The organism is Candidatus Poriferisodalis sp., from assembly GCF_965203655.1.
Taxonomy (GTDB): Bacteria; Actinomycetota; Acidimicrobiia; order Acidimicrobiales; family Poriferisodalaceae; genus Poriferisodalis.
Map to the genome: position 1 here is coordinate 744,280 of NZ_CBDBDD010000009.1, position 230,686 is coordinate 974,965.

Annotated in this window: 190 protein-coding genes, 6 tRNA genes, 1 other RNA gene and 1 pseudogene (2 of these 198 running past the window's edge); 116 read left to right on the forward strand and 82 right to left on the reverse strand. The window is 66.7% G+C overall.

Going from position 1 to position 230,686, the window contains the following annotated elements; all coding sequences use genetic code 11:
• From ACOGW9_RS14790 to ACOGW9_RS14805, 4 genes are all read left to right on the forward strand, one after another.
• Positions 1–480, forward strand: partial view of a SagB/ThcOx family dehydrogenase gene (locus ACOGW9_RS14790; protein WP_419912580.1) — the 3' portion only. It extends 270 nt beyond the left edge of the window; only the last 480 of its 750 coding nucleotides appear in the window; the start codon falls outside the window, past its left edge; the stop codon is at positions 478–480.
• 21 nt (positions 481–501) lie between these two features.
• Positions 502–1,560, forward strand: a complete 1,059-nt coding sequence (locus ACOGW9_RS14795; protein WP_419912582.1) for a 4Fe-4S dicluster domain-containing protein — start codon at positions 502–504, stop codon at positions 1,558–1,560.
• Positions 1,561–1,679: 119 nt separating this feature from the next.
• Entirely contained in the window at positions 1,680–2,462 is a 783-nt protein-coding gene (locus ACOGW9_RS14800) for an SDR family oxidoreductase (protein WP_419912584.1), read from the forward strand.
• Between the two features lie 111 nt (positions 2,463–2,573).
• Positions 2,574–2,879, forward strand: a complete 306-nt coding sequence (locus tag ACOGW9_RS14805) for an addiction module antidote protein (RefSeq protein WP_419912586.1) — start codon at positions 2,574–2,576, stop codon at positions 2,877–2,879.
• 4 nt (positions 2,880–2,883) lie between these two features.
• On the opposite strand, the gene ACOGW9_RS14810 is transcribed toward ACOGW9_RS14805, so the two are convergent.
• The 3 genes from ACOGW9_RS14810 to ssrA form a co-directional block, all read right to left on the reverse strand.
• The gene (locus ACOGW9_RS14810; RefSeq protein ID WP_419912588.1) at positions 2,884–3,447 is read right to left on the reverse strand and encodes a hypothetical protein; all 564 of its coding nucleotides are present in this window, start codon (positions 3,445–3,447) and stop codon (positions 2,884–2,886) included.
• A 40-nt stretch (positions 3,448–3,487) separates the two neighbouring features.
• Complete coding sequence (locus tag ACOGW9_RS14815) at positions 3,488–3,910, reverse strand: PPOX class F420-dependent oxidoreductase (RefSeq protein WP_419912590.1); 423 nt, start codon at positions 3,908–3,910, stop codon at positions 3,488–3,490.
• A 34-nt stretch (positions 3,911–3,944) separates the two neighbouring features.
• Positions 3,945–4,308, reverse strand: a transfer-messenger RNA (tmRNA) gene (gene ssrA / locus ACOGW9_RS14820).
• 115 nt (positions 4,309–4,423) lie between these two features.
• On the opposite strand from ssrA, the gene ACOGW9_RS14825 reads away from it, so the two are divergent.
• Positions 4,424–5,341: a 50S ribosomal protein L11 methyltransferase gene (locus tag ACOGW9_RS14825; RefSeq protein ID WP_419912592.1), complete on the forward strand. Its 918-nt coding sequence runs from the start codon at positions 4,424–4,426 to the stop codon at positions 5,339–5,341.
• A gap of 5 nt (positions 5,342–5,346) precedes the next feature.
• On the opposite strand, the gene ACOGW9_RS14830 is transcribed toward ACOGW9_RS14825, so the two are convergent.
• Positions 5,347–6,111: an SDR family NAD(P)-dependent oxidoreductase gene (locus tag ACOGW9_RS14830; protein WP_419912594.1), complete on the reverse strand. Its 765-nt coding sequence runs from the start codon at positions 6,109–6,111 to the stop codon at positions 5,347–5,349.
• 85 nt (positions 6,112–6,196) lie between these two features.
• Between ACOGW9_RS14830 and ACOGW9_RS14835 the strand changes: the two genes are divergently transcribed.
• Positions 6,197–7,243 (forward strand): ABC transporter ATP-binding protein, encoded by a 1,047-nt coding sequence (locus tag ACOGW9_RS14835; RefSeq protein WP_419912596.1) that lies wholly within the window; start codon positions 6,197–6,199, stop codon positions 7,241–7,243.
• On the opposite strand, the gene ACOGW9_RS14840 is transcribed toward ACOGW9_RS14835, so the two are convergent.
• Genes ACOGW9_RS14840 through ACOGW9_RS14850 form a run of 3 tightly spaced genes read right to left on the reverse strand, consistent with a single transcriptional unit; the run spans position 7,240 to position 10,235 of the window.
• Entirely contained in the window at positions 7,240–8,418 is a 1,179-nt protein-coding gene (locus tag ACOGW9_RS14840) for a phytanoyl-CoA dioxygenase family protein (protein WP_419912598.1), read from the reverse strand. The two genes, ACOGW9_RS14835 and ACOGW9_RS14840, sit on opposite strands and share 4 nt — an antisense overlap.
• A 16-nt stretch (positions 8,419–8,434) precedes the next feature.
• Positions 8,435–9,811 (reverse strand): replication-associated recombination protein A, encoded by a 1,377-nt coding sequence (locus ACOGW9_RS14845; protein WP_419912600.1) that lies wholly within the window; start codon positions 9,809–9,811, stop codon positions 8,435–8,437.
• Between the two features lie 34 nt (positions 9,812–9,845).
• On the reverse strand, positions 9,846–10,235 hold the full coding sequence (locus ACOGW9_RS14850) for a VOC family protein (RefSeq protein WP_419912602.1): 390 nt from the start codon (positions 10,233–10,235) through the stop codon (positions 9,846–9,848).
• Positions 10,236–10,354: 119 nt separating this feature from the next.
• Between ACOGW9_RS14850 and ACOGW9_RS14855 the strand changes: the two genes are divergently transcribed.
• The gene (locus tag ACOGW9_RS14855; RefSeq protein ID WP_419912604.1) at positions 10,355–12,004 is read left to right on the forward strand and encodes a fumarate hydratase; all 1,650 of its coding nucleotides are present in this window, start codon (positions 10,355–10,357) and stop codon (positions 12,002–12,004) included.
• On the opposite strand, the gene ACOGW9_RS14860 is transcribed toward ACOGW9_RS14855, so the two are convergent.
• Positions 12,001–12,444, reverse strand: a complete 444-nt coding sequence (locus ACOGW9_RS14860) for a PGPGW domain-containing protein (protein WP_419912606.1) — start codon at positions 12,442–12,444, stop codon at positions 12,001–12,003. The genes ACOGW9_RS14855 and ACOGW9_RS14860 overlap by 4 nt on opposite strands.
• A 117-nt stretch (positions 12,445–12,561) precedes the next feature.
• On the opposite strand from ACOGW9_RS14860, the gene ACOGW9_RS14865 reads away from it, so the two are divergent.
• A complete protein-coding gene (locus ACOGW9_RS14865; protein ID WP_419912608.1) occupies positions 12,562–13,437 on the forward strand; it encodes an MBL fold metallo-hydrolase in 876 nt (291 codons plus the stop codon).
• Here the strand turns inward: ACOGW9_RS14865 and ACOGW9_RS14870 are convergent.
• Positions 13,434–14,546, reverse strand: coding sequence for an acyl-CoA dehydrogenase family protein (locus tag ACOGW9_RS14870; RefSeq protein ID WP_419912610.1), 1,113 nt, complete (start codon positions 14,544–14,546; stop codon positions 13,434–13,436). The two genes, ACOGW9_RS14865 and ACOGW9_RS14870, sit on opposite strands and share 4 nt — an antisense overlap.
• A 119-nt stretch (positions 14,547–14,665) precedes the next feature.
• Between ACOGW9_RS14870 and ACOGW9_RS14875 the strand changes: the two genes are divergently transcribed.
• Positions 14,666–18,838 carry an ABC transporter substrate-binding protein gene (locus tag ACOGW9_RS14875; protein ID WP_419912612.1) on the forward strand — a complete coding sequence of 1,391 codons (4,173 nt, stop codon included), beginning with the start codon at positions 14,666–14,668 and terminating at the stop codon, positions 18,836–18,838.
• Between the two features lie 22 nt (positions 18,839–18,860).
• Here ACOGW9_RS14875 and ACOGW9_RS14880 read toward each other — a convergent pair whose 3' ends face one another.
• The gene (locus ACOGW9_RS14880) at positions 18,861–19,652 is read right to left on the reverse strand and encodes a tyrosine-protein phosphatase (RefSeq protein ID WP_419912614.1); all 792 of its coding nucleotides are present in this window, start codon (positions 19,650–19,652) and stop codon (positions 18,861–18,863) included.
• Positions 19,653–19,693: 41 nt separating this feature from the next.
• On the opposite strand from ACOGW9_RS14880, the gene ACOGW9_RS14885 reads away from it, so the two are divergent.
• Complete coding sequence (locus ACOGW9_RS14885) at positions 19,694–20,677, forward strand: NAD(P)H-quinone oxidoreductase (protein WP_419912615.1); 984 nt, start codon at positions 19,694–19,696, stop codon at positions 20,675–20,677.
• A gap of 136 nt (positions 20,678–20,813) precedes the next feature.
• On the opposite strand, the gene ACOGW9_RS14890 is transcribed toward ACOGW9_RS14885, so the two are convergent.
• The 18 genes from ACOGW9_RS14890 to ACOGW9_RS14975 form a co-directional block, all read right to left on the reverse strand.
• Positions 20,814–22,127, reverse strand: coding sequence for an ATP-binding protein (locus ACOGW9_RS14890; protein ID WP_419912617.1), 1,314 nt, complete (start codon positions 22,125–22,127; stop codon positions 20,814–20,816).
• 428 nt (positions 22,128–22,555) lie between these two features.
• Positions 22,556–22,762: a hypothetical protein gene (locus ACOGW9_RS14895; RefSeq protein WP_419912619.1), complete on the reverse strand. Its 207-nt coding sequence runs from the start codon at positions 22,760–22,762 to the stop codon at positions 22,556–22,558.
• A gap of 56 nt (positions 22,763–22,818) precedes the next feature.
• Entirely contained in the window at positions 22,819–24,090 is a 1,272-nt protein-coding gene (locus ACOGW9_RS14900) for a citrate synthase (protein ID WP_419912621.1), read from the reverse strand.
• Positions 24,091–24,153: 63 nt separating this feature from the next.
• Positions 24,154–25,491 carry an acyl-CoA carboxylase subunit beta gene (locus ACOGW9_RS14905; protein WP_419912623.1) on the reverse strand — a complete coding sequence of 446 codons (1,338 nt, stop codon included), beginning with the start codon at positions 25,489–25,491 and terminating at the stop codon, positions 24,154–24,156.
• Between the two features lie 10 nt (positions 25,492–25,501).
• Positions 25,502–26,419, reverse strand: coding sequence for a LysR family transcriptional regulator (locus ACOGW9_RS14910; RefSeq protein WP_419855867.1), 918 nt, complete (start codon positions 26,417–26,419; stop codon positions 25,502–25,504).
• A gap of 276 nt (positions 26,420–26,695) precedes the next feature.
• Positions 26,696–28,975 (reverse strand): aconitate hydratase, encoded by a 2,280-nt coding sequence (locus ACOGW9_RS14915; RefSeq protein ID WP_419912626.1) that lies wholly within the window; start codon positions 28,973–28,975, stop codon positions 26,696–26,698.
• A 101-nt stretch (positions 28,976–29,076) separates the two neighbouring features.
• The gene (locus tag ACOGW9_RS14920) at positions 29,077–30,162 is read right to left on the reverse strand and encodes a class I SAM-dependent methyltransferase (protein ID WP_419912628.1); all 1,086 of its coding nucleotides are present in this window, start codon (positions 30,160–30,162) and stop codon (positions 29,077–29,079) included.
• A gap of 117 nt (positions 30,163–30,279) precedes the next feature.
• The gene (locus tag ACOGW9_RS14925) at positions 30,280–31,167 is read right to left on the reverse strand and encodes a M15 family metallopeptidase (RefSeq protein ID WP_419912630.1); all 888 of its coding nucleotides are present in this window, start codon (positions 31,165–31,167) and stop codon (positions 30,280–30,282) included.
• A gap of 85 nt (positions 31,168–31,252) precedes the next feature.
• Positions 31,253–32,233 carry a lysophospholipid acyltransferase family protein gene (locus ACOGW9_RS14930; protein ID WP_419912632.1) on the reverse strand — a complete coding sequence of 327 codons (981 nt, stop codon included), beginning with the start codon at positions 32,231–32,233 and terminating at the stop codon, positions 31,253–31,255.
• The gene (locus ACOGW9_RS14935) at positions 32,223–33,812 is read right to left on the reverse strand and encodes a lactate racemase domain-containing protein (RefSeq protein ID WP_419912634.1); all 1,590 of its coding nucleotides are present in this window, start codon (positions 33,810–33,812) and stop codon (positions 32,223–32,225) included. Before ACOGW9_RS14935 ends, ACOGW9_RS14930 begins: the two co-directional genes overlap by 11 nt.
• Complete coding sequence (locus ACOGW9_RS14940; protein ID WP_419912636.1) at positions 33,809–36,190, reverse strand: HAD-IB family phosphatase; 2,382 nt, start codon at positions 36,188–36,190, stop codon at positions 33,809–33,811. Before ACOGW9_RS14940 ends, ACOGW9_RS14935 begins: the two co-directional genes overlap by 4 nt.
• Before the next feature lie 55 nt (positions 36,191–36,245).
• On the reverse strand, positions 36,246–37,256 hold the full coding sequence (locus ACOGW9_RS14945; RefSeq protein ID WP_419912638.1) for a hypothetical protein: 1,011 nt from the start codon (positions 37,254–37,256) through the stop codon (positions 36,246–36,248).
• A 5-nt stretch (positions 37,257–37,261) separates the two neighbouring features.
• The gene (locus tag ACOGW9_RS14950) at positions 37,262–38,386 is read right to left on the reverse strand and encodes a D-alanine--D-alanine ligase family protein (RefSeq protein ID WP_419912640.1); all 1,125 of its coding nucleotides are present in this window, start codon (positions 38,384–38,386) and stop codon (positions 37,262–37,264) included.
• Between the two features lie 65 nt (positions 38,387–38,451).
• A complete protein-coding gene (locus tag ACOGW9_RS14955; protein WP_419912642.1) occupies positions 38,452–40,110 on the reverse strand; it encodes a Mur ligase family protein in 1,659 nt (552 codons plus the stop codon).
• 83 nt (positions 40,111–40,193) lie between these two features.
• Positions 40,194–40,892: an alpha/beta fold hydrolase gene (locus ACOGW9_RS14960; protein WP_419912644.1), complete on the reverse strand. Its 699-nt coding sequence runs from the start codon at positions 40,890–40,892 to the stop codon at positions 40,194–40,196.
• Between the two features lie 65 nt (positions 40,893–40,957).
• Positions 40,958–42,685 (reverse strand): 2-isopropylmalate synthase, encoded by a 1,728-nt coding sequence (gene leuA, locus ACOGW9_RS14965; RefSeq protein WP_419912646.1) that lies wholly within the window; start codon positions 42,683–42,685, stop codon positions 40,958–40,960.
• A 274-nt stretch (positions 42,686–42,959) separates the two neighbouring features.
• A complete protein-coding gene (gene ppk1, locus ACOGW9_RS14970; protein WP_419912648.1) occupies positions 42,960–45,062 on the reverse strand; it encodes a polyphosphate kinase 1 in 2,103 nt (700 codons plus the stop codon).
• 213 nt (positions 45,063–45,275) lie between these two features.
• Positions 45,276–46,769 (reverse strand): acetyl-CoA acetyltransferase, encoded by a 1,494-nt coding sequence (locus tag ACOGW9_RS14975; protein WP_419912650.1) that lies wholly within the window; start codon positions 46,767–46,769, stop codon positions 45,276–45,278.
• A gap of 212 nt (positions 46,770–46,981) precedes the next feature.
• Between ACOGW9_RS14975 and ACOGW9_RS14980 the strand changes: the two genes are divergently transcribed.
• On the forward strand, positions 46,982–47,716 hold the full coding sequence (locus ACOGW9_RS14980) for a J domain-containing protein (RefSeq protein WP_419912652.1): 735 nt from the start codon (positions 46,982–46,984) through the stop codon (positions 47,714–47,716).
• A 6-nt stretch (positions 47,717–47,722) separates the two neighbouring features.
• Here ACOGW9_RS14980 and ACOGW9_RS14985 read toward each other — a convergent pair whose 3' ends face one another.
• Genes ACOGW9_RS14985 through ACOGW9_RS15000 form a run of 4 tightly spaced genes read right to left on the reverse strand, consistent with a single transcriptional unit; the run spans position 47,723 to position 52,132 of the window.
• On the reverse strand, positions 47,723–48,568 hold the full coding sequence (locus ACOGW9_RS14985) for a VOC family protein (RefSeq protein ID WP_419912654.1): 846 nt from the start codon (positions 48,566–48,568) through the stop codon (positions 47,723–47,725).
• A gap of 11 nt (positions 48,569–48,579) precedes the next feature.
• On the reverse strand, positions 48,580–50,205 hold the full coding sequence (locus ACOGW9_RS14990; RefSeq protein WP_419912656.1) for a sulfatase: 1,626 nt from the start codon (positions 50,203–50,205) through the stop codon (positions 48,580–48,582).
• Positions 50,206–50,260: 55 nt separating this feature from the next.
• Entirely contained in the window at positions 50,261–51,019 is a 759-nt protein-coding gene (locus tag ACOGW9_RS14995; RefSeq protein ID WP_419912658.1) for an SDR family NAD(P)-dependent oxidoreductase, read from the reverse strand.
• A gap of 60 nt (positions 51,020–51,079) precedes the next feature.
• Positions 51,080–52,132: an LLM class F420-dependent oxidoreductase gene (locus ACOGW9_RS15000; RefSeq protein ID WP_419912660.1), complete on the reverse strand. Its 1,053-nt coding sequence runs from the start codon at positions 52,130–52,132 to the stop codon at positions 51,080–51,082.
• A 129-nt stretch (positions 52,133–52,261) separates the two neighbouring features.
• Between ACOGW9_RS15000 and ACOGW9_RS15005 the strand changes: the two genes are divergently transcribed.
• Together ACOGW9_RS15005 and ACOGW9_RS15010 are read left to right on the forward strand one after the other, a co-directional pair.
• On the forward strand, positions 52,262–53,638 hold the full coding sequence (locus tag ACOGW9_RS15005) for a TrpB-like pyridoxal phosphate-dependent enzyme (protein ID WP_419912662.1): 1,377 nt from the start codon (positions 52,262–52,264) through the stop codon (positions 53,636–53,638).
• Positions 53,639–53,758: 120 nt separating this feature from the next.
• The gene (locus ACOGW9_RS15010; protein WP_419912664.1) at positions 53,759–54,829 is read left to right on the forward strand and encodes a 4-oxalomesaconate tautomerase; all 1,071 of its coding nucleotides are present in this window, start codon (positions 53,759–53,761) and stop codon (positions 54,827–54,829) included.
• A gap of 6 nt (positions 54,830–54,835) precedes the next feature.
• Here the strand turns inward: ACOGW9_RS15010 and ACOGW9_RS15015 are convergent, their stop codons facing one another.
• Entirely contained in the window at positions 54,836–56,146 is a 1,311-nt protein-coding gene (locus ACOGW9_RS15015) for a cytochrome P450 (RefSeq protein ID WP_419912666.1), read from the reverse strand.
• 79 nt (positions 56,147–56,225) lie between these two features.
• On the opposite strand from ACOGW9_RS15015, the gene ACOGW9_RS15020 reads away from it, so the two are divergent.
• Positions 56,226–56,299 (forward strand) — tRNA-Val (locus ACOGW9_RS15020).
• Here the strand turns inward: ACOGW9_RS15020 and ACOGW9_RS15025 are convergent.
• Positions 56,273–57,190, reverse strand: coding sequence for an alpha/beta fold hydrolase (locus tag ACOGW9_RS15025; protein WP_419912668.1), 918 nt, complete (start codon positions 57,188–57,190; stop codon positions 56,273–56,275). The genes ACOGW9_RS15020 and ACOGW9_RS15025 overlap by 27 nt on opposite strands.
• Positions 57,191–57,317: 127 nt before the next feature.
• Here ACOGW9_RS15025 and ACOGW9_RS15030 point away from each other — a divergent pair, with 127 nt between their 5' ends.
• The 4 genes from ACOGW9_RS15030 to ACOGW9_RS15045 are packed head-to-tail and all read left to right on the forward strand — an operon-like array spanning position 57,318 to position 61,049.
• On the forward strand, positions 57,318–58,385 hold the full coding sequence (locus ACOGW9_RS15030) for an amidohydrolase family protein (protein WP_419912670.1): 1,068 nt from the start codon (positions 57,318–57,320) through the stop codon (positions 58,383–58,385).
• Positions 58,385–59,068, forward strand: a complete 684-nt coding sequence (locus tag ACOGW9_RS15035) for a 4-carboxy-4-hydroxy-2-oxoadipate aldolase/oxaloacetate decarboxylase (RefSeq protein ID WP_419912672.1) — start codon at positions 58,385–58,387, stop codon at positions 59,066–59,068. The genes ACOGW9_RS15030 and ACOGW9_RS15035 overlap by 1 nt, the downstream gene beginning before the upstream one ends.
• Positions 59,069–59,109: 41 nt before the next feature.
• On the forward strand, positions 59,110–60,177 hold the full coding sequence (locus tag ACOGW9_RS15040; RefSeq protein WP_419913099.1) for a 4-oxalomesaconate tautomerase: 1,068 nt from the start codon (positions 59,110–59,112) through the stop codon (positions 60,175–60,177).
• Positions 60,174–61,049, forward strand: coding sequence for an amidohydrolase family protein (locus ACOGW9_RS15045; RefSeq protein ID WP_419912674.1), 876 nt, complete (start codon positions 60,174–60,176; stop codon positions 61,047–61,049). The genes ACOGW9_RS15040 and ACOGW9_RS15045 overlap by 4 nt, the downstream gene beginning before the upstream one ends.
• A 36-nt stretch (positions 61,050–61,085) precedes the next feature.
• Here ACOGW9_RS15045 and ACOGW9_RS15050 read toward each other — a convergent pair whose 3' ends face one another.
• Together ACOGW9_RS15050 and ligA are read right to left on the reverse strand one after the other, a co-directional pair.
• Entirely contained in the window at positions 61,086–61,946 is an 861-nt protein-coding gene (locus ACOGW9_RS15050; protein ID WP_419912676.1) for a class III extradiol dioxygenase subunit beta, read from the reverse strand.
• The gene (ligA, locus tag ACOGW9_RS15055) at positions 61,943–62,392 is read right to left on the reverse strand and encodes a protocatechuate 4,5-dioxygenase subunit alpha (protein ID WP_419912678.1); all 450 of its coding nucleotides are present in this window, start codon (positions 62,390–62,392) and stop codon (positions 61,943–61,945) included. The genes ACOGW9_RS15050 and ligA overlap by 4 nt, the downstream gene beginning before the upstream one ends.
• A 61-nt stretch (positions 62,393–62,453) precedes the next feature.
• Here ligA and ACOGW9_RS15060 point away from each other — a divergent pair, with 61 nt between their 5' ends.
• From ACOGW9_RS15060 to ACOGW9_RS15075, 4 genes are read left to right on the forward strand one after another with little or no spacing between them, the layout of a single operon-like run.
• On the forward strand, positions 62,454–63,398 hold the full coding sequence (locus ACOGW9_RS15060; protein WP_419912680.1) for a Gfo/Idh/MocA family oxidoreductase: 945 nt from the start codon (positions 62,454–62,456) through the stop codon (positions 63,396–63,398).
• Between the two features lie 58 nt (positions 63,399–63,456).
• Entirely contained in the window at positions 63,457–64,917 is a 1,461-nt protein-coding gene (locus ACOGW9_RS15065) for a circularly permuted type 2 ATP-grasp protein (protein ID WP_419912682.1), read from the forward strand.
• A complete protein-coding gene (locus tag ACOGW9_RS15070; RefSeq protein WP_419912684.1) occupies positions 64,914–65,906 on the forward strand; it encodes an alpha-E domain-containing protein in 993 nt (330 codons plus the stop codon). The genes ACOGW9_RS15065 and ACOGW9_RS15070 overlap by 4 nt, the downstream gene beginning before the upstream one ends.
• Positions 65,903–66,988, forward strand: a complete 1,086-nt coding sequence (locus ACOGW9_RS15075) for a transglutaminase family protein (protein ID WP_419912686.1) — start codon at positions 65,903–65,905, stop codon at positions 66,986–66,988. The genes ACOGW9_RS15070 and ACOGW9_RS15075 overlap by 4 nt, the downstream gene beginning before the upstream one ends.
• Positions 66,989–67,045: 57 nt before the next feature.
• Here ACOGW9_RS15075 and ACOGW9_RS15080 read toward each other — a convergent pair whose 3' ends face one another.
• Positions 67,046–68,581: an acyl-CoA carboxylase subunit beta gene (locus tag ACOGW9_RS15080; RefSeq protein ID WP_419912688.1), complete on the reverse strand. Its 1,536-nt coding sequence runs from the start codon at positions 68,579–68,581 to the stop codon at positions 67,046–67,048.
• Between the two features lie 58 nt (positions 68,582–68,639).
• On the opposite strand from ACOGW9_RS15080, the gene ACOGW9_RS15085 reads away from it, so the two are divergent.
• Together ACOGW9_RS15085 and ACOGW9_RS15090 are read left to right on the forward strand one after the other, a co-directional pair.
• Entirely contained in the window at positions 68,640–70,061 is a 1,422-nt protein-coding gene (locus ACOGW9_RS15085; RefSeq protein ID WP_419912690.1) for an aminopeptidase P N-terminal domain-containing protein, read from the forward strand.
• A 60-nt stretch (positions 70,062–70,121) separates the two neighbouring features.
• Positions 70,122–71,432: an NAD(P)/FAD-dependent oxidoreductase gene (locus ACOGW9_RS15090; protein WP_419912692.1), complete on the forward strand. Its 1,311-nt coding sequence runs from the start codon at positions 70,122–70,124 to the stop codon at positions 71,430–71,432.
• A gap of 31 nt (positions 71,433–71,463) precedes the next feature.
• Here ACOGW9_RS15090 and ACOGW9_RS15095 read toward each other — a convergent pair whose 3' ends face one another.
• Entirely contained in the window at positions 71,464–72,231 is a 768-nt protein-coding gene (locus tag ACOGW9_RS15095; RefSeq protein WP_419912694.1) for an NUDIX hydrolase, read from the reverse strand.
• 125 nt (positions 72,232–72,356) lie between these two features.
• Between ACOGW9_RS15095 and ACOGW9_RS15100 the strand changes: the two genes are divergently transcribed.
• A complete protein-coding gene (locus ACOGW9_RS15100; protein WP_419912696.1) occupies positions 72,357–73,712 on the forward strand; it encodes an LLM class flavin-dependent oxidoreductase in 1,356 nt (451 codons plus the stop codon).
• Positions 73,713–73,906: 194 nt separating this feature from the next.
• On the opposite strand, the gene ACOGW9_RS15105 is transcribed toward ACOGW9_RS15100, so the two are convergent.
• A complete protein-coding gene (locus tag ACOGW9_RS15105; protein ID WP_419912698.1) occupies positions 73,907–74,443 on the reverse strand; it encodes a hypothetical protein in 537 nt (178 codons plus the stop codon).
• 248 nt (positions 74,444–74,691) lie between these two features.
• Between ACOGW9_RS15105 and ACOGW9_RS15110 the strand changes: the two genes are divergently transcribed.
• Together ACOGW9_RS15110 and ACOGW9_RS15115 are read left to right on the forward strand one after the other, a co-directional pair.
• Positions 74,692–74,904 carry a hypothetical protein gene (locus tag ACOGW9_RS15110; RefSeq protein WP_419912700.1) on the forward strand — a complete coding sequence of 71 codons (213 nt, stop codon included), beginning with the start codon at positions 74,692–74,694 and terminating at the stop codon, positions 74,902–74,904.
• Between the two features lie 433 nt (positions 74,905–75,337).
• A complete protein-coding gene (locus ACOGW9_RS15115; RefSeq protein ID WP_419912702.1) occupies positions 75,338–78,937 on the forward strand; it encodes a fibronectin type III domain-containing protein in 3,600 nt (1,199 codons plus the stop codon).
• Here the strand turns inward: ACOGW9_RS15115 and ACOGW9_RS15120 are convergent.
• Entirely contained in the window at positions 78,922–79,473 is a 552-nt protein-coding gene (locus ACOGW9_RS15120) for a hypothetical protein (RefSeq protein WP_419912704.1), read from the reverse strand. The two genes, ACOGW9_RS15115 and ACOGW9_RS15120, sit on opposite strands and share 16 nt — an antisense overlap.
• Here ACOGW9_RS15120 and ACOGW9_RS15125 point away from each other — a divergent pair.
• The gene (locus tag ACOGW9_RS15125) at positions 79,472–79,669 is read left to right on the forward strand and encodes a hypothetical protein (protein ID WP_419912706.1); all 198 of its coding nucleotides are present in this window, start codon (positions 79,472–79,474) and stop codon (positions 79,667–79,669) included. The genes ACOGW9_RS15120 and ACOGW9_RS15125 overlap by 2 nt on opposite strands.
• A 13-nt stretch (positions 79,670–79,682) precedes the next feature.
• On the opposite strand, the gene ACOGW9_RS15130 is transcribed toward ACOGW9_RS15125, so the two are convergent.
• Positions 79,683–81,752, reverse strand: a complete 2,070-nt coding sequence (locus tag ACOGW9_RS15130) for a polysaccharide deacetylase family protein (protein WP_419912708.1) — start codon at positions 81,750–81,752, stop codon at positions 79,683–79,685.
• A 63-nt stretch (positions 81,753–81,815) separates the two neighbouring features.
• Here ACOGW9_RS15130 and ACOGW9_RS15135 point away from each other — a divergent pair, with 63 nt between their 5' ends.
• The 19 genes from ACOGW9_RS15135 to ACOGW9_RS15225 all read left to right on the forward strand — a co-directional run bounded on the left by ACOGW9_RS15135 (position 81,816) and on the right by ACOGW9_RS15225 (position 114,067).
• Entirely contained in the window at positions 81,816–82,703 is an 888-nt protein-coding gene (locus ACOGW9_RS15135; RefSeq protein WP_419912710.1) for a hypothetical protein, read from the forward strand.
• Positions 82,704–82,712: 9 nt separating this feature from the next.
• The gene (locus ACOGW9_RS15140; RefSeq protein ID WP_419912712.1) at positions 82,713–85,250 is read left to right on the forward strand and encodes a CaiB/BaiF CoA transferase family protein; all 2,538 of its coding nucleotides are present in this window, start codon (positions 82,713–82,715) and stop codon (positions 85,248–85,250) included.
• 1,489 nt (positions 85,251–86,739) lie between these two features.
• Positions 86,740–87,996, forward strand: coding sequence for a tRNA-guanine transglycosylase DpdA (gene dpdA, locus ACOGW9_RS15145; RefSeq protein ID WP_419912714.1), 1,257 nt, complete (start codon positions 86,740–86,742; stop codon positions 87,994–87,996).
• Positions 87,996–89,153: a DGQHR domain-containing protein DpdB gene (gene dbpB / locus ACOGW9_RS15150; protein WP_419912716.1), complete on the forward strand. Its 1,158-nt coding sequence runs from the start codon at positions 87,996–87,998 to the stop codon at positions 89,151–89,153. Before dpdA ends, dbpB begins: the two co-directional genes overlap by 1 nt.
• A gap of 12 nt (positions 89,154–89,165) precedes the next feature.
• Entirely contained in the window at positions 89,166–92,264 is a 3,099-nt protein-coding gene (gene dpdE / locus ACOGW9_RS15155) for a protein DpdE (protein ID WP_419913101.1), read from the forward strand.
• Complete coding sequence (dpdF, locus tag ACOGW9_RS15160; RefSeq protein ID WP_419912718.1) at positions 92,233–94,839, forward strand: protein DpdF; 2,607 nt, start codon at positions 92,233–92,235, stop codon at positions 94,837–94,839. The genes dpdE and dpdF overlap by 32 nt, the downstream gene beginning before the upstream one ends.
• Positions 94,840–94,850: 11 nt before the next feature.
• Entirely contained in the window at positions 94,851–95,774 is a 924-nt protein-coding gene (gene dpdG / locus ACOGW9_RS15165; protein ID WP_419912720.1) for a protein DpdG, read from the forward strand.
• Positions 95,771–98,788 carry a protein DpdH gene (dpdH, locus tag ACOGW9_RS15170; RefSeq protein ID WP_419912722.1) on the forward strand — a complete coding sequence of 1,006 codons (3,018 nt, stop codon included), beginning with the start codon at positions 95,771–95,773 and terminating at the stop codon, positions 98,786–98,788. Before dpdG ends, dpdH begins: the two co-directional genes overlap by 4 nt.
• Positions 98,785–99,522 (forward strand): hypothetical protein, encoded by a 738-nt coding sequence (locus tag ACOGW9_RS15175; protein WP_419912724.1) that lies wholly within the window; start codon positions 98,785–98,787, stop codon positions 99,520–99,522. Before dpdH ends, ACOGW9_RS15175 begins: the two co-directional genes overlap by 4 nt.
• A 13-nt stretch (positions 99,523–99,535) precedes the next feature.
• A complete protein-coding gene (dpdJ, locus tag ACOGW9_RS15180) occupies positions 99,536–103,924 on the forward strand; it encodes a protein DpdJ (protein WP_419912726.1) in 4,389 nt (1,462 codons plus the stop codon).
• 11 nt (positions 103,925–103,935) lie between these two features.
• Positions 103,936–104,457, forward strand: coding sequence for a phospholipase D-like domain-containing protein DpdK (dpdK, locus tag ACOGW9_RS15185; RefSeq protein WP_419912728.1), 522 nt, complete (start codon positions 103,936–103,938; stop codon positions 104,455–104,457).
• Complete coding sequence (gene dpdD, locus ACOGW9_RS15190; protein WP_419912730.1) at positions 104,448–106,598, forward strand: protein DpdD; 2,151 nt, start codon at positions 104,448–104,450, stop codon at positions 106,596–106,598. Before dpdK ends, dpdD begins: the two co-directional genes overlap by 10 nt.
• A 251-nt stretch (positions 106,599–106,849) precedes the next feature.
• On the forward strand, positions 106,850–107,137 hold the full coding sequence (locus ACOGW9_RS15195; protein ID WP_419912732.1) for a DUF3467 domain-containing protein: 288 nt from the start codon (positions 106,850–106,852) through the stop codon (positions 107,135–107,137).
• Complete coding sequence (locus ACOGW9_RS15200) at positions 107,134–107,370, forward strand: hypothetical protein (RefSeq protein WP_419912734.1); 237 nt, start codon at positions 107,134–107,136, stop codon at positions 107,368–107,370. Before ACOGW9_RS15195 ends, ACOGW9_RS15200 begins: the two co-directional genes overlap by 4 nt.
• Positions 107,371–107,398: 28 nt before the next feature.
• Positions 107,399–109,954: a CaiB/BaiF CoA transferase family protein gene (locus tag ACOGW9_RS15205; protein ID WP_419912736.1), complete on the forward strand. Its 2,556-nt coding sequence runs from the start codon at positions 107,399–107,401 to the stop codon at positions 109,952–109,954.
• A 308-nt stretch (positions 109,955–110,262) separates the two neighbouring features.
• Complete coding sequence (locus ACOGW9_RS15210) at positions 110,263–111,354, forward strand: IS630 family transposase (protein ID WP_419908107.1); 1,092 nt, start codon at positions 110,263–110,265, stop codon at positions 111,352–111,354.
• Positions 111,355–112,683: 1,329 nt separating this feature from the next.
• Positions 112,684–112,833 carry a hypothetical protein gene (locus ACOGW9_RS15215; protein ID WP_419912738.1) on the forward strand — a complete coding sequence of 50 codons (150 nt, stop codon included), beginning with the start codon at positions 112,684–112,686 and terminating at the stop codon, positions 112,831–112,833.
• A gap of 101 nt (positions 112,834–112,934) precedes the next feature.
• The gene (locus ACOGW9_RS15220; RefSeq protein ID WP_419912740.1) at positions 112,935–113,522 is read left to right on the forward strand and encodes a hypothetical protein; all 588 of its coding nucleotides are present in this window, start codon (positions 112,935–112,937) and stop codon (positions 113,520–113,522) included.
• Between the two features lie 188 nt (positions 113,523–113,710).
• Positions 113,711–114,067 carry a hypothetical protein gene (locus ACOGW9_RS15225; protein WP_419912742.1) on the forward strand — a complete coding sequence of 119 codons (357 nt, stop codon included), beginning with the start codon at positions 113,711–113,713 and terminating at the stop codon, positions 114,065–114,067.
• A 36-nt stretch (positions 114,068–114,103) separates the two neighbouring features.
• Here ACOGW9_RS15225 and ACOGW9_RS15230 read toward each other — a convergent pair whose 3' ends face one another.
• Positions 114,104–117,535 carry a carboxyl transferase domain-containing protein gene (locus ACOGW9_RS15230; RefSeq protein WP_419912744.1) on the reverse strand — a complete coding sequence of 1,144 codons (3,432 nt, stop codon included), beginning with the start codon at positions 117,533–117,535 and terminating at the stop codon, positions 114,104–114,106.
• Between the two features lie 177 nt (positions 117,536–117,712).
• Between ACOGW9_RS15230 and ACOGW9_RS15235 the strand changes: the two genes are divergently transcribed.
• Positions 117,713–118,813, forward strand: a complete 1,101-nt coding sequence (locus tag ACOGW9_RS15235) for a zinc-binding dehydrogenase (protein ID WP_419912746.1) — start codon at positions 117,713–117,715, stop codon at positions 118,811–118,813.
• Between the two features lie 9 nt (positions 118,814–118,822).
• Here the strand turns inward: ACOGW9_RS15235 and ACOGW9_RS15240 are convergent, their stop codons facing one another.
• Together ACOGW9_RS15240 and ACOGW9_RS15245 are read right to left on the reverse strand one after the other, a co-directional pair.
• Complete coding sequence (locus tag ACOGW9_RS15240; protein WP_419912748.1) at positions 118,823–119,557, reverse strand: SCO6745 family protein; 735 nt, start codon at positions 119,555–119,557, stop codon at positions 118,823–118,825.
• 60 nt (positions 119,558–119,617) lie between these two features.
• A complete protein-coding gene (locus ACOGW9_RS15245) occupies positions 119,618–120,358 on the reverse strand; it encodes a dienelactone hydrolase family protein (RefSeq protein WP_419912750.1) in 741 nt (246 codons plus the stop codon).
• Positions 120,359–120,509: 151 nt separating this feature from the next.
• On the opposite strand from ACOGW9_RS15245, the gene ACOGW9_RS15250 reads away from it, so the two are divergent.
• Positions 120,510–121,325 (forward strand): enoyl-CoA hydratase-related protein, encoded by an 816-nt coding sequence (locus tag ACOGW9_RS15250; RefSeq protein ID WP_419912752.1) that lies wholly within the window; start codon positions 120,510–120,512, stop codon positions 121,323–121,325.
• Between the two features lie 75 nt (positions 121,326–121,400).
• Complete coding sequence (locus ACOGW9_RS15255) at positions 121,401–122,873, forward strand: amidase (protein WP_419912754.1); 1,473 nt, start codon at positions 121,401–121,403, stop codon at positions 122,871–122,873.
• 22 nt (positions 122,874–122,895) lie between these two features.
• On the opposite strand, the gene ACOGW9_RS15260 is transcribed toward ACOGW9_RS15255, so the two are convergent.
• The 7 genes from ACOGW9_RS15260 to ACOGW9_RS15290 form a co-directional block, all read right to left on the reverse strand.
• Positions 122,896–123,828 carry a DMT family transporter gene (locus ACOGW9_RS15260; protein WP_419912756.1) on the reverse strand — a complete coding sequence of 311 codons (933 nt, stop codon included), beginning with the start codon at positions 123,826–123,828 and terminating at the stop codon, positions 122,896–122,898.
• Between the two features lie 187 nt (positions 123,829–124,015).
• The gene (locus tag ACOGW9_RS15265) at positions 124,016–125,332 is read right to left on the reverse strand and encodes an alkyl sulfatase dimerization domain-containing protein (RefSeq protein WP_419912758.1); all 1,317 of its coding nucleotides are present in this window, start codon (positions 125,330–125,332) and stop codon (positions 124,016–124,018) included.
• Positions 125,333–125,405: 73 nt separating this feature from the next.
• Positions 125,406–126,179 carry an ABC transporter ATP-binding protein gene (locus ACOGW9_RS15270; RefSeq protein ID WP_419912760.1) on the reverse strand — a complete coding sequence of 258 codons (774 nt, stop codon included), beginning with the start codon at positions 126,177–126,179 and terminating at the stop codon, positions 125,406–125,408.
• 2 nt (positions 126,180–126,181) lie between these two features.
• Entirely contained in the window at positions 126,182–126,898 is a 717-nt protein-coding gene (locus tag ACOGW9_RS15275; RefSeq protein ID WP_419912762.1) for an ABC transporter ATP-binding protein, read from the reverse strand.
• Positions 126,895–127,875 carry a branched-chain amino acid ABC transporter permease gene (locus ACOGW9_RS15280; protein ID WP_419912764.1) on the reverse strand — a complete coding sequence of 327 codons (981 nt, stop codon included), beginning with the start codon at positions 127,873–127,875 and terminating at the stop codon, positions 126,895–126,897. The genes ACOGW9_RS15275 and ACOGW9_RS15280 overlap by 4 nt, the downstream gene beginning before the upstream one ends.
• Entirely contained in the window at positions 127,875–128,801 is a 927-nt protein-coding gene (locus ACOGW9_RS15285; protein ID WP_419912766.1) for a branched-chain amino acid ABC transporter permease, read from the reverse strand. The genes ACOGW9_RS15280 and ACOGW9_RS15285 overlap by 1 nt, the downstream gene beginning before the upstream one ends.
• A gap of 45 nt (positions 128,802–128,846) precedes the next feature.
• On the reverse strand, positions 128,847–130,265 hold the full coding sequence (locus ACOGW9_RS15290) for an ABC transporter substrate-binding protein (RefSeq protein ID WP_419912768.1): 1,419 nt from the start codon (positions 130,263–130,265) through the stop codon (positions 128,847–128,849).
• 257 nt (positions 130,266–130,522) lie between these two features.
• Here ACOGW9_RS15290 and ACOGW9_RS15295 point away from each other — a divergent pair, with 257 nt between their 5' ends.
• Positions 130,523–131,248, forward strand: coding sequence for a hypothetical protein (locus ACOGW9_RS15295; RefSeq protein WP_419912770.1), 726 nt, complete (start codon positions 130,523–130,525; stop codon positions 131,246–131,248).
• Between the two features lie 42 nt (positions 131,249–131,290).
• On the opposite strand, the gene ACOGW9_RS15300 is transcribed toward ACOGW9_RS15295, so the two are convergent.
• The gene (locus tag ACOGW9_RS15300) at positions 131,291–131,725 is read right to left on the reverse strand and encodes a GlcG/HbpS family heme-binding protein (RefSeq protein ID WP_419912772.1); all 435 of its coding nucleotides are present in this window, start codon (positions 131,723–131,725) and stop codon (positions 131,291–131,293) included.
• Positions 131,726–131,803: 78 nt separating this feature from the next.
• Here ACOGW9_RS15300 and ACOGW9_RS15305 point away from each other — a divergent pair, with 78 nt between their 5' ends.
• The 6 genes from ACOGW9_RS15305 to ACOGW9_RS15330 all read left to right on the forward strand — a co-directional run bounded on the left by ACOGW9_RS15305 (position 131,804) and on the right by ACOGW9_RS15330 (position 138,329).
• On the forward strand, positions 131,804–132,754 hold the full coding sequence (locus ACOGW9_RS15305; RefSeq protein ID WP_419912774.1) for an LLM class flavin-dependent oxidoreductase: 951 nt from the start codon (positions 131,804–131,806) through the stop codon (positions 132,752–132,754).
• Positions 132,755–132,862: 108 nt separating this feature from the next.
• Positions 132,863–133,435, forward strand: coding sequence for a VOC family protein (locus tag ACOGW9_RS15310; RefSeq protein WP_419912776.1), 573 nt, complete (start codon positions 132,863–132,865; stop codon positions 133,433–133,435).
• Positions 133,436–133,499: 64 nt separating this feature from the next.
• Positions 133,500–134,468, forward strand: a complete 969-nt coding sequence (locus ACOGW9_RS15315) for a quinone oxidoreductase family protein (protein WP_419912778.1) — start codon at positions 133,500–133,502, stop codon at positions 134,466–134,468.
• A gap of 100 nt (positions 134,469–134,568) precedes the next feature.
• Positions 134,569–136,134 carry a 4-hydroxyphenylacetate 3-hydroxylase N-terminal domain-containing protein gene (locus ACOGW9_RS15320; protein ID WP_419912780.1) on the forward strand — a complete coding sequence of 522 codons (1,566 nt, stop codon included), beginning with the start codon at positions 134,569–134,571 and terminating at the stop codon, positions 136,132–136,134.
• Between the two features lie 90 nt (positions 136,135–136,224).
• The gene (locus tag ACOGW9_RS15325; RefSeq protein WP_419912782.1) at positions 136,225–137,520 is read left to right on the forward strand and encodes an LLM class flavin-dependent oxidoreductase; all 1,296 of its coding nucleotides are present in this window, start codon (positions 136,225–136,227) and stop codon (positions 137,518–137,520) included.
• Complete coding sequence (locus ACOGW9_RS15330) at positions 137,517–138,329, forward strand: alpha/beta fold hydrolase (RefSeq protein ID WP_419912784.1); 813 nt, start codon at positions 137,517–137,519, stop codon at positions 138,327–138,329. The genes ACOGW9_RS15325 and ACOGW9_RS15330 overlap by 4 nt, the downstream gene beginning before the upstream one ends.
• A 42-nt stretch (positions 138,330–138,371) precedes the next feature.
• On the opposite strand, the gene smpB is transcribed toward ACOGW9_RS15330, so the two are convergent.
• Positions 138,372–138,833, reverse strand: a complete 462-nt coding sequence (gene smpB / locus ACOGW9_RS15335; protein ID WP_419912786.1) for an SsrA-binding protein SmpB — start codon at positions 138,831–138,833, stop codon at positions 138,372–138,374.
• Positions 138,834–138,958: 125 nt separating this feature from the next.
• Here smpB and ACOGW9_RS15340 point away from each other — a divergent pair, with 125 nt between their 5' ends.
• From ACOGW9_RS15340 to ACOGW9_RS15370, 7 genes are all read left to right on the forward strand, one after another.
• Positions 138,959–139,234, forward strand: a complete 276-nt coding sequence (locus ACOGW9_RS15340; RefSeq protein ID WP_419912788.1) for a ubiquitin-like small modifier protein 1 — start codon at positions 138,959–138,961, stop codon at positions 139,232–139,234.
• Between the two features lie 42 nt (positions 139,235–139,276).
• Positions 139,277–140,224 carry a PLP-dependent cysteine synthase family protein gene (locus ACOGW9_RS15345; RefSeq protein ID WP_419912790.1) on the forward strand — a complete coding sequence of 316 codons (948 nt, stop codon included), beginning with the start codon at positions 139,277–139,279 and terminating at the stop codon, positions 140,222–140,224.
• A gap of 44 nt (positions 140,225–140,268) precedes the next feature.
• Positions 140,269–141,057: a hypothetical protein gene (locus tag ACOGW9_RS15350; RefSeq protein WP_419912792.1), complete on the forward strand. Its 789-nt coding sequence runs from the start codon at positions 140,269–140,271 to the stop codon at positions 141,055–141,057.
• Between the two features lie 70 nt (positions 141,058–141,127).
• Positions 141,128–141,877, forward strand: coding sequence for an MBL fold metallo-hydrolase (locus ACOGW9_RS15355; RefSeq protein WP_419912794.1), 750 nt, complete (start codon positions 141,128–141,130; stop codon positions 141,875–141,877).
• 34 nt (positions 141,878–141,911) lie between these two features.
• Positions 141,912–142,640 (forward strand): ribonuclease PH, encoded by a 729-nt coding sequence (gene rph, locus ACOGW9_RS15360; RefSeq protein ID WP_419912796.1) that lies wholly within the window; start codon positions 141,912–141,914, stop codon positions 142,638–142,640.
• 75 nt (positions 142,641–142,715) lie between these two features.
• A complete protein-coding gene (rdgB, locus tag ACOGW9_RS15365) occupies positions 142,716–143,297 on the forward strand; it encodes an RdgB/HAM1 family non-canonical purine NTP pyrophosphatase (RefSeq protein ID WP_419912798.1) in 582 nt (193 codons plus the stop codon).
• 67 nt (positions 143,298–143,364) lie between these two features.
• Positions 143,365–143,985, forward strand: a complete 621-nt coding sequence (locus tag ACOGW9_RS15370; RefSeq protein ID WP_419912799.1) for an ATP-dependent Clp protease proteolytic subunit — start codon at positions 143,365–143,367, stop codon at positions 143,983–143,985.
• Between the two features lie 39 nt (positions 143,986–144,024).
• Here ACOGW9_RS15370 and ACOGW9_RS15375 read toward each other — a convergent pair whose 3' ends face one another.
• From ACOGW9_RS15375 to ACOGW9_RS15405, 7 genes are all read right to left on the reverse strand, one after another.
• Complete coding sequence (locus ACOGW9_RS15375) at positions 144,025–144,480, reverse strand: hypothetical protein (RefSeq protein WP_419912801.1); 456 nt, start codon at positions 144,478–144,480, stop codon at positions 144,025–144,027.
• Positions 144,477–145,196 (reverse strand): ribulose-phosphate 3-epimerase, encoded by a 720-nt coding sequence (rpe, locus tag ACOGW9_RS15380; RefSeq protein WP_419912803.1) that lies wholly within the window; start codon positions 145,194–145,196, stop codon positions 144,477–144,479. The genes ACOGW9_RS15375 and rpe overlap by 4 nt, the downstream gene beginning before the upstream one ends.
• Positions 145,197–145,261: 65 nt before the next feature.
• The gene (locus ACOGW9_RS15385) at positions 145,262–146,506 is read right to left on the reverse strand and encodes an acetyl-CoA C-acetyltransferase (RefSeq protein ID WP_419912805.1); all 1,245 of its coding nucleotides are present in this window, start codon (positions 146,504–146,506) and stop codon (positions 145,262–145,264) included.
• A 73-nt stretch (positions 146,507–146,579) separates the two neighbouring features.
• Positions 146,580–148,145 carry a DUF3179 domain-containing (seleno)protein gene (locus tag ACOGW9_RS15390; protein WP_419912807.1) on the reverse strand — a complete coding sequence of 522 codons (1,566 nt, stop codon included), beginning with the start codon at positions 148,143–148,145 and terminating at the stop codon, positions 146,580–146,582.
• Between the two features lie 97 nt (positions 148,146–148,242).
• A complete protein-coding gene (locus ACOGW9_RS15395; RefSeq protein ID WP_419912808.1) occupies positions 148,243–150,555 on the reverse strand; it encodes a xanthine dehydrogenase family protein molybdopterin-binding subunit in 2,313 nt (770 codons plus the stop codon).
• Between the two features lie 187 nt (positions 150,556–150,742).
• Positions 150,743–151,525 (reverse strand): alpha/beta fold hydrolase, encoded by a 783-nt coding sequence (locus ACOGW9_RS15400; protein WP_419912810.1) that lies wholly within the window; start codon positions 151,523–151,525, stop codon positions 150,743–150,745.
• Between the two features lie 55 nt (positions 151,526–151,580).
• Positions 151,581–155,597, reverse strand: a complete 4,017-nt coding sequence (locus ACOGW9_RS15405; protein ID WP_419912812.1) for a hydantoinase B/oxoprolinase family protein — start codon at positions 155,595–155,597, stop codon at positions 151,581–151,583.
• 170 nt (positions 155,598–155,767) lie between these two features.
• On the opposite strand from ACOGW9_RS15405, the gene ACOGW9_RS15410 reads away from it, so the two are divergent.
• The 5 genes from ACOGW9_RS15410 to ACOGW9_RS15430 all read left to right on the forward strand — a co-directional run bounded on the left by ACOGW9_RS15410 (position 155,768) and on the right by ACOGW9_RS15430 (position 162,102).
• Positions 155,768–157,084 (forward strand): aspartate aminotransferase family protein, encoded by a 1,317-nt coding sequence (locus ACOGW9_RS15410; protein WP_419912814.1) that lies wholly within the window; start codon positions 155,768–155,770, stop codon positions 157,082–157,084.
• A 9-nt stretch (positions 157,085–157,093) separates the two neighbouring features.
• Complete coding sequence (locus ACOGW9_RS15415; RefSeq protein ID WP_419912816.1) at positions 157,094–158,239, forward strand: aromatic ring-hydroxylating oxygenase subunit alpha; 1,146 nt, start codon at positions 157,094–157,096, stop codon at positions 158,237–158,239.
• Positions 158,240–158,297: 58 nt separating this feature from the next.
• Positions 158,298–159,632: an aspartate aminotransferase family protein gene (locus tag ACOGW9_RS15420; RefSeq protein WP_419912818.1), complete on the forward strand. Its 1,335-nt coding sequence runs from the start codon at positions 158,298–158,300 to the stop codon at positions 159,630–159,632.
• A gap of 77 nt (positions 159,633–159,709) precedes the next feature.
• Positions 159,710–161,182: an amidase gene (locus ACOGW9_RS15425; protein ID WP_419912820.1), complete on the forward strand. Its 1,473-nt coding sequence runs from the start codon at positions 159,710–159,712 to the stop codon at positions 161,180–161,182.
• 29 nt (positions 161,183–161,211) lie between these two features.
• A complete protein-coding gene (locus ACOGW9_RS15430; RefSeq protein WP_419912822.1) occupies positions 161,212–162,102 on the forward strand; it encodes an acyl-CoA thioesterase in 891 nt (296 codons plus the stop codon).
• 51 nt (positions 162,103–162,153) lie between these two features.
• Here ACOGW9_RS15430 and ACOGW9_RS15435 read toward each other — a convergent pair whose 3' ends face one another.
• The 3 genes from ACOGW9_RS15435 to ACOGW9_RS15445 form a co-directional block, all read right to left on the reverse strand.
• On the reverse strand, positions 162,154–163,317 hold the full coding sequence (locus ACOGW9_RS15435; protein ID WP_419912824.1) for a CaiB/BaiF CoA transferase family protein: 1,164 nt from the start codon (positions 163,315–163,317) through the stop codon (positions 162,154–162,156).
• A 10-nt stretch (positions 163,318–163,327) separates the two neighbouring features.
• A complete protein-coding gene (locus ACOGW9_RS15440) occupies positions 163,328–164,140 on the reverse strand; it encodes an alpha/beta fold hydrolase (RefSeq protein ID WP_419912826.1) in 813 nt (270 codons plus the stop codon).
• An 89-nt stretch (positions 164,141–164,229) separates the two neighbouring features.
• Positions 164,230–165,672 carry an amidase gene (locus ACOGW9_RS15445; protein ID WP_419912828.1) on the reverse strand — a complete coding sequence of 481 codons (1,443 nt, stop codon included), beginning with the start codon at positions 165,670–165,672 and terminating at the stop codon, positions 164,230–164,232.
• Between the two features lie 143 nt (positions 165,673–165,815).
• Here ACOGW9_RS15445 and ACOGW9_RS15450 point away from each other — a divergent pair, with 143 nt between their 5' ends.
• Entirely contained in the window at positions 165,816–166,412 is a 597-nt protein-coding gene (locus tag ACOGW9_RS15450) for a hypothetical protein (protein ID WP_419912830.1), read from the forward strand.
• Between the two features lie 90 nt (positions 166,413–166,502).
• Complete coding sequence (locus ACOGW9_RS15455) at positions 166,503–168,986, forward strand: CaiB/BaiF CoA transferase family protein (protein WP_419912832.1); 2,484 nt, start codon at positions 166,503–166,505, stop codon at positions 168,984–168,986.
• Between the two features lie 38 nt (positions 168,987–169,024).
• On the opposite strand, the gene ACOGW9_RS15460 is transcribed toward ACOGW9_RS15455, so the two are convergent.
• A complete protein-coding gene (locus ACOGW9_RS15460; protein ID WP_419912834.1) occupies positions 169,025–170,029 on the reverse strand; it encodes an isopenicillin N synthase family dioxygenase in 1,005 nt (334 codons plus the stop codon).
• A 144-nt stretch (positions 170,030–170,173) separates the two neighbouring features.
• Between ACOGW9_RS15460 and ACOGW9_RS15465 the strand changes: the two genes are divergently transcribed.
• A complete protein-coding gene (locus tag ACOGW9_RS15465) occupies positions 170,174–171,160 on the forward strand; it encodes an NADPH:quinone oxidoreductase family protein (RefSeq protein WP_419912836.1) in 987 nt (328 codons plus the stop codon).
• A gap of 53 nt (positions 171,161–171,213) precedes the next feature.
• Here the strand turns inward: ACOGW9_RS15465 and ACOGW9_RS15470 are convergent, their stop codons facing one another.
• The gene (locus tag ACOGW9_RS15470; protein ID WP_419912838.1) at positions 171,214–172,884 is read right to left on the reverse strand and encodes an AMP-binding protein; all 1,671 of its coding nucleotides are present in this window, start codon (positions 172,882–172,884) and stop codon (positions 171,214–171,216) included.
• A gap of 100 nt (positions 172,885–172,984) precedes the next feature.
• Between ACOGW9_RS15470 and ald the strand changes: the two genes are divergently transcribed.
• From ald to ACOGW9_RS15485, 3 genes and pseudogenes are all read left to right on the forward strand, one after another.
• A complete protein-coding gene (ald, locus tag ACOGW9_RS15475) occupies positions 172,985–174,097 on the forward strand; it encodes an alanine dehydrogenase (RefSeq protein ID WP_419912840.1) in 1,113 nt (370 codons plus the stop codon).
• A gap of 842 nt (positions 174,098–174,939) precedes the next feature.
• Positions 174,940–175,356, forward strand: a pseudogene (locus tag ACOGW9_RS15480) (HNH endonuclease); the annotation flags it as partial.
• Between the two features lie 54 nt (positions 175,357–175,410).
• A complete protein-coding gene (locus tag ACOGW9_RS15485; RefSeq protein WP_419913122.1) occupies positions 175,411–175,551 on the forward strand; it encodes a hypothetical protein in 141 nt (46 codons plus the stop codon).
• 37 nt (positions 175,552–175,588) lie between these two features.
• On the opposite strand, the gene ACOGW9_RS15490 is transcribed toward ACOGW9_RS15485, so the two are convergent.
• Together ACOGW9_RS15490 and ACOGW9_RS15495 are read right to left on the reverse strand one after the other, a co-directional pair.
• A complete protein-coding gene (locus ACOGW9_RS15490; protein ID WP_419912842.1) occupies positions 175,589–176,821 on the reverse strand; it encodes an ATP-binding protein in 1,233 nt (410 codons plus the stop codon).
• A gap of 150 nt (positions 176,822–176,971) precedes the next feature.
• Positions 176,972–177,361, reverse strand: a complete 390-nt coding sequence (locus tag ACOGW9_RS15495; RefSeq protein ID WP_419913102.1) for a very short patch repair endonuclease — start codon at positions 177,359–177,361, stop codon at positions 176,972–176,974.
• Between the two features lie 189 nt (positions 177,362–177,550).
• Between ACOGW9_RS15495 and ACOGW9_RS15500 the strand changes: the two genes are divergently transcribed.
• From ACOGW9_RS15500 to ACOGW9_RS15515, 4 genes are read left to right on the forward strand one after another with little or no spacing between them, the layout of a single operon-like run.
• On the forward strand, positions 177,551–179,728 hold the full coding sequence (locus ACOGW9_RS15500) for an ABC transporter substrate-binding protein (RefSeq protein ID WP_419912844.1): 2,178 nt from the start codon (positions 177,551–177,553) through the stop codon (positions 179,726–179,728).
• Positions 179,725–180,771, forward strand: a complete 1,047-nt coding sequence (locus ACOGW9_RS15505) for a branched-chain amino acid ABC transporter permease (protein ID WP_419912846.1) — start codon at positions 179,725–179,727, stop codon at positions 180,769–180,771. Before ACOGW9_RS15500 ends, ACOGW9_RS15505 begins: the two co-directional genes overlap by 4 nt.
• Positions 180,768–181,574, forward strand: coding sequence for an ABC transporter ATP-binding protein (locus ACOGW9_RS15510; RefSeq protein WP_419912848.1), 807 nt, complete (start codon positions 180,768–180,770; stop codon positions 181,572–181,574). The genes ACOGW9_RS15505 and ACOGW9_RS15510 overlap by 4 nt, the downstream gene beginning before the upstream one ends.
• Positions 181,571–182,332 (forward strand): ABC transporter ATP-binding protein, encoded by a 762-nt coding sequence (locus tag ACOGW9_RS15515; protein WP_419912850.1) that lies wholly within the window; start codon positions 181,571–181,573, stop codon positions 182,330–182,332. The genes ACOGW9_RS15510 and ACOGW9_RS15515 overlap by 4 nt, the downstream gene beginning before the upstream one ends.
• Positions 182,333–182,368: 36 nt before the next feature.
• Here the strand turns inward: ACOGW9_RS15515 and ACOGW9_RS15520 are convergent, their stop codons facing one another.
• Positions 182,369–182,938 (reverse strand): peroxidase-related enzyme, encoded by a 570-nt coding sequence (locus tag ACOGW9_RS15520; RefSeq protein ID WP_419912852.1) that lies wholly within the window; start codon positions 182,936–182,938, stop codon positions 182,369–182,371.
• Positions 182,939–183,022: 84 nt separating this feature from the next.
• Between ACOGW9_RS15520 and ACOGW9_RS15525 the strand changes: the two genes are divergently transcribed.
• Positions 183,023–183,592: a carboxymuconolactone decarboxylase family protein gene (locus ACOGW9_RS15525; RefSeq protein ID WP_419912853.1), complete on the forward strand. Its 570-nt coding sequence runs from the start codon at positions 183,023–183,025 to the stop codon at positions 183,590–183,592.
• Here ACOGW9_RS15525 and ACOGW9_RS15530 read toward each other — a convergent pair.
• The 3 genes from ACOGW9_RS15530 to ACOGW9_RS15540 form a co-directional block, all read right to left on the reverse strand.
• A complete protein-coding gene (locus ACOGW9_RS15530) occupies positions 183,582–184,130 on the reverse strand; it encodes a beta-class carbonic anhydrase (RefSeq protein ID WP_419912855.1) in 549 nt (182 codons plus the stop codon). The genes ACOGW9_RS15525 and ACOGW9_RS15530 overlap by 11 nt on opposite strands.
• Positions 184,131–184,179: 49 nt before the next feature.
• Positions 184,180–184,253 (reverse strand) — tRNA-Lys (locus ACOGW9_RS15535).
• Positions 184,254–184,309: 56 nt separating this feature from the next.
• Positions 184,310–184,385 (reverse strand) — tRNA-His (locus tag ACOGW9_RS15540).
• Positions 184,386–184,523: 138 nt separating this feature from the next.
• On the opposite strand from ACOGW9_RS15540, the gene ACOGW9_RS15545 reads away from it, so the two are divergent.
• The 5 genes from ACOGW9_RS15545 to ACOGW9_RS15565 all read left to right on the forward strand — a co-directional run bounded on the left by ACOGW9_RS15545 (position 184,524) and on the right by ACOGW9_RS15565 (position 188,571).
• A complete protein-coding gene (locus tag ACOGW9_RS15545) occupies positions 184,524–185,042 on the forward strand; it encodes a glycine/sarcosine/betaine reductase selenoprotein B family protein (protein ID WP_419912857.1) in 519 nt (172 codons plus the stop codon).
• A 69-nt stretch (positions 185,043–185,111) separates the two neighbouring features.
• On the forward strand, positions 185,112–185,564 hold the full coding sequence (locus ACOGW9_RS15550) for a hypothetical protein (protein ID WP_419912859.1): 453 nt from the start codon (positions 185,112–185,114) through the stop codon (positions 185,562–185,564).
• A gap of 60 nt (positions 185,565–185,624) precedes the next feature.
• Positions 185,625–186,575: an NUDIX hydrolase gene (locus ACOGW9_RS15555; RefSeq protein ID WP_419912861.1), complete on the forward strand. Its 951-nt coding sequence runs from the start codon at positions 185,625–185,627 to the stop codon at positions 186,573–186,575.
• 68 nt (positions 186,576–186,643) lie between these two features.
• Positions 186,644–187,711, forward strand: coding sequence for a hypothetical protein (locus ACOGW9_RS15560; protein ID WP_419912863.1), 1,068 nt, complete (start codon positions 186,644–186,646; stop codon positions 187,709–187,711).
• A 566-nt stretch (positions 187,712–188,277) separates the two neighbouring features.
• Entirely contained in the window at positions 188,278–188,571 is a 294-nt protein-coding gene (locus tag ACOGW9_RS15565; RefSeq protein ID WP_419912865.1) for a hypothetical protein, read from the forward strand.
• A gap of 35 nt (positions 188,572–188,606) precedes the next feature.
• On the opposite strand, the gene ACOGW9_RS15570 is transcribed toward ACOGW9_RS15565, so the two are convergent.
• Positions 188,607–189,080, reverse strand: a complete 474-nt coding sequence (locus ACOGW9_RS15570) for a cupin domain-containing protein (RefSeq protein ID WP_419912867.1) — start codon at positions 189,078–189,080, stop codon at positions 188,607–188,609.
• Between the two features lie 137 nt (positions 189,081–189,217).
• Here ACOGW9_RS15570 and ACOGW9_RS15575 point away from each other — a divergent pair.
• A tRNA-Arg gene (locus ACOGW9_RS15575) sits at positions 189,218–189,291 on the forward strand.
• Positions 189,292–189,353: 62 nt separating this feature from the next.
• Here ACOGW9_RS15575 and ACOGW9_RS15580 read toward each other — a convergent pair.
• Complete coding sequence (locus tag ACOGW9_RS15580) at positions 189,354–190,352, reverse strand: DUF6159 family protein (RefSeq protein WP_419912869.1); 999 nt, start codon at positions 190,350–190,352, stop codon at positions 189,354–189,356.
• Positions 190,353–190,538: 186 nt separating this feature from the next.
• Here ACOGW9_RS15580 and folE point away from each other — a divergent pair, with 186 nt between their 5' ends.
• Both folE and ACOGW9_RS15590 read left to right on the forward strand, forming a co-directional pair.
• Positions 190,539–191,207: a GTP cyclohydrolase I FolE gene (gene folE, locus ACOGW9_RS15585; RefSeq protein WP_419912871.1), complete on the forward strand. Its 669-nt coding sequence runs from the start codon at positions 190,539–190,541 to the stop codon at positions 191,205–191,207.
• Positions 191,208–191,241: 34 nt separating this feature from the next.
• The gene (locus ACOGW9_RS15590; RefSeq protein WP_419912873.1) at positions 191,242–194,184 is read left to right on the forward strand and encodes an ATP-dependent DNA helicase UvrD2; all 2,943 of its coding nucleotides are present in this window, start codon (positions 191,242–191,244) and stop codon (positions 194,182–194,184) included.
• A gap of 15 nt (positions 194,185–194,199) precedes the next feature.
• Here the strand turns inward: ACOGW9_RS15590 and ACOGW9_RS15595 are convergent, their stop codons facing one another.
• A complete protein-coding gene (locus ACOGW9_RS15595) occupies positions 194,200–194,856 on the reverse strand; it encodes an NUDIX hydrolase (RefSeq protein WP_419912875.1) in 657 nt (218 codons plus the stop codon).
• 154 nt (positions 194,857–195,010) lie between these two features.
• Positions 195,011–195,853 (reverse strand): LLM class F420-dependent oxidoreductase, encoded by an 843-nt coding sequence (locus ACOGW9_RS15600; protein WP_419912877.1) that lies wholly within the window; start codon positions 195,851–195,853, stop codon positions 195,011–195,013.
• A 162-nt stretch (positions 195,854–196,015) separates the two neighbouring features.
• On the opposite strand from ACOGW9_RS15600, the gene ACOGW9_RS15605 reads away from it, so the two are divergent.
• The 4 genes from ACOGW9_RS15605 to ACOGW9_RS15620 all read left to right on the forward strand — a co-directional run bounded on the left by ACOGW9_RS15605 (position 196,016) and on the right by ACOGW9_RS15620 (position 198,127).
• Complete coding sequence (locus tag ACOGW9_RS15605; RefSeq protein ID WP_419913104.1) at positions 196,016–196,282, forward strand: ferredoxin; 267 nt, start codon at positions 196,016–196,018, stop codon at positions 196,280–196,282.
• A gap of 182 nt (positions 196,283–196,464) precedes the next feature.
• Positions 196,465–196,538: transfer RNA gene (locus ACOGW9_RS15610), tRNA-Pro, on the forward strand.
• Between the two features lie 93 nt (positions 196,539–196,631).
• On the forward strand, positions 196,632–197,192 hold the full coding sequence (locus ACOGW9_RS15615) for a protein-tyrosine phosphatase family protein (RefSeq protein ID WP_419913106.1): 561 nt from the start codon (positions 196,632–196,634) through the stop codon (positions 197,190–197,192).
• A gap of 5 nt (positions 197,193–197,197) precedes the next feature.
• Positions 197,198–198,127, forward strand: coding sequence for an ADP-ribosylglycohydrolase family protein (locus ACOGW9_RS15620; RefSeq protein WP_419913108.1), 930 nt, complete (start codon positions 197,198–197,200; stop codon positions 198,125–198,127).
• Positions 198,128–198,135: 8 nt separating this feature from the next.
• Here the strand turns inward: ACOGW9_RS15620 and ACOGW9_RS15625 are convergent, their stop codons facing one another.
• Positions 198,136–199,632: a CoA-acylating methylmalonate-semialdehyde dehydrogenase gene (locus tag ACOGW9_RS15625; protein WP_419912879.1), complete on the reverse strand. Its 1,497-nt coding sequence runs from the start codon at positions 199,630–199,632 to the stop codon at positions 198,136–198,138.
• A 136-nt stretch (positions 199,633–199,768) separates the two neighbouring features.
• On the opposite strand from ACOGW9_RS15625, the gene ACOGW9_RS15630 reads away from it, so the two are divergent.
• The 3 genes from ACOGW9_RS15630 to ACOGW9_RS15640 all read left to right on the forward strand — a co-directional run bounded on the left by ACOGW9_RS15630 (position 199,769) and on the right by ACOGW9_RS15640 (position 201,347).
• Positions 199,769–200,281, forward strand: coding sequence for a VOC family protein (locus ACOGW9_RS15630; RefSeq protein ID WP_419912881.1), 513 nt, complete (start codon positions 199,769–199,771; stop codon positions 200,279–200,281).
• Positions 200,282–200,284: 3 nt separating this feature from the next.
• Entirely contained in the window at positions 200,285–201,235 is a 951-nt protein-coding gene (locus tag ACOGW9_RS15635; RefSeq protein WP_419912883.1) for an SDR family NAD(P)-dependent oxidoreductase, read from the forward strand.
• Positions 201,236–201,275: 40 nt separating this feature from the next.
• Positions 201,276–201,347, forward strand: a tRNA-Gly gene (locus tag ACOGW9_RS15640).
• 87 nt (positions 201,348–201,434) lie between these two features.
• On the opposite strand, the gene ACOGW9_RS15645 is transcribed toward ACOGW9_RS15640, so the two are convergent.
• Entirely contained in the window at positions 201,435–202,094 is a 660-nt protein-coding gene (locus ACOGW9_RS15645) for an ATP-dependent Clp protease proteolytic subunit (protein WP_419913110.1), read from the reverse strand.
• Between the two features lie 17 nt (positions 202,095–202,111).
• A complete protein-coding gene (gene tig, locus ACOGW9_RS15650; protein ID WP_419912885.1) occupies positions 202,112–203,677 on the reverse strand; it encodes a trigger factor in 1,566 nt (521 codons plus the stop codon).
• 226 nt (positions 203,678–203,903) lie between these two features.
• Between tig and clpX the strand changes: the two genes are divergently transcribed.
• The 10 genes from clpX to ACOGW9_RS15700 all read left to right on the forward strand — a co-directional run bounded on the left by clpX (position 203,904) and on the right by ACOGW9_RS15700 (position 216,025).
• Positions 203,904–205,169 carry an ATP-dependent Clp protease ATP-binding subunit ClpX gene (gene clpX, locus ACOGW9_RS15655; RefSeq protein WP_419912887.1) on the forward strand — a complete coding sequence of 422 codons (1,266 nt, stop codon included), beginning with the start codon at positions 203,904–203,906 and terminating at the stop codon, positions 205,167–205,169.
• A gap of 10 nt (positions 205,170–205,179) precedes the next feature.
• The gene (locus tag ACOGW9_RS15660; protein WP_419912889.1) at positions 205,180–206,634 is read left to right on the forward strand and encodes a bifunctional folylpolyglutamate synthase/dihydrofolate synthase; all 1,455 of its coding nucleotides are present in this window, start codon (positions 205,180–205,182) and stop codon (positions 206,632–206,634) included.
• Between the two features lie 63 nt (positions 206,635–206,697).
• Positions 206,698–207,144, forward strand: coding sequence for a nucleoside-diphosphate kinase (ndk, locus tag ACOGW9_RS15665; RefSeq protein ID WP_419912891.1), 447 nt, complete (start codon positions 206,698–206,700; stop codon positions 207,142–207,144).
• A complete protein-coding gene (locus ACOGW9_RS15670; protein WP_419912893.1) occupies positions 207,144–208,202 on the forward strand; it encodes a rod shape-determining protein in 1,059 nt (352 codons plus the stop codon). The genes ndk and ACOGW9_RS15670 overlap by 1 nt, the downstream gene beginning before the upstream one ends.
• An 11-nt stretch (positions 208,203–208,213) precedes the next feature.
• Positions 208,214–209,116, forward strand: a complete 903-nt coding sequence (mreC, locus tag ACOGW9_RS15675; RefSeq protein ID WP_419912895.1) for a rod shape-determining protein MreC — start codon at positions 208,214–208,216, stop codon at positions 209,114–209,116.
• Positions 209,117–209,129: 13 nt separating this feature from the next.
• Positions 209,130–209,666 (forward strand): hypothetical protein, encoded by a 537-nt coding sequence (locus ACOGW9_RS15680; RefSeq protein ID WP_419912897.1) that lies wholly within the window; start codon positions 209,130–209,132, stop codon positions 209,664–209,666.
• Positions 209,659–211,899 (forward strand): penicillin-binding protein 2, encoded by a 2,241-nt coding sequence (gene mrdA, locus ACOGW9_RS15685; protein WP_419912899.1) that lies wholly within the window; start codon positions 209,659–209,661, stop codon positions 211,897–211,899. The genes ACOGW9_RS15680 and mrdA overlap by 8 nt, the downstream gene beginning before the upstream one ends.
• On the forward strand, positions 211,896–213,065 hold the full coding sequence (gene rodA, locus ACOGW9_RS15690; RefSeq protein WP_419912901.1) for a rod shape-determining protein RodA: 1,170 nt from the start codon (positions 211,896–211,898) through the stop codon (positions 213,063–213,065). The genes mrdA and rodA overlap by 4 nt, the downstream gene beginning before the upstream one ends.
• Before the next feature lie 52 nt (positions 213,066–213,117).
• Complete coding sequence (locus tag ACOGW9_RS15695; protein WP_419912903.1) at positions 213,118–215,118, forward strand: TIGR03960 family B12-binding radical SAM protein; 2,001 nt, start codon at positions 213,118–213,120, stop codon at positions 215,116–215,118.
• A gap of 67 nt (positions 215,119–215,185) precedes the next feature.
• A complete protein-coding gene (locus tag ACOGW9_RS15700) occupies positions 215,186–216,025 on the forward strand; it encodes a TIGR03936 family radical SAM-associated protein (RefSeq protein ID WP_419912905.1) in 840 nt (279 codons plus the stop codon).
• A gap of 619 nt (positions 216,026–216,644) precedes the next feature.
• Here ACOGW9_RS15700 and ACOGW9_RS15705 read toward each other — a convergent pair.
• Positions 216,645–216,815: a hypothetical protein gene (locus ACOGW9_RS15705; protein WP_419912907.1), complete on the reverse strand. Its 171-nt coding sequence runs from the start codon at positions 216,813–216,815 to the stop codon at positions 216,645–216,647.
• A gap of 27 nt (positions 216,816–216,842) precedes the next feature.
• On the opposite strand from ACOGW9_RS15705, the gene ACOGW9_RS15710 reads away from it, so the two are divergent.
• The 8 genes from ACOGW9_RS15710 to ACOGW9_RS15745 all read left to right on the forward strand — a co-directional run bounded on the left by ACOGW9_RS15710 (position 216,843) and on the right by ACOGW9_RS15745 (position 225,012).
• A complete protein-coding gene (locus tag ACOGW9_RS15710) occupies positions 216,843–218,102 on the forward strand; it encodes an Rne/Rng family ribonuclease (protein WP_419912909.1) in 1,260 nt (419 codons plus the stop codon).
• A gap of 60 nt (positions 218,103–218,162) precedes the next feature.
• A complete protein-coding gene (rplU, locus tag ACOGW9_RS15715) occupies positions 218,163–218,474 on the forward strand; it encodes a 50S ribosomal protein L21 (RefSeq protein ID WP_419912911.1) in 312 nt (103 codons plus the stop codon).
• A 45-nt stretch (positions 218,475–218,519) separates the two neighbouring features.
• The gene (rpmA, locus tag ACOGW9_RS15720; protein ID WP_419912913.1) at positions 218,520–218,771 is read left to right on the forward strand and encodes a 50S ribosomal protein L27; all 252 of its coding nucleotides are present in this window, start codon (positions 218,520–218,522) and stop codon (positions 218,769–218,771) included.
• Between the two features lie 70 nt (positions 218,772–218,841).
• A complete protein-coding gene (obgE, locus tag ACOGW9_RS15725) occupies positions 218,842–220,110 on the forward strand; it encodes a GTPase ObgE (protein ID WP_419912915.1) in 1,269 nt (422 codons plus the stop codon).
• 61 nt (positions 220,111–220,171) lie between these two features.
• Positions 220,172–221,266, forward strand: coding sequence for a glutamate 5-kinase (gene proB / locus ACOGW9_RS15730; protein WP_419912917.1), 1,095 nt, complete (start codon positions 220,172–220,174; stop codon positions 221,264–221,266).
• A gap of 88 nt (positions 221,267–221,354) precedes the next feature.
• Positions 221,355–222,587, forward strand: a complete 1,233-nt coding sequence (locus ACOGW9_RS15735) for a glutamate-5-semialdehyde dehydrogenase (protein ID WP_419913112.1) — start codon at positions 221,355–221,357, stop codon at positions 222,585–222,587.
• A gap of 76 nt (positions 222,588–222,663) precedes the next feature.
• Positions 222,664–223,545, forward strand: a complete 882-nt coding sequence (locus ACOGW9_RS15740; protein ID WP_419912919.1) for an AAA family ATPase — start codon at positions 222,664–222,666, stop codon at positions 223,543–223,545.
• Positions 223,546–223,575: 30 nt separating this feature from the next.
• Entirely contained in the window at positions 223,576–225,012 is a 1,437-nt protein-coding gene (locus ACOGW9_RS15745; RefSeq protein WP_419912921.1) for a vWA domain-containing protein, read from the forward strand.
• Between the two features lie 18 nt (positions 225,013–225,030).
• On the opposite strand, the gene ACOGW9_RS15750 is transcribed toward ACOGW9_RS15745, so the two are convergent.
• Complete coding sequence (locus tag ACOGW9_RS15750; RefSeq protein WP_419912923.1) at positions 225,031–226,449, reverse strand: class II 3-deoxy-7-phosphoheptulonate synthase; 1,419 nt, start codon at positions 226,447–226,449, stop codon at positions 225,031–225,033.
• Positions 226,427–227,293, reverse strand: coding sequence for a sigma-70 family RNA polymerase sigma factor (locus ACOGW9_RS15755; RefSeq protein ID WP_419912925.1), 867 nt, complete (start codon positions 227,291–227,293; stop codon positions 226,427–226,429). Before ACOGW9_RS15755 ends, ACOGW9_RS15750 begins: the two co-directional genes overlap by 23 nt.
• Positions 227,294–227,649: 356 nt before the next feature.
• Between ACOGW9_RS15755 and ACOGW9_RS15760 the strand changes: the two genes are divergently transcribed.
• Both ACOGW9_RS15760 and rsfS read left to right on the forward strand, forming a co-directional pair.
• Entirely contained in the window at positions 227,650–228,243 is a 594-nt protein-coding gene (locus ACOGW9_RS15760; protein WP_419912927.1) for a nicotinate-nicotinamide nucleotide adenylyltransferase, read from the forward strand.
• Between the two features lie 95 nt (positions 228,244–228,338).
• A complete protein-coding gene (rsfS, locus tag ACOGW9_RS15765) occupies positions 228,339–228,665 on the forward strand; it encodes a ribosome silencing factor (protein WP_419913114.1) in 327 nt (108 codons plus the stop codon).
• 49 nt (positions 228,666–228,714) lie between these two features.
• On the opposite strand, the gene ACOGW9_RS15770 is transcribed toward rsfS, so the two are convergent.
• Positions 228,715–229,845, reverse strand: a complete 1,131-nt coding sequence (locus ACOGW9_RS15770; protein ID WP_419912929.1) for a DUF3048 domain-containing protein — start codon at positions 229,843–229,845, stop codon at positions 228,715–228,717.
• Positions 229,846–230,058: 213 nt separating this feature from the next.
• Between ACOGW9_RS15770 and galE the strand changes: the two genes are divergently transcribed.
• Positions 230,059–230,686 carry the 5' portion of a UDP-glucose 4-epimerase GalE gene (gene galE, locus ACOGW9_RS15775; RefSeq protein ID WP_419912931.1) on the forward strand. It continues 380 nt past the right edge of the window, so 628 of the gene's 1,008 nt are visible here — the first part of the coding sequence; its start codon is at positions 230,059–230,061; the stop codon falls past the right edge of the window.

A 230,686-nucleotide genomic window follows, 5' to 3' on the forward strand; every position in this document is an offset into this window, starting at 1 on the left:
AGCGCGCTGTTGACCCGCGGTGACGCGCTGTCGCGGCCCTATCCATCGGCAGGTGCGCGATGGCCCGTCGAGACGTACGTGATTGCCCGCAACGTCGAAGGCCTCGCTGAGGGCGCGTATCACTACGACGCGGCCGACCACATGCTCGCTCGTGTGAATGCGAGCATCAGCGCCGAGTCGCTTGCGCAGTGCTTCAGAGTGCAGGAGTTCGGCCCGCTGCCTCAGGCGGTGGCCGTCGCGACGGCGACGTTCACGCGGTCGTGGGCCAGATGGGGCATCCGGGGCTCCAGATTCGCCTACCAGGAAGCCGGAGCGGCAATCATGGCCCTCGATCTCGCGAGCATCGCTGCGGGACTCGACACGGTGTGGCTCGGCGGATTCGACGATGTCCTGCTCTCGGAAATCCTCGGCCTCGACTGGAGCCAGGACTCGGAGACACCCGTGCTGGGACTGGGCATCGGCCGAGCCGTGCCAGAGTGACCCTCGCCGGGAAGCGGGACGGTGACTTCTGAACAAGAGGGCCGGTCGGGCCGGCCAGCGAGGCCGCAGCGGCTGCGGCGGATGGAGCGTCGGACGCCGGTCTGGGAGGCGCCGGGCGAGATCGTCGAGTTGATGGGCGAGGTCTCGGGCAACGAGTTGAACGGCTGGGGCTCATCTGAGGCTCGGCAGCCGACGCTGGTCATGTGGGCTCATCCCGCCACGATCGCCCACGGCCCGGTCCAGGTGCGCATGACCGAGGAGTTCATGGCTCATCCTCAACTGCGCACAGTGCTGCGCACCGATGACCGCCACGAGCCCGCACCGGTCGATTCGCGCAGGATCGATCGCACGCCGGCGGAATGGCTCACCGAGATCACCGAGTTTGCGACGAGCGAGCAGGGCCACAGCGTCGAACTGGTGGCGGTCGTGGCAGCCCGACGCGAATGGTTCTTCGAGGGCCGCGAGTCCGGCCTTCCCTGGGCGATCCTGCTGGCCGTCGCGATGGACCACAGCGAGTTGGCGACCGCGCCCGAATACACGTCGGCCATGGAGGTCCACCGTCAATACAACCGGGGAACCGCTGCTGCGAGGACGCTGGCCGACTGGATCCGCAGCCGAGGATTCGAAGCGGTGGGCCACGGCGGCCCCGGCGCGGGACCGATGCAGATGGTCCCTGCTGCGATCGCCGCCGGGCTCGGAGAGCTCGGCAAGCACGGCTCGATCATCAACAGCGAACTCGGTTCCTCGTTCCGGCTGGCGCTGGTGCTCACCGACGCGCCGCTCGTTGCGACCCCTCCGGACACCTTCGGTGTCGACGAATTCTGCAGCGGCTGTCGCGTCTGCACCGATGCCTGCCCTCCCGACGCCATCGCCCCCGACAAGCGCCTCGTGCGAGGAACGGAGAAATGGGCGGTCGATTTCGACCGGTGCCTGCCGTACTTCGCCGTCAGCTATGGGTGCGGCATCTGCATTGCCGTGTGCCCGTGGTCGACACCCGGGGCCGCCCCGCGACTTGCCGACAACATGCGCCGCAAGCTCGCCCGAGACCAAGCAGACGAGCCTCCAGCGCAGACCAACTGATGTCAGGGGCACATCGCATCGCCCAAGCAGCCTCCCCGCGTCCTCCAACGTTTCGGTGAGTCTTCTCCGAGCGCAGTCGCTCCCTCGTGTCTCGCTCGATTCCCGCTATGAATACGCGGATGGGAGTCATCGTGATCACCGGGTCCGCCGGCGGGATCGGCCAAGCGGCCCGAGAACGGCTTGTGAGCGACGGCCACGAGGTGATCGGGGTCGATCTCCGGGACGCCGAGGTCATCGCCGACCTGTCCACAGCCGAGGGTCGCGCTGCGATGATCGATGCGGTTGCCGCCGCCAGCGGCGGACGGATCGACGGTCTCGTGGCAGGTGCGGGAATCACCGGACCCGACCCGGCTCAGGTCGTGTCGATCAACTACTTCGGGGCAGTGGTCACGATCGCAGGGCTGAGACCGCTGCTCATCACCGGGGCTGATCCCTCAGCAGTCGCGATCAGCTCCAACTCCAGCACCGCCATGGCCGATCTGCCCGAGGGTCTCGTGGATGCCTGCCTGGGCGACGACGAAGCCGAGGCTCGTGCGCTGGCGGGCGCTGATCCCATCGTGGCCTATGCCGCCAGCAAGCTCGCGTTGGCTCGATGGGTTCGCCGCACCGCCGTCGGCCCGGATTGGGCCGGTTCCCGAATCCGCCTGAATGCCGTGGCGCCGGGGCTCATCGACACCCCCATGACGGCAGACATGATCGACGTCGTCCTGTCGCTCGGCGAGCTCTACCCCATCCCGCAGGAACGGGCAGGGCGCCCCGAAGAAGTGGCGAACCTGCTGTCGTTCCTGCTGTCGCCCGAAGCAGGCTTCTTCTGCGGATCGGTCGTGTTCATGGACGGCGGCAGCGACGCCGCCCTCAACCCCGACGCCTGGCCCACCTACGTCAGCTCCACTTCGCCCTGACCAAGCCTCAGTAGCGAGGGCCTTGCAACGGCGCTGGGAGGCCTTGCCAAAATGTATCCTCTGAGATACAACTCGGCACAATTCCTCTAGCGGGCAAGAGGATTGACAACGATGGCATCAGTGACGGAACGGTCGTGGGAGCCGGCGGACCACCTCGCCACACCGGACGACGCAAGGGCATATCTCAATGCTGCTCTCGAGACCGGCGAGACCCGGTTGATTGCGGCAGCGCTTGGCGACATCGCGCGCTCGGAGGGAATGTCCAAGATTGCTGCTGCCTCCGGACTTGGGCGCGAAAGCCTCTACAAGTCGCTGTCCACAGAAGGCAACCCGGCGTTCTCAACGGTGCTGAAGGTCCTCAACGCGTTCGACCTCAGACTGCACGCAATCCCCGTCGGCACCGCCACAGCGCCGTAGTGAGCTAATCGCCGGTGCCGTCGACGAGAGTCTCTTTCAGACATTCGTCGACGGTTGCTCGAATGTCGGACCACTGCACCGGTTCGGCAATTTGGTCGAGACGGTTGATGCCCAGCGATTTCTGCGTGCCGAGCTCCCCGTCCAGGACGCTCGTACGTACGACCCAGAACTGCCAGTAGTCGGGATCGGCGACATTGACGTTGTCTGCGGGCACAGCTGTGTGCAAGCAGAACACATACACGTCGGCGAATCGTTGGGGCTGGTCATGATGGGTGAAGGTGTCCGTCGCCGCAGACCATGACGTCTTCTTCTGCTCGATGCCGAATCTGATTGGCGCCGAATGGTTGGGGTTCCAGCTTTGGCTACGTCCTGCGGCCTTGACTTCGATCTTCCTATCGCGATACAGCAGGTCGTAGGCATCCCATTCCTGGCGCTCGCTGGCTTTGTCAATCACGTCGAGGGCCATGCCGACGAGCCATTCCGCGAACAACCCGCGGTTGCGGTTGTCGACCAGATTGCCGAGCGCCCAGCGGCGGAAGTCTTCGAGGCTCAGCGGGTTCTGTGGCACGGCCGGCGACCGTAGCGGGATGAATGTCCTCGGGCCGCAGTCAGTCCCAGTCGGCGACGCCGTCGACACCGGTGATGCAGGTGGGGTGCAGACGCACCAGGCACTCACCGGGACCGGAGTTGCGCTCACCGAACGACTCGGCCTGATCCTTGCCCATGTAGCGGGCTCCAGCGAGGGTGGACACGCGCCGCAGCTCATCGGGGTCCTCGGAGAGTTCCACGACCCCGTCCACCTTCACGAACGCGTACGGCGGCGTTTCGGTGTCGACCACCAGCGAAACACGCGGCTCGCGCCTCATGGCCAGTGCCTTGCCGCTGCGCGTGCCGGTTGCAAACAGCAGATCGCCGTCGTCGACGATGAACCACACCGGCGCCACATGGGGATGTCCGTCGGCCGCGACCCATGCGAGCTTGCCTGTCCGTGAGCCCTCGTTCAGAAACTCCCATGCCTCCGAAGTGCTCATCGGGTGCATGCAGGTTCCCTTCGTGCAGCGGAACGAGTGGAGGTGGCGGGAATCGAACCCGCGTCCTTCAACGTTTCGGTGAGTCTTCTCCGAGCGCAGTCGCTGGGGGATTGTCGGGCGATGGCGGGCAGCGACACCCTGCCAGTCGCCGTAGCCGTCTGTGCGTGTCCCCGGCGCCCCGTCGGCACGGGCGGCGGGCGAGCCCTGCAGATGATGGCACCGACGCCCGCAGGACTGGGGCTATCGGGCCGAACTCACAACCTGAGATCAGGCTGCGAGCACCAGATCGTCTTGATCGACGTTGGCGTTTGTATTTGTTTCCGGCTCTTTTTCGTGGATCCGGAGACCACGGCTCGCTTCTCTCACTTCAACCGTCAAAGTCGAAACCGATCACCCCCAGGTGGTTAGCGGTACCCACGCTGTGCGGGTCCCGTTCGGCGGGCTACCACCCTAGCGATGGGCTGTGACGGGCCGAACGCGGCGTCATGACGGTCTGATGGCGAGAATGCTGGGGTGAGCGATCCGCAGCCTCGGGCTGCGCTGTGGGGTGACGAGCGCCACGGCGGTGCGTGTGTCGTGCTCGCCGACGATGCTCCGCTGGGGATGGGTGGCGGTGAAGCGCCAGATGGCGGGCTGCTCAGACCCCCGCTGCCGGAACGGCTGGCGGCAACGGCGTTGGCGGTGGCACACGAACGACTGGGGCGGGGCCGGTGGGTGAGCCGGCTTCGGGTAACTGACGACCGTTCCGCTCGAGAACTGGTGGCACAGCTGCGCGCCGACGGTCACGCCGCTGTGCTGGGGCCGCCCGACGAAGCGCACGTTGTGGGCTGGCGAAACCGCAACCGTGCGGTGCAGGTCGGCGGGAAGCTGGCCGTTTGCTTCCCGTGGGCGGACGCTGACGCTGCGGCGGTGGTCGAGGTCGACCCTGGCGAGGCATTCGGCGCGGGCACTCATCCATCTACCCGGCTCCTCGCTGAGTGGCTCGCGGAGCACATCAGCGGCGGCGAGCGGGTGCTCGACGTGGGGTGCGGCAGCGGGGTGCTGGCGCTGGTAGCGGCCAGGCTGGGTGTTGCCGAAGTGGTGGGCATCGACATCGAACCGGCAGCGATCGCGGCGGCCGAGGCCAATGCCCAGCGCAACGGACTCGACGCCGTGGCCAGCTTCGGCGTAGCCCCTGTCGGCGGCGCCGAACTCGGTACATACGACGTGGTCGTTGCCAACATCACTGCTGGTGTGCTGATGCCGCTAGCCGGCGACATTGCCGAGCGAGTCGCACCTGGATGCTGGCTTGCCATCAGCGGCATCTCCGCAGCCCAGACTTCGTCGGTTGCTGCCGCCTACCGCCGCTACGGCATCGAGCTGGCCGATCCCGTCCGGCTCGACGACTGGGTCTCGCTGTCGGGGCGCAAGGCGTCGGGCGGTCTGGTCTGACGCGCTTACGAGCTGGGGGCGGGGTAGTTGGCCCAGGCGGTGACGCCTTGGTAGCCGCCGTCGACGGTGATGGTCTGGCCGGTGACGTAGCGGGCTTCCTCGCTGGCGAGGAAGGCGACCACGTCGGCGATCTCCTCGGGCACGCCCCAGCGGCCGAGCGCGATGTGGCGCTCGAGGCCGTCGGCGAGACCGGGGATCTCGCGGCCTGCCGCCCACATCTCAGTGATGATCAGACCGGGCGCCACGGCGTTCACACGGATGCCGAAGCGGCCATATGTGGCTGCCTGCGAGCGGGTGAGCGAGTCCAACGCAGCCTTGGTTGCCCCGTAGGTGGCCAGCTCGCTCACGCCGACCGAGCCGGCGATCGAGGACATGTGGATCACCGAGCCGTGACCTCGCTCGCCCATCTGGCGGGCCAGCGCCCGGGTGGTCTCCAGCGGCGCCAGGTAGTTGAGCTGCAGCACTGCCTGATCGCCTCCTGGTTCGCGCAGCTCGCCCCGTCCTGCGTTGTTCACCAAGATGTCGACACCGCCGAGAGCATCGACAGCGGCGGCAGCCAGATCAGCACCGGCGCCGGCTACCGCGAGGTCGCTCTGGATCACCACCGGGTCGTGCGGCAGCTCGGCCGCGATTCGATCTAAATCGTCGGTGGTTCTCGCCGCCAATGCCACCCGCGCACCATCCCGGGCCAAGACCCGCGCACAGTGCTCGCCGATGCCCCGGCTTGCCCCCGTCACCAACGCCGTCCGTCCGCTCAACCTCTCCGTCATTCCCCAGACCTTCCCTTCGCGAATCATCAGTTTGCGTCAAGAAACCTGTTCAGGCAGGCGTCGGGGAGTGCGTAGCGTCTTGCACATGGCAGACGGGCGAGGCGGCGGGACGCTGCGGATCACGGGTGCCCACGTTCACTTCGACGGCTTCAGGGCGCTGGACGGGGTGGACCTCGCGGTCGGCGACGGCGAGATGGTGGTGCTGCTGGGACCATCGGGCTGCGGCAAGACCACGCTGCTGCGAGCCGCCTCGGGGCTGCAGCCGCTGGACGCCGGCAATATTGAGCTCGACGGGCGCGACTTGACCGGTCAGCGCCCCGACCAGCGCGGCATCGGCCTGATGTTCCAGGACGAGGTGCTGTTCCCGCACTTCGATGTCGAGGGCAACGTGGCGTTCGGGCTGCGCATGGCCAGGGTGCCCTACGCGGAACGGCGTCGGCGAGTGGCCGAAGTACTCGCGCTGGTGGGCCTGGCGGGCTTCGAGGGCCGCGATGTGGCCACGCTGTCGGGCGGCGAGGCGCAGCGGGTCTCGCTGGCACGGGCGCTCGCACCTGAGCCGAGGGTGCTGCTGCTCGACGAGCCGTTCGGCTCGCTGGACCGGCTGCTGCGAGAGCGTCTCATCGACGAGCTGCGCCCAGTGCTCGACCAGGTCGGCGTCACAGCCGTGCACGTCACCCACGACCATCACGAGGCGTTTGCCTTGGCCGACCGAATTGCGGTGATGGCATCTGGTCGTCTGCTGCGGATCGGCACGCCCGAAGAGGTGTGGACAGACCCCCGCACCGCCCAGGTGGCCCGATTCTTGGGTCACACGAACGTGTTCGACTCCGAAGTGCCGCCGGAGCTGGCTCAGGCAGCCGGTCGCTCGGACAGCTTCGTGCTGCGGGCCGACCGCATCGAGGTGGAGGTTGACGACGGCGCCAGCGCGGACGTCGCAGACGCTGTGACGGCGCAGCTGCCGGCCACGGTAGTCCGGCGTCGCTTCCGCGGCGACCGCTACGAGGTGCGGCTGGAAGCAGACATCGGCGGGGTCGCCACCACCCTGGACTCCATCACTCCCCACGGACCCGCAGTGGGCGCCAACGTGAAGCTGCACATCGGCCCAAGTGCCGTGCTCGCCCTCGAGACCTAGATACCGAGGTCTTTGAGGTTGTAGTCCTTGATGGCCTCACGGGCGTCGTCGTCCCAGACGAACTCGTGCTCGCGGCCCACGTTGGGCTGGTACACGAACGGCGTCTCGGCACCGAAACGCTTGGCACGGGCGTCGATGGCCCAGCCGATCACCCGGGAGCGCTCGGCGATGTAGGCCTCGTCGTACAGCGAGATCGGGTTGTGGACGCCGCCGCTGCGCACGCCCAGCACCGAGCGGCGCCGGTGGAAGCCGAAGTTGATGGTGACCCGCGGCCGCTCGGATGTGTTGGCGAACGAGCCATGGATGGCCTGGCGGCTGGTGATCGCGACATCGCCGGGCTCGCAGATGAGCGGCACCGCATCGGGGAGCCGGTCTGAGCCTGCTGCCTGGCACATCGCCTTGATGTCCAGCTTGCCCATGCGGTGCGAGCCGGGCACCACCCACAGGCCGTTGGTAGCGTCGCAGCCGTAGAGCTGGGCCATGAAGTTGAAGCCGTGCGTGCCCTCGTCGAGCTCGGGATGGTCCCAGTGCGTCCAGCCATCCTGGTGCCATGCCACCGAGCCGCCGAGGCCCGGATGCTTGATCCACACCACCTCGTTGAACGGCGTGAAGTCAGAGCCGTTGAGCGCTTGCGCGACGCCTAGCAGGCCGGGGTGCGCGTACACCCGCAGGCAGGCCTCGGAGTACTGCAGCGAACCGCTGATGACCTGCGCCACCCATTCCGGCGAGCCGTCGGGGGCTGCGGGCTCGAACATCTTGAACGGATGGCGCCCGTGGGCGACATCGGTGCCGCCGTAGGGATCCGACAGCGGGCGGACGAACGAGATGGCCTTGCCCGTGCGGCCGGCATCGAGCGCCGGGCGGCCGTGCCGGTCGATGTCGGAGTCGGGGCCGGTGGGGCAGCGGTCGAGCAGGTCGATGACGTCGGCCTCGATGTCGGCCAGTTCGTCAGGGCCGAGCACGCCCGTGAAGACGTAGAAGCCGCAGCGCGAGTAGGCCTCGGCAATCTCTGGATGCAGGTCGCCGCTGTCGGTGAAGCGGATCGGTCCACGGTTGCCGAGCTGCATCGCCCGCTCGGTGCCGGCTGCCCGGTAGGCGACCATGTCGTCTTCGACATCGCCGTATTCGACGATGGGTACCTCGGTGAGTCCCAGCGTTGCTGCATTCGCGCTCATAGTGCCCCCATTGTGGTCAGTCGGCGGCTGGTTCGCTGGATTGCTCGGCGGGCGCCGCGGGGCGCAGGTCGCGTTCGCGGCCGTGCTCAGAGGGTTCCCAGTAGACGTTGCCGGCTACCTCGTCGGGCCGGTGCTGCTGGGGAACCCAGCCGCTCGGGTCGTCATGCGGGTACACGTAGCCCTCGCCGTGGCCCAGCGATGCGGCGCCTTGGTAGTGGGCGTCTCGCAGGTGGATCGGCACCTCGCCGGCGCCGGCGGAGCGGGCATCGGATTTGGCGCGGCTGAGCGCGACCGTGACCCGGTTCGATTTGGGGGCGGTGGCGAGACGCACCACAGCGTGCGCCAGGTTGAGCTGGGCCTCCGGCAGCCCCACGTACTCGACCGCCCGGGCGGCAGCTTCGGCCACCAGCAGGGCCGAACTGTCGGCCATGCCGATGTCCTCCGAGGCCAGGATGACCATGCGGCGAGCGATGAAGCGAGCGTCCTCGCCGGCATCGAGCATGCGGGCCAGCCAGTACAGCCCCGCATCGGGATCGGAGCCCCGCAGCGATTTGATGAACGCGCTGATCGTGTCGTAGTGGCCGTCGGCGCCGTAGCGGACCGCTTTGGCGTCCACGGCGTGCTCGGCATCGGCAAGCGTGACGCGAATGCTCCCGGCCGATGCGTCAGGGGCGGCGTGGGCTGCGCCGCTGATCTCGACGGCTTCGAGGGCCTCTGCCTCCTGGCGGCGCATGGCGAGCGCCACCGCGACCTCGGTGCTGGTGAGTGCGTGGCGCCCGTCGCCGCCGCTGCGGGCAGCGATGTGGTCGATGGCGTCAGCGTCGGCCTGGGCGCCCTCGGCTTCCAATGCCCGATCGATGAGGGTGCGCAGCGCGCCGTCGTCGAGCGGCACCAGCCGGAACAGCGTCGAGCGCGACAGCAGCGGCGGGTTCACCTCGAAGTGCGGGTTCTCGGTGGTGGCGCCGATCAGCACGATCAGGCCGTCCTCGACCGCGGGCAGCAGCGCATCCTGCTGCGCTTTGTTGAAGCGATGCACTTCGTCGAGAAACAGGATCGTGCCTCGGCCATGCTCGCCGAGCCGCAGCCGGGCGTCCGCGATGACCTCGCGCACGTCCTTGACGGTGGCGCTCACCGCCGACAGCTCGCAGAACTCCTTGGCGGTTGATGCGGCGACGACCCGAGCCAGCGTGGTCTTGCCAGTGCCCGGAGGCCCCCACAGGATCACCGACGCCAGACGATCGGCTTCGATCAGCTCTCGCAACGGTTGCCCGGAGGCAAGCAGGTGGTCCTGGCCGACGATCTCGTCAAGCGTGCGAGGGCGAAGCCGTGCCGCCAGCGGCGCCTGGCGCGCCAGCCGCTCGTTGCCGGCAGCCTCGAACAGCCCCTCGCTCACGCCTCGACGGTACGCGCTCGTCGTGCCGGCAGGATCACAGCTCGGTGTGATCCACCTCGTACGCGCGGATGCGCTTGGCGAAGCTCAGGTCATGTCCCGCGGGGTCGAAGATGGGGAACATGCGCTCACCCCAGGGGGCGTCCCGGGGAGCTGCTTGCGGCGTCAGGCCCGCGTCGAGCGCTTGCTGGTAGAGCGCGTCCACATCGTCCACGTGGAAGATCACTCGGCCCCAGCCGGTCTCGGCCCCCGCAGGGTTGTCCACGGCGATCAGGTTGACGAAGCACTCAGCGCTGCGCAGCGTGCTGAAGGGCGCGTCATCGCCGCCGTAGCTGAGCCGGAAGCCCAATGCCTCGTAGAACCGCACCGACGCCGCCATGTCGGCGGTCCGCAACGTGATCGCATTGATCGACTCGACACCAGCCACGGTGCCATTCTCGCCGCGGAATCCGGTGGCGCGCCGACACCGTCCAGAGGCGCCGCAATCCGGCCATGCGCGACGGCGCGGTCAGTTCGCCGACGGGCAAGCGTCCGTAGCATGAAGCAATGAGCACCTACACCCACGTGGAGTTGCTTCCCACCGGACCCGCCGATGTGACCTACCGGCACCTCACGTCCGACTATGTATCGACCGTCACTGCCGCGGGGCGGCGCTTCCTTCAAGTCGAGCCCGAAGCGCTGCGGTTGCTCACTGCCGAGGCCATGCGAGACATCTCGCACCTGTTCCGCACCGGTCACCTGGCCTCGATCGCTGCGATCCTGGACGATCCCGAAGCGTCGGCCAACGACCGGTTCGTGGCCTTGGAACTGCTCAAGAACGCCAACATCGCCGCCGGGGGAGTGCTGCCGAGCTGCCAGGACACCGGCACGGCGATCATCTGGGGTCACAAGGGCGAGCGGGTGCTCACCGGCACCGCAGACGAGCCCGACTTCGACGATGCCGAGGCCATCTCCCAGGGGGTTGCCGACACCTTCCTCACGTCGAACCTGCGCTACTCGCAGATGGCCCCGCTCGACATGTTCACTGAGCGCAACACCGGCAACAACTTGCCCGCCCAGATCGAGATCTACGCATCGCCGGGCGACGAGTACGAGCTGGTCTTCATGGCCAAGGGGGGCGGCTCGGCCAACAAGAGCTTCTTGTTCCAAGAGACCAAGGCCTTGCTCAACCCCGACAGCCTCACTCGGTTCCTCGACGAGAAGCTGCGCACGCTGGGCACTTCCGCCTGCCCGCCATACCACTTGGCGGTGGTGATCGGCGGCACCTCGGCCGAGTTCGCCGTGAAGGTGGCCAAGTACGCGTCGGCCAAGTATCTCGACACGCTGCCCACTGCCGGCAGCGAGGCCGGCCACGGCTTCCGCGACCTCGAATGGGAAGGCCGCATCCTCGAGTTCACCCGCGAATTCGGCATCGGCGCGCAGTTCGGCGGCAAGTACTTCTGCCACGACGTGCGGGTGGTGCGCCTGCCCCGTCACGGCGCGAGCTGCCCCGTTGGCATCGCCGTGTCGTGCTCGGCCGACCGCCAGGCACTCGGGCGCATCACCGCCGACGGCATCTTCCTCGAACAGCTCGAGACCGATCCCGCCCGATTCCTGCCCGAGACCGAGGAGCAGGAGTTGTCAACCGGGGTGGTGCCCATCGACGTGAACCAGCCGATGGATGCCATCCGCAACCAGCTCACCCAGCACTCCGTCAAGACCCGCTTGTCGCTCACCGGCACGTTGGTGGTGGCCCGCGACATCGCCCACGCCAAGCTGAAGGAACGCCTCGACGCCGGCGACGGGCTGCCCGACTACCTGCGCGAGCGCCCGGTCTATTACGCCGGTCCTGCCAAGACACCGGAGGGCTACGCCTCGGGCTCGTTCGGCCCCACGACTGCGGGGCGCATGGATTCCTACGTGGAGCAATTCCAGGCCGCCGGGGGCAGCCTCGTCATGCTGGCCAAAGGCAACAGGTCACGCCAGGTCATCGAGGCGTGCGCTCGCTACGGCGGCTTCTACCTGGGCTCCATTGGCGGCCCGGCGGCCCGGCTGGCCAAGGACTCGATCCGCAAGGTCGAGGTGCTCGAATACCCCGAGCTGGGCATGGAAGCGGTCTGGCAGATCGAGGTGGAGGACTTCCCGGCCTTCATCGTGGTGGACGACAAGGGCAACGACTTCTTCAGCGAAGTCTCAACGCCCGTCCATATTCACTAGTCGCGCCAGAACAGGATCACGTCGAGCGGGTTGATGTCGCCGACCGTGAACCAGATCGAGGCGGCAATGCCCGCCGCGGCGAGCAGCACCATCGTTGCGATGGTCGAGCGGGGCAGCTTGCCATCGGCATCGGACGGCAGGCGTTCCCGCACCTTGCCCAGCAACCGGTCGGCCCATGCGGCGTCCCGGGCCAAGATCGCCAAGCCCACGGCGACCACCAGCATCCCCGGGCCGGGCAGCGGCATCATGATGACGCCGAGCACCACCACGCCGAACCCGAAGCCCATCCGGACCAGCCGGAGCATCGAACTGCGCCACGCCTTCTGACGGGTCGGCTCGCGCTCGCCTGTCTCCAGCTCGGCCGCGATAGCGGCTTCGCGGAACCGCTCGCCGCGGGTCGGATCGCCGGGATCAGGTGTATGTCGGTCAGGTTCGTTCATGGCTCGGCACGGCATCAGTCGGCAAGGCGGCAATAGTGTGGCGCGTCGCAGGCGCTCCGCAACGTCGCAACCGCGATCAGCGCCGCGCTTGTGAAACCGAAACGAGGAGAGCCGACGATGCCGACCGTCGACAAATCCACCCCGATCGCGTGGACCGTGGGCGATGCTCAGCTCACGCGTATCGCAGAGCTCGAAGTGCACTGGCCCTTCGGCATCCTGCTGCCCGGCGCCGAGGACGTCATCGACGACTACGACTGGTTGCGACCCGACTTCGTCACCGACGACGGCCGTATGCGCCTGTCCATGCATTCGGTGGTCATCGAGTCGGCGGGATTGCGAATCATCGTGGACACCTGTGTCGGCAACGACAAGTCACGCCCGGGCGCGCCCCCGTTCGAGCAGCTCTCCACCCCGTTCATGGCCGACCTCGAAGCGGCGGGATTCGCGCCCGAGACGATCGATTTCGTGGTGTGCACCCACCTTCACGTCGACCATGTGGGCTGGAACACCCGCCTCGTCGACGGCGCCTGGGTGCCCACGTTCCCGAACGCCCGCTACCTATTCGTGCAAGCCGAGTACGACTACTGGCGTGCCGAGCCGCAGGACTACGGGCCGGTCTTCGAGGATTCGGTGCAGCCCATCATGGATGCCGGGCTCGCCGACCTCGTCAGCCCCGACCATCGCATCAACGACGAGGTCTGGTTCGAATCCACGCCCGGCCACACCCCCGGCCACGTCAGCGTCATCATCGAATCGGCTGGGGAGCGAGCGGTCATCACCGGCGACATGATCCACCACCCGCTGCAGTTCGCCCGACCCGACATGGCCTCCAGCGCCGATTACGCGGCCGACGGCGCCTCCACCGCCACGCGCATCGAAGCGTTCCCTCGCTGGTCTGACGGCCGGCTGGTGATCGGCACCCACTTCGCCGGCCGCACTGCAGGCCACATCGAGACAACCGACCAGCCCAACAGCTGGATCTTCGCCCCCTAGCCGCGGGGTTCGCGGGGCAGCCGCAGGATCCGCTCGCCGATGATGTTGCGCAGGATCTGCGTGGTGCCGCCCATGATCGTGTAGGCGGGCGCGTACACCACGTTGCGCGACACCCGGTTGGCCAGCATCGTCTCGGCGCCTGCCACGTCGCCCACGAAGCGGGAGACCTCCTGCTCGAACTCGGTGCACCACGTCTTGGTCACCGCCGAGTACTGGGGGAAGGGCGTCTGGCGCAGCACATTGCGCAGCACCATGTCGCGGCCAATCCGGTAGCCGGTCTCGATGCGGGCCATCCGCTGGCGAACGAGCGGGTCTGAGGTGTCGGCCCGGTCCTTCATGTCGAGGTAGAGGCGCTGGTTCGAAGCCAGCCGGTCGATACCGCCTCGCTCGTGCTCGAGCTGGCGCATGGTCTGGGAGAAGCTGTTGTTGAGCTCGCCCACCAAGTGCTTGACGGGCACGGCCACCTCATCGAAGTACACCTCGTTGAAGTGGGCGTCGCCCGAGGCGTCGCGGATCGGCCGCACCTCGACGCCCGGGGTGTCCATCGACACGATCAGCTCGCTCATGCCCTTGTGCGGCGGGGCGTCGGGATCGGTGCGGCAGATCAGGTAGCACCAGTTCGCAGTAGCGGCGCCGCTCGTCCAGATCTTCTGGCCATTCACGATGAAGCGGTCACCGTCTCGCACCGCCGTCGTGCCGATCGCGGCCACGTCCGAGCCTGCATCGGGCTCCGACATGCCAATGCACCAACGGGATCGCCCGGCGCGCATCTCGGGCAGGAACTGGGCCTGTTGCTCGGGCGTGCCGTAGGTGAGCAGCACTGGGCCGATCTGGCGATCCGGGAAGAACGAGCTGGCCATCGGCGCCCCCCCGAGCAGCAGCTGCTCGGTCACCACGAACCGCTCGACCTCGGGCCGCCCATCGCCGCCGGCTTCGACGGGCCAGCACATGCCGATCCAGCCGCGCTCGCCCAACCGCAGCGTGAACTCCTCGGAGTAGCCCACCAGCCAGCTGTCGTCGATCGTGAACAGGTCCGCGGTGGCCTCGCTCACCCAGCTGGCAGCTTCCTCGGCCAGATCGGTCAGCTCTTGAGGCCAGCGGTAATCCATCGCCGAGACCCTAGGAGGTTGAACCCCGCAGCAGGGAGGCTCCGCTGGGTCGGCGAGGCCGAGTTGTACTCTGCCCGACCGTCGGCCCGCCCACATTTTCCTGACGCGAGGACACACCCATGACCCGAGCCCGTCGCGCCACATCGGCCAAGGCCGTAGCCATCTCGCTGGTCGCTGTGCTGGCGTTGCAGCTGGCGGTCCCGGCTGCCGCCAGCGAGCACGACGATGAGCGGTCGGACCGTGCAGCGCTCGAGGAGTTGTTCGCTGCGACCGGCGGGGACAGTTGGGGCCGCAACGACCTGTGGGGCTCTGGGGCGCCGCTCAGCCGGTGGCACGGCGTCACCACCGACAGCGACGGGCGCGTGGTGCGGCTCGAACTGCCGTCCAACGGCCTGTCGGGGGAGCTTCCCGAGGCGATCGGCCAGCTCACGCACCTGCAACGCCTCGACCTGGGAGACAACGGCATCCATGGCGAGATTCCCCGGGCTATCGGTGAGCTCACCAGCCTCCGAGAGCTCGACCTGCAGAACAATCGGCTCTACCGGCAGATCCCTGCCGAGATCGGCGAGCTCACCAACCTGACGCTGCTTGATGTCAAGCACAACGCCCTGTGGGGCAGGAATCCCGTCGAGCTGTGGCAGCTCGAAGACCTGCGTGTCCTCGACATGCGGGGCAACCGCATGTCGGGCCCGCTGCCGTCCGAACTGGGCGAGATGACCCAGCTCTCGCACCTGGTGATCAGCGACAACCTGTTCTGGGGCGAGATCCCCGCCGAGATCGGCCAGCTCCGCAACTTGGCGTGGCTCGATGTCAGCCGCAACAGCCTGTCGGGTGAGATTCCAGCCGAGATCGGCGACCTCGCCAGCCTGACGTGGCTCGATGCCAGCAACAACTCGCTTTCGGGCGAGATGCCCGCCGAGATGGGCAATCTGTCACGGCTTGTCACCCTCGACCTGCGTGCCAACCATCTCACGGGATCGATCCCCGCAGCGCTGGGCGGCCTGGGCGAACTCGAGTACTTGGTCATCAGCGAGAATCGGCTGTCCGGGGAGCTTCCTGCCGAGATCGGCCAGCTCTCCGAACTCAGGCATTTGCGCCTCGAACACAACAGCCTCACCGGAGCGCTGCCGCCCGAGTTGGGCGACCTGGGCGATCTGCGCTACTTGCGGCTGGAAGGCAACCAGTTGATGGGTCAGATTCCCGCCGAAGTGGGCCAGCTCGCCAGGCTCAAGGAACTCCGGCTGGAGCGCAACCGGCTCACGGGCGACATTCCTAGCCAAATCGGCGAACTCGGCAAGCTCCAAGTGTTGAACCTGGGCGACAACCAGCTCTCGGGCACCATTCCCGCTGAGCTCGCGGACGCAGCGAGCCTCGCCGAACTGCGCCTCGACCGCAACCTGCTGACCGGCCGGATCCCGAGTGCTCTGGGTGCGCTCACGAAGCTGAAGCGCCTCGACCTCAGCGACAACGTCCTCTACGGGCAGATCCCCTATGCACTGTGGGACCTGACCGAGCTTCGCCAGCTCCGGCTGAATGACAACGAGCTGTCCGGTCCGCTGAAGACGGCGGTCGCCAACCTCAGCGAGCTCACCGAACTCGACCTGAGCAACAACCTGTTCTCCGGCCAGATCCCGGTAACCGTCGGTCGCCTCGCCAAGCTGCGCAGCCTGCGCATGGCGAACAACGAACTGAGCGGGTCTATCCCCAGCAGTGTCGGCAGGCTCGGTCAGCTCGGGAGCCTCGATCTCAGCCGGAACTCGCTCACTGGCGCACTGCCGGGGAGCTTGGCTCGGCTGGCGAAGCTCGAGCAACTCGTCGTGCACGACAACCAGTTGTCGGGGGAGATCCCCACCGAGCTCAGCGGCCTAGACGAGCTGCGCAACCTCGACCTGAGCCGGAATGCCTTCACCGGTCACATTCCGCCCGAACTCGGCGGCATGGACAGTCTCGAGCGCATCTCGCTCAGCTTCAACCAGCTTGACGGCCCCATTCCCACTGAATTCGGCGACCTGGCGAATCTGCGGATCCTCTTCCTCCGGTACAACGAGCTGAGCGGTGAGATCCCGCCCGAACTCGGCAACCTCAGCTCGCTGACGCGGCTCAACCTGTGGCACAACGAGCTGACCGGTCCCATCCCTGCCGAACTCGGCAACTTGGTGCACCTCGCCCGGCTCGATCTCGACGACAACCAGCTGTCCGGCGAGATCCCGGCCGAGATCGGCAATCTCGTCGAACTGACCGAAGTGTGGCTGCGGGGCAACGAATTGACCGGTGAGATCCCGGCCGAACTCGGCAACCTCGCCAAGCTGCGACGGCTCTACCTCGACGGCAACCAGCTCACCGGGGCCATCCCGGCCGAATTCGGCAATCTCAGCAGCATCAGACGGCTCTGGCTCCAGGGCAACCAGCTCACCGGCTCTATCCCTGCAGGCTTGGCGGCGCTGGCCTACCTCGAACAGATCAAGCTCGGCGGCACCAACACTCTCAGCGGCTGCATTCCCGCCGACTGGCGCTACGCCGAGTTCTTGGCCGACGATCTCGACAGCCTCGGGCTGTCCTTCTGCCCGTCCGAGCAAGACTTGGCGACCCAGGCGATCGTGGACGAGCTGCGCCGCAATGCCGACGACTTCTCCTACGAGATCGGCACCCACGGCGGAGCGCTCACGCTGGCGACGATCTCTGAGCCACTCACCTTCAACCTGGCGCTGTCCAACGACGCTGGCTCGTCGAACGTCTTGGGCTACCTCTTCGAGGGCCTCACCGAGACGTCGTGGCTCAACGACGCCGTCGAACCGATGCTCGCCGAGTCGTGGGAGCGCTCAGACGACGGCCTGCGCTGGGTGTTCCGCCTGCGTGACGATGTGCGGTGGCACGACGGCACGCCCTTCACAGCGCACGACGTGGACTTCACGTTCAACCAGGTCATCTACAACGACGACTTCAACGCGTCGAGCCGTGCCACCTTCGAGTTCCGCTATCTCAACGATGACGGAGAGTGGGAAACGTCGAAGATGAATGTGGCGGCGCTCGACGATCACACGGTCGAGTTCGTGCTGCCCCAGCCGTTCGCACCGTTCCTGCGTTCGATGGGCACGTCCATCTACCCCAAGCACATCTTCGAAGCGCCCATCGAGGCGGGCACGTTCACCGAGTTCTGGAACATCGACACCGACCCAACCGAGATCGTCGGCACCGGCCCGTTCACCATCGGCGAGTACACGCCCGAGGAGCGGGTCGTCTTCAAGCGCAACCCGCACTACTGGCAGACCGATGCCAACGGCCAGCAGCTCCCGTACCTGGACCGGGTGGTGCACATCGTGGTGCCGGACCTGGAGTCCGAGCTGGCGCTGTTCCGCGACGGCACTGCCGACTTCCACGGCGTGCTGGGCGAGGAGTACGCGCTGCTGGAGCCGTTGCAGGAAGACGAGAACTTCGCCCTGCATCGCCGGGGCCCTGGCTTCGGCACCACGTTCCTGACCTTCAACCAGAATCCGCGCTCGAACGACGCGGGCGAGCCGTTCGTGGATCCGACCAAGCTGCATTGGTTCAGCAACGTGAACTTCCGTCGGGCGGTGGCCCACACGCTCGACAAGGCGGCCATGATCGACGGCATCCAGCACGGGCTGGGCTACGAGCAGTGGTCGTCAGTGAGCCCGGCCGCCGGCGACTTTCGCAACCCCGATGTGCGTCGCTACCCGTACGACATCGACAGGGCGAACGATCTCCTGGATGACTTGGGGTGGATCGACACCGACGGTGACGGCATCCGCGAGGACGACTTGGGCAACCCGATCTCGTTCACGCTGGTGACCAACACGGGCAACGCCGTGCGCCAGGCAGCTACAGAGATCATCCGGGACGGGATGGCCGCAGCGGGTCTCGACGTCACGTACGAGGCGATCGAGTTCAGAGACCTGGTGTCGCAGCTCACCACCACCTATGACTGGGAGGCGATGGTCATCGGCTTCACCGGCGGCCCTGATCCCTACAGCGGCATCGGCTTGTGGCACAGCTCCCAGTCGTTGCACCTGTGGCATCCGTTCCAAGACGAACCCGCGACCGACTGGGAAGCCGAGATCGACCGGCTCTATATCGAGGCCAGCCAAGAACTCGATCACGACAAGCGAGTCCTGCTCTATCGCGCGGCGCAGGCCATCGCCGCAGCGAACGTGCCGTTGATCTACACGACGCTCGGCGAACGGCTCGGCGCCGTGCGCAACGTGTTCGGCAACACCACGCCGACGCTGTACGGCTACTGGGACATCCGCTACCTGTACCGCACCGACCGGTAGGAGACGCTCGTCGGCAGCAGCCTCAGATCAGCAGGTTCGCCCGCAGCATCTCCAGCGACGCCGGGTCGAGGCCGTGAGCGAGGAGGTACCCCTCGACGCCCGTCGCCGCGCTGCCGTTGGACAGTCGCCCGAAGCGGTCATCGATCTCCGCCAGCACTGCTGACATCACCCCACGCGGCGCGCTGAGGATGGCGCGCACGTCGTCGATGTCGATGTTGATTCTGGCGAATTCCGGCGCCAGCTCCTTGATGCGCTGGTGCGAACGCAGCTCGTTCGACAGGCAGTAGTCGTCCAGCACGGTCTCGCGGGCGACGCCGAGCGCTTCCAGCAGGAGCGCTGACGCGATGCCGCTGCGGTCCTTGCCGGCCGTGCAGTGGAACAGCATCGGCAGATGGTCGACGTCGGCGGCAATGGCCACGAGCTGAGCGAACCGCTCGCCGTAGGAGCCGATCATCTGCAGGTACAGCCCGGCCATGTCGTCTTCACTGACCGACCGCAGCCGACCCTCGAAGATCTGGTCCACCATGCTGATGTCGCCGTCCACGGTGTCGCCCACCGGCAGCGAGATGTGCGACGTCACGCCGGGCCACAGCCGCGAGCGGTCACGCTCGATCTCGGGTCCGGCACGGAAGTCGACCACCGTGCGGATGCCGCGGCTGCCCAGTTCTTCGAGATCGTCGAGGGACAGTGCGCTCAGGCGATCGGAGCGAAACAGCGCTCCCATCCGCACATGACGCCCGCCCCCTGCGGGATAGCCGCCGATGTCACGGCAGTTGTTCGCGCCCTCGAGGGTGATGACAGCATCCCGACGCACGGGCTCGCAGGGTAATCACTTCCGAAGTACCGTCGCCGCCCATGCGTGCAGTGGTGATACCCGAATACGGCGGCGTCGACGTGCTCCAGGTACGGGAAGTGCCCGACCCGGCGCCTGGGCCCGAAGAGGTGCTGGTGAATGTGGCTTGTTCGGCGATGAATCGGGCCGACCTGCTCCAGCGGATGGGCCTGTACCCCGCACCAGGCCCCAAGCCCGAATTCGAGATCCCGGGTCTCGAGTTCGCAGGCACCATCGCCGCGCTCGGCGAGCGAGTTACCGGCTGGTCGGTGGGCGACGAGGTGATGGGCATCGTGTCGGGCGGCGCGAAGGCCGAACAGGTCGTCACCCACGAGCGCATGCTGCAGCACATCCCCGCTTCGGTGGCGCTGCACGATGCCGCAGCCATCCCGGAGGTGTTCATGACCGCCCACGATGCGCTCGTGACCCAGGGGGGTCTGGCCTCAGGCGGCACGGCGCTGGTGCATGCAGGCGCCTCGGGCGTGGGCACCGCCGCGATTCAGATCGTCAAGGCCATCGGCGCCCGCATCGCCGTCACCTGCTCGACGTCGAAGGTGACGGCCTGCACTGATCTCGGCGCCGACCTCGTCATTGACTACACCGAGACCGACTTTGCTGATGCGATCAAGGAGTGGACCGGCCGCCAAGGCGTCGACGTGGTGCTCGACGTGATCGGCGGCGATTACCTGGCCCGGAACATCGCCTCAGTGCGCGTCCAGGGGCGCATTATCCAAGTCGGTGTCATGGGCGAGCCGACGGCCACGTTCCCGCTCGGCGCGCTGCTGCCCAAGCGGGCGGCGCTCATTGGCACCGTGCTGCGCTCACGGCCCATCGAGCAGAAGATCGATGCCAACCAGCGGTTCTGCGCCGAGCTGCTGCCGCGTTTCGACGACGGCTCGCTGCGTCCGATCATCGACTCGCGCTTCGCACTCGACGACATCGCCGAGGCGCACGAATACATGGCCACCAACGCCAACGTCGGCAAGATCCTGCTGGACATCGCATGAGGCCGACCCATGTCGTGCTGCTGGTAGTGGCGGGAATGTTGCTGCACATTGCCGTTGCATGGGCAGTGAACGCCCGCCGTCGCGATCCAATAGCGATGGCAGCGTTCGGAGGCGGAGCGGGTGGTGTGTCGTGCGGTCACGGGCCGAGGAGCGTGAGGGGCGCGACCGCCACGCCGTCGCTGCGCTCATAGGCGTACCCGGTGGCCGTGATGACGAGCAACTTGGCGGGCGGACCCATCCGGTCGGTGTCTATGTGGTCACAGAGCTTGTTCAGCGATGTAGCGGCTTCGTCGATGGAACTTGGCTCGCCGAGCTTGACCTCGACAGCGATCCAGCGGCCGTCGCGCAATTCGACGATTGCGTCTGCTTCGAGTTCGTTGCTGTCGGAGTAGTGGTACACGCTGCCACCGAGCGCATGGGCGTAGATGCGCAGGTCGCGGACTGCCAACGATTCGAACAGGTGGCCGAGCAGCGCACGGTCGTCGAGGAGTCGTTGCGCGTTCGCGCTCAATGCGTTGACGGCGAGCGCCGGGTCAGCCAGATGCCGTTTCGCTGCCTGGCGCAGGCGGGCGCGCGACGCCAGATGGGGTGACCAGTGCGGTTGGTCTTCGCTGATGTGGATGGCTTCGAGCGTGGACAGGTAGCTCTGCAGCGTTGCGTGAGCGAGCGGCTGCCGCCCCGCGATGTCTGCAGCAAGCGTCTTCATTGTCGGCGCTGAGCCGCTGTGACGTGCCAGCGAGGCAATCGTGCGGCGCACGTTGGTGGGGTCGTGTCTGCGGCCGGCAAGCTGTCTGATGTCTACCCGGCAGATTTCGTCCAGGTAGTCCGTCAGATACAGCTGGGCATCGGACGGACTCATCGCTACACATGCGGGCCAACCGCCACGACAGAGCACATCGACGACGGAGCGCAGTTGTGCTGCAGCATCACCGTCGTAGGTCTGGTCCGCCGTGGCCGGCGAGTCGCTGGGCCATGCGGCGCATGCCTCGCCGTCGAACAGGCCTGCGAGGCTGACCAAGCCGGGCGAGTCACCCGACTCGAACAGCGACAGCGTGCGCATCCGCAGCCGAGCGACCCGGCCGGCGCCGGAATGACGGGTGATGTCATCGGCTGGCTGGGCCGACCCCGTCAGAAGGAAGAGTCCTGGTCGACCGAGGCGGTCGCTGATGCGCCTTAGCTGGTTCCACAGCGGCTCGGCGAGCTGCCACTCATCGAGCAGTGTCGGAAACGGCCCATCGTCTAACGGCAGCGTGCCGTGGGCGGCGTGCTCCCGGGCGGCGCTGTCGCGATCAAGCGGCAGGATGCGCTGTGCCAGCCGGCTGGCTGTCGTGGTTTTGCCGCACGCGCGCGGTCCGTCAATGACGGCCATCGGCATGATCCTCAGCCGTTCGGCCAGCAGTACATCGACGACGCGCGGCAGGTAGGCAACTGTGTCTGCCGTCGCGTCCATTGCAGCCTGACTGTAGCGAACTCAGCCTTGCAGACTCCACCTATGTGAATGTTTGCAGGTGATGCATGTGAACATTTGCAGGCATCACGCTGCGACGATTGCGGAAGCGCTCATGCCGGTTCGACGCAGGTCTGGATGCCGTTTTCGCGCACCACGTGATGTCGGTTTGGCGCAGCAGCAGATGTCACTATCGCGCACCGTTTGATGTCGGTTTGGCGCACGAAGGAGTGGGCGCTAGATCTGAAACTGACAGAGGTTGTTGACAGTCGGGCTTTCTCGTGAGAGGAAGTCCTGATGGACGATCGAGAACAGCAACGCAAGATCCGGCATCGCTTGGCGGTGCTCCGACACGCCGAGTAGGTCTCAGGCAACGTCGCGGCGACGTGCCGCTAGGTCGGGCTTGGCCTTGACGTCGGAGCAGGCCACGATCAGTGCTGCGCCACGACGCTGGACGATTGCTGACCGGGGACCAACTCCGCCCGCCATTCGCCAATACGAGAGTCGGCATCCACGTACTCGGCAATCATCGCCAAGAGATCGACGAGGTCGCCTGCGCCTCCGTTGAACCCACGGTCATCCTCGGCCCAGAACGAGACGCCTTCACCTGCGTTCGGGTGGATTCGTACTACGTGCATGTCACTCCCGAACCGGAACGTCCTCGTCTGCCCCAGAGCAGAATGCGGAGCGACAGCTAGCGGCCTTCGATCGGCACGTAGTCGCGCTGGCCCGGGCCGGTGTACTTCTGGCGGGGCCGGTAGATCTTCTGCTCGGGATCGCCGAGCATCTCCACCCAGTGCGCCAGCCAGCCCGGCGTGCGGCCGATGGTGAACAGCACCGTGAACATGTCCAGCGGGAAGCCCATTGCCTCGTAGATGAGCCCCGAGTAGAAGTCCACGTTCGGGTACAGGCGCCGGTCCTTGAAGTAGGAGTCGCTCAGCGCCACCTCTTCGAGCTTCATGGCGATGTCGAGGAGCGGGTTCAGGCCGGTCACCTTGAACACCGCGTCGGCGGTCTCCTTGATGATCTTGGCCCGCGGGTCGTAGTTCTTGTACACCCGGTGGCCGAAGCCCTGCAGCAGCACGTCGCCGGACTTCGCCCGCTCGATGTACGCAGCCACATTGTCGTAGGTGCCGATCTCGTGCAGCATGTGGATGACCTGCTCGTTGGCGCCGCCGTGCAGCGGCCCATACAGCCCGCAGGTCGCCGCAGCCACTGCCGTGTATGGATCGGCCCGGCTGGATCCGACCGTGCGCATGGTGGTGGTGGAGCAGTTCTGCTCGTGGTCGGCGTGCAGGATGAACAGCACGTCGAGGGCTCGTGTGAGCGTGGGGTCGGGCACGTAGTCGGGGTCGGCGACGGCCCACATCATCCGCAGGAAGTTGCCCGTGTAGGTGAGGTGGTTGACCGGGTACTCATAGGGCAGGCCCATCCGGTTGCGGTAGGTGAACGCCGCCATCGTGGGCATCTTGGCCATCAGCCGGATGGTCTGCACGAGCCGGCTGTAGGGATCATCGATGTCCTTGGCCTCGGGGTAGAAGGTCGACAGCGCGGCGATGGTGGAGACCAGCGTGCCCATCGGGTGGGCGTCGTAGCGGAAGCCCTTGATGAAGCGTGTGATGTCCTCGTGCACGTAGGTGTGGAACGTGATGTGGTGGATCCACTCGGCGGCCTCGGCCTCGGTGGGCAGTTCGCCGTGGATCAGCAGGTAGGCCACCTCGAGGAAGCTGGACTGCTCGGCGAGCTGCTCGATGGGGTAGCCGCGGTACCGCAGGATCCCCTCGTTGCCGTCGATCTCGGTGATCTTCGAATCGCAGTTGGCCGTGGAGAGATAGGCAGGGTCGTAGAACCACAGGCCTCGGTCCAGCTCGCGCAGTGCGGCCGCGGAGATCGTGCCGTCGACCACCGGGACGGTCACCGACTCTCCTGTGCGGTTGTCGGTGATCGTGAAGCTGTCCTGCGCCATCAGTCCCCCTCGTTCGCGCCGCCGAATGTACCCAATATGTCGCTCCGCCGCGAATCCGACGGCTTACAGGGGCGTGTTGTCGTGCCGGCGCTGGCGCAGCCGCTCGCGTTTGGTCGAGAGCATGTCGAGCGTGTCGATGAGCTCGCGCCTGGTGTGAGCGGGATCGATCACGCTGTCGACGTAGCCGCGCTCGGCGGCGACATAGGGGTTGAGGTAGGTGCCCTCGTAGTCGGCGACATAGTCGGCGACCTCGTCGGGGTCGGCGCCACGGCGCAGGATCTGGGCCGCCTGGGAGGCACCCATCACGGCCAGCTCGGCGCTCGGCCACGCCAGGTAGACGTCGTTGCCCATCGTCTTGGAGTCCATGACGATGTACGCGCCCCCGTAGGACTTGCGCAGCACGACGGCGACTCGTGGCACGGTGGCCCGTGCATAGGCGAATGCGAGCTGAGCGCCGTGACGGATCATGCCGCGCCACTCCAAGTCCTTGCCGGGGTAGAAGCCGGGCGTGTCCACCAGCGTGATCAGTGGCAGGCCGAAGGCGTCGCAGAAGTTGACGAAGCGGGCGCCCTTCTGGCTGGCGGCGATGTCGAGCGTGCCCGCGATGCTCATCGGCTGGTTGGCCAGCACACCCACCGCGTAGCCCCCCAGCGATGCGAAGCCGGTCACGATGTTGGGCGCCCAGCCGGTTCTCAGCTCGACAAAGCAGCCGTCGTCGACCAGTTCGCCGATGATGTCGCGCACGTCGTATGCGCCAGTCGCCTGGGTAGGCAGCAGGGCCCCGGCCTCGGGCGTGAGCCGCCCGCGCGGATCGGCAGTGTCGATGGTCGGCGGCAGCTCGTCGCAGTGGTGCGGCAGGTACCCCAGCATCTCGGTGAGCGTTTCGAGCACGTCATCCGCAGACGTGATTGCGCACGCCGTCCCAGAGGCCCGGGCGTGAATAGGTGCGCCGCCGAGCTCGTCGGGCCCAATGACGACGCCGGTCATCTCCTGCACTGGCACGGGACCGCTGACGAACGCATACGCGTCGTCGGCCATCACGACGATGTCGGCGAGGCCGATCAGCAGTGCGATGCCCGAGATTGCCTGGCCGGTGACCCCGGCCAGGATCGGGACCACACCCGAGCAGCGAACGAGCACCCGAGCGGCCTCGCCCCAGCCGTGCAGCGCGGCGACGCCGTGATGTGCGTCGGCGCCGCTCGAGGACAGCATGAGCACGACGGGAAGCCGCTTGGCGAGGGCGGTCTGCAAGCCGGCGACGATTGTCTCGCTGTCGGCCGGCGCAAGCGCACCGCGTCGATGGGGGCTGTCGGCGGAGATGAGCATGGCCGTCCGGCCACCGAGCGTGGCGACGCCGGCGGTGACATGTCCACTGGCGCCAGCCCGTAGCTGCAATTCCACTGTGGTGAGGTTATGCGGCAGTTACACCGGGGATGCGGCGGGCGACGCTTCGCATCACCGTGCGCAGCACGTCACGGGTTGCAGCCGCTGGTGCGGAGAGCATGCCCCGGCGGCGGATTGCGAGCGCGACCTGGCGGGGAGGCAACCCGGTCACGGTGAGCACGCTCCAGTCGCCTCGATCGGTCCAGACGGGAATCGAGGTGATCGGCACGATGGCCGGGCCGTAGCCCTGAAAGGCCAGCGTGGCGGTCAGCCGGATGCCGTCGAGTTGGGCCAGCGTCTGCAGCCTCACGCCGTGCCGGGCGGCAGCGGAATCAATCTGCGTGCGCATGACCGAATCCGGCGGTCCGAGCAGCAACTCGTGCTGTTCGAGTTCGGCGAAGCTCACCTCGCGGTCACCCTGTTCGGCAAGGGCGTGCCCGGTGGGGGCGATGACCACGAATTCCTCGGCGAACAGGGGAGTCGCCACCAACTCCTCGTGGTCGAGCGGGGCGTTCATCACGGCGAGGTCCAATTCGCCGCCTTCAAGCAGGCGGATCAGCGCCAGGGTGGTGGAGTCGACCACCATGGCGTCCACGTCGGGATGGCGCCGCCGCAGCTCATCGAGGAACGGCGGCAGCAGCCACCTTCCGGGAGTGCCGATGATGCCGAGGCTGACCTCCCCGGTGACGTGGGAGGTCATCGACGCCACATCGGCCCGCATCGCGGCGATCTCGGAGTTGATGCGCTTGGTGCGCGCCAGCACCACTTCGCCTTCCGGCGTCAGCGATCCCACAGCGCGATCCACGAGCACCGCGCCCAGCTCGTCCTCCAACCTGGCGATGTGGCTCGACACGTTGGACTGCACGGTGTGCAGCGCCCGAGCGGCTGCGGAGAAGCGCCCATGCTCGGCCACGGCGGCCAGCGCTTCGAGGTATCTGAGGTCCATGAGGCCACAGTAGCGCCGGACGGCGCACTATCTCTCAAAGAGATTAAAACTATCTGCCCTAACTGCTGGCCCGATAGTGAAGCCGACGCTAATTTGATCTCGAGCGGTTACCCCAAGCCGTTTCACATATCGCACTGCCGCACGGTGTCCCCCCACCCAGGCAGGCGAATGCCGGATCGGAAGCCCCCGCTCCGACCGGCTCCAGGTCGAAGCGTCCCCCACGCCCAGCGACCTCAGCGAAGAAGCCGGCCCTCCCCCCGGGCCGGCTTCCTCGCGTCAAAGCGAGGCTCGGATGATGTTGAGCGCCGAGCCTGCCTTGAACCATTCGATCTGGTCGTCGCTGAACGTGTGGTTGGCCTCGAACGAGAACGTGTCGCCCGACGGCTTGCGCACCTCGACGGTGACCGGGCGGCCCGGCGCCAGATCGGCGAGCCCCAGCACCGAGATCCGATCATCCTCATCGATGTGGTCGTAGTCGGCAGGATCCGCAAACGTGAGCGGCAGCATGCCCTGCTTCTTCAGGTTGGTCTCGTGGATGCGGGCGAAGCTGCGGCACAGCGCGACCAAGCCGCCCCGAAAGCGCGGCTCCATGGCGGCGTGCTCGCGGCTCGAGCCCTCGCCCATGTTCTGGTCGCCGATCACCACCCAGTTCACGCCGGCGGCGTGATACGCCTTCGCGATCTCCGGGTACGGCTGCGTCTCGCCGGTCAACTGGTTCTTGCCGTGCCCGACGTCGTACCCGTCGAAGGCATTCACCGCACCGAGGTACAGGTTTCCCGAAATGTTCTCGAGGTGGCCCCGGTAGCGAAGCCACGGGCCGGCCATGGAGATGTGATCGGTGGTGAACTTGCCCTTGGCCTTGACCAGCACCGGGAGATCGGCGTAGTCGTCGCCGTCCCACGCTTCGAACGGCTCGAGCACCTGCAGGCGGTCTGATGTCGGCGAGACCCGTACCTCGACACTGCCCGGATCAGCCGGCGGGGCCACGAACCCGCTCTCGCCGGGATCGAAGCCGGCCGGTGGCAGCTCCACGCCCACCGGAGTCGGCAGCGTGACCGGCTCCCCGGCATCGGTGTGCAGCACGCCTTCGACGGGATCGAAGTCGAGCGTTCCCGCCAGCGCCAGCGCCATGACGGTCTCGGGTGACGTCACGAATGCCAGCGTCGCAGCGTCGCCGTCGTTGCGCTTGGGGAAGTTGCGGTTGTAGGAGGTGACGATCACGTTGGCCTGGCCGGGGACGTAGTTCTCGTCGCCGGAGCGGTCCCACTGGCCGATGCAGGGCCCGCAGGCGTTGGCGAGCACGGTGGCACCGAGCGCCTCGAAGTCGGCGAGCAGCCCATCACGCTCGATGGTGGCCCGCACCTGCTCCGAGCCGGGGGTCACGAGCAGCTGTGTCCGTGCCCGCAGCCCCTTGGCGGCGGCGTCGCGGGCGATCGAAGCAGCCCGGGTGATGTCCTCATAGCTGGAGTTGGTGCAGCTGCCGATGAGCGCTGCGCTGATCTGCAGCGGCCAGCCCTCGGCTTGGGCCTCCGCGCCCAGGGCCGACACCTCACGGGCGAGGTCGGGCGTGTGAGGACCGTTGATGTGAGGCCGCAGTTGCGACAGGTCGATCTCGATGACCTGGTCGTAATGGGCGCCAGGGTCGGCCATGGCCTCGTCGTCGGGCCGCAGGTGCTCGGCGACCGCGTCGGCCGCCGCGGCCACCGCGGCGCGCCCGGTGGCCGACAGGTAGCGGGCCATGGCAGCGTCGTAGCCGAACAGTGACGTGGTGGCGCCGATCTCGGCACCCATGTTGCAGATCGTGCCCTTGCCGGTGGCGCTCAGCGACTCGGCGCCGGGGCCGAAGTACTCCACGATCGCCCCGGTGCCACCGGACACTGTGAGGATCTCGGCCACCTTCAGGATCACGTCCTTCGGCGCGCTCCAGCCCGACAGCTCGCCGGTCAGATGCACGCCGATGACCTTGGGCCACCGCACGTTCCAAGCGAAGCCGGTCATGACGTCGACGGCATCGGCGCCGCCCACGCCGACTGCCACCATGCCCAGCCCGCCGGCATTGGGCGTGTGGCTGTCAGTGCCGATCATCATCCCGCCAGGGAAGGCGTACTGCTCGAGCACAACCTGGTGGATGATGCCGCTGCCGGGCTTCCAGAAGCCTGCGCCGTAGCGGGCGCACACGCTCTCGAGAAAGTCGTATACCTCCTCGTTGTTCTCCGACGCGGCGAGCAGATCGCGCTTGCCGTCTTCACGGGCCTGGATGAGATGGTCGCAGTGGGTCGTGGTGGGCACCGCCACCTCGTCCAGCCCGGCGGTCATGAACTGCAGCCACGCCATCTGCGCCGTGGCGTCCTGCATGGCGACACGGTCGGGCGCCAAGTCCACATACGAGACACCCCGTTCGAGCTCCTGTTCACGGTGGGACAGGTGCGCGATCAGGATCTTCTCCGACAGCGTGAGCGCTCGGCCCAATCGCTCACGTCCGAAGGCCACAGCGTCGGCCAGTCCGGCGTACACCCCTTCGATCAGCTCGATCGGAGTACTCGCGTGAACGGCCATGTGTCCTCCCGGGTTCGTCGGCGTGCTCAGCCCATGCGCAGCGGCTGAGCCTGCTCGCCGTCGAACCTATCTAGAGGATGCGGCTCTTGTTCGCTGCGCGATCAAGGCCGGACTTCGTAGTAGAGGTTCGCGGCGTCGTTGAAGTCATGCTCGGTGAAGCGTGTGAATCCGGCGGCAGCGGTCATTTCGCGGGCCTTCGCCGGATACAGGCCGAGCGTGCCGAGTCCCATGCCGCCGGGCTCGCTCAGCGCCGACTGGAGGCAGCTCGTGACCGAGAAGCCGTAGAACATGGCCAGCATCGGGTTGCGCCGGTCCAGGTTGAAGTCGCCCTTGGAGCGGATGTCCTTGATGAGCAGCGTGCCGTCGGCGTCGAGTGCGGCCCGGATGGCATCCAGCGCGTCGTCGGGCCGGGGCATGTCGTGCAGGCAGTCGAAGGTGAGCGCCAAGTCGAAGTCGCCCGTGGCGGGAACGTCGGAGGCGCCGGCCTCGACGAACGTCGTGTTCTCCAGACCCGCGTCCTCGGCACGTTCCTGTGCCTGCTGGACCGCGATGGCCGACGGATCGAAGCCAACCACCTCCGAGCGAGGCCACTTCTCGGCGATGAGGCACGCAGACACTCCCGCCCCGCAGCCCACGTCCAGCACTTTGGCGCCGCGTTCCAGCTTGGCCACGACGCCGTCGAGGCCTCCCAGGATCACCGAGGTGAGGTTCTGGCGGCTGAACGGCCCGGTGGTGCGGGCCAGCCCGGCAGCCGCACGGGGGCCTTGCTGCTCGTAGGTCATGCCGATGCCGGTGCGGAACGAATCGAGGATCAAGTCCAGGACCTCGTCGCCGAGACCGCCGCGGAAGGCGCCCATGGCGAAGTGGAGCGAGCCATCCTCATCGACGAGCAGCGCCTCTGCCTCGGGCGACAGCGAGAAGGCGCCGTCGTCGTGATCGACGAGGCCCGCAGCAGCCACGCCGTACATCCACTCGCGCACCAGCCGCTCGGCGAGGCCGGTTGCCTCCGCCACATCGTGGCTCGTGGCGGGCTGGGTCTCCGAGAGGGCGGTGAACAGCCCGAGATGGTCGCCGATGTGCAGCATCGCCGACACCATCTCGCCCTTCTTGTACGTCCACACTTGAAATGCGAGCTTCTTCAGGAGATCGGGATCGATCTCACGCCGCTCAGTTGCAGTCTCAGCCATCCGCAAGAAGCTACTCGCCCTGTGTTTCCCGCTCATGTTCCCCATTCCCATGCGATTGGGCTCACGGGCCGCTCAGGCCCTGGCTTCGGCTGGCGGCTCAGCCTCTTGGCCGGTCGCTCAGGCGGTGCAGAGAGGGTCGTCGCCGGTCGGGGGCTGATGGAAGCACAGGATCGCCTTGACGCCGACGTAGGTGAACTCCCACGGCTCGGGCACCGGGCCCTGCCGGCCGCCGTCAGGGGGGTAGCTGGGAATCCAGCCGTGCTTCTTGGCATTGGCGAAGTTGTCCGCGGCCAACCACTCATAGGCCGGCGATTCGCCGAACTTGCTATCGCTGAAGCCTTCATGGCCGATGTCAACGGCGTAGCCGGTGTGGTGCTTGGAGTAGCCGGGCGGCGCCGAATGCTTCATGCGTTCTGCGAAGTCGTCTAGCTCGTACGGCGTTTCGAGCGGTCGCAGGAACACCTGGCGCTGGTAGCGGTGACCGCGGTAGGCAGAGACGAGTCTCAGCTCGATGTCGTGAGCGGCAGCGTCTCGGGCCAGTGCCAGCCATGCCTTCGCTGCCGGATGCTGCAAAGCGAGGCCATCGTCGATGAGGCGCATCAACGCGTAATCGGCCGGCAGGGGCCGGCGCTGGTAGCCGCGTTCGATGGCCTGGGTACGGATCCCCTCGTCCATCTCGGCCGAATCGGTGATCGTCGGCGCGGCCGAGACCGACGACAGGTTCGGCAGCTCTGCCGTGGTGAACAGCTCGTTGAACTCCGGCCCGGTGAAGTGAGGGAAGGACAGCGAATCGAGGCCGGCGGGCGCGGGCTTCTGCCATCGAGACTTGGGTTCGTGTGCGTGTCGTGGCTGCTCCCACGGTCCGATAATCGGGTCGGCGATGTGCCAGTGCCCCTCGATCGAGCTCGCGCCTGCGGCATGCGGCGAGGCGAGCGCGCCGACGGCGAAGGCCAGCGCGGCTGCCGCCCAAGCCAGGCGACGATCAGTTGACACCAGCGTGCGCATCAGCCATCGACACCACCAATCGAACGATACGAGCTGGCTGCGATCCGGCGGCGTCTTTGAGCTGCCCGCCCGCTGGCGGATGGCTCTACACGTAGGGCCAGCGACGCTTGGAGACCGTTGAGCTTGCCTGGGGGCTTGCTTCGGGCGGCGGCTTGGTGAGCGCCCAGCGGCGACGCCAGGCCGACCCCGGCGGTCCTTCGATACCCGGGCTGTCGGAACTGTGCAGGCGCCGGCGGGCGGCGAACCAGTTGCCGGTCGCGGTCTCGTCGGCGAGGCCCTCGACTGCTGCCTGCAGGCGCCTCGTGAACCGGCGGTTGTTCTCGCCCTCGTAGAAGTCGAGCGGGCGACCGAAGTTGATCACCGAACGGGCTCGCCTCGGCCACGCCCGACCCTTGCGCAAGATGTCGAAGGTGCCCCGGATGTGCACCGGCACGACCGGCACCCCCGCCTGCTTCGCCAAGAAGGCTGCGCCAGGTCGAAACTGCTGACCCCAGCCGTCCCGGGATCTGCCGCCTTCGGGATATATGACCAGGCTCCAGCCGCTGCGCAGCAACCCGACGGCCTTGTCGATGGTGCGACGGTTCAGCGCAGTGCGCTCGATCGGTATGGCTCCCACGAAGAGCGCCGAGATCGCCGATGTGAAGCGGTTGCCGAAGAAATAGTCCGCGGCGGCACCCACCACCAGGCGGTTGCACCACGGCTCGGGGATCGATGTGACGATGACCGCTGTGTCGGCGTGGCTCTGGTGATTGGCGACGAATACCGCGGGTCCGTCCAGCTCGCTGATCCGGTCGACTCCCTTGACGGTCGGCTGGGCGTAGTAGCGCACCAGCGCGCGAACGATGGTGTCGCGTGCCACCCGTCGGGCAACCCGAGCCGGGAAGCGCCGAGCCCAGTCGGTGTCGTAGTTCGCCCCCACGTTGACCGGCAGGGGCATCTGACCCCGGGGGGTTGCGGCCGCTCGCAGCGGGAATTCGGCGCCGCGCATGATGCGAGTCACCGACGCCCTCGTGCGCTGAGCGCGCTTGGCCCCGAGGTGGGAGATCGGGGGCTTCTCAGACGACATCGGCCATCAGCATGGGCGGATTGCGAAAATGAGTGACCGACGGGTCGCGCCCGACCACGTCGGTCGCCATCTCGAGCGCATCATTCAGCGTCGAAGCCGAACGGAAGCCCATGCGCTGGGTGGCGGCTTTGTCGCCGCCGACGATGATCACCCCGCCCACATGCTCGAGTGCGTGCGCGCACCAGTACCACATGTAGAACGGATGCACGCCGTGGTAGGCGTACGAGGTCCGGTACAGGTGCCGGTACCACTCGTCTTCGGCGTAGCGCTTCTCGTACCGGTGCTCGATGACCTCCGGATCGGTGGTGTCGGCCAGCACCTCTTCGAAGAAGTCGATGTAGCTGGGATGGTGGACCGGGTGGAACTCCCACGGCGTGGGGTGCGACATGATCACCACGCCGCCGTGACGGACGAGCGGGCGGCCCCGGTACAGGTTGAAGAAATAGCCGAGACCCAGGCACGCCACCAGGATCGGGTTCATGATCGAGTTGACGTTGTAGGGGCACAGGTACGGCAGCCCCATCGTCAGCACGTCGGTCTGGCCCTCCACACGCACGAGGTGCTGGCGGTAGACGTTCTCCAGCGTCCGTTCGTGGACCGCCTCGACCTCGCCGGCCTGAATCGAGGTGAGCCCGTAGGGCGCCCGGATGTTGTGGAAGATGCGGCGGGCCTGGCGGCGGGACATCAAATCCAGCGCCGTCTTGGTGCCCATCAGCATCATCCGGTCACGCGGGGACATCTCCCATTCGCGCTTCTGCAGGTAGTCATACGGCGAGGGGAACGTGTCGTTGTTGAGCGTGGTCTCGATCTGGAAGACCTTCACGCCGGCGTCGGCCAGCAGGCGTCCCTGGCGCCAGTTGCGCGTGTGCAGCTCTGAGTGCTCGGGGTCCATGAACGATGTCGAGTGCAGCATCGTGTGCACGTTGTGGTGGTGGCGCAGCGCCGTGTAGGGCGACAGTCCGGTAGCGACGCTCTTGTGGCCGCCGTCCATCGACACCAGGTTGATGTTGACGTATACCAGCAGGTCCGACTCGGCGGCTCGCTTCGAGATCACCACCTCCTCACCGGCGTCGGTGGTGCCCAGGTGGGTGAGCGCGTCGGGGTCCTCGGCGTCGAAGTTGTAGAGCTGGCCGTGGGGTGCGAAGGCGTCGTACACCCGGTCGCCGACGGCGTGGCGGAGCTCGGCTTCGGTCATGCGCCGGTGCAACGCGAGTGCGGCGATGAGATGCACGTCGTCGACTCCTGCAGCCGCCGCCATGTCGAGGATCTGCTCGATGATGCGGCCGCGGATATCCGGTGCGGCCATCGGCGGCAGCGGCAGCGAGATGTCGTCAAACGCGATGGTCAGCTTCATGCCCGGCTGCATGTACGACGCGAGCGGATCGCGGTCGCCGAGCGGGTTTGCGAGCGCCTCGGCAATGGCGCGCTCGGGATCGCGCACCGGATCGAGCGGTTCGTTCGGGTACACGACCCGGCTGCCGACCGGCAGCTTGTTGAGGCGGAAGCCCTCACCGTGGTGGAACAGGATCGGCGGGGTTGTCCGATCCACCTCGAGGACCAGTCCCTTGCGGGCGGTCATCGCCGATCTCCTGCTGTTGCGGCGGCCCGGCTCCGGCGGTGCGACCGGTCGAGGCGCTCGGTGCTGGCGCGCACACCGAAGCGCGGCGCGATGGGCAGCAGCGGCCGGGGTCCGCCGGGGGCGCGCTCCCAGTTCTCGCACAGCCACCCTCGCTTGTCGGCGATGGTGACCAACCGGGTCTCGGGGTTCACTGCGACGGGATAGCCCACGGCCTCCAGCATGGGCATGTCCGAGGCCGCATCTGCGTACGCCACGCCCTGGGACAGTTCGAAGCCCTCGGCCTCGGCCCAGTCCACCATCATCTGGGCGCGTACCTCCCCGGTGGGTGGGACATCGATCATCTCGCCGGTATAGCGCCCCTCGCGGCTGTCGATGCGCGCAGCGATGATGTGGTCGAACAGGGGTGCCAACGGGTTGACTGCCAGTTCGAGTGCGCCGGTGATGAGCACTGTTCGATGGCCGGCAGCCCGGTGCTCGCGCACCCGCCGCAGCCCCGCCGGGAAGGCCTTGGTCAGAAAGAGGTGGCTGAGCATCTCCGCAGCGTCTGCATCGAGCTGGCCCACAGGCGCGCCCCGGTAGCGACGGTAGAAGTGACGCAGGAAGTCGGTGCGGTCGCGCCGGTCGCGCCGCCACAGTCCGGGAGTCTCAGCGAGGGTGCGCAGTGCGAACCTCACCCGCTGGGATGTGTCCAGCCGGCGGGTGGCGAGCCAGGCGTAGGTCTCGACGACATTGCTGGCGATCAGGGTGTTCTCGAGGTCGAATGCGGCGAAGTGGCGGGCCGGGTCCAGCACTGCGGTGCGCAGCCGCTCGTTGCGGCTGGGCCCGGTGCGGGGCTGGGGCGTGGTCTTGACACGAGCCTGGGTGATGACCGTCGGAAGATGTACATCGGCGATGTAACCCGGCCAGTCGATGACCCGGGGATCGAAGCCGAACCGCTCCCGATCGGCGTCAGGCAGCGAATCCCACAAGTCCAGCGTCCGGTCGATGCTGTACAGCGCCTCGCACTTGCCGTACGCGCCGTAGAGCTGCACGTAGTCGCGGATCTGCTCGAGCCCAGCGCGACGCTGCGCGAGGCGCACGGTGAAGTCGTTGCGGCCCCGCATCGGCAGGTGGTTGACGATCTTCTCCGCAGTGTTGAAGACCGTCATGGCTCGGTCGAGCTGCTCTTCCAGCCCGCTCGAACCCGCATAGCGCCACTGTGTGCTGGCAGTGGGATGACCCTTGGCGTCATACACAGGGTGATCCTGGAACCACTTCATCGTCGTCTCGGTCAGCACTTTGAACCGCAGCGGGTTCACTGCCCCCGAGGCCACCTGGAAGATCTCCGGATCGGGCGTGGGCCCCTGGGCGGCCACAGCGATGATGGCTGCGGCCACCATGTCGACGGGGATGACGTCGATGACACCCTCGGGGTAGCCGGGAAAGGTGTCCAGCTCGCCTTTCGCGAACGACACGAAGAGCGGCTCAGCCATGCGGAAGCCGCGAATCCAGCCCGGTGACGGCTCGCTGAACGCCGATTCGATGATCGACGGGCGCACGATGGTGATGGGCACCCCGCCCCGCAGTTCCACCAGGGCCTGCTCGCCAAGCGCTTTGGAGTACGTGTACACGTCGGGCCAGCCGAGCGAGGTGGCGCGACTGCGGCCGGCCGTCACCATCTCGTCGTCCACCCACTCGCGGCGCAGCTGCTCGGTCTTGGCGGCGAGCATGGGCAGCCCGGCGGGACCGAGCTCCTCACGGGCGTCGCGGTGAAAACGGCGCAGACGGTCTGGCGCCCGGCTGGCTGCATCGAGATCGGCGCGGGTGCGACGCGCCGCGGACACCTCGGACCGCCAGTCGATGTCCATCGAGAACGGCGTGTCGGCGAGGAACACTTCGGCCGCCGAGCCGCGCCGGTTGCCGGCGACGTAGCACGTTGACACGGCGATGAGGTGTGGGGCGGTTCCCTCGGCCTGGCAGGCCTCGAGCAATCGGTTGGGGCCGAGCAGGTTGGTCTCGATGGAGGCGTCCAGCGGGCTGTCGAAGCTGACCGTCGCGGCGGCGTGAATGATGATGTCGCACGAGCACAGCAGCTCGCGGTCATCGTCGGACAGTGCCAGCCCGTCGATGCTGACATCGCCGGACACGACGGCGATGCGGCGCTCGCAGATGTCGTCGAAGTCGTCTGCCCAGGCTGCGCGCAGGCGGTCGAAGGCATCGTTTCGCAGCACTTCTCGCTCGACCCGGCGGCGCACGTTGGTGCGGCGACCGGGCCGCACCACGAGCACCAGTTCGCAATCGGGGACTGAGCGGAGCAGCCGCTCGACGAGCGCCGTGCCCAAGAACCCGGTCGCACCGGTGATGGCGATGCGCTTGCCGGTCAAGGCGTCGGCGATCACGACGTGTTGTTTAGCCCCATCAGGGGCCGAATACGCGCACAGCGGCCGAAAACGCTCATGCAGACGGCTCAGCGGTTATCTCGGCAAACAGCCGGGCGCAGGCTCTGACGGCCCGCCAGCCGCACGACAGAGCGAAGCGCTCATAGTCGCTTCCGGGTGCTCCGAAGGTGGCGAGATCCCGGCAGGCGGGCGCGTCGGCTGCCCCGCACAGCCGCCAGAGCTGGTCCAGATAGTCGTCGTCGCCGGGGGGAGGGTCCTGCGGCGATCGGCCCGCGAGCGCTGGCGGTGGGCCGTCGTCGCCCACCAGCAGCGTGCAATCGCGGGTGGTGCGGCCCCCGCAGGTCCAACCGAAGCTGGCGTACGCCGAGCCGCCCGGCGCCGACAGCACGAGCTGCGCGCAGGCACGGGCGCTGCCCTGCCCGCATGCATCCCACCATCGGTCCAACTCGGCGATATTGCCTGGCGCCCGCGAGTCGGGCCCGAATTCGATGCCCAGCAGACCTGCGTCGGCGCCCGGATCTCCGAGCAGCGCGCTGCAGTGCAGGTTCTCGCGGCCGCCGCAGCTGAATGCGAATGCCTCGTAGTCGCTGCCCGGGGAGGATTCGAAGAGCAGCGCGTTGCACGCGCTGGCCGAGCCCTGCCCGCAGGCGATCCACAGCCCGTCCAGGTACGGATCGTCCCCGGGCGGTGCGTCGGCGGGGTCGAAAAGCGCCGGGGCGCGCACCAGCGCCGCGGGCAGCGCCGCGTCGCGCTCCTGCGCCGGCGAGCGGATGGTCGTGTCGAGTGGCACGGCGTCGTCGGGTGTGCCGCCGCCGAGGGCGCAGATGTCCCGTGCGATGTCGGCCAGTGGTTCGTCGGCGGGGTCCAGCGGCAGCGACACTTCGTCGACCCCGAGGGCGGCTGCCAGGCGAGCGCGTTCGCAGTCGTTCAGATCGGCATTCCCGCTGCCGCCGCCGCTGTCCGTGGAGGGCCCCGACGAGGTGCACCCCGCCAGCAGCAGTGCTGCAGCACACGCAAGAACGACAGGGCGAGAGGGGGCCCCTGCGCTGGCTGCGCGGCGGTACATCGCCGCTATGCCAGCTTCGCGGCGATGGTCCCCACGGAGCGCAAGGCGGTGCCGTCGGCCCCCTGGGTGACGAAGCGGCGAGTCGGCCCGTCCAGCGCTTCCGCGATCAGATCATCGAGCAGCCCGATCAGGCTGTCGCCCTCGTTCGACCAGAAGTACCAGCTCAATGAACCAGGAATCGGGTTGATCTCGTTCACCCAGAGCCCCGCGGGGTTGTCGCCGCCGTCCCAGAGGAAGTCGATGCGCATCACCGACCGGGCCATGACGAGGCGAGCCACTTCGGCAGCTGCCGCCCTCAGTGCTGCTTCGATGGGTTGGGGAAGCGTTGCGGGCAGCTCACGCGGCGCGGTGGCCATGCCGCCTCCGCCTGTGAGGTACTTCTGGGCGTAGGTGTAGATCGTGCTGTCACTGCGCACCGGCCGCTCGACGGCGCTGAGCCGCAGCTCGGGCCAGGTCCGCACGGAGATGTTCAGGTCGATGATGTCGGTGAGGTAGCGCTGCACGACTGCCCCGTCGCGCAGCAGCGGCGACGTGCCAGCGAGGGCCCGGGCCGTTGCGAGGTCCTCGACGATCTCGATGCCGATCGACGAACCGCCGAAGCGCGGCTTCACGATGAGCGGGCCGCCGGCAAGGTCGGCCACCACGCCGTCTGCGGGCGCGTCAGGTGTCAGCAGCCACAGCGGCAGCGCGGGCAGTCCCGCCCCGGCGACGGCGCCGCTGAAGGCGAGCTTGTCCATGCAGATCGCTGCGCTGGCCTGCCCCGGACCGGTGTAGGCGACACCTGCGAGATCCAACGCGGCCGGCAGCCCGCCGTCTTCGCCGGGTCCGCCGTGACAGCAGTTCACAATGACGTCGACCGGCACCGGTCGGCGGCGCCGATCGGCCCGCACGAAGCCGACGCCGGGACGCCCCACCAGCTCGAGCTCGCTGGAGCCCCGCGGCACCCCGTCCGCGAACGCCGACGCTTCGAGCCCGGGGTCCACCTCGTGCCACGAACCCGTCGGTGACCAGTACAGCGCTACCGGATCGCGCCCGGCCTCGTCGAGCGCGTGGACGGCCTGCAGCCCCGTGAGGATCGAGATGTCGTGCTCGGGCGACGGGCCGCCGAAGCAGATGCCGGGACGGGTCATGGTGCTGACCCCGGTGATCTCAGCCGACTGGGCATCGGGGCAATGTTCTCATGGGAACCGGGTGCTCAGGGGTAGTGGTCGGGGAGGTCGTTCTCGTAGAGCACCGCGTCTCCCGACTGCAGGTGAGCGCGCACCCAGCGCACAGCTTCATCGCGATCCGCAACGCAGCGGACCGTGGCACGGGCATCGGAGCGGTCGTGCACCAGGCTGCGCGCGCCCCGGCCCCGTGTCGCCCGCCGCGCGGTGGCGCTGTCCCAGCCGGCCGCGCCGCCCAGCAGCGCAGTGCGGTTGGTGCGACCCACGATGAGAACATCGTCGGCGATCCGGGCGGCGTGCTCGCCCAGCAGGCGGTTCTCGTGCGCTTGAGTGCGCCCGAGCTCGACCATGCCGGGAGTGACCACGACGCGCCGACCGGCTTCGGTGTTGGCCAGCATCCCCAGGGCGGCGCGAGCGCCGGCGGGATTGGAGTTGTACGTGTCGTCGATCACCATGACGCCGCCTTCGCTGTGCGCAGCCGTGCGGCGATGCTCGGGAGTCGGCAGGTCGGCGAGCCGGCGAGCGATGTCCTCATCGGACACGCCGAGCACCGAGGCTGCGGCCACAGCACACGCCACGTTGCCCGGCGCGGCATGGCCGAGCGGTCGGGTGTCGATTTCCCGCCCGAACACCATGATGCGGCGCGGCACGGTGGCCTCGTCGACGAGCTCCTCGAAGGAGGCGTCGGGCGTCGGCTCCGCACCGGGTACGTCTGCGGTCGCATCCACGCGCAGCACCGCCACGTCCGCGCCGGCGTCCTGGGTCGAGCAGCGGATGACGCGCAGCCCCGAGGCGGCCAGCCGATCGGCCTCGGCCCCCAAGCCGTAGGCATCGATGTTGAGGATCGCTGTGCGGCTCGTGGCGAAGATCTCGGCCTTGGCAGCCACGATGCGATCGAGGCTGCCGAAACGCTCGAGATGCACGGGCCCGATCGACGCGAGGATCGACACCGACGGCCGGACCCATTTGGTCATGGCGGCGATCTCGCCGACAGAGAACGTGCCCATCTCGGCGATGAACACCTCGGTGCCCAGCGCGAGTTGTTCGTTGACGCTGCGGGACACGCCGGCGGTGTTGTTGAAGCTCGCCGGCGTCGCGATCACCGATCGGGTTCCCTCCACGAGCTGGCGCAGGTAGCCCTTGATCGTGGTCTTGCCGTACGACCCGGTGATGGCCACGCGCACCGGATCGATGCGTTCGAGCCGCTGCTGAGCACGGTGGACCCAGCGGCGCGACAGCACCGCTTCGAACGGTGCCAGAAGCGCCAGCGAGACATCGGTCCACAGCGGCATGCCGAACAGCAGCACTGCCAGCACCGGTGCCGCCAGCCCCGCGGCCAGACCCACGCCCACCAGCACCGACCACAGCAGCGCCAGCGTCGTCGCCAGCGTTGCGAGGCGGCGGGTCCACGCCAGCGGGCTCGTGCGTCCCCGTATGTCGAGGCCCTGCGGCCCGATCACCACCGCTGCCGCCGTGATCGACGGCGCCCACCAGTACGTGCCGCTCAGCACCACGCCGGCCGCCGCCGCTGCCAACCACACGCGGTTGGGCCAGTCGAGCAGCCACCAGCGCCGGGCGAAGCGCGAGGTACGTCCGATGCCGTAGTGCTCGCGCTGGGCAACACGGAGCCAGCGACCCGCACTGACCGCACCGGCTGCGACCGACGTCCACAGCACGACCTGATTCATCTCGCCCAGTTCATCCGGTGCAGCTCACCAGCGGCATGTCATCAGAGCCGATCTGTCAGCGCCACCACATTCGGCGCTGCCCATTATGGCGACCGGAGCTGCCGCACGACAGCATCGGCAAGCGCGCCGGGGGCCTCGGTGGGCACATCGTGCCCGACGCCATCAAGCACCGTCAGCCGCGGGTCGGCGAGCAGCCCCGCTGCGCGCTCAGCGACCTCGACGGGCACCTCGTCGTCCTGGTGGCCCCACACGAGTTCGACGGGCTGGGAAATCCGGCCGAGCTGTTCTTCATAGGTCTCGTTGACGGCAGTGACGAGCACGTCGCGCATGACGCCGCTCGCGCGCCGGTAGTCCGCGCTGCCGTACCGCTGCCGCATGCGCTCCATCGTGTCCTCGCCGAGCAGCCGGCGGCGATGCAATCCCAGCGCGATCCGGTAGCGCAGTGCTGGTCGTGCAGCAGGACGGTCGGTGCGCCGCAGCAACGGCACACCGCAGAGCACCAGCGCCGCCACAGCGTCAGGGAACCGGGACGCCAACTCGACCGCTATCCGTCCTCCGAAGCTGTGCCCGACCAGGGTGACCCGCGGGCCGCACTCACCCAGGACCGGGTGCACCATCTCCGCATAGCCTGCGGCGCCGCGCGGTGCGTCCGGCGCTGGGCTGGCCCCGAACCCGGGCAGATCGAGCGCGATGGCGCCGGTGCCTGGGTGCGTCTCGACCAGACCGGTCAGGGCCGCATCGAAGTCGCTGTGGCTTCGGCCCCAGCCATGCAGCGCCAGCACGCCGGCGGGCTGGCTGCCGAGGCGGCTGCCGAACAGGGTGCCGCCGGCGAAGCTGGAGAGCGGGCTCAGCGGGCGAGCGCTCCGGAATCGGGCCCAGGGTGCGACCGGTTGATTGCCGACAGCAGGGCCCGGAAGCTGGCCGTGACGATGTTGGGGTGCAGTCCCACTCCCCAGTACACGTCACGGGTCGGGGTCTCGATCTCCACATAGGCCGCAGCGGTGGCGTCAGCACCAGCCCCGACGGCGTGCTCGTGGTAGTCGACGAGGCTGACATCGATGCCCAGCGCATCGCCCAAGGCAGTCTTGAACGCCGACAGCGGGCCGTTGCCGCGCCCCTTCGCCCGTACCTCGCCGTCGGGTCCTTTGATCGTTGCCTCCACCTCGGACTCATCTGAGGACTCCGAGTCGAAGTAGCTGCGGTGCCCGACGTAGGTGTACGGCGACTCGGCGTGCAGGTACGTCTCGTCGAAGGTCTTCTTGATGGCCTCCGGCAGGATCTCGCCGCCCTCGTCGGTGATCGCTTGGATCACACTGCTGAACTCGATCTGCAGCCGGCGCGGCAGGTCGAGGCCGAAGCTGTTCTTCATGACGTAGGCCACGCCGCCCTTGCCCGACTGGCTGTTGACGCGGATGACGTCCTGGTAGGTGCGCCCCACGTGCGCCGGATCGATCGGCAGGTAGGGCACCTCCCAGAAGTCGTAATCGTCTGCCAGCGCTTCGAACCCCTTCTTGATGGCGTCCTGGTGACTGCCGCTGAACGCCGTGTACACCAGGTCGCCGCCGTAGGGATGGCGGGGATGCACCGGCAGCTGGTTGCAGTACTCCGCGATGCGGCGCAGGTGGTCGATGTGACTGACATCCAGCTCGGGATCGACGCCCTGGCTGAACAGGTTCATGGCCAGCGTGATGATGTCGACGTTGCCGGTCCGCTCGCCGTTGCCGAACAGGGTGCCCTCGACCCGGTCAGCGCCTGCCATCACACCGAACTCTGCCGCTGCCACGCCGCAGCCGCGGTCGTTGTGGGGGTGCAGCGACAGTACGACGGCATCGCGATGGTCCACGTTTCGATGGAAGTACTCGATGAGGTCGCCGTAGGTATTCGGGGTCGCCATCTCCACTGTGGCGGGCAGGTTCAGGATGATCGGATCCTCGGCGGTGGCGCCCCATTCCGCGCTGACGGAGTTGCACACCTCGAGCGCGAAGTCGATCTCGGTGCCGGTGAACGACTCGGGCGAGTACTCGAAGCGGATCTCCCCGCCCTCATGACGCTGAGCCAGCTCCTTGCAGAGCCGGGTGCCGGAGATGGCGATGTCGCGGATGCCCTCTTTGTCCAGCCGGTACACCACCCGGCGCTGCAGCTCCGACGTCGGGTTGTACAGGTGCACAATCGCCTTCTTCGCCCCGGCGATCGACTCGTAGGTCCGCTCGATCAGCTCTGGCCGGCTCTGCGTGAGCACCTGGATCCAGACGTCGTCGGGTACCAGATCCTCCTCGACGAGCATGCGGCAGAACTCGAAATCGGGCGCGGAGGCTGACGGGAACCCCACCTCGATCTCCTTGAAGCCCATCTCGACCAGCACCTCGAACATCTGGCGCTTGCGCGGCACGTCCATCGGATCGATGAGGGCTTGGTTGCCGTCACGCAGGTCCACCGAGCACCACAGCGGCGCCTCGGAGATGATCCTGTCCGGCCAGGTGCGGTCGGGAAGATCTGCCGGGTAGGCGTAGGTGCCATAGAGGCGGTACGGCATCGAGCTGGGCTGCTGGGCGCTGATGCGCTTCACGTCTGCCATGGGAATCTCCTGTGGTCGGGGGCTGTCGTTCGGGGTTCTGAGGATTCGGATTAGTGGGTTTCGGGCGGATCGGTCGTGTTCGGGCCACGAAAAAACCCCCTGGCCCGGAGGCGCAGGAGGTTGGGCGAGGACCTGTGCGGTCCCCGCCTAGTTGAGAAGAAGCAGCCCGGTTGCGGTATGCAGTGCGATGTGAGTCGAGTGGCGAATCACGCAGAACATGCTACCAGACGGCTCCGCGGGCCAGTAGTGCGTTCGCTGGGAGGGCGGATGAGCCTCAGGCGCGGCGCTCGGCGTGGCGGGCCAGCAGGACTGCGTGCAGGTCCGTGCCGCGGTACTGGGTCCACTCGCCGTCGCTGCCCAGCTCCCACCGTGCGATGCCGTCGTCGAGGTACATGTCGGTGAGCTCGGTGAGCTCGTCGGCGATGGCCGGGGATTCCACGGGCGCCAGCGCCTCCACGCGGTAGCGCAGGTTGCGCGGCATCGCATCGGCCGAGCCCAGCAGGATCGTGTGGCCCCGTTCGGCGTTGCCGAAGCGGTACACCCGGCTGTGCTCGAGGAAGCGGCCCACGATGCTGCGCACCGAGATGTTCTCGCTCACGCCCTCGATCCCGGGAACCAAGCAGCAGATGCCCCGCACGACGAGATCGATGCGGCAGCCTGCCTGCGATGCCTCGTACAGCGCGTCGATCACCTCGTTGTCGACGATGGCGTTCATCTTCATGAAGATGTGACCGTCGGTGTGCGCCGCCTCGGCTGCGATGTGCTTGACCAGCGATTGGCCGAGGCTGTGCGGTGCCACGGCCAGCTTGCGGTAGTCCGTCTTGCGGCTGTAGCCGGTGAGCGAGTTGAACAGTCCGGCGACGTCTGCGGCAAAGTCCTCGTCGCGGGTCAGCAGCCCGAGGTCCTCGTAGATGCGTGCAGTGTCGGCGTTGAAATTGCCGGTGCCGATAAAGCAGTAGTGGGCGATGCCGAGGCTCTCGCGCCGCACCACCATCGCCAGCTTGCAGTGGGTCTTCAGCCCGACCACGCCGTAGGCGACGTGCACGCCGGCGCGCTCAAGTATCCGTGCCCATTCGATGTTGGCGTGCTCGTCGAAGCGCGCCTTCAGCTCGACGACCACCACCACTTGCTTGCCGCGCTCAGCCGCACGGATGAGCGAGTCGACCAGACGCGTCCGCTCCGACGTGCGGTACATCGTCATCTTGATGGCGAGCACATCTGGGTCGTCGGCGGCCTGGCGGATGAAGGTGTCGAGACTGGTGTTGAACGATTCGTACGGCAGGTGCACCAGCACGTCCTGCCGCTTGAGCACATCGAAGAAGTCGACGCCGGTCTCGGGCTCCTCCGGAGTGCCGCGACCGCTTCCGGTGCCCGACGCCAGCAGCGCCGCGCTGTCGGTTGCTGCCCGCAGCGGCAGCGGCGTGCGCGGGTTGTGCGGCGGTGTCTTGAGATCATCCCGGTCGATGTCATAGAGCTCGAACAGGTCGGTCAGGCCCAGCAGCCCGCACGAGGTGTAGACGTCGTCGTGGGTCAGCTTCAGCTCACGAGTGAGCATGTCCAGGGCGTCGCTGCCGAGATCCGGTGCGGCTTCGAGACGCACCGCACCGCCGAAGCGACGCTGGCGCAGCTCCAGCTCGAGGTGCTTGAGCAGGTCGTCGGTCTCGGTGTCGTCGATGTCGAGGTCCGCGTCGCGGGTGACCCGGAACATGCTGTGGCTGAGCAGCTTCACGCCCGGGAACAGCTCGTCAAGATGCCCCGAGATGACCGACTCGAGCGTGATGAAGCGATGCGCATCGGGCAGCGCCAGAAAGCGCGGCAGGATCGGCGGCACTTTCACCCGGGCGAATGAGGGTCCGCTGCGGGAGTGCTCGACGAACACGGCGAGGTTCAGCGACAGGTCCGAGATGTAGGGAAACGGATGAGCCGGGTCCACTGCGAGCGGTGTCAGCACCGGGAAGACCTGCTCACGGAAGAGGTCAGCTACCCATGCCCGGCCGGTGTCATCAAGATCGTCGGGTTCGACGAAGGAGATGCCTTCAGCGGCGAGCGCGGGTCGCAGATCCTCTTCGAACAGCGACGACGCGTCCAGCAGCTGCTCGGCCGCTGCGGCGCGAATGCCCTTGAGCTGAGCTCGGGGTGTCAGGCCGTCAGGACCGGCCCGGCGCACCCCGGCGTCGATGGAGTCGAGCACCGTCGGCACCCGGACTTGGAAGAACTCGTCGAGATTCGAGGCGTGGATCGCCACGAACTTGATCCGCTCCAGCAGCGGGAGCTCTTCGTCGCGCGCCAGCGCCAGCACGCGGTGGTTGAAGTCCAGCCAGGACAACTCTCGATTGAGGTAGCGATGAGAGGATCGGGCCCCGTTGGCGGCGGACATGACGGTTCCAGGCCCCCCGTGCGTTCACCGCAAGGCGCTATGGGGGCGACACGCCTTGCCCCCGTGAGAGTACGCAACCGGCGCCGCTGTCCACAAGGGGCGACTGGATCGGCGAGATTCCAGGCGATCCGTCGCCGATCGCTGTGGACAACGTGTGTGCGGCGGCGCCGTGATTTGTGGACAGCGGCTGCGGCGACGCCGGCCGGTTCTGCCTCAGGCCGGTGCGAATTCGAAGTCGTTGTTGACCGAGACGTCGGTGCCGATGAACTCGGTCTGGGTCATTTCGTCCATGACTGCCGGATCGGCGCAGCGGGCCCACTGGCGGCCGTTCGGCGTCCGGACTGACGCCAGCGCCACTTCGGGTCCGAATTCGCCGCTGGGCGTCCTGCCGTGCATCACGGTGTAGGCCTCGATGGTGGCGTCGCCGGTGTAGTCGGCATCAAGCTCAACAGCGGGGAACCGGTCGATCTCGTCCTGGCAGTTCTGATGGCGGAAGCCGCCTTCGGACGGCTCAGTGGAGTACACGCCGAAGGCGTGCTTGGTGAGGTACCCGCCGTTGGCCGAGCACAAACCGACGGAGCCGGGGTTCTCCCGGAGCTTGCCTGCCATCGTGGCGATGGAATGGGTGACGTAGTTGTTGAGCGGACCGCCGGCGAAGGTGAGACCGCCCGTGAGCGTCAGTTCGCGGTCGAGACCCAAACCGAGTTCGGTGGCCGCGATCTGCACCGCCGAGGGGAAGCACGAGTACAGGTCGACGTAGTCGATGTCGTCGGTGCCCACGCCGGCCAGCTCCATCGCCCGGCGGCCGGCCACGCGGACGGCGGGCGAGCTGTGCAGGTCGCCGCGGTTGGACACGTAGTCGGTGTCGCGGCCGTCGGTGCCCGAATGCGGGAACACCCAGCGGTCGCGTGGCACGCCCGCAGCGGCAGCGGCTTCGGCCGAGCACACGATGAGCGCCGCAGCCAGGTCCAGGTCCCAGTTGGAGTTCATGGCCTTGGTGTAGGGGAATCCCACCAGCCGGTTGGCGGGGCTGGGATCGCGGATCTCCTCTGCGGTCATGGGAGTGCGAACCCAGGCGTAGGGATTCGCTACGGCAGCCCGGTTGAACTTCTCCCACATCGCGGCTAGGCGATCGCGGTGCGCGTCCATCGTCTCGCCCCTCGACGCCCGGAACGCCGACTCGAAGACCGGGTACAGGTTGATGGGCATCGACAGGCCGCGTTCGAGCTCGACCTTGTTGTTCATGACGACGTCCACGCCGAGGACTTCGTCAGGAGTGGCGTCGGGCTGATCGGTGTAGGGGATGCGCTCGTTGCGGCGACGGGCCCGGCGCCGGCTCCAGATTCCCTCTGCGCCGGCGATCAGCACCACGTCGGCCTGCCCGGCGGTGATGCGTTTGCACGCTTCGTTGACGAGCGACTGGGGTGTGTTGCCGCCGTCGGTGGACAGCCCGGTCTGTGCACCGGAGCCGAAGCGGGCGTTGAGCAATGCGGCGGGGTCGGTGTAGGGCCACGCCCCCCTGATGACCCAGGTGTGGGTGGCGCGGGCTGCCAGACCGGGCGCGCTGGCATCGTCGAGGGCCGCTGCCAGCGCCTCGCCCATCATCGCCACGGGTTCGAGCGCTTCGACGGGGTTGTCGGGACGCTGCTTGAACTGTCCAGCGCCGACGAGAACCGGGGTGCGCGGGTCGATCTTGAGTTCTGCCATGGCGAGTGAGCCTTGTCGTCGGGGGGGGGGGGGGGGACGGGACGCGACGATAGCGAACGGGGTTCTGGTCATTCCGGGCTGGTAGTTCCGGCCGGCCTGCGTGATCGTCGATGGCCCAGGTGTCGCCGGCGAGACCGGTCTGCGTGCCCCCGATTCGATCGGCGACGTGGCGTCGGACGGGCGGCAGTAGCGTCGCACGCGGGAGGCAGCCGGTGGCCCGATTGCCCGATCACTACGCAGCGCTCGGCGTACGCCCCGACGCCGATGCCGCGGAAATCCGGCGCGCGTGGATCAGGGCGGCTCGCGCGAACCATCCCGACCGCCGGGGCGAGGTCACCGAGGCGCAGACCGAGCGTTCTGACCGGCGCATGCGTGCAGTCAACGAGGCTTGGCGGGTGCTGGGACGGGTCGAGTCGCGCCGCCTGTACGACGAGGAGCGGGCCGCCGCCGCACCGCAGTCCCCACCGCCGGCACCCGCCGCCAGGCCTGCCGGGTCGGGCGGCCCTGCCGCCCAGCCGGGCGCGCCCGGTGACCACGATTTTGACGAGGACTTCGGAACCACCTCAGAACCCGGGGGGCCAGGGGGCTTCGTCGTGCGGCACCGCAGCGCCGCGCTGATGATCCGGGTGCTGCCATGGGCAACCATCGCCGTGGTGGGCATGGTGATCTTCGTGGCCAGCGCCTACATGAGCGCCGATCCCGACGCCGAACCGTCCAACGTCGCCGCCCTCGAGGTGGGGGAGTGCTTCTGGGAGGCGCCCAATGGCACGCTGCGCACGGTGGACTGTGATTGGCCGCAGAACGATGGCGTGCTCGACCAGATCATCACAACGTCCGCCAGCGACCGCTGCCGTCATCCTGATGCCGTCGCCCATCCAGCCCCGATCGCTGGCCGCCGCCTGTGCTTGGTGCCCGTGGACCGCTGGGAGCCGCCTGCTGCGGAGTAGCGGCTGTCAGTCGTGCTCGGTGAGCATGAGACGCACGCCCAGGTTGTTCTCCGGTGGCACGATGAACATGGCGTCCTGCTGTTCGCCGCCGCCGCACACGCCTACCCGTTGCGCGCCGGGGACGAGGCCGGGGTCGTCGAGCTGGAAGTGCAGGAGCTGCAGGCGGCCGGGCCGGTTGCCCATCCAGTGGGCCAGGTTGGCGTCGGTCGGCTGGATGAGCTTGAGGTTCCACGGGCCTGAGCGCAGGTCCACTCCGGTTCCGACCTTGGGGTCTTTCCACTCGTCGGTCTGCTCCATGCCCAGCGGTCCTCGAAACAGCGCGGCTGCGGCTTGTACATCGGACGTCAAGTGGACCACGGTCGCCAACGATGTGGACCGCCCGTGGCGAGTGGGCGGCAGGGGCGGGGCGTCATCCCAGCCTTCGCCGCCCGCCCAGGCGATCTGGATGACCATGCCCCAGCTGTCCTTGGGATGGAGGAACGCCTCCTTCCACAGCGGATTCTCCTCGTTGACCCCGATGACGTTGTAGCCGGCGTCGCCGAGCGCTCCGACGGTGTCGGCGAAGTCGGGCGTCTTGAAGGTGAAGTGGTGCGGGCCGGGGCCGTTGCGGGCCAGGAAGCGGTGCAGGAAATCGCTGCCCGGGTGCTCGACCGGCTCGAGAATCTCGACCCTGGCACCGCCGTCGAACGACACCTGGCAGAAGTAGAAGTCGTCGCCGGCCTGGGATGCCGGGTCGTTGTCGGGGCCGCCGATCCAGCGACCGCCCAAGTCGCGGCTGTAGCGGATCACGTTGTCCCAGGCGCGTTCGCTGACCACGGCGACGTGGTCCATGACGAGAGTCTCGGTCGGCATGGCGTCGCAGGCTATGCCCGAAAGGACGACTCGCTCCCGTTGGGCGAGGCAGGGGGCGCGTGCACGGGCATGCCGCGGGCGATGTCGTCGGCCTCCATCAGAGCAGCAGCCAGCCGTTCGTACATCTCGGCACGACGTGCCGGGTCGCTGTGGCCGAGCGGGGCCACCTCGTCGGGATCGGCCGCTGTGTCGAAGAGCTGCTCGGAGCCATCGCTGTGGCGGGTGAGGCGCAGATCCGCGGTGACGAGCGTGCGGGTCTTCACTGGGGTCAGGATGTCCAAGGTGAGCGCTCCGGGGAAATCGTCTTCGATGAGCACGTCGTCACGCACAGACGCCGCGGGGTCGTCCAGGATGGGCACGAGGCTGCGGCCTCCGATGCCGTCGTAGCCGGGCAGATCGGCAAGCTCCAGCAGCGTCGGCCCCAAGTCGATGCTGCCGGCCAGCGATTGGGTGCGGTCCGGCGAGCGCCGCGGGTCGACAATGACATACGGCACTGCAAGGGTGCCGCGGTAGTGCATGAAGCCCTTCAGCATCAGCCCGTGGTCGCCCATCATGTCGCCGTGGTCGCTGGTGAACACGATGATGGTGTTGCCGACCTGACCGAGCCGCTCGAGCGCAGCCAGGATCTGGCCGATGCCGTCATCGATCATCTCGATCATCCCGTAGGTGGCCGCCAGCGCCTCCCGCAGCATCTGGTGGTCGCCTGCCACGCCGCAGGGCGTGACCCAGCCGCGCTGTTTGCTCGGGTGTAGCTGGCTGATGTGCTGCACATATTGAGGGGCACCCTTCAAGTCGTCGTCGACTGAGACGGGAACTTCCATGTCGTCGGGACGGTGGCGGTCGAACCACTCGCCGGGCGGCGTCATCGGGTGGTGCGGGTCGGGAAAGGAGGCCCACGCCAGCCACGGTCCGCCTTGGGTGGCAGCGTCTTCGATGAAGGCGATCGTGCGCTCGGTGACGAACGTCGTGGAGTGCAGCTCCGGCCCGTAGGGCGGTTCGTACACCTGCCACCAGCGTTCCGAGCGGCGGCGGGCCGGTGACTCGGCGGTCAACGGCACCATGAGGTCTTCGAGGCGGCCTCCGCGATCGAGTGCCCACAGCAGATGGTGACCGCTGACCCGTGCGCCGTGGTCGATGGCCAGCTCGACGTGTTCGAATCCGTAGAAGCTGTCGGGGAACTCGGGCGCTCCGTTCACGTAGCGCTCTGCATCTTCGAGCGTGTCCCAGCCCGCCGGCCAGTACTGGTCGACGGCGCCGGCGGGCGCACCTGTCGGTAACACCGCGTTACGAGACATTCCGTGCTGCAGGTGCGACTTGCCGATGAGCGCTGTGCGGTAGCCCGCCGCCCGGAACTGCCGGACGTGGGTGTTGGCGCCCGGCTCGAGCGACCGGTCGTTGAAGACCACGCCGTGCGCGCTGGGCATGCGTCCGGTCATGATCGTGGAGCGGTTCGGCATGCAAATCGGATTGGCCACCCAGGCGTTGTCGAACACCATTCCCCGGGCCGCCAGCGCGTCGAGGTTGGGTGTGCGCACCACCTCGTTGCCGCCGAAGCCGGTGTGATCGGCGCGCTGCTGGTCGGTGATGATGAACAGCACATTCGGCTGCGCCGGAGCGCCGTTGGTGGTTGCGGTCATGGCGATCTCCCGTCGATGGTGTGGGCGGCGGAGTGGCCGGGGCGGCGCAGGCGGCTCAACCGAAGTTCATGGCGGCTGGGTTGCCGCCGTCGACCACCACGGTCTGGCCGGTGATCGATTCGGCCTCGCACAGCATCACCGTGGCGTTGGCGATGTCGATCGGGCTGCCTACCTGGCCGAGCAGCGACGCACGACGAGCCCCTTCGGAGATCTCGTCGGGCAGGCGAGCCGCCATGCGGGTGCCTTCCACCAGGCCCGGCGCAACGCAGTTCACCGTGACCGAAGGCGACATCGCCACGGCTAGGCAATGGGTGAGGTGGATGAGGGCAGCCTTGGAGCAGCTGTAGGCGATGCTGCTCGATCCGGGGAACAGACCGCCCACCGAGGCGATGTTGACGACACGCCCGCCGCCGTCGGCAGCCAGCAGCTCAGCCAGCGCCCGCGTCAGCAGGTAGGGGCCGCGCAGGTTGGTCTCCTGCACCCGGTCCCAAGTCGCAGAGTCGAGCGTCTCGAGGTTTCTGAATGGGATGCCGATGTTCCATGCCGCGTTGTTGACCAGCACGTCGCAGCGGCCGTGCTCGGCGATTGCAGCGGCCGCAGCATCGATCGAGGCCTCGTCGCGCTGGTCGAGCTGCAGCACATCGGCAGAACGGCCTGCGGCGCGCACCAGATCGGCACTCGTGTTCGCACGTTCGAGGTCGCCCACGTAGGTCACGATCACGTCAGAGCCGGCCGCGGCCAGCGCTTCGCAGATCGCACGCCCGATGTCGCCGGAACCCCCGGTGACGACAGCCAGTCTTCCTGTCAGATCCATGTTCGGTTGCCTTTCGATCAGCGTTTTGCGCCGTTCAGTGCCCTGGACAGTTCCGCCCGCTCAGTTGGCGACCAGTTCGGCCATGGCTGCCAGCAGCGTCGGCGGGCCGGAGAGCTGCAGCACGGTCACCACGGTGTCGTCCCAGCGCCGCAGGTCTGCCGCGATCTTGTCCATCGGACCGATCAGCGACACTTCCTCGACCAGCTCGATCGGGATGGTCGCTGCGGCCTCCTGCTTGTGGCCGGTGAGGTACATGTCCTGCACCTCGTCGGCGACGTGCTGGTAGCCCATCCGACAGAACACGTTGTAGTGGAAGTTGGCGTCGCGTGCGCCCATCCCGCCCATGTACAGCGCCAGCATGGGGCGGATCCGGTTGGCCGCACGCTCGATGTCGTCGTCGGGCACCACGCTGATCGGGCACACCACCTCGAAATCGGCATCGTCGGGGATTCGCCCGTCGTCGCCGATCAGCGGTTTGCCCGCCGCAGCGAAGCCGGCGTTCAGCGCATCCGCATAGAACTGGTTGTCCTTGGGGGCGAAGAACAGTGGCAGCCAGCCCTCGCACAGCTCGGCTGCCAGGGCCACGTTGCGGGGGCCTTCGGCGCCGAGATAGATCGGCACGTCAGCTCGCAGCGGGTGCACGGTGGACTTCAGCGGCTTGCCGAGGCCCATGCCTCCTGGGTAGGGCATCTGGTAGTGGTCGCCGGTGAAGCTCACCGGCTTGTCTCGTTCGAGGATCGCCCGGACGATCTCGATGTACTCCCGGGTGCGTGCCAGCGGACGGGGATACGGCTGGCCGTACCAGCCCTCCACCACCTGCGGGCCGCTCACGCCGAGGCCCAGGATGAACCTGCCGCCGCTGAGGTGGTCCATCGTGATCGCCGCCATGCCCACAGCGGCCGGTGTGCGCGCGGAGATCTGGATGATGCCGGTGCCCAACCCGATGCGCTCGGTATGGCTGCCCCACCACGCCAGCGGCGTCAGGGCATCGGAGCCGTAGGCCTCCGCGGTCCAGAAGGAATGAAAGCCGAGCTGCTCGGCGAGTTGCAGCGTCTCCAACGCATCAGGCGGCGGGCCAGCCGCCCAGTAGCCGACACCGGTTGCAAGCTTCATGTCACTTCGCCTTGTCGTTGCAGGGAATCCAAGAGTGCCCAGTATGGGCGCTAGCGGCCAGTGGCACAGAAGTGGGCGGGTACAGTCCGCGCGCACAGCCACGCGGCAGCCAGCACGGAGGAGCACGCGATGAGCACCGAACGCGATGACGGCCCGACCAAGGTGAATCTCGACGAATCCGAGATGCCGACCCAGTGGTACAACGTGATCCCCGATCTGCCGGCACCGCCCCCGCCGCCGCTGCACCCGGGCACGCATGAGCCGATCGGCCCCGACGACCTCGCTCCGCTGTTCCCGATGGGTTTGATCATGCAGGAGGTCACCGGCGAGTCCCACGTGGACATCCCCGGCGGTGTCCTCGACGTGTACCGGCTGTGGCGGCCGAGCCCGCTGTATCGGGCCCGCCGGCTCGAAGTCGCACTCGACACGCCCGCCAAGATCTTCTTCAAGTACGAGGGCGTCAGCCCTGCCGGTTCGCACAAGCCCAACACCGCCGTGCCGCAGGCCTTCTACAACCACGCTGAGGGTGTCACCAAGCTGACCACCGAGACGGGGGCGGGGCAGTGGGGCTCCGCGCTGGCGTTCGCCACGGCTCAGTACGGCATTGAGTGCGAGGTGTGGCAGGTGGCGGCGTCGTACCGCCAGAAGCCGTACCGCAAGACGATGATGGAGATCTGGGGTGCCCGCGTGCATTCGAGCCCGTCCGAGGCGACCGAGTACGGCCGGTCGCTGCTGGCCGCCGATCCCGACCATCCCGGCTCGCTCGGCGTCGCCATCTCCGAGGCGGTGGCCACGGCCGCCGGCGATCCCAATGCCCGCTACTCCCTGGGCAGCGTGCTGAACCACGTGCTCATGCACCAGACGATCATCGGCGAGGAAGCGCTGTTGCAGCTTGCGAAGATCGGCGAGACGCCGGATGTGATCGTGGGCTGCACCGGCGGCGGATCGAATTTCGCCGGGCTGTCGTTCCCGTTCCTGCGCGAGAAGCTGGCGGGCCGGATGGATCCCACGATCCGCTGCATCGAGCCGGCGGCGTGCCCGACGTTCACCAGGGGCGAGTACCGCTATGACTTCGGCGACCACGGCATGATGACGCCGCTGCTGAAGATGCACACGCTCGGCCACGACTTCATCCCGCAGCCGATCCACGCCGGCGGGCTGCGCTACCACGGCATGTCGCCCCTGCTGTCGCACATCTACGAGCTCGGCCTGGTCGAGGCGCTGGCGATACCGCAGGAGGAGTGCTTCGCAGCGGCGATCCAGTTCGCCCGCAGCGAGGGCATCGTGCCTGCGCCCGAGCCGACGCACGCCCTGGCGGCGGCGTTGCGCGAGGCCGAGGCGGCGAAGCAGGCGGGGGAGGAACGCACGATCCTGACCGCCATGTGCGGCCACGGCCACCTCGACCTGCCGGCATACGAGGCGTACCTGTCGGGCGCGCTCGTTGATGTTGACCTGAGCGACGATGCCATCGCCGACGCCATGGCCAGCGTGCCGGCGGTGGGCTGATCGCAAGGGTTCGACCACCAGGGCCGGCGCACAGCACCCGGCCTGCCGCACGGCCGCGGGTGGCAGGCTCGCGGGTGGCAGGCTGAGGCTGTGACTCTCGGGCAGCGTTCGATTCCGTGCGTGCTGATGCGCGGTGGCACGTCGCGGGGGCCATTCTTTGCTGCTGAGGACCTGCCTGACGACCCGGCGTTGCGCGATGCGGTGCTGGCCGCGGTGATGGGCAGCCCGACCGGTCGCCAGATCGACGGGCTAGGCGGCGGCACGACGGTCACCAGCAAGGTCGCGGTAGTGGGCCCGTCAACCCATCCCGACTCCGATGTCGACTACTTGTTCGCTCAGATCGACCCGGTCTGGGGGACGGTGGACACCAAGCCCACCTGCGGGAACATGCTGGTCGGCGTCGGCCCGTTCGCGATCGAAACGGGGCTGGTGAAGGCTGACAAACCGACGACATCGCTGGTGGTGCGCAACGTCAACACAGGCAGCTTCATCGATGTTGCCTGCTGTACGCCCGGCGGCGAGCTGACCTACGACGGCGACTGCGCCATCGACGGGGTCGACGGCACGGCTGCACCGGTTGCAATGCGATTCCGGGGCATCGAGGGATCAGTGACCGGCTCGATGCTGCCGACCGGCTGCGCGATCGAGACGATCGCAGCCGGCGGCATCGAGGTCGAGGCCACGCTGATCGACGTGGCCATGCCGATGGTGATGGTGCGTGCTGCCGACTTGGACCGAACCGGCCATGAGGCGCCGACAGAGCTCGACGGCGACGCTGAGTTCATGGCCACGATGGAGGCCATCCGTCTAGAGGCCGGTCAGCGCATGGGCCTCGGCGATGTGTCCCGCAGCGTTGTGCCCAAGTTCGGTCTGCTGTCGGCCGCTCGCGAGGGCGGCACGATCACGTCGCGTTACTTCACGCCCACCCAGTGCCACCCCGCCCACGCGGTCTCAGGCGGCATCTGCGCAGCGGCGGCCACAACGTTGCCGGGCACGGTGGCCGCATCGCTGGTCGACGGCGCCGAGCTGATCGACATCCAGATCGAGCACCCGAGCGGTTCGCTGGAGGTCGCGCTTCGCACAGATCGGCGTGACGGTGACGTGCGGGTCGTCTCCGGCGGCGTCACACGCACTGCCCGCAAGATCATGTCCGGCACTGTTTACGTGCCTGCCGAGGTGTGGTCGGGCTGAGCCGCTTCAGTCCCAGTCGAGCCAGAGCTCCTCTGGGCCTCTGAAGGTGATGTTCGGGAAGGTCTGGTAGTCCTGCGGCGGCAGCCGCAGCGATGGCACCCGCTGCGTCAGGATCTCCAGCGCGATGCGGGCTTCCATGCGGGCCAGGTTGGCGCCGAGGCAGAAGTGAATGCCCTTGCCGAAGCTGATGTGGCCGTGGGGATCGGGCCGGGCGATGTCGTAGGCGTCGACGTCGAACTGGTCGGTCTCGGCGAATGCGCACGGCTCGCGGTTTGCTGCTGCGAAGTTGAGGAACACCCGTGTTCCTTCCGGAAGCTGCACCCCGCCGAGCTCGGTGTCGCGGGTGGTCACCCGGCGCCAGGCCACCTGGCTGGAGTCGAACCGAAGCGTCTCCTCGACCGCCGTGGGGATCAGCGACGGTTCAGCAGCCAGGGCCTCCCACTGGTCCCGGCGCGGCAGCAGGCAGCGCAGCGTGTTGCACAGCAGGTTCGTGACCGGGTCGTGCCCGGCGAAGGAGATGCCGTAAATGATCGACTCGACCTCGCGGTACGTCAGCCCGGTGCCGCCGTCGGGGTCGGGGTCGGCATCGTGTGCGTCGAGCAGCTCCGAGCAGAAATCGTCGGTGCGGTTGCGATGGCGCTCGGCCACGAACTCGCGGCAGTAGCGCCAGTAGGCCAGCATCCCCTCGGCCATGTGTGCTTGCTCGGCTGCCGTCGGCTTGCCCCAGGCGAACGCCTTGCGGTTCACGCACCACGACTTCAGCATGAGGTCGTCTTCGGGCGGGAAGCCGATGAAGCGGAACACGATCTCTGCCGGCAGCGGGAACGCCACTGCCTTGACGTAGTCGGCGGGCTTTGGGCCGGCGAGCATCTCTTCGATCAGCTCGGTGGCACGTGAGCGCATGTAGTCCTCAAGCGTGCGCAGCCGCCGCACCGAGAACCCGCCGCGGGTGTGCACTCGGATGCGCCCGTGGTCGGGCTCGGCCCGGTTCGACATGACCGCTTGGGGGTTGTAGTCGGGTGCGGAGAGCACCTCGGCCGCCTCAGGAGCGAGGGGGAAGATGGGGTCCTGCACATTGGACGAGGCATACGTGTCGGGATCCATGAAGACCCGCTCGATGTCGTCCATGCGGGTCACCACGACGTGGCCCATCTCGGCGGCGTAGAACACCGGGTGGTCCTCGCGCAGTTTGGCGGCGATCGGGTAGGGATCGGCCAGGTATTCCTCGTTGAGCGGCGACCAGCTGTCGTGCACCGGGCAGCCCGGCGGCGGGGGCGAGAGCTGATCCGGTGCGGTGTGGTAGTCGTCGGCGCTCACTGGACCTCCGGTCTGGGCCCTGCCGTCGGGACCGGCGTGCGCTCGGCGGCGCCGGCAGGCCCTATCATCGTCGCCCCGCGGGCGATTGGCTCAGATGGTTAGAGCGCTGCCTTCACACGGCAGAGGTCACTGGTTCGAGTCCAGTATCGCCCACCCTTTCGACGCAGGTTGCCGCGCCGTTGCGCCGCCGTGCTCGGCGAGATGGGCCAGCAGCAAGCCGGTGAACGCGCCAGGCGCCTCGTCGGTGACGAAGTGATTGATGCCTCCCAGCTCAGCGAAGCGGTACGAGCCGGTCACGAACTGAGCGGTGTTCTCGGCTGCCATGCGGCCCACCGTGGCGTCCTGATTCCCCCACACGAACATCGTCGGCACGCTCACCGGTGGCGTCTCGGCCGGCTGGAACTGTGAGCGCCCGATGGCCCGGTACCAGTTCACGGCTGCGTCGAGGGCGTCGCGTTCGCCCAGCGTGGCCAGGTAGGCGTCGATGTCGGCGTCAGGCACCCCGCCGTGAGCCATGGCCCGTCGCAAGGGCGCAGCATTGTCGGCGAGCAGGTTGTCTGTTGCCTCGGGCTTCTGGAAGGCGGGGTGGTGCCGCGAGCGGTGCGGCTGATCGGGGTCGTCGCGCATCGCCGCAACGAAGGCCGCAGCGTGCGGCCGTGAGATGACGCTCAGCGAGCTGACGCGCGCCGCGTGGTGCGCGGCGATGAACCACGCCAGTGCGCCGCCCCAGTCATGCCCGACGATGTGGAATCGCTCGGCGCCGAAGCTGTCCGCAATCGCGAGCGCATCGGCGACCAGCAGCTCGGTGCGGTAGCTGTCGATGCCCTCTGGCCGTGCACCAGCCGAGTAGCCGCGCTGGTCCGGAGCACACGCCCGGAACCCAGCCGCCGCCAGCGCCGGCAGCTCGACGCGCCAGGTGTGCCGGGTTTGCGGGAACCCATGCAATAGCAGCACAAGCTCACCGTCAGCCGGCCCCGCCACATCGGCAGTGAAGCCAAACCCATTCGCCTCGATCGTGATGGTGTCAGCCGTTGTCGAGTCCACCATGGTGTCGTTCCAGTCCTGTCGCCGAAGGGCACACAGCTAGCACGCGGAGGCTACGGTCGCCGGTTGGAGGCCGAAGTGCCGCTTGCAACCCAGGGGGACTCGAAGTCGTTCGGGGGGAGGCCCCATGAGTACTCCGGCGATCATCGACTGTCACGGGCATTACACGACGGCCCCGCCCCAGCTCGGCGAGTACCGCGACGCTCAGCGGTCAGCGCTTGAGGCCGATCCGCACTACGTCGGTGCGAAGGGTGTGCTCGACATCAGCGACGACGAGATCCGCCACAGCATCGAACACAACCAGCTGCGACTGCAGCGCGAGCGCGGCTCGGACCTCACGATCTTCTCGCCGCGGGCGTCGTGGATGGGCCACCACGAGGGCAACGTGCACACGTCACGCTTCTGGTCCGAGCACTGCAACGACCTCATCCGCCGGGTCTGCGACCTGTTCCCGGAAAATTTCGTGCCGGTCTGCCAGCTCCCCCAGTCGCCCGGCGTGGCGATCGACAGCTCCGTGCGCGAGCTGCGCCGTTGCGTCGAAGAGATGGACTTCATCGGCTGCAACGTGAGCCCCGACCCCTCCGGCGGGTTCTGGACCGGCCCGCCGCTGAACGACGGCTACTGGTGGCCGCTGTGGGAAGCCATGGCCGAGCTGGACGTACCGGGGATGATCCACGTCAGCGGCACGTGCAACCCCAACTTCCACGCGACCAGCTCGCACTACCTGGGCGCCGACACCACGGCGTTCGTCCAGATGATGATGAGCGACCTGTTTGCCGACCATCCCGGCCTGCGTTTCGTCATCCCCCATGGCGGGGGAGCAGTGCCGTACCACTGGGGCCGGTTCCGGGGCATGGCCCAGGACATGGGCCTGCGGCCGCTCGACGAGCTGCTGCTGGGGAATGTGTTCTTCGACACCTGCGTGTACCACCAGCCCGGCATCGACACGCTCGTTGAAGTCATCCCACCCGAGAACATTCTGTTCGCGTCCGAGATGGTCGGCGCGGTGCGCGGCATCGACCCCACCACGGGCTTCAACTTCGACGACACCAAGCGCTACATCGACGCCGCAGATCTCAGCGACGAGGCCCGGCGCATGATCTTCAGCGAGAATGCCCTGCGGGTGTACCCGCGGCTGGTTGGCGCCCTGGACGCCCAGCGCAGCGCCACTGCGGCAGTAGGCCGGGAGGGATGATGACGGCCCGACACATCGTGAAGCGCACCATCGAGCGAGCCGAGCCCGATGTCATCGCGGGGCTGGGCGATGCCGGCACCGCCACGGTGCACGAGGCCATCGGCCGCCGCGGCTATCTCGGCCCCGATCTGCGACCCATCCAGCAGGGCACACGGGTTGCCGGCTCAGCGGTGACGGTGCTGTCGCATCCCGGCGACAACATCATGATTCACGCCGCCGTGGAGGTCTGCGAGCCGGGCGACCTCCTGGTCGTCACCAACACGGCGCCGTCCACTCACGGCATGTTCGGTGACCTGCTGGCGTCGTCGCTGATGTCCCGTGGCGTCGTGGGCCTGGTGATGGACGCCGGCGTTCGAGACACCTTGGATCTGCGGGCCATGGGTTTCGCGGTGTGGACCCGTCACGTGTCATGCGAGGGCACGGTCAAGAACACCCCGGGCTCGGTCAACGTCCCCATCAGCATCAACGGCGTCATCGTCCAGCCGGGCGATGTGATCTGCGGCGACGATGACGGTGTGGTGACTGTGCCCCGCGCCGAGGCTGCGTGGGCATTGGAGCAGTCCAACGCCCGGCTTGACAGCGAAGCCGGCACTCGGGCGCGCCTGCAAGCCGGCGAACTCGGACTCGACATGTACGGGCTGCGTCAGAAGCTCATCGATCTCGGCGTGGAGTGGATCGAGTGAGCGGAGGCCCTCATGAACCGGCAGCCCCGGGCGTGCGCTGCATGGTCATGCGGGGCGGCACATCCAAGGGCGCCTACTTCGTCGCCGACGAGCTTCCCGACGACCCCGACGAGCGTGACTCGCTGCTGGCGCGGATCATGGGTTCGCCCGACCCGCGCCAGATCGACGGCATCGGCGGCGCGCACCCGCTGACGTCCAAGGTGGCGGTGGTGTCGCCGTCGGACGATCCCGACACTGACGTGGACTACCTGTTCGTGCAGGTCGGTGTGGACGACGGCTCGGTCAGCGACCAGCAGAACTGCGGCAACCTGCTGGCCGGGGTCGGGCAGTTCGCCCTCGAGCGTGGGCTCATCACGTCCGACGCCAGCGAGGCCCAGGTGAGGATTCGCATGGTCAACAGCGACTCGGTGGCGACAGCCACGTTCCCACTGAACGCAGGCGTTCCCGCCTATGACGGCGACACGGCGATCTCGGGGGTTCCGGGAACGGCGGCCGAAGTCCGGCTCGACTTCGAAGACATCGCAGGTTCGACCTGCGGGGCGCTGCTGCCCACCGGTGCCGTCGCCGATGTGATCGACGGCATCGAAGCAACCTGTATCGACAACGGCATGCCGACGGTCGTGCTCCGCGCGGTTGATCTGGGCATCGCCGGCGACGAATCGCCAGCCACACTTGAGGCCAACGAGCTGTTCCGACGACGCTTGGAGAACATCCGCCTGCAGGCGGGCGAGCTGATGAAGCTGGGCGACGTCAGCACCACGACCGTGCCGAAGATGTCGCTGGTGTCCGCTGCCCGGGCCGGCGGGAGCATTTGCACTCGCACCTTCATCCCGCACCGCTGCCACGACGCCATCGGCGTGCTGGGCGCGGTCAGCGTGGCCACCGCCCTGCGGCTGCCAGGCGGCGTGGGCTCGGAGCTGCTGCACCTCGGCGATGACCCTGACCTCGTGGAGATCGAGCACCCGACGGGCGCATTCGCCGCCCGCGTCGAGCTTGCCGATGGTCCCGCAGGCCCCAGCGTCGGGCGTTCCGGCATCGTTCGCACTGCCCGCAAGCTGTTCGATGGGGTCGTGTTTCCGACGAGCGCGTCACCGCGAGGGCGCGCGTGACGGCACCCACGATCCTGCCGCCGCACCCCGCGCCGCACACGCCGACGGCGTTCGCGCCACCGCCGGGGGCAACTGACGCCCACTGCCACATCTTTGGCCCCGCGTACCGATTCCCCTTCGCACCGCAGGCCACCTACACGCCCCCAGACGCCGGCATCGACGACTTCGAGGTGCTGCAGGAGCGCCTCGGGCTGTCGCGGGCCGTCTTCGTGCAGGCAAGCTGCCACGGCACCGACAACGCCGCCATGGTCGACGCGCTCGTGCGGGGCAAGGGTCGGTACGCAGGCGTGGCAATGATCGACGAGTCGTTCAGCGACGCCGACATCGCCGCCCTGCACGAGGCCGGCGTGCGCGGCACCCGCTTCAACTTCGTTGCTCACCTCGGCGGGGCTCCCGACCTCGAGGTGTTCTGGAGGCTGGTTGACCGGGTGCAGCCGTTCGGCTGGCACATCGTCCTGCACTTCGACGCGAAGGATCTGCCGTCCTACGCCGGGCTACTCGACCGCATGCCGTGCCCGTATGTGATCGATCACATGGCCCGCGTCGACGCGACCGCCGGGCTCGGCCAGGCGCCCTTCGAGGCACTGCTCGATCTGCTGCGCGACGAGCGGGCGTGGGTGAAGGTGTCGGGCGCCGAGCGGCTCACCGCTGACGGCACGCCGCCCTACGACGATGTCGTGCCCTACGCCCAAGCGCTCATCGCTGCTGCACCCGACCGCGTCCTGTGGGGCACCGACTGGCCGCATCCCAACGTGCGCCACATGCCAGACGACGGCGATCTCGTGGACCTGCTGGCCGCATTCGCACCCGACGAGACAACCCGCAACCGGATCCTGGTCCACAACCCCGAGACGCTCTACGACTTCGCTTGACGGAGTGGCGACTCGACAGCGAATGCGGCGCTGCGGTCAGGCGGCTCGGGCGTTCTGCAGGATGAGCAGGCCGTTGCTGGTGTTGGAGGTGGGCACGTGGTTCATGCGGAACACCTCGTCGACCTCGTCGTCGAGCACTCCACGCATCACGAACCACATCACCAGCTCGATGCCCTCTGAGCCGGCCTCGCGGATGTACTCGGTGCGGGGCCGCAGGCAGCCGGCATCGGGCTCGGCGATCAGTTCGTCCATGAACGCCTGGTCAAAGTCAATGTTGACGAGGCCGGCTCGTTCGCCCTGGAGCTGGTGCGACATGCCGCCCGTGCCGAAGACTGCCACCCGCAGCCCGTCAGCGTCGGAGCCTTCGTAGCTGTCGAGCGCCCGCCGGATGGCCCGTCCGAGGCTCAGGCATCGCTTGCCCGACGGCGGCGGGTACTGGATCACATTGACGCAGATCGGGATCACCCGGCAGGGCCATGTCTCGGGCTGGCCATACATCACCGACAGCGGCACCGTCAGGCCGTGGTCGACGTCCATCTCGTTGACGATGGTGATGTCGAACTCGTCGCCGATCAGCGATTCGGCGAGATGCCATGCCAGCTCGGGATGGCCCTGCACAGCCGGTACCTGGCGGGGGCCGTAGCCCTCGTCGGCAGGCTGGAACTCGGCCGCCACACCCAGAGCGAAGGTGGGGATGAGCCGCAGCGAGAAGGCCGAGGCGTGGTCGTTGTAGACGATGATGCAGACGTCGGGCTGCTCGGCGGCCATCCACTCGCGAGCAGGCTGGATCTTGTCGAAGTACGGCCGCCAGTAGGGCTCGTCCTGCTTGCCGTTGTCGATGGCGGCTCCGACGGCGGGCACGTGAGAGGTACCGACGCCGCCCACGATCGTGGTCATGAGCGGTGGCCCGCACTGTCTGTTGCTTCGGCGCCAGGTGTTCCAGAACTCTGACCTGCGGGCGCCTCGCCGGTGCGGCGGTTGCCGTCGGCCGGGCGACCTCCGTCGATCATCATCTGGTTGAACTCCCCGCCGCTGACGCCAGACATGGCGCCGCCGATGTCCTGCATTGACAGGCCGTCGAGCGCAGCGAGCTTGAACGTGTAGTAGATGTTGCCGCCGAGCCGCAGCAGGCCCAGCCAATCCCGCTCGATGACCGCTCGGCGCTGCTGCGGTGTCAAGTCGAAGCCGTCCAGGTAGGCCTCTTCGTCTGCCTTGAACCGCTCGCGGTTGGCTTCGGCGTTGAGGCTCATGCAGAACATGTTGAGGTGGTAACCCTGCTGCGATCTCCGGCCGTCGAAGACGTAGGTTCCCGGGATGTCGTCATAGTCGCGTGACCCTGCCATGGCACCCCCCTCGCGCATCCGAGACTATTGATAGAGCACGGGAGCCGATGAGGGGACCGTCGTGAAGATCATCCTGGCCGGAGAGGGCGCCATCGGGCGCAAGCACATGGCGGCGCTGCGACGCATCGACGATGTCGAGGTGGTCGCCCTGGCGGGGGGCATTGCGGAAGACACGGCAGAGTTCGCCGACGAATTCGGCCTCGAGCGCTGGACGCTGGATCTCACCGAGGCCCTCACGGTGGACGCTGACGCGGCCATCCTGGCCACGCCCACGCAGCTGCACGCCGCGCAGGCCATCGAGACCATGCGAGCGGGCAAGCACGTGCTCGTCGAGATCCCGATGGCCGACAATCTGGCCGACAGCGAGGCGCTGGTACGGGTGCAGCAGGAGACGGGCGTGACCGCGATGGCGTGCCACACCCGCCGCTTCAATCCGAGCCATCAGTGGATGCACGATCGCATCCAGCGCGGCGAGCTGACGCTGCAGCACCTGGTAGTCGAGACGTTCTTCTTCCGGCGCGAGAACCGCAACGCCTTAGGCAAACCCCGCACGTGGACTGATCATCTGCTGTGGCACCACTCGTGCCACACGGTGGATCTGTTCGGCTACCAGACCGGCGAGCCGATCACTGCCGGCTGGGCGCAGCAGGGCCCCACGCATCCCGAGCTGGGCATTGCCATGGACATGACCATCGGCATGAGCGTGCCGTCGGGGGCGCTGTGCACGCTGTCGCTGTCGTTCAACAACGACGGGCCGCTCGGCACGTTCTTCCGATACATCTGCGACAACGGCACCTACATCGCCCGTTACGACGACCTCGTGGACGGCTACGACAAGCCCGTGGATCTGTCGGGCGTGGCGATCTCCGACGACGGCATCGAGCTGCAGGACCGCGAGTTCATCTCGGCGGTCGCGGAGGGCCGTGAGCCCAATGCATCGGTGGCGCAATGCCTCGGTGCCATGCGCACCATCGACATGCTGGAGCGGTCAATCAATGAGCGTTGAGCAGGTTTGCGGTCGGACATGACACGGGCCTATGGGTTGACGCGCTATCAAATGGGCCATGGCGGAGCTACGACGGTCTGACGCCGACCAGCTCGCCTACGACGAGGCGTTCGACCGTGACGGCAACGTCCGCCCGCTCTATGCCGCCATCGTGGAGCGCTTCTCCAACTTCGACGCGGCCGAGTTGCGACGCCGCGAGGGCATCATCGAAGAGGAGTTCCGCCGCCAGGGCATCACGTTCACGGTGTACGGCGATTCGCAGGGAACCGAGCGCACGTGGCCGATGGACCTGTTCCCACGGCTGATCGCTGCAACCGAATGGCTGGAGATCGAGCGAGGCTTGTCCCAGCGAGTCACCGCCCTGAACCGGTTCCTGGCCGACATCTACACCGGTGAGGGGGCGGCCATGGCCGACGGCGTCGTGCCCGCCTGGCTGGTGCAGTCCTCGGACGGATTCGAGCGCAACGCGTTCGGCGTCAGCGTGCCGCACGACGCCCACTGCGTCATCGCCGGCATCGACTTGGTGCGCGACGCCGAGGGCCAGTACCGGGTGCTTGAGGACAACCTGCGCAATCCGAGCGGGATTAGCTACGTCATCGAGAACCGGGCGGCGATGACCCGGGCGTTCCCCCGTGTCTGGGAAGACCACACCGTGGAACCTGTCAGCCAGTACGGCCGGATGCTGCGCACCGCGCTCGAGTCGGTGGCGCCCACGGGGGCCGGCGAGAAGCCGCTCATCGTGATCCTGACGCCGGGCATCTACAACTCGGCGTACTTCGAGCACGCCTTCCTGGCCCGGGAGATGGGCGTCGAGCTCGTCGAAGGGCCCGACCTGGTGGTCGACGAGCATGTTGTGTACCTGCGCACCATCGAGGGCCTCGTTCCCGTCGACGTGATCTACCGGCGCATCGACGACTCCTTCCTGGATCCGGTGTCGTTCCGTCCTGATTCCACGCTGGGTGTGCCGGGTCTGCTCGGCGCCATGCGCGCGGGCACCGTCACCGTCTGCAATGCCGTCGGCAATGGCGTGGCCGACGACAAGGCCATCCACCCCTACGTGACCGACCTGATCCGTTACTACCTCGGCGAAGAGCCGATCCTGCCCAACGTCGAGACGTACGTGATGTGGGAGCCCGATCAACGCGAGGCGGCGTTCGAACGGCTCGACGAGTTGGTCATCAAGCCGGTGGGCGAGTCGGGTGGCTACGGCATCGTCATCGGGCGCAATGCCACCGACGAGGAGTTGGCGAATGCGCGTGCCGAGATCGAGGCCGATCCGCGCAACTGGGTGGTCCAAGAGGTGGTGGAGCTATCGACGCTGGCATCCATGTGCGACGACGTGCTCGAGCCGCGCCACCTCGACCTGCGCCCCTTTGTGATCACCGGCGAGCGCACGCAGGTGTTTCCCGGCGGCCTGACACGGGTGGCCATGCGCAAGGGCTCGCTGATCGTGAACTCTTCGCAGGGCGGCGGTTCCAAGGACACCTGGGTGCTCGCCCCCCAGGGATCGCAGACATGATCCTCGCCCGCCACGCCGATTCGCTGCTGTGGGCCGGTCGCTACTTGGAGCGGGCGGACACCATTGCCCGCTGCGTGTCCGTCGAGACCAATGCCGTCATGCACCGCCAGGCCACCGAGGCTCGCTTGGCCTCCCGCCGGCTGGTGCAGGCGCTCGGGCTGCAGGACGAGTTCGTGGCGGCCCAGGTCGGCACTGGCCCCTATGCCGTCATGGATTTCCTGGTCTCGGACGACTCGCATCCCGGTTCGGTGGTGTCGGCTGTCCAAGCGGTACGGGAGAACCTGCGCATCGTGCGCGACCGCATCCCGGTGGAACTCTGGGAGGAAGCCAACAGCCTGCACATCCTCATGCAGAGCGCCAAATCGGTCGGTGCTGCCGCTCGGGAGCAGACCGGCGGCGAGGTGTCTCGCATGTCGGTGATCACGGCCCGGCGGGGGTGTCGCTCGCTCAGCGGTGTCATGACTGAGTCGATGAGCCGCGACGAGGGGTACGCCTTCATGGAGGCGGGCCGGCTGCTCGAGCGGTCGATCCTGACGGTGGAACTGCTGAAGTCGGGTCTGGGCACCGGCAGCGATGTCTTCGACGGGAATCGTCTGCTGGCGTTTACGCATTCGCTGCAGGCCGCTCGGCGCGAGCTGGGGCACTCGCCGCAGTGGCACGCGGTTGCGAAGTTCCTCCTGCAGCACTCCCAGATGCCCCGCTCGGTGCTGTGGTGCCTGGGCCGGGTGGAGCTGCGGTTGGAAGATCTCGCAGCGGCCGCAGGTGCTGTTGCCACAGCTAGGCGGCGCGCCGGGGCGCTGCGGGCGCACCTGGAATACGGCGAGCTCGACGAGCTGCTGGCCCAACCCGAGGCCGAGCTGGCGTACCTGGGCTCGGCACTGGCCGAGCTCGCCGCCGACGTGCACGCCAGCACGGTGGCGAGATCGAGCTTGGCCGAAGTGCATGCGCAATTCGTGCGGCCCGGCGACGGGAGAGGCAGGCCGCAATGAGACTCGACATCGCCTACCGGCTGCACTTCACCTATGCGGAGCGCGTCTCTGAATCGCAGAACGAGATTCGCGTGCGGCCCCGTGACGACCTGCGCCAGCAGGTGCTGTCGTACCGGCTGACGACGACTCCGGCGACCCGGGTGCTGCAGACACGCGACTACTTCGGCACGACGGTCGACCATCTGGGCATACGCGGGCCGCATGACGATCTGCTGGTGGTGGCCGAGGCCTCGGTGGAGACCTCACCGACCGAGAGCGCCCCGGCGCCGGTGAGCTGCGAGCGGTTGGGTGATCAGCAGTTCGTCAACCAGCATGTCGAATACTTGGCGCCGTCCCAGCATGTGCACTGGGGGGAACTGGTCGACGAGGTGGCCTCGTGGGCGGTCCGCGGGGCTGCCGACGACGTCAGCGAGCGCGTGCTGGCCGTCGCCCAGGCGGTGCCCACGGTGCTCACCTACGAGCGCGGCTCCACCTCCATCGGTGTCACGCTGGAAGAGCTGATCGACGGCGGCCGAGGTGTCTGCCAAGACTTCGCCCATCTCGCCGTGGGCATGCTGCGTTGCATCGGCATTCCGGCTCGCTATGTCTCGGGCTATCTGTTCGCGCTGGACGAGACGCGGCTTGACGATGGTGCCGACAACGGCGGTCCTGCTGCCGACGACGTCGCACCCGGCGCCGACGCTGACCCAAGCAGCCATGGCCTCGTCGGCGAGGACGTGTTCGCTCCCGAACGTGCGCCCGCCGCAAGCCCGACGGCCATCTCGGTGCAGACGCACGCATGGATCGAAGCTGCGGTGCCCGGCTACGGCTGGCATGCCCTTGATCCCACCAACGGCGGGTCCGTGAGCGAGCGGCATGTGGTGATCGGCTACGGCCGTGACTACAACGACGTCCCGCCGGTGCGCGGCGTATTTGACGGCACGGCTGATGCCAAGGTGGACGCCGAGGTGATCATCGCCCAGCCGACAGCGCCGGTGTCGATGGTCACCGAGCCGATCCGCCGCCAGGCTCGGGTCGCGGTCAGCGCTCCGACGACCGACACGAGCGCCCAGCAGCAAGCAGCCCAGCAACAGCAGCAGTAGCGCGCTCAGCGGGCGCTGCTACCAGAGGTCGATCGGGTGCTCGCGTGCTGTGTGCCGCTACCAGGGATCGATCGGATGCTTGCGGCCCTGACGCGGCTGCGGCGAGGGCAGTGTCGCCAACAGTCGGGCGACGATGCCTCGCGTCTCGGCCGGGTCGATGATGTCGTCGAGCAGGAACGACCGGGCGAACTCCAGGCCCGTATTGCGCTCCTTCCATTCCGCAACGCGCCGGTCCCGGATCTCACGCTCCGTTGCGTCGTCGGGCGCCGCCTCGAGCTCGTCGCGGTACACGATGTTGACCGCGCCTTCGAGGCCCATGCCGCCGAATTCGGCGGTCGGCCAGCCGACGTACAGGTCGGGATCGAGCGCGTCGGAGCCCATCGCGTAGTAGCCGAGGCCGTAGGCCTTGCGCAGGATCACGCTCAGGATCGGCACGTCGGCAGCGCTGAGTGCCACCAGGGTGCGGGCGCTGTGACGCACGAGGGCCGACTTCTCCGCAGCCGTCCCGATCATGAAGCCCGGCGTGTCGCACAGGAACAGCAGCGGCAGGTCGTAGGCATTGCACAGCTCGACATGGCGCGAGAACTTGGCCGAGCCCTCGGCATCGATCGCGCCGGCGCCGAACATCGGGTTGTTCGCCAGCACGCCGATGGGGTGCCCATCGATCCGGCACAGCGACGTCGACAGGCAGCGACCGAACTTCGGGCGCAATTCCAGAATCGACCCTTCGTCGGCCAGGATCTCCACGATCTTGCGCACGTCATAGGCACGCCGAGGGTTCTCGGGCACCATCGTGCGCAACGGGGTTTGGTCCGCGGCGACCGGCGGCGGGGGAGTCGCCACGTTGGTGAAGTACGACAGGTACCGGCGAGCCATCTGCAGCGCTGCTGTCTCGTCGTCGACGACCAACTCGATGGTGCCCACCCGCTCGTGCATGGACATGGGGCCGAGTTCCTCGGGGGTCAAGTCCTCACCGGTCGCGGACCGCACGAGCGGCGGCCCGGAGATGCCCAGCGTGGAGTCCTGGGTTGCGATCACGACGTCGGAGGTACCGGCGATGTTGGCCTGGCCGGCGAAGCTCGGCCCCGACAGGATTGTGACGATCGGCACCAGGCCGGAGAGCCGTGCGAGCTGGATGAACGTGGTGACCGTGCCGCTGTCGTAGAACAGCTCGGTGGCTCGTGCCCCGGCGCCTTCGGACCAGAAGATGACCGGCCAGCGGTTGCGCTCGGCCACCTCCATCATCCGATCCACCTTGCGATGGTTGGTCGGGCTCTGGCTGCCTCCCATCACCGTGTAGTCGTAGGTGAAGGCGCACACCGCAACGCCGTCCACTTGACCGACGCCCATCACGAGGCCGTCGGCTGGCGCATCGCCCAGCGAGCGGATCTGGGGCTGAGCGAGCTGGCCGTACTCGACGAACGTGTCGGGATCGAACAGCGCAGCGATCCGCTCCCGGGCGGTCCAGCGACCCCGGGCGTGCTGGCGGGCAACCGCTGTGGGCCGCGCCTCGTCCAGCGTGGCTTCCTTCGCCGCCATGGCCTTGGACAGCAGCGGCGGCACCTCTGGTTCTGGGGCAGCTTCGTCACTCACGCAGCAAGAACTTAGAGGCTGAGCCCGTAGGCGAACCCGTGGCGTTAGGGTGCGCGGCGTGAAGCCGACGGATGAGGTGTTGGCCGAGCGGCGGGCGCGAGTGGCCAAGCGCTGGGAGCTCACCGACGAGGTGGTGGTCTTGCGCGCTGGCGAGCCTGCGACCTGGTCCGGCACCGATCAGCACTTCGCGTTCCTGCCCCATCCCGATGTGGCCTACCTGACGGCGGTGGGTTCGCCGGGCACCACGCTGGCCTTCGACGCCGCCGCTGGCGAGTGGGAGCTGTTCGGGCCCCGCTTCACGCCCGAGCGGCTCGTCTGGGAGCAGCCGCCGACACCGGTCGGTCAACCGCTGGACGAGCTGGAAGCTTGGCTGGAGCAGCGCAACGAGCGCACGGTCATCGAGCTGGGCGCGGGTGCGACGATGCCCGAGGTGCTGCCCTCGCCGGCCGCATCGGACGAGCGTGACACGCCTGACAGTGATGCAGCCGCCGGCGCAGCGGAGACCGCGCCGGGCGACGGTGCCGACGAGCACGCTGATGCCTCGACCGGAGCGACGGTGCTGCGCCTGAGCGCCGCGCTCGCGCTCGAGCGCATGACCAAGGACGACGCCGAACTCGACGACATCCGGCAGGCCGCTGCGGCCAGCACGGCAGGGTTCGAGTGGGTGTACCAGCATGCGGCGCCTGGCATGACCGAGCGCGAGATCCAGGTCGGCATGGAGGCGCAGTTCTACGCCGCAGGAGCACCCCGGGTGGCCTACGACAGCATCGTGGCCTCCGGGTCGCACGGTGCCTACCTGCACTACGTCTATGCAGGCGATGATCCGCTGCGTCCAGCGACCCGCACAGTTGAAGCTGGCGACCTGCTGCTCATCGACGCTGGCGCGCAATTCGGCGGCTACGCCAGCGACATCACCCGCACGATGGTTGTGGGTGCTGATCCCACAGACGAGCAGGAGTTCCTGTGGAAGCTGGTGCTCAGCGCCCAGCAGCAGACGATCGATATGTGCCGGCCGGGCAACGTCTGGCGGGATGTGCACCTGGCCGCCGCCCACATCCTGGGCGCAGGGTTGGTCGAGATGGGGCTCCTGCGCGGTGACCCCGCCGAGCTGGTGACCGAGGGCGTCGTAGCGCTGTTCTTCCCCCACGGGCTCGGCCACCTGCTGGGCCTGTCGGTGCACGACATCACGAGCATCCCGTACAGCCGGGAACCGAGCGACGATCCACTGCTGTCCCAGCTGGGACCGGGCCGAGTGCTCGGGCCGGGCATGGTGACCACCGTCGAACCCGGGATCTACTTCATCGACGCCCTGCTGTGCGACCCGACCCGACGGGAGAAGTTCGCCGAGCGCGTCGTGTGGGAGCGCGTCGACGAGCTGCGGGGCCTCGGCGGCATCCGCATTGAGGACGACGTGCTGGTGACCGATGGCGATCCCGAGGTGCTGACCGCGGCGATCGACAAGCCGATCCGCATCGGTTGAAGCCGTAAGTGCCCGCGCAGTGCTTCTAGATCCGTGCGACGGCCGTCAGGACGGCACCGGATGAGCGAGCAGGGCTACGACGCCGTCGTCATCGGGGCGGGAGTCATCGGCAACGCCGTCACTTGTGAGCTGGCCCGGCGTGGCTGGCGGGTGGTGGGTGTCGATCGCAACCCAGGCGCCGGCCAGGGTTCCACCAGCTCGTCCTCGGCGATTGTGCGATTCACGTACTCCACCCGGGCGGGGGTGGCGATGTCGTATGAGGGCTTGCAGTACTGGCTGAACTGGCCTGCGCACATTGGCAACTGCGACGAGGCCGGCTACTCCACGTTCACCAAGTGCGGAATGCTCACGCTGATCAGCGGCGACGGCCCGCATCTGCTGCCCGTGCCGCACTTCGACGCGCTCGGCGTGCCCTACGAAGTCTGGGATCGTGACGAGGCGGCCGCCCGGCTCGGGCACTTCGACCTGTCGCAGTTCGGCCCTCCCCGGCAGATTGCCGATCCCGACTTCTGGGCCGAGCCGACCTCGCAGCTGGACGGTGCGCTGTGGACGCCCGAAGCCGGCTACGTCGGCGACCCGCAGCTCGCGGCCCACAATCTCCGGCTGGCGGCGGAAGCCGCAGGGGCAGAGTTTCGCTTCGGCGAAACCGTGGTGGGGATCGCCGGATCGGGACGGGCCGAGGGCGTCGTGCTGGCGGATGGCGATGTGCTGGCTGCGCCCGTGGTCGTGAATGTCGCCGGTCCGCACAGCAGTGCCATCAACGAGCTGGCAGGCGTACTCGATGACATGACGGTCAGCACCCGGCCACAGCGCAAGGAGGTGTACCACGTGCCTTCACCGGCTGGGGTCGACTTCGAGCGCGTCGGCGCGGCGATGGCCGACGACGACTGCGGCTGCTACGTGCGGCCCGAGGTGGGCAACAATATTCTGATCGGCTCGCTCGAACTCGACATGACAGACCTGGAATGGCTCACTGCCGACGAGGTAGACGACTGCTCGCAGGACCTCACCCGCGAGCAGTGGGAGACCCACGTGCTGCGGTTCGCCCGGCGTATGCCCGACCTCGGCCTGCCGCACCAGCCCCGGGGCGTCGTGGGCGTGTACGACGTGACCGACGACTGGATCCCGATCTACGACCGCACGTCGCTCGACGGGTTCTACGTGGCCATCGGCACCAGCGGCAACCAGTTCAAGAACGCCGCGGTGGCCGGTCACTGTATGGCGGAGCTGATCGGCGCAGTCGAAGCCGGCCACGACCACGATGCCGACCCTGTCGTGGTGACCGGCAAGCACACCGGCTTCGACATCGACATGGGCACGTTCTCACGCAACCGTGATCTCCACGGTTCGTCGATGTCCGTGCTCGGCTAGCGCCATGCGCTGTGTCTGATGGTTCGCATGGTCAAGACCATGCGAACACGGGCTGCTCCAGTTCGTCGACGCGCGTGTTGAGGCCGTCGTAGGCGACGGCGCGGAATTGGTAGAGCACGGCGCCGGTGGGGGCGTGGATCAGGTCGCCGCCGATCGGAACCTGCACCACGGGACGGTCGCTCTCGGGGATGCTCACGAATCGGGGAGAGTCGGGCCGCGTCAGCTCTCGCAACGACACTCGATGCACCGATGCCACCTCGGCTGGGTTCGCCAACGGCTCACGATCGTCGGACAGCCAGAACACGAACGGGCTGATGACATAGCCCGAGCGGGTGGGGTAGTCGTCGAGCTGACCGAGCAGGTCATCGCTGGTCAGCTCCAGGCCGACCTCTTCGGAGCATTCCCGTATGGCTGCTTCGAGCACGGTCTCACCGTCGTCCACCCGGCCGCCGGGCAGCGCCCACTGGCCGCGATGGCCGCGCAGATGAGAGCCGCGGCGGGTCAGCAGCACGGCTGCCCCGCCCGCAGTGCCCTCGACGTCGCCCGTGAGCGTCGGGTCGTCGATCGCGCCTGGGATGTCTGCCAGCAGCTCGCGCCGCTCGTCGGCGCCGAGGCCGCTGAATGCGGGATCCGATCCGTGCAGGTCGGCGTCGCTGTCGAGCACGATCACTGCGACCGCAGCGTGCTTGCGTCCCTCGCCCGGGTGTTGCCGCACCTCGTGGCGGGCCAGGTTGGCCGCCAGCCGCACCCGCAGCGCGGCGTCGTGCGCGATCTCGCTTGCTTCGGGCAGGGCCGGCATGGCCGCAGAGTTTGACACCGCGACTGTCCCTGTGCCGATCCGACAAGCGGGCGATATCGACTGATCGGTGTGCAGGCCGCCGGTGAGCCGCCCTCTTGCGCGATTGCTCTCTACCATCGCTGGGCGTGAACGCTCAGCGTCAGATCGTGCTGGTGGGCTTTCTGCAGGCGCAGAACTGCACGACCATCCCCGCTGCCTGGCGGCACCCCGCTGCCCGCCACGACGTCACCAGCTTCGACTACTACCGCCACATCGGCCATGTGCTCGAAGCGGGCTGCTTCGATCTCGGCTTCTTCGACGATCGGCTGGCGATGCCCGACATGCTCGGCGGAGACCACCGGCACACGGTCGAGGCGGGCATCCGCTGTGTGAAGCTCGATCCGGTCACGGTGCTCACGGCGATGGGCATGGCCACCACCCGGCTCGGCTTGGGCGCCACCTACTCCACCACCTACTACGAGCCATTCCACGTGGCCCGGGTGTTCGCCACGCTCGACCATCTCACGGGCGGGCGAGCGGCGTGGAATGTCGTCACCTCGGTCAACGACAACGAGGCCCGCAACATGGGCCTTGCTCAAGCGCCCGCGCATGACGAGCGATACGAGCGGGCCGACGAGTTCATGGAGGTGGTACACGGCCATTGGGATACGTGGGAGGCCGACGCGATTGCTGCCGACCGGGCAAGCGGGCTGTATGCGCACGGCGACCGGGTCCACCGGCTCGACCACCGCGGCCAGTGGTTCACTTCTCGTGGACCGTTCACGGTGCCCCGCACACCGCAGGGACACCCGGTGGTCATCCAGGCCGGCCAGAGCGGCCGCGGCACCACGTTTGCTGCCCGCTGGGGGGAGCTGCTGTTCGTCAGCCAAGTGCGACTCGACAGCGCTGTCGAGCACTACGCCGCGGTGAAATCCCAGATCGAGGCGCTCGGCCGCGACCCCGGCCGGGTCAAGATCACCAACCTGACGTTCCCGGTGGTGGGACGCACCATGTCCGAAGCCGAGGATCGCCGTGCCGCCTACGACGAGCTGCCGACGCTGATAGACGATCTCTCGCTGCTGTCGGAAGGGCTGAACTTCGATTTCGCCAGCCGCGATCTCGACGAGCCGTTGTCCGACGACGACCTCGACGCCATGACCGGCATCCAGGGCATTCGCAACCAGGTGCTGCAGATAACCGGGAGGGCCAACCCCACCGTGCGCGACTTCGTGCAGGTGTCAGGCCGGGGCCGGCTGGCGCACCCGACCGTGGGCGGCCCCGTCGAGTTGGCCGACTATTTCGAGGAATGGTTCACCGAGCGCGCGGTCGACGGGTTCGTGATCGCGGGCACCCACATGCCAGGGGCATTCGAAGACTTCGTCGAGATCGTCGTGCCCGAACTGCAGCGCCGCGGCCTGTTCCGCCGTGAGTACGACGGCACCACGCTGCGCGACCACCTCGGCCTGCCCGTCCCCGATCCGGGAGCCTGGCGCCTGACCTAGCTCGTCGAACATACGCCTCGACTGACGAGCAGTCCGGATCAGCGCAGCGCCGAACGGGCGTGGGCGGCGGGGTCTCGGGCGGTAGCGGTGTGGATGTTGCTGAGTGCGGTCACCTGGGACCCCTATGAGGGCGCCGACAGCCACGACATCACCTGCTACCGCAGCGACTGGCGCAACTCAGACTGGGCCAACCCCTAATCGCCCTCGGCGCTGACCGCTGACTCGGTATGGGGATCGGCGGGCCGCGGCAGGCCGAGAGCGGTCTCCAAGCGGGCCAGCCGGTCGGTGTGATCCAGCAGCGTCGCGTTCACCTCTCGGAACCCCGCCTGCATCTCGGCGCGCAGCCCATCGATCTTGTTGTCGATCTTGGTGTCGAGCTTGTCGTGGAGCGCGTCGATCTTGTTGTCGATCTTGGTGTCGAGCTTGTCGATGCGATCGCCCAGTGAGCTCATCTGCCACATCATGAGGCCGGTCATGGCCCCCAGCGATGCCACGAGCAGCGTGCCGAGCAGCCCGATGATCGCGTTCGGCGACACCGGCCTCGCCGCCCGCAGCCGCGCTCCCGCGGCAACACTCGACGCAGCAGGTGCAGCCGACAGTGCCGCAGCCTCAGGCTTGAGCGACGCTTCAGGCAGTGGCTGGGCGGGTGGGCGCGGCTCGGCGTCGGCGGACGGGGTGTCGTCGTCTGCCTGGTCGGTCATGGCGGCGATCGATTCAATCGGAGCGGTCATGGCCCTCGCTGCACGTCACGGCGCTGGAGAGCGCACGGATGGTTCAGAATCGGTCGCCGCTCAACCGGGCAACGATGGCACCCGCCAACTTAGCCCCACCCCGCCCCCCGACCGCAACCCATTTGTTCCCGGAGGGGCAGGCGCTTCCCTCACCGCCCCGACCCACTCCGCCGGCGCATTCGGCGGGCGCTGCGCAGTATTTGCGTCCGTAGTGCCCATCCACGTCATGAATGAGTGTCATTCACAGCGTGGATGGAATCGCCCTACCCCGGCTGGTGCAGGCTCGGCTGGCGGAGCACCTGGGGGTGCTGCCTGCGGTCAAGAGCGCCATCGACCGCCCGCGCCGTCCGGGCCAGTTCCTGCTGACCGGCTGCTCGCTGAGGCGGACGACTACTTGGCTCAACGCGAAGCGGAGTACGAGCGTGGGATTGCGCCTCAAGCCGCGGGTGACGCAGGGCTGATCGACTGACGAGCAGTCTGCTTCCGTGCAAGACGGAGCGGACGTGGACGGCGAGCAAGTCGAGCATCGCAGCGCTCGTTGAATGTTGATGCCCACACATCAAGGTTCCTCGTGTAGATAGTCGCAGCTAGAGTCCCTGCTCCCAATGTCTTGCCGTCAGCCCGTCAAGATTCCTCCCCCCCCCCCCCCTGTGAGCGGGCGAGGTTGTGAACGCGCCGCGGACTTCGTTCCGGCCGGTCTTGATTGTGCTGGTTCTCGCTCTTGCGGTTGCCACGGTCGGCTCGCTGGAGACCGACCGCGTCGCTGAGGCGCAGACGGCGCCTGTCAGCACTGACGACTCGCTGTATGACCAGGTGTATGCCGACCGCTGGGCGGTGTGCGGGGTGTCCAAGGCCGGCTATATCCGATGTTGGGGCAGTATCATTCCTCTACCCGTGCGTAGCGACAGCGCCGACTTTGTCCAAGTGGCGATCAGTCGGTTTTTCGGTTGTGGGCGCAAGACAGACGGAACCGTCAAGTGCTGGTCGTCCCGGGCCTCAACGCTGCCGCCCCAGACGAAGTTCGACCCTGACGGAACACCCGGCACCGGCGACGAGCGGCCCTGGTCCTTCTCCGAAATCCAGTCTGGCCAGCATCAGCTGTGCGGGCTGACCGACAACAAGAACGGCCAGACGGCCGGGAAGATCGTCTGTTGGGGCCCGGTCGGCAGCACGAGCGATTTCGCAAAGCGAAGCTCCACCGTCCCCGACGGCACGACGGATGGAACAAGAAGCGTGTTCGGTCCCACCCCGGCACTCTTTGGCGCCGATGTGGACTTCACCGCAATGACGTTCAGCCGCTTGGCCTCCGGAGACTACGGAAATTGCGCGTTGATCGCATCCGGCACGGACGCCCACAAGCCCAGATGCTGGTCCAGTACCGATTCCGCAGGCTATGTCGGCGATGCCGAACCCGACGTTCCCCTGTCGACAATCGCCCTTGGGGCGGACTTTGCGGCCTGCGGCATCGTGAGGAGCGACACCACGCTCGACAACGGCACTCCCGGCGATATGAGCGACGACACGACCTACTCCGCTGGGCAGGTGCTCTGCTTCGGTGCCTCCAGTACCGGGATCGTGCCGGACGCACCGACCACCGGGACGTACTCGGCTGTCTCCGTCGGGCGTTTTCATGCTTGCGCGGTTACCACCGCCGGGGCAATCACCTGCTGGGGGAAGGGGAGCAACAGCCAAGCCGATCCGGTCCCCAACTTCGGCCAGTTGGAGGTTCCTGCGGATCTGGTGGGCGCGACCTTTTCCGGCGTGTACGCCGGTGAGACTTTTACCTGCGGGCTGCTCGACGGGCAGGGTTCTCAGGTGGAGGGCACGCTGAGGTGCTGGGGAGAGCAGAACTACCGCACGGTTTTTGGGACCGCATGGACGCCGGATCGGCATTCGCGGGCGGCCACGGTTCCCTACGAAGAGCGTCCCCGCGTCCCGGCGCTGGCGGTCGATGGCAATTCGATGACCGTGATGCGCTACGCATCCTGTGCGCTCACCGCTGCCGGTGATGCCGCCTGCTGGGGCCACGCCAACTATGGGTGGCCGCTGCCGACGGGGGTGAAGGGAGTCGCCTCAAGTTTTGGCAGCGCTTGCTACATCACCCGAGGCGGTGATGACGACGGCAAGGTCTTCTGCTGGGGCAGCAACAGCTTCGGCATGTCCTCCGGCTCGAGTACGAGTTCCAACGCCATCACTGCTGATCTGGACACCCTGAGGTTCTCCCGCATCTACGGTGGCATCTTCCACTACTGCGGCCTCATAGACGACCGCGACATGTCCGACGGAGACGACAGCGGCAAGGTGCGCTGCTGGGGATACAACGACCAAGGCCAGTCGGTTGCGCCGGACCAGACGGCAGCGAGCCGGACGATCACGGATCTAGGAACGAACACCTATACGAAACTGGCGCTCGGGTACCGCTATAGCTGCGGTCTGCTGACCACCGGCGGAATTGTCTGCTGGGGCAACCAGTCCAGCCCAGCGAGCACAGCGCATCAGGTGCCAGCGGCCTTGCAGACCAAGACCTTCTCCGACATCGACGCCGGCTGGTGGTATCAGACCTGCGCTATCGAAGCTGCCGGCGTCGGCCAGACCGAGGGCAAGCTTCATTGCTGGGGCAGAGACCCCACCATCGGCGGCGAAACGCTCAGCCTCGCCACCGTCCCGGCAGCGCAAAGCGACCTGAGCTTCAAGAGCGTCAGCGCCGGGCGGGAGCACAACTGCGCCGTCACCACCGACGGAGCAGCGAAGTGCTGGGGTTCTAACGCAGAGGGTCGGGTCGCGGTGCCGACGAGGTATGAGCACACCCGTTTCGTTGAGATCGACGCCGGCCATTTCCACACCTGCGGCATAACCGACCGTGGCGGTGCCGCCTGCTGGGGCGCGGACGCTGACCCGACGACGGCCGGGGTGCAGGTGGCCAGAGCGAACGGCGTGCTCGTGAACTGGGGACAGGCCGACCCGCAGCCGCCCGCGGCCGGGGGAGCGCGAGTTTGGCTGGAGCCCAACCCTGAAGACCTGACGCTGCGGTTGGGCGAGTCGTACGTGTTCACCATGCGCATTCAGGGACGGGTGCCGCACCCGCAGAATCTCGTCCAGATCACCACCAATGTCCCAACGGAGCGAACCGAAGGGGTGCTGACCTATCCGCATGAGGGGTTCGACCCGTGCAGCGAGGTCGATGAAGATGACCACGTCATCGCCGTAGGCGACTACACGAATGGTGACGGGTTCACCTTGGTCGCCTGCCGTCTCGGGCGCACCACCATCAGGCTCACAAAGGCCGTCCACCCCGACGACTACAAGGTCCGCCCGATCCCTTGGATCCTTTACCAGTGGTACAACGTCACGGTCGTTCCAGCGTTGGAACCGCCGATCGCTCCGGCGACGCTGGCTGCGCCCTATGGCGCGCGTACGTCGCCGGGATACCGGCAGATCACCTTGTTCTGGAACGCTGTGCCGGGCGCGGTGAGCTACCAGTATCAGGAGCGGTCTTCGGGCAGGTGGGTCAACACCGGCAGTCATGTCACCAGCCGGATCGTGACCGGGCTGACCAACGGCCAGACGTACTGGTTCCGAGTACGAGCGGTGGACGCCCAAGGGCGAGTGGGCGACGCGACGGCGTGGCACGCAGCGACGCCGCGCGCCAAGCCGGGGAACCCTGCGGCCATGAGAGCCGCGTCAGGTCCGAGAGGCGGTGAGATCACCGTGTCGTGGCGACGGATGGACGAAGCCGACTCGTGGCGTGCCTTGGTGCTGCCCGGCTCATGGGAAACCATCTCCCCGACCCGGCAGGGCGGGCGGCTGACCTACACGTTCACCGGTCTGGATGCCTGGGAGCAGTACGGCGTCTGGCTGCAAGGCGTGAACACGTCCGGTGCCGGCCCGATCTCGTCGGCCGTGTTCGCCATCCCGCCGCCGTACGCGCCCGCCAACCTGCGCGCCGAGGCGGGGAACAGAGCGGTGACGCTGCACTGGGACAAGGTTGCCGGCGCTCGCCGCTACGAGTACCGGCAGGGGTCCGGCAACTGGACTGCGGTACCCGGCAGCTACTGGGACACGACCAGCCACAAGTTCGAAGGGCTGACCAACGGCGTCAGGCACGCCTTTCAGGTGCGCGCGGTGAACGACGGCGGCCCCGGCGACCCGTCGGTGCAGGTGTCCGCCACGCCGGTCGCGCCAGCGCAACCGCTGACCGTTCCCGGCAACTTCCGAGTTGAGGACGACTTCGGCGGGATTGCCGTGTCGTGGGACGCGGTCGACGGCGCGACCGGGTATCAATACCGGTTCAGCTATCGCAACCCCCAAGAGGACGGCAGCGCGTACGACTGGCCTGCGGGCACGACCGTCGGCCTCGGCGGCACAAGCGACAGGGTTCACAATCCGGGCTATCCCGGCCAGTGGCTCTATTTCCAAGTCAGGGCAGTGCGAGCGCCCGACGCAGAAACCACCTACAGCGACTGGTCCGAAACCGTCCCCTACTGGTACCAATGAGCAGGCCGCGGCAGGCCGAGAGCGGTCTCCAAGCGGGCCAGCCGGTCCGTGTGATCCAGCAGCGTCGCATTTACCTCACGGAACCCCGCCTGCATCTCGGCACGCAACCCATCGATCTTGTTGTCGATCTTTGCGTCGAGTTTGACGTCGAGCGTGTCGATCTTGGCGACGAGCTTGTCGTGGACCGTGTCGATCTTGTTGTCGACCGCGTCGATCTTGGCGTCAAGCCTGTCGATGCGATCGCCCAGTGAGCTCATCTGCCACATCATGAGGCCGGTCATGGCCCCCAGCGATGCCACGAGCAGCGTACCGAGCAGCCCGATGATCGCGTTCGGCGACACCGACCTCGCCGCCCGCAGCCGCGCTCCCGCGGCAACACTCGACGCAGCAGGTGCAGCCGACAGTGCCGCAGCCTCAGGCTTGAGCGGCGCTTCAGGCAGTGGCTGGGCGGGTGGGCGCGGCTCGGCGTCGGCGGACGGGGTGTCGTCGTCTGCCTGGTCGGTCATGGCGGCGATCGATTCAATCGGAGCGGTCATGGCCCTCGCTGCACGTCACGGCGCTGGAGAGCGCACGGATGGTTCAGAATCGGTCGCCGCTCAACCGGGCAACGATGGCACCCGCCAACCTAGCCCCACCCCACCCCTTGACCGCAACCCATTTTCCGGCCTCACGGCGCCCGGTCCGCGGCGCTATGTCTCGCTGGACGACCTCGACGCAGAGCTGATCGACTGACGAGCAGTCCAGATCAGCGCATGACCGTGCGGGCGTGGGCGGCGAGGTCTCGGGCGGTGGCGGTGTGGATGTTGCTGAGTGCGGTCACCTGGGCGAGTGCCTCGTCGAGCACTTGGGCCCGGAAGGGCTGACCTGCGAGCCAGGGGCGCAGCGTCAACATGAGCAGGCGGCTTCCGGCCGGGTGTTCGGTGCCGTCGCGATGCATTCGGGTTGCGGCGCCGGTGATGATGTCGCGCCAGCCGTCGAGTGACACCCGCCGGTGCCACAGCGCGAACTCGTCGTCGGCTTCGAGGAACAGCGGCAACGACACCATCGGTGCGGTGCCCTGGGGCCGGTGCACGCCGGCCAGCACCCCGTCGGTCGTCATGAGGACGGGCTGCTCGTCGTTGGGCCAATCGAGCAGGGTGTCGACGCCGGCCTCCGCCAGCAGCGCCGGGGTACGGAACGACTCGACCCCCTCAGCGGAGAACCACGTGGTCGGGCGGACGCTGGAGGCCGACTCGATGGCGTCGAGGCTGCGAGCAATGGCGTCCCGTTCCTCGGTCTCGGAATTCTTGGAGGTGATGAGCCGGGTGGCCGCGATGCCCCGACCGGCGATCTCGCATCCACGCTCGACCAGATGCGAGACGAGCCAGCCGTAGTGTTCCGCGGTCAGCGCGTCGACGGCCACGGTGGCTGCGACACCGTGCAGCTCCAGCAGGTCGAGCAGGCGGAAGATGCCGACCCGGTGGCCGTACTCGCGGATGGTGAGCTGGGGGTAGTCGGGGGCGGGCAGCCGTGCCAGCCCGCCGCTGCGGCGGCGCAGCGAGTAAGCGTCGGCAGGAGGCTCCCACTCGACGTGCTCGAGCACGACGACCGCGCCGACGGCGAGCGGGCTGCGGTCGGGCCACTCAATGCGGGGCCGGCTCGGCAGCGGCGACCAGTCGTAGTAGGGGTGGTCCATGCCGTGCTGGTGCTGAGCAGGGCCGAACTCATAGGACTGAGCCCGGTCACCGGTAGCGGAACTCTTGGCTGCCTGGCCAGCGGAGCTGGGGCTGACAGCGGCGGTGCCAGCCGAGCCTGCAACGGCAGTAGCCGCAGCCGGGAGTCGATCTGCCGGCGGTTCTGGCTCGTGAGCGATGAAGTCGTCGTAGTGATGGTCGATGAAGTGCCGGGCGATCTGGCTGGCGGTGGTCTGCCACACGTCGTCGTGGCCCATCAGGTAGTCGAGCATCGCTGCAAGCCCGTCGACCCGGTGCGGCATGCCCATCAGGTAGGGGTGCAGCGCCACGCACATCACCCGACCGCCGGCGCCGTCGTCGGCTTCGCGGCGCAGAACATCGAGCTGCGCCTTCGCCATCGCCACGAATTCGCCGGTGTCGAAGTGCTGGGTGAACACCGGCACATCGTTCAGCTCCATCGAATAGGGCACCGACACCAGCCGCTGCCCGCTGCGGGTTGCAAGCGGCACGGGCTGGTCGTCGTGAAACCAGTCGGCGTGGTAGATCAACCCGGCCTCGGCCATGAGGTCGGGCGTCGCCGCGGTGTTGGACACGGCAGGGCCGAGCATGCCCCGCAGCTGCTGCCCGGTGTGGCTGCGCAGAGCCTCGATGCACTCGATGTAGAACGCCCGCTCTGCGGTCTCGTCAATCGAGGAGATGTAGCGGGTGTTGTAGATGCCGTGGGACATGATTTCCCAGCCGCGCTCGACCATCGCAGCGCCGACTTCGGGGTAGTGGTCCAACACGGCGAGATTGGTGGAGGCCGTGGCGACCACGCCGAAGCGGTCGAGCACCTCGGCCATGCGCCAGAAGCCCACCCGGTTGCCGTAGTCGCGGTAGCCATAGCCCTGCACATCGGGATGCGGCGAGCGCGTCCAGGTGTTGCGCTGGGGATCACGCGGCGGCAGGAACTCGTAGTGCTCGACGTTCGGGGCGATCCACAGCGCCACCCGTGCGTCGTGCGGCCACCGGATACGCGGCCGATCGGTGATCGGCAAGTACTGCACACGATGGGGCGGCAAGCTGCCCGGCAGCGGAGCAATCAGGCCAAGAGCCGTGCTGGCTGGGCTTGCTGCGTCGTCCGGGCTGGCCATGTCGTGCATGCGCCGACGCTAGAACAGCGCACCACTCGCATTCGTTGGAGATCGCCGACCTAGCATTTCGCCGTGGCTGACGACGACGTGCGGCACCGGCCGATTCCGGACCTGATCGGGGGCACGTTCGGCGTCGTGGGCCGGCGCTTTCGCGAGATCGCTGTCATCGCCATCGTCGCGGCGGCCGTAGCGGTCGTCACGGTCGCTGCATTCGTCTCGGCTGTCGACATCGTCAGCGACGAGATCCTCGAAAACCCGAGGTTCGAAGAGTTCTTGGACCTGACGGCACAGGAAGACGTCACGAGCGAAGAGTTCGAGGCATCGCTCGAAGCGTGGCTCGACTCAGTTGAAGGAAATCGCCTGGTCAACGCGGGGCTGTTGTTTGCCGCAGGCCTGCTGGTCTCGGTGCTGGGCTGGGCGACGACCATCGCCTTCTCGCTGGTCGCGCTCGATGATGTCGAGGGTCGCCAGACGGCCATAGGGCACTCGCTCCGGACCGGGCTTGCACGCGTACCGAAGGCCATCCTGCTGTTGATCATCTACTTCGCGATGTTTGTGGCACTGCTCATCCCGCTCGGCATTGCCCTGTTCGTGTTGTCCCTCATGCATCCGTATCTGGGTATCGCTGCATTCTTTGCCGGGATAGTGGGCATCGTCGTGTACTTCGCGCCGCTGGTCCAGATGCATTACGTCATGGCGTATCTGGAGCCGGGTTTCCCGTCTTGGCCGAAATGGTGGCGATTGATCGCCGGGAACAAGGCGGCTACGTGGGGCCGGTCGGCGCTCATCGTCTCGGCGAACATCGCGGTGGGCCTGATCCTGTGGCTCGGCTTGCTCGGGTTGCCGAGTCCCTATGGAGACTTCATCTCCAACGCGATTGCTGGACCCATCCTCGGTGCGCTGTCAGCGGTTGCCTATACGTTGATGTACGCGGACCTGTCGGGTCGGTCTGCGTGCTGAAATGTGCGCATGAGTGGGGATACGAACACTGATGCCCGGGGCGTTCTGGCCGACTACCGCGTCATCGATCTGACCGACGAGCGCGGCCACCTCGCCGGGGCGATCTGGGCCCAGATGGGCGCTGATGTGATTGCGATCGAGCCTCCCGAGGGCTCGTCGGCACGAAGGCTGGCCCCCTTCGCTGGCGATGTCGCCGACCCGGAGCGCTCGCTGCACCACTGGTCCTACAACCGGGGCAAGCGCAGCGTGGTGCTCGACCTAGGCACGGCCGAAGGCGTCGAGCACGCCAAGGCGCTCATCGCCGGGGCCGACGTCGTGTTCGAGTGCTTCGAGCCGGGCGAGGCCGAAGCGCTGGGCCTCGGCCGTGATGTCCTGGCCGAGCTCAACCCTGCGCTCATCCATGTTTCGATCACGCCGTTCGGCAGCGACGGGCCCAAGGCCAACTGGGTCGCGTCGGATCTGGTGCTGCAGGCCTCAGCGGTGAACATGGCTGTCACCGGCGACAAGGACCGTGCGCCGCTGCGGGCGGGCGGCACGCTGCCCCAAGCCATGCACAACGCCGCCTCCGAGGGGGCCGGCGCTGCGCTCATCGCATTGTGGGAACGCCAGACCCGCTCGGGGCTCGGCCAGCACATCGACATGTCCGCGCAGCAGTCGATGAGCCAGGCATCCATGTCGTCGACGCTCAACACGTCGCTGAACGCCACCGTGACCCAGCGCATCGCGGGCGGTGCCAGCCTGCAGGGCATCGACATCCAGCTCATGTGGGCCTGTGCCGACGGGCACGCCTCGGTGACGTTCCTGTTCGGGCCGGGCTTCCGTGCGTTCACACAGAACCTCATGGACTGGGTGCACGACGAGGGCTTCTGCGATGAGGCAACGAGAGACAAGAACTGGACCGAGTACGCCATGATGCTGCTCGACGGCCGCGAGCCGGTCGCCGAATACGAGCGGCTCAAGCAGATCCTGACCGAGTTCTTCGCCACCAAGACCAAGTCTGAGTTGCTCGATGCGGCCATGAGTCGTCGGCTGCTCATCACCCCGGTGTCCACGACCGGCGAGGTGGTCGACGCCGAGCAGCTGGCGGTCCGCGAGTACTGGGAGGACGTCGATCACAGCGATGTTGTGTCCGATGCCGGCGCAGGCTCGTTCGATCCCGCTGCGGTGCGCTATCCCGGCCCGTTTGCGAAGTTCACCGAAACCCCACTGGTCAACCTGCGGCGCCCGCCCACGCTGGGTGAGCACACCGGCGAGGTGCTGGCCGAGCTGGATGCGTCGGAGCGTCTGCCTGCGGTGCCGGCGTCGATTGCGCCGGTGGCGCACACGTCGCCGCCGCTCGAGGGCGTGAAGGTGCTCGATTTCATGTGGGCGATGGCGGGACCTGCGGCGTCGCGGGTGCTCGCCGACTACGGCGCCGAGATCATCCGGGTCGAGTCGGCCAACAAGCTCGACGCCGTGCGCTCCATTCAGCCGTTCCACGACGATGTTGGAGATCCGGACGGCTCGGGTTTGTTCAGCAACTTGAACGCTGGCAAGCGTGGTCTCGCTCTCGACATGTCCAAGCCCGAAGCGCTCGATGTCATCTGGGACCTCATCGACTGGGCCGATGTGATCCTGGAGTCGTTCTCCCCCAAGGCCATGACCGGATGGGGCATGGGCTGGTCCCAAGTGCAGCAGCGCCGACCGGACGTGGTGATGGCGTCGAGCTGCCTGATGGGCCAGACCGGTCCGCTGGCGATGCTGGCGGGCTTCGGAACGATGGCTGCGGCGATCTCCGGGTTCTTCTACCCGGTGGGATGGCCTGACCGGGCACCCTGCGGCCCGTTCACTGCCTACACCGACTACACCTCGCCCCGCTGGCTGGTGGCCGCGGTGATGGGGGCGCTGGAGCACAAGCGCCAGACCGGCCGTGGCCAGTACGTGGACCTGTCGCAATCGGAGGCGGCGCTGCACCTGATGGCACCAGCCCTGCTCGAGCGGACCACCAACGGCCGCATCTGGGAATCGGCGGCCAACCGGGACATGGTGTTCGCGCCCCAGGGCGCATACCAGACCGCTGCGGGCAGCTCGGCCGGCGAGGACCACGACGACAACTGGATCGCGATTTCGTGCATCGACGACGGTCAGTGGGCTGCGCTGGCAGACGCCATGGGCCGCGACGACCTCGCGTCGCTGAGCGCCGCCGAACGCCACGCACGGCACGACGAGCTGGACGGCGTCATCTCGGCGTGGACCCGCGGCCGCAATGGCAACGAGCTGATGGCTGAGCTGCAAGCTGCGGGCGTGGCCGCCCACATCGTGCAGAACTCGCCCGAGTTCACGGTGGATCCGCAGTTGCTGCACCGCAACGCGCTGGTCGAGGTGCCGCACGGCAAGCAGGGCACCACGACGGTCGAGAACACGCGCTTCGTGCTGTCTCGCACTCCAGCCCAGGTGGACCGCGGCGGGCCGACGCTCGGCGAGCACACCTTCGAGGTGCTCACCGAAACGCTCGCCTACGACGGCGACCGCATCGCCGAGCTCGCCGTAGCCGAACTGCTCGAGTAGCGCTGAGGGGTGACTGCCGGTACGGCGCGGAATCAGGTCCGCGCAAGTCCCGGCTCGGGCGGTCTCATTGCCATCGGTTATGCCGAGCAGCGAACGCGGGACCGCTGAAGTTCGAATCTCTATAGCAGAGGTGCGGCATCGCATTCCCGGCGCTCCACACAAAGTCGATCGCGCGTCGAGACACCCATGACCTCAAGTGGCGGACCGACGACCGGGCGCACCGGTGTGAACATGAACGCAATCCCTTCACTGAGCGCGACGTCGCCCGCGACGGCCCAAGCTGAGCCGCTGGCGCATCCGCTTGCGTATTGACGTGGCCGGTCAATTGAGGGGGCTGTCATGCGTACCGTCACTCGAATGGCTGATGCCGCGCGTCATGTCGCCCAGTGCTGTCTGCATTCCCTATCCCCGGCCATACACAGCCTGCGAGCCGCTGGGCTGGATCGGTACGGTTGTGCTGTGCGGGGCTCGCAAGGCGCTGTTGCGCGAGCGTGTTTGAGAGAGCGCTTGGCGGCTAATCGCTGCCGGGACGGCGAGCGATGACTGCGGCCAGCGTTCACACCTTTGTCGCCTGCACCAGTCGCAAGCGTTGTCGCCCGGCACCCCACCTGCAGTTGCGCGATCTCGAAGGATCGGTGGCGCAGCGCGCCGCAGAATGGACGGATCGACTGAAATCCGCCGAGCGCACTGTTGCGGCGCTGGACCTGTACACGGGTGATTCATGGTACGTGGCGCGCGATTTGCGAAGCATCTTGGGAGGCGACTGCCTGTTGTGGGCCATATCCGCTGGATTCGGTCTTCTAGGAGCAGGAGACGACATTGCACCGTATGGGGCGACGCTGACGGGCGGCCACGCCGATTCAGTGGTCCGTCGAACCGATTCCGAGGGTGCCTCTCGTGTCGCCCGCACATGGTGGAGTGCCCTATGTGACTGGCGCGGCCCTAATTCGCAGAGGACCGGCCCCCGAACTGTCGCTTCAGTTGCAGCAACGCGTTCAGATGATCTCCTTGTCGTTTGCGCGGGCCGGTCCTACGTGGATGCGATCGCTGACGATCTGGCTCTCGCAGCGTCCCGGCTGTCAGAACCTGAACGCTTGATCATCTTTGGGTCGGGCGAATGCCCTGACGATCGTCTTCGACGCTCGTGGGTGCGCGTGCCGGCACGAGTTCGTCTCGCGGTCGGTGGCGCGCTGAATTCTCTGTTCGTGCGAACTGCGCGTTGCGCGCTCGTTGACAATGACCCATCAGATGTAGACGTACCGACAGCGCGAGCGGTCGTTGATCGACTGGCAGCATCCGTAGAGCCACCAGTTGACGTTCGGCGAGCGAGAGCCTCCGACGAGCAGATCGCAATCTGGATCACCGACGAAGTGCACAAAGAGGAACAAGTCTCGAAGTCCGCGGCACTGCGTAGGTTCCGGGACAGTGGACGGGCATGCGAGCAGAGCCGGTTCGGGCATCTGTTCGACGAAGTGCAGGTCTCGCTTCAATGAGTCGATTGAAGTTCTATTTTCCTGATAGTCAGGATCAAATAGATCCGAGCTTCGATTTCCATTCCGAGGAGCGCTCGCCTTTCCGCGTCCGGCAGCGAGACGATCGGTACGCTCACGAGGTGCTGTGCCCTGCTCCATATGACGGTTTGCTTGTTTCTAAACCCATTGTGGACGGCATGCCAGGCGTGACCGGCAAGTACACAGAAGCACAACGGCATCGCTTGTATCGGGAGGGAGTCCAGCGCTTCTTCCGACTTGAACAGCAGGGCAACAACCTCGAAATGATGGGGGACTGCGGCGCATTCACCTATGTCCGTGATGATCAACCCCCGTACTCGGTAGACGAAGTCGTCGACTTTTATCAACGCTGTCGTTTCGATGCAGGCGTTTCGGTTGATCACGTCGTTTTTGGCTATGACCCACTCATGGATGCATCACCATCAGCCGTGCCTGAGGAATGGACGCGTAGACAACAGTTGACGCTTTCCCTAGCGGCAGAGTTCCTGCGCCAGCATCGGAGGGAACGGTGCGACTTCGAACCAATTGGGGTGGCACATGGATGGAGCCCGAGATCATATGCCGCATCAGTAAGGCAGTTGCAGAGCATCGGGTATCGCCGCATAGCAATGGGCGGCATGGTGCCATTGAAAACGCATGCAATAACGGCGATCTTGTCCGACGTCAAGGAAGAACTTCGCTGTGACACGCACCTTCACTTACTAGGTGTAACGAGGCCCGCTTACATGCAGCAATTCGCGCAGTGTGGCGTCACGAGCTTTGACAGCACTTCACCCTTCGTGCAAGCATTCATGGATGAGCGCGACAACTACTACACAGTCAGTGGTTCGTACGTTGCCATCCGCGTGCCGCAGGTTGACGGCAACACGCGATTGCGTCAGTTGGTGAATGCGGGCGAAGTGGACCAGCGGATCGCTAGGCGACTTGAAAGCGATTGCCTCGCAGAGATCCGCCGCTATGCGGAAGGCACTAGTTCCCTATCGGCGGCTACAGACGCCATTGGAAAATACTGTGCACTGATCGGCGACAAGAAGGATCGGATGCAGCAATACACAGAAACACTGGAATCGAGAGTTTGGGAAACGTGCAGATGCAACGTCTGTCGTGAAATCGGAGTCGAAGTAGTGCTCTTCCGAGGCGCTGAGCGCAACCGTCGACGTGGCTTTCACAATCTATATGTATTCGAACAACGCTTAGCCCGAGAGTTGTCGCCGGCCACAGGGAAGTCGGCCTGATGGACTCCGCTGATGTGCCTGCTGGCAGAGAGATCCTGCGTTTGCCCGCGCTCGAGGTGCAACAAACTCCGCAGAGTTGCTTGTATATGTTCGCTGTCGATGGCAAGCAACTGCCCCGTTTCACCACCGTGTCGCGTGTTCGACGTGAAGATGGTGTGCTAGATGGTTACCAGCGACCGGAAATCCTCGCCCACGTCAATGCGATTCGCAGCTACATCGAGTCGGAGCAACCCATGATTCCGAATGCGATGGTAGTTGCATTCGACCGACGAGTACGGTTCGAACCGGACCACAGTTCTTCCGCGTCGAACTCGACAACACAAACAGGTCATCTGGTTATTCCCATGGACGAATCGCAAGCCGACGAAGATAAGCCAGGATGGATCGTGGACGGGCAGCAACGCTGGGCTGCGGTGCGCGAGGCCAACGTAGATACCTTCCCAATATGTGTGACGGCATTCGTGACGGAGGATGAAGGAAAGCAGCGAGCGCAGTTCATTCTCGTTAATTCGACTAAGCCACTTCCAAAAGGCCTCATCTACGAGTTACTTCCTTCGACATCGGGTTCGCTACCCCCGTTGCTGCTGCGCAAGAAGTTTCCGTGCCTGCTGCTCGAACGACTGAATCTCGACGAAGACTCGCCTTTCTTCGGCATGATTCGCACTCCCACTACCCCCAACGGCGTGGTGAAAGACAACTCTGTGCTACGGATGCTGGAGAACAGTCTGTCCGACGGCTGTCTTTACCACTATCGCCATTCGGAAGGCACGGGTGGCGATGTAGAACGCATGCTGAAATTGTTGCGGGAGTATTGGTCAGCGGTAAGCGAGGTCTTCTCAGATGCTTGGGGATTGTCGCCTCGGCAGTCTCGCCTAATGCACGGTGCCGGGATTGTGAGCATGGGCTATGTCATGGATGCCATCGCAGAACCAGATATCGAATTGGGTGAGGAACCAGGTCAAGACTTGTTTCGACATGAGCTCGAAACCCTTCGCAACTGTTGTCAATGGACACAGGGAACCTGGCACTTTTCGCCCGATATAGAGCGCAGTTGGAACGATATCCAGAACACCGCGCGGGATATACAGTTGCTCAGTCGCTACCTGCTCGATCGGTATCAGGGCGTCGTTAGCAGTCAAGGGCAACTGTCGGTTTAGCAAATGGGGAAGATGATCGTCGGCACGCTGGTCGACACTGGCGAGCCGTATGGAATCGGACGAGTCGCTGCGATCGACTCAGAATGTGCGAAAGTGCAGTTCTTCAAGGGTCCTTCGCAGCATCCCTATGTATATCAATCGATTGAATGGACAGCCATAGAGCCGGCATCACTGACGCCTCATACTCGAGTGTATTTACGTGACGGCGCCAGATGGAAGTTCGGACGCATCGACAGTGAACATCCCGACAGAGATGGACGATACGCAATTAGCTTTCCGAGGCAGGAGGGGGCCATCCTCTCGGTCGAAGACTTCGAAGTGCGTTGGCTGCTGCCTGTCGATGATCCATTCGAATGGCTCGCAGTCCTGGGTGGCGACAATCCCGTCACCTACAGATCGCGGGTAGACCTCATTGCTCAGTGGCAGCGCCAGTCCGCCGCGGCACGCGGGGTCGAGGACCTGTTTCTGTCGTCTGCGGAGTTGCATGACCATCAGATGACGGTGGTACGGACGGTGTCCGCTGACACGACTCGGCGCTACCTCTTGGCCGACGAAGTCGGCTTGGGCAAGACCATCGAAGCGGGTGCGCTGATCGCGCGTTGCGTGCGTGCTGATCCATGTCAGTCCGTGTTGATTCTCGCTCCGGAGCACCTGCGCGAACAGTGGGCGAGCGAACTGAGCAGCAAGTTCCATCTTGACGTTGCTCTTCGCAGCACCGTGATGATCAGAGCCCACGATGACTGGAGTACATGGCCGCGCAGCGGCGTTCACATGCTCGTTGTCGATGAAGCGCATCGCCTAACTCGCCAAGTTGGCGGCTCGGGGGAACGATTCAATCGCATGCGAGCATTGGCTTATGGCGCCGCATCGGTGCTGCTGCTGTCAGCTACGCCGGTGAGGTCGAACGAGGCTGCATTCCTCGACCTACTGAACCTGCTGGACCCAGGGAACTACTCGCTTGACGACAGCGAGTCGTTTGTTCAGAGGGTGCGACTGCGAGATCAGGTTGCGCTGATGTACCAGGCGCTGACATACGAACTAGACAGTTTCGAAGTCTCGTTGTATGCCGAGCAATTGACAAAGATGCTCCCGCACGATGCCGCGCTGGGTTCACTGGCGCAACACGCCGTCGAGTGTGCCGACGACGAGCGCTCACCTGCAGTGCGACGCCTCCGCGACCATCTGTCGCAGACCTACCGATTGCATCACCGTCTGCTGCGCACGAGGCGTTCGCGCAAAATTGAAGAGCACTTTGAAGTACGCGGACGCTGGTGCGCCGAATCCTTCGTACTCGAGGTACCGGATGAGACCGGCCGGTTGCGCGGCAGTTTGGCGGACGGATTCCGCATCTTCTTGGCGGAACAGGCAGAGTCCGGCCTGATCGATGAGGCTCAGGCCGTAGCAGCGTTCGCACGGATGGCTGAGGCTTGCGGTTCGCCGCCGACGGCATTGCTGGAACTCGCTGATTCGGCGCGATCCCCCATGCAGGCATCGTCAGATTCGCTGTTGGGCACGTGGCTCTCTACTCAAGGAGATCACTGGCGGCGAGAACTTCAGGCCTATGAGCCTGCAGTGATTGATCGCCTCGCCGTGGCGTTGGACCGTCTGGCCATCTCTAAAGACCGCGGCAAAGTCGTGGCGGTCTCCTCATTCTCATCGGTCGCCAACGCTGTCGCGGATGCCCTCGTGCATCGTCGTGGGGAACACCGCGTAGCGACGCATCTTGATCACCAGTCGCGCGCCGAGCAGTTCGAGGCAGTGGAGCGGTGGAGGTCACAACCGCATTGCCGGGTGCTCGTATGCGACTCCAGCGCCGAGGAGGGCATCAACCTCCAGACAGCGAGCGTCGTCGTTCATTTGGACTTGCCGTGGGAGGCCTTTCGAGTAGAGCAACGCATCGGGCGATGTGACCGGTTCGTCACCGTCGATGATCTGCCGGTGGAGTCGGTGGTGGTGATGTACGGCGAGCAGGCCTTGGCCCGGAACTGGTTGGTGCATCTGCGTGATGTGTGCGCCGTTTTTGATCGATCGGTGTCATCGCTCCAGTACGCGCTAGCGGATGAGGAAGCGTCGATGCTGCAGCGAGTACTGGGCGATGGTGCCAATGCGCTGACCACAGACGTGTCAGAGCGCAAGCAGGCGCTGGCGGAGGAGTCTCGGCGCATCGCCGCGCATGACTCACTCGATGCTGCCGTCGGCGAGCACGATCAAGTGAACAAGCGGGTTCGTTCAGCGGATGCGGACCGAACGATGGCGTCTGCGCTGACGACATGGCTCGAGGGAGTCGGCGCACGGTTGACGAAGCCCCACGAAGGCACGCTCCGCATTGCCCGCAAACCACGGCTGCAGGTGCCTTTCGAGTTAGAGCGGGCAATAGCGCAGTGGTACGAGGAAGAACTGGCCCTGACGCGGGCGGCTGCAGTGCGTCACCACCGCCCAATCGTGCGAGCGGGCCATCGCCTGCTGGACGCCATTGCCGAGCATCTGCAGTGCACCGACCGGGGCATAGCGTTCGCGTTCTGGCGGCCGGCGAGTGGAGTCTGGCCTCCGGTACCGCTGTTGCGAACCGATTTCCTCGTCCGAGCTGGGGATAACGCCCGATTGAGGGACGTGGCGACCGAGGTTGGCCTAGTGAATTGGTTGACAGCGACCGTCGAAGCGGCGATGCCGCCGGTCGCGGAAAGTGTGGTGGTGCGACTGGGCGGTACCGAGATGACAGACGCAGAAGGTACGCGCCCATTCAGCCACACGCGGGGCGATCGCAATCTGATGTCGGATCCCGAGCGGTTTGCGGCGCTGACTGCCCACCTCGACTGGGGCACGATCTGTTCAAGGGGCCTTGAACACGCGAGAGCTGTGCTGCAGCAGCGTTCGACCTTCAGCGAGGTACCCATCGTCGCGGCTGCTGCAATGTCGGAGGCAGTCGAGGATCGGTTAACGGTGCTGCGTGCCCGATTTGCAGCAGGCCACAGCGGCGCGGCCAGTCAATGTGCCGGCTTCGAGCGACTGGCCTCCGCGGTACCGGAACGACTTGAGGTCGTCGGCGATGTATTGGGATGTGGCGTGATGCTCTGCGGTGATGCAGCCAGAATGCGATCTGCCGGTGCATAGCCTCGCTGCAGCTCAGGAGGCGCTCGACCGGTGGTCTGACCAGACTGACGCTGAACCCTCGGAACGGCTTTCGAGCGCTCTTGCGGGAATCACGACAGGTCGGACAGGATCAGCGGATATAGCTGTGTTGTTGCGCCAGGTGCTGCGTTGTGATGATGTGAACCGAACTGCGGCACTCGATAGCTCACTTGGGGCGGTCGAAGGCCTTCCGGCAGCACGCGCATGGCTCGACGTGCCACGCAGTCTGACCTTTGGGCAGGAGTTCGACTGGTCGCTCTTCGGGCTGAGCGCGTCGTACTCGCAGCCCAACGAAAGGACGCGCATCTGGGCCGAGCCGTGGTCACCCGTCTGGCTGGACGGAGCATCCGAGCACCCAGTCGACCACGAAGTCTCAGGCGCAGCGCAGGTCCGACTCGACGAGTCGGTACGCGCCGACCCTTTCCTGCAACTGCTCGACAGTGACTTCAAGACCTACCGCTCACCCGGGCAGCGGAACGCGGTACGCAGCGCTCTGGTAGCGCCACCTGGGAGCACCTTGGTCGTGAACCTGCCCACGGGAGGTGGCAAGACGCTGGCATTGCTGGCGCCCGCGGTGCATGCGGCGCAACGCGGTCAGACATCGGCGGTTGTGGTGCCAACGGTGGCGCTCGCGCTCGACCAACAGCATCGCTACGAGCAGCAGCACCCTTCGGCACCGCCCACGGCGTACTACGGCGATCTGCCTCCTCAGGACAAGCGGGCGTTCCGGGACCGGTTGCGCAACGGTGACCAACCAATTCTGTTCACGAATCCTGAAGCGCTGGTGACATCGTTGGCAGACGCGCTCATCGGCCTGGCCCAAGGCGGTCGGCTCGCTGTGCTCGCGGTGGACGAAGCGCACATCGTGGCGTCCTGGGGAGACGACTTCCGCCCGCATTTCCAGTTGCTCGCAGGCTTGCGGAACCGCCTCGTTAAAGAAGCCCAGGCAGGCGGCCATCCACCGGCGCGAACGGTGCTTGCCAGTGCCACCATCACCGAGTCGACTTTGCGCCTGTTGGAGTCGCTGTTTGGACAGCCAGGCCCGTTCCTGCAGGTCGCAGCACCGGTCGTGCGGGCCGAACCCGTCTATTGGGCAGCACGGACTGCGTCGGCAAGTGCCCGTACCGACCGTGTGCTGGAAGCTCTGCGGCACCTGCCTCGCCCAGCGATCGTCTACACCACCTTGCGGGACGAGGGCGCCGCACGGCCGGGGGCACTGACGCCTCGCCGTCTAGAGAGACTCAGTCTGCAGCACGGCTTCAAGCGCACGGCTGTGGTGGACGGTGGGTCGCCATCGTCTCACCGTGAGCACGTGTTGCGAGCCCTACGCGACGATTCGCCGGAACCGGCATCCGTCGATGTGGTGTTCGCCACATCGGCGTTCGGCTTAGGAATCGATATTCCTGACATCCGTACGGTGGTGCATGCGTGCATGCCGGAGACATTGGACCGGTACTACCAAGAGGTAGGGCGCGGCGGGCGTGACGGCCGTCCGGTGGTGTCCTTGGTATTGCCTACCGAGGCTGACCGCGAAGTGGGTGCACGAATGGCGTCACCGAACATCTTGACTGTCGAGAAGGCTCGCGACAGATGGAACAAGATGGCGGCCGCGGCGGTTTCGCGCGACAACAACGTGCTGCGAGTACCCACGACGGCCGTGCCTGGCAATGTGTCGAAGCACAGCGACTACAACGAGTCATGGAATCTTGCGGCGCTGAGCATGATGGTGCGAGCGGGTGCGCTGGAATGGGAATTCAGTGCCGTCGACACTGCCGGTGGCGAGGACGGGAAGACTGGCCAAGCGCAGGGTTGGTTGCCGGTCCAGTTGTTGCGCGGCGACCATCAAACCGACGGCTTCTGGCAGGTCACCGTGGAGACGATTCGGCAGGAGCGGCTGTCAGTAGGACGTGATGGATGGGCCGGCCTCGTGGCGGCGTTGTCGGGCGATCACTGCACAGGCGAGTTGATTGCGAGGAACTACACCATCGAGTCACCGGACGAACTGGCCACGGCGTGCGGTTGGAGTTGCGGCAGGTGTCTTTCTTGCCGGCGCACCGGGCGTCGCCATACGCCGCCGACATCGCCAATTGCTCGGGCGATCCGCATCCGCCATCCGGGTTCGAGACTGAGAGATCTGGCGTCGCCCGGACGATATGGTCCTCGGCTGATCGTATGGGCTGATTCTGCCGAGCTTGAGTCGCCACGCAAGCTCAGGCGGATTGTCGGGAGACTGGCTACCGCAGCGGGCATCGGCCTGGCCGTAGTGCCAACTGGCCGCGCCGACGAGTTGGCCGACGCCGTCTCGCAGGTGTCGTCAACTCAGTGGCCTGTGGCGGTCAGCACAGACGACGACTTTGAGCCGCTGTGGGAAGTCGGCGTGCCGACGCTGCTCGTTTGCGACAACGAGGCCGTGCCTCAATCTTGGTTGGATGGGAGCGGGCGGTCCGACCTGTACATGGTGCTCGGCCGCCGGAACGCGCGGGCTGGGCAAACCGGTTTGCGGTTGCACGAGTGTGACGGCGCGCGCTCGGTGTCAGAGATAGAACGGCTGCTGTAGGAGGCGAGAGCGTGGCCCTGCTGAACCCCCCCGAACTGCGCGTGAGCGTCTTGGTCATCATCACTGGATATTTGGCAGCCTGTCGCGGGCAACGTGAGCAGCAGGACCGGTTGCTGGATGTATTGGCACCGACTGGCCTGTCGAAGGATGGCAAGCACCAGAACGATGTCGCAGTCAACCTGTCCTGTGCGCGCGAGTTGGGCCTTGTCACCATCGAGGGCGACGACGTTCAGTTGATGCCTGAGGTGCGCAAGCCGGCGGGCGACAGCGCGCAGGCGATGGCCTCGTATATTCGCCGCAGCGTATTGGCGCCGGAACTCAACACGGCCGAGTGGGGCAGCCAGAAAGGTGCCCGTGACCTGACAAACGCATTGGCTTGGTTTCTGCAGTTTCCCGCCTCAGCCGCACCAACAGGCTATGAGGGCGGGAAACGCGACGCCGCCGACTTGCAGACAACTGATTTCGGCAGGCGTCACGCTGCTGGCCGTGACGCTGATGATGAAGAGGGCGATGGCGCGGCCGGTTGGCCCATCGCCAACGACACGCGATGGCGGACGTTTCGCCGTTGGTCCTGCGCGCTTGGCTTCTGCTGGCTATCGCCTTCGGGCGACCTGATACCGGACCCGACGCGTGCGGTACGCGATGTGCTTCCGGACGTCTTCGAGGGGGCGAAGGTGCTCGACGGCCCGGCGTTCGTTCACGCGCTGGGTCGGTGTCTCCCGGTAATGGAGACTGGCGAGTACAGGAAATTCGTCAATGCCCATCGAGCTGACCCGCCTGAGGGCGATGGGCGGCTCAGCTTCGCCACTACCGAAGTCTTGAAGCGGCTCGGAACCGAGGGTCGTATCCGATTGGAGGATCACGCTGACACAGAGAAGCTGACGCTGTCTGACGGCACGACCGTGTCGCACGTCAGCTTGGAAGCCATGTCGTGAGCGATTTCGTCAATTTCGTTTGCTGGTCGGACGCCGCTGTCTTGGCGTCTGCGCCGCGGGACGCCGCATCGCTTCTACCGGGCCACTTTCGGGCTGTCCATCACCCTCTGCGGGCTAGGCGCGGGCGGATCGAATTGGGAAGGGAGCCAGAAGGCCTACTAGTCGAGGAGCATGAGGTGGTCGATGCGCTGCGCAGCGCCATCGGCCCGGACGGCTATCGGCTCATCCCGATCGTCGGTGGATCTGGCACTGGCAAGTCGCACCTGGTCCGCTGGGTGTACGAGCAGACGCGTGACACTTCCGAGTGGGAAACCCGTTATCTCCCAAAGAATCAGACCAGCATTCGGCGCGTAGTGGACTTGGTGATAACGGGGATGCACGGGCCGACAATTGACGCAGCGCGTGAGGCATTGGAGTTGGCGCCTGCACATTCCGAGAGTGACGAGACGCTCGGGCAGCGGCTGCTGGATGAGCTCGCGTTGATCGTCGCAGAGGAACCGACTGGTCAAACCGATCCAGATCGGCACGATGCCCAGCTGCGAGACAAACTTCGTGCAACCCTGCCAGACATATTTCACGACCCGATAGTCCGGCAGCGCTTCACTTCCCCGGGTGCCGTCATCCCGCGCTTGATCGGACTCGCGCAAAGCGGGCGACAAGATGACGACGGCCTCGACGACGATGCCGTGCATATTGCGGGAAGCGATCTGCCATTAACGTTTGACGATATCGGCGATGTAACTCCTAGGGCGAGAAACACGCTCTTGAGCATGAGCAACATTCCTGATATGCGCCGCGTGGCATTAGAGATCATCAATGATGCGTTGCCGCAGGCCGTCAAGCGAGTGTTCCTGTCGAACAGTATTGATCTTGTTGCGGTATTCCGGGACATTCGCCGCGAGATACGAAAACAAGGCAAAGAACTAGTGCTGTTCATCGAAGATCTTACGGTGTTGCACGGTGTCGAACGAGAGTTTCTCGACGCGATAGTGGAGTCGGCGTCGTCTGCTGGCGGGGAACTCTGCAACTTGAGAGTTCTCTTTGCCATTACTCGGGGTCACTTTGACAACCTTGACACTGTGCGCACGCGATGCGATGACGCATACTGGTTGGATTCCACATACGGAACTGATGGAATCGAACCGGATGAAGTCCTCTCGTTCTTGGGTCGCTACCTTAATGCATGTCGAATAGATCCTCAGAAGCTGGAGGCTGATTGGGCACGGCACACTGATGCTGTTCCACTGGAGAACGCATGTCATACATGCGACCACCATGAGACGTGCCACGCTGGTTTTGGGGCGAGCAGCGAGGGTTATGGGTTGTACCCATTTAATCAGGTTGCCGTCGACCGACTCGTCGATTGTCTCTCGACGTTGCGATTTGATCCTCGCCAAGTAGTCAAAATGATGATCGAGAAACTCCTCCCGCTGAGCATGGTAGAACTCGAGTCGGCGTCGTTTCCCTCGGAAGAACTCTTGACGGAATTCGACAGCAGCAGCATTCCAGTGCGTCCAGAAATCGTAGAACGCCTGCGGTCTGAGTATGGTGGTGAAGCCGAAAGACGTGCCACGCTACTGCGCTACTGGGCCAAAGATCGCCTCGATATTGAGTCAATGGTGCTCGAGGCTTTCGGCATGGCGCCGTCACCAAGTAAGCCAGAAATGGGTGGCAAGCGGCGGAATACGGTCCAGAATCACGCGAGTGAGCAACCCACTAACCGTAGCCGGTCAGAGAAACCTACTATGGTAGCATTCGAGGAACGACTGAAGCCGAACAGGCAGCGTGCATTTCGCGAGTTAGAGGCTTGGACCGGCCAACAGAAGGATCTCAGTCTTCGAGTTACCAATGACCTGAAGAAGTTTATTCATCGCGCTGTCTTGGATACGATTGATTTGGACGAAACTCCACTTCACCTCGGTGGTGAACTGGTCGATAGGCACTTCAAGCCTGATCGTGCCATCCATATCGAGGGAACGTTGACTGCGCAAGGCGACCCAGCGGAGGCGATCATTAAGGTGAGACGCGACGCTGCGACGGCGGTCGCAATCTCTGGACTGATCGTTCATGGCGCAGGTCTCCAAGCGGACGACCCGTACGACGACGAGCGCCGCCGCGCGTTGGCACAACACCTTGAAGAGTGGACTGAGAGCACGACTTCTGCGCTATACAGCATCGCGGCACTGGAGTCATCCGTAGCTGTCGAGGGCCTCGTGGTGGCATCGCTCGTGCTCGGCACCTGTGCTGGCGCTCAACGACCAAGTGATTACTTGAGTCTCATGTTTTGCAAACCGATGGAGTTCACCGATCGTGACCATCGTTCGCCCGAGTGGGCGGAGGCAGTCGCCAAAGCTGAAGAAGAATTCTTGAGGCTGCGGCCAATGGCAGAGGCATATTTTGGCGAATCTCGTGGAACGACAGGTGCGGTCCGGGCATTGCGAGCAGATCAAATGTTGCCGCACGTCCAGAAAGTTGTGGAACGACTCGACGGCGAAGACATGGCTTCACCGGATGCAGCTGTTGTCCGCCTTCTTCGCGCAGCCAGTCGCGCGGTCGAGGTGGAGTGGCAACGCCTGTGCGACGATGTGAAGGGTGCCGCGCCAATGCTTGAGGGCGGCCAGACATTTGAGCAACAGTCGGAAGCAGTGAAAGAACTCCATGCCGCAGCGCTGCGAGCAGGTCGCTTCGAGGATCTTGACACTTTGGCCGACATCGGGACGCTCAACGCCGGGTCCGACCGAGTGTTGCGTTCACTTCGCGATACCACCAAAGCGATTAATGCCGAGTGCACTTTCACAAAACGCATCCAGATCCTCTCCGGCGAGAAGCCGAGAGACGTGAGTGTCGCACACCAGTTTGTCAAGCGAGCGGTAGGCATGATGGACACCATTGAGAGGAATCTGTCTGCACGATCAACTGAAACAGGTGCTTCCGACGGTCTGGTAACGACCGTTGCGGCCATCGAACAAGAACTGACGAGCCTGCTCAATGCCGCTAGCGATGTTACGCGATGAACATCTATGAGCGTGCTGGCTCGCTGAAACTACGTGTTGATACTTCGCAGCGCGACGACCAACATTTGGAATTGCAGCACCAGGCTTCGGAACTGCTGTCGCAACTGCGTGACCGTATTGCTTTCCTCAAAATGCTTGTGACGCTGAGCGATGTGCTCGGGCTGGATGAACGGCCGAGGTTGAACGCGACGCACCTGCGCAAAGCGGTCGGCGGCTTCAGATCCGCACTGACGCAGTACAACGCAGCAGCAGTGCAGCAACAAGCTGCTGTGACCCTGCTCAGATCGACAGAGAAGACTGAGGATCGGCTCGCGAGGTGGGCACAATCGGCGTGGAAGACAGCTTTTGAGGATATGTCGGCGCTGATCGGCGAGGACGGCCTGCAGGGCTTGGCCGGGCCTCCGGTCAAGGTAACCCGAGCGAGGCGCATTGCGTCTCAGATCCAGACTGCAATCGGCAGGAACCCGATGCGTGATCTCGGATCGATACAGACAGGACTCGAAGCTGATGGCCTTGAGGCTTGCGTGGTGCGGCTACGGGAACTCGGCGGTGAACTGCGATCACTGCTCGAAGAACTGAAGCGAGCGCAAGCGGAGTTGCCGCCCCAAGTGCAGATGGTGCTCGAACGAGCGGCTTCCGAGGACGGCTTTCCCTTGGAAGACTTGACTGAGGAAATGCTGATCTCATTGCGACAGGCGGCCGTGCTGGGCGAATTCGTGGTCCGTCGGTACTGATGAGGCAGTGCAGATGACCAGTGAGCGCTTGTTGGCCCTTCTTGGCGAACTGGAGGCCAGTGAGTTGCCGCTGCTGTCGTGGGGCGTGACGACCGGATCGCTGGCTGAGGATGAACTGCTCAACTTGCTCGAGAAGTTCGATCCCTCCGTTGATCCCGAGGATCTTCTCGACGAGTTGGAACGCTCAGGCTTGGTGTTCGGACAGGGGATGATCCGTACGCAATATCGCACGCGCATGGCTGAGACTGTGCGCTTGGCCGCCAGTTTGCGACAGTGGTTCCACGGACGCGACTGGCGCAACGCGCCGAGCCTCGTGTCGGATCTGAGGTTCTTGTCTCGTGCCCGGTCGGTGCCGAGACGCGAACTCAGTGTGGACAGCGCTGTGAGCCGACTGGCTGGTCGGCTCGCAGATGATTGGCGACCTGAGCATGAACGAGTCGTCCGGGCGATCTTCGGCAATCGCCACGCGTCGGAATTTCAACTGGAGGCGGCCGAGGGGCTCTTGGCACGCGCCGGTCGGCGCGGGGGCACCTGTATTGCTGCTGGTACGGGCGCTGGCAAGACGTTGGCGTTCTATGTGCCCGCACTCGCACATATGGTTGCCAACCCTCGACCCGTCGGTGTGCCGCGCGTCGTTGCCATCTATCCGCGTGTGGAGTTGCTGCGTGACCAGTTGCGCGCATGCTTGGAGACCATCGCTGCACTCGATGAGTCAGACGCGGGGCAGATAAACGTCGGGGTGCTCTACGGCGCAACTCCTGACGGCCGCGACGATGCGCGGCGGAACCCTAGACGACAGTGGAAAACTCGCGAGGGCGCCTTGGTGGCACCGTTCTTGAAGTGCCTCCGTGACGGCTGCGACGGCGAACTTGTGTGGCCCGAGACGGACAAGCGGGGCCGTTTGCTCCGCTGTGTCAAGTGTTCGGCTGACGTGACACGTCTGGTGTTCACTCGCAACGAACTTCAATCACAGCCTCCGGAAATCCTGTTCACCACCACGGAGATGGTCAACAGGAACCTTGGCGATACCCGCCGCCGCAAGCTGTTCGTGGGAGATGCGCGCCGCTCACCGGATTTCGTGTTGCTGGACGAAATGCACACCTACTCCAGCACCCATGGCGCACAAGTGGCAAACCTGATCCGGCGCTGGCTTGCAGCGATGGAGGATCCCGGACATGTCGTTGGCCTGTCGGCCACGCTGGCCGATCCCGCCGGCTTCTTCTCTGAGCTCATCGGGGCTGAGGCAGGCAATGTCCACGTCGTGCGCCCGGCCGAGGATCAGATGCAGGAGGCGGGGCGCGAGTACCTGTTGGCGCTGCGAGGTGACCCCGCATCGCAGACAGCGCTGCTGTCCACGACGATTCAAGTCACGATGCTGCTGCGCCGAATGCTTGACCACTCGCCCGGGCAGCCGAGTTCGGGCGCGTTCGGCTCGCGCGTTTTCGTCTTCACCGACCATCTCGATGTGGTCAATCGCCTGTATTCGCAGTTGACCGATGCTGAGGGCTGGACCGCGAATGGCGTTGACCGCAAGGCTCGCGGCAGCTTGGCGCTGCTGCGATCAAGCGAAGGCGCAGACGGCGGCCGCTACGACGAAGGCCAGATGTGGTCGGCGGCGGAGGCACTCAAGACGCTCGACAAGTTGGTGCGGGTGGGGCGAACCACCTCGCAGGACTCCGGGGTGGACCAGGACAGCGATGTCGTAGTGGCGACGGCGTCGCTGGAGGTCGGTTTCGACGACCCTGAAGTGGGTGCCGTGATACAGCACAAGGCACCTCGCGATGGTGCACAGTTCCTGCAACGTCGCGGACGGGCCGGACGCGACCCGTCAATGCGCCCGTGGACTGCCGTGGTGCTGTCGGACTACGGACGGGACCGTCTGGCCTTCGAGTCCTACGAGGCGCTGTTCGACCCTCGACTTGAGTCGGTGCGTCTGCCGCTGCGAAACCGTGTCATCCTCAAGATGCAGGCCACCTGGTGGCTGCTGGACCATCTGTCGATGGCCTGCGGCGGCGTGGCCATCCGCAACCTGCTCAAGCATGGGCCTAGCGCTTCGAAAGCCAGCCAGGCAGAGCGAGTGCTTCGCGAGGCACGCGATCTCCTGAAGCCAGAGCGAATCGAGCAGATGGGCAGAGAACTGGGCCGCGCCCTGCGCTTGGATGACGTCGAGGTGCAAGCGGTGCTGTGGGATCACCCCCGCGCGATTGTCACGACCGTGCTGCCCACGATCATTCGGCGCCTTCAGGCTGCACTCCATCCCGCTGGCGACACGCACGGCCGGCAAGGGACCGATCCGATGAACGACTTCTTGCCGCAAGCGTTGTTCTCGAAGCTCCAGACACCGGAGGTGCAACTGCGGCGACGAGAAGAGAACGGGGAATCAAGCGAGGTCGACACCGTGCCGATCGCGCAGGCGATGCGAGAGCACGCACCTGGACGGGTGAGTTATCGCTACGCACTGCGGGGCCGCTTCCAGCGCCTGTGGGTCAAGCCGCCTCCGCCCGCGGAACGCTCATTGGCCGTTGAGGACTTCTGCGACGACTGGCTTGAGGTGGGTGACGCGCCGGGCGTGAAGCACGTGATCGTGCAGCCGCGGGAGATCGCTTTGGTGGCACCTGCGGGCAACACACCTGACACCGCCTACGGACGTTGGCACTGGAAGGTGGCATTTCAGGCCCACGGAACTCCCGCGGTGCTCGACATGCCCGAAGGGAATCAATGGGCACAGCATGTCACTCGAGTGGAAGCGCATACTCACCGTGGTCGCTCGCCGTTGACCGTCTGGCGATACGGGTGCACATTCGAAGTCGAGCGACGAGACGCCACCCAGGTTGCTCCCACTGAGCATTCAGTCACCGTCGACGGCAGTGATGCCGCGGTCGGGTTCGCCATGGATGTGGACGCCGTTCGAGTGAGGCTTCGGCTGCCATCTGAGATGCCGCATGGCGGCGACCTTGGGCTTGATCGGGCGCTCCGCACCGCATACTTCGAGCACTTGGTATGCACAGACCCAGCCATCATTGCCGGTGCACCGTCTGTGTTTCTCCGGAAATGGCTGGTGCAGTTGGCTGTATCAGCGGTGGTAACTGCGAGCGCGGGCGGTGGCCCGGCCGAGCTTCGCCTGCCACAGGCGCAGCAACTTCGATCATCGATGGCAGAAGCGGCGCGTTCGGTATTCGGCGCTGTCTATGCCCCGGAGTACTCGGATTCCGATGACGAATCAGCCGCAGGCTGGACTGAGAACGGCACTGATTCGGTGGACAATGCGCCGCGCTTGGTCGCCGATGTCGAATCGGCGCTCGATGATGCCGAGCTGCTGGCACGACTGTGCCAACACCTCGCAGCGCTCGCTCGACCGGTGCCTGCCACCGCTCTGACTTGGGTACAGGGCCGGTTCGCATCCACAGTGGCTGCCGGACTCATCGAAGCGATGCAGGCGACATGCCCAGACCTCGATGTGGAAGACCTGCGGCCTGATCTGGACCTTGAGTCGGGGCGGGCCGATGAACCGATTGCCGAGATCACCATCTCCGAGGATCAGCCCGGCGGCACTGGGGTCATCGAAGCGGTGGTGGATCGCATCAACGAGGACCCGCGCAGCTTCTGGGCGGTGGTCTCGAGCATCCTGGGGCCGAGTGAAGGTGAGCGCGTGGACTCGAATCTGCGGCTCTTTCTCGAAGAACGGCGCCGAGGCGGGTTCCGAGAGGAGATTGGCAGCGTCCGCAGCGCCGACGGTCTCCGGTCGGTGACTGAGGCATGGGCACGTCTGCGGTCGGCGCTCTTCGCGCACGGCATCGATGTCGACCAGTCGACCCTAGGGGCGCTGGCAACGCGGCTACTGCGCCCCGGCAGTGACGAAGCGGTGGAACGCCTGTGCACGGACCTTCTGGAGAGGTGGGATCGTCTTGAGTCGGACCTCGGGATCGAGATCGAGCTACGAGTATTCGCCTTCTTGGCGGCTCAGCAGCGCAACGTTCGGGTCGCGCTCGCCGCGATTGTCACCGGAGGCTCCGATGGCGACGACTGGGCCGTAGGCCAATTGGTGGGGCTGTTGTGGCCACGCGGTGGACGGCTTCGCTCCGCCAGCCTCGCGGCGTACAGCCCTTACGCGGAACTGCCCTCGACCGAGCGTCTGCTGGTGGAGCATTTGGTGGTGGTACCGCCACCAGCAGTCGATTTCGACGAGGAATCATGGCGAGATCGGCTGGATGGCCACCTGCGGAAGCTTGGCGCCGCCGTGGTGCACTGTGCCGACGATCAAGGTGCGTCGCAGACCATCGGTCAGTTGATGGCGGCGCCGACGGTGGTCGGCGTGCTCGAGTTCTATCCGCGGGTGGTGGGAGTCGAGCGCTCGGCCGCCGGTGTGCGGCTGATGGTGGACCTGCGGGAGGCGCAGCAATGACCGTCAGGAGCATGAGAACCGCTGCGTTCGCGTCGCGCGAGGAACTGGCGGACGCACTCGCGAGCCTCTTTGTGGCGGAGCTGCTGCTGCCCAGTCGTCCGCTGTGGATCGTGACGCCTTGGATTTCCGACGTCCGGTTGATTGACAACCGCTCCGGGCGGTTCCGCGGTCTGGTGCCGACGATGGCCAAGCGATGGCTGCGGCTTGGTGAAGTGCTTGAGCTTCACTTGGCCCGGGGCGGCGGGGTAGTGGTGGCGTGCCGACCGGATGTACACAACTTGGCGTTCGTGGATCAGATCCGCGGCAGGGCGCAGAGCATCGGGGCCGAGCGACAGCTGCGAGTCCGCGAGTCAGCCGAGTTGCACGAGAAGGGAATACTTGCCGACGAGGTGCTGCTGAGCGGATCGATGAACCTCACCTACAACGGCCTGCGACGTCTTGAGGAATCGGTCCACCTGAACCGCGATCCCGACACGGTCGCTCGCACGCGCGCCGCCTATAAGCAGCGCTGGGGCGAGCCGCAATGGACATAAGCAGCGACGTAGCAGCGTTCTACCGGCCGCCCAATGAGGTGGATCTCGCTGCGCTCTCCGAGGAATCGGCTGGCTTGGTGCGGACGCTCGCAGCGAGGTTGGCTGCTGGCAAGCGAACGCTGCTTCCAGCGATGGCCGCAGGGAAGACCCGCTGGTACGGACTGGCGCCAGACTCACGGGAGGGTCGACTGCTGGCCGAAGAGGTACAGGCGTGGCTTGCGCCACCGGTCGGAAACAGCGCAATTCGGGTGGGACCCGGCGGCGATGCTCTGGACGAGGCCGCTTGCCGTGCCGCGCCGGACGGCGTGTGCCTGAGGATCGATGTCGAGTCGACCTGGCGCAGCGAAGCTCGCACCAACGTCCGTTCGATGCTTGACGTGTGGCAATCCGCGCCGGAACGCGGGATGGATGTGCCACGTCCCGTGGGGCGCGTATTGCGAGACTTTTTCGCGGCCCTGGGGGCGCGTGACAGGACGGCTGCGCAGGCTGCGATTGACGAGATCAGGACGCGGAGTCTGCTCTCGGCAGCCAACGTGAGGTTCCTGCGAGTTCACCTCATCGGGACGCTCGGTTCGCCGCTTGAGATGCGTGACGACCCTGATCTGAAAGACATTGCGAAGTTCCGGCGCCCACCTGCGGTTACAGGGCACCTGGCGCGGGCCGCCGATGCGCTGTTCATTGCCCCAAGGCTGAGCGGCGACGTGGCAACCGTGGTGGATTGGGCGAAGGTCGCCGGCGTTGTCGAGGACGAATGGCCAGGGCTTGTCTCGCACCCCAGCCAGGTCGACTCGGTGGCCGCAGCGCGTTGCTTGGCGTTGTCTGAGTCGCTGGCGGCAGAACCCCGACATGCCGTGTGTCAGGCCTTGGAGGCCGAGTGGAATGCCGATCCCGTCGTCGCAGCAGTCTTGGCTCGCCTCCCCAGTGTCGCGTCCACGCCGGCCCAAGCGACGATTGCGGGGCTCTGCCAGCGTGGTGACTTCGAGGCTGCATTGGATCTTGCTGGCGGCGCATCTCTGAAGGACAAGGATGCGGTCTCGGTCCTGCATGCCGCGTTCAATCTGGGAGATGCGCAGTCGGCGGCACGAGCTGTCGCCCTGGTGGACGGGCTGGACGGCGCGGAGCGACACTTGCTGCTTGACCGTGCCGTGGAGCGGAACCTGTACCAGCAACTGGTGGACATCAACGCTGGCCAGCATGTACCTCGCGACTGGACCGACTGGCTGACAGGCGACTGGCCCGACCGGCCCGACGTGTTGAGCGAGTGGGCCGCGGGCTGGGACCGAACTTCCATGCTGGACGAAGGCTGGGCCGACGGCATGGTGCTGGCTTTGGTGGACGCTCTCGCGGGTGATCAGCGCGGCCGGACCCGCAACGGACTTCCGATTCTGGTCGAGTGGCTCTGTGACCCGGATGGTCTGCTGCCCGGAGCTGTGGGGCCGGCCGTCACCGTCCTGGACGTAATGCTGGAAGGCGACGGCGGTCGCAGCGAGCGGCGTGCTGGGTTGCGGCTGGCTGAAGAGATTCTGCGTGCCGGTTGCGCAGCAGGCGAATTCGCCGATATTGCGACAGCGCTCGACCAGGTGCTCTCGGCTCTCGGAAGCCGGGAAGCCGACTGGCTGATTGAGTCGCTGGATGTCTTGCTCTTCTCGACCGTGCCGGACGAGGTGCCTCGACGCGATCTGGTGGCGGCTGCGCACAGCGTTGCCGTGCAGTGGTTCGACCGCCTGACGGGAACCCAAACGATCCTGCTGGCAAAGCTGTTCACAGCGGCGGGACTGGACTTCCCGGTGCCGCCGTCTGACCCCGTCAGCGGCGAAGGCCGCCGCCGCCAGCATCCATTCCGTCGTGTTGGGATCTACTCACTGGCGGAGTCGGCGGCGATGCGAGCGCGCCAGTGGATTGAGGAGCAATGGCCTGGTACCAACGTCACGCTTGCGCATGACCACGTCAACAGCGACCGACTCGAAGCCATGGCCCGCAACTGCGATGTGGTCGTTGTGCAAACCAGTCATGCGAAGCACGCGGCCGTCGCAGCGCTGGAGACAGCGGCAGGCCCGGGCGACAAGCTGTTGAGGGTGAACGGCCGAGGGGCGACATCGCTCGTGCGGGGCCTCCTTGAGCGCGCTGCAGACGCTGTCTGAACACTCCTACGCATTTGCAGTGCGGGCCAACGCTCGGCGAGCACACGTTCGAGCTGCACACCGAGATGCTCGCCTACGACGGCGACCGCATCGCCGAGATGGCCGTAGCCGAACTGTTGGAGTAGCAGTGGTCACATTGCCGCTCGCGCGCTCAGTGGCGTGGAAACGGCCACTGTCGATGTGGGCTTGCTGATGGTTGTTAATTGAAATTTACTGGAATTCACTGTTGGCGCTGCCGTATGGTTCGCAGCATGCCGAACGACCCGACGGACCCTGATCTGATGTTCGATACGCACGCGCTGAGTGGCGGCGTCCATGCGAGCGACGTGCGCGTCTGGCACACGCCGCACGAGTTCACTCTCGACTTTCTCTCGCATTGGGCCCACCCGATTCGCGGCGCCGACTCTCAGCTTGTCGCCGCCCGAGTGAAGATTCCGCCCACTGCTATGTTCGATATCGTTCGGATGCTCTCAAACGGTGTCGGCGACTACGAGGCGGAGCACGGCCAACTGAGCCCATCGCCAACGGAGGCATCATGACCACCGAGCCCAACGAGCCGAGCCGGTCGAGATTCCCGCGACGATTCCCAAAACGCACGCCGCGCTTCGTGACGGTGCCCGCCTCAGAGCTCACACCAATTCGCGCAACGCCGCCCACTCGTGAAGAGTTCGATGCTCTCATGCAGGAGATCGAGGAACGGGCCCAGCGGTACGAGCGCGATCGAGAACTCCTGCGAGAGTTCTGGGCGCAACGAGACTCCGAATCCGAATAACACTGCGCGTCCGTGCTGAAATGTGCGGATGCCTGACGCCCCGAGTGATTCTGCGACCGCCTCGATGCTGAGCCCGTTCCGGGTGCTGGACCTGACCGACGAGCGGGGCCACCTGTGTGGGGCCATCCTCGCCCAGATGGGTGCCGATGTCATCGCGGTGGAGCCGCCCGAGGGTTCGTCTGCCCGGCGGCTGGCGCCGTTTGCCGGCGATGTCGAGGGCCCCGAGCGTTCACTGCATCACTGGGCTTACAACCGGGGCAAGCGCAGCGTGGTGCTGGACCTGGCGACCGACGATGGCGCAGCCACGCTGCGGGATCTAGCGGCGGCGGCCGACATCCTGATCGAATCGGCCGGCCCGGGCCAGATGGAGGCCCTGGGGCTGGGCTACGGCACCTTGTCGGAGATCAATCCCGAGCTGGTGTACGTGTCGATCTCGCCGTTCGGCTCCGACGGACCCAAGGCCGACTGGGCTGTCTCGGATCTGACGTTGCAGGCCTCAGCGGTGAACATGGCGATGACCGGCGATTCCGACCGGGCACCGGTGCGCACCGGGGGTCTGTTCCCGCAGGCGTTCCACAATGCGGCCTCCGAGGCTGCGGGCGCTGCGCTGATCGCCCTGTGGGAGCGCCAGACGGTTTCGGGTCTCGGCCAGCACGTGGACATGTCGGCCCAGCAGAGCATGAACCAGGCATGCCAGTCGTACGCGCTCTCCACACCGCTGGGCGCGACGCCGCCGACCCGCCACGCCGGCGGGGTGCTGGTGGAGGGTCTGCATGTGCAGCTGATGTGGCCGTGCAAGGACGGGCATGCGTCGGTGACGTTCCTGTTCGGGCCGGGCTTCCGTGCCTTCACGCAGAGCCTCATGGACTGGGTGTGCGAGGAGGGCTTCTGCGACGAGGCCACCCGCGACAAGAACTGGACCGAGTACGCCATGATGCTGCTCGACGGCCGCGAGCCGATCTCGGAGTACGAGCGGCTGAAGCAGGTCCTGCACGACTTCTTCGCCACCAAGACCAAGGCCGAGCTGCTGGATGCGGCCATGAGCCGGCGGGTGCTGATCACCCCGGTGTGGACGGCCGACGAGGTGGTGAACTCGCACCAGCTGGCCGCCCGTGACTACTGGGAGACCATCGCCCAGGATCTGGATGACGGCGACGGCGGCCCGTCCGAGGTGCGCTACCCGGGCCGCTATGCGCGCTTCAGTGCTACGCCGATGCAACCGCTCGGTCCGCCGCCGAAGCTGGGCCAGCACACCGACGAGATACTGACCGAGCTGGACGTTGCCGATGCCGCACCGGCACGGGCGCGGCCCCGAATCGAGGCCACCGGCGCTGACGTCAGCGCCCAGACGGCCTCGACCGCACGACCTCTCGAGAACGTCAAGGTGCTCGATTTCATGTGGGCGATGGCAGGGCCCGCAGCGGCGCGGGTGCTGGCCGACTACGGCGCCGACATCATCCGGGTGGAGTCCGAAACCCGCTTGGAGGTTGCCCGCTCGCTGCAGCCATTCCGTGACGACATCGGCGACCCGGAGTACTCGGCGCTCTACAACAACATGAATGCCGGCAAGCGGGGCATCTGCCTGGACATGTCCAAGCCGGCCGCGTTAGACGTCATCTGGGATCTCATCGACTGGGCCGACGTGATCGTGGAGTCGTTCTCGCCGAAGGGCATGGCCGGCTTCGGGATGGGCTGGGAGCAGGTGCGCGAGCGCCGGCCCGACGTGATCATGGCGTCGAGCTGCCTGATGGGCCAGACCGGGCCGCTGGCGATGCTGGCTGGCTTCGGAACGATGGCCGCAGCGATCTCGGGCTTCTTCTACCCAGTGGGCTGGCCGGATCGGGCGCCGTGCGGGCCGTTCGGCGCCTACACCGACTACACCTCGCCCCGCTGGCTGGTGGCCGCAGTGATGGGAGCGCTGGAGCACCGGCGCCGCACCGGTGAGGGCCAGTACATCGACATGTCCCAGGCCGAGTCGGCGCTGCACCTGTTGGCGCCGGCGGTGCTCGACCGCACGGTGAACGGCCGGGTGGCGCACCGGGTGGGCAACCGCGACCGGCACATCGCGCCCCAGGGCGTCTACCAGACTGCCGCCAGCGATCAGTTCCACGCTGTCGTGCCCGACGACAGCTGGATTGCGATCTCATGCGTCGACAACACCCAGTGGCAGTCACTGGCTGCACTGATGGGCCGCGGCGACTTGGGCGATCTGAGCTTGGCGGAGCGCCATGCGCGCCACGATGAGCTCGACGAGATCATCGCCGGGTGGGCCCGAGGACAGGACGGCGTGGCGCTGATGCACCGCCTGCAGGACGTCGGCGTGGCCGCGCACATTGTGCAGAACTCGCCGGAGTACACCGTCGATCCGCAGGTGATCCACCGGGGCCAGCAGGTGGAGGTTCCGCACGCCAAGCAGGGCACCACCATCGTGGACGCCTCCCGCTTCGCGCTGTCTCGCACCCCAGCGCAGGTGACCTACGGCGGCCCGACGCTCGGCGAGCACACCTTCGACATCCTCACCGAGGTGCTCGGCTACGACAGCGACCGCATAGCCGAACTCGCCGTCGCCGAGTTGCTTGCATAACGATCGAGGTGCTGGGGTGCGTCATGGGCACGGACTCGGGCTCGCCGCCCGATGTCGCTGCCTAGCTGTAGCCCTATATCGACACCGTGCATAAGTATATCTACAGCTAGCTAACGTCGCCCGATGTCGGCACGCAGCTCGGCCGCCTCGTCGAGTTGCTCCCCGAACTCCGCTGGTGTGGATCTTGAGCTACAGGCATTTCCGCACATCGGCTCACCGATTTACGCACCTGAGCCAGCGGAAGCGTGGTAGGTTGCGTTCGTTAGTGGTTCGTCGTTGATTTGGTTGGGGCGCGTAGTGTTGGGTGTGTGACTTCGGGATTTGTGGTGTCGGTTGGGGAGCGTGCTGCGCTGGAGCGGGTGTCGCGTTCGGGCTGTGAGCCGTGGCGGCGGGTGCGGCCGGCGAGGGCGCTTTTGGCTTTGGCCGACGGGGGGTCGGTGCGGGGCGTGGCCCGGCGGATGGGCGCTCATCAGGACACGGTGCGCCGCTGGCGCGACGAGTTCGGGCGCTCGGGCGTGGAAGGGCTGGGGGCGGTGGCGCCGGGCCGGGGCCGCAAGCCGTCGGTGCCCGCCGGGGTGGTCGAGGCGATCGTGGCCGACACGCTCGCCGGCGAGCCGCCCGACGGCGCTGTGTGCTGGTCGACGCGCCAGATGGCGGCCCGTCACGGGGTGGGCAAGGACTTCGTCGCCCGGGTGTGGCGCGAGCGAGGGCTGCGGCCGTGGCTCGCGGACGTGTTCAAGGTGTCCGCGGATCCGGACTTCGAGGCGAAGCTCGCCGACGTCATCGGCCTGTATGTGAACCCGCCCGAGCGGGCTGTGGTGTTCAGCTTCGACGAGAAGACCCAGATCCAGGCCCTCGACCGCACCCAGCCGTCGCTGCCGATGCGCCCGGGCCGCAACCGCACCCTCACCCACGACTACAAGCGCAACGGCACCATCGACCTGTTCGCCGCCCTCAACGTCGCCACCGGCGAGGTGCTCCACCAGACCCGCCGCCGCCACACCGGAGGTGACGTTCTGGCGTTCTTCAGATGGATCGACCTGCACACGCCGCGCCACCTCGACGTCCACGTCATCTTGGACAACGTGTCCGCCCACAAGTCCGAGCCCGTCCGCAAATGGCTCGCCCACCCCCGCCGGCGCCGATGGCACCTGCACTTCACCCCCACCAGCTCGAGCTGGGCGAACCTCGTCGAGGGATGGTTCTCGATCCTCACCCGCAAGGCCCTGCGCACCCGATCGTTCGCCTCCGTCGCCGACCTCAAAGAAGCCATCGACCACTGGGCAGCACACTGGAACCACGACCCCCAGCCCCTGCGATGGACCAAAACCGCAGAACACATCATCGCCAAAGTCAAACGAGCCCGAACCGCCCTAAACAAAACCGCGACACACCATTAGCCGCACAGCGTTTGGATGGGAGCGGAAATGAAGAGAAAACTATCAGTGGCATTAGTCATGGTGTTTTGCTTATCCATCACCGTGGAACCCGTTGGCGCTCAAGACGAAGGGACGTCGAGTGACTCCACCAGCGGCGACGAATCTTCAGACCAACAGTCCGAGTTGGACACGAAGGCAGCAAAGAGATCATTCAAGAAGTACCTGCGGAATCTCAACAGAGAGTCGGCGAACCTAGAGAGTGAGAGCGCCGATGGCGAGGACGGAGACGCTGAGTTCTACTCCTGCTGCTACCTTGACTCTGAAACTCATGACGATGAAACAGGCTGTACTACGCGGGCAGATAACCCCCATCTCTCATCGAGCAAACGGCGTTCAGGCAGAGGCAGCTACATCAAGGGCAAGGGCGCAGTCCGTTGCGCTAGCAAGGTTCCATATATTCGTGTAGCTGTGAAACTACAAACACAACGATGGTGGGGAACTTGGCAAAGTGCTACCGGTTGGTATATTCGAGGTAAGGCGAACCGGACAGAATGGTACCATTCCGCGGAACTCAAATTTGACAACCATCAAGGCCGCTTTCGCACATTGGTCGCTAGTGATGTGAAGCTGCGAAATGGCGTATATTATCGCCAAAGGGCACTCTCACCTCACACAAAGATTACAAACCCAGATTGAAGCAAGACGCCGCACCAACGATGCTAGATCATCAAGTTGACACTCGCGAACGACTAAGGGTAGAGGATATTGGGTGCAAAATGTACTCGAGATGGCCCATGGAGACACTACATATCCGGCATGGCTGTTCACGAAGTTCGCTGTAGTCAATTGGTGGATGAATGGAGTCCTCCTCATCGCCGTGCCAATGACAGATTCCTTGCGATGGCGTCTGACCATGGTGGTGAAGGGTACCTAGACCCTGCTTGGTCATCGGCCATAATTGAGCAGCTGTCGCGAAATCCCGGTGATGCAATGGTCTACATGTGCTATCCGGGTTGGCTATCGTTCTTGAACCATCGCAAGGTGAGCGAGAATATATCCGCGCTGAATCTGCAAGAGCTTGGCCTAGAGAAAAAGGCTGCAGAGTCCGCTCCACTCCTGCGATGGTTTCGGGGACAAACCTACAACTCATCAGCACAGCGTTGTTTTCTTGTCGATGTTTTGACCGCGGTTGAACTATTTCGCGCATGTGCCGCGTGGCGAGACGAGACTGTCAAGTCGGATCTATATTCTCGCCAAGGCATTTCGTGCGTGGGCTGGGTACATGAAGTCGCATGTACAAGTGCCCCCTCGATTTGGATAGTCACAGACCCAGAGCTTCCGCTTACGTTGATGAGCGACCGTCCGGGGTTGTATGAAGCCTTGGAGGGGATCCGCCGTGCTGGCATGTGGAATAACTCGACGCAGATCGTGCGCGATGCGCAGGACCTGACGGTAGAGGAATGCTTGACCTTGACCTATCCCGAGGGTCTTACCGGTTGATTGCGAGTTGGACGTGCGGGCAGACTGTCTTGGTTAGACGACTTCACGCCGGTCGGAACGGTCACCTCGGCTTGCTACTACGGTTCTCGGCAATTGTATGTATGTTATTGCCGGTGGGTTGCGTGCAGTCTCCATACATCGAAGGTGCAGAACGTGAAAGCGCTAAGGGTGTTGTCGAGTCGGCCGAATCGGTGTCGGGAATGCAGGATTCAGACATTCCGGTACCATCACTAATTGTGGCATCGCGGTCGGGGCGTCAGTGTCGGGCGAGGCTGCTTGAGGCTGATTGGAGCTACCCGCGAAGCTATGTCCAAGCCTTGGCACCGCCAACGGTACAGAGTTTTCCGGTATGCACCTTTGACGTTCATCTGGATGCTTCTGGTGGTAACGAAATCGGCCTGCTGGAACTCAGCTTTGGGCAGATGTACACATTGCCGGATGTGCTTGATATAACTTGGTTCGAAAGAACACCAGAATCTGATGCTGATGTGCTCGATGTGACGGAGTGCGCCATCGCTGTGGACGAGTGCCACATCACAGAAGATCGGCGCGCAATCGCCGTAATGCCACCGGCGAATGCCGTCAAGGCGGGAGTGTGGGCGATGTGGTTGACACCGCAGGGCGTGGATATCGGCCCAGATTCCTATGGCGCGTTCAACACTGCATTCTGGGGAGTGAGCCTGAGGTGACCTCATCTGCCTTGCGCCCTCAATGCCGGGCTGTATTGTCCGCGGCACGCTCCGATCCATGATTTGCGTAACCCGTCCAACCGCGAGCGTGCTGACGCTTGGGTCCAGCTGACGTCGCCCATCACGTTGGTGCCCGGCCGAAGGCCTCCTTGGGTGTGATGCGCAACATGCGTGCCCCCGATGGGTCGATGTCGCTCGCTGTGCTGTTTGAGGAACGCCGAATTCAAGAATTTCAACGCATGGCCGACAGCGGGCATGACTCGACGCACCAAGCGCTTGATGCAGCCGTCATCGATGCTCTAGGTGTCGGTTCAGAAACTGTGGCGCGTGTCCGAAACGCGCTCGCGGCCGAACCGAGCGGCAGTAGCCCCCCCAAGAGCTGGCGTGTGTCTGTGACTGTTTGTCCGCAGGGCAAGCGTCCGATGGCGGTCGCGAATTGGAGTCTGAGTCCAGGACAACTGGCCGTCGGACTGTCGCTCGGTCAACTGCTCGGCTACGACGGCGAACGCATAGCCGAACTCGCCGTCGCCGAACTCCTCGCCTGATTCCCGCCTGCGGCGTTCCGGCCGCAGCCTCGGGCGTTACCAGGTGTCGACCATGGGGCGCTTCTTGCCGGTGCGCGGGGGCTGCTTGGGAGCTGCCAGCAGCGCCATGCGGATCCAGTCGCGGCTCTCGGCGGGATCGATCACGTCGTCGATCTCGAAGAACGTGGCCGTGTTGACGGCCTTGCCCTGCTCGTACAGGCGGGCGACTCGCTTCTCGTATTCCGCAATGCGCTCTTCGGGATCCTCGATGGCCTCGAGCTCGCGGCGGTAGCCCAGCTTCACGAAGCCCTCGAGGCCCATGCCGCCGAACTCGCCGGTGGGCCATGACACGGTGAACGTCGGCGCCTTGAAGCTGCCGCCGGCCATGGCTTGGGCTCCCAGTCCGTAGCCCTTGCGCAGCACGATGGTCATGAACGGCACCGTCACGTTGGCCGCTGTCACGAACATGCGGGCCGCATGGCGCACCGTCGCCTCGTACTCGGCTTGGGGTCCCACCATGATCCCCGGCGTGTCGCACAGGAACAGCAGCGGGATGTCGTGCGCGTCGCAGAGCTGGATGAAGCGAGCCGCCTTGTCGCCGGTGTCGGCATCGACCGCGCCGCCGAGATGGTGGTTGTTGTTGGCCACCACGCCGATCGGGCGTCCTTCGATTCGTGCCAGCGCCGTGACGCAACCCGGCCCCCAGCCGCGTCGCAGCTCCATCACCGAATCCACATCGCAAAGCTTGTCGATGATGTCGCGTACGTCGTAGGCCCGCAGGCGATTCTCGGGCACCAGGTGCCGCAGTTCGCGCTGGTCGTGGCACTCCCACTCGTCGACAGAGCCCTGGAAGTACGACAGGTACTGCTTGGCGGCCACGATCGCCGCGGCCTCGTCTTCCACCAGCACATCGATGACGCCGTTGGGCCACTGCACGTCGACCGGGCCGACTTCCTCAGGACGGAACACGCCCAGGCCGCCGCCCTCGATCATGGCGGGGCCGCCGACGCCGATGTTGGAGCCCTCGGTGGCGATGATCACGTCGCAGCAGCCCAGCAGCACCGCGTTGCCCGCAAAGCAGCGACCGTTGGTGACGCCCACCAGCGGCACCAAGCCGCTGAGCTGGGCAAAGAAGGTGAACGCCCAGCAGTCCAAGCCCGAGCCGCCGATGCCGTCAGTATCGCCCGGCCGGCCGCCTCCGCCCTCGGCCAGCAGCACCACCGGCAGACGGTTGTGCTCGGCGATCTCGAACATACGGTCCTTCTTGCGGTGGTTGTTCCCGCCCTGGGTGCCCGCCAGCACCATGTAGTCGTAGGACATCACCATGGCCTGAGACTGCTCGGGGCCGAAGAGGTCGCCGTTGACGCTGGCCACGCCGGCCACCATGCCATCGCCCTGGGTGTTGGCGATCAGGTCCTCCATCGAGCGGCGGCGGCGCTGCGCAGCCACCATCAGCGGGCTGTACTCCACGAACGTGCCCGCATCGACGAGGTCGGCCATGTTCTCGCGCGCGGTGCGGTGGCCTCGACCGTGACGCTTCGCGACGGCGTCGGGCCGGTTCTCGTCGAGGCCGAAGCCGCGGCGGTCGAACACTTCGGCCAGATCGGGCCGGATGTAGTCGAGATCGACCGAGGAGGCTGCTTCGGCGAGCTCCACGGAAACCTCGGCCTCCTCGACGAACAGCAACGAATGCCCCTCGTACACCGTGTCACCAGGCGCCACGCCCAGCATTCGCACGATGCCCGTGACCGTCGAGGTCACGACGTGTTCCATCTTCATCGCTTCCATCACCGCGACCTGCTGGCCCTCGGCGACGGGGTCGCCTTCGGCGACAGCGAGCGAGACGATCGTGCCCTGCAGCGGAGCCGCAACTGCGATGCTGCCGTCGGGGCCGGTCACGGTCGCCACCGGCACGCCGTGGAGCGAGGCCGTTCCCGAAGCCATGGCCTGAGCCCGAACAGCGTCGGATGCAGCCCGGTCGGCAGGGGCGTCGTCGATGTCGCCGTGGTGCAGCACGGCCAGCGGATCGTCTCCGACAGTCGCACCAGCCCGTCCGCCGGCGCCAGCGGCGGCTGCCGGCTCGGCAGGCGCCCAGACCGATGCCGCCTGGGCGGCAGCCGTGCACAGCGCCTCGGCGTGATCGGCCACGAAGCTGGTGGTGAGCTCGTTGCTGGTCACTTCGGGCCGGTCGAGCAGCGCGGCGAGGAACCCCAGGTTCGTGGCCACGCCGTCGATGCGGAACTCGCCCAAGGCCCGGCGCGCACGGCGGACCGCGTCGGCGTAGTCACGGCTCGGGCTGTAGGCGATCACCTTGGCGAGCAGCGAGTCGAAGCTGGGATTCGTGCCATATCCCACGTAGCCGTAGGTGTCAGTGCGTAGCCCTGGACCGGTGGGGGGCTCGAAGGCGGTGAGCACACCACCGCTTGGGCGCGAAGTGCCGTCTGGCTGCATCGTCTCGGTGTTGACGCGGCATTGGATGGCGTACCCGCGCGGCGATGGCACGTCTGGCTGCACCAACCCCACATCGGCCAAGCGGGCGCCGCCGGCGATCCGCAACTGCGCGGCCACAAGATCGACGCCGGTGACTTCCTCGGTGACCGTGTGCTCGACCTGGATGCGAGCGTTGACCTCGCAGAAGGCGATCGTGCTCGGGTCGTCGGCGTCGATGAGGAACTCCCAGGTGCCCAGGCTGCGGTAGCCGACTGCTCTGGCCATCTCCACCGCGGCGTCGCACACCGCCTGGCGGGTATCGGGCGTGAGCGTGGGCGAGGGTGCGATCTCGACGATCTTCTGGTTCTGGCGCTGCAGCGTGCATTCCCGCTCGCCCAGATGGGCAACCGACTCGCCGTCGCCGATGATCTGGACCTCGATGTGGCGGGCGCGCTCGATCAGCTGCTCCACGTAGAGATCGCCATTGCCGAACGCGGCGGCAGCCTCGCTGGCGCAGCGCTCATAGGCCGCCTCGAGCTCGCCCGCCGAGCGCACCACGCGCATGCCGCGCCCGCCGCCCCCGGCCAGGGCCTTGATCATCATCGGCCCGTGCTCGGCGAAGAACGCCTGTGCGGCCTCGACCGATGTCGGCTCGGACGTGGCGGGCAGCAGCGGTACGTCGTGCTGCTGCGCGAGTGCCCTCGCTGCGAGCTTGTCGCCGAAGAGCTCGAGTTGGAGCGCGCTGGGCCCCACGAAGGTGATGTCGGCGGCCTTGCACGCAAGCGCCAGGGCCGGGTTCTCGGCGAGGAACCCGTAGCCGGGATGGATCGCGTCGCAGCCGGCCCCCGCAGCGGCACTGATCACCTGGTCGACGTCGAGGTAGGGCGCGACACCCCGGCCGTCGAGCGTGACCGACTCGTCTGCGACCCGTGTGTGCAGCGAGGCAGCGTCGTCGTCTCCGGCGATCGCAACCGTGCCGATGCCGAGCTCGCTGGCCGCCCGCGCCACCCGCACGGCAATCTCGCCGCGGTTCGCAATCAGCAGCTTCTTGAGGCCCATCGATGCCCTTCCCCTTGTGTCACAGCGGTTCCCGACGCAACACCGCGCTGCATCACGATTCGCCGACTAACGCTAGGTGCGAACCCGGCTCGATGCCCACGGCAGCGGCCTCGACCGAGGCGGCGCTGTGCGCCTGCACCAGCTAGACAGCGGGGCAGCGCAAGGAGGGGGAGTGCGATGCCCGTCGACGCCAGAGTTGTTGTCATCCCGCAGGAGGCTGGTGCCGGACCTGAAGTGATGGACGTGACGCTGCCCGATCCGCGCGGTCATCAGGTGGTGGTGAAGCAGTACGCGTCGGGTGTCTGCCACAGCCAGCTGCACACCATTCACAACCCGCGGGCGGCGCCGCAGGTGTTGGGCCACGAGTCCACCGGCGAGGTAGTCGCCGTGGGCGACGACGTGACCGGTCTTGCGCCGGGTGACACGGTGATGGTCACTTGGGTGCCCAAAGACCGGGAGAGCGCGCGCCGCCGGGGCGGACCGCTGCGGCTCGATCTCGACGATGGCCGCACGGCAACCTCCATCAACGTGTTCACCTGGGCCACTCACACCATCGCGGATGAGATGTTCGTGGTGAAGGTGCCCGAGGGCATCGACGTGGAGGCCACCTGCATCATCGGCTGCGCGGTCATTACCGGCGCCGGTGCGGTGCTCCACACCGCCGGAGTGAAGGCCGGGGACAGCGTGGCCGTCTTCGGTGTCGGTGGAGTCGGCCTATCCGCAGTTGCGGCGGCGAACTTCGTCGGGGCCGATCCGATCATCGCCGTGGACCTCTCTGAGGAGAAGCTGGATTTCGCGAAGCGCTTCGGAGCCACCCATGGCGTCAACGCCTCTCACGGCGATCCCGTCGAAGAGATCAGGGCGCTCACAACCGACGAGCACCGCTTCGACATCCGGCGTCAGCCGCTTCGCGGTGTCGACTTCGCCTTCGATTGCATCGGGCATCAGAGCACGATGGCCCAGATCCACGAGGCCACCCGAGCAGGCGAGTTCGGCCAGAGCCGCGGCGGAACAGCGGTGCTCGTCGGCGTGCCCCAGCGCAACCTCGAACTCGACACCTTGCACCTATTCATCGGCGAGCGGGCGTTCATCTCCAGCCTGGGCGGCAGCTGCGAACCGGCCGTCGACTTCCCCCGATTCTTGGAGTGGCACGCCGACGGCAGCCTCGACCTCAACTCGCTGGTGACGCAGAGCTACGCGATTGACGACATCGGCCAGGCAGTCGACGACCTCGAGAACGGAAGGATCGCAGGCCGCTCCATCCTGGTGTTCGACTGACTGGCGGTGCTATTCGGCGAGCGCGGCTTCGATGGCGGCGATGCCGTCAGCGAGCGCTTGGGCCTCGGCGCTGTCGAGCACGCTGTAGATCGGCGCGATCAGCTCGTCGGTGAGCGCTTCGGCGGTCTCCCATTTGGCACGATGCTCGTCGGTGACCTGCGCATCACTCGTCCAGCCGAACATCTCGACGTCGTCGGGCCGGCGCACCCGGTGAGCCATCTCGGTCGACAGGCCCGAAGCCACGATGGCGACGAGGTGCAGGCTGCCACGCAGCTCCCGCAGCACGGCCACGTTCTGGAATGCACGGGCTGCGGTCTCGTCGCTGCGCGGCTCGGATGCGACTGCCGCGAAGAGTGCCTGTGCGGAACTGTCGACGAGTCCGGCGTCGATCACCTTGTCGGCGGCGGCATTGAACGTGCCGAGACCTGCGACACCGCCGAGCTTGGATGAGCCGAACGCGCCCGCGCACTCCATGTAGAGACGGCCTCCGTCACGCGGCGCCATGATCTCCTTGGCCGAATTCCAGATCTTGGCGACCAGAGCTGGGTTGAAGTAGCCGAAGGCGCTGTGCACCACCGTGGCCTCGACATCGCCGAGCACACCGCCGCGGCCCAGCACGTACAGGCGGAAGCCGTCGAGGCCGGCTTCCTTGCCGCGGGCCAGCGTTCCGGGGTCGAAATAGAACCTTGAGCCCAGCGCAGCGATGGGCGGGCACACCGATTGGACGAGTTCACGTGTCTCCATGGGGCGACAGTGTGGCATCGCCCCGCCCCGCATGCCGGGGCGGTCCGGCGTCCGTGTGGCTCAGTGCAGGCGGCGGGCGAACATGTCCAGCAGCAGCTCCCAGTGGCGCTCGGCGGCCGGCTTGTCGTACACCGGACGCTCCGGGAAGACAAATCCGTGGTGCGTGCTGTCCACCCAGTACGTCTGCGCGTCGGTGCCGGCGTCGGCGAAGGCCTTGCAGAGCCGGTCGTAGTGCGCCCGGTCCACGTAGTCGTCGTGCTCGGCCGACATCACCAGCACTTCGCCCCGGATGTCCGGCGCCCGCAGGTGGGGCGAGTCGCTGGCGTCGACCGCCAGCCGGACGCCGTGGATCGATGCGGCGGCGGTGATGGTGTCGGGGTAGTCCGCGGCGAGCCAGATCGCCATCGGCCCGGTCATGCAGTAGCCGGTCGTGCCGACCCGCTCGATGCTGGCAGCCGGGTCGGCGTCGGCATATCGCATCAGGGCTGCGGCATCACGCGACACCATCGCATTGGACAGGTTGGTCATCAGCTCGAACATGAACTGCCGGCTGGCCGGGTCGTCACGCTGCACGATGAAGCCGGGGACATCGCGGTAGTACAGGTTCGGCAGCAGCACGTAGTACCCGACGGTGGCGATGCGGCGGGCCATGTCGTGGAGTTCCTCCCGCTTGCCGGGCGCGTCCATGAGGAACAGCACCGTCGGGAACGGCCCCGGACGCCGCTCGCTCGGCTCGGGATGCACGACAAACGTGCTCATCTCGCCCTCGCCGGTGTCGATCGAGACGTGGTCCTCGAACATTGCTGCCTCCTCGAAGCTCGGTTGGCGGCACCTCGCCTGCCAACGTGCGGCAACGTGCGCCGGCTCTTGTGTAGTGCCTTCGGGACGGCAGTGCTGCTCTGGGTGCGACCTCCGCTGATCGCAGCCGGTGACCGGCATACGATCCCGGGCCATGCAGGCACTCGACTTCGAACCGCAGTACTTCGTCTACGAGGAGATCCGGCCGCGTGTGGCCCGCATCACCATCAACCGGCCCGAGGTGCGCAACGCCATCAACACCCCGGCCCACAAGGAGTGGTCCGACATCCTGGACCACGCCGCCGCCGATGACGACGTGTGGCTGATGGTCATCACCGGGGTGGGCCGGCAGGCGTTCTGTGCCGGCCGCGACCTCAAGCACCTGTCGATGATCCGCCAGTCCGACGAGGCCACCCAGGCAGCGGATCGTGAGCTGATGGGCCAGGTCACGCGGCTGATCGAGCGTTTCGACTATCCCAAGCCGCTGATCGCCCAAGTGAACGGCGTGGCTCTGGGCGGAGGGTTCGAGGTAGCCATGGCGTGCGATCTGGTGGTGGCAGCAGACCACGCCCAGTTCGGGCTGACCGAGCCGTTACGCGGCCTGTATGCCGGCGGCGGGGGAGTGCACCGGCTGCCGCGGCAGATCCCGATGAAGCTGGCCATGGAGTACCTGCTGACGGCCCGAACCATGAGCGCGCAGCGTGCGCTGGAGCTGGGCATCGTCAACGACGTGGTGCCCTACGACGAGCTCGACGCTGCCACTGACCGGCTGATCGACGACATCATGCGGTGCGCGCCGCTATCCATCCAGGCCACCAAGCAGGCGGCGATGCGCGGGCTCGACATGCCGCTCGGCGAGGCGTTCCATCACCCGTATCCGGCGGTGGCCCGCCTGATGGCCAGCGAGGACGTGAAGGAAGGCCCCCGGGCATTCGCCGAAAAGCGCCAACCCAACTGGCAAGGCCGCTGATCAACCGCTGCGCGAGACTGCACCGCTGACGGCTCGGCCCCGACGCGCCGGAGCCCGTCTACGACAGGGGTGATGATGAGCGACGCGACCGCGTTGGCAGAGCAGGTACGGGCTGGCGAGACCGACGCCACGACGACGGTCGACGAGGCCATTGCCCGTTGCGAGCAGGTGAACCCGACGATCAATGCGATCGTCGAGCGAACGTATGCCACAGCGCGAGAGCGGGCAGCTGAGCTTGATGCCGGCGGGGCATCGAGAGGGCTGCTGGCTGGTGTGCCGACTGCGCTGAAGGACCTGTTCTGCCCGGCCGAGGGCGAACCCGGCTACCAGGGCAACCGCCGGTTGGCCGAGCTCAACTACCGCTATCCGGAGACCGGGGCGGTTGCTCGCCGGCTGGCCGAAGCGGGCGCCATCAGCATCGGGCACTCGCACAGTCCTGAGCTCGGCGGCGGGCAGTGCCCTGCCGCTGCCGAGACAGCGCTGTACGGGCCGTGTCGCAACCCATGGAACACCGACCACACCGTGCTCGGCTCGAGCGGCGGCGCGGCGGCTGCGGTCGCGGCGGGCATCGTGCGCATCGCCCACGCCAGCGACGGCGGCGGATCGATCCGCATCCCCGCCAGCGCCAACGGCCTCGTCGGCCTTAAGCCCTCTCGTGGCCGGATCTCCAGCGCCCCGGCGGGTGAAGGCTGGGGAGGCGGCACCACCGATGGTGCCGTTGCGCTCACCGTGCGCGACGCGGCGCTCGCACTCGATGTGCTCGCCGGTCACGAGCCCGGCGACCCGTACGTGCCGGCGCATCCCGCACCCGCAGCCGGCTACGTCGCCGAGGTCGGCCAGCACCCCGGCACGCTGCGAATCGGCGTGAGCTCGACGATCCCCTTCGAAGCAACTGATCCGCTGTGCACGCGAGCGGCCGATGCGGCAGCCGGCTTGCTCGACAGCCTCGGGCACCGGGTCTCCCCGGCACTGCCCGAGCCGATGGCCACCAATGACTACATGTACGACTACGTCCGGATCATGCGGGCGAGCGCAACTGCGACCCTGCGGTCCTACGAGGGGGTGCTCGGCCGCCCCTGGACCGAGAACGACATGGAGCCAGTCGCATGGATCAACTACCAGCGCGGCACCAAGATCAGCGGTCCGGACTTGCTGGCCAGCCGGGAGCGCTTGCATCAGTTCACGCGGCAGATCGTGCGGTGGTGGAACGCCGAGCCCGGTCAAGGCGACGGCTTTGATCTGCTGCTGACGCCCACGCTGGGCGTCGTGCCGCCCCCGGTCGGCTTTCTCGTCGAGGGTGACGAGCGCACGCTCACCAAGCGACTGGCCAAGGTCACGCCGTACCTGCCGCAGTTCAACGTCAGCGGGCAGCCGGCCATCTCGGTGCCGCTGGGCACGCCCGAGGGCATGTCACCCGAAGGCCTGCCTATCGGCGTGCAACTCGTGGCAGCGCCCGGCCGTGAGGACGTGCTGCTGCGCGTGGCAGCCCAGTTGGAACAAGTCGCACCGTGGGCTCAACGCCGTCCGCCGGTGCACGCAGACGCCTGAGAGTCGGCGCCGCTGGGGGCGGTCAGAGCTTCGTGCGGGACTGGTCGAGCACCACGAGGGAGAGCGCGAACATCACCACTGCCATCCCGACGAACTGCCACAGCGACACCTGATCGCCCAGGAACACCCAAGCCATCAGCGTACTGGTGACGGGGATGGCCAGCGTCATCGTGGAGCCCAGCCACGACGGGATGCGCACCAGCGACCAGTTCATCAGCATGTGGCTGGCAACGCCGGGGCCGATGGCCATGATGCCCAGCCACAGCCACGCGCCCGCCGAGGGCCAATGGAACACTTGGCCGGAGGCGAGCGCGAACGGCGCGGCCACCAGCGAGCACACCAATGCGCTGCCGCCCGTGTACTGGGCTGCTGCGATCTTCTGCGTGCTGAGCTTCGAGAACACGAAATAGCCCGTCCACGCGAACAAGGCACCGAACGCCAGCAGATCGCCGAACACGCTCCACTCGGTCAGGCCCGACGAGCCCAACACGACGATCGCGATGCCGCCGATCGCCACCATCGCCAGCCCCCAATGGCGTCGTCCCGGCTGCTCGCCGAAGATCCTCGGTGCCAGGAACAGCATCAGAAGCGGCTGCAGCGAGGCAACCACCGTGGCGTTGGCCACCGTGGTCATCCGCAAGGCGACGAAGAACAGCATGATGTCGAACGCCAGCGAGAACCCGCCCCAGAACGAGATCTTGATCGACGACAGCCGCAGCGGCGTGCGGTTGGCCCACAGGAACAGCGCGACGAGCCCGGTGTAGAGCCACATCCGCCAGAACACGACAGCCAGCGGCCCCAGCTCGGAGATGCCCTTGGCGATCACGCCAGAGGCGGCCCATCCCACCATCGCCACCGCAGCGGCGGGCACGCCGAGCGCACGTTCGGACAGCGCGGGTGCACCGCGTCCCCCGTACGGCGCTCCCGGCGCCGAACCCGATCCGATGTCGGCCATGTGCGTGCTCCAGCCCCGCCGTTCCCGCCTGCACGTCACGGCAGCGGGCATGCCGATCCGACCCCGAGAAGTGCTGCGGGGAACACTACGCCCGGCGATCACGGCAAGTGCAGTTGCCCGGGGCCAAGACCCAGTAGCTGAGCCGTATGGCGAAGCCGCGGCCCGAGTGGCCCGTGAGCGAAGCGAACTAGTCGCTATCGCTGCTCCCTGCGATCTCGCGCGACTCGGCGGCTGCGGCGCCGAAGATGCCGATCGACATCAGCGACTGCTCGGCCGCCCGTCGGGCCTCGTAGATCTCGGCTCGAACGCCGTGCAAGCTGGCCGATGACGGGTCGGCTGCCACAGCCAGCTCGATCAGGTGGCACGCCAGCTTGAGATCGCCGGCCTCGACCAGTTCCTGCGCTCGCTGTGCGAAGACCTCGGCACCGCCTCCCAAGTGCACCAGCTCGCCGGCCAGCGCCGCTTTGGATGACGGCTTCAGGTAGGCGGGATCGAGATCCCACCAGCCGCCGTACATGCGCCAGATGTTGCGGATCACGAATTCGGGCTCGTCGTACACCGGCCGCATCCACGGACGCTCCAGCCACTCGGCGGGCAGCGTGACGCTCTGGAGGATCTCGTCCAGCGACGCGCCCTCGTTCATGAGGTCGATCGTCTGGCTCACCAGCGTCTCCAGTGCCTCGGCCAGCGTCAGCAGCACGGTGGCGATGCGCTCGCGGCCCCGCACGGGCGGACCGTGTGCGGGTATCAGCAGCTCAGGTTCGAGGGCGTCCATGCTGCGCAGCGCCCGAGCCCATTCCAGCGGGTAACGCTGCACCTTCTGGGGATTGCCGGCGTTGGGGAACACCCACACGACCAGGTCGCCGGGGCAGATCGCCCGGTGCGAGGGCACCCATGCCCAGGTGTGATCGTCGGTCTCGCCCTTGTCGTGATGGAGCTCGATGCCGAGCCCGCCGACCGACAACGAGTCATTCGAGCTGTAGGTGCGCGTCGGCCACAGCGCATCGGCAGGCAGGAAGCTCGGCTCGTCACCGGTGATGCCGACGCCACGATGGCGCAGCGTGGCCCCGAACTGGCGTCGGTTGATGATGAGGTTGTAGCCGTTGGTGGCGTTGTAGCGCTCGAAGCGCGGGATCACGTTGTCATGCCCCACCACCTGGGGAGTCGGCTCGCCTCGCTCTGCCGCATCGGCGGCCAGTGCCCCGCTTCCTCCCACATGATCGATGTGACCGTGCGTGTACAGCAGCGTGTCGATGCGATCAGTGGACCAGCGACGCAACGATTCCACGACCGCCACGCCGTTCAGCGGCCCGCTGGCATCGAAGCACACCAAACCGTCGTCGGTGCCGAAGGCGACCATATTGCTGAATGCCTCGATCACCGCCACGTCGTCGTCAATCTCGCTGAGCGCGTTGTCGACCCGCACGATCCGCTCGTCGGCCACGCCCGTGTCGATGAGCCGGCTCGACAGCTCAATGGGGTCAACGGTCTTGGTCGGTGCCACAACGCGCCTTTCCGGTTCCACCGACAGTCGGCGCCGAGGCGTCGCCGAGCCAGCGCAGTTCGTCACCGCCGGCTCAGTCCTGCAGCAGGTACGCCGAGTGCAGCACCTCGGGCTGGTGGATCAGCTCTTCTGCGGTGCCGTCGTAGCGGATGCGACCGCCTTCGAGCACGTACGCCTTGGTGGCCATTGCCAGCGCGACCTGGGCGAACTGCTCGATCAGCAGCACCGCCACGCCGCTGTCGGCCACCTCAGCCAGCACCGGCGTGAGCCGCTTCACGACGATGGGCGCCAAACCCAGCGACAGCTCGTCGACGACGAGCACCTTGGGCCGAGACACCAGCGCCTGGGCCAGCACCACCATCTGCTGCTCGCCCCCCGACAGCAGGCGGCCAAAGCTCTCCCAGCGACGGTCCAACTCGGGAAACAGCGACCGCGCGTATTCGACGCCGTCCGCAGCGGCCTCCTCGTCGAGCGAGTAGGTCGCCACACGCATGTTGTCGGCCACGGTCAGATCGGTGAGCAACCGGCGCCCCTCGGGAATGACCGACACTCCTGCATGACGCACCCGCTCCGGTCGCCAACTGGTGATGTTCTCGCCGCCCAGCGTGACCTGCCCCGAGCGCACTCGGGCCAGACCGGCAATCGCAGCGGCGAGGCTGGACTTGCCGGCACCGTTGGGTCCCAGCATCGTGGTGATCTCACCCGGAGGCACCTCGATGGAGACATCGTGGACGACGGGCCGCCCGCCGCGGTCGACGGTCAGATCGCTGAGCACCAGATTGGACATGGCGGCACCATCCGCGGCGACACTTGTCACGTTGCCGTCCGACGGCACTCCGTCAGCCACGGTCACGCCTCCTCGTCGCCGACGTAGGCCGCAAGCACTCGCTCGTCGTGCAGCACTTCGGCCGTGGGACCCGCGGCGACAAGCCGACCGAAATCGAGCACTGCTGTCCAGTCGCAGCACGCCTGCACCAGCGACATGTCGTGGTCCACCAGGATCACCGTGGCACCTGTGCGTTCGGGCACGCTTCGAATGATCTGTGCCAGATGATCGGTCTCCTCCTCGGGCAGCCCGGCAGCAGGCTCATCGAGCAGCACCACCTTGGGCTCGCCCACGATGGCCCGCGCTACTTCGATGAAGCGACGATCACGCTGCGACAGTGTGCGGACCACCTTGTCGCGAACATCGCTCAGCCCGACGAACGCCAGCACGTCGTCGACAGAGTCCTGTCGCTCGGCGCGAGATCCCTCGGCGGCGTGCTCGTGGACCGTCCGCACGTTCTCGTACACGGTCAGGCTCTCGATGGTCTGCACTGTCTGGAAGGTTCTTCGTACTCCCCAGCGAGCCCGCCGGTAGTCCGTCATGTCCAAGAGGTCGACATCGTCGATGAGGATGCGGCCGGCTACCGGGGTCACGAAGCCCGACATGACGTTGAACAGCGTGGTCTTGCCGGCACCGTTGGGGCCGATCAGACCGCAGTTGCCGCCCGGAAAGGTGAGCGTCACCTCGTCGAGCGAACGGACGCCGCCGAACTGCACGCTCAGGTCGGTGATCTCGATCATTCCAGCAGGCCCTTCTTGTCCATGGCCCTCGTCGTCTGGATGAGGTTGATCATCAAGCCGATGCCGAAGATGGTGAGCGCGAAGTCGTTCCAGAACTGATGGCCGATGACGTTCTGGGTCAGGAAGGGCAGCAAGATCGTCGCAAAGAAGGCCGCCAGCAGCGCGCCCCACAGCGAACCGATGCCGCCCATCAGCACGACTGCGATCAAGAACAGCGCTGCCTGCCGGTTGAACTGGTCGACGCCGATCGACCACTGCACATGGGCGCCGTAGAGCCCACCCGCCACGCCTGCCATGAACGCGGCGAGTCCGAATGCCATCAGCTTGTAGCGCGTGACGCTGATGCCCGAGGCCAGCGCCGACGGCTCACTCTGGTGGACCGAAGCCCAAGCGCGTCCGGGCTTGGATGCGAGGAAAGCGACCGCGAGCATGAAGATGACGCACGCCACGATCACGACAAACCTGAAGTACGCGATATCCCCTTCGGCGAAGGTGGGCCGTGGCACTGGGGCCCGATCGCTCATCGTCAGCGCGAGCCCGTTGAAGCCAGGGCCGCCATTCGCGAACTTCAGCCGGAACAGGATGACCTCGACCCCGACGGCGAGCATGAGCGTCACGAGCGCCAGGTAGAGCCCGCTGACGCGCAGCGCTGGCAGGCCGATGAGCAATCCGATGATGGCGGCCACACCGCCGCCGATGACCAGCAATACCGGGTAGGGGATGTCGGTGGCGAACGCGAGGCGAATCGTCACCCAAGCACCGATGCCGTAGGGAGCAACCTGGCCCAGCGATACGAGACCGACCCTGCCGTACAGCATCCCAACACTCGCGGCGACCATCGAGTAGATCGCCATCTGGGTGAAGTTGAAGATCCAGGTGGCGTCGAAGATCGACGGCATGGCAAAGAGGGCGAAAACCATCAACCCGGCGACAATTGTCGGCTGGAACGCCCGGTGCGAGAACACGCGGCCCACCATCAGGTCATCTCCCTGCCGGCGAGCACGACGGTTCGCCGCCGCGAGATCCACAGAATCGCGACTACCGCGACCACGACTGGAGTCAGCCGTCGGAGCTCGGAGAGGAACTTCAGGTTGCCGCTGAACGGCGTCAGCAACGACTCCACCACCCCGATGAGCAGGCTGGCGCCGAAGGTGACCCACAGCGAGCGCAGCTGGCCGACGATGGCTCCGGCCAGCGCCGGGATGACGAACCACGTGAGCGTGGCCTGGTCCATGCTTTTGAAGAGAGACGGCAGCAGCAGGAACACGCAGCCGCACAGCAGTCCCGCGCCGAACCACGCAATCGCTTCGACCCGTCGAACCGGCACTCCCAGCAGGCCCGACGTCTCACGGTTGTTGGCAATTGCCCGCATCGCCGTGCCGGTGTCGGTGCGCTTGAGGTACTGCCCGACGCCGATGACGACGGCCAATGCGAACAGCAGCGCCAGGATCTGGTTGGTGGACACGACGGTTCCGCCGACGGTGAAGGTCGACTTGGGAAAGTGCAGCGATCGGGGTTTCGACGTGTCCCACCGCTGCTTCATGATGCCCATCAGAATGAGCGTCAGTGCCACGGTTCCCAGCGACTTCACTAGGGCGTCGCGCTTGTCCAACAGCGGGGCGAACACGCGGCCATAGACCAAAAAGAGGAGCGCACAGATCGCCACCAGCGCCGGGTACAGCAGGATTCTGAACCCCGACACCTGAGGCTCGGGCACCATGATCGAGCCGCCCATGAGCGACCAGACGATGTGGACCCCCATCGACCCGATGGCGCCGAAGGCCAGATTTACCACGCCGGTGGTGCGGTACAGGACGACGATGCTCGTCCCCGTCACCGCATACATCGCTCCGAATGCCAAGCCTTGAATCAGGAATGGCAGCAGTATCGAACTGTCAGGCATCCGAAGCGAAGTATGCGGTGAGTATCGGGTGTTGCGCTACGCGGCTCAGCTGCCCGAGCCCAGGCCGCCCTTCCAGTTGTTCGGCTCATCCGAGGTCAGTCCGCCCGCAGCTTCAGCTTCTCGCACGGCGACCAGGATCGGCTCGATGGCGGCGATCTCGAAGCAACCGGACTCGTCGATCATGCGGTCGACGCCGTCAGGAACCACGTTGTAGTCCCAGTTGTTCGGAACGTTGCCAAGCTCCAGCCCGCCGAAGTACCACGGCTTGCACAGGTGGTCTGACTGGAAGTTCTTGACCGCTCCGATAGCGGCGTTCACTGCGACCGGGTCGTCAAGATCGGCTGGGTCCATGCCGAGCAGTGCGTGCACGATGATCCGTCCAGCCACGAAGCCCATCTGCTGGAAGCTCCCCAGCGGCGATTCGGGCCAGTACTCGGCGGAAACCTGCCGATACAGCTCCACGTCCGGTCGGGGATCGTCCAGCAGGCTGAACTCGGCGTTGACGTTGACCTTGCCTTCCCATGCCGCACCGAGCGCGACGACCACCGAGCTGTCATTCAACGGCGTGGAAGCGCCCCAGATGACCCGATCGATCAGGCCCTGCTCCTCGGCGGCCTTGAGGATCTTCAAGCCCTCCGGCGGGGTGTAGTTGAGCAGTACGCCGCCGCCGTCGCCGGCACGGTTCACCAGGTCGAGCGCGACGGACGTGGCGTCCTGGATCGGCAGCTCGTACTGCACGTCCTCCCATTCGAGGCCGGACTGTTCAATGAAGACACCCGCCAGCGAGTTGGCATATTCCGCCGCGGGCGAGACGCCTGTGGTGGTGACAACTTTGTTCACTGGACCCTTCGCGATGACTGCCTGGGCGGCACCCAGCAGCGAGTACGCCGGGCCCATATTGGTCGCGGCGATGTTGGGCGAGCTGAAGCACTCGCCGGGCACCCCGGCCAGCACCACGTTGTAGCCCTGTTCCTCGTAGTAGGCCGCATTCACCGGGCAGTCCAGGATCGAGAAACCGCCGCCGATGGCGACAAGCTGGTCGGTCTCGATCAGCTTGCGGGCGGCAGCCGCGGCGTCTTCGGGAGTGCCGTTGTCGTTCTCCCACACCATCTGGATCGGGCGGCCGTGAATGCCGCCGTTGTCGTTCACGCAGTCGAAGTACGCCTGCATCATGAGCGGACCGCTCGAGAAGTCGATGCCGGGAATAGAGGTCGTTACGTTGCCGATGACGATCGGCTCTCCGGTCGCCGGTTCGCCGGTACCTAGGCCGCAGAAGTCGCCGGCCTGGTCCATGGCCATGGCATCGTCGGCCATGTCGTCATCCATGTCGTCCGCCGGTGCCGGAGCTTCGGTAGCGGCCGGTGCCTCAGTGGCCGCTGGCGCTTGCGTTGCGGCCGTATCGGCTTCGTCGTCGCTAGCGCAGGCTGCGGTTACGAGCACAAACACGAATGCGATTGCTGTCAATTTGCGAAGCATGTGCTTCCCCCTCCGTGTGGCGACTAGGAGCATCCCCCAGTCAGGAACCCGGCTCATCTTGAGCCCACGCCCCCTACGGGCGAGGCGTTCAGTCCCGCCCCACGGCGATCATAATCCGCATGCAAGAACTGAGCGCACTCAGCCAGAGCGCGCTCAGGCCGAGCGCTGATTACATTGCGGCAAGCACAGTGCGCGTGCCGGCGACATGCAGAATCGGCCTGCCCGCGCCGAACAAGGGGGATCCCATGGCCGACGCAGAACACCGCCCGGTGGAGTTCACCGACGACATGCGAATGAAGTTCAACGCGGTGTCCACCGCCACGCTGGCCGGCCAGATGCAGCGACGAGGGATGCAGAACAGCTTCCTCAACGGACTCCGTCCGCTCAATGAGGGCCAGCGGATGCTCGGCTACGCCCACACGCTGCGCTTCGTGCCCAAGCGTGAGGACTTCGAGCGCCGCCTGCAGGGTCCGAATGCGCAGCGCCGCGCTGTGGAATCCGTCGAGCCTGAAGAGGTGCTGATCGTGGAGGCACGCGGCGAGCCGCACGCAGGCACGATCGGCGACATCTTCACCATGCGGATCAAGCACCTCGGTGCATCAGGCTTCATTACCGATGGCGCGCTCCGTGACACGCCCGCAGTGGCCGATGTGGGTCTGCCCGTGTACCACCAGTCCTCGCACGCTGCGACGCTCGGCCGCCTGCACACGCCGCTCGACCACCAAGTGCCGATCGCGTGTGCCGGTGTCACGGTGCTGCCCGGCGACATCATCGTGGGCGACGGCGAGGGTGCCGTCGTGATCCCGGCGCTGCTGGCTGAAGAGGTCGCCAATGACTCCTACGCCCAGGAGATCGAGGAGGAATGGGCCATCGAGCGTGTCGCCGCGGGGGAAAGCTCGATCGGCACGTTCCCCATCGCGAAGGACCGCCGCGCCGAGTTCGAGGAGTGGCTGGCAAATCGCCAGACCTGAGCTTGAGGGTTCGCGGCGCCCGGCTCGACTGAACGGTTCTCGCTAGCCGGCGAGCGCGTCGGCGCCGGCCTGAGCGACCTCGGTGTCCTCGTCGGCGGAGCCGCCCGACACACCGATGGCGCCCACTAGCTCGCCGTCGACGAAGATCCCCACACCGCCGCCGAACACGATGAGGCGTGGCGTGTGAGTGATGCCGTGCACCAGCGACGGCTCATCCTTGATCAGGTTCCACCAGTTGCCGCTGGGCATGCCGCCGAAGCCGGCCACCGTGAATGCCTTGTTGAGCGCGATGCCGGCCGACAGCCGCGGTGCGCCGTCCATGCGAGCGGTCGCGACCGGCTCGCCCGAGGTGTCGGTCACGGCGATACAGAACCGCCGGCCCATCGCCTCGGCCTCGGCCAGCGCTGCGTCGAGTGCCTTGCGGGCTCCGGCGAGCGTCAGCGAGCGTCCCGGAGCCGTGTCGTTGTCATCAGCCATGTCGTTCTCCGTCGTTCTCCGGCTTTGAGTCGGCAATCGCGCCGAGGCTACGCTCCGGCTCGCCAGGGGGAGGCAGCCATGGACGTCGGCATCATCATCGGGGAGGCAACGCCGCTCGGCTGGGAGCGGTGGCGCCACGTCTGCCGGCTCATCGAGCGCCTGGGCTTCAATTCGCTGTTCAGGTCTGATCACTACTTCAACGGCAAGCAGAAGGACGCCATCGACGTCTACCTGTCATTTGTCATGACGGCCGCCGAGACCGAGCGCATTCGCTTCGGCCCGCTGGTGACACCGGTCACCTTCCGGGAGCCGGTCAACGTGGGCCGGATGGCACAGCAGCTCGAGGCGCTCGCGCCAGGCCGCTTTGTCATGGGTCTCGGCGCCGGCTGGTACCCCGACGAGCACGAGATCTACGGCATTCACTTCCCCGCCGGTCCCGAGCGCTACGACCGCCTTGAAGAGGCAATCGCGCTCATAAAGGAGCTCTGGTACTCCGAATCGGGCACGTTCGAAGGCGAGTACTACCGCATCAGCGGCACGAATTCGAAGCCTCACCCGCCGCCCGGCCGGCCGCCGATCCTCATCGGGGGCAGCGGGCCTCGCCGAACGCTGCGCATCGTTGCCGAGCACGCCTATGAGTGGAACACCACCCCGCTCGACGTCGACGGCTTCCGGGCTGCGAACGAAGCGCTGGCCCGCCATTGCGAGGACGTGGGCCGAGACCCCGCAGACATTCGCAAGTCGATGCTGATCTTCGCCACGATCGGACCCGACAAGCAGCAGGAAGACATGGTGTTGCAGCGCTTCTTGGACATGATGGCGCCCGAGGGCTCGGGCATCAGCCTCGAAGACGCCATCGCAGCAGGGCACGGTCCGTGGCAGGGCTCGGTCGCCCAACTCGTCGATCACTGCGGGCAGCTGCGCGACCTCGGCCTCGACGAGGTGGTGTTCGAGCACTTCTGCCACGAAGACGACTCGGTGCCCGAGTGGATTGCCGCAGAAGTCAAGCCGAAGCTTGAAACACTCTGAGCGCAGTCAGGCTTTTACATCCGCCGGGGCTTGGGGCTAGGCTCGGCCGCAGGTAGCGGCGGTCGACGTCATGAACCGGCCGCAATCCCAGCCTGCGGGGAGAACCATATGAGCGAAACCGTCAAGAAGCGCACGACAGCGGTCACGCCACGGGGCGTCAATCACCTCGTTCTGAACGTCCGCGACATGGAGGAATCGCACCACTTCTGGTGCGACCTGCTCGGCTTCAAGCAAGTCGGAGCGCTGGATTCGGACAAGTACAACGTCCCGCCTGTGAACATGCGGTTCTACAGCGGTGTGGTCGATGACGTCAACCACCACGACGTTGCCTTGGTCGAGTTGCCCAACATCCCAAAGCCACCCGAGGATTGGGACATGTTCGACAGCGTGTGCGCGGTAAACCACATCGCCATCACCTATCCCGACCGCGAGTCCTGGCTGGAGCAGGTGCAGTTCCTCAAGGACCAGGGCGTCAGGATGAACCTGCGGGTGGATCACGGCATGACCCACAGCGTGTACATCAATGACCCCAACGGGTACGGCGTCGAGGTGCTCTACGAGCTTCCTGCCGAAGTCTGGGATCACGACATCAACGGCGCGCTCAACTACGCCGTGACCCTTCCCGAAGAGGATCTGCTGGTCGACACCACCGACTACGAGACGAACTTCACACCGGCCTGAGCCGTCTCGCCGACGTGAGCCATAGCGCAGCGCTGGCTTCGGGGCGCGCTCGAACGAGGTCGCGATGTACGCAATCCAGGTAACCGAACCGGGCGGTCCCGAGGCGCTCGTGTGGACCGAGGTCGACGACCCGGTTGCTGAGCCGGGGACGCTCGTCGTAGACATCGATGCAGCGGGCGTCAACTACATCGACACCTACCACCGCAGCGGCCTGTACCCCGTGCCGTTGCCGTTCATTTCCGGTGTCGAGGGTGCCGGCACCGTCACCGAAGTCGGTGAAGGTGTCGACGGGTTCGCCGTGGGCGACAGGGTGGCGTGGACAGGGCACCCCGGCACGTACGCGGAGAAAGCCCAGGTGCCGGCCCGTGTGGCGATCGTGCTGCCCGAAGGCGCCAGCACCGAATTGGGTGCGGCCACGATGCTGCAGGGCATGACCTCGCACTTCCTGGCGTGCTCGACGTTCCCGCTAGAGCCTGGCCATCGCTGCCTCGTCCACGCAGGTGCCGGTGGGGTGGGGCTGCTGCTCATCCAGATGGCCAAGATGCGCGGTGCCGAGGTATTCACGACCGTCGGCACCGCCGGCAAGGCCGAGCTGGCAGCGGGCGCGGGAGCTGACCACGTCATCAACTACCGCGACGAAGACTTCGGCGACGCTGTCGAGCGGATCGCTGGTGCCCGACCGCTTGACGTGATCTATGACGGCGTCGGCGCCGACACGTTCGAGCGGGGCCTCGAAGTGCTGCGGCCGCGGGGAATGATGGTCACGTTCGGCAACGCCTCCGGGCCGGTACCGCCGATGCCGCCCCTGCGGCTGTCCACCGGCGGGTCGCTGTTCCTCACCCGTCCGACGCTCGGCGATCACACCGCAACCCGCGCAGAACTCGAACAGCGGGCGAACGATCTCTTCGGCTGGATCGCCGATGGCCGCCTCGACGTGCGCATAGGAGCTCGCTTCCCGATGGCCGACGCGCGCGCTGCGCATGAGGCCCTGCAGGGCCGCGCCACCACCGGCAAGGTGCTGCTCATTCCCTGAACGAGCCCCACCGCAGCAAAACACTGAGCGTGCTCATTCCAATTCCGCCTGCGTTAGTGTCTGAGCCGAATCCCGGGCACATCACAGGGGGGTAGCCGAGATGAGCGAGTCCACCGAGACCTGGTCGCCGATGACCGGCGACGAGTACATCGAGAGCCTGCGTGACGGGCGCACGGTGTACTTCCAGGGTGAGAAGGTGCGTGACGTCACCACGCATCCGGCGTTCCGCAACAGCGTGCGATCCATCGCCCGGCTGTACGACGCCCTCCACGATCCTGAGCAGCAGGACGTGCTGATGTGCGACACCGACACCGGCTCGGGCGGCAAGACCCACAAGTTCTTCCGCGTGCCCCACAGCGCCGATGATCTCGTCGGCGCCCGGGACGCCATCGCAGGCTGGCAGCGACTGACCTACGGGTGGATGGGCCGCAGCCCCGACTACAAGGCCTCCTTCCTGGGCACGCTCGGAGCGTTCCCGGAGTTCTACGGCGACTACCACGACAACGCCCTGTACTGGTACCGCCGCAGCCAGGAAGAGGTGTCGTACTGGAACCACGCCATCGTGCATCCGCCGGTCGACCGTCACCTCGGTGCGGACCAAGTGTCCGACGTCTGCATGCACGTCGAGCGTGAGACCGACAACGGCTTGATCCTGTCGGGTGCCAAGGTGGTAGCGACCGGCTCGGCGCTGACCCACTACAACTTCATCGCTCACTTCGGCCCGGTGCCGCTGCAGGACCCGGCCTACGCCATCGTGTGCACCACGCCGATGGACTCTGAGGGCGTCAAGCTCATCTGCCGCAACTCCTACGAGCTGCAGGCCGCAGCCACCGGCAGCGTCTTCGACTACCCGCTGTCGAGCCGGTTGGACGAGAACGACTCGATCCTGGTGTTCGATCAGGTCCTCATCCCGTGGGAGAACGTGTTCCTCTACGGCGACCTCGAGAATGCCAACAACTTCTTCCCCGCGTCGGGCTTCATCCCGCGCTTCACCTTCCATGGCCTCGCCCGGCTGTGCGTGAAGCTGGACTTCATCGCCGGTCTGCTGTCGAAGGCGCTGCGGGCCACTGGTACGCGTGGCTTCCGGGGGGTGCAGGCCAAGCTGGGCGAGGTGATCGCCATCCGGAACCTGATGTGGGGCTTGAGCGACGCCATGGCCAAGAGCCCCGATCCGTGGGAGAACGGTGCGGTGCAGCCGTCGCTGCTCTACGGCATGGCCTACCGCACCTTCACGCCGGTCCTTTATCCCCGGGTCAAGGACATCATCGAATCGGTCGTCGGCTCAGGGCTGATCTACGTCAACTCGAATGCGCAGGACTTCAAGTCCGATGAGATCCGGCCGTACCTCGAGCGGTACGTGCGAGGGTCGAACGGCATTCCGGCCCTCGAACGGATGAAGATCATGAAGCTGCTGTGGGATGCCATGGGCAGCGAGTTCGGCGGCCGTCACGAGCTGTACGAGCGCAACTACGCCGGCAACGACGAGCAGATCCGCTATGAGAACTTGGACGTCGCCGATTTCGAGGTCCCCGGCATGGGCTCGATGACCCAGATGCTCGAGGGCTTTGCTGAGCAGTGCATGGCCGAGTACGACCTCGACGGATGGACGATCCCGGGCTTCTTCAACCCCGACGACGTATCGATCGTGGGCAACGACTGGGGCTAAGGGTCCCGCCGCCTCCGCAGCGGGAGCGCGCCAACAGCGAGGCAGAGTCGAACGCGGAGTAGATTTTTGGCGAGCTGCAAGGAGCACGCCGTGAAGTCGATCTTCTTCCATCTGATGCCGTATCCCGAGCTGCCGCCGGACTTCCCCGAGCAGCACCGATCGGTGTGGGTGGACATCGACCCCAAGCTGTACGACCCCACCGTTGGCCACCAGACCTACAACGCGTATCTCGACCAGCTCGAGTTCGCAGCACAGTGCGGGTTCGACGCCGTCGGCATCAACGAGCACCACTCCAACGGCTACGGGCTGATGCCCAGCCCGAACATCATCGCGGCGGCGCTGTCACGCAACTGCCCCGACACCAACATCGTTGTGCTGGGCGACTCGGTGGCGCTGTACAACCCGCCGCTGCGGGTGGCCGAGGAGATCGCCATGCTGGACGGGATCACCGGCGGGCGCATGATCGCCGGCTTCCCGGTGGGCTCGCCGATGGACACCATCTACGCCTACGGGCAGAACCCGGCCACGCTGCGCGAGCGCTACCACGAGGGTGTGGACCTCATCCGCCAAGCGTGGACGTCGGACGAGGTGTTCAGCTTCAACGGCAACTACAACAAGCTGCGCTACGTCAACGTCTGGCCCCGGCCGGTGCAGCAGCCGCACCCGCCGATCTGGATTCCCGGCGGCGGCTCGGTGGACACCTGGGACTGGTGCGCCGCCGAGGACCTCGTGTACTGCTACCTGAGCTACTTCGGCTACAAGGCGGGGCTGCGCACCATGCAGGGTTTCTGGAAGAAGGTCCAGGAGCTCGGCAAGGAGACCAACCCGTTCCAGGGCGGCTTCGCGCAGTTCGTCGCCGTGGCCGATACCGAGGCCGAGGCGTGGGACCTGTACCGCGAGCCGGCCGAGTACTTCTTCAACACCTGCCTGCACGTGTACGCCGGCTATGCCGACCCGCCCGGCTTCAAGACGCCCAACACGGTGCGCGCCGGCGTGGAGGGCATGGTCGAGCGGGCCGCGCGGGAAGCCACCGCCCGGCGCGAGGCCAGCGCGGCCGACGCCGCCAAGGCGGGCAGCGCCAAGCCCTCCTACGGCTCGAAGAAGCTGAGCTTTGAGGACATGGTGGAGAAGGGCTACATCATTCTGGGCAATCCCACCCAGGTCACCGAGCAGGTGCACGAGCTGGCCACGACGATGAACGTGGGCCATCTGATGGTGTTCAGCCACTTCGGCAACATGGATCCCGAGCTGGTGAAGATGAACACCGAGATGTACGCCACCCAGGTGATGCCCGAGGTCGCAGGCCTGTTCGAGGACGAGTACGAAGACCACTGGTGGCCCAAGGGCGACCAGCAGCTCGCGGCGGTGGGGAGCCGCGCCCAGTGAGCGGGGCGACGCCGCTGGCCGGCCATTTCGCACCGGGGACGCTGCCGTTCCGGGACGGCCATGTCGGGGTCGTCGAGCTGGGCGAAGGACCCACGGTGGGCTACCTGCACGGGATGCTCGGCAATCCGGGCGTACATGCCGTCCTGGAGGAACTGGCCGCCGCCGGCTCTCGGGTGGTGGCGCCGAGCCTGCCCGGGTTCACCGGGTCGAGCGAGCCCGACGGCCTGCGGAACCTGCACGACTGGGTGGTGGCGACGAGCGAGATCGTCGATGTGGCCGGATTGACGGGTGCGCCGCTGGTGGCGTCGAGCGTGGGTGCGATGCTGGCATTGGAAGTGGCAGCAGTACGGCCCGAGGCGTTTGGGCCGATGGTGCTCATCTCGCCGTTCGGGCTGTGGGTTGACGACGACCCCGTGGCCGATCCCTTCGGCACCACCCTGAGCGTGCAGCGGGCGATGCTGACCGACGACACGTCGGCCTCGGCGGCGTTCTTCGACGACCCGGCCGACTTGCCCGCCGACATGGTGGTGGAGCACGGCGTGCACCGCTACCTCACGCGCACGGCCGCGGCCCAGCTGATCTGGCCGCTGCCCGAGTGGGGCTTGGCCGAGCGCCTGCACCGGGTGACCAATCCGGTGACGTTGATGCACGGCGCCAAGGACCGCATCATCCCGGTGTCGTACCTGCAGCGCTGGGCGGATGTGCTGCCGAACGTTGTAGGCACCCACGTGCTCGATGACGCCGGCCACCAGGCCGACTTCGATCAGCCTGCCCAAGTCGCCCGTATCGCCGCCGCTGCCTTCGCCTGATCTGCTTGACCGCCTCTCCGACGGCCTGATTTCTCGCCGCCGTCAAGCGGGCCGATGTCTCAGCGCCCGCCGTGCCTCGAGATCGGTCTCGCGCTTGCGGATCGCGTGGCGCTTGTCATACAGGCGACGGCCGCGGGCCAGGCCGAGTTCGAGCTTGGCGCGCCCTTCGCGAAAGTAGATCTCCAACGGGATCAGCTGCAGCCGGTCCTGCTCGGTGCGCGCCCGCAGCCGGTTGATCTCAGCACGGTGCATGAGCAGCTTGCGAGGGCGCTCGACCTCGTGGCCCATTGCCGCCGAAGCATGGGTCCACGGGGCGATATGCAGGCCCATCAGCCACATCTCGTCGTCGCGGACCCGGGCGTAGGCATCGCCCATCTGGGCACCGCCGGCGCGTAGCGACTTCACCTCGGTGCCGCGCAGCACCATGCCGCACTCGAAGGTGTCGAGCACCTCGTAGTTGCGCCGCGCACGCCGGTTCGACGCGACAACGACCCGGTCCTCCATCTGCCTGAGGGTACGGCTGATGCGGCCCCTAGAATCCTGAGTCGCTTAGTCGGGAATTGTCGAGGCGCCGTGCGGGTTCCCGGCCAGCAACCGACCACCGCAGCGCCACCCAACCGGGAGCTCCGATGGCTGTCACCGTCCGCTTGCCCACTGTCCTGCGACCGCATGCCAACGGGCAGTCGAAGGTTGATGCGGAGGGCTCCACGGTGGCTGAGGCTGTGTCGTGGCTGGTCGGTCAGTTTCCTGCCATCGCTCCCAACCTGCTCGCGGAGGACGGCAGCCTGCATCGCTTCGTGAACGTTTACGTCAACGACGAGGATGTGCGCTACCTCTCCCAGATGGACACCGCGCTCGCCGACGGCGACGAGTTGTCGATCCTTCCCGCCGTCGCCGGCGGCTGAGTCGGTACGGCGCCGCCTTCAGCCCACGGTTGAGCCAGCGCCGTGGCCGTCTATCGCTCCGTCGACGAGCTGATCGGCGGCACGCCCGTCTTGGATGTCAGCCGTCTCAGCCCCAACCCGTCGGTCAAGCTCTTCGCCAAGCTCGAGGGTCACAACCCGACGGGCTCGGTCAAGGACCGCGTTGCGCTGGCGATGCTGGACCAGGCCGAGGCCGAAGGCCGCTTGCAGCCGGGCTCGGTGATCATCGAGCCGTCCTCTGGCAACACCGGGATCGCGCTGGCGATGCTGGGCCAGCGCCGCGGCTATGCGGTGAAGATCGTGCTGCCCGGCAATGTGACCGCCGAGCGGCGCCAGATGCTCGAGATCTACGGCGCTGAGATCATCTCCAGCCCTGCCGAGCAAGGATCCAATGGCGCCGTGCGAATGGCCCTCGAACTGGCCGACGCCAACCCCGACTGGACCATGCTCTACCAGTACGGCAACGAGGCCAACCCGCAGGTGCATTACCGCACGACCGGTCCCGAGATCGTGGCCGACGTCGGGGGCATCACTCACTTCATCGCTGGCCTCGGCACCAGCGGGACCCTGCTCGGCGCCGGCCGGTACCTCAAGGAACATGTCGCGGGTGTGCAGGTCTGGGCAGTCGAGCCGCCCGCCGGCGAGCAAGTCGAGGGGCTGCGCAGCCTCGATGAGGGGTACGTGCCGCCGATCTTCGAGGACTGGGGCGGCGCGGAGCTGCTCGACCGCAAGATGATCGTGCGCCCACGTGAGTCGATCGAGGCCACGCGCATGCTGGCCACCGAAGGCGTGTTCTCAGGCATCTCGGGCGGGGCGGCCCTGGCGGGCGCACGCAAGGCCGCCGCCAGCGTCGACAGCGGAGTGATCGTGTTCGTGGTCAGCGACCACGGCTGGAAATATCTCTCGGTCGGTGCATGGACGGACGATCTCGAAGTCGCTGCCGCAAACGCGGACGGCGTCATCTACTTCTGATTCGCCGGGCCGAATCCCGGTCTCGCGGTCGTACCGTTTATGGAATGCGATCTGCGGCGCAGCGCCCTCGGCTGCGGTCCTTCGCCGGCCTCGCTGTCTCGTCGGCGTTGCTCGCGGGCGCGTGCACCAGTCCGCCGATCCGGGTCACAGCAACGACCGCGCCGGCAACCCCTCTGTTGCTGGACGTCACCCAGACGACACTGACGCCTGAAGCACCTCGCGGTGATCGGCCTCCAGCGTCGCTCGTGACCGCGCCGCAGGGCGCCAATCGAAACGCTGGCGAGAGCGCCGCGACGACCGAGGTCGAACGGCTCGGCGCGGCGGCAGTGCCGAATCCGCGCGGCGTCGTGCTCGACGGTGACGGATTGGGCATCGTCGGCTTCGGCGCCCCGGCCGAACCGGCGCTGAGCACGCTCATCGAAGCGCTCGGACAGCCAGTCGCCGACACGGGATGGATCGATCCATTCTCCATCTACGGCGATTGCCCGGGCAGCCGCCTGCGAGTGGTGGAGTGGCCTGGGGTACTGGCCTTCTTCGGCGATCCCGAAGACCGCTACCTGCACCGGGATCCCGCCGCCGAGCACTTCATGTCGTGGCGCCTGGGCACGTTCGGGCCCGATCCGTACATGCTGCGCACAGCGGCAGGAATCGGCGTCGGCAGCACGCGCGACGAGGTCGCCACGGCTTACGCGGCAGCGACATTCGTCCCGAGCTCAGCCGGTGCTCCGCCGTCGGTTGTCCTCGAGACTGCGGGCGGTGAGCTCGACGGCATTTTCGACTCGGCGGGCCGTCTGCGGACGCTGACGTCCGGAACGCGCTGCGCGACGCGCTGAGGTCCAGCAGCCAACAGGCGATCCGCTCCCGATGTGAGGCGCGCCGCTTGCTTGCGTAGTATCGGCCTCCGTGAGTGAGCTCTCGGTGACGGTCTTGGGTTGTTCGGGCAGCTATGCCGCCGCCGGCGAGTCGTGCAGTGGCTACCTCGTGCGAAGCGAGACAACAGCGCTGTGGGTGGACTGCGGGCCGGGGACATTCGCCAACCTGCAGAGCCACATGCGGCTGCAGGCGGTCGACGCGCTGCTGGTGAGTCACCACCACCCCGATCACTGCGCCGAGCTGCCGGTCATCTACAACGCCGCCAAGTACTACATGGGCATGGAGCACATCCGTGTGCTCGCAACCGAGGGCGTGCGTGAGGTCACCGATGCCTACGGCGAGAGCTCTGATCTGTTCGGCTGGGAGATGGTGAAGGACTCCTCCCAGGCGCGGGTCGGCGACATCGACGTGCTGTTCTCGCGAACGGATCACCCCGTCGAGACGCTGGCGATGCGCTTCGAGAGCGGCGGCAAGTCGATCGTCTATACGTCGGACACGGGCCGGGGCTGGGCGCTCGCTGCGCTCAGCCGGGACGTCAACAGGCCGGCGCCCGATCTCGTCGTGGGGGAAGGAACGCTGCTCGCGGCGACCGACGATCCCGGCATCCCCCACGTCAGTGCCGCATGGCTGGCGGCCGACGCGAACGATGTGGGCGCGGGCCAGCTCGTGGTGACTCACGTGCCGCCGGGTTCTGATCCCGCGGATCACCTCACCGAGGCCGGCGAAGTGTTCCAAGGCGATGTGGCCGTGGCCCGCACGGGCGCGACCTTCTACGCGTGAGAGCTGCGCCGGTGCCCGAAGGCGAGTCCAGGTCGTGACGCGCCCCGACGGCCGGGCGACCGACGAGCTGCGACCGGTCACGTTCGAACGCGACTTCACCGACCAGACGCCCGGCTCGGTCTTGGTGTCGTTCGGCCGCACCAAGGTGCTGTGCACGGTGTCGATCGATGACGACGTGCCCCGCTGGATGCGGGGCCGGGGCACCGGCTGGGTCACGGCGGAATACTCGATGCTGCCCGGTTCGAGTCCCGAGCGGGTGGGCCGGGAGGCCAAGCGCAACCAGCAGAAGGGCCGCACGCTCGAGATTGAACGGCTCATCGGGCGGGCGCTGCGCGCAGTGTGCGACATGGCGGCGCTGGGCGAGCGCGAGGTCACCGTGGACTGCGATGTGCTGCAGGCTGACGGGGGCACGCGCACGGCCTCGATCTGTGGTGGGTATGTGGCGCTGCACGACGCGTGCACCCGGCTGGTGCGAGACGGGGCCATCGGCCAGCATCCGCTGCTCGATGAGTGCGCGGCGATCTCGGTGGGCATCGTCGGTGGGATGGCCTGCCTGGACCTGCCGTACGTCGAGGACGCCGGGGCCGAGGTGGATATGAACGTGGTCATGACCGGCAGCGGACGCTTCGTCGAGGTGCAGGGCACCGCTGAGGGAGATCCATTCGACGACGAGCAACTCGATGCGATGCTGACGTTGGCCCGTTCCGGCATTGCCGAGATCATCGAGCTGCAACGGGCGACGCTTGACACACCGCCAGCGTGATCGTGTGGCTGCACTGACCATCGGTCGGGCCAAGCATCACAGGCATCACTGCCGCACCAGCGGAAGGCCGAGTTCATGCGACTCGTGATGGCTTCGGCGAACCCGCACAAGGCAGTCGAGATGGCCGAGGTGTTGCGCGAGGCAATACCTGGTCTGGAGATCGTGCCCCGGCCACCGGAACTGGGTGACGTAGCAGAGGACGGCGAGACGCTGGCCGCCAATGCGCTGATCAAGGCCCGTTTTGTGTGCGCAGCGGCTGGCGAACCGGCGATCGCCGACGACACAGGGCTGGAAGTCGACGCGCTGGACGGGGCCCCGGGGGTGCACAGCGCCCGCTACGCCGGGCCGCAACAGGATGCCGCTGCGAACCTGGCCAAGCTTGTGGCGGCGCTGCGGGACGTGCCTGCCGACAGGCGCACTGCGCGATTCCGGACCGTCGTGGCTGTCGCGTTCGGCGACGGCACCGAAGTGCTGGCCGACGGGGTTGTCGAAGGCACCATCGCCACAGCGCCGCGTGGTGACCGCGGCTTCGGTTACGACCCTGTCTTCGTTCCCGATGAGGCGGCACCGAGAACGTTCGCCGAGCTGACCAGCGAGGAAAAGAACCGCATCAGCCACCGCGGCCGTGCGCTGCGAGCGCTCGCAGCTCGGCTCTGAGCTTTACGGCCGATCTGCGCCGGACCGTCCGGCTGGGCGCGCAGGCGCCGTCGGTAACCTGCGCCCCATGACCGACCTTCCATCGATCTCCGTTCCGGCACCGGGTGCGCAGCGGGCATTCGACGCCAGCGGCGTCAGCGGCTGGACGCAGATCTCCAACCGGCTGCTGGACGACCGCATCGTGTTCCTCGGCGACGAGGTGGACGATCAGCTTGCCAACGTCGTGTGCGCGCAGATGCTGTACCTGGAAGGTCAGGACCGCGGCCGCGACATCTCGCTGTACATCAACAGCCCTGGCGGCTCGGTCACGGCGGGCATGGCCATCTACGACACCATGCAGTTCATCGCGTGCGATGTGGCGACGGTGTGCCTCGGCCTCGGCGCCTCGATGGGCCAGTTCCTGCTGACCGCGGGCGCTCCCGGCAAGCGCTACTGCCTGCCCCACGCCCGGGTGATGATGCACCAGCCCTCGGGCGGTGTGCGCGGCCAGGCATCCGACATCGCGATCCAGGCCGAGCAGATGGCCTACGTCAAACGCCTGATGGCCGAGCGCACCGCGCTGCACAGCGGCCAGGACGTCGAGCAGATCCTGCTCGACTCCGAGCGCGATCGCTGGTTCACCGCCGAGGAGGCCAAGGCCTACGGCTTGTGCGATCACGTGATCGTCAAGCGCGGCGAGATGATCTAGAGGCCCTTAACCGGGTGCAGCGACACTCGTGTGCCCGGTTCATCCGGGCGCAGCTATGCAGTTGCGGGTGATGTAGTCGACGACCCGCTGCGCGGCTGGGTCTTGGGTCTCAAGGTAGGGATCCTGCGCCGAGATGAGCGCTGCAGCCCGGTCGAATGTCTCCCGCGAGTCGGTATCGGCGATCGCATCGCTCAGCGCTGCAGTCAGATCGGCCAGGAGCTGCACGTCTGGCTGGATCTCGGCTGGAGCGGCATCCGCTGCGGCGCCGAACTGGCGGGCTGTGCGTTCGAGCGCCTCGCGCGTGCTGGCGTCGTCGTTCGGATTGACTGCCAAGCTGAGCTCGTCGATCAGCAGCAAGTGGGCGAACTCGTCGCAGAACTCCTCGACCGATGCCCCATCATCGCCGGCCAAGACCGTCATCCGTAGGGCGACGACGACTGCGACAGCGGCCAGGGCGACGAGGAACCAGCGCTGGCGAGCCGTCATGGCAGTCACGCGCGGCTTGCAGCCTCCGCCCGGCACCTCAGATCCGCGACGCCGTGCGCGAGGCCGTCGGCGTAGCGGTACAGCGCGCTTCCTGAGACCAGCACGTTCGCGCCTGCCGCGGCGGCGCCGCTGATGGTGTCGGCCGAGATGCCCCCGTCCACCTCGATGTCGATGCCCGCACCCGATGCCCCAGCGGACCCGCTCTCGTCGATGAGGCAGCGCAGCGCGGCGATCTTGGGCTCCATGGTGGCGACGTAGGCCTGCCCGCCGAACCCGGGATTGACGGTCATGACGAGCACCATGTCGACGAGGTCGAGGACGTGCGACACGGCATCGATCGGGGTCGCCGGGTTGATCGCTACCGCTGGCTTCGCTCCCAGCTCAGCTACCCGGTTGAGCGAGCGGTGCAGGTGCGTCACCGACTCTGCGTGAACGATCAGCATCTCGCATCCGGCGTCGACGTAGGCACCGAGCATCGGGTCGGGATCGACGACCATCAGGTGCGCCTCGAACATCACCTGGGCGTGCGGCCGGCAGGCGGCGATGACGTCGGGGCCGAACGTGAGGTTCGGCACGAAGACGCCGTCCATGACATCCCACTGGATGCGGTCCACCCCCGCTGCTTCGAGTGCGGCGCACTCCTCGCCGAGGCGCGCAAAGTCCGCAGGCAGGACCGAGGGAACTATTTCGATTGGCCGAGGCACCGTCGTCGACGACGTGTTCACCCGGCCAGTGTTGCCGATGCGCCGCAGAAAGGCGCGGCAGTTATGTGGCGAACCGTGACAAGCGGCTAGTTGAGGCGCTCCACGATCATGGCCATGCCCTGACCGCCGCCGACGCACATCGACTCGAGGCCGATGCTCTTGTCGCGATCGGCGAGGCCGTTCAGCAGCGTGGTCATGATGCGGGCGCCGGTCATGCCGAATGGGTGACCCAGCGCGATGGCGCCGCCGTTGAGGTTGAGCTGATCGACCATGTCGATGCCCAGCTCATCGGCGGAGGGGATCACCTGGGCAGCGAAGGCTTCGTTGATCTCGACCATGTCGATGTCGTCGATCGTCATGCCCGCACGAGCGAGTGCCGCCTTGCAGGCTTCGATCGGCCCGAGTCCCATGATCTCGGGATTCAGCGCCGACACCCCTGACGAGATGATGCGGGCCAGCGGGGTGATGCCGAGCTCTTCGGCACGCTGGCGGCTCATCACCATGACTGCGGCGGCCCCGTCGTTCAGCGGGCACGCATTGCCGGCAGTCACCCTGCCGTCGGGCCGGAAGACCGGCTTCAGCTGCGAGACCGCGTCGAAGGTGACGCCCGCGCGGGGGCCGTCGTCTGTGGCGACCACCGAGCCGTCAGGCAATTCCAGCGGGGTGATGTCCATCTCGAAGAAGCCGCGGCCGATGGCGTCCTCGGCCTTGTTCTGGCTCATCACGCCGTACTCGTCCATGGCCTGGCGGCTGACGCCCTTGTGCTCGGCGACGTTCTCGGCCGTCTGGCCCATCGCGATGTACAGGTCAGGCAGACCCGGCGCGGGAGTCCAGTCGCCGTGCCCGCCTTCTGACCGCACCTTGGTGCGCTCGCCGGGTGCACGGAACTGCGGGTTGGTGGTGCCGGGCAGGCTGTCGGAGTTGCCCTTGTCGTAGCGGCTGACGCACTCCACGCCTGCGGCGATGAAGGCGTCGCCCTCGCCGGCGCGGATGGCATGCGCCGCCATGCGGATGGTCTGCAGCGACGACGAGCAGTAGCGGTTGACCGTGGTGCCGGGCACCTCGTCGAGGCCGGCCAGGATGGCCGAGGCCCGCGCGATGTTGAATCCGGCCTCGCCGCCGGGCTGGCCGCAGCCCAGCATGAGATCCTCGATGTCGCCATGGGGCAGCTCGGGCACCTTGTCGAGCAGCTTGGTGACGATCTGCGCCGTCATGTCATCGGGACGCATCTCGGTCAGCGAGCCCTTGAACGCCCGCCCGATCGGGCTGCGTGCGGTGGCGACAATGACCGGATCGGTCTTGGCATCCCTGCTTGTTGTGACTGGGCTCATGAAGTTCCCCTTCTCGTAGCGCGCCGAACCCCGATCGGGGGCCGTCGCGCAGCATGCGAGCCCAGAGGCTACGTCATTGCGCCGGAGTCCACAGGAGCGTGTCGTCCATGAACTGGCTCCACGCAAACCAGAACGACTGGTGACCCTCGATCTCGTTGCCGGCCGCATCGGTGGCTCTCAGGCCGCCGCCGTCGAGGCGGACCGTGACCCCGTTGAGCTCCACATCGCCGCCCCCGGTCAACGTCGCAATTGCAGCATCGACGGCGAAGGCGACCGGGGTCCCATCGTCGGTGATCACGCCGAAGACCTGGTCGTGCACTGCGAGGCGTTCATCCACATCGCCGACCGGGAAGATCGGCCCCCGGTCATCACGGCCGCGCAGCGGATCAAGCGGGTAGCTGCGCCCGATGCCGCCGTCTTCGGCCACGATCGTCGTCTCGGGATGCGCGGCCCTCCATTCGCCCCACGTGGTGGTCACCACCGTGGCCTGGTCGAGCATGACTCCCCGGCGCCGAAGCGGGCCTGAGACCGCCTCGCCGGTGAAGGTGTTGAACACCGAGTCGGTCTGCCAGTCGTACATGACCTTGTTGGAGCGTGACAGCAGCCCTGAGGTGCGCAGGATCGGTATCGAAACGCCGTCGGGAACATCGTCGGTGAAGAAGGCCTGCGCTGAGCCGCACAACGTGCAGTACGGCATGCCGATTCGGCGCCCCCCGAGCGTGTCGTTGACCATCTCGTGGATCTCCATGATGTGGCGGGGGTAGGCCCGGGCCTCGTCGCCGATCACGACGGCGAACACGATGCCGTCGTCGGCGTACCACGCGCCGCCCTCGGCGTCGGTGACGGCAGGGTCGTCGAGCGCAGGAATGCAGCCCCAGGGGCACGGGTTGGGGTCGCCGAGCGGCCGGTCGTCAATGAGGACGCCGCCCCAGCTCACCCAACGCCAGTCGATGTCGGCTTGCTGGTCGTCGAAGAACGGTTGCCAGCGGTTGTCGACCTGGGTGAACAGCCGTGCCTTGTAGTCCACGTATCCCCCGAAAGCGGGAATGTCCCAGGCGATCAGGTGGTCGGTCATCGATTGCCAGGGGCTGCGCTGCGCTACGGGATCGTCGGCCAGCCGCACGCCGGTCAGCCGCTCGAAGGCCGAGATGGCACCGGATGCGAGGTCGCTCCCGGGCGGCAGGAACCGCAGCAAGTCCGAGACAATCCAGCCCAGCCGTGGGTCGGGGTTATGTCCGATCTGGGCCACCATCGCGCCGGTGAGTTCGGGCGTCAGGTGGTTCCATACAGCGTCGAGGTCGCTGATGGCCGCAGGGGTGAGCGGGCCGCTGGGCACCGCAGGTGCAGGCGGGAATTCGAAGCCGAGATGGTTGCGCAGCGCGCCGGTCTCCCGAGGATCGAGCTGGACCGCCCCTCGGGCCGCCGTCGTCGGCGGTGCAGCCGTGCCACCCGGCGCTGTCGCCTCTGTTGGCGTTGGGCTCGCCGCCGTTGCAGTTGTGCCGTCGCTGGGCGCCTCGGTCGTCGGCGTGCCCGCCGCTGCGGCTGGCACATCTGTGGCGGTCGAATCCGCGGTGCTGCCCGAACACGCCGCGGCAACGAGCGTGATCCACGTCAGCAGAGCGCAGAGGCGCGATCTCACGAGCCCACGCTAGGTGCCGTTCTCCCTGCGGTGATAGCGCCCGTTACAGGAGCGATCGGAGCTACCGGGTCCGGCGCCCGTGAGGTGCGAGGACCGCTCAGGCGTTCTGCAAGGCGCGCCAGACGTTTTGCGGACTGCAGGGCATGTCGATGTGGTCGATGCCCAGGTGGGCGACTGCGTCGCACACAGCGTTGTGCACCGCCGGCGTCGAGCCGATCGTGCCGGACTCGCCGATGCCCTTGGCGCCCAGCGGGTTGCGTGGGCTGGCCGTCTCGGTGTTGGACACCTCGAAGCTGGGCAGCTCGGCTGCGGAGGGGATGAGGTAGTCCATCATGCTGGCGTTCAGCGGATTCGCGTCGTCGTCGTACTCGACGTGCTCGTACAGCGCCTGCGCGATGCCCTGGGCGATGCCGCCGTGCTGCTGGCCGTTGACGATCAGCGGGTTCATGATCGTGCCGCAGTCATCGACCGCCACATGGCGCAGCAGCTCGACCTCGCCGGTGTCCTGGTCGACTTCGACCACGGCCACATGCGAGCCGAACGGGAACGTCGCGTCCGAGCCGTCGAAGTTCTCCTCGGCCATGAGGCCCGCGGTGATGCCCGATGGGCGGGCGCTGTCGTCATTGGCCAGCTTGGCGATATCGGCCCAGCTCACCGAGCTGGTGGGCACACCGGCAACCGCCAGGCCGCCTTCCGCGACCACGATGTCGTCGGCGGAGGCCTCGAGCAGGTGAGCAGCGAGCTGCTTGCCCTTCTCGAGCACCGCCTGGCTGGACAGGTACACCGCCGAGCCGGCGGTCTGCAGCGACCGGGAACCCAGCGTCCCTGCGCCTGAGGGCACCTCGTCGGTGTCGGCATCGACGTGGGTCACGTCGTCCATGGAAATGCCCAGCACGCCCTCCACGATCTGGGCGAACGCCGTGGCGTGGCCTTGGCCGTGGCTGGAGGTGCCCACCCGGATCGTTGCCGTGCCGTCTTCGTGCACCTCGGTGCTGCCGTACTCGACGTGCAGGCCCACCGGAGCGGTGATCTCCACGTACGACGACACGCCGATGCCCAGCAGCTTCGCGTCGCCCGAGTCTCGCCGTGCCTGCTGCTCGGCGCGCAGGTCCGCATAACCCGAAGCCTCGAGCACGGCATCGAGCGACCGCTCGTACTCGCCCGAGTCGTACACCACGCCGGTCTGCAGCGCCGCGGGGAAGGCGTCGGGCTGCAGGTAGTTCTTGCGGCGGATCTCGGCGGGATCCATGCCGATGGCAGCGGCGGCCTTGTCCAGGATGCGCTCGACCATCTGGGTGGCCTCGGGTCGCCCCGCCCCGCGGTATGCACCGATCGGCGTGGTGTTGGTGACGACGGTCTGCGAGACGAAGTCGATCACCGGGATGTCGTACACCGCCTGGGACAGCATGCCAGTGAGCAGCGGCAGGATCGCCCCGATCACCGGGTACGCGCCGGCGTCGGCAATCACGTGCGCCTTGAGGCCGACGATGCCGCCGTCGTCGCGCACGCCCAGATCGACGTTCATCACCATGGCGCGGCCGTGCACCATCGACTGCATGTTCTCGGTGCGGGTCTCGGTCCAGCGCACAGGCCGGCCGAGGGCCTGGGCTGCCTTGCCCGCCACGATGTACTCCACGTAGCAGTTCGCCTTGGGGCCGAATCCGCCGCCCACCCACGGGGCGACCACACGCAACTGCTCGGCTTCGAGACCGAGCGAGGGGGCAAGCGCCTCCTTCATCGAATGGGCAGCCTGGGTAGACAGGTACAGCGTCATCGAGCCGCCATCGCGCGGCACGGCGACGCAGCCGTTGGGCTCCATGGGCACGCCGGCAAGCCGCTGGGTGACGATGCGCTCCGAGACGACATGATCTGCCCCGGCCAATGCGTCGACGCTCGGGCGCTCGCCGGTCTCCTCGTCGGGGGCCGGGATGGCGAACGGGAAGCACACGTTGGATGCCTGGCCGTCCCACACCACCGGGGCACCGGGATCGGCGGCGGTCTCGAAGTCCGAGACGACCGGCCGCGGGCTGTAGTCGACGGCAACCGCTTCGGCGGCGTCGTTGGCCTGGCTCTGGGTCTCAGCCACAACTGCGGCCACGAGGTCGCCGACATAACGCACCCGGCCCGTCGCGAGCGGCGGCCGGTTGTACGCCGGGTCGATCATCGGGAAGCCCTGGAAGGCATCCGCAGGCAGGTTGTCGGCGGTGTACACCGCCAGCACGCCAGGCATCGACTCGGCCTCTGAGGTGTCGATCGAGGTGACATCGGCGTGCGCCTCAGGCGAGCGCACGAACGCGACGCGTGCTGCGTCGATGTCGAGGTCGTCGACATAGTGATTCGCCCCGGTCAGCAGCCCGGGGTCTTCCCGTCGCTGTACGGGGTTGCCCAAGATCGAACCCGCTGCGGCCATCTGTTGCCCCCTTAGTGGCAGGCGCCGGGTGGGCGGCGCCGTGAGTCATTCACGAGTGAGCGCCGACCGCTGCGAGCAGTCCGGCGTCAGCCGCGACAGTAGCCCACGGCTCAGCGAGCGCTGTTCGCTGCCATGGGCTGCGCGCACGCCCCTGCATGGGGCGGTCGAGCGTTGCGGAAGCCGGCGCTCAGCCGGCCGTCCGGTCGAGCGTTGACAGCCACGTCTCGATCGTGCGGGCTGCGAGTTCGGGCTGCTCACACATCCACCAGTGCCCGACATCGGCGAGTTCGGCAACCTGCGCGCCGGCTCGTCCGGCCAGTCGGCGGTGCGCTTCTGCGCCGCCAGTGAAGACATCTCCCTCGGCCAGGATGCACAGGCCAGGACGCTGTGCTGCCGTGGAGATGTTCTGGCCCAGTCGCTGCATCGCCGGCTGGGCGGCATCGCGGTACAGCGCCAAGATGCACCGGCCCATGTCGGCGTTGATGTGCGGCACGACCGCTGTCGCCACCTCGGTGCCCATGCCCATGCCGGCATAGAAGGGAATGCGCTCGTCGTCGGATCGGCTGATCATGCGCTCGATTGAAGCGTCGCCGTCGGGGCTCTGCCAGAGCTGCGCGGCGTCATGCCAGACGTAGTCGGGATCGAACAGGCCGATGACGTCGGTGCACCACGAGCGGATCAGGTCCGGGCGCTCCATGGCGATGCGCATGACGTGGCCGCCGCCCCAGTCGTGCCCCAGCAGGTCCACATGCTCCGCGCCGGCCGCGAGCAGCTGCTCCAGCTCGGCTGCGAGCCAGTCCCGATACTCGTTCATGGTGGCGCCGAAACCTTCGGGCGCGGGCACGCCGAAACCGGGAGGCGACAGTGCCACGACATCGGAGGCGCCGATGCCGCGGCGCTCGAGGGCGGCGCGCATCGGATTCCAGATGGCGGTTGTCTCGGGATTGCCGTGAACGAGCACGAGCGTCATTGCGAACGTCTCCCCGTTTGGGAATCAGGATTCTTCGCCGGTTCGGTATCCGGGTTCAGGCAGTCGGAGCAGCGGTGCGACCGGCTTCACGCAGTCGAGCGGTTGCTTCGACATCGACGGATCGGCCATCGTCGCCGATCACGACGCCGTAGTCGCGGTGGGCGCCCTCGACGCTGACGACGTCGTCCATTACGTCGCGCAGCACCGCGTCGGGCTCCCGCTCGAACGCGTTGCCCCAGCCGCCCCCGCCGGGGGTGTCGGCAATCATCCGTGCGGGACCCATCCGCTTCACGCCGTACTTGGGCGGCACGAATGTCGGGCCGTCTTGTTCAACGTCGACGGGGGCGATCCATTCCAAGCCGACTCCGCCGGTGCCGCCGCCGCGCACACCGTGTCCCGACGGTGTGTCGAGGCCCTCAGCCCGGAACGACCAGATGGCGGGCTGGAGGATGTCGGCCTCGTAGCGCACCCCGGTGCCGCCACGGCGGCGACCCGGTCCGGCGTTGTCGCGGCGCTGCTCGTGGCGCACGTAGCGCACCGGATACATCTGCTCGTGGAACTCCAAGTTGGGCATGTCGAGGCCGCCGAGGCTGATCAGGTGCCCCATCTGCACGAAGCCGTCACGCTCTGCGGTGGCGCCTGGCGTGCCCATGGCGTGCCACTGGTACATCACCCACGTGGTGCCGTCGTCGTTGCGACCGGCCACATGGCCGTGCATCGTCTTGGACCACGCCGCGCACGCCCTGCCGGGGTCGGCCTGGGCGAGCGCCTGCCAGGTGGCGATCACGATCTCGTGCGCCACGTACACCGTGTTCATGGTCATCGGCGCGGGCGGGCGCGCATTCACGATGCTGCCCTCGGGGGCGATGACCGTGACCGGCCGGTAGGTGCCCTCGTTGCGAGGGATGGACGTGTCGAAGAACGACGACAGCGCCAGGAACACCGACGAGTACGTGTTGGCGACCGAGCTGTTCTTGAAGCCCTCGATCTGGGGATCGGTACCGGTGAAATCCAGCTCCATCTCGTCGCCGGTGATGGTCATGCGGACGCGCACGGCGATGTCGGCAGGTCCGAAGCAGTCGTTGTCGGTGCGGTCCTCGCCGTAGTAGGTGCCATCGGGCAGGGCCGCAATGGCGGCGCGCATGCGGCGCTCGCCGTGGGCGAGCACACCGTCGAGATAGGCCTGGTAGGCGTCGATGCCCAGCTCGGTGGCAAGCCCGATGACCCGTTCGGCGCCGATCCGGGTGGAGCCGATCATGGCCAGCAGGTCGCCGTCGAGCAGCTCGGGTGTACGGCAGTTGATGAGCAGCAGCTCCCAGAGATCTTCCCGGACCGCGCCGGCTTCGACCAGCTTGAGCACCGGCAGGCGGATGCCCTCCTGCCAGATCTCGGTGGCTTCGGGGTTGTAGGTGCCGGCCAGGCCGCCGCCGATGTCGGACTGGTGCGCCCGGTTGCAGCAGAAGCCGATGAGCGGGGGCGCGTCAGCGCCGTCGACTGATTCGTCTGACTCGGCGAAGATCGGCCGGGCGATGACCCAGTCGGGCAGGTGGTTACCGCCGGCCACATAGGGGTCTGACAGCAGATACACGTCCTCGGGCTCGATGCGGCCGCCGTACTTGGCCAGCAGCGCCCGCACGGCAAATCCGCCGCCGCCGGTGTGAATCGGGATGCCGTCGGCGTTGGCCACCAGCGTCCCGTCGGGAGTCGTCACGAAGCACGAGAAGTCGTGGCTCTGGCTGAAGATCGTGCTGCGGGCGGTACGAGTCATCACCCAGCCCATGTGGCGGCTGATCTGGTCCAGCCGGTTCTGCATGACGGCCAGCACGACCGGGTCGAGCTCGCCGCCCGCCCGCGTCGTCGTGGCTCGACCGTTCGTGCCGCCCTCGGCCGTCTCGGCCTCGCTGGGTGCGAGATCGATGAACAGGTCGCCGCTGGCGTCCACCCACAGGCGGTCGCCGGGGCGGGCGACGATCGTGGTGGTCAGCTCCTCGACGAGGGCCGGCCCGACGATCTGGTGACCCGAGCGCAGCGTCTCGCCGTCGTAGACCGGTGTGGGGCACCAGCCGAACGGGCCGTGCCACACCGACCTTGTCTCGAAGGGCTCAGGGTCGGCGACTGCAAGCGGCGAAGCCGTCGGAACAACGTCACCCGTCGATGCGCGGGCGATCAAGCGCAACGACGCAATCATGATCGTGCCGTCGGTCTGCACGTGGCCGTACAGGCGCTGGTATTCGGCTTCGAACGCTGAGCGCACATCAGCAACGTCGACGGTTGCAGCGCTGCCGACAAACGCCGGCACCCGGATCGACCACAGCTGGCCGGGGTGGTGAAGCTCCAGCTCGCAGTCCAGCGTCACCGCGGACTCATCAAAGCCCTCGGCGCCCATGACGCCGAGTGCGTCCGATTTCAGCTCGGCCAAACCAGTCTCGATCTCTGCGGTGTCCAGCTCGTCGAGCGAACCCATCAGGAAGCGGGTGAAGTCCTGGCGGACATCGGCGTGGAGCATCCCGATGGCGCACAGCGCACCGGCGTCGCGGGGCACATAGACACGCTCGCAGCCGAGGCCCGCAGCAACAGAGGCGCCGTGCATCGGGCCGGCCCCTCCCGCGGCAACCATGGTGAACCGCCGGGGCGAATGGCCCCGTTCGATCGAGATGTGCTCGGTGGCGCTGAGCAGGTGCTGCTCGACAACCTCCACGATCCCTGCAGCGGCCTCCTCGACAGTCATGCCGAGCGGCTCGGCCACATGGATCTCGATCGCCTCGCGGGCTGCGTCGATGTCGAGGTCCAAGGTGCCGCCGGCCGATTTGCCGGGACGCAGCCGGCCCAGCACGAGTTGCGCGTCGGTGACGGTGGGGAGTTCGCCGCCGTTGCCGTAGCAAGCAGGACCGGGGACAGCACCGGCGCCCTGGGGTCCCACGTACAGCAGGCCGGCCTCGTCGACGCCGGCGATCGTGCCGCCGCCCGCGCCGATCGTGTGGATGTCGATGGCCGGTGTGGAGACGTGGTAGCCGGCGATCATGATCTCGTCGCGGGTGTCCACCTCGCCGCCCGACATCAGCAGCACGTCGCACGACGTGCCGCCGATCTCCATCGAGACGAGATTGCCCGGCTGCGCCGCCGTGCGTGTCGCGGAGCTGTCCAGTGCGGTGTCGACCGCCTCGCGGTACAGGTTCAGCGCGCCCACGGCGGCGGCGGGTCCGCTCAGCAGCAGGTTCACCGGTCGCTCGGACAGATGGTCAACAGAGGCAGCCCCGCCGTTGGACTGCACCAGCAGGATCGAGTGGCGCAGACCGGCGGCCGCCAGATCGTCGTTCAGCGATTGCAGGTACGACACGATCTTCGGCGAGAGCGCCGCATTGACGACCGCCGTGGAGGTCCGCTCGTACTCGCCCATCAGCGGCGACACGGCTGCCGACGCGGTCACCCAGCCGCCGTCCCAGTGTTCGCGCACCGCCTCGGTCGCGGCTTGCTCGTGTGCGTCGTTGACGAACGAGTTCATGAAAGCGACGGCCACGGCCTCCACGCCGTGGCTGTCGAATCGGTCGAGGATGTCGCCGAGGCCGTCCAGGTCGAGCGGAGCATGCTCGGTGCCGTCGGCGTCGATGCGGCCCGGCACCGTGGTCCGCAGGTAGCGAGGCACCAGCACGGGGGCGTAGGGAGCCCGGTGATTCCACTGGTCCTCGCGCAGCCCGCGGCGGATCTCGAGCGTGTCACGGAAGCCATCGGTGCCGATCAGGCCGACGGTGGCGCCGGTTCCCTCCAGCATCGTGTTGGTGGCCACCGTCGAGCCGTGCACGAACAGCGAGCAGTCGGCCAGCACCTCATCGAGCGGCAGGCCCGCTTCGACCGCGACGCGTGCAAGCGCGGCATGCACACCACGGCTCGGGTCGGCCGGTACCGAGGGCACTTTCGCCACCCAGGTGTCGCCGTGGTCGTCGGCCAGCACCAAGTCGGTAAAGGTGCCCCCGACGTCCACACCGATGCGCCACGGCGCCACCGGCCGTCGCTGCGAGCGGTCGGCCCCACCGGTAGTGCCGTTGGGGCCAGGCGTGGTCGTGGACTCGCTCATCCCCCCAGTCTCGCAGCATTGCCCAACCCACAGCTTGTCCAGTCGCCGATGGGGGTCCAACCAGCCGCGATTGCTCTCGCCGTGGGGGTGCCGCAGCGCTGAAAGCGCACGCGCGGTTTGCGAGACTGAGCCGATGCCGGGACGATCTCGGCCTGATCGGGGGGGGCAAGATGCGGGAGCAGGACTGGAGCGCACCGCAGTCGGCGGCGCTCTATGAGCGGGCCCAGCGCTCGATTCCCGACGGCTCGTCGAGGTCGATGCTGCTGCGGCGCCCCCATCCCATCTATGTCGACCACGCCGCCGGTGCGTGGGTCACCGATGTGGACGGCAACCGCTACCTCGACTGCAACAACAACTTCGCCTCGATCATCATCGGCCATGCCGACCCGGGCATCTCGGCAGCCGTTGCGGAGCGGATGGCGCGGGGCTCTGCCTTCTCGCTCGCCAACGATGTCGAGATCGATTTGGCCGAACTGCTCTGCGAGCGCGTCGAGAGCTTCGATCTGATCCGCTTCTGCAACTCCGGCACCGAGGCCGTGATGGCTGCGCTGAAGGCCGCACGCGGATTCACGGGGCGCCCCAACGTCATCAAGGTGGAAGGCGCCTATCACGGCACCTACGACCACGCTGAAGCCAGCCTCGGGGCCGACCCCAGTAACTGGGGAGATGCGGCGGCGCCCCGGACGGTGCCCTACGCGTTCGGCACGCCCACCTCAGTAGCCCACGAGGTCGGCATCATCGCCTACAACGACGCCGAGGGCGCCCGTGCGGCCATCGAGCGCGCCGGGGATCAGCTCGCCGCTGTGCTGCTCGATCCGATGCCGAACCGGGTCGGGATGCCCGACCTCGAACCCGAGTTCATCGCCGCCGTGCGCGAGACCACCCGCAAGGTCGGGGCCCTGCTGGTGCTCGACGAGGTGATCACGTTCCGGCTGGGCCACGGCGGCATGCAGACGCTGGCAGAGATCGACCCCGACCTGACCACGCTGGGCAAGATCATCGGCGGGGGATTCCCGGTGGGAGCGATCGCCGGGCGCACCGGTCCGATGGAGACCTTCGTGCGGATCGACGGCGACCGGGCCAAGGTGCCCTCGGGCGGCACGTTTTCGGCCAACCCCATCACGATGGCTGCCGGCCACGAGACGATGACTCGACTCGACCACGACGCGTTCGCCCGGCTCAACCACATCGGTGAAGCGGTGCGCTCGGGCCTGCGAGAGCTCTTCGACCGTGCGGGCCTGGAGTGGCAGGTGACGGGCCGGGGCAGCCTGTTCCGGGTGCACCCCCACCAGCGCCACATCCGCGACTACCGCGACTCGTACCAATCCAGCGACGAGAAAGCGGTCATCGAGCAGTTCGGCCTGCGCATGCAGGCCAACGGCGTCTACTTCATCGGCGACAGCCTGGGTTCGCTGAACTTGGCCACCAGCGACGACGACATCGAGCACCTTTTGATGGCCGCAGCGGCCTCGCTGCCAGGGGGATAATGCGGGGCAATGCCGACGACGCCGCTTGACCACGACGCTCCAGTCAACATCGCTTCGGGCTTCGACGCCGACCCTGCCAACTCGCTGTCGTTGCATGCCGATGCGTACATCTCCCAGCGCTGGCACGACATCGAGCAGCGTGAGGTGTTCGCTCGGAGCTGGCAGTGGGTGTGCCATGTCGAGTCGCTGCGCAATCCCGGCGACTACGTGGCGCTGCAGGTCGCCGGAATGCCGATCGCACTGGTGCGAGGCAACGACGGCGAGCTGCGGGCGTTCTACAACGTCTGCCAGCACCGGGCGCACCATGTGCTCGCCGGGGCCGGCAACACCGGCAGCATCGTGTGCCCGTACCACGGCTGGGCCTACGACCTGTCCGGCCAGCTGCACCGGGCCCGCGAGACGGACCGGGTGCCGGGGTTCGACCCGTCGCAGATCTGCCTGCAGGCAGTCCGGGCGGAGGAGTTCGGCGGCTTCGTCTACGTCAACCTCGACCCCGAGGCCGAGTCGCTGGCGGTCCAATCCGGTGACTTCGGCGCCGAGATCGCCCGCTGGGCGCCCGACGTGGCCGAGCTGACCCACGTCCGGCGCTTCAGCTACGAGATCGCCTCCAACTGGAAGAACGTGGTCGACAACTTCCTCGAGTGCTACCACTGCCACATCGCCCACCCAGACTTCGTGACGCTGGTGGAGATGGACACCTACCGCGTCACCACCCACGGCATCTATTCCAGCCACATGGCACGGGCAGGCCACTCGGACAACTCGGCCTACGACGTCGAAGGTTCCAGCGTGAAGGATCTCGCCGTGTGGTGGCTGTGGCCCAACACCTGCCTGATGCGCTACCCGGGCCGAGGCAACTTCAGCATCATGCAGATGGTGCCCACCGGGCCCGAGACCACCCACGAGACGATCGACTTCTACTTCGAATCGGCAGAGCTGGACCCTGGGGACATCGAGTCGATGCGCTACATCGACGAGATCCTCCAGCCCGAGGACATCGGCATCGTGGAGAGCGTCCAGAACGGGATGCGCACGCCCGCGTTTACCCAGGGCCGCATCGTGTGCGATCCAGACGGCTCCGGGCTCTCCGAGCACGGCGTGCACCACTTCCACGGGCTCGTGCTGGACGCCTACCGCCGCGCTGGCGCTGTCTAGCCATCTCGTCTTTGCGCCATTCCATCGGCCGCAGCAGCGGTTCTGCGACACTGAGCCGATGACGGAACGGATCGGGTCACACGCCGGTGGCCGACGCTCAGAATCGCAGTCAGCTGCGCTGTATGAGAAGGCGCACCAGTGGATTCCCGACGGCGTGTCGCGGGCGACGCTGTTGCGGCGGCCGAACCCGATCTACGTGGATCACGGCCAGGGTGCCTGGGTCACCGACGTTGACGGCAACCGCTACCTGGACTGCAACAACAACTTCACCTCGATCATCGTCGGGCACGCGAATCCGGCGGTGACGCAGGCGGTGAGCGCGCAGATGGCCCGCGGCACCGCGTTCGCGATGGCCAGCAACGCGGAGATCGAGCTCGCGGCGCTGCTGTGCGATCGGGTGGGGAGCTTCGAGCTGATCCGCTTCTGCAACTCGGGCACCGAGGCGGTCATGGGAGCGCTCAAGGCAGCCCGTGCGTTCACCGGGCGGCCGAACGTCATCAAGGTGGAGGGTGCGTACCACGGCACCTATGACCACGCCGAAGCGTCGCTGGCGTCGAACCCCACCAACTGGGGCGACGCGGCAGCACCGGTGACGGTGCCGTACTCGGTCGGCACGCCGGATTCGGTGACCGAGGAGGTCAGCGTCATCCACTTCAACGATGCCCACGGGGCTCGTGAGGCGATCCGGCGCCAGGGCGACCGCTTGGCCGCGGTGCTGCTCGACGTGATGCCGAGCCAGGTCGGGCTGCCGGCCATCGAGCCCGAGTTCATCGCGGCGGTTCGCGACACGACCCGCGAGGTAGGTGCGCTGCTGGTGCTCGACGAGGTGATCTCGTTCCGGCTGGGTTACAGCGGGGCGCAGACGCTGCTGGGCATCGACCCCGACATCACCGCCGTGGCCAAGATCATCGGCGGCGGTTTCCCCGTCGGCGGGGTTGCGGGGCGCGAGGGACCGATGTCGACGTTTGCCCGGTCGGGGAGCGCCCGTGCCAAGGTGCCCTCGGGCGGGACGTTCACGGCGAATCCCGTCACCATGGCCGCCGGATTCGCGACGATGAGCCAACTCGACCACGACGCCTTCGCCCGCCTGGATGAGCTGGGCGACGCGGTGCGCAGCGGCCTCCGCTCTGCCATTGACGCAGCGGGCGTGGATTGGCAGGTGACCGGCCGCGGGAGCCTGTTCAAGGTGCATCCGCACACCAGGCACATACGCAACTACCGCGACGCGCATCTCAGCAGCGACGAGGCAGCCGAGCTGGAGCACTTCGAGCACGCGGTCCAAGCGGCTGGCGTCTATCTCTCCGGAGGGGGATTTGGCAGCATCAGCCTGGCTGCCACCGACGACGACATCGACTTCCTGCTCGAGGGCGCCGCTGCTGCGTTTGCGGGCTGAGTCGGGGCGGAGCGGGAGACTCGCGCCGGCGACCTGAGCGCGGACGCGGGCCCGGGCTGGCTTCTAGCCTCGGCGCGATGACGGGCGAAACCGACACAGATCCGAACCTCCTGCCGGCCGTCGAGCTGGCCTCGCTGATCCGTCAGGGTCGCGTGTCGGCAGCGGAAGCGCTGGAGGGCGCGATCAACCGCTACGAGCGCTTCAACCCCGCGGTGAACGCGGTGATTGTGACCAGGATCGACGAGGCGCGCGAGCGGGCTGCTGCCGCCGACGCGGCGCTGGCGGCCGGGGAGTGCTGGGGGCCGCTGCACGGCGTGCCGATGACCATCAAGGAAGCATTCGACTGGGTTGGCACCCCGTCGACGTGGGGCAACCCGCCGTGGGCCGACAACGTGGCCGACGCCGACGCTGTCACGGTGACGCGCTACCTCGATGCGGGCGCGGTGATCTGGGGTAAGACCAATGTGCCGCTCATGCTGGGCGACTGGCAGAGCTTCAACGACATCTACGGCTGCACCAACAACCCGTGGGACCTGAACCGCGTACCCGGCGGATCGTCGGGGGGTTCGGCGGTGGCGCTGGCGACCGGCATGGCCTCGCTGGAACTGGGCTCCGACATCGGCGCGTCCATCCGAAACCCGGCGCACTACTGCGGCGTGTTCGGCCACAAGCCGACCTACGGCCTGGTGCCCGACGCGGGTCACGCGGTGCCCGGCGCGCTGGTCGGCAGCGACATCGCCGTGTGCGGGCCGCTGGCGCGCAGCGCTGCCGATCTGGATGTGGCGCTCGATGTGCTCGCCGGGCCGGCCGGCCTGGATGCGCACGGCTACCGCGTGGCGCTGGCACCAGAGCACCGTGACACGCTGGGTGCGTTCCGGGTAGGCGTGATGCTCGACACGCCGGTGATCCGCAATTCGACCGCCATGATCGACACGCTGCAGCGGGCGGTGGATGCGCTGGCAGCCGCCGGTGCCGACGTCAGCGAAGCCACTCCCGACATCGACCAGCACGAGTTCCACGAGAACTACCTCATGCTGCTGCGAGCCGCCACCGGCGCGCTGGCCGACGAGGCAATGTGGAACGACGCGCAGTCCCGCGCCCACCGGTACAACGACGGCGAGGGCGACTACCAGTCGCTGGTCGACTACGCGATGACAATGAGCCACCGCGAGTGGTTCATGCACCACAACAAGCGCGAGGGCTACCGGGCCGCGTGGGCGAGGTTCTTCGACGATTACGACCTGCTGCTGTGCCCGATCGCCGCCTCGGCCGCATTCGTGCACGACCACACCGGCACCCGTCCCTCTCGGACCATCGACATCGACGGCCACCAGGAACTCGGCGTCGATCAGCTCTTCTGGGCGGGGTGGAGCTGCAGCGTGTACCTGCCGGGCACCGTTGCCCCCGTGGGGCTGACGGCCGACGGGCTGAATCTCCCGGTCGGGATCCAGATCGTTGCCCCTCACCTGGGCGACCGGCGCGGCATCCGGTATGCGTCGCTCATCGAACGCACGCTGGGCGGCTTCGTCTCGCCTCCCGGCTACGAATAGCGACGCGCCGTCTGCTAGAGAACTAGGCCGTGACGAACACCCCCGAGACAGACACAGCGGCGGCCGTCAACGCGGCCCTGGACGAACTGTTGGACCAGTTGGACCTGCAGCGCAACGGCGACGGGGCCGACACGTTCCGGGGCAAGGGCTCCGGCTTCGACGAGTTCGGGCTATACGGCGGCCACGTGCTTGCGCAGGCGGTGGTCGCGGCGCAGCGCACCGTGGACGAGGGCCGGCTGATGAACTCGGTGCATGCCGTGTTCCTGCGGGGCGGTGACGGCATGGCAGAGGTGGATTACACGGTCGACCGCGTGCGCGAGGGCCGGGCATTCTGCAGCCGTCGGGCGCAGGCGCACCAGTTCGATCGGCTCATCTTCGAGCTGATGGCGACGTTCCACGTTCCCGAGACCGGCAAGGTCGACATCGAGTGCCCGCTGCCTGACGACGCGCCGCCGCCCGAGTCGCTGCCCACCTACCAGGAGTGCATCGCCGAGGTGGGCCCGATCTTCGGCGAGCAGTGGTCGTACATGACCCGTCCCGTGGAATACCGGTTGGCCCACGCGCCATGGGCACCGACGGGGCCCTCGCCACGCGGCGGCATCGACTACTGGTTCCGGGCGCCCCGGCGGCTGCCCGACGATCCGGCCATCCACGAAGCGGTCATCGCGTACATGAGCGACGACTGCCTCGCCGACAACGTCATCGTGCCCTACGGGGTCACCTGGCTGGACAGCGAGGTGCAGGTGGTCAGCCTGGATCACGCCATGTGGTTCCACGCCCCGGCCCGCGCCGACGAGTGGATCTACTGCGAGCAGCGACCGCTGATGGCAGGCGGCAACCGCGGCACCGCCGAGGCCCGCTTCTGGCAAGACGGCCGCCTCGTCGCGACTGCGGTTCAGGAAGCCCTCGCCCGCCTCTGACGCGCCCCGCTGCCCTGCCCGGCCCGCAGCTGCGGTCGGCAGCAGGGACGTTCAGGCGACGATGCCCTTGTTGCGGAGGTCGGCGATCTCGGCGGGGGAGCGGCCCAGCTCGGCCAGTACTTCGTCGGTGTGCTCGCCCTTGGCCGGGGCTTGGCTCTCCAGCGCAGTGGGTGTCTTGGAGAACCGGGCCGGAAAGCGGGTAGTGCGGACCTGGCCCGCCACGGGATGGTGATGGGTCAGCACCGTTCCGTTGTGCTGCACCTGTGGGTCGTCGAACACTTCGGTGATGTCCAGCACCGGCGCACAGGGAACGTCTGCGCTCTCGAGCAGCTTGAGCGCCTCGGCCGTGGTGAATTCGCCGAGCAGCTCGGCGAATTCCTGCTGGTGTTCATTCGAGTTGCGTATCCGGGCCTCGCGGGTGGCAAAGCGAGGATCGTCGGCCAGGTGCGTCACATCGAGCGCGAGGCACACGCGGCGGTATTGGTCGTCTGACGGCCAGATGGCGCCCACCGCGCCGTCGGTCGTCTTCCATGGGCTGTACCACTCGCTGTAGGACGGCGTCGGCGTGGCGTCGGGCACTGACTCGTTCCAGAAGTAGTCGAGCCACATCCACGACAGCGTCGAATCGAGCAGGTTGACCTCGACGTGCTGGCCGCCTGCGCCGTTTGCCCTCGCCAGTAAGGCCCCGAGGACAGCGTTTGCGCCCGTCATCGCCGTGGTCTTGTCTGCCGTGGCGGACTTGACGAAGTCGCCGCCCTGCGCCTCTGTCATGCCCGTCAGCGATTGGATGATCGGGTCGTACACCGGTTGGTGCGCATAGGGCCCGTCGGGGCCGAAACCCGACACCGACAGGTACACGAGATCAGGGTTGACGGCGCTGAGATCGTCGTAGCCGATGCGCAGGCGTTCGGCCACACCGGGTCGGAAGTTCTGGACGAACACGTCGGCACCTTCGACGAGCTGCAGCAGGATCTCGCGCCCGCGCTCGTCGCGGATGTCGAGATCCATGCCGCGCTTGTTGCGGTGCATCTGGACCCAGCAGCCCGATTGGTCGGCGACGATCGCACCGGTCAGGCGCATGACATCGGAAGCACCCACCTTCTCGATCAGCACGACATCGGCGCCCATCTCTGCAAGTTGCGACGACACCCACGCTCCGGCAACCGCCGACGAGACGTCGATCACCTTGATGCCATCGAGCGGTCCAGATCCCATCGGTGCCTCCCTATTGCGCTTGCGCGGCTGCGGTCTGGTGCTGGCGGATGAACCGGATCACGGCCTCGTTCCAGCCAGCGGGGTCGTGCGCGTTCACTGCATGCGACGCTGGCAGATCCACGATCTCGAGGTCGGGAATGCGCCTCGCTGCCGGCACGAGCTGCTGGAAGCGGCCTTCTTCGGTGCCGTTGGTGAGCAGCACCGGCACCGCGATCTCCCCCAGGCGCTCGCCCAGCGGAATGCCGGCGTTGGTGAGCCGGAATGTGTTCAGCAGGCCAGCGGCGTCGTGCTCGGAGAACTCGCCGGCCAGCTTGGCCCGGACCTGCGGCGAGATGCGCGCCGAACGGCCGGGGTTGATCCAGCTGTCCCGCAGGCTCTCGACCCCGTGGGCTTCCAGCTCGCGGCAGCGGTCCTCCACCAAGGTCGCGATGCGCTCGGCCCACACCGCGGGCTCGCTGAATGCCGACGACGAGTTGGTGATGACAGCGCCCAATACTCGGGTTGGATGTGCGAGCACGTAGTGCAGGGCCAGCGCCGCACCCAGTGATTGGCCAATGAGCCAGAGGCGATCGGCGCCGAGCCGGAACCGCAGGCGTTCGAACTCGGTCACGTAACCGCCTGGCCGGTAGCGCTCAGGATCGGCAGGACTGGGGGAGCGGCCGTGACCCCACAGCTCAACGACGACGGGGCGGCACACGCTCTGCAGCGCAGCGACGTTGTCGTCCCAGTACGAGCGGCTGCCGAGCGCCCCGTGCACCACGAGCGCGAACGGCCCGTCGCCGTCGTGCACCACGGCGTGGAGGTGGTCTCGGTCGGCCGTCATCGCCCGGTTCTCAGCGTGGGTCGCGCGCTGTCACGGCAAGCGGCTCGGGACGATCATCTGGCAGCTCGTGCGGCTGGGTGCTGAGACGTTCAGAAGCCGTCGGGGCGCTGGAAGCCGCCCAGTGCTTCTTCGAGGAAGCGTCCGACCGCCAAAGTGGTGCGGTCTTCCAGGAACGGCCCGGCGATCTGCACGCCGACCGGCAGGTCGCCGATCATCCCCACCGGGACCACCGTGGCGGGCAGCCACGACACTCCGGTCAGCCCCATCCACTTGATGATGTCGAAGTAGGGGCGACTCTGGCCGTTCACGGTGATCCTGCGGCTAGTCGCGGGCTTGCTGTGATCGTGGCGGATGGCAGCAGTCGGGGTCACCGGCAGCAGCACCACGTCCCAGTCGGCGAAGAACTCTTCCCAGCGCTTGCGCTGCTGGAGCCTGCGCTCGTGCCAGCTCAGCCACTCGCGGTGCCGCATGGCGGCATACCAGATGCCGAGGTCGCCTTGCGGTTCGCCCTCCGAAGTCGCAATCTCCTCGAGCTCGGCGAGCGTCCACGTCCCGGCTTCGGCCGCCGAGAGCAGATGCAAGAAGGTGTCCACCGCCTTCTCGAAGGTGAACGTCGGGCGGGCATCGGTGTCGACCCGGGCACCCGCGCTTTCGAGTGCGCGCGCGGCGCCCATGAGCAGTTCCCGGTAGTCCGAGTCGATCGGGCAGAGCTCTTCGTCGAGCCAGACCGCCACCCGGAAGTCGGAGATGTCGCTGTGACGCGCCGGCGGCAGGTCGATCGAATAGGCCTTCGAGTTCCACGCGTCGGGTCCGGCGAGCACATCGAGCGCCATCGAGAGGTCGTCGACGTCACGGGCCATCGGGCCGGCCACGGCGATGTCGGCTTGGCTGAGCGTGCCGGGCATGCCGGGAATCTGGCCGAGGGCCGAGACGAGGCCGTAGCTGGGCTTGTGCCCGCTCACCCCTGACCAGTGCGACGGGATGCGAATCGAGCCGCCGATGTCGGAACCCAGCTCGAGCGGGGTGTATCCCGCGGCCAGCGCAGCGCCCGAACCACCCGAGGAGCCGCCGGGCGTGTGCTCGATGTTGTACGGGTTGCCGGTCGTCCCGTACACCTTGTTGTAGGACTGGGCGTCGCCTGCGAAGATCGGCAGGTTCGTCTTGGCATACACGATCGCACCGGCGGCCTTGTAACGGGCCACGGGATCGGCGTCGCGTTCGGGCACGAAGTCGGCCAGCGCCGGGGCGCCAGAGGTCGTGACGAGGCCCTCGGTCTGGAACGAGTCCTTGATGGTGACCGGCACACCGTGCAGCGGGCCGAGTTCGTCCCCGCGAGTCACAGCGGCATCGGCGGCGTCGGCTGCGGCGCGGGCACGCTCCGCATCGAGAGCGACAACGGCGTTGACGGGACCGTCGAGCCGGTCCACCCGCGCGAGCGCGGCCTCGAGCAGCTCCCGGGAGGAAACTTCTCCCGCGGCCACAGCAGCAGCCGTCTGTGTGGTGGTGGCGTAGGCGAAGTCGTCAGCGGCCATCAGCGGGCCCTCCTGGTGCAACGGTGCCGTGTTCGGCAGGCAACCTAGTTCGCCGTCCCCGCCCGCCGCCCGGTTGGGTCGCCGCCAGAAAATCGTTTGCCCCGCTGTTGCCGGGGCACGACCGTATATCAGTGCGAAACATCATGAAATTCATTATTGCGGCATTGCTCGTTGCCGGGATCGGCCTGGCGCCGCAGCCAGCCTCCGCTGCAGCCGCTTTCGCTCTCGGCGCGTCCAACCGGAGCGTCGCGTTCCAGACCGGCAGCGTGGGCACGGCGACCTCCGGGATGCTGTCGGCGCTGTCTCTTCCGCCACCGGTCCCATTCTTTGCGCCCCCGGCCCAGCGGGTCCGCACCCTGGTCGGTGTCGACACCTGGTTCTGGGTCACAGCCGCCAGCTGGCGACCTGTCGTGCGCGTCGTCCTCGTGGGCAAGGTGGTGGTGACGCTCGTCGCGACGCCGGTGACGCTGCAGTTCGTACCCGGTGACGGCTCGCCGCCGGTGTCGTGCCCTGGACCGGGCACACCCTGGCTGTGGCCAGGAACCCGATCGCTGTGCAGCCACACCTTCCAGCGAACGTCGATGTCGCGAGCGCTGGGCCGTTTCAGCGGCACGGTGCAGACGATGTGGACGATCCGGTGGACATCGAGCACGGGGTTGTCCGGCACTGCTGGTCCGGTCGCGGTTCCCACGCCAGTCTCGCTGCGGGTTGTCGAGGCCCAAGCTGTGCTGGAGCGTTGATCAGGGGCCACGCGATGGCGCATTAGGTTCTGCGCGCAACACCGATGCCACTGCGTTGCCGCAAGGGACGCTGACCACTAGGAGACTGCCGTGCTCGACCTTCGCGTCTTGGATCTGTCGGATCATCGGGGCCAGCTGACCGGGGCAGTGCTGGCCGACCTCGGTGCCGATGTGATCTTGGTGGAGCCGCCGGGCGGGTCGGCAGCGCGCACCGTCGGGCCTTTCGTGGCAGGCCGCGACGACGACCCCGAGGCTTCGCTGTGGTTCTGGTCGTACAACCGGGGCAAGCGCAGCATCGTGCTGGACCTCGACACCGATGAGGGTCGTGACCGGCTGCTCGAGCTCGCAGCCGGTGCTGACGTGGTGATCGAGTCCGACGTGCCCGGTGCGATGGCCGCGAGAGGCCTGGGCGCCGACGATCTAGCCGCGGCCAATCCTGCACTCGTCTACACGTCGATCACGCCGTTCGGCCAGAGCGGCCCCAAGGCGCATTGGGCAGCGACCGATCTCGTGGTCTCGGCGGCTTCGATGCTGTCCAACATCATCGGCGACGACGATCGGCCGCCGCTGCGCATCCCGCTCGACCAGTGCTTCCTGCACGCATCTGCCGAAGCAGCGGCCGCCACGATGATCGCGTTGCGCGAGCGCAGCCGATCAGGTCAGGGCCAGCACGTCGACGTGAGCGCTCAGCAGGCCGCAGGCCAAGCGTTGCAGTCGATGTCGCTGTGCCACCTGTACAACTCGCCAGAGGCCACACGATTCAGCGGCGGCGTCAGGCTGGGCCCGTTCACCGTCCGTCTGCGCTCCCCGGCCTCGGACGGGTACGTATCCACCACGGTCCTGTTTGGCGAGTCCATCGGCCCGTTCGGCCAGCGGCTGTTCGAATGGATGCACGCCCAAGGCGGCTGCTCCGACGACGACCTCGAGATCGACTGGATCAACTTCGTCGAAGGCGTGATGACGGGCCGCATCGGCTTCGGCGAGTACGACCGCATCCAGCAGGTCGCCGCTGACTTCACCGCTGGGCGCACCAAGGCGGAGCTGCTGGAGTCAGCACTTGAGCATCGGCTGCTGATGGTGCCCATCTCCACGGTGCAAGACGTGGTGGAGGCGCCGCACTACGCGGAGCGAGGCTTCTGGCGCGACATCGATGTCGGCGACCAGCAGGCCGTGCGGTTCCCGGGGCCGTTCGCGCTCATGAGCCGCACGCCGATCGAACTCGGGGGGCCGCCGCCGACGGTGGGCGAGCACACCGATGCGGTGCTGGGCGACGCAGCCGCGACGCCGCTCACTCCCGCGCTGGCTGCCGAGGAGGTGTCGGCGCGCCTGACCGCAGCGGTGCCCGCCGGTCACCGCGACCCCGCGCAGCCGCTCGCCGACGTCAAGATCCTCGACTTCATGTGGGTGATGGCCGGACCGGCGGCCACGAGAGTGCTGGCCGATTGGGGCGCCACCGTGGTGCGAGTCGAATCGTCGAACAAGGTCGAGGCGGCCCGCACCATCCAGCCATTCCTCAACGACGAGGGCGGCCCCGACAACGGCGGTCTCTACCAGAACATGAACGCAGGAAAGCTCGGCATCACCATCGACATGGCCAAGATGGACCAGCCGGCCTGCCGGGAGTTGGTGCTCGACCTGGTGCGCTGGGCAGATGTGGTCTGCGAGTCATTCTCGCCTAGAGCGATGCGCGAGTGGGGCCTCTCATACGACGACCTGTGCGAGGTGAATCCCGACCTCATCATGGCGTCGAGCTGTCTCTTCGGGCAGTTCGGGCCGCTGTCGTCGCTCGCAGGCTTCGGGACCATGGGGGCATCGATGTCGGGCTTCTATGAGATGACCGGCTGGCCCGACCGTGACCCCGCCGGGGTCTTCGGCGCCTACACCGACTACGTGTCGCCACGATTCTTGAGCACAGCGATTCTGGCTGCGCTGGACCATCGAGACCGGACCGGCGAGGGTCAGTACATCGACCTCTCCCAGGCCGAGGCGTCCATGTCGTTCCTGGCACCGGCGGTGCTCGACTACACGCTCAACGGCCAGATGCCCGCCAAGCTGGGCAACGCTCATCCGCAGATGTCGCCCCACGGCGTGTACGCGAGCGCGGGCGAGAACCGCTGGATCGCCATCGCCTGCGAGAACGACGACCAATGGAAGGCGCTGTGTTGGATTGTCGGGGAGTCGCTGGGCGAATTCGGCGAGCTGAGCGTGGATGAGCGCCGGGAGCGAGCCGATGAGATCGACGCAGCGATCACGGCGTGGACGTCGTGCCGGGAAGGCAGCGAAGCCGACGCGCTCTTGCAGCGTGGGGGCATACCTGCTCATGCGATCCCGAACTCGGTGACGATGCCCACCGACGGTCAGCTCGTGCATCGCAGTCACTTCCGCAATGTCACCCATGCCACGAACGGCACGATGTGGGTGGAAGGCGCTCGGTTCGCGATGTCACGCAGCTCCGACGGCATCCACCACGGCGGGCCGACCTACGGCGAGCACACCTTCGAAGTGCTGGAGCGGCTGCTCGGTTACGACGCGGATCAGATCGCCGAGCTGGCGGTGGCTGGGGTGCTCGAATAGCCGACGGTCGGGTTGGCCGGTCGGGCAGCCCGGGTGGCTCAGCTCTCGAACGTGCCGACCTTCTCGCCGGTGACGTTCTCGTAGTTCCGGTTCAAGAACCATCGCTGGTAGTCGCCGTAGGTGATCGGCTCGTGGCGAGCCGGGCGATCGTCACTGACCGTGGTGGGCACGGGGTCGACCACAGCGTCGTCGCGGGCTCCGTAGAAGAACGGCACGGCGTAGCGGTCGCCGGCCGAGAGGTTGCGTGCCCGGTGCGCCGTTGACAGGTACACGTTGTTGGTCCAGCGCTTGAGCATGTCGCCGCTGTTGACGAGGTAGGAGCCGGCCATCTGCGGCGGCTTGATCCAGTCGTAGCCGGCCGGTCGGATCTCCAGCCCCGGCACGTCATTGGCCGGAAGGAACGTGAACACCGAGCTGTCGGTATGTGGTGCGAGCCCCCACTCGTTGTCGTCGTAGTCCATCGGCGGGTAGTGCGACATGCGCAGCGAGACGCTGGGCTCGTCGAAGTGCGGGTCGAAGTAGTCGGGAGGCAGGTCCAGCGACAGCGCCAGGATCGGCAGCATCCGTGAGCCGAGCGCGATGAGCTGGTCGATGTACTGCTCGCAGCTCTGCGCAAACCCGTCGAGCGGCGGGAACTGGTTCTGGGTGTGGTAGCCGTGGCGGTGGCAGAAGAACGCCTCGTTCTGGTTGGGCTTGCGCACGGGCCCGGCGATGTCGGACGCATACGACGTTCCGCCGCCCATGCCCAGGTAGCCGCCGACCACCTTGCCCATCGGGATGGAGTCCTTGACGTCTTGGGGGAGGGCGTGAATGCGCCGGGCCTCGTCGAACATGTGCTCGATGGTGCTGGCGGCCACGCCGTGGTCGACGATGAAGAAGAAGCCCACCTCGGTGAGGGCGTCGCGCAGCTCGGCGGCGAGCGCAGCTTGAGCAGCGGGATCGGGCACCGGCTGGTTGAGGGGTGCGAGATCCAGCACCGGAATGACGTCTGATGAGTCCTTCGTCGGTTCCGCCGTGCTGCGGTCCTGCGTCGTGAGTGCCACGCTTCCCCCTCGCCGCTCGCCTCCCGACGAGCGTACGCGCCGGTTGGCCGGAATGCGGAAGCGGCTCGTTGCTACGGTGCTGCCGTCGTGGGCGGGCTCGGGCAGCCAGTCCATGCGAGCGGCCGAACGAGTCAGGGGACAGCGATGAAGGCGTGGCGACTGAACGAGCTGGGCTACCCGTGGGATGTGCTGGAGCTGGGCGAGTACGACTCGCCCGAGCCCGGTCGGGGTCAGGCACGCATCACCGTGGAAGCCACCGATCTCAACTTCGCGGACATCCTGCACTGCCAGGGCACCTACCAGGAGCGGTGGGATCCGCCGTTCACGCCGGGCATGGGAGCGTGCGGCACGGTGACTGCAGTCGGCCCCGAGTGCGACTTGAAGGTCGGCGACCGCGTCATCGGCTCGGGTACCGCCGGCTGGGGCGGCTACGCCAGCGAAGCGCTCATCAGGGGTGCCACGGCTCGGCACGTGCCCGACGATGTTTCGATCCCCGCCGCGTGCGCGGCGAATGTGATCTACGGCACGGCATGGTTCTCGCTGAACCGGCGCGGGCAGATGCAGGCCGGCGAGACGGTGCTGGTGCTTGCCGCGGCAGGCGGTGTCGGCTCGGCTGCAGTGCAGATGGCCAAGGCTGCGGGCTGCACCGTGCTTGCTGCTGCGGGCGGGCCCGCCAAGGTGGAGACCTGCCGCGAACTGGGGGCAGACATCGTCATCGACTACGACAACGACGATCTGTACCAGTCAGTGATGGATGCCACCGGGGGGCGGGGCTGCGACATCATCTACGACCCCGTCGGCGGCAAGTACTTCGATGTCGCCCGGCGGCTGGTGGCGTGGGAAGGCCGCCTGCTGGTGGTCGGATTCGCCAGCGGCACGATCCCACAGGCACCGGCGAACCACGTGCTCGTCAAGAACTACTCGGTGGTCGGCGTGCACATGGGCGGCTACCGGGGTCGCAAAGACGAGGTGCTCGACGAGTGCTACGCCGAGATCTGGCCGCAGGTGGCCGACGGCAGGCTGGACCCGCTCGTCAGCCAGGAGCTGCCGCTTGAGGGCCTGATCGACGGCCTGCAGGCGTTGCACCAGCGCAAGACCACCGGCCGGGTCCTGCTCCGCCCCGACCTGTAGACGAGCCTGGTCTGCCCGCTCGGCCGCAGGCCAATGCGCCGGCTGGTGCCCGCTCAGCCGCGGGCCACGGTGTAACCGACTGACTCGCGGTCCCACAGGTCTGGGGTGACGCCTGCGTCCCGGATGGCCTGCTTGCGGATCTTGCCTGAAGCGGTCTTGTCGACCTCGCGCACGAATTGCAGGTAGCGCGGCACGCTGTGGCGGGGCATGCGGGGCACGCACCAATCCAGGAAGTGGACCGGATCGGGCGCTGGGCCGCTGACTGCGACAACGGCGAGCACTTCGTCCTCCCCGCCGGCACCTTCGACGCGCAAGCCAACGACGGCGCACTCGATCACGCCTTCGTAGCCGTTGATCACCGTCTCCACCTCGTAGCTGGAGATGTTCTCGCCGCGCCGGCGGATGCGGTCGTTCAACCGGTCCACAAAGTGCAGCCGCCCGGATTCATCGAGCCTTCCCGCATCGCCGGTGTGGAACCACAGGTTCCGCCACGCCGCCACGGTGCGTTCGGGCATGCGGTGATAGCCCACGTTGAAGCAGAACGGCACCTTGGGACGCACAAGGATCTCGCCGGTCTCATCGGGCGCGACGGGCAGGTCGGTCTCGGGGTCGGCCACGATGACGTCGAAGAAGTCGGTCAGCGGCCGCCCAGCGCAGCCCGACATCACCGGGTCGTCGAAGCTGGTGTAGGAAACCATGTTGACCTCGGTCATCCCGTAGCCCTGCATGATCCGCACACCGAAGCGCTCTTCGAACGCTGCGGCCCATTCCGCCGCCACCGGCAGGGCGATAACGGCTCGCAGCTGATGGTCACGATCGCTGTCGGTCGGCGGGCTGCGCCAGATGAACTCGGGCATGACCCCGAGGGCGTTCGTGAGGGTGATCTGGTGCCGCCTCACCGTGTCGAGCCACTTGCCGGCGCTGAACCGCTTCTCCACGTACACCGAGGCGCCGGCGTGGAGCGACGCAAAGACCTGCATGAACAGGCCGTTCGCGTGGAACATCGGCATGCAGCAGTAGAAGCGGTCCTCCGGGGTGATCTGCAGGCTCCGGGCGGTGCCGAGGCCGAACAGGTAGCAGTGCGCCTGCGGCATCAGCACGCCTTTGGCGGGACCGGTGGTGCCCGAGGTGTACATGATCGTGCAGACATCGCTGGGTTCGGCTGCCAGCACCGCTTCGGGACGCACCTCGGTCTCCAGCAGCTCTTCGATGGAGACCTCCGCCGAGCCCATGAGCACACCGCCGGCACCGACGCCGTAGTCGCCGTCGTCGACCAGGATCGTGGCCCCGATGTCGGTCTCGGACGGGTCGAGGGAGCCGGGCTCGATGTCGTCGAAGCGCTCGAGCAGCCCGTGGTCGACGGCCACGATGCGTGGCTCGGAGTTGTTGACCTGATGCTCGAGGAAGGCACCGCGCAAGTCGGTGTTGATCGGCACGAAGATCGCCCGCCGCTTGTGGGTGGCGATCATCAGCAGCATGAACTCGAGGCTGTTCGTGAGCAGCCCCAGCAACCGGTCGCCTGGCCGGAGGCCGAGATCAGCGAGAGCGGTAGCGAGCCGGTCAGTGTGGCTGTCGAGCTCGGCGAAGCTGAGAGTGCGGCCGTCTTCGAACGAGAGAAACTCGTTGTCGCCGTGTGAGGCCGCAGCCTGCCGCACAAGATCGGGCAGCGTCCAGCCGTCGACAGCACCGTCGTCGATCAGGCTCGGTGTGTCACTGGGGCTCATCGGGAGGATCGTAGACTTCGCCGGTGCATCCAAGCCCCGGCCGGGGCACCGATGTCTGGGGCACATTGGGTAGTTGGGCACCTGGGTAGGAGGTGGCCGCATGCTGATCGGCTTGCCTTGCGAGACCAAGGCGGGCGAGCAACGTGTTGGGCTGACGCCCCACGCTGTTCGTGAGCTCGTGCTGCACGAGCATGACGTCGTCGTAGAGACCGGCGCGGGTGCGGGCATTCGTGTACCAGATGCCACCTTCGAGGCTGCGGGCGCTCGCATCGGCTCCTGCGACGAGGTGTGGGAGAAGTCCGAGCTGATCGTCAAGGTCAAGGAGCCGCAGTCATCCGAGCGCAAGATGCTCAGTGGGGGCCAGATCCTCTTCGCCTACCTGCACCTCGCTCCCGACCCCGACCAGACCGCCGATCTCGTGGAATCAGGGGCGGCATGCGTCGCCTATGAGACCGTCACCGACTCGCGTGGCGGATTGCCGCTGCTGGCGCCGATGTCGCGGGTTGCGGGCCGCCTCGCCGTGCAGGCGGGAGCGTGGGCGCTCGAGACTGCGCACGGCGGCATCGGCTTGCTGATTGGCGGCGTGCCCGGTGTGCCGCCGGCTCGTGTGGTGATCATCGGTGGCGGCGTAGTCGGCGAGAACGCGGCGGAGATCGCCATCGGCATGGGCGCCGACGTGCGGGTGCTCGATATCGATCCGGGGGCGCTCGATCACCTCGAACAGCGCTTCGGTGCTTCGGTGGTGACGGTCACCTCGACGCGTGCCTCCGTCGAGGCCGAGGTGCTGGGAGCCGATCTGGTGATCGGGGCGGTGCTGGTGACCGGTGCACGGGCACCGAAGCTGGTGAATGCCGAGATGATCAGCCAGATGCGGCCTGGCTCCGTTGTCGTCGATGTCGCGATCGACCAAGGCGGGTGCTTCGAGACATCCAAGCCGACCACGCACGCCGAACCGACCTTCGTGGTCGACGATGTCGTGCACTACTGCGTGGCGAACATGCCCGGAGCGGTGCCGCTGACCTCAACCCGGGCGCTCAGCGATGCCACTCTGCCAAGGGTGCTGGCCATTGCCGAGAACGGGCTCGACGCCCTGCGCACAGACCCCCACCTGCGGGCAGGCCTCAACGTCTACAAGGGCCACGTCACCGAGCCCCACGTCGCCGCCGCCCTAGACATCCCCTACACCGACCCCCTCACCGCCCTCGGCTTCTAGCGCGCACGGTCACCACGGGCCTCGGTGCCGAACACTCGCCCGTTCTTGGCGCGAGTGAATTGCCGGCCTCATGTGGTCTTGAGCCGGCAGCATCGCCTTATCGGGTCAACCCAGGAGGATCGATGACTCTCACGACGCCACTCAAAGAGGTTCCGCAAGCAGGTGGCAAGGTTCGACTGGTCGTCTCAGTCGACTTCGGCCACCGGGATTGTGGCGTATGTCCATGGCCACCTGCGGGACGCGGTGCGCTGTACTGCGTCTCCTGGAAGCTCGATTGCGGCAGGTTGAGCTTCACAGTCTTCGCCTGCTCAGAGCATCTCGATGAAGTGCTCGAGAACGCAGTCTTGGGCTCGCTGCCACAGTTCCGCGATGGCCGTCTATTGCGAGGTTGCGCCGAGCCCTGCGAGTGTCGCCCGCTGGAACTGCGAACCTGACAGAGTGTCCGAGTGGCGTCGCTGAGCGACTACTTGGACCTCACCGAGAGCGAGGCAGCAGCGCAGTGACGGAGCATCGTGCAGCGTCGCGTGCCGCCACCGGGCAAGCGACAGGTCAACTTCAGGCCCGTCGAGACTGTGCTCTGCTACTGCCTGTTCCGTTGCGACGATCCGGTAGTTGACCCACATCGCTACGGGGGGCAAACGATCCACACGGCACCAGCGCTCGTTCATCAGCTAGCGGCGCTCTTTGTGCGCTCTCCCAGTTCGATCACGAGCAAGATGATGAATCTGGACGGTTCTCGCGTGAACGGAGCGAGGCACGAAGTCCAGTTCTTCATGGAGATGGGTAACGACGTCGCTCGCCACATCGACCTGTACCGAACGGCATTACGCGGTGCCCGGAGCATGGGCGTTGGTGAGGGTCGGCTGCCCGACTTCTTGCGTCTCTCGGAGACAACTGACTACTCCCTGCTCGGTCTTGATGGTGTTTCAGGGTTCCGGTACGAGGAACTCGAGAGGGAGGCCGCAAGGCTCAGGGCAGCGAAATTGAAGCACCATCAGGTGCTCTCGGCTGCCGAGACCACTCGCATCGTCGAGCATCGGGCTCGCGTCGGGCATACCGCATTCGCGAACGAGGTCGTCCGGAGATTCGGTGGCACGTGCGGCTTCTGTGGCATGGCTCCACGATCTCTGCGGGGGAGTCGCCTAATTGTTGCGTCACACATCAAGCCATGGGCCGATTCGAACAACCGAGAGCGGCGTGACCCACGCAACGGCGTTGCTGCCTGCCCGACCCACGACGCGGCATTCGATCGAGGCTTGATCACCGTCAACGGCGGGCTGCGCGTGCATCGCTCACGTCGCCTTCGAACGAGCGTGGAAATTGACACAGGCGTCGAGCACAACTTCGGCCGCTCACTGAATGAGGTGCTTGCGCTGCCGTCCGAGATCGAGCCACCGCATCCCACCTACCTACGGTGGCATGACGAACGCATATTCCAGGACACGCTTGCGTAGGACGGGCGCGCCAGAGCCGGCTCGCGGCAGTGGCTGTTTAGGCCCAGAGTGCGCAGATGGGGATGGCGTCGATCTGGTCTGAGAGGCGGTACTGGTGGCTGCCGACATGGAGCACGGCACCTGCTGCGAACTGGGGGCCGAGTTCGTCTCGTAGCCATGCGAGATGGCGGGCGTCGCTGGTGTCGGGTGCATTCGTCGCTTTGATCTCGACGGCGACGATGCCGCGGGCACCGAAATCGGCGATTAAGTCAATCTCCCGTCGACCGTCCGCCACTCGCAGATGGCACAACTGTGGACCACGCGTCGTCACGGCAGTCTCGGCTCGCAGCTGATTGATGACGAAGGTCTCAAGGAGCCTCCCGATCAGATCGCCGCTGGACATCACGGTTGCGGCGTCGATACCGACGGCTGCGGCCCAAAGCCCGGTGTCCGCCGCTAGGCGCTTACGTCCCTTGACGAGTCGGGAGAGCCGGTTGCTGTGCCACGACGGGAGTTCGGCGATGATGCCGAGATCGCTGAGCAGTTGCGTGTAGGACTCTCCGGTACGGCGGTCGATGCCCGCAGCCTTGATGAGGGTGGCGTCAGTTGCGAGACCTGCGGTGTTGAGCGCGTAAGCGCCGAAGAATCGTCCGAGACGGCCGCTGTCGGGCGAGGCGCCCAATGTCGATGGGTCGCGAGTCACCATGTGGCTGAGGTAGCCGTCGAGCCAAGCGTCTCGACGCTCGACCTGGGGCTCCAGAACTGCCTCGGGGAAGCCGCCCCGCAACGCGATCTCCACGTAGGCGCGCAGGTCGGGTATGTCCGCCGGCAGGGGATTGTCGTCGCCGGTTCTCAGACGTTCGAGGAATTCGACTCCGTCGATGGCACCGACCTGCTCGCGCACCGTCAGCGGATGCATGGCGACCGGGAGCAGGCGCCCTGTGCCGGGCCACAGCGCGGAATCGCGAGCAGATCGGACGGAGCCGCTGAGGATGAATCTGCCTGGCGTGCGGTCGTTGTCCACGGCCCGCTTGACGGCGCCCAGCACCTCGGGAACTACTTGCCACTCGTCGAGCAGGACAGGTGGCTGGAGATCGCGGAGGGCAGCGTCGGGATCGACTCGTACAGCGGCGGCCGCATCGGCGTTGTCGAGTTGGATCACGGTGGCTGCGTGGCGGCGCGCCGTAGTGGTCTTGCCTGTGGCACGCGCCCCCGTGATGAACAGCGCCGCGGGAGACTCCGCCAAGAACTCGATCCTGACGTCTGCCATCCGGCGGATATATGTGGTCACAACTGCAGGTTACCACTTCTGCACAGGTCTGATTACCTTTTTCACACAGTCTTAAATGCTGTTTTCACACGTCGAAAGATACATATTTCACGCAATTGTGACTGCCGGTTTTGCGCGCACCTGTGAGTGCTGGCCAAGAAGACGGGCTAGCTACTGGCCCAGGCGGCGGGCTCGGGTGCGGATGAGTTGTTCAATTTGGTCGGCGGCTTGGTCGGGAGGTTCGTGCTCCCAGATGCGGACTGGGGTCCAGCCGGCTGCTTGGAGGCGAGCGTCGGTGTCGGCGTCGCGGGCACGGTTGCGGGCGATCTTGGCTTCCCAGTATTCGGCGTTGCGGCGGGGTTTGGTGCCGTGCTCGGGGCAGCCGTGCCAGAAGCAACCGTCCACGAAGATCGCCACCCGCAGCCGAGGGAACACCAGGTCGGCCTCGCGGCGCACCTCGGGCAACGGCCGGCGGTGCACGAAGTAGCGCAGGCCACGTCGGTGCAGTGCCGAGCGGATGAGCCGTTCCGGCCCTGTGTCGCGGGAGCGCTGCTTCGACATCCGCTCCGATGCGGGGCCCGGCAGCGCCTTCGGTTCCACGGAGCCGGTTCTAGCAACATTTCTGGATCCCACGGGCTTGGCGCGTCATCGCTTCGGGCCACGGGCAGAGGCACCACTGGAGCCGGGTGACCACCTAGCGTTCGAGCGGGATGTGCTGGTGCACGAGGTCGGCCGTCATGGAGGGCTGACGTGCGGTTTCTGAGGGTGGTGCTGCTCGCTGCCTTGGCGTGCGCGCTCCCGCTTGCGGCGGCCTGTGACAGCGGCGGTGACGGAGCGGGATCTTCGGCACTGCAGAGGGCGCCCGGTGAGCAGGCGGAGTTCGACGGGACCGTGCGACTCGGCGCGGCACTGAGCGAGACCGGTAAGTACTCCGTGGAAGGCAAGGACTCACGGCAGGGTTACGACACCTGGGTGCGCTGGGTCAACGAGAAACACGGGGGCATTCGCATCGGCGATGCCCGCTACCGGGCCGAGATCATCTACTACGACGACGAGTCCGACGCCGACACCGCCGGGAACCTCGTCCAGAGGCTCATCGACGAGGACGAGGTCGACTTCCTGCTCGGCCCCTACTCGAGCGGCCTGACCACCGGCACCAGCGCCATCGCGGAGGCCAACAACGTGATCATGGTGGAGGGCAACGGCACCTCGGACACCATGTTCGAACGGGGCTTCCAGAACCTGTTCCTCGTTGCCACCATCGCCAGCGACTACACCCTCTCGGGCGTCGAGGCGCTGGCGAACCAAGGTGCCGAAACCGCGGTCATCGCCCACGAGGACACGTCGTTCCCCACCGCTGTCGCGCACGGGGCGCAGCGCCATCTCGAGGCCCATGGCATCACGGTGCTGGCAACCGAGACCTACCCCAAAGACATCCAGGACGTCTCGGCGATCATGACCAAGTTCCGCGACCTGAACCCCGACATCTTCGTCGGCGGCGGGCACTACAACGATGCCGTCCTGTTCGTGAACTCTGCCAAGGAGTTGGGCTTCGAGCCCGACGGCATGCTGATCACGGTCGGCCCGTCCAATCCGAAGCTCATCGACGAGCTCGGTACCGATGTCGACGGGGTGCTCGGCCCCACCCAGTGGGAAGCCACGATGGCCTACGAAGGCCCGTACTTCGGCCGCGCCGCCGACTACGCCGCCTACTACGAGCAGCTGTGGGGCGAGCCGCCCGTGTATCAAGCGGCAAGCGCCACGGCAGCGGCGCTCGCACTGCACTTGGCCATCGAGGCCGCGGGGTCGACCGAAACCGACGCAGTGCGCAACGCGCTGCGTGCGCTGTCGGCAGACACGTTCTACGGGCCGATCAGCTTCGACGACCGGGGCGTCAACGACAGCAAGCCCATGGGGATGGTGCAGGTCCAGCATGGCGAGATCCATGTCGTGGCCCCGGGGTCTGCGGCGCGGGCCCAACTCCAGTACCCGCTCGGTGACGGCACCGGCCGCACCGCCGGCGAATCGTCGGCATGGGGGCAGCTGCCGCAGGCGCTGGTCAACGGCATCGCGCTCGGCGGCATGTACGCGGTGCTGGTGCTGGGGTTCTCGGTGATCTGGGGCGTGATGGGCGTGATCAACTTCGCGCACGGCGAGTTCGTGATGATCGGCGCCTACCTCGCCTGGCTCGCCGACGAGTGGTGGGGCATCGATCCGTTCGTCTCGGTGGCGGCGGTGTTCGTGCTGATGGCGGCGCTCGGCTACCTCACCCAGCGCGGCTTGGTGAATCGCGTCATCGACCGGCCGCACCTGGTGTCGCTGCTCGTGATGTTCGGGCTGGCGATCATCCTGCAGAACGTGATGAAGCTCGTCTTCTCTGCCGACTTCCGCAGGACCAGCACCGCGCTCGACGGCAGCTGGCGCCTCGCCGACGGCCTCACCGTGCCGGTGACGAAGTTCTGGATCCTGATCGTCGCCCTCGGCGTGCTCGGGGGTCTCAGCGTGCTGCTGGCACGCACCAAGCTGGGCAAGAGCATCCGCGCGGCGGCGCAGAATCGTGAAGCAGCCCGCATCGTCGGGATCGACGTACCCAAGGTGTACGTCATCACGTTCGCGCTGTGCATCGGCATCACGGGTGCCGCCGGTGCCTTGGTGAGCCCGGTGCTGGCCATCCAGCCGTTCCAGGGGCCGCCGCTGACGCTCAAGGCGTTCGCGATCACGGCGGTGGCCGGTCTGGGCTCCATCCGGGGGGCGTTGGGCGGTGCCATGGTGCTGGGGCTGGTCGAAGCGGGCCTGGCGATCTACGTGGGCGGTGTGGGCACCAACTTGGCCGTGGTGGCCTCGTTCGTGATCCTCGTGGTTGCGCTGGTGCTGCGGCCCCAGGGCATCTTCGGCGGCCTGCGTCCTGTGAATGCGACGGCGACATGACCTTCACCGGAGGCATCAAGCGTTGGGCACGTCGCCTGATCGGGGCGCTGGCGGCCGTGGGGCTCGCCTGGCTGGTCGTGCTCCCGCTGTGGCCCGGCACCAGCGACTCGATGCTGTTCACGATGACGCTGATGTTCACCAGCATCGGCGTGGCGATCAACTGGAACCTCACCGGAGGGTTCACCGGCTACATCGACTTCGGACATGCCGTGTGGTTCGGCCTGGGCGCCTACACGACGGCGATCATGATGTCGCTGCAGAGCAACGGCTTGGGCATCGGCTGGCCGCCCGTGCCGGCGATCGCGCTCGGCGTCGTCGTGGCCGGATTGGCAGCGGCGCTCATCGGGCGGGCCACGATGCGGCTGAAGGGCCCGTACTTCTCGGTCGCGATGCTGGCCACGTTCGTGGCGATGCGCGAGATCGTGCGCATCTGGGGCGGGCTCACCGGCGGGGGCGTCGGCCTCACACTGCCGCCGTACCTGAACCGCTCGCTCTTCTATTTCGTGGAGCTGGCGCTGGTTGTGGCGCTCGCCGTGTTCGTGTGGTGGCTGCGACGCACCCGTGTCGGGACGGCACTGGTCGCCATTCGCGAAGACGAAGTGGGAGCGGAGATGCGGGGCATCGCGACCACGCGTCTCAAAGTCGCCACGTTCAGCTTCGCGGGCGCTTCGACCGGGCTGTTCGGGGGGTTGTGGGCGTTCCAGAACACCTTCGTCGACCCCGACATTGCGTTCACCGAGGTGAGGACCCTCGACGCGATCATGGGCACGATGCTGGGCGGCATCGGGACGGTGGCCGGCCCCATCGTCGGCTCGGCGGTGCTCTATTGGCTGCGCGAGGTGCTGTGGGCCAACCTGCTCGATCTGCATCTCATTGCGCAGGGAGTGCTGCTCATCGTCATCGTGCTGTTCATGCCACGGGGTCTGGTGGGCTGGTTCGACCGCCGGGGCGTGGCTGTCACCGACCTCTGGCAGCGGTGGTCGCGAGCCGGCCGCGACGTCGAGCGCGGCGATAACGACAACCCGGCGGGAGACCTGCCATGACTGCCCTGCTGGACGCCACCGGCATCGTGAAGCGCTTCGGCGGCCTAGTCGCGGTGGACGATGTCGACATCTCGGTCGCACCCGGCGAGATCGTGGGGCTCATCGGACCGAACGGGAGCGGCAAGACCACCTTGTTCGACTGCCTGAGCTGCGTGCAGCGAGCAGACAGTGGCGCGGTTCGCTTTGACGGCGAGGACATCACCCGCCGCGCTCCCCACCAGATCGCTCGGGGCGGCATTGCCCGGACCTTCCAGATCATCCGGGTGTACGGCGCTCTGACGGTGCGCGAGAACATCGAGCTCAGCGCAAGCTGGGCAGGCCTCGGACTGCGCCGCATGCTCAGCCGGACCGACCCGCAGACTCGACGCCGGGCCGATCAGCTCATCGACTTCTTGGCGCTGGGGCCGCTGCGCGACGAGCGGGCCGACACGCTCTCTGGGGGGCAACGACGCCTAGCTGAAATCGGCATGGCGCTGATGAGCGAGCCGCGGCTGATCCTGCTCGACGAAGCCACTTCTGGCGTCAACCCGACGCTCATCAACGAGATCAAGGATCGGTTGGTCGAGGTGAACGCCTCCCGGGGCGTCGCCTTGCTGCTCGTCGAGCACAACGTGCAGTTCATCGCCGAACTGTGCGAGCGGGTCGTCGTGCTGGACCAGGGTCGCAAGCTGGCCGAAGGCGCTCCTGCCCACATCATGAACAACCCGGAGGTCATCGAGGCGTACTTCGGTGCCGCCGCCGGCGACCGTGGGCGCGGCAGCAGCACAGCCGCGCCGAGCACCCCGCAGGACCCGAACCCATGACCGCCACCGAGCCGAATACCGACTCCGAGTCGATGAGCCCTCTGCTGGAGGTCTGCGACATGCATGCCGGGTACCTGCCGGGCCAGGACATCTTGCGCGGCGTCAGCCTCGAACTCGGTCAGGGCGAGATCGTGTGCGTGATCGGCCCCAATGGCGCCGGCAAGTCCACCGTGTTCCGTGCCGTCTACGGGCTCGTGCCGGTGCGATCCGGGCAGGTCATCTGCGCGGGTCGTGACATCACCAACATCGCCCCCCAAGACGCCCTCAGCACCGCGGGCATCGCCATCGTGCCCCAGCTCCGCAGCCTGTTCTCGCAGATGACCGTCTACGAGAACCTCGAACTGGGCATGTACCTGTCGAGCGACAAGGCCGAGGTCCGCGATCGCATCGACTACGTCTTCGGCCTGTTCCCCCGACTGGCCGAACGGGCACGCCAAGAGGCTGGCACCATGTCCGGCGGCGAGCAGCGGATGCTGGAGATCGGCCGGTCGCTGATGTGGTCGCCCCGCATGGTGCTCATGGACGAGCCGTCCGCAGGGCTGTCGCCGCTGGTCACCCACCAGATCTTCGAAGTGATCGCGCAGCTCAATCACGACATCGGCCTCACTGTGCTGATGATCGAGCAGAACGCCCGCCAAGGACTCGAGGCCAGCCACCGCGGCTATGTGATCGAACTCGGTGAGATCACCTACGAAGGCGTTGCGGAGGATCTGCTGGCCGATGCCGAAGTACGCCGGGCGTTCCTCGGGGCCCGCTGAGCGGGGTTCGCGGGCGAAGGGCAGGGAAGCGAGCGGCTAGCGCCCCATCGTGAAGAACTCGTCGTTGGGCCGCATGGACGTCAGGTGGGCCATGCGGTTCGACAGGGCGAACAGACCCGTGATGGCGCCGATGTCCCAGATGTCGTCATCGCTGAAACCGTGAGCTCGCAGCTCGTCGTGATCGGCCGCCGAGGCCGACCACGGCTCGCTGCACATCTTCAAGGCGAAATCGATCATCGCCCGCTGCCGGTCGGTGAGGTCGGCCTTGGATGGATCGACAGCGAGCTGATCGGCCAGCAGCGGATCCTTGGCGCGGATGCGCAGGATCGCGCCATGCGCAACCACGCAGTAGAGGCAGTTGTTGGCCCCGCTGGTGGCCACCACGATCATCTCCCGCTCGGCTTTGCTCAGCCCGCTCGGGCCCTCCATGAGCGCGTCGTGGTACGCCATGAACGCCCGCATCTCCTCGGGCCGGTGCGCCAGCGCCAGGAACACGTTCGGCACGAAGCCGGTCTTGGACTGGATGAGCTCGATGCGCTCTCGCAGGTCGTCGGGCATGTCCGCAATATCGGGCACAGAAAACGTCGAGATGGCTGGCTCGGTCATGCCCGCAGCCTAAGCAGGTGCGCCAGTGAACGACCGGCGCAACTTCTCCTACATTCGCGGGACCGACGAGAGGACTGCCCGCTCATGCACCTGCCACGACCCACAGCCCCACGCCTCGAGCCGATCCCCAAGGTGGCCGAGCGAGCCCGCGAGGTCATGGAGAACTCGTTTGCCAACGCTGTCAACGTCATTGCGACCATCGCGCACAGCCGCCCCATCTCCAAGGCGTTCGGCGAGTACGCGCAGGCCATCTTGTACAAGGGCGACCTGTCGCGTCGCGATGTCGAGATCGCCGTGTTGCGCATGGGCTGGAACTGCCAGTCGGTCTATGAGTTCGGCCAGCACACGCTGATCGCCCAAGCCGAGGGCATGACCGATGAGGAGATCTACCTCGTCACCCGGCCGATTCCCGAGGGCAACTGGACGCCGGCCGAGGCAGCTCTGCTGCAGGTGGTGGACGACCTGTACTCCGACGACTGCGTGTCCGATGCCACTTGGGCCGAGGCGATTGCCCACTTCAGCGAGGCCGAGATGGTGCATCTCATCGCAGCAGCGGGCTGTTACCGGATGGTGAGCGGCTTGCTCAACAGCACCGGAGTCCAGCGCGACGACGGCGTCCCCGGCTGGCCCACAGCGCCGACCGCTACTGGCTGAGCGCTGCCACCTCGTCGAGCAGGCCGGTGTCGACGTCGTAGATGAAACCGCGGACGGCCGTGTCGTGCTCGATGAACGGTGAGGCTCGCAGTGTTGCGATGGCGGCGCGCACGTCGTCGGCGGGATCTGCGAACGAACAGATGGGCCAACTCGGCCGGGCGCCCAGGCGCTGGCCGAGGACGCTGCTGAAGGCAGCTTCGTCGAGCCCGCACATGCCGCACTTCGTGTGGTGTATGACCAATATCTCTCGCGTGCCGAGCAACTGCTGGGAAATGCACAGCGACCGGACGACGTCGTCAGTCATCACACCGCCTGCGTTGCGGATGACGTGCGCTTCGCCGACCGTCAAGCCCAGCTCCGCCAGAGGATCGATGCGGGCGTCCATGCAGGTCACGATGGCCACGTGACGGCTGGGCGGCGCTGCCATGCCGGGCGTGCGAACCGCATCGGCCACCTGCCGGTTGTGCTCGACCAACTGGTCGGCCGACGGGTGGAATTCGGATGATTCCGGTTCGTTGGCTTCGCTGTCGTTGCCCATCAGACGACCTCATCAAAGCACCTGCCGGAGCGCTCCGGCAGGCCAGTAGTACGCCCCCTGGGACTTGAACCCAGAACCTGCGGATTAAGAGTCCGTTGCTCTGCCAAATTGAGCTAGAGGCGCGTGGTGCCCCGCAAGGCTAACGACGGCCCTCCGACACCTGCGGTCGGCGAGCTGCGGGCGGATCGAGGGGATTCGAACCCCCGGCCTCCAGTGCCACAAACTGGCGCTCTAACCAACTGAGCTACGACCCGCACGGGGTGGTCAAGGATGCCACGGGTGGCGTGGCCTCGCTACCGAATTTCGGAGCCGCGCGGGCAGGTACGCCCGCCTCCTTCGCTGCGGCATCGGCAGCTTCAGCCGGGCGGGGCCGTGACGGCGTACCGTATGAGCGTGAGCGAGCAGACACCGCAGGCACTTGCGGCACGCCAGCCGCCCGTGGAGTACATCCCGCGGATCACGGCCCAGTACATCGGGCTGGGTTACGGCGAGTACCGCTGGGTGCACAGCGAGACTCCGCCGCCGTGGACGCCGCTGACCAAGCCGATCTCGGAGAGCCGGGTCGGGCTGATTGCCACCGGCGGGATCTACTCAGTCGGCCAGACGGCGTTCCATTACCGCGACGACACGACCTACCGGGCGATCCCGACTGACGTCGACGTCTCCGATCTGCGGGCGACGCATTTCGCCTATGACCTGACCGACGCCCGCTCGGACATCAACTGCGTGTTCCCCATCGAGGCCCTGCGTGCGCTGCGAGACAGCGGAGAGATCGGCGAGCTGGGCCCCAACGCCTACACCCTCATGGGTGGCATCTACAGCACCCGGCGTGTGCGTGAGGAGCTGATCCCCGAGCTGGCCAAGCGCTGCGTGGCCGACGAGCTCGACGTGGTGCTGCTGGTGCCGGTGTGACCTGTCTGCCATCAGACCGGGGGTCTGATCGCGAGGGCCATCGAGGCCGAAGGAATCCCGACGCTGTCGATGTCGAGCGCACGGGACATCACCCGGGCGGCCTGGCCGCCCCGCGCTGCGTACCTGGACTACCCGCTGGGTCGCACAGCGGGCAAGCCGCATGAGCCGGAGCTCAACCTGCAGATCCTGCGGGACACGTTTGCTGCGTTTGAGAATCTGCGAGTGCCTGGTTCCATGGCTCACCTGCACTACCGCTGGTCGGATTCGGACCGCTGGAAGGACCGGGTGTTCGCGCCGTCCACCAAGGCCGCCGATCTGCCCGAATGCGCCGTGCCGAACGGTGATGAACCGGCCACTGCGAGCGCCGATGCAGGTGCCGAGTCAGCCGGTGGTGGTGACTACGAGGACGACCGGGTCCAGCGCCACCCGACGCCGCAGTACCAGACCGACGAGGACGCAGCAGCGGCCCGTGCCAGCCACGACGGCGAAGACTGCCTCGTCTGCGCGGGCATCGACTACTGAGTCGATCGACCGGTTGCTCGATCGATCGTTGATTGCCTTGTCAGGATTGCCAGGCCGCCGGTGACTGAATCATCCGACGGAGCTTCTGAACGGCGCGCCTCGGTTGGCGCCAAGTCACCCGGGAGCGGGGGCGACTACGACCCCGCAGCCGTGGCCGTGCGTGATGCGGCCACCGTGATGATCCTCTCGGGCGAGAACGATCCCCATGTGCTGATGCTGAAGCGCAACGCCCGCTCGATCTTCGTGGGCGACATGTGGGTGTATCCCGGCGGCGCCGTCGACCCCGAAGATGCCACCCAGGTTGCCGACGAGACGGTATCGGGCCTGACCGATGACGATGCCTCGTATCAGATCGGCATCGAGCGGGGCGGTATCGCTTTCTGGGTTGCAGCCCTGCGGGAGACGTTCGAGGAGGCCGGCATCTTGCTGGCTCATCACGACCACCCGGTCGGCGTGGAGGATCCTCGCGATCTGCCCTCGGGCATCATCGACCTCTCGCCGCCTGATGTGGCCGAGCGGTTCTCGCAGTACCGGGACGAGGTCAATGCCGGCGAGCGGGACTTCATCGAGACGGTGCGCAGCGAAGACCTGCTGCTCGACGGTGACAACGTCTATTTCATCGGCCGCTGGGTGACGCCGCTGGGTTCCCCCCGCCGCTATGACACACGGTTCTTCCTGACGGCCATGCCCGACGGCCAAGTGCCGCTGCCCGATCACGACGAGGCAGTCGAGCACCAGTGGGTTCGTCCCGTAGATGCCATCCGGCGCAACGAGACCGGCGACATGGTGATGATGACGCCAACCATCGGCATGCTGCACCGCCTTGCCAGATTCGGAACGGTGGCGGAGGCGGTCGCTGCCGCCGGCAGGGGCACACCTGACCACGACGAACATGTGCGGATCCGTTACGACAACGAAGGGCCGCACCGGATCGCCTTCCCCGGCGACCCGGACTACCTCGACGCCGACGGCCGCACCGAAACCGGCATCCTGCGCTGGCCGTCGCGCTAGCCAGTCGATTTTCGATATCCGACATGGCCGAAGTGTTGAATTTCGCTTGAAGGAGTGGGGAGCAAGACGTGTCGATGCCCGGAATCTGGACGGAAGACGATGACGGCTGGGTGCTGAGCCCGCCGGCGGGTTTTCCGGACGAGGCCACTCTGCACGATCTGATCGAACAAGCGCCTGAGATGCTGCCGCTGTCGGGCGCACCCCAACTTCTGATCCTCGGCAAGGAAGCGCCGCTCGGCTCGGGTTTCGCAGATCTGGTCGGCGTCGAGACGTCAGGTAGGCCGGTCATCATCGAGGTAAAGCTCGCCCAGAACAACGAAGCCCGGCGGGCGGTGGTCTCGCAGATCTTGGCGTATGCGGCGAGTTTGCACGGAATGACGCGGGAGCATCTTGAGGAGCGCTTCGGCAGCTACCTGAAAGCCCGCGGTCATGACTCGCTGGAGGCGGCGGTGAGCGCGACCGAAGGCGGCGCCTTCGATTCTGACGAGTTCACGGAGTCTCTCGATGAGCATCTTCGCGAGGGACGATTCCGGCTTGTTTTCGTACTGGACTCGGTACCGCCAGAACTGATGACGCTGGTGGCGTACTTGGAACATGTCACTGACAAGCTGGTCATCGACTTGGTTGCAGTCAACGCGTTCGACATCAGCGGGAGTTCGGTCGTGCTCCCTCAACGTGTGACGCCTGAACGGCACGAGGTGACTGTCGAACGAACTCGCCGTCAGGATTCCGGCACGCTGTACACCGGAAGCGAGCGGTTTGAAGCCACTATCAGTTCGGTTCCTGATGAATCGCAGGCAAGGCTGCACCGCTTACTCGAGTGGGCACGCGACCTGGAGCGACAAGGCCTTGTCAGGCTCTCAACGTACGAAGGAAAGGGGGCGAAGCGTCACACCCTCCTGCCTCGACTCATGGGCGACAATGTCGGGCTGGTCACGATCTGGAACGACGGCGGGGCGTCTCTCCAGTTCTGGCGCAGTGTGTTCGAGAAGAGGGCGCCGCATTTCATCGGACAGATAGAGGAACTGGCCGACGTCCAGATCGGGAAGGGCAACACCGTTCGGGATTTCAACGACGAGTTGTTGGCCGCTCTCACCGAGGCGTATCGCGACGCGTCGCAGGCGGAGATGGCCTGACGAGATCGTCGTGTGGCCGACGATTCATCGAGCTGGCGCGGTTGGTTGTGTCGACGCAGGCGCGCAGTTCTGGCTGTGACAGCCGGGATTGTCGAGTCTCCCGACGAACGCAGCTAGTCCGGGCCGGCGATGAGCCACTCGCTGCCGAACCGCACAGCTTTGGGATCGGGCCGGCCAGATCCGCCTATGCTGCCGTCGGGCAAGACGAACCGGTGAGCGACCGCACTCCGCTCTCCGCCATCGAGGTACACGACCCGCTCGCTACGGGTGCCGGGCGGCTGTCCCGAGGACGGGCTGGCTGTACCGCTGCTTTGCACCAACTCAGCAACTTCACCTGACTGAACACGAGGTAGCACGTAGTTGTTGAAGATGGCCCGGACTTCGGTGGGCGGCGTGTGTGAATACTCTGTCATGGCTACGAGTAGGAGAAGGCGCGCACCCGGCGGTTCCGACATGCTGGCGATGCGTCCTGTGAGCGCCCTGCGCACATCCTGATCCAGCGACGGCGAGCAGCGAAATCGTTTTTCGGTGGGAGCCGATGGGCAGCGCCGGGTACCGTTGGATTCGTGACAGGTTCGGCCCCTCGATCGCTGCCCAGCCGGAACACCGGCCAGGACAGCACGCGCGATGTTGTCGAGGCGTGGCTACGAGCAGGAGGTTCCGACCCCCTTGCGCTTCAAGCGGACCTGACGGCCGCGTTCATCGCGGGCGACGAAACGGCGTTGGGCTTCGAAGTGTGGCGATTGGTGTGTGAAGCCAACGAGACCGGTTGGGCGGACGATCGGCTGTGCGAGGCCTTGTCACGTGCACTGGCTGATGACATGCAACAGGCAGCGGCGGGGGCAAGCCTGAGCGATTGACGCTCGCATGTGCCGATGCGCTATGGCAACGAGGGTCAGCTTGCGAGTTCGCGGGCCTGCTCTCTGAAGGACTTGATGGTGTTCTCGGCGAGGATGCTGTAGTCGGCATCGAGCACCTCGAACATCCGCCCCGTGGGCTCGTGCATCGAGAACAGCACAAGTGAGCCCTCAGGGCCGCCACGCTCCATGTGCACGTCACCGCCCGGGCCGTTGCAGTACGTGCCGGCGGGCCGGACATCGTGGTGCACCTCATTGCCGTCGACGTCGATGTCGATGACGTGATGCTCACCCTCGAGCACCAACGAGGCGGTCGTGGCCACGTGGCGGTGGAAGTGGCAGTAGGCATCGGGCGCCCAGCGAATAAGCAGGTCGAGCCGCCCGACGTCTTCCTGATGGCCGAGCACGGCGATGTCGTAGTCGATCGGATAGTCGAAGCGCGGTCCACCCTCGTAGTGGATCCACTGGAGTTCGTTGGTGTCGAAGCGGAAGCCAGGGTTCTTCTCGGTCACGTTCGGTTCCCTCCAAGGGACGGCGCCATGGGTAGGCCGGACTCCCGAATGTACTGATGAGGCCCGTTGCTGCGCGGCAGCACCCTTGGACCGGCAGCGCTTCGGTGGCAGGATGGCGCTGGGTCTGCGTGGCCCGAGCCCCCGTGGCGCAACTGGACAGCGCAGCGGGCTTCTATCCCGCCGGTTGCAGGTTCGAGTCCTGCCGGGGGCGCATCTGGGAGCTTCCTCGTCGAGCCTCTACCAGCGACACCCGGAGCTCGAGCAAAACTCCGATCAGGGGGCTGGCGCCGCTCGGACCTTCCCTTGAGCCTTACGAGCTTTTTGTTCGGCCTTGCGAGCAGCTTTGTTCGTGAACGCGTTCTCGAGGTCACTGCCCGCGAACTCGTCAGGCACTTCACCAGTCGTCGCATAGAGGTACAGCGCCATCTTGAAGATGCCGACAATGGCCGACATGGCCACCGTCACCGTCAGCAGCCATGCCACGCCGACAACGATGCCGAGGACCAGCGCCACCAGGCTTCCCCACCCGACGGCAACGATCATGGCCACAAGCACCAGACCTGGCAAGAGGAGGAGGAAGCTGATGAGTTCGAATCCCAATTGGGCGATGAGGCTCTTTCCCCACGTCTTGCGGAACAGGCCGAAGGAACGTTTGCATGAAGCAACGGGGCCGGTCTCTTCCACCACCAGTACCGGCACGACGAGGAAAGTGAAGAAGTACCAGATGCGCTCAAGTACCCAGGCCACGATCAATGCCCCGAGGGCGGCGAACTGACCGATCACGGGAATCTGGCGACCAGCCTGTTCCATGTGACGCAAGAACATAGGCAGTCGGTACAACAATTCGAAGACGAACCCAACCAAGCCGGCGAGGATGGCCCACGGCACGATGACGTGCAGACGGGACTTGGCGGCCGCCATGCAGCCTTCGAAGGTCGGCGTTCCGCCCTGGAGACTCTCCCAGGCGCCGTAGGTCAGCGCGGCGGTGAAGAACACCGACGCGAAGGTGCACAGCAGGACGGCAACCAGGAGCACGATCCACAAGATGGGTTCAGTTGCCCATTTGCCGGGGTCATCCACCGTGTAAATGTTGAGTCCATCGGTAGCGATCCACACCACTGTCCATGCGACGGCGCAGATCGCCGCCACGGCAGCCAGCGTCAGGGCCGGGAAGGCCATGAGGAACCTGTCGCGCTTCAGAACTCCATACGACCGTGAGGCCAGGATCCTCGTCCGGCTCCAAGTGCTCCTCAGCTCGCGGAAAATGGCCATGGCGACGACCCTAACAGCGGCCCTTGGTGATGGCCGTGGACAATCCGCTGGCCAGGGCTGCGGCCGCGTCCCGTCGTGATGCCCGTCGTCGCGTCCCGTCGGCGCCTCGGCATCTGTTGTTCCACAGGACGCGCCGGCGACGCAAATCGCTATGGCGTCCACGGTCAACGCGGGTAGGTTCACCGGATGCCGTCCGGCTCAATATCCGACGCTGATGCTGTGCCGAGCACCTCTGCCGCTGCCGAGGTGTTGTCCATCGCAGCCACCAACGGCGCCGTGACCGACCAGCACGTCGACACGGACCGCATCGAGAAAGCCGTCAGAGAGATCCTGCTTGCCATCGGCGAGGATCCCGACCGGGACGGCCTGCAGAAAACCCCCAAGCGCGTTGCCCGCATGTACGCCGAGGTGTTCGCAGGCTTGCAGGAAGACCCTGCGCATCACCTGAAGGTGCAGTTCGAGAGCGGCCATGACGAGATGGTCATGGTGCGTGACATCCCCTTCTATTCGATGTGCGAGCACCACCTGATGCCCTTCGTGGGCCGTGCCCATGTCGCCTACATTCCCAGCGAGCGGGGCATGATCACCGGCCTGTCGAAGCTGGCCCGGCTGGTGGAGGCCTATGCCCGCCGGCCGCAGGTGCAAGAACGCCTGACGACCCAGGTTGCCGACAAGCTGATGGAGGTGCTCGAGCCGCGGGGCACGCTTGTGGTCATCGAGGCGGAGCACCAGTGCATGTCGATGCGAGGCGTGCAGAAGCCGGGGTCGCTCACGATCACGTCGGCGGTGCGTGGGCAGTTCCGCAACACCGCCACTCGCGCGGAGGCGATGCACCTCATCGGCGTCGGCCGCTAGCGGGCCGCGTGCTTCGGCACCGAGCAGAGCGGTCATGAACACAGCGGACGCACTCGCCGGCCCGCCCGAGTTGGGGCGCAGCGTCCTGATAGGTCCAGGCGACGCCGTCCCCGGGGCATGGTCTGGCTGCGAACGGGTGCGGGTCAGCCTGAGCGGCATCAGCGCGGCGACTGGCCGCCGGTTGCGTGAGGCTTGGCTGGGGCGGAACCGGCTGGTCATCGAGCTCGACGGTGAGTTTCCCGAACCGTCGCCGGTGTGGCAGTCACCTTGGTGGGAACTGTCGCCGGGGATGACCATGCGATCGGAGGTCCTGGCGCACCTGATCACCGCCAACGCCATCGACGCACGGCAGCCCGGGCAGGCCCGGTTCGCTCCCGTCGAGGCGGCGCTGCGGCTCGGCGCCGTGCCTGCGAGCGGGTCAAGCACGCCTGCCGAGAGCGGCGGCGATGTGGTCACCGAGGCGGGACCGGTGTGGTGCGACGGCGGACCGCTGGAGGCGTTCGAACTTCCGGCACCGGTGGTGCCCGCGGCCAATCTGGCGGCGGGCAGCCTGCGCGGAGTCCAGCCGGCCGAGCCGCGGGCCGATCTGGCATCGGATCAACATGCGGCTGTCGGCCACCTGGGCGGCGCTGCGTGCATCGTTGCGCCGGCAGGTTCGGGCAAGACCCGGGTGCTCACCGAGCGGGCCCGCTATCTCGTGAGGGACCTGGGGGTTGCCGCCGGGGCCGTGTGCCTGGTGGCGTTCAACGTACGGGCCCGCCGCGAGATGGAAGAGCGCACTCGTGACCTGACGGGACTGCAGGTGCGCACGCTGAACAGCATCGCCCTGGCCGTCTGCAACGGGACTGGCCCCTTTGTCCGCCCGGCGGGTCGGAGCCGGGTCGAGGTCATCGACGAGATGGGTGTGCGAGACCGTCTTGACGGCCTTGTCAAGCGGCGTCGGCGGGCGATGACCGATCAGCTCGCACCATGGCTGGAGGCACTGAGCGCCTCCCGGCTGGGGCTGCGTGATCCGGTTGCTGTCGAAGGCGACTTCCAGCCCGACGTGCCGGAGTTCTCGACGTTGGCGCCGCGCTATGTCAAGGACTTGTCGGCCGACGGACTGGTCGACTTCGACCAGCAGATCATCGGGGCCATCGAAATCCTGCTGGCCGACCCGGCAGCCCGGGCCGCCGCACGCCGTGCCTGCGGTGCGCTGCTGGTGGACGAATTCCAGGACTTGACGCCAGCACACCTGCTGATGATCCGGCTGCTGGCGGGTCCCCGCGCCGACGTGTTCGCTGTGGGCGACGACGACCAGACCATCTACGGCTACGCCGGCGCATCGCCGCAGTGGCTCATCGATTTCGACAAGTACTTTCCCGGCGCAGCACGCCACCACCTGAACGTCAACTACCGCTGCCCGCCGCCCGTGGTGCGCGCCGCAGTCAACCTGCTATCGCACAATCACCGCCGTATCGACAAGCAGATCACAGCGCCAGCGGAGAGCGTCAGCGACGCTGTGGAGTTGTCTGCCGACGATTCAGCGTCGACGACGATGCCGGACGCTGGACACGACAGCGGCCCGAGCGCCGCCGCCAACTGTGACGAAACGGCACTCGCCGTCAGGACCGGGCCGGAGGCGGCTACGGCACTGCGCGAGACCGTGGCAGCCCTGATCGACGGCGGGGTCAGGCCATCGGACATCGCGGTGCTGACGCGAGTCAACAGCACGCTGCTCGTGCCGCAGATCGTGCTCGGGGAGATGGGTGTGGCTGCAGATGCACCGCTGGGTCGCGGGTTCATGGAGCGCACCGGTGTTGCGGGCGCGCTGGCGTGGCTCAGATTGGCCGTCGCGCCCCGTCACGCACTGCCCGGCGGAGCGCTGTCGGACGCAGCGCGCCGCCCGCCGCGTGGAATCTCGCCTCGCGTGATCGAGTGGATCGGCGAGCAGCGCAGTCTCGGCGCCTTGCGGGCGCTGGCGGGCCGTCTCAGCGACGACCGCACGGCGACCAAGATCGATGAGTACGCAGACGACATCGACATGCTGCGGCAGCGAACCGCGAACGAGCAACTCTCCACCGAGGCCATCCTGGAGATCGTTCGGGATGAGCTGGGCTTGGGTTACAGCCTCGACACCCGCTTGGATGCCTCGCGCCGCTCCGTGGACAGATCCGCTCACGGCGATGACCTGCGAGCGTTGATTTCGGTGGCCCACTTGCATCCCGACCCGGCCGGCTTCGCTGCGTGGTTGGCTGACCGTCTGTCAGGATTCGGCGACTCGGACACAGCCGGATTCGGCAATGACGAGGCCCGTTCTTCGAGCAACGGCGCTGCCGTGCGCTCGGCGCACTCGGCTCAGCGGTCGGGTGTGCGGCTCGCGACCGTTCACCGGGTGAAGGGTCTCGAATGGCCCCACGTCATTGTCTATGAGGCCTCGGCGGGCCTGATGCCGCACCGTCTCGCCCACGACATCGAGGAAGAACGCCGCGTCTTCCACGTGGCACTCACTCGCTGTGCTGCATCCGTCACCTTCATTAGCGACGATCCGCCGTCGCCATTCTTGGCTGAGCTCAGCCAACTCGCTCCGCCGCTGCCCGCTGAGCCCGAGCCCGTGCACTTCGGAGGGACATCGCCCGAATCGCGTGGCGGCACAGCGTCTGGAGCCGGCGCAGGGTCCGGCAGCCGTGCCGACCCGGACGACACAGCGGTGCTGCCGGGCACCGGCTCGCGTCCAGCGGCCCGTCGACCGAAGCCCGAACCGCCGACCGATCCGAGTGATGCGGCGCTGTTCGAAGCGCTGCGCACCTGGCGCCTCGAGCGAAGTCGAGCCGAAGGCGTGCGCGCATTCAGGGTCTTCTCCGACGCGGTTCTGATTGAGCTCGCCACCCGGCGCCCCAGCAACGATGCTGAACTGCTGGCCGTGCACGGCATCGGGCCGGCCAAGCGGGACTCCTATGGCGCGGAAGTGCTGGCCCTCATTGCCCAACACGCCTGAGCGACCCGCACCGCATCAGACCGCGAGCGGGCCTTGGCCGGCGAGGAATCGCTGCGCCATCACCATCAGCACCACCCAGTATTCGGAACTGGGCACGAAGTCGTCGAGCGTCACTTCGAGCGTGATCTCGCTTGCGTCGGGATGCCCGGCTGACGAGATGCCCTTCACCGTGATCGAGGGGGCACCGCCAAACAGCGCGAGCAGGTCGGCGATTGGCGCGTCGAGCACCGCGTCGACCTCGTCGCGGGCCAGCACATAGTCGGTGAGCGGGCGGTCGTCGCGTAGCAGGTACACGCTGGTCAGTTCGCAGTTCAGCGTTCCTTCCCCGCTGTCGTCGGCCAGCCGGCGGACCCCGAGCGGTACCAGGTCGGTGCCGGCGGGGGTCACGCCCAGTTCCTCTTCGAGTTCCCGCACGCCATCGAGCGGCGCTTCACCCGCGGCGAGATGCCCGGCCGCGCTGATGTCGATCAGTCCCGCAAAGGCCGCCTTGGCGCGAGAGCGCTGCTGCAGCACCGCGGTCGGCACGCCGTCACGCAGCGTCACGATCTGGCAGTGAAAGACCCGGTGCCATTCGCCTCGCTCGTGCACCTCGTCCCGTGGGGCAGTGCGCAGGTAGCGCCCGACCTCGTCGACGACGTCGAGCTGTTCCACGCCGGGCGCGCTATCAGTCACCGCCACATTGTTCCCGCTGGCGAGGCCAGCAGTGCGCAACGCCGCAAGCCTGATGCCGACGGCGGCATGAGAGGCAGTTGACGCTGCCGACCGTTTGTCAACGGTGTGGTCGCCCGAGAAGCTGCTGCCGAATGCGGCAGCGGACAGTGGGCGGCTACAGCAGTTCGGTGTACTTGTCGAGGACCGGCAGCACGGTGTCGGCGTCGGCCGGGGGTAGGCCGAGCACCACCCGGGTACAGCCGACCTCAGCGAGGCTCTCGATGATCTCCGGCTTGGGCGGTGTGCCGAACTGGCCGAACTCGATCTCATCGGGGTCACGGCCGGCTTCTATCGCCGACTCCCGGATCTGCTTGATCGGCACGTCGAAGTCGTAGCGGCCCGAGATCGGCATCCAGCCATCGCAGAACTCCACGATGTCGGCGATGGTCTTCGGCCCTGCGGCACCGCCGAGGATGACCTTCGGCCCGCCTTCTTGGATCGGTTTCGGCCATGCCCATGACGAGTCGAAGTTCACCCACTCACCGTGGAACTCGGCTTCGTCCTTGGTCCACAGCTCGCGCACCGCCAGCATCATCTCGCGGGTGATCGCACGCCGGTCGGTGTACTTCACACCGTGGTGGGCCAGTTCTTCCTTGTTCCAGCCGTAGCCGATGCCCAAGATGAACCGGCCGTTCGAGATCCGGTCCACGGTGGCTGCTTCCTTGGCCAGCCAGAGCGGGTCGCGCTGGGCGACGAGCGTGATGCCGGTGCCGAGCATGATGTTCTCGGTCACCGCGGCCGCAGCGCCCAGCGACACGAACTGGTCGTGGGAGCGCCAGTACTCCTCGGGCAGCGGCGGTGCGCCTTCACGGCCGCCCCACGGTGTCTCGCGGCTGGTGGGAATGTGGCTGTGCTCGGGGAACCACAGCGACTCGAAGCCGCGTTCCTCAGCAGCCTTGGCCAACTCGACCGGCCCGATGGCCTTGTCAGTGGGGAACATCATCACGCCGATCTTCACAGCGGTCCTCCTGGTAGGTGGGGGAGCGGTTGCGCCCGTGGCCCGTTGCGGCCGCCGCTGAGAGTAACGGGCACGCGTCACTTGCGCCGAGGTGCCTGCTCGCTGGCCCGCTTGATGCCGGGCAACGATGCGTAGGGCACCGTCGTGGCTTCGCGTACCGTTGTGCCGCAGGTACAACGCAACGAGGTCCGATGTCGAGCAGGACCGAGTCGGGTTCGTCCCTATCTGGGAGGCAGAGTGAAGATCACCATCGACGTCGACAAGTGCATCGGCAGCGGTTCGTGCGAGATGATCGCTCCGGGCATCTTCGAGGTCGGCAATGACGGGCTTGTGCAACTGCTGAACGACAGCCCCAGCGCCGAGGATCACAGCGCCGCGCGCACGGCGGCAGCGAGCTGCCCCACCCAAGTCATCTCAGTGGACGACTGACCGCACCGCATCGCAGGGCGCGGCACCGCATCGCACCGTCGACCGGCAACGCCGGGCGCCGACGCTAGTCCAGTGGGCGCCGGTCCAATAATCCACGCAGGCCCTCCGTACCGCCACCGGTACGATCGATCTTCGAAGTCGGACCGTCAGCCCTGCTGACTCAGCACTTCGCTCTTCTAACTCGGGAAGTGGCGCAGCCTGGTAGCGCACCTGCTTTGGGAGCAGGGGGTCGTGGGTTCAAATCCCGCCTTCCCGACTGCCTAGTGCGAGCGAGCAAGCTTCGCCCTCGCTAGGGACAACACACGAGCGCTAGGCCACGGACAACAGCGATGGGCACGAGCTATTGGACATGAACGTCTCGAATAGCCGCCCTTCCTTGCCGATGAACACCTACTGGGTCGTGCCCGGGCGTATCGCCGCCGGCGAGTACCCGGGCGCGTTGAGCCGAAAGGAAGCCGCCTACAAGCTGAGGATTTTGCTTGAGGCGGGCATCAGCCGCTTCATCGATCTAACCGAGCCGTATGAAGGGTTGGAGCCGTACGCCGAGATTGCTGCCGAAGAATCCAGCCGGCTCGGCACGTCAGTCGAGCATTCCAGGCACTCCATCGTTGACCTCGACGTGCCGCAAAGTCCGCAGGACATGGCGGCGATCCTCGATGCGATCGACGCTGCGCTGAGCGAGGGCAAAACGGTGTACGTGCATTGCTGGGGCGGCGTTGGCAGAACTGGCACGGTGGTTGGCTGCTGGCTCGTGCGTCATGGCATGACCGGTGACGAAGCTCTGGCCCAGATCGCGGAATGGTGGAAGGGCATGGAGAAGGCGTACCGCACGCCGCGCTCGCCCGAGATGCCGCGCCAACGTGAGTACGTGCGCAATTGGCGGGAACCGTCGCCGGAGGGCGCTGGGTGAGCGAGATCACCACGCTGGATCGCTTTCGGGGGTGTTTGCTGGGGCTCGCGGCGGGTGATGCGCTGGGCACCACGCTGGAGTTCAAGCCGCCCGGCACGTTCGAGCCGATCGATGACATCGTCGGCGGTGGTCCGTTCGGCCTGGAGCCCGGCCAATGGACAGACGACACCTCGATGGCGCTGTGCCTGGCCACCAGCCTGGTCGAGTGCGGCAGGTTCGACCCGGTCGACCAGATGCAGCGATACGTGCGCTGGTGGCGCGAGGGCTACCTCTCGAGCACTGGTGAGTGCTTCGACATCGGGATCACCACCAGCGCAGCGTTGTCTCGCTTCATGCAGCACGGCGATCCCTACGCCGGATCCGCCGATCCCAACAGTGCCGGCAACGGTTCGCTGATGCGGCTTGCGCCGGTGCCGATGCGTTACGCCGGCGACGCTGCCGAGGCCATCGCCCGGGCAGCCGACAGCTCACGGGTCACCCATCAGGCGATCGAGGCCGTCGATGCCTGCCGCTACTACGCGGGCCTGCTGGTGGGCGCCCTGCGGGGGGTCGACAAGCAGACGCTGCTGTCGCCGGGCTATTGCCCCGTCGAGCGACTGTGGGAGCGCGACCCTCTCGCCGACAAGGTTGCACTCGTCGCCAGCCGATCGTTCAAGGATCGTGAGCCTCCGCACATCAAGGGCACGGGCTATGTCGTCGATGCGCTCGAAGCCGCACTATGGGCGTTCGACCGCTCCGACACCTTCCGCGAGGGCGCCCTACTCGCCGTGAACCTCGGTGACGACGCCGACACCACCGGTGCCATCTACGGCCAGATCGCCGGCGCCCACTATGGAGCCGAGGCGATCCCAGCGACCTGGCAGGGGAAACTCGCGATGGCCGGTGAGATCACCTCGCTGGCCGACCGCCTGCACGACCACTCTGCCGCGGTGTGAATCGGCGCTCAGCGGGCGGTGGGGAATCCCAGGTCGACGCCGCGGTCTGCGGGGTCAGGCCAGTGCTCGGTGACGGCCTTGAGGCGCGTGTAGAAACGGATGCCTTCGGGGCCGTGCATGTGGTGGTCGCCGAACAGCGAGTCCTTCCAGCCGCCGAACGAGTGGTACGCCATCGGCACCGGGATAGCCACGTTCACACCGACCATTCCGATGGGCGCCTCACGCCGGAACCGCCGGGCGGCACCGCCGTCACGGGTGAACAGCGCCACGCCGTTGCCGAACTGATTGTTTTCGATCAGCTCCATCGCCTCTTCGAACGAATCCACCCGCACCAGGCACAGCACGGGGCCGAAGATCTCGTCCTCGTAGACCTTCATCTCGGTAGTGACCTCGTCGAGCAGCGTGGGGCCTACCCAGTAGCCGTCCGGGTGTCCGTCCACCTCCAGGCCGCGACCGTCCCGCTGCACGACGGCGCCCTCGGATTCGCCCAGGTCGATGTAGCTGAGCACCCGGTCACGGTGCTCGGCGGTCACGAGCGGTCCCATGTCCACCGCCTCCGCGCCGAGCCCGTTGCCGATGCGCAGACCGTCGATCCGCTCGCAGATCGCGTCCGACAGCTCGTCGGCGATCGCGCCCACCGCAACGACGACCGAGATAGCCATGCAGCGCTCGCCGGCCGACCCGTAACCAGCCGACACAGCGGCGTCGGCCGCCTGGCCGATGTCGGCGTCGGGCAGCACGACCATGTGGTTCTTGGCACCGCCGAGGGCCTGCACCCGCTTGCCCGCCATCGATGCCGTGCGATGAACGTGCCGGGCGATGGGCGTCGAGCCCACAAAGCTCACCGCATCCACGCCGGGGTGTTCGCACAGCGCGTTCACGGCATCCGCGTCGCCGTGCAGCACGTTGAACACGCCATCGGGCAGCCCAGCCGCGGCGAACAGCTCGCCGATCCGCACCGTCACCGACGGATCCTTCTCGGACGGCTTGAGCACAAAGCAGTTGCCGCAGGCGATGGCCACCGGGTACATCCACATCGGCACCATCGCCGGGAAGTTGAACGGGGTGATGCCCGCCACCACGCCGACGGGCTGGCGCACCGTGTAGGCGTCGTGCTCGGTGCTGATGTCGTCGGTGCGCTCGCCCTTGAGCAGCTGGCCGACGCCGCAGGCGAACTCCACCACCTCGATGCCTCGCCGCATCTCGCCGAGCGCATCGGCCCGCACCTTGCCGTGCTCAGCCGAGACCATCTCGGCCAGCTCCAAGCGGTGTTCCTCGAGCAGCTCCCGGAAAGCGAACATGATCGCTGCGCGCGACGAGATCGATGCATCTCGCCAGCTCTCCCAGGCCGTGCGCGCCGCGCCGACGGCTGCATCCACATCGCTGCCCGACGCCATGGGCACGGTGGCGATCACGTTGGCGGTGACCGGGTCGGTCACCTCGAACATCGTCTTCGGCGAGCCCGCGGTTCGCTGACCGCCGATCCAGTGGTCGACCTGCCTCATGAGAGTCCTCCTTGCCGGCAGCGCTCAGTGCGGAGCGAGCGTGCCGAACCATCGCATTTTCGCAGCCCTGCGGGGCAGATGGGAACGCCCGGGCAGCGGCATCGCAGCGAGCAGGCCGTGGCTAGAGTCCGCGCCCATGAGTGACGTGAATCCCATTCCCCCAGACCGGCCATTCGTCGTCCCGTACCTGACGATCGGGGCTCGCACCGACGGATCGCCGGGCGGTGCCGCCGACGCCATCGAGTGGTACACGGAAGCGTTCGGCGCCACCGAGACCAACCGCCAGATGGCGCCGGGCAGTGCCAAGCTGATACACGCCGAACTGGTGCTCGGCGACGGTCTGCTCTTCCTCGCCGACGACTTCCCCGAGTGGGGCGGCGAAGCCTCTGCGCCTGCGGCGCTGGCTGGCTCGACGGTCACGCTGCACCGTTACGTCGCTGACTGCGACGCCACCATCAACAAGGCGGTGGCGATGGGCGCAGAGGTGCTGATGCCGCCCGAAGACATGTTCTGGGGCGACCGCTTCGGCAGCGTCCGCGACCCGTTCGGGCACAAGTGGTCGATCGCGACCCACGTGCGCGACGTCACGCCCGAAGAGATGGAGGCCGCGGCTGCGGCGATGTTCGCTGATGGGCCTCCGGAGGGTTGAGCAATGGCAGTAACTGATTTTGCGGGATGCATCGCCGTGGTGACCGGCGGCGGCACGGGCATGGGCCGTGAGCTGGTTCGCCGTCTGGCGGCGGCCGGGGCGCATGTCGCCGCATGTGACCTGAATGCGGAAGAACTGGCACGCACCGCAGAGCTGGCCGCCAGCGGCTCAAGCGGCGTGCGCATCACCACCCACGACTGCGACGTGACCGATGCCGACGCCGTGGCGGCGTTCGCCGCCGAAGTTTCCGCGCAGCACGACACCGACCACATCAACCTGCTGTTCAACAACGCCGGCATCGCCGGCGGGGGCAGCTTCGTGATCGACGACCAGCGAGACGCCTGGGACAAGACCTTCGAGGTCTGCTGGAACGGCGTGCTCAAATGCGCACGGGCGTTCATGGACATGCTTGTGCGCTCCGATGCAGGGGCGATGGTCAACACCAGCAGCATCAACGGCTTCTGGGCGACGGTCGGCCCCGGCTTGCCGCACACGTCCTACAGCGCAGCCAAATTCGCAGTGAAGGGCTTCACCGAGGCGCTCATGGTGGACTTGGCACTGCACGCGCCGCACGTCAGCGCCCACGTGGTGATGCCGGGCCACATCGGCACCTCGATCGCGTCGAACAGCCTTACCGCCCACGGCGTCGACATCCCCCTCATCCGCAAGAACATGGCAGCGCGGGGAGTCGACCTCGATGCCTTCAGCGATGAGCAGGTCGAAACGATGCTCAACGACCGCAACACCCGATTCCGTGACGATGCGCCGACCAACGCCTCCCAAGCGGCCGAGATCATCCTCTCGGACGTGCTGGCTGGCCGGTGGCGCATCCTGGTCGGCGACGACGCGTACGCCATCGACCAGGCGGTGCGGGCCGACCCCGAAGACGCGTACACCGAGGCGTTCATCGAGCGGATACGCGACCAAGGGCACCTGCAGGTACTCGGCCGCTAGCCGCCCCCCACCAAGCGCGCCGCTACCCTCAGCCGTCGTCGCGGACGTAGTTCAATGGCCAGAACCTCAGCCTTCCAAGCTGATGATGCGGGTTCGATTCCCGTCGTCCGCTCGACCGAACCTCAGCCTTCCAAGCTGATGATGCTGGCAGCACATGGAGTGCTGCGGGTAGCTCAGTGATTCCCGTCGTCCGCTCCGACTAGGCAGCGCGGATCGGGCCGTCCTCGAGCACCTGGCGGTTCGCGATCACCTCGTCGATGATCCCGTACTCCTTGGCCGCCTCGGCGTCCATGATGAAGTCACGGTCGGTGTCGGTGTGGATTCGCTCGAGGTCCTGGCCGGTGTGGTGGGCGATGATCCGCTCCAGCCGCTCGCGCATCCGGTCGATCTCCCGCGCCGCCAGTTCGATGTCGGTGGCTTGGCCCATCGCTTGGCCGTAGGGCTGGTGCAGCAGCACCCGCGCATTGGGCAGCGCCATGCGCTTGCCGGGGGTGCCGGCCGCCAGCAGCACCGCCGCAGCAGACGCTGCTTGGCCCAGACAGATGGTGGTGATGTCGTTGCGGATGTACTGGCTCGTGTCGTAGATGGCGAACAGCGAACTGATGTCCCCGCCCGGGGAGTTGATGTAGATGTTGATGTCCTTGTCGGGATTCTCCGACTCCAGGTGGATCATCTGCGCGCATACCAGGTTCGCGACGACGTCGTCGATCGGCGTACCCAAGAAGATGATGTTCTCCTTCAGCAGCCGGGAATACAGGTCGTAGGCGCGCTCGCCCCGGTTGGTCTGCTCCACGACCGTGGGCACGAGGTAGTTGCGAGCGCTGTGCAGTCCGGCGCTCGGGCCAATTGGATCCGCCATTGCGTAGAAATCGGTCGTCACGTTGCTTCCCCAGTTTCGTCAGTATCAGATTCGTCAGAGCCTGTGTCGTCGGAGTCCGCGTCGTCGTCGCTGCCGGCGGGCGACGGGAGTTCGAGCGCTGAGCGATCGATCTCGTCGCCGTCCGGTCCTATGAGTGTGGCGGCATCGACGGCCCATTGCAGCGCCTTGCCCTTGCAGATCGCTGCTGTGAGGTGTGCCAGCCCATCGTTGTCCGCCATGACCTCGCGCAGCTGCGCGGCGCTGCGGCCGTCGGTGGATGCCAGGCGCTCGAGCTCGTCGTCGATGTCGGAGTCTTCGGCCTGCAGTTCCTCGGCGGCGGCCAAGGCACGCAACGCGAGGTCCAAGCGCACCCCTCGCTCCGCGTCGTCACGCAGCTCGCCGATGAACGACACCGGCTCTTGACCTGTCGCCTCCAGCCAGCTCTCGATGGTCATGTTCCGCTGTTGGAGGCCGCTGCCCAGCTCGTTCATGCGATCGGCGATGGCCCCGCTCACCATGGCGTCGGGAACCGGTCCGTCCACGAGGCTCGCGAGCTGCTTCTGCACTTCCTCGCGCAGCGCCATGTTGGCCTGCATGACGAGCCCGAAGCCCAGTTGCCGCGCCGTCGCCTCGCGCAGTTCCGCAACGTCGTCATGTTCGGTGTTCTCGTCCACCCAGTCGTCGGTGAGCTCGGGCAGCACCAGCTCTGACACGGCGTTGACGGTGATCTCGAATTCGATCTCCATGTCAGTCTGCACGGGATGGGTTGCACTGAAGGTCAGTTCGGTGCCTGCCTCGCAGCCGATGAGCTGCTCGTCGACCTCGGGAACGATGCCGCCGCTGCCCACCTCGTAGAGGTAGTCCTGCGCCGAGAGCCCGGGAAGCGGTTCGCCCTCGACCGAGCCGTCGATGTCGATCGTGACGCGGTCGCCTTCGGAGGCCGGACGGTCCACCTCGGCGATGTCGGCGAACTGGCGCCTCGTCTCGTCGATGCGCGCGTCGACCTCCTCGTCGGACGGCTCGGGGCTCGGGATCTCCACCTTCATGTCGTGGTAGCCCGAGATTGCCACTACCGGTCTGATCTCGACGGTGGCCTCGAAGGCCACCGGTCCGTCGCTCCCGTCAAGGGTCAATTCCAGCTCGGGCTGGTTGACCACGTCGACCTGGTTGTCGCGCACCGCCTCGGCGTAGTAGCGGGGCAGGGCTTCTTCGAGTGCTTGGGCGCGTCCGATGTCGACACCGAAGTGAGATTCGAGCACCCGGCGCGGCGCCCGCCCCGGACGGAATCCGGGGATGCGCACTTCACGAGCGAGCTTGCGGAACGCAGCGTCGATATCGGCGTCGAAGGTCTCTGCGTCGACCTCGACGGTCAGCTTGACGCGCGGGCCGACGAAACGCCCCGCGGGGGACTCGTCGCCGTCCCCCTCATCGGCGCCCACTTCATCGCTGCCCGATTCATCGACGCCTGCTACATCTACGACGGGCGCAACCGGCGCCTCGTCCTCGAGCGAGGGGTCGGATTCGGAAACCGGCGCGGGCCCGATGAAATCCGCTGGATCCAGCGGCGTCAGCGTCGTCTTCACGAAGCGCGGAGCCTACCGGCGCGCCCTGACCGCTCCCCGTGCGGGGCGCGGCAGCACAGACACCCCCGCAGAAACGGATCGCGCCGCGCAGCGCCCGCTGTGCCATCCTTGGCGGTCAATCCAAATCGACCGAAGGGGTGTCGCGCCCGTACCTGCCGTGTGCGACCCTTGTACGGCCATCGACGACAGATGCGACGATGGATGCTCAGCAGGAGGGAGGTGCAACGTGGCGAAGTTCGGCGAGGGGGGCGAGCTGCTGAAGTGCTCGTTCTGCGGCAAGTCCCAAAAGCAAGTGCGAAAGCTCATCGCGGGCCCGGGCGTCTACATCTGCGACGAGTGCATCGACCTGTGCAACGAGATCATCGACGACGAGGTCGAGGAGCAGCCGCAGACGCCGTTCGAGTCGGTGCCCAAGCCACGCGAGATCTACGCCTTTCTCGACGACTACATCATCGACCAGGACCGCACCAAGACGATCTTGTCGGTGGCCGTGTACAACCACTACAAGCGGATGCGCCTCGAACCTGCGGGTCCCGGCGTCGCCGAGGATGTCGAGATTGCAAAGTCCAACATCCTGCTGATCGGCCCGACGGGCTGCGGCAAGACGATGATGGCGCAGACCCTCGCTCGCATGCTCAACGTGCCGTTCGCCATCGCCGACGCCACAGCGCTGACTGAAGCGGGGTACGTCGGCGAGGACGTCGAGAACATCCTGCTCAAGCTGCTGCAGGCGGCGGATTTCGACGTGAAGCGGGCCGAGACCGGCATCGTCTACATCGACGAGATCGACAAGATCGCCCGCAAGGCCGAGAACGCCTCGATCACCCGCGATGTGTCCGGAGAAGGCGTCCAGCAGGCGCTGCTGAAGATCCTCGAAGGCACGGTTGCATCGGTGCCGCCCCAAGGCGGTCGCAAGCACCCGCACCAGGAGTTCCTGCAGATCGACACCAGCAACGTGCTGTTCATCTGCGGAGGTGCGTTCGACGGTCTTGAGCGCCTCATCGCTGACCGCGTGGGGGAGCGAGGGGTCGGATTCGGCGCGAGGCTTCGCAATGCCGCCGATGCCTCGGCGCTCGACATCCTGCCGGACGTGCTGCCCGAAGACCTGCGCCATTTCGGCCTGATTCCGGAGTTCATCGGCCGGCTGCCGGTGGTCGGTGTCGTCGACCCGCTGGGTCCGGACGCGCTGCGACGGATTCTCACCGAGCCGAAGAACGCCCTTGTGCGCCAGTACCGCCGGATGTTCGAACTCGACGATGTCGAGCTCGAATTCACCGAGGACGCACTGGAAGCAATCGTGGATCAGGCCATGCTCCGCAACACGGGCGCTCGAGGGCTGCGGGCCATCCTCGAAGAGGTCTTGCTGGGGCTGATGTACGACCTGCCGAGCCGTGACGACGTGGCCCGCTGCATCGTGGACCGCAGCGTCGTGCTGGAACAGGTGAATCCCACGCTGGTTCCCCGCTCGACCGTGACGCGCCGGGCCTCGTAAGCCGCGCATCTTGAACCCAGGGCAGTCAGAGGACGGACCGCCGACCACAGGGCCACACGGCGCGGGCGCAGGGCCGCTGCGCGACTACGAGGCTGCGCTCGACTGGCTCGACTCCCACATCGATCTCGAGCGTCTGCTCGGCGGTCCCGAGGCGACCGCGCCCACGCTCGACCGCATGTGGACGCTCATGGGAATCTTGGGCGACCCCCAGGACAGCGTCCCGGCCATCCACATCACCGGCACGAACGGCAAGGGCAGCACTGCCCGACTTTCGGTGGCGCTGCTCGGTGCCTGCGGTCTGGCAGCGGGCAGCTACACGTCCCCGCACATCGAACGTGTCAACGACCGGATAACCGTGGCCAACGAGCCGCTCGACGACGAGTCTTTCGCGCTGGCCATCAGCGAGATAGCGGTCTTTGAGCCGATGGTGATCGACCGCTGCGGGGAACGGCCGAACTACTTCGAGGTGATGGCCGCCGCGGCATACAGCTGGTTCGCCTCGACGGCGCATGTGAACGTGATCGAAGTCGGCATGGGCGGCCGCTGGGACGCAACGAACGTCGTCGACGCAGCCGTAGCGGTGATCACCAATATCGGCGCCGACCACCTCGAGATCATCGGGCCGACGCTGGCAGACGTGGCCGCGGAGAAGGCGGGCATCATCGCGCCCAACTCAATCGTTGTGTGCGGCGAAACCGCTCCCGAGCTTGTCGACATCGTGGCCGGCGTTGCCTCCGACAACGACGCAGAACTGTGGCGCCGCGGCGTTGACTGGGACATCGCGGCCCGCCACCCGGCGATCGGCGGGCAGCTCGTCACGGTGGTCACGCCGTTCGGGGAACAGAGCGACCACTTCGTGCCGTTGCACGGCGCCCATCAGGCGGTCAATGCCGCGTGCGCCATCTGCTCGGTCGAAGCGTTCTTCGGCCGGAGCCTCGATCACGACGTCGTCGCGGCTGCATTGGCTGATGTCACGTTGCCCGCTCGCTTCGAGATCGTCGGGCGCCAGCCGACGGTGGTCATCGACGGGGCGCACAACCCCGCCGGTGCGGCCTCGCTGCGCGACACGCTCGCCGAGACGCTGTCGATCGGCGCCGGCGCGGCAGCTCCCGCTGAGGACGCCGATGCGGCAGGTCGCGTGTCGCGGGGCGTGCTGGTCATCGGAGCCAACAAGCCGCACGATCCTGGCGCGTTCTGCGAAGCACTAGATCTCGGCGTCTTCGATGCCGTGGTCGCGACGACTGCGGCGTGGCCGCGTGCGATCGCACCCGAAGATGTGGCCGATGCAGTCGAGCGCGTCGCCGCAGGAGCTGACCACAGCCCCGAGATCATCCCCATTGGCGGCGTCGACGATGCGGTGCGTTGGGCGATGGATCGGGCCGGCCCACACGGGACCGTCGTGGTGAGTGGCTCGCTGTACGTCGCGGCGGAGGCCCGGCGACTTCTGGGGGCCCGCCCGCATTAGCCTCGGACGCGCAGCCAGTGGTGTGACGCGCCATTGCGCAGCGGCAGGCCGAGGGAGACCGCGATGTCCCAAACGCTGGTGATCTGCAAGCCCGACGCGGTCGAGCGGGGCCTCGTCGGGGAGATCATGGGCAGATTCGAGCGCAAGGGTCTCACGATCTCTGCCTTGGAGCATCGCCGCATCGATCGTGAGACCGCCCAACGGCACTACGCCGAGCACGAGGGCAAACCGTTCTATGAGCCGCTGCTCGCGTTCATCACCCGTTCACCGTCGGTCGTGATGGTGCTGGATGGCCCTGCCGACTCGGGCGATGACGTTTTCGCCGTCGTCCGCACGCTGATGGGGGCCACCAACCCAGCCACAGCGGCGCCCGGCACCATCAGGGGTGATTACGGGATCTCTCCGACCGAGAACCTGGTGCATGGCTCGGACAGCGAAGCCTCTGCCGAGCGGGAGATCGCCCTGTTCTTCGGCGCCCTTGTCGCTTCCAACAGCAAGGCCGACCACTGATGGCTACCAACGGATCACCCCGGCCTCGCAAGCGCGGCAGCGTTCTCGGCGGCCGGGACATCGCAGTGGACTTGGGCACCGCCAACACGATCGTGTTTGTGCGCGGCCGGGGCATCGTGCTCAACGAGCCTTCCGTCGTCGCCGTCGACTCGATGACCGGAAACTCGCTCGCCGTCGGCCACGAGGCGAAGCGGATGATCGGCCGCACGCCAGGCAACATCACCGCCATCAGCCCGCTCAAGGACGGTGTGATTGCGGACTTCGACATCTGCGAGAAGATGCTCCGGCACTTCATCAATCAGGTCTCCCAAACACGTTGGCCGAAGCCGCGCATGGTCATCTGCGTGCCCTCGGGCATCACCGGTGTCGAGCAGCGCGCCGTCCAGGAAGCTGCCGAGTACGCGGGGGCTCGCCGGGCGTACATCATCGAAGAGCCGATGGCGGCGGCCATCGGCTCGGGCTTGCCGGTGCAGTCGGCGCAGGGAAGCATGATCGTCGATATCGGGGGCGGCACGACCGAGGTGGCCGTGATCTCGCTCGGCGGGATCGTCACGGCGCGATCGGCGCGCGTCGGCGGGAACATGATCGACGCGTCGATCGTCGCGCATGTCAAGAAGGAGCATGGCCTCATCGTGGGCGAGCGGACCGCGGAAGAAATCAAGCTGGCGCTCGGCTCGGCGTGGCCGCTGCAAGAGGAGATCTACGCCGAGGTTCGCGGTCGCGACATGGTAAGCGGGCTGCCCGAATCGGTGAGCGTCGACAGCTTGGAGATCCGCGAAGCGATCGCAGCTCCGGTCAGCGCCATCGTCGACTCGGTGAAGGCAACGCTCGACGACACTGCACCAGAGCTCGCTGCCGATGTCATGGACTACGGCATCACCCTTGCCGGAGGCGGTGCCATGCTGCGAGGGATGACCGAGCGGTTGCGCTCTGAGACCGGTGTCGCGGTGCACATCGCGGAAGATCCGCTGTTTGCCGTGGTGCGCGGCTCTGGCCAGACGCTCGAGGAATTCGACGTCCTGCACGGAGTGCTGTACTCGTCGACTGAGGGGCGCTGACGCCCCCGGCTGTGGCCCGCCGCGCCGGCAATCGGAGACGTCTGTGGCTCCGTCTGGGCCTGCTCGTCGTAACGGCCATTGCGCTGCTGACGCTTGACGCCCGCGGGTCAGGAGGCGTTCTCGACACTGCTCGCGGAGCGGTGCTGGACGTCCTCGGACCGGTGCGGACCTTCGGCGACTGGGTGACTGGGCCCATCCGGGACGCCTGGCGCGGCGTGGTCAGCTACGACGACCTCGAAGCCGAGAACGCGCAACTGCGCGGCGAGCTGGCTGAAGCGGAGGCATCCATCCTGCGGGTCGGCGAGTTGGAACGGGACCGCCAGGAACTGCTCGCGCTGCTCGGAGCACGCGACACCGTGCAGGCCATCCCCCGGGTCACCGCCCGGGTCATCGATGCACCGATATCCAATTTCGAACGCACGATCGAGTTGGCCAAGGGCCACCGCGATGGCATCCGGGAAGGGATGCCCGTGGAGAGCGGTCACGGCTTGGTCGGACAGGTGGTGCAGGTCAGCCCGAACTGGTCGCGAGTGGAACTGCTGACCGATCCCAACTTCGATGCCGGAGTACGCATCGTGCGCTCCGGTGACGACGGCCTCGTGTCGGGACGCGGGCCCGACCGCGATCTCGAGGTCAGCTACATCGAGTTGGAGACCGTGGTCATTCCTGGAGAGACCGTGGTGACCAGCGGGTTCGCCGGAAGCACGTTTCCTGCCGGCCTGCTCGTGGGCACGGTCACCGATGTTGTGCCCGATGCGGTACGGGGCGCACAGCGGGTCACTGTTCACCCCGCCGCAGACCTGACGCGCCTGCGCTGGGTGCAAGTGCTGCTCTATGAACCGGACGTGCCCGAGCCGGTGATCGTCGACCGGGAACCGGATCCGGAGCCGGATCAAGGGGGCGGTGCGTCGTGATCGGAGATCTGCGGTGATGGCGAGTTCGGGCCCGCTGGCCCGGTCGGCGCTGTTGCTGGTGGCTGCTGTCGTGATTCACGTCGGTTTGTTGAGCCATATGACCCCGGCGGGAGTCGTCATCGACCCGCTGGTAGTGCTGGCTGTGGTCGGCGGCATGGTGGGGGGCAGGGGCACGGGTGCCTCCTTCGGTGCCGGCTGCGGGTTGGCAACCGATCTGATCGTTCACACGCCATTCGGCATGTCTTTGCTGGTGCTGACGCTCGTCGGCTACCTGTCGGGCATCATCGCGGAGCAGATCGGATCGGCAGGCAGGGTTGCCCGTGCTGCAGTCGCGTCGCTGCTCGCCGCTGGCGGCATCGGTTTGTTTGCATGCGCAGGCTGGCTGTTGGATCTCGCACATGTGATCGAAGCGCCGATCGTGCGAATCGCGATCGTCACGGCGCTCGCTGCCCTCGTGGCGCATCCGCTGGTCGAGCGCGCCGTGCGGTGGGCACTCGTGATCCGCCCGCGGATTGTCACCGGCCGCGAAGGAAGATCGCTCGGTGGATGAGACGGTCCGCCGCCGGATGGCCTTCTTGGGCATCGTGATCGTGGGCCTGTTTGGGGCGCTGTTCACTCGCCTGTGGTACCTGCAGGTGCTCGAGACCGAACAGTTCTCCGTGGCTGCGGAGTCCAACCAGGTGCGCATCATCATCACACCGCCGACCCGAGGACGGATCCTCGACCGCCACGGCGTCGTGCTTGCAGACAATGTTCGCACCGGCGTCGTGACGATCGACCAGTCCAGCTACACCGAAGATCATGCTGCGTCGGTCATCGCCCAACTCTCCGATCTGCTCGACGTGCCGGAATCCCAACTCGTCAGGGGCCTCGCCGATCAGCGGACGCACCCGCTCGCCCCGAAGGTTGTCGCGACCGGCCTGGACGAGGACGGCTTGCTGCGTGTGGCAGAACGGTCGATTCCAGGCGTCGAGGCCAAGTGGGACTGGGTGCGGACCTACCCCCAGGACGAGGTTGCCGCGCACATCGTCGGGTATGTGGGGGCGATGTCGGAGCGTCAGCACCGCGAGTTGATCGATGACGGCTACCTGCCCTACGAGCGCGTCGGTCGGGCAGGCATCGAGGGTCTGTTCGAAGCAGAACTGCACGGCGAGCCCGGCCGCACCAAGCTCGAGGTCGACCGACTCGACCGTGTGCAGCGCATCTTGGCCGATGTCCCGCCGCAGCCCGGCGATGACGTCGTGCTCTCGATCGATGTCGAGCTGCAGGCGGCGGCAGAGTCGTACCTGCGGCAGGGCCTTATCGCTGCACGCAAGAACGTCAGCGAGGACTCTGGCTTCTTCTACCCGGCGCTCACCGGTGCCGCCGTGGTCATGGACGCCCGCAACGGCGACGTGCTCGCGATGGCGTCACATCCGACCTACGACCCGAACTGGATGGTGGAGGGACTGAGCCTCGCCGAGTACCGGTCGGTGTTCGAGAATCCGTACGCGCCCGGCGCGCTCAACAACCTGGCGGTTCAGGGCCTCTACTCGCCGGGATCGGTGTTCAAGCCGGTGACGGCGTTGGCGGGGCTCGAAGCCGGACTGATCTCGCCCAGGGCGGCATTCCACGATGTCGGGTATTACAGCATTCCCGAGGCGCGGGGCTGCACCGGCCGCTGCACATTCTTCAATGCCGACCGCGCCGCGCTCGGGACGTTGGATCTGTCCGGCGCGCTGACCCGTTCAAGCGATGCCTATTTCTACAAAGTGGCCGACGATCTCTACTGGATCGACGGCCCCGAGCAGTGGGCAATCCAGGACATGGCTCGTTTGCTCGGGTTCGGTTCGCCAACCGGTGTGCAGCTCCCGTTCGAGAAATCTGGGCGGATCCCTGACGGCGAGGTGAAAAAGACGCTGTTCGAGATCAGTCCCGAGGCGTACAACCCCTACGACGAACCGCCGCGCTGGTTTCCCGGCGACAACATCAATACCGGCATCGGCCAGGGCCTCGTCGCCGTCACGCCGGTCCAGTTGGCGAATGCCTACGCCACGATCGCCAACGGCGGCACCTTGTTCTCGCCCAACATCGTTGAGGCGGTGGTCTCGCGCGAAGCCGAGACGTTCGGCGAGGCGGTGCTCGAGTTTGAGCCGAGAGTGCTCGAAGTCGTGGACTTTCCCGACGGGAGCGCCGTGGTGCGGGAGGGGCTGAGCAACGTCACCAACTCCCGGCTGAGGGGCACCGCAGCGAAGGCGTTCGAGGGATACGACCACGAGGGCTACCGGGTTTCGGGCAAGACCGGCACGGCCCAGGCGCAGGGCCTCAATGCGGTGCTGCGGCGCAAGAAGGAGGACACGGCCGTGTTCGTGGCGTGGGCGCCGACGCACGATCCGCGTTACGTCGTCGCCGTTGTCATGGAAGAGGCCGGGTATGGCGGTGAGGCGGCAGCGCCGGTGGCGCGACGCATCATGGAGGCGGTGCGCGCCTACGAGCAGCGTTGGCCGGAGCCGCAGATCGCGTTCGTGCCGCCGCAGCCTGAATGCCCCGAGGTGCCCGAGGCGCTGCGAGGCGACCCGGCCTTCCTCGGATATGTGCCCGAGGGCTGCCCCTGGGGTATCCAGTTGCCCCGGGCCAACACGCCCGCTGACGCAGACGGTGACGGCATTCCCGATGTGGACGAGATCACCGGCGCACCCCAGAGCGATATGCCGCGCCGCAGGGCGGCACTGCGGCGCCATCAAACACATCGCAGGGCGGCACTGCGGCGCCATCAAACACATCGCAGGGCGGCAGTGTCATGATCGCCCGGCTGCTGAATCGCACGCACACCCGGCGCGAATTGCGATCTCCCGCGTGGTTTGCCGATTACTCGCTCGGGTTGGCAGCCATTGCCGTCGCTTGCGTGGGCATCGCCATGAACTACGCCGCGACGTGGCGCAGCCTCACCTTCGACGGCGAGGATCCCTGGACCGTCGCTCGGCGCCAGGCCATCTTCGTCGGTGTCGGCGTCGTGGTCATGGTGGTCGCGGCGGTCATCGACTACCGGGTGCTTCGCTTCTATGCCACGCCCGCATACCTGGCGGTGCTCGTCGCCCTCGCGGCGCTGTTGCGTTGGGGTCCCGAGATTCGCAACGCCCGCTCGTGGTTCGAGCTGCCATTCTTCGGCTTTCAGGTGCAGCCGTCGGAGTTCGCCAAGCTCATCGTGATCGTGTCGTTGGCTGCGTTCGTTGCCAACCACGAGGGTTACCTGCGCTTCGACACGCTGCTCAACGCTGGATTGCTGCTGATCGTGCCGATGAGCCTGATCTACCTGCAGCCCGACCTCGGCACGATGCTGGTCTTCGTGGCTGTGGCGATGGGCATGCTGCTGGTCGCCGGCGCGCAACTCCGGCATATCGTCGTCATCACGCTGGCCGGCATCCTGGCGCTGGTCCTGATCTTCAGCATTGATGCCCTGCAGGGGCCGCGGTTGCTGAATGAAACGCAGCGCAACCGCTTGACGGCCTTCCTGGACCAGGACTTCGAGCCGCTGGAAGCCTCGTACAACCTGCGCCAGAGCCAGATTGCGATCGGCGCAGGCGGCATCTGGGGCCAGGGCTGGAAACAGGGCACCCAGACGAATCTGGACTTGGTGCCGGAGCAGCACAACGACTTCATCTTCACTGCTCTGGGGGAGGAGTTCGGCTTGATCGGAGGCTCGATCCTGCTGGCCCTCTATGCGTACATGTCGGTGCGCATCTGGCAGATTGCCCGCAGTGCGAGCGACCCCTTCGGGCGACTAACGGCCGTCGGCGTGCTCTCGATGCTGCTGTTCCAGGTGTTCCAGAACGTCGGGATGACGATCGGCATCATGCCGATCACCGGCATCCCGCTGCCGCTCATGAGCCACGGCGGTTCGGGGACGGTGACGGCATTCGCTGCCGTGGGCATCGTCATCAGTGTCGGCGCGCGCCGGTATTCCCTCTGAGAGGCCGCCTCAGCCCTCTTTATCGGTAGGTGCCGGTAGCGTTGAGCGTGCAATGACAACGCTGTGGCCACGGCTCGAGCCCTTGCTGCCACGTGTCTCCAAGCCGGCTCGATACATCGGCTGCGAGGACGGGATGCAGCAACCACGTGTTGACTCCGACCTCACCTCATGGCTCTTTGCGTATCCCGACACGTACGAGATCGGCCTGCCCAATCAGGGACTGCAGATTCTCTACGAGCTGGTGAACGAGCGACCCGATGCGAGCGCCGAGCGGGCATACGCGCCCTGGATCGACCTCGAAGCCGAGATGCGCACCCACGGGCTGCCGCTGTTCTCGGTGGACACCCACCGCGCTGCGGGCGAATTCGACATCATCGCCTTCAACCTCTCTGCGGAGCTCGTCTACACCAACGTGCTCAACTGCATCGACTTGGCCGGTGTGGCGGTGAGGTCGGCGCAGCGCAGCGATGCCGAGCCGCTGATCGGGGCCGGCGGTCATTGCGCATTCAACCCCGAGCCGCTGGCCGATTTCGTGGACTTCTTCGTGATCGGCGACGGCGAGGAGGTTGTCGGCGAGATCACCGATGTGGTCGGCGCCTGGAAGCGCTCCGGCAAGCGAACCGGCACTCGTGAGGGACTGCTGCGAGAGCTTGCGGGCATCGAGGGTGTGTACGTGCCGTCGATGTACGAGGTTTCGTACGACGGGGCCGCGCTTGTCGAGGTGACTCCCAGGTATCCCGATGTGCCGCCGCTGATTGCCAAGCGGACGGTCGCCGATCTTGCCGACTGGCCCTACCCACGTCGCCAACTCGTCCCCGTCACCGAGGTGGTGCACGATCGTCTGTCGGTCGAGGTGTTCAGGGGTTGCACCCGCGGGTGCCGTTTCTGCCAGGCGGGCATGATCACCCGCCCGGTGCGGGAGCGGCCTGCGGCACAGGTGCGCGAGATGGTGTCGGCCGGCCTCGAGCGCAGCGGGTACGACGAGGTCAGCCTGATGTCGCTGTCCACGGCGGACTACAGCGGCATTGCCGAGCTGGTCCGTGACACGGTCACCGGGTGCGGCGACGGCACAGCCGGGGATGGCGCTGACCCCAACCGCATCAGCGTGTCGTTGCCGAGCCTGCGTGTCGATGCGTTCACCGTGGACGTGGCGGCGCAGGTGTCACGGGCGCGGCGTACGGGGCTGACCTTTGCCCCCGAGGCGGGATCGTGGCGGCTGCGCCAGATCATCAACAAGCTCATCACCGAAGAAGACCTCTACAGCGCAGTGCGTTCGGCCTACAGCCAAGGCTGGCATCGCATGAAGCTGTACTTCCTGACGGGCTTGCCCTCGGAGATGGACCCCGACACCGAGGCCATAGCGCATTTGGCCGAGAGCTGCGCTCGGATCGGTCAGGAGTACACCAAGCGGGCGTCGGTGACGGTGTCGCTGGGGGGCTTCGTGCCTAAGCCGCACACGCCGTTCCAGTGGTTCGGGCAGAACCCGCCCGACGAGCTGGCCCGCAAGGTGCGGCTGGTGCGCTCGGCACTGGGCAGGAACCGGCGTGTCCAGCTCAAGTGGCACGACCCGGCGGCGTCAACTGCCGAGGGCATCGCCAGCCGCGGGGACCGACGGGTCGGCGCGGCCATCGAGTACGTCTGGCGCAAGGGCGGCACATTCCAGGAGTGGAGCGAGCGCTTCGACCTCTCGCTGTGGGAAGAGGCGATGGCGGCATGCGGCCTTGACCTGGATTGGTACGTGCACCGCCACCGAGGCGGACACGAGATGCTGCCCTGGGACCACATCGGTGCCGGGCTGCATCGCGACTTTCTCTGGCAGGACTGGCAGGACGCCCTCGCTGGGCATGGTCTGCCTGACTGCCGATGGACCCCGTGCTACGACTGCGGGGCCTGTACTGAATATGGGATCGAGCACATCGTTGCGTCCCCTGTCGCCCCCAATGGCGGCAGCCAGGGGACGGGACAGGATCTCGCGACCGGGCATGTGGTGCCGGTCGAGCTGCGACCTCGCCAGCTGGCGGGCGCAGGAGCACCGGCAGGAGGCGGCGCATGATGCGCGGCCCCGACGCGCCGGTGCTGAGCCGCAGTGCCGCTCCCACCCTCGTGGGTGGGAGACCGCATTGAGGCTGCGCGTCCGCTTTTCCAAGACCGGCAAGATCCGGTTCATCGGCCACCGGGATGTGGCCCGGGTGACCGAGCGCGCCGTGCGCAAGGTGGGGCTGCCCGTGGCCTACAGCGAAGGCTTCTCGCCTCGCATGCGGATGAGCTTCGGCCTGGCACTGCCGACCGGGTATGAATCCGACGGCGAATTCGTGGAGCTGCCGCTGGTGGACAGTGCGCTGATCGACGGCGCGGCAGGCGACGCAGACGCCTCCAACGGCGTCGGCGCCCTCAGCGCGGCTGGAGGGCCGGTGATCGTCTGCCGGAGCGGCACCCACGCACCCTGTGAACACGAGCCACAGCTCGACGCCCCGAGTTACTGCACCATCGCCGAAGCGCTCAGCGAGGCGCTGCCGGTGGGCATGGAAGTGTCTGCCGCAGTGCTGACCGACGGCCGCGGGCCGTCGCTGCAGGCTGCCGTGCGCACATGCGGATGGCAGTTCGAGATCGTGGGGCTGGATGAGGCCGCAGCGGCGAAAGCAGTTGCAGAACTGCTTGCCGCCGGTACCGTCGTGACCGAACGGGTGCACAAAGGCGAGACCGTGAGTTCGGATATTCGACCCAGCGTTGAGGTGCTGCAAGTGGTCGGACGTTCGGATTGGGGGACGGTGCTGAGTGCCGAGCTCTCAGCCACGCCCCGGGTGGTGCGCCCCAGCGAACTGGTGCCAGCGCTCGCGCTGGCACATGACATGGGCAGAGCCCGAAGAACACATCAATGGACGTGTGGCGCCGCAGGACGAGCCGAACCGGCCGTGCCTTCCCGATGCGCCCAGAGACAGAAGGAAACTCTCAGTGGATGAATCGACACTGAACGAGACAGCAAACGACACAGGAAACGACACAGCAAACGAGAGCAGGAACAACTCCAAAGACGCCAATTCGACCGAGACCAGCACAGCGGAGCCGCAGCCGGCCGTTCGCAAGCGCCGGCTAGTGGCACCCACGACCGGTGATGCGCCCGACAAGCCTGAACCGGGATTGAGCGCCGCAGCACCCGCAGAGGCCCCACCGCAGCAGACGCGACGCAGGCGAGCGCGCACATCATCGGAGGGAGCCTCCTCGGAGCCCAAGCAAGCTCCGGAGACCAAGCAAGAATCAGGGCCCACCGCAAAGGCAGCACCTAAAGCCAAGGCAGAGTCGAAATCAAAGGCAGAGCCCAAGGCCAAGTCTGGGTCCGGGACGAAGTCACAGGCTGGAGCCAAGGACAAGAGCGGGCCCAAATCCAAGACGGCAACTGACCCCGCCGACGCCCCAGCTGCGCCGGAGAAGCCGCAGCCGCCACCGGTACCCCCGCCGGTACGCAAGCCCCAGATCGGGGACAGCCGTCCGGCACCGGCCTCCCAGCCGACCGAAGGCGACGGCACCACTGGTCGTCGTCGTCGCCGCCGTGGAGGTCGAGGACGCGGTGGGCGTGGTCGATCAGGCGAAGCGCAAACGACGGCGGATGAGGGGCGCAACGGTTCCCACGCACCTGTCGAGGCGATCCTGGCCGATCAGCAGCCAGTCGAGCTCGACGACGCGCAGCTCTCCGAGCGCCGCGGCAAGTACCGAAACGGCAAGCCGATCGGCCGGTACCGCATGTGCGTCCACGTCGCGGAAGGCGCCACACACATCGCAGTGCTCGAAGGCCGATCGCTCATCGAGTACTACGTCAGCCGTCCATCGGACGACATCTCCGAGATCTACGGCAACCTCTACATGGGCCGGGTGCGACGGGTTCTTCCGGGCATGGAGGCAGCATTCGTCGACATCGGCACGCCCAAGCAGGCAGTGCTCTACCGGGGTGATCTGACGGTCAACACCGATGACAGCGACGACGACGCCAGTCCCGAGCGCAAGCGGGCGGGCGGGCGGCGAGGCCGCTCTGTCGAGGGACCCGCGATCGGGGAGCTGATCCGCAATGGCCAGAAGATCATGTGCCAGGTCATCAAGAATCCGATTGGCCACAAGGGTGCCCGCCTGACAACTGAGGTATCGCTGCCGGGTCGGTTCGTGGTGCTCATTCCCAACAGCAACGTCACGGGTATTTCCCGCCGCCTGCCGAGCCGCGAGCGACGCAGGCTGCGCAGCTTGCTGACCAAGGAGACTCCCGAGGGCTTCGGCGTGATCCTGCGGACTGCGGCAGAGAACGTCACCCCCGCGGAAATCCGCCGGGACATCGAACGGCTGACCCGTCAATGGACGAAGATCTCCCAGCTTGCCGAGCGTTCTGAGGCTCCGGCGCTGCTGTTCCGCGAACCCGAGCTCGCCGTGCGCATCATCCGCGAGCAGTTCACGGCGGACTTCCGCGAGGTCGTAATCGACGACCCATCACTGTTCGAACAAGTCAAGGGGTACATGGAGGCCGTTGCGGCACCGCTGGTAGATCGGATCCGCTACTACGACCCGGTGGCCGAACGTCTCGCGCTGTTCGAGCGCGTCCACGTCGCCGAGCAGGTGCGCAAGGCCACCGATCGCAAAGTCTGGCTCCCCTCAGGCGGTTCGCTCATCATCGAGCACACCGAGGCACTCACCGTGATCGACGTGAACACGGGGCGCAACGTCGGCAGTTCCAGCCTCAACGAGACCCTCTTTCAGAACAATCTCGAAGCAGCGACCGAGATCGCGAAGCAACTGCGACTGCGAGACATCGGCGGCATCATCGTCGTGGACTTCGTCGACATGGACGACAAGCGACAGCGCGAGAAGCTGATGTCGACGCTGAACGAGGCATTGGCTCGCGACAAGACGCGAACCGCGACCGAGCCGATCTCGGACATGGGCATTGTCCAGATGACCCGGATGCGTACCGGGGAAGGTCTGCTGGAATCGATGTCCGATCCCTGCGAGGTCTGCGATGGACGGGGCATCCTGCTGCGTGAGTCGCTCTTCGCTTAGCGGTTGAGCCAGAAAATCGGTTGCGCCGAATTGAGGGGTCATCGGTATCCTTCCGGGTTGATGTACGCAGTCATCGCCACCGGCGGCAAGCAGCGCCGCGTCGAGGCCGGCCAACGGCTCGACGTTGAGCTGCTCGCGGTGCAGGCTGGCGAGGAAGTCACCTTCACGCCGGTGCTCGTCGTTGACGACGGCACGGTGCTGGCGACGCCCGACGAACTCGACGGTGCCTTGGTGCGAGGACGGGTGCTCGGCGAGACTAAGGGTCCCAAGATCGACGGATTCACCTACAAGAACGCCACTAACAACCGGCGCAGGTGGGGCCACCGGCAGCGCTACAGCACGGTCGAGATCACCGCGATCGCCACCACCTAACCCATCCCGCCGAGCGCGCCCCACCAGACACCAAAGGACAGCACGATGTCGAAGACCAAGGGCGGAGGCTCCACCCGCAACGGGCGCGATTCGATCGCTAAGCGCCTCGGCGTGAAGGTGTACTCAGGCCAGACGATTGATGCCGGCGGCATCATCGTGCGCCAGCGGGGCACCAAGTTCCATCCGGGCCGCAACGTAGGTCGTGGCAAGGACGACACCCTGTATGCCACGGCACCGGGGGTTGTGCGTTTCGGCTATCGCCGCGGACGCCGGCTAGTCGACGTCGTCACCTCCTAGTCCGGGATGCCGTGACGTCCGGGTGGGCGTCCGCGGGCACAGCCGAGACAGCCTGGACAGGCGACCGCCGATGAGCGACTTTGTCGATGAATGCCAGCTGCACGCCAAGGGAGGCGACGGCGGCGCCGGCTGCGTGTCGTTCCGCCGCGAGGCCCACGTGCCCCGCGGCGGCCCCGACGGGGGAGACGGCGGTCATGGCGGCGACGTGTGGTTGGTGGCCGACCGCAACGTGGCCTCTCTGCTGGCATTCCGGGACTTCCCGTTCCGGCGCGCCGCCAACGGAACGCACGGCCAAGGCCGCAAGCGACACGGCCGTAACGGCGACGACGAGTTCGTCCGGGTGCCTGAGGGCACTGTCGTACGCGATCGGGACGGCACGGCGATCGCCGACCTGGTGAACGCAGGCGACCGGTGGCTGGCTGCGCAAGGCGGCCGAGGCGGTCGTGGCAATGTGCGCTTTGCTTCCAACCGGCTGCGAGCACCCCAATTCGCCGAACAGGCAGAGCCCGGCGAGGAACATTGGTTCGGCCTGGAGCTGAAGCTGATGGCCGATGTCGCACTGGTCGGCTTCCCGAACGCCGGCAAGAGCACGTTCATCAGCACGGTGTCAGCAGCGAAGCCGAAGGTCGCCTCGTACCCGTTCACGACGCTCACGCCCTCTCTGGGCGTCGTCCGGCTCGATGACGGCGCTGTTCGCGATCGGGGCAGCAACGAGGGCAGTTTCGAGATGGTCATCGCGGATGTGCCGGGGCTCATCGAGGGCGCAGCTGAGGGGAAGGGCCTCGGGCACCAGTTCCTGCGACACGTCGAGCGTGCCCGTGTGCTGCTGATCATGGCGGATCTGGCTGAGGTCAGCGATCGGGACCCGCACGAGCAGGTCGACGTGCTGCTCGGCGAGCTCGAGCGTTACAACCCAATGCTCGCGACCCGGCGCAAACTGATCGTGGGCACCAAGACCGATGTGGCACACCTCGACTGGGACGGGCCGCGCGTCAGCGCGGTGACAGGCGAGGGCGTGAACTCGGTGCTCGGAAGCCTGCGGGACCTGGTTGCCGAGGCACGCGCGGCCGATGACGCTCCTTCCCAGTACGTAGTGCACCGCCCATCGCCAGGGGGCGTTGCCGTGCTGCGCCTAGCGGATGGGATCTTCGAGATCGAGGGACGTCAGGCACGGCGAGCGGTGGCACTGTCGGATTTGACCGATCCCGCCGCGCTGGCATGGGCGCAACGGCGGTTGGAGAAACTCGGCGTGTCCCGAGCCTTGGCCCGCAACGGCGCCCAGTCGGGCGATCTTGTCCGCATCGGCGACTTCGAATTCACCTACGAGCCAGACACGTGAGGGCTCAGCACGCGACACCGGTCGCTGCCATCGCGACGGCAACACGGCAGGATTGACGTCGATGCCTGCTTCACAACGGCTGATCGCGAAGATCGGGACGTCGTCCATCACGACATCGGACGGGCGTGTCGACCTTGACGCTGTTGCCAAGCTGGCATCGGAAGTCGCCGGCGTACGCGCCGCGGGACACGAAGTGATCGTGGTCACCTCCGGCGCGATCACTGCAGGCGTGCAACGGCTCGAAGTCGAACGGCCCACCGAGCCTGAGCGGCTCCAGGCACTGTCCGCAGTGGGGCAGATCGACCTCATGGCGTCCTACCGGGAGCTGTTCGCCGACCATGGCATGGTCGTCGGCCAAGTCCTGATCGCCCCGCACGACTTCCGCGACCGTGACCAGTACCTGCACGCCCGAGCGACGTTCCATCACCTGCTCGACCTCGGCGTCGTGCCCGTTGTCAACGAGAACGACGCGATCGCCGACGACGCAATCCGCTACGGCGACAACGACCGGATCGCAGCGCTCGTTGCGAACCTGGTGCGCGCCGATGCGCTGATCCTGCTGACCGACATGCCCGGAGTGCTCACCGCGGACCCCAACATCGATCCCGAAGCCTCGCTCATCTCGGAGATTCAGGAGGTGAGCCCGTCGCTGCAGGCTGCCGCGGGCTCAGCGAGCGCGGTCGGCAGCGGCGGCATGGCCTCGAAGCTGGCAGCGGCTCGGATGGCCTCGTGGAGCGGGGTGCGCACGGTGATCGCTTCAGCGCGCCGGCCCGATGTAGTCGCTGACGCCGCCGCGGGCCGACCAGGCGTCGGCACCACGGTGCCTGCTCGGGATGCCCGCGTCTCCGCCCGCAAGCTCTGGATTGGGTTCGCTGTGGCTGCCCGAGGCACGGTGACCGTCGATGGCGGCGCTCGGCGAGCCGTGTCCCAAGGCGGGAAATCCCTGCTTGCGGCCGGCGTCGTCGGCTCTGATGGCTCCTTTATTGCAGGCGAGGCCGTGGACATTGTCGATGAGCACAACGAGATCTTTGCCAAGGGGCTCGCGGCCATCGATGCCGAGGGACTGGGCGTCACTGCCGGCTTGCGCAGCGATCAGCTGCCCGAGGGCTTGCATCCCCTCGTCGTGCACCGCGACGACCTCATCGTTCTGGGGTGATTCGGGGCGATGCCACTAGTCTGCTCGGGTGCCTGACGTGGCCTCCGAGCCCGCGCCGCCCGGGACCGGCAGTCCTGTCTCCGCGGAGATGCTCGCGCTCGGCGAGCGAGCCAAGGCTGCCGCGACGGTCCTGGCGCAAGCACCCGGCGCCGTGCGAGACGAGGCCCTGCTGTCGGCTGCGGACCTGCTCGAGGAAGCGACCGACAGCGTTCTCGCCGCCAACCGAGACGACGTCGCCAACGCCCAAGCGGCGGGAACCTCAGACACGCTCGTCGACAGGTTGCGGCTCGATCACGGTCGCATCGGTGCCATGGCTGCGGGGCTGCGCAACGTCGCAGCGCTTGCCGACCCGGTGGGAGAGCGGGTGGATGGCTGGGTGCGGCCCAACGGGCTCATCGTCGAGCGCGTCAGGGTGCCGCTCGGCGTTGTTGCCATCATCTACGAGAGCCGGCCCAACGTCACTTCGGACGCATTCGGGCTGTGCCTGAAGTCGGCCAACGCGGCATTCCTGCGGGGTTCATCGGCGGCACTCCAGTCCAACATCGCGATCGCCGAAGCACTGCGCGAAGGCGTGGTCAAGGCGGGACTCCCCGCAGATGCCCTGCTGCTGGTCACCGACACCCGTCACAGCGCCGCCACGGAGTTCATGCGCCTACGTTCCTGCATCGATTGCCTGATCCCGCGAGGCGGGCCTGCGTTGATCTCCTCGGTGCTCGCGAATGCCACGGTGCCCTACGTCATCGACGGCGACGGCAACTGCCACGTGTACGTCGACGCCGCAGCCGACCTCGACATGGCAGCCGACATTGTCGCCAACGCCAAGCTCAGTCGGCCCTCGGTGTGCAACGCCGCGGAATCCCTGCTGGTGCACCGCTCGGTGGCCGAGACCTTCCTGCCGCGCATCGTCGGCGATCTGTGCGACGTGGAACTCGTCGGCGACTCGGCATCCCAAGCGATCTCGCGGCGCATCGGCGCTGCGAGCCCCGACGACTTTTCGACAGAGTTCCTCGCTCTGAAGATGAGCGTCGCCGTCGTGGACGATCTCGATGCGGCGATCACGCACATCAACCGGCACGGCACCGGCCACAGCGAAGCCATCGTGACCGGTGACCTAGCTGCCGCGCAGTCCTTCACCCGCCGCGTCGACGCCGCTGCGGTGCTGGTGAACGCCTCGACCCGCTTCGTCGACGGCGAGGAGTTTGGCTTCGGCGCGGAGATCGGCATCAGCACCCAGAAACTCCATGCACGTGGCCCGATGGGCCTCACCCAGCTCACGACGACGAAGTTCGTGGTGACCGGTCAAGGTCACACACGCGGGTGACCGTGCCGACTACCCGCCGCGGCTGCCACACTGTCAGACCGCTTCATTTCCCACAATCCCCCCGGAGACCCCCACTATGAGCGAGACAATGTTCGGAGACCTCTCGGGTGTCCGAGAAGGCTTGGCGAAGGTCGAATACCTCGCAGACGATGGCATCGCCAGCGTCGTCTACCTGGCTGAACGCCTCGGCAAGCCGGTCCTCATCGAAGGACCGGCCGGCACCGGCAAGACCGAGCTGGCCAAGTCGGTGGCGGCGATGAGCGGTGCACGTCTCATCCGCCTGCAGTGCTACGAGGGGCTCGACGAGGCCAAGGCGCTGTACGAGTGGAACTACAAGAAGCAGCTCTTGCGCATCCAGGCCGACCGCGGCGTCGACGCGGAGCACGAGGACTGGGTGGAGCTGCAGGACGACATCTTCCAGGACGAGTTCTTGCTCACCCGGCCGCTGCTCGAAGCGATCAGCGCCGAAGACAAGGTCGTGCTGCTGATCGACGAGGTGGACCGTGTCGAGATCGAGACCGAGGCGCTGCTGCTCGAGATCCTCTCCGACTACCAAGTCTCGATTCCCGAGCTGGGCACCATCATGGCCAGCCAGATCCCGCTGGTGTTCCTGACGTCGAACAACACTCGTGAGCTGTCCGAGGCGCTCAAGCGCCGGTGCCTGTTCCTGCACATCGACTATCCCGACCTCGAGCGCGAGAAGCAGATCGTGCTGACCAAGGTGGCCGGCATCAGCGAGAACCTGGCAGAGCAGATTGCACGGGTCGTGCGCTCGGTGCGCCAGCTCGAGCTCAAGAAGGCACCGTCAGTTTCCGAGACGCTGGACTGGGCCCGGACGCTGGTGCTGCTGGGCATCGAGAACATCGATGTTGAGCAGGCCAAGCAGACGCTGCACATCCTGCTGAAGTACCAGTCAGACATCGAGAAGGCCGCCAAGGAACTGACGGTCGAGGCCTAGCCGCCGCCGGGACCCAGACGGGAGTCGATCATGCTGGACCTGCTCAGCGGCTTCGTGGGCGAGCTGCGCAACGCGGGGCTGCCGGTCTCGTTGACGGAGAACCTCGACGCGATGGAGGCCGTCAAGCACATCCCCATCGAGGATCGCGACGCCTTCAAGTACGCGCTCGCCGCAACCCTGGTCAAGAACGAGCAGCACTGGCGGGCATTCGAGACCGTCTTCGAGGTGTATTTCTCGCTGCGCGGTCCCGAATACAACGTCGGCGATGAGGACGGCAACGGCGAGTTCGATCCCGAGAGCCTCGAAGAGTGGATGTCCCAGCAGATGCAGGGCATGGGCGGCCGCGGAGGCGGGCAGGACATGTCCCCCGAAGAGATCGCCGAGATGCTCTTCCGGGCGCTGCTGAACGCCGACGAGGCGATGATGGCGGCCATGGCCCGAGCTGCCGTCACCCAGTTCGCCGGCATGGAGCCTGGCCGGCCCGTCGGCGGCACCTACTACCTGTACCGCACGCTGCGCAACCTCGACCTCGACGGCATGCTCGAACGCCTCGTTGACGAGTCCGCGCAGCGGTACGAGGGTGAGTTGACGCCGCTGGCCGAGCGACTCGAACGCGAGGAGTTCGAGAACCGCATCGAGCAGCTCAAGCGCGAGATCGAAGCCGAGATTCGACGCCGGCTGGTGGCTGACCGCGGCGTCGAAGCGATGGCCAAGACCTTGCGCAAGCCGCTGCCCGAGGATGTCGACTTCATGCATGCCAGCCGTGAGGAGATGGCGAACATTCGCAAGGCCATCCAGCCCCTGACGCGCAAGCTGGCAGCTCGGCTGGCCCGCAAGCGCAAGCACAAGCGGCGAGGCCCGCTGGACTTCCGGGCCACCGTGCGCCGCTCGCTCTCGTACGGTGGCGTGCCCGCAGAACCCCGATTCCGCCATCCTCGCCCGAACAAGCCCGAGCTGATCGTGGTGGCGGACATCTCAGGCTCGGTCGCGGCCTTCGCCCGATTCACGCTGCACCTGGTGTATGCGCTGCAGAACCAGTTCTCCAAGGTGCGCTCGTTCGTGTTCATCGACGGCATTGACGAGGTCACCCACATGTTCCAGAACGAGGAGGACATCACCAACGCGGTGCACCGGGTGAACACCGAGGCCGATGTCGTCTGGGTCGACGGCCACTCAGACTACGGCCACGCGTTCGGTGTGTTCTGGGAGAACTTCGGCAAAGACGTCAACGCCAAGTCGACGATGATGTTCCTGGGAGATGCACGTAACAACTACCACTCGACGAATGCGTGGGTGCTCAAGGAGTGCCAGAAGCGAGCCCGCTCGGTGTTCTGGCTCAACCCCGAACCCCGTTCGTACTGGGACACCGGCGACTCGGTCATCACCGAGTACTCGACCTATACCGACGGCGTCTTCGAGTGCCGCAACCTGCGCCAGCTGGAAGGCTTCGTGGACAACCTGGCCTAGCGCCGCAGCCCAACTCGGCTACTCGGCGGCAGCGAGCAGCTCGGCGACAAGGAAAGCGAGATCCAGCGACTGGCGGCCGTTGAGGCGAGGGTCGCACATCGTCTCGTAGCGATCCCCGAGTTGGTGCTGGGCCAGTTCGTCGCCGCCGCCGACACACTCGGTGACGGCGTCGCCCGTGATCTCCAGGTGGATGCCGCCAGGCCACGTCCCCGCCTCGGCGTGCTCAGCGAAGTACTGCCGGATCTCAGCCAAGATGGCGTCGAAGTGGCGGGTCTTGACGCCCTTGTCGGTGGAGTAGGTGTTGCCGTGCATCGGGTCGCATTGCCACACCACCGGATGCCCAGCATCGGTGACAGCTCGCAGGATCGGCCCGAAGGCGTCACCGATGTTGCCGGCCCCCATGCGGCTGATCAGCGTCAGGCGGCCGGGTATCCGGTTCGGATTCAAGGTCTCGCACAGTGCGAGCGCCTCGTCGGGTGTCGCCGTCGGTCCGAGCTTCGCCCCGATCGGGTTGTGCACGCCGCGCAGGAACTCCACGTGGGCACCGTCGAGCTCTCTGGTGCGTTCGCCCACCCAGAGCATGTGCGCGGAGCAGTCGTACCAGTCGCCCGTGATGCTGTCGGTGCGGGTCAAAGCCTCTTCGTAGCCCAGCAGCAGCGCCTCGTGGCTCGTGTACAGCTCAACCTGCCGCATGGCGCTGTCATCGGTGTCCAAACCGCAGGCGTTCATGAAACGCAGCGCCGAGTCGATGCCGTTCGCCAGGGTTTCGTAGCGCTGGCCTGCGGGGCTTGACGCCACGAACTCCTGATTCCAGTTGTGCACTTGGCGCAAATCTGCATAGCCGCCGCGGGTGAATGCCCGCAGCAGGTTCAGCGTCGCCGCCGAGGTGTTGTACGCCTGCAGCAATCGAGACGGATCGGGGGTGCGGGCGGCGGGGTCGAATGCGATGTCGTTGACGATGTGACCCCGGAAGATTGGCAACGTCACGCCGTCGCGGGTCTCGGTCGGCTGGCTGCGCGGCTTCGCGAACTGACCGGCGATTCGGCCCACCTTCACGATGGGCAGGCCTGCGGAGTACTGCAGCACGACAGCCATCTGCAAGATCACCTTGAGGCGATCGCGGATCTGATCGGCAGTCGACAGCTCGAATGACTCTGCGCAGTCGCCGGCCTGCAGCACAAATGCCTCGCCGGCGCAGACGCGGCCCAAGAGCTCGGTTAGGCGCCGCGCCTCACCTGCAAATACCAGCGGGGGCCTGCACCCCAACTCGCTCAGCGACGCCGACAGCGTGGCAGCATCAGGCCATTCAGGCTGCTGGCCGGTGGGCCGGTCGGCCCACGAGCCGGGGTGCCACCCGGGTGCGTGCTGAGGCGAGGCGGTCGGGTCGGTCCCGGCCGAGGGCGCGTTGGCTGGCTCAGACTGCGTCTGCGTCGGCATCGATGTCTACGAACTCGCCGTCAGCGGCGAGGCTCTGCAGCTCATCGACTGCGCGCTTGACCAGACGGCGTGCCGCTTCGGCGGTCACGCCGAGCTCCTCGCCGATCTCGCGGTAGCTGCGCTGCTCGCCGTCGATGATCCCGTTCCGGCGAGCCACTGCATAGCGGGCGCGCTTGTCCAGCCGGCCCAGCATGGACATCACCATGCCGCGTCGGTCCGCTTCGATGGCGAAATGCTCCGGCCCCGGCGCATCATCGCCGATGAGGTCGATGAGCGCGCTGTCGCCGTCATCGCCGACCGTCTTGTCCAGCGAGGTCGGGGTGCTGATCCGCTGCAGCCAGGCGTTCTCGTCGTCGAGCGAGTCGCTGTCGCCGCCGTTGTGGCGAAGCGCAGCACGCAGCGTCGCGGAGCGATCCGACGGCAGGCGGATGAGGCTGCCCTTCTGATCCAGCGCGCGTCCGATGGACTGGCGGATCCAGAACGTCGCGTAGGTGGAGAACTTGAAGCCGCGCCGCCAGTCGAACTTCTCGACCGCGTGCTCGAGGCCGAGGTTGCCCTCCTGGATCAGGTCGAGCAGTTCCAGCGTGGGGGGAAGCGGGTAGCGCCGCGCGATCGACACGACCAAGCGGAGGTTCGCCCGGATAAAACGGTCGCGTGCAGCAGCAGCGGTCTGCACGGCCTTGCGCAGCTCGCGCCGCTCTGCCACCGACAGTTCCTCGTCGCTGTCGAGGCGCTCGCGTGCGTCGCGGCCGGCCTCGATCTGCTGGGACAGCATGCGCTCGTCTTCGGCGGTCAGCAGAGCGACCGCACCGATCTCATTCAGATACTGGCCAACGGAATCCATCACACACGCTCCAACCGGCAGGGGGCAGCCGGTTTTTTCGCTTTCGGTTGCATGCCGCCCTGGCATGCCACCCGGTGGGGGGCACCGGGTATTTTCTGCCCTTGCCAGGCCTGAACAGCCCCGGCGCAGGCGTGACGCCGCCGCTGTGGCGGAGCCAAATTCGCTTGTACGCCCGCACACGATGCACGACCCGAGATGTCGGGCCCTGCACAGCACTGCTTTGAGCGGACGATCAAACGTAGCACATGGCGCCTAGCGCGCGCAAACCGGCGCACCCGAGGGCCCACTTTTTGGGCTCAGCTGCGCCTCGGTGCGCACGAACTATGTGTTGTGACAGGCGACTCTACACTGCCGCGGTGCCGCCGCAACTTGGGATCTTCGGAGGCACGTTCGACCCTCCTCACGTGGGACACGTCGCCGCTGCGATCGCGGCGAGGGACCAGCTCGCCACTGACAGCCTGCATGTCGTCGTCGCCAACGACCCGTGGCAGAAATCCCGACGCCGTTCCGTGACGCCATCTGGCCACCGGTTGGCGATGGCACGCCTGGCCTTCGACTCAATAGCGGGCATCGAGGTCAGCGATATCGAACTGGCGCGCGGCGGGTCCACCTACACGATCGACACGGTGACTGAACTCGAACGTGACGGCAGCGAAACCGTGCTGGTCATGGGCCCAACCGCGGCCGCCGGTCTGTCGACATGGCATCGGGCGCGCGAGCTCGCGCAGCGCGTGACGATTGCAGTGATCCAGCCGACCGGTGGGTCCCTTGCTCGCCTGCACGGTTGGCGCACCATTTCGGTCTTCATGGACCCGCTGGAGGCGTCAGGAACTCGGGTCCGCGAGCTGCTGCAGGGACCCGGCGGGCCGGAGGCCGAGGCAACCCTCGCCCGCCTGGTGCCGCTGGCCGTCATGAGCTACATCGCGGACCACAAGCTCTATTCTGCGTAACCGTGGCATCGGTTCAGCAGGCGTCCCCGGCGAACGGCGGGGGGCACGCTCTGAAGCCGGTAGCCGAGAGCGAGGCGTCTGTCCCTCCGCCGCTTGTGCGCGCCGCCGTCGAGGGAGCGGCAGAGATGTCCGCTGAACGCGTCGTAGCGCTTGATGTCGGTGACGTGCTGGCCATCACCGATTGGTTCATCATCGCGAGCGCGCCGAATGTACGTCGCGTACGACGCATCGCCGAGCTGATGGAAGAGCACGTGAAGGCGACCGGGGGCGAGGGCCCTATACGCACCGAAGGACTGGACGACGCGAAGTGGATCCTGCTCGACTTCGGGGAGTTCGTCGCGCACGTGTTTCACGAGCCCACCCGGGAGTACTACGACCTCGAGCGCTTGTGGTCCGACGTGCCCCGCCACGAGTTCGGCTGAGCCGCCAGCAGCGGCAGGCGTCGCTGCAGCGGAGCCATGCCCGCGCACATCAGGGCACGAGCGTTGCAGTGTCCTCCCGAGCGAGTGCGATCCACGTGCGTCCGCGCGTGAGAGGGACGATCACGGCGTTGTCTGATCGGAACACGGTGACGTCACGTTCGGACAGGCGCTCCCATGTTCCCCGCACGAAGTGCCCGTCACTGAAGATCCACGCCACGCCGCTGCCGGTCAGCACTGGCTCGGGGGTGAGCGGGTCGGCCGGACTCTGGCGGTAGCGCACGAACTGCACGATCACGTTCTCGGGGGCGATTCGGATGTCGTCAAAGTCGGTGTGAGCGCTGCCGTTCTGGGTGCGGACCCAACCACCGAGCGCGGCGTCCCACCGGTACGACGCTTCGATCTGACCGAAGTCGATATCGACGCCGCTGACGACATCGGCCCGTTGCAGCGCTTCTCCTTCGTCCCGGAATCGGAAGTAGGTGGGCGGCGTCCGGCCGAGTTCGGCCGCTGCGGAATAGATGCTTGCCGTGTCGGTAACGAGATTGTGCGGGGGGTTCTTCGCACCGGAGCGCTCGAACACTCCATTGTCGAGCGAGCCACCGTCGGTGACGTTGACCGCATCGACGCTGCGCAGCGCGCGCTCGGTGTAGTCATTGGCACCCGAATTCACGAATATGGGCCGGTTGAGATTCGACAGGAGTGCGAAGTCGCCCGTGCGTGCCGATCGGACAGGGCCGACCATGTCGGCATTGCGGGAGTGAAAAATGGCTGCGAACCGGGTGAGGCGGGCCTCGACGATCTCTTCATAGACGACGTCGGCCATGTTGAGGCCCCACTGCGGCAGGGCCTTCGGATGGTTGTCGATCTTCACCACTGCTGCCGGCCGAACGATCTCGCCGGGAGTCGGCAGGCCGGTCAGCGGTGCGGTGTGGAGGGGCGCCGCAGTCGTCGCGGTGGCGGGCTCGGTGGTGACAGCAGAGGTGGTCGGCGCTTGAGTTGTCGCCGCTGCTGATTCCGTAGGCGTCGTCACGGTGCTCGTGGGTGCGACCTGCAGTGCCGCCGTCGACGCGGTGGTCGGGGTGGGCTCGGGCTCGGCCGTCTCGAGCACCCTCACTTGTGAGCATGCCGCCAGCATCACCAAGGCGCCGAGCCCAGGTGCCAATCTCAGGAGGCGGCTCATCTTGCCCCCTAGGGCACCGCGCCTGTCGCTCATCGGCACAGCACTGGTGGCGTTGCCTTGCGCCCCGACCGCGTCTCGACGGTCTGTGGCGAACGGTTCGCGGACGTGCTCCAAAGATCTGCTCCTCGACATCTGCAGCAGGGCCACCGCGGCCATCCGACCGAACATTCACCATACCGGTCGGCTCTCGCGGGAGGGTGGCACACTGCCCCCATGACCACGCTGATCACTGGCGGTGCCGGATACGTCGGCGGCCATACCGTGGTCGCACTGCATGCTGCGGGACGGAACGTCGTGGTGCTCGACGATTTCTCCAATGCTCGGCGTGATGTCGTCGACGAATTGCGGCTGTTGACGACGCCGGACTTGCTCGTCGTCGAAGGCGATGCCGCTGATCGCCCGACCGTCGAGCAGCTGTGCGACGATCACAATGTCGATTCGATCGTGCACTTCGCAGCCTGCAAGAGCGTTCCGGAGTCACTCGTGGACCCCCTGCGCTACTACCGGAACAACCTGGTGTCCACGCTGTGCCTGGCCGAGGTCGCTGTCGAGCGGGGCATCGAGCGGTTTGTTCTCAGCTCATCGGCTGTGGTGTACGGCAGGGCCGGAGCGTTGCCTGTCACCGAGGAGACTCCGGCCGCACCGCAGAGCCCCTATGGCGAAACCAAGCTGATGTGCGAGCGCATCCTCACCGATGCCGCGGCGGCCTCGGGCATGCGCGTGGTGATCTTGCGTTACTTCAATCCTGTCGGAGCCCATCCATCGGGCCGCATCGGCGAGCGGCCCTTGGCGGCCGCTCAGAATCTCGTTCCTGCGGTCATGCGAGCGGCCCAAGGCTCTG

Bases quoted from the DNA above. Each gene is read 5' to 3' on its own strand.
- ACOGW9_RS14800 (WP_419912584.1), top strand. From the start codon at position 1,680: ATGGGAGTCATCGTGATCACCGGGTCCGCCGGCGGGATCGGCCAAGCG.
- ACOGW9_RS14805 (WP_419912586.1), top strand. From the start codon at position 2,574: ATGGCATCAGTGACGGAACGGTCGTGGGAGCCGGCGGACCACCTCGCC.
- ACOGW9_RS14815 (WP_419912590.1), bottom strand. From the start codon at position 3,910: ATGAGCACTTCGGAGGCATGGGAGTTTCTGAACGAGGGCTCACGGACA.
- ACOGW9_RS14830 (WP_419912594.1), bottom strand. From the start codon at position 6,111: ATGACGGAGAGGTTGAGCGGACGGACGGCGTTGGTGACGGGGGCAAGC.
- ACOGW9_RS14835 (WP_419912596.1), top strand. From the start codon at position 6,197: ATGGCAGACGGGCGAGGCGGCGGGACGCTGCGGATCACGGGTGCCCAC.
- ACOGW9_RS14840 (WP_419912598.1), bottom strand. From the start codon at position 8,418: ATGAGCGCGAATGCAGCAACGCTGGGACTCACCGAGGTACCCATCGTC.
- ACOGW9_RS14855 (WP_419912604.1), top strand. From the start codon at position 10,355: ATGAGCACCTACACCCACGTGGAGTTGCTTCCCACCGGACCCGCCGAT.
- ACOGW9_RS14860 (WP_419912606.1), bottom strand. From the start codon at position 12,444: ATGAACGAACCTGACCGACATACACCTGATCCCGGCGATCCGACCCGC.
- ACOGW9_RS14865 (WP_419912608.1), top strand. From the start codon at position 12,562: ATGCCGACCGTCGACAAATCCACCCCGATCGCGTGGACCGTGGGCGAT.
- ACOGW9_RS14870 (WP_419912610.1), bottom strand. From the start codon at position 14,546: ATGGATTACCGCTGGCCTCAAGAGCTGACCGATCTGGCCGAGGAAGCT.
- ACOGW9_RS14875 (WP_419912612.1), top strand. From the start codon at position 14,666: ATGACCCGAGCCCGTCGCGCCACATCGGCCAAGGCCGTAGCCATCTCG.
- ACOGW9_RS14885 (WP_419912615.1), top strand. From the start codon at position 19,694: ATGCGTGCAGTGGTGATACCCGAATACGGCGGCGTCGACGTGCTCCAG.
- ACOGW9_RS14890 (WP_419912617.1), bottom strand. From the start codon at position 22,127: ATGGACGCGACGGCAGACACAGTTGCCTACCTGCCGCGCGTCGTCGAT.
- ACOGW9_RS14895 (WP_419912619.1), bottom strand. From the start codon at position 22,762: ATGCACGTAGTACGAATCCACCCGAACGCAGGTGAAGGCGTCTCGTTC.
- ACOGW9_RS14900 (WP_419912621.1), bottom strand. From the start codon at position 24,090: ATGGCGCAGGACAGCTTCACGATCACCGACAACCGCACAGGAGAGTCG.
- ACOGW9_RS14910 (WP_419855867.1), bottom strand. From the start codon at position 26,419: ATGGACCTCAGATACCTCGAAGCGCTGGCCGCCGTGGCCGAGCATGGG.
- ACOGW9_RS14915 (WP_419912626.1), bottom strand. From the start codon at position 28,975: ATGGCCGTTCACGCGAGTACTCCGATCGAGCTGATCGAAGGGGTGTAC.
- ACOGW9_RS14920 (WP_419912628.1), bottom strand. From the start codon at position 30,162: ATGGCTGAGACTGCAACTGAGCGGCGTGAGATCGATCCCGATCTCCTG.
- ACOGW9_RS14925 (WP_419912630.1), bottom strand. From the start codon at position 31,167: ATGCGCACGCTGGTGTCAACTGATCGTCGCCTGGCTTGGGCGGCAGCC.
- ACOGW9_RS14930 (WP_419912632.1), bottom strand. From the start codon at position 32,233: ATGTCGTCTGAGAAGCCCCCGATCTCCCACCTCGGGGCCAAGCGCGCT.
- ACOGW9_RS14935 (WP_419912634.1), bottom strand. From the start codon at position 33,812: ATGACCGCCCGCAAGGGACTGGTCCTCGAGGTGGATCGGACAACCCCG.
- ACOGW9_RS14945 (WP_419912638.1), bottom strand. From the start codon at position 37,256: ATGTACCGCCGCGCAGCCAGCGCAGGGGCCCCCTCTCGCCCTGTCGTT.
- ACOGW9_RS14950 (WP_419912640.1), bottom strand. From the start codon at position 38,386: ATGACCCGTCCCGGCATCTGCTTCGGCGGCCCGTCGCCCGAGCACGAC.
- ACOGW9_RS14955 (WP_419912642.1), bottom strand. From the start codon at position 40,110: ATGAATCAGGTCGTGCTGTGGACGTCGGTCGCAGCCGGTGCGGTCAGT.
- leuA (WP_419912646.1), bottom strand. From the start codon at position 42,685: ATGGCAGACGTGAAGCGCATCAGCGCCCAGCAGCCCAGCTCGATGCCG.
- ppk1 (WP_419912648.1), bottom strand. From the start codon at position 45,062: ATGTCCGCCGCCAACGGGGCCCGATCCTCTCATCGCTACCTCAATCGA.
- ACOGW9_RS14975 (WP_419912650.1), bottom strand. From the start codon at position 46,769: ATGGCAGAACTCAAGATCGACCCGCGCACCCCGGTTCTCGTCGGCGCT.
- ACOGW9_RS14985 (WP_419912654.1), bottom strand. From the start codon at position 48,568: ATGCCGACCGAGACTCTCGTCATGGACCACGTCGCCGTGGTCAGCGAA.
- ACOGW9_RS14990 (WP_419912656.1), bottom strand. From the start codon at position 50,205: ATGACCGCAACCACCAACGGCGCTCCGGCGCAGCCGAATGTGCTGTTC.
- ACOGW9_RS14995 (WP_419912658.1), bottom strand. From the start codon at position 51,019: ATGGATCTGACAGGAAGACTGGCTGTCGTCACCGGGGGTTCCGGCGAC.
- ACOGW9_RS15000 (WP_419912660.1), bottom strand. From the start codon at position 52,132: ATGAAGCTTGCAACCGGTGTCGGCTACTGGGCGGCTGGCCCGCCGCCT.
- ACOGW9_RS15005 (WP_419912662.1), top strand. From the start codon at position 52,262: ATGAGCACCGAACGCGATGACGGCCCGACCAAGGTGAATCTCGACGAA.
- ACOGW9_RS15030 (WP_419912670.1), top strand. From the start codon at position 57,318: ATGAGTACTCCGGCGATCATCGACTGTCACGGGCATTACACGACGGCC.
- ACOGW9_RS15035 (WP_419912672.1), top strand. From the start codon at position 58,385: ATGACGGCCCGACACATCGTGAAGCGCACCATCGAGCGAGCCGAGCCC.
- ACOGW9_RS15040 (WP_419913099.1), top strand. From the start codon at position 59,110: ATGGTCATGCGGGGCGGCACATCCAAGGGCGCCTACTTCGTCGCCGAC.
- ACOGW9_RS15050 (WP_419912676.1), bottom strand. From the start codon at position 61,946: ATGACCACGATCGTGGGCGGCGTCGGTACCTCTCACGTGCCCGCCGTC.
- ligA (WP_419912678.1), bottom strand. From the start codon at position 62,392: ATGGCAGGGTCACGCGACTATGACGACATCCCGGGAACCTACGTCTTC.
- ACOGW9_RS15065 (WP_419912682.1), top strand. From the start codon at position 63,457: ATGGCGGAGCTACGACGGTCTGACGCCGACCAGCTCGCCTACGACGAG.
- ACOGW9_RS15070 (WP_419912684.1), top strand. From the start codon at position 64,914: ATGATCCTCGCCCGCCACGCCGATTCGCTGCTGTGGGCCGGTCGCTAC.
- ACOGW9_RS15075 (WP_419912686.1), top strand. From the start codon at position 65,903: ATGAGACTCGACATCGCCTACCGGCTGCACTTCACCTATGCGGAGCGC.
- ACOGW9_RS15090 (WP_419912692.1), top strand. From the start codon at position 70,122: ATGAGCGAGCAGGGCTACGACGCCGTCGTCATCGGGGCGGGAGTCATC.
- ACOGW9_RS15095 (WP_419912694.1), bottom strand. From the start codon at position 72,231: ATGCCGGCCCTGCCCGAAGCAAGCGAGATCGCGCACGACGCCGCGCTG.
- ACOGW9_RS15105 (WP_419912698.1), bottom strand. From the start codon at position 74,443: ATGACCGCTCCGATTGAATCGATCGCCGCCATGACCGACCAGGCAGAC.
- ACOGW9_RS15125 (WP_419912706.1), top strand. From the start codon at position 79,472: ATGGCCCTCGCTGCACGTCACGGCGCTGGAGAGCGCACGGATGGTTCA.
- ACOGW9_RS15120 (WP_419912704.1), bottom strand. From the start codon at position 79,473: ATGACCGCTCCGATTGAATCGATCGCCGCCATGACCGACCAGGCAGAC.
- ACOGW9_RS15130 (WP_419912708.1), bottom strand. From the start codon at position 81,752: ATGCACGACATGGCCAGCCCGGACGACGCAGCAAGCCCAGCCAGCACG.
- ACOGW9_RS15140 (WP_419912712.1), top strand. From the start codon at position 82,713: ATGAGTGGGGATACGAACACTGATGCCCGGGGCGTTCTGGCCGACTAC.
- dpdA (WP_419912714.1), top strand. From the start codon at position 86,740: ATGAGTCGATTGAAGTTCTATTTTCCTGATAGTCAGGATCAAATAGAT.
- dbpB (WP_419912716.1), top strand. From the start codon at position 87,996: ATGGACTCCGCTGATGTGCCTGCTGGCAGAGAGATCCTGCGTTTGCCC.
- dpdE (WP_419913101.1), top strand. From the start codon at position 89,166: ATGATCGTCGGCACGCTGGTCGACACTGGCGAGCCGTATGGAATCGGA.
- dpdF (WP_419912718.1), top strand. From the start codon at position 92,233: ATGCAGCCAGAATGCGATCTGCCGGTGCATAGCCTCGCTGCAGCTCAG.
- ACOGW9_RS15175 (WP_419912724.1), top strand. From the start codon at position 98,785: ATGAACATCTATGAGCGTGCTGGCTCGCTGAAACTACGTGTTGATACT.
- dpdJ (WP_419912726.1), top strand. From the start codon at position 99,536: ATGACCAGTGAGCGCTTGTTGGCCCTTCTTGGCGAACTGGAGGCCAGT.
- dpdK (WP_419912728.1), top strand. From the start codon at position 103,936: ATGAGAACCGCTGCGTTCGCGTCGCGCGAGGAACTGGCGGACGCACTC.
- dpdD (WP_419912730.1), top strand. From the start codon at position 104,448: ATGGACATAAGCAGCGACGTAGCAGCGTTCTACCGGCCGCCCAATGAG.
- ACOGW9_RS15195 (WP_419912732.1), top strand. From the start codon at position 106,850: ATGCCGAACGACCCGACGGACCCTGATCTGATGTTCGATACGCACGCG.
- ACOGW9_RS15200 (WP_419912734.1), top strand. From the start codon at position 107,134: ATGACCACCGAGCCCAACGAGCCGAGCCGGTCGAGATTCCCGCGACGA.
- ACOGW9_RS15205 (WP_419912736.1), top strand. From the start codon at position 107,399: ATGCCTGACGCCCCGAGTGATTCTGCGACCGCCTCGATGCTGAGCCCG.
- ACOGW9_RS15215 (WP_419912738.1), top strand. From the start codon at position 112,684: ATGAGCGACCGTCCGGGGTTGTATGAAGCCTTGGAGGGGATCCGCCGT.
- ACOGW9_RS15220 (WP_419912740.1), top strand. From the start codon at position 112,935: ATGTTATTGCCGGTGGGTTGCGTGCAGTCTCCATACATCGAAGGTGCA.
- ACOGW9_RS15225 (WP_419912742.1), top strand. From the start codon at position 113,711: ATGTCGCTCGCTGTGCTGTTTGAGGAACGCCGAATTCAAGAATTTCAA.
- ACOGW9_RS15230 (WP_419912744.1), bottom strand. From the start codon at position 117,535: ATGGGCCTCAAGAAGCTGCTGATTGCGAACCGCGGCGAGATTGCCGTG.
- ACOGW9_RS15235 (WP_419912746.1), top strand. From the start codon at position 117,713: ATGCCCGTCGACGCCAGAGTTGTTGTCATCCCGCAGGAGGCTGGTGCC.
- ACOGW9_RS15240 (WP_419912748.1), bottom strand. From the start codon at position 119,557: ATGGAGACACGTGAACTCGTCCAATCGGTGTGCCCGCCCATCGCTGCG.
- ACOGW9_RS15245 (WP_419912750.1), bottom strand. From the start codon at position 120,358: ATGTTCGAGGACCACGTCTCGATCGACACCGGCGAGGGCGAGATGAGC.
- ACOGW9_RS15250 (WP_419912752.1), top strand. From the start codon at position 120,510: ATGCAGGCACTCGACTTCGAACCGCAGTACTTCGTCTACGAGGAGATC.
- ACOGW9_RS15255 (WP_419912754.1), top strand. From the start codon at position 121,401: ATGAGCGACGCGACCGCGTTGGCAGAGCAGGTACGGGCTGGCGAGACC.
- ACOGW9_RS15260 (WP_419912756.1), bottom strand. From the start codon at position 123,828: ATGGCCGACATCGGATCGGGTTCGGCGCCGGGAGCGCCGTACGGGGGA.
- ACOGW9_RS15275 (WP_419912762.1), bottom strand. From the start codon at position 126,898: ATGATCGAGATCACCGACCTGAGCGTGCAGTTCGGCGGCGTCCGTTCG.
- ACOGW9_RS15280 (WP_419912764.1), bottom strand. From the start codon at position 127,875: ATGGTGGGCCGCGTGTTCTCGCACCGGGCGTTCCAGCCGACAATTGTC.
- ACOGW9_RS15285 (WP_419912766.1), bottom strand. From the start codon at position 128,801: ATGCCTGACAGTTCGATACTGCTGCCATTCCTGATTCAAGGCTTGGCA.
- ACOGW9_RS15295 (WP_419912770.1), top strand. From the start codon at position 130,523: ATGGCCGACGCAGAACACCGCCCGGTGGAGTTCACCGACGACATGCGA.
- ACOGW9_RS15300 (WP_419912772.1), bottom strand. From the start codon at position 131,725: ATGGCTGATGACAACGACACGGCTCCGGGACGCTCGCTGACGCTCGCC.
- ACOGW9_RS15305 (WP_419912774.1), top strand. From the start codon at position 131,804: ATGGACGTCGGCATCATCATCGGGGAGGCAACGCCGCTCGGCTGGGAG.
- ACOGW9_RS15310 (WP_419912776.1), top strand. From the start codon at position 132,863: ATGAGCGAAACCGTCAAGAAGCGCACGACAGCGGTCACGCCACGGGGC.
- ACOGW9_RS15315 (WP_419912778.1), top strand. From the start codon at position 133,500: ATGTACGCAATCCAGGTAACCGAACCGGGCGGTCCCGAGGCGCTCGTG.
- ACOGW9_RS15320 (WP_419912780.1), top strand. From the start codon at position 134,569: ATGAGCGAGTCCACCGAGACCTGGTCGCCGATGACCGGCGACGAGTAC.
- smpB (WP_419912786.1), bottom strand. From the start codon at position 138,833: ATGGAGGACCGGGTCGTTGTCGCGTCGAACCGGCGTGCGCGGCGCAAC.
- ACOGW9_RS15340 (WP_419912788.1), top strand. From the start codon at position 138,959: ATGGCTGTCACCGTCCGCTTGCCCACTGTCCTGCGACCGCATGCCAAC.
- ACOGW9_RS15350 (WP_419912792.1), top strand. From the start codon at position 140,269: ATGCGATCTGCGGCGCAGCGCCCTCGGCTGCGGTCCTTCGCCGGCCTC.
- rdgB (WP_419912798.1), top strand. From the start codon at position 142,716: ATGCGACTCGTGATGGCTTCGGCGAACCCGCACAAGGCAGTCGAGATG.
- ACOGW9_RS15370 (WP_419912799.1), top strand. From the start codon at position 143,365: ATGACCGACCTTCCATCGATCTCCGTTCCGGCACCGGGTGCGCAGCGG.
- ACOGW9_RS15385 (WP_419912805.1), bottom strand. From the start codon at position 146,506: ATGAGCCCAGTCACAACAAGCAGGGATGCCAAGACCGATCCGGTCATT.
- ACOGW9_RS15395 (WP_419912808.1), bottom strand. From the start codon at position 150,555: ATGGCCGCAGCGGGTTCGATCTTGGGCAACCCCGTACAGCGACGGGAA.
- ACOGW9_RS15400 (WP_419912810.1), bottom strand. From the start codon at position 151,525: ATGACGCTCGTGCTCGTTCACGGCAATCCCGAGACAACCGCCATCTGG.
- ACOGW9_RS15405 (WP_419912812.1), bottom strand. From the start codon at position 155,597: ATGAGCGAGTCCACGACCACGCCTGGCCCCAACGGCACTACCGGTGGG.
- ACOGW9_RS15410 (WP_419912814.1), top strand. From the start codon at position 155,768: ATGCGGGAGCAGGACTGGAGCGCACCGCAGTCGGCGGCGCTCTATGAG.
- ACOGW9_RS15415 (WP_419912816.1), top strand. From the start codon at position 157,094: ATGCCGACGACGCCGCTTGACCACGACGCTCCAGTCAACATCGCTTCG.
- ACOGW9_RS15420 (WP_419912818.1), top strand. From the start codon at position 158,298: ATGACGGAACGGATCGGGTCACACGCCGGTGGCCGACGCTCAGAATCG.
- ACOGW9_RS15425 (WP_419912820.1), top strand. From the start codon at position 159,710: ATGACGGGCGAAACCGACACAGATCCGAACCTCCTGCCGGCCGTCGAG.
- ACOGW9_RS15435 (WP_419912824.1), bottom strand. From the start codon at position 163,317: ATGGGATCTGGACCGCTCGATGGCATCAAGGTGATCGACGTCTCGTCG.
- ACOGW9_RS15440 (WP_419912826.1), bottom strand. From the start codon at position 164,140: ATGACGGCCGACCGAGACCACCTCCACGCCGTGGTGCACGACGGCGAC.
- ACOGW9_RS15445 (WP_419912828.1), bottom strand. From the start codon at position 165,672: ATGGCCGCTGACGACTTCGCCTACGCCACCACCACACAGACGGCTGCT.
- ACOGW9_RS15450 (WP_419912830.1), top strand. From the start codon at position 165,816: ATGAAATTCATTATTGCGGCATTGCTCGTTGCCGGGATCGGCCTGGCG.
- ACOGW9_RS15465 (WP_419912836.1), top strand. From the start codon at position 170,174: ATGAAGGCGTGGCGACTGAACGAGCTGGGCTACCCGTGGGATGTGCTG.
- ACOGW9_RS15470 (WP_419912838.1), bottom strand. From the start codon at position 172,884: ATGAGCCCCAGTGACACACCGAGCCTGATCGACGACGGTGCTGTCGAC.
- ald (WP_419912840.1), top strand. From the start codon at position 172,985: ATGCTGATCGGCTTGCCTTGCGAGACCAAGGCGGGCGAGCAACGTGTT.
- ACOGW9_RS15495 (WP_419913102.1), bottom strand. From the start codon at position 177,361: ATGTCGAAGCAGCGCTCCCGCGACACAGGGCCGGAACGGCTCATCCGC.
- ACOGW9_RS15505 (WP_419912846.1), top strand. From the start codon at position 179,725: ATGACCTTCACCGGAGGCATCAAGCGTTGGGCACGTCGCCTGATCGGG.
- ACOGW9_RS15510 (WP_419912848.1), top strand. From the start codon at position 180,768: ATGACTGCCCTGCTGGACGCCACCGGCATCGTGAAGCGCTTCGGCGGC.
- ACOGW9_RS15515 (WP_419912850.1), top strand. From the start codon at position 181,571: ATGACCGCCACCGAGCCGAATACCGACTCCGAGTCGATGAGCCCTCTG.
- ACOGW9_RS15520 (WP_419912852.1), bottom strand. From the start codon at position 182,938: ATGACCGAGCCAGCCATCTCGACGTTTTCTGTGCCCGATATTGCGGAC.
- ACOGW9_RS15525 (WP_419912853.1), top strand. From the start codon at position 183,023: ATGCACCTGCCACGACCCACAGCCCCACGCCTCGAGCCGATCCCCAAG.
- ACOGW9_RS15530 (WP_419912855.1), bottom strand. From the start codon at position 184,130: ATGGGCAACGACAGCGAAGCCAACGAACCGGAATCATCCGAATTCCAC.
- ACOGW9_RS15550 (WP_419912859.1), top strand. From the start codon at position 185,112: ATGTCGAGCGCACGGGACATCACCCGGGCGGCCTGGCCGCCCCGCGCT.
- ACOGW9_RS15580 (WP_419912869.1), bottom strand. From the start codon at position 190,352: ATGGCCATTTTCCGCGAGCTGAGGAGCACTTGGAGCCGGACGAGGATC.
- folE (WP_419912871.1), top strand. From the start codon at position 190,539: ATGCCGTCCGGCTCAATATCCGACGCTGATGCTGTGCCGAGCACCTCT.
- ACOGW9_RS15590 (WP_419912873.1), top strand. From the start codon at position 191,242: ATGAACACAGCGGACGCACTCGCCGGCCCGCCCGAGTTGGGGCGCAGC.
- ACOGW9_RS15615 (WP_419913106.1), top strand. From the start codon at position 196,632: ATGAACGTCTCGAATAGCCGCCCTTCCTTGCCGATGAACACCTACTGG.
- ACOGW9_RS15625 (WP_419912879.1), bottom strand. From the start codon at position 199,632: ATGAGGCAGGTCGACCACTGGATCGGCGGTCAGCGAACCGCGGGCTCG.
- ACOGW9_RS15630 (WP_419912881.1), top strand. From the start codon at position 199,769: ATGAGTGACGTGAATCCCATTCCCCCAGACCGGCCATTCGTCGTCCCG.
- ACOGW9_RS15635 (WP_419912883.1), top strand. From the start codon at position 200,285: ATGGCAGTAACTGATTTTGCGGGATGCATCGCCGTGGTGACCGGCGGC.
- ACOGW9_RS15645 (WP_419913110.1), bottom strand. From the start codon at position 202,094: ATGGCGGATCCAATTGGCCCGAGCGCCGGACTGCACAGCGCTCGCAAC.
- ndk (WP_419912891.1), top strand. From the start codon at position 206,698: ATGTCCCAAACGCTGGTGATCTGCAAGCCCGACGCGGTCGAGCGGGGC.
- ACOGW9_RS15670 (WP_419912893.1), top strand. From the start codon at position 207,144: ATGGCTACCAACGGATCACCCCGGCCTCGCAAGCGCGGCAGCGTTCTC.
- rodA (WP_419912901.1), top strand. From the start codon at position 211,896: ATGATCGCCCGGCTGCTGAATCGCACGCACACCCGGCGCGAATTGCGA.
- ACOGW9_RS15695 (WP_419912903.1), top strand. From the start codon at position 213,118: ATGACAACGCTGTGGCCACGGCTCGAGCCCTTGCTGCCACGTGTCTCC.
- rplU (WP_419912911.1), top strand. From the start codon at position 218,163: ATGTACGCAGTCATCGCCACCGGCGGCAAGCAGCGCCGCGTCGAGGCC.
- rpmA (WP_419912913.1), top strand. From the start codon at position 218,520: ATGTCGAAGACCAAGGGCGGAGGCTCCACCCGCAACGGGCGCGATTCG.
- obgE (WP_419912915.1), top strand. From the start codon at position 218,842: ATGAGCGACTTTGTCGATGAATGCCAGCTGCACGCCAAGGGAGGCGAC.
- proB (WP_419912917.1), top strand. From the start codon at position 220,172: ATGCCTGCTTCACAACGGCTGATCGCGAAGATCGGGACGTCGTCCATC.
- ACOGW9_RS15735 (WP_419913112.1), top strand. From the start codon at position 221,355: ATGCTCGCGCTCGGCGAGCGAGCCAAGGCTGCCGCGACGGTCCTGGCG.
- ACOGW9_RS15740 (WP_419912919.1), top strand. From the start codon at position 222,664: ATGAGCGAGACAATGTTCGGAGACCTCTCGGGTGTCCGAGAAGGCTTG.
- ACOGW9_RS15745 (WP_419912921.1), top strand. From the start codon at position 223,576: ATGCTGGACCTGCTCAGCGGCTTCGTGGGCGAGCTGCGCAACGCGGGG.
- ACOGW9_RS15750 (WP_419912923.1), bottom strand. From the start codon at position 226,449: ATGCCGACGCAGACGCAGTCTGAGCCAGCCAACGCGCCCTCGGCCGGG.
- ACOGW9_RS15755 (WP_419912925.1), bottom strand. From the start codon at position 227,293: ATGGATTCCGTTGGCCAGTATCTGAATGAGATCGGTGCGGTCGCTCTG.
- ACOGW9_RS15770 (WP_419912929.1), bottom strand. From the start codon at position 229,845: ATGAGCCGCCTCCTGAGATTGGCACCTGGGCTCGGCGCCTTGGTGATG.